The sequence below is a fragment of the Caloramator sp. ALD01 genome (genome assembly GCF_000472625.1).
Taxonomy (GTDB): domain Bacteria; phylum Bacillota; class Clostridia; order Clostridiales; family Caloramatoraceae; genus Thermobrachium; species Thermobrachium proteoclasticum.
The window spans coordinates 1-183,753 of the sequence record NZ_AXAA01000002.1; the positions used below are offsets into that span (position 1 = coordinate 1).

Annotated in this window: 166 protein-coding genes, 5 tRNA genes, 2 pseudogenes and 4 other annotated features; of the genes and pseudogenes, 27 read left to right on the forward strand and 146 right to left on the reverse strand. The window is 31.7% G+C overall.

Annotated features, from left to right (window positions below; genetic code table 11):
• Nucleotides 1-288: 288 nt before the first annotated feature.
• Complete coding sequence (locus tag A3M9_RS12915; protein WP_198011923.1) at nucleotides 289-693, reverse strand: M15 family metallopeptidase; 405 nt, start codon at nucleotides 691-693, stop codon at nucleotides 289-291.
• A gap of 67 nt (nucleotides 694-760) precedes the next feature.
• Here A3M9_RS12915 and A3M9_RS0101080 point away from each other — a divergent pair, with 67 nt between their 5' ends.
• From A3M9_RS0101080 to A3M9_RS0101100, 5 genes are all read left to right on the forward strand, one after another.
• Nucleotides 761-1,204, forward strand: a complete 444-nt coding sequence (locus A3M9_RS0101080; RefSeq protein WP_035165633.1) for a DMT family transporter — start codon at nucleotides 761-763, stop codon at nucleotides 1,202-1,204.
• Nucleotides 1,205-1,277: 73 nt separating this feature from the next.
• Entirely contained in the window at nucleotides 1,278-3,722 is a 2,445-nt protein-coding gene (locus A3M9_RS0101085; RefSeq protein ID WP_027307564.1) for a sugar phosphate nucleotidyltransferase, read from the forward strand.
• A gap of 17 nt (nucleotides 3,723-3,739) precedes the next feature.
• The gene (locus A3M9_RS0101090; protein WP_051350538.1) at nucleotides 3,740-12,223 is read left to right on the forward strand and encodes a GH36-type glycosyl hydrolase domain-containing protein; all 8,484 of its coding nucleotides are present in this window, start codon (nucleotides 3,740-3,742) and stop codon (nucleotides 12,221-12,223) included.
• A gap of 104 nt (nucleotides 12,224-12,327) precedes the next feature.
• Entirely contained in the window at nucleotides 12,328-12,972 is a 645-nt protein-coding gene (locus A3M9_RS0101095) for a deoxynucleoside kinase (RefSeq protein WP_027307566.1), read from the forward strand.
• A gap of 423 nt (nucleotides 12,973-13,395) precedes the next feature.
• Nucleotides 13,396-14,163: a histidinol phosphate phosphatase gene (locus A3M9_RS0101100; protein WP_156897853.1), complete on the forward strand. Its 768-nt coding sequence runs from the start codon at nucleotides 13,396-13,398 to the stop codon at nucleotides 14,161-14,163.
• 54 nt (nucleotides 14,164-14,217) lie between these two features.
• Here A3M9_RS0101100 and A3M9_RS0101105 read toward each other — a convergent pair whose 3' ends face one another.
• Nucleotides 14,218-15,102, reverse strand: a complete 885-nt coding sequence (locus tag A3M9_RS0101105; protein ID WP_027307568.1) for a MerR family transcriptional regulator — start codon at nucleotides 15,100-15,102, stop codon at nucleotides 14,218-14,220.
• A 254-nt stretch (nucleotides 15,103-15,356) separates the two neighbouring features.
• On the opposite strand from A3M9_RS0101105, the gene A3M9_RS0101110 reads away from it, so the two are divergent.
• The 3 genes from A3M9_RS0101110 to A3M9_RS0101120 are packed head-to-tail and all read left to right on the forward strand — an operon-like array spanning nucleotide 15,357 to nucleotide 18,573.
• Entirely contained in the window at nucleotides 15,357-16,289 is a 933-nt protein-coding gene (locus A3M9_RS0101110) for a MoxR family ATPase (protein ID WP_027307569.1), read from the forward strand.
• Nucleotides 16,290-16,300: 11 nt separating this feature from the next.
• A complete protein-coding gene (locus tag A3M9_RS0101115; protein ID WP_027307570.1) occupies nucleotides 16,301-17,413 on the forward strand; it encodes a DUF58 domain-containing protein in 1,113 nt (370 codons plus the stop codon).
• Nucleotides 17,410-18,573, forward strand: coding sequence for a hypothetical protein (locus tag A3M9_RS0101120; protein WP_027307571.1), 1,164 nt, complete (start codon nucleotides 17,410-17,412; stop codon nucleotides 18,571-18,573). Before A3M9_RS0101115 ends, A3M9_RS0101120 begins: the two co-directional genes overlap by 4 nt.
• A 59-nt stretch (nucleotides 18,574-18,632) precedes the next feature.
• Here A3M9_RS0101120 and glmS read toward each other — a convergent pair whose 3' ends face one another.
• The 4 genes from glmS to A3M9_RS0101140 form a co-directional block, all read right to left on the reverse strand.
• Nucleotides 18,633-20,462 carry a glutamine--fructose-6-phosphate transaminase (isomerizing) gene (gene glmS, locus A3M9_RS0101125; protein ID WP_027307572.1) on the reverse strand — a complete coding sequence of 610 codons (1,830 nt, stop codon included), beginning with the start codon at nucleotides 20,460-20,462 and terminating at the stop codon, nucleotides 18,633-18,635.
• A 311-nt stretch (nucleotides 20,463-20,773) separates the two neighbouring features.
• Entirely contained in the window at nucleotides 20,774-22,120 is a 1,347-nt protein-coding gene (gene glmM, locus A3M9_RS0101130; protein ID WP_027307573.1) for a phosphoglucosamine mutase, read from the reverse strand.
• A gap of 151 nt (nucleotides 22,121-22,271) precedes the next feature.
• Complete coding sequence (locus A3M9_RS0101135; protein ID WP_027307574.1) at nucleotides 22,272-23,912, reverse strand: carbon starvation protein A; 1,641 nt, start codon at nucleotides 23,910-23,912, stop codon at nucleotides 22,272-22,274.
• 22 nt (nucleotides 23,913-23,934) lie between these two features.
• On the reverse strand, nucleotides 23,935-24,432 hold the full coding sequence (locus A3M9_RS0101140; RefSeq protein ID WP_027307575.1) for a hypothetical protein: 498 nt from the start codon (nucleotides 24,430-24,432) through the stop codon (nucleotides 23,935-23,937).
• A gap of 152 nt (nucleotides 24,433-24,584) precedes the next feature.
• On the opposite strand from A3M9_RS0101140, the gene A3M9_RS0101145 reads away from it, so the two are divergent.
• Nucleotides 24,585-26,282, forward strand: coding sequence for a sensor histidine kinase (locus A3M9_RS0101145; protein WP_035165634.1), 1,698 nt, complete (start codon nucleotides 24,585-24,587; stop codon nucleotides 26,280-26,282).
• Nucleotide 26,283: 1 nt separating this feature from the next.
• Nucleotides 26,284-27,066, forward strand: a complete 783-nt coding sequence (locus tag A3M9_RS0101150) for a response regulator (RefSeq protein WP_027307577.1) — start codon at nucleotides 26,284-26,286, stop codon at nucleotides 27,064-27,066.
• 20 nt (nucleotides 27,067-27,086) lie between these two features.
• Here the strand turns inward: A3M9_RS0101150 and A3M9_RS0101155 are convergent, their stop codons facing one another.
• From A3M9_RS0101155 to A3M9_RS0101230, 16 genes are all read right to left on the reverse strand, one after another.
• A complete protein-coding gene (locus A3M9_RS0101155) occupies nucleotides 27,087-27,908 on the reverse strand; it encodes a Cof-type HAD-IIB family hydrolase (RefSeq protein ID WP_035165635.1) in 822 nt (273 codons plus the stop codon).
• Between the two features lie 14 nt (nucleotides 27,909-27,922).
• Nucleotides 27,923-29,575: an iron ABC transporter permease gene (locus A3M9_RS0101160; protein WP_027307579.1), complete on the reverse strand. Its 1,653-nt coding sequence runs from the start codon at nucleotides 29,573-29,575 to the stop codon at nucleotides 27,923-27,925.
• Nucleotides 29,568-30,686 (reverse strand): ABC transporter ATP-binding protein, encoded by a 1,119-nt coding sequence (locus tag A3M9_RS0101165; RefSeq protein ID WP_027307580.1) that lies wholly within the window; start codon nucleotides 30,684-30,686, stop codon nucleotides 29,568-29,570. The genes A3M9_RS0101160 and A3M9_RS0101165 overlap by 8 nt, the downstream gene beginning before the upstream one ends.
• A 56-nt stretch (nucleotides 30,687-30,742) precedes the next feature.
• Complete coding sequence (locus A3M9_RS0101170; RefSeq protein ID WP_027307581.1) at nucleotides 30,743-31,774, reverse strand: extracellular solute-binding protein; 1,032 nt, start codon at nucleotides 31,772-31,774, stop codon at nucleotides 30,743-30,745.
• 140 nt (nucleotides 31,775-31,914) lie between these two features.
• A complete protein-coding gene (locus A3M9_RS0101175) occupies nucleotides 31,915-32,445 on the reverse strand; it encodes a 2-oxoacid:acceptor oxidoreductase family protein (protein WP_027307582.1) in 531 nt (176 codons plus the stop codon).
• A gap of 1 nt (nucleotide 32,446) precedes the next feature.
• A complete protein-coding gene (locus tag A3M9_RS0101180) occupies nucleotides 32,447-33,199 on the reverse strand; it encodes a thiamine pyrophosphate-dependent enzyme (protein WP_027307583.1) in 753 nt (250 codons plus the stop codon).
• Complete coding sequence (locus A3M9_RS0101185) at nucleotides 33,199-34,269, reverse strand: 3-methyl-2-oxobutanoate dehydrogenase subunit VorB (RefSeq protein ID WP_027307584.1); 1,071 nt, start codon at nucleotides 34,267-34,269, stop codon at nucleotides 33,199-33,201. Before A3M9_RS0101185 ends, A3M9_RS0101180 begins: the two co-directional genes overlap by 1 nt.
• A gap of 23 nt (nucleotides 34,270-34,292) precedes the next feature.
• Nucleotides 34,293-34,502: a 4Fe-4S binding protein gene (locus A3M9_RS0101190; protein ID WP_018661041.1), complete on the reverse strand. Its 210-nt coding sequence runs from the start codon at nucleotides 34,500-34,502 to the stop codon at nucleotides 34,293-34,295.
• A gap of 25 nt (nucleotides 34,503-34,527) precedes the next feature.
• Nucleotides 34,528-35,208 (reverse strand): ATP-binding protein, encoded by a 681-nt coding sequence (locus A3M9_RS0101195; RefSeq protein WP_035165636.1) that lies wholly within the window; start codon nucleotides 35,206-35,208, stop codon nucleotides 34,528-34,530.
• Between the two features lie 11 nt (nucleotides 35,209-35,219).
• Entirely contained in the window at nucleotides 35,220-36,287 is a 1,068-nt protein-coding gene (gene buk, locus A3M9_RS0101200; protein ID WP_027307586.1) for a butyrate kinase, read from the reverse strand.
• 17 nt (nucleotides 36,288-36,304) lie between these two features.
• A complete protein-coding gene (gene ptb, locus A3M9_RS0101205) occupies nucleotides 36,305-37,207 on the reverse strand; it encodes a phosphate butyryltransferase (protein WP_027307587.1) in 903 nt (300 codons plus the stop codon).
• Nucleotides 37,204-38,286: a butyrate kinase gene (gene buk / locus A3M9_RS0101210; protein WP_027307588.1), complete on the reverse strand. Its 1,083-nt coding sequence runs from the start codon at nucleotides 38,284-38,286 to the stop codon at nucleotides 37,204-37,206. Before buk (A3M9_RS0101210) ends, ptb begins: the two co-directional genes overlap by 4 nt.
• A gap of 141 nt (nucleotides 38,287-38,427) precedes the next feature.
• Nucleotides 38,428-40,032, reverse strand: a complete 1,605-nt coding sequence (locus tag A3M9_RS0101215) for an NAD(P)/FAD-dependent oxidoreductase (RefSeq protein WP_027307589.1) — start codon at nucleotides 40,030-40,032, stop codon at nucleotides 38,428-38,430.
• A gap of 12 nt (nucleotides 40,033-40,044) precedes the next feature.
• Nucleotides 40,045-41,253: a YbbR-like domain-containing protein gene (locus tag A3M9_RS0101220; protein ID WP_027307590.1), complete on the reverse strand. Its 1,209-nt coding sequence runs from the start codon at nucleotides 41,251-41,253 to the stop codon at nucleotides 40,045-40,047.
• Complete coding sequence (cdaA, locus tag A3M9_RS0101225) at nucleotides 41,226-42,068, reverse strand: diadenylate cyclase CdaA (protein WP_027307591.1); 843 nt, start codon at nucleotides 42,066-42,068, stop codon at nucleotides 41,226-41,228. Before cdaA ends, A3M9_RS0101220 begins: the two co-directional genes overlap by 28 nt.
• Nucleotides 42,069-42,166: 98 nt before the next feature.
• A complete protein-coding gene (locus tag A3M9_RS0101230) occupies nucleotides 42,167-42,865 on the reverse strand; it encodes a L,D-transpeptidase family protein (protein ID WP_027307592.1) in 699 nt (232 codons plus the stop codon).
• 145 nt (nucleotides 42,866-43,010) lie between these two features.
• On the opposite strand from A3M9_RS0101230, the gene A3M9_RS14335 reads away from it, so the two are divergent.
• Nucleotides 43,011-43,166 carry a DUF1540 domain-containing protein gene (locus tag A3M9_RS14335; RefSeq protein WP_143290253.1) on the forward strand — a complete coding sequence of 52 codons (156 nt, stop codon included), beginning with the start codon at nucleotides 43,011-43,013 and terminating at the stop codon, nucleotides 43,164-43,166.
• A gap of 23 nt (nucleotides 43,167-43,189) precedes the next feature.
• On the opposite strand, the gene A3M9_RS0101240 is transcribed toward A3M9_RS14335, so the two are convergent.
• Genes A3M9_RS0101240 through A3M9_RS0101260 form a run of 5 tightly spaced genes read right to left on the reverse strand, consistent with a single transcriptional unit; the run spans nucleotide 43,190 to nucleotide 46,971 of the window.
• Nucleotides 43,190-44,545, reverse strand: coding sequence for a PTS fructose transporter subunit IIC (locus A3M9_RS0101240; RefSeq protein WP_198011924.1), 1,356 nt, complete (start codon nucleotides 44,543-44,545; stop codon nucleotides 43,190-43,192).
• Between the two features lie 16 nt (nucleotides 44,546-44,561).
• Nucleotides 44,562-45,008, reverse strand: coding sequence for a PTS sugar transporter subunit IIA (locus A3M9_RS0101245; protein ID WP_027307594.1), 447 nt, complete (start codon nucleotides 45,006-45,008; stop codon nucleotides 44,562-44,564).
• A gap of 5 nt (nucleotides 45,009-45,013) precedes the next feature.
• Nucleotides 45,014-45,937: a 1-phosphofructokinase gene (gene pfkB / locus A3M9_RS0101250; protein ID WP_027307595.1), complete on the reverse strand. Its 924-nt coding sequence runs from the start codon at nucleotides 45,935-45,937 to the stop codon at nucleotides 45,014-45,016.
• 12 nt (nucleotides 45,938-45,949) lie between these two features.
• On the reverse strand, nucleotides 45,950-46,702 hold the full coding sequence (locus tag A3M9_RS0101255) for a DeoR/GlpR family DNA-binding transcription regulator (RefSeq protein WP_027307596.1): 753 nt from the start codon (nucleotides 46,700-46,702) through the stop codon (nucleotides 45,950-45,952).
• An 8-nt stretch (nucleotides 46,703-46,710) separates the two neighbouring features.
• Nucleotides 46,711-46,971, reverse strand: a complete 261-nt coding sequence (locus tag A3M9_RS0101260) for an HPr family phosphocarrier protein (protein WP_027307597.1) — start codon at nucleotides 46,969-46,971, stop codon at nucleotides 46,711-46,713.
• Between the two features lie 201 nt (nucleotides 46,972-47,172).
• Between A3M9_RS0101260 and A3M9_RS0101265 the strand changes: the two genes are divergently transcribed.
• Nucleotides 47,173-48,633, forward strand: a complete 1,461-nt coding sequence (locus A3M9_RS0101265) for an aminoacyl-histidine dipeptidase (RefSeq protein ID WP_027307598.1) — start codon at nucleotides 47,173-47,175, stop codon at nucleotides 48,631-48,633.
• Nucleotides 48,634-48,695: 62 nt separating this feature from the next.
• Here the strand turns inward: A3M9_RS0101265 and A3M9_RS0101270 are convergent, their stop codons facing one another.
• The 71 genes and pseudogenes from A3M9_RS0101270 to hslO all read right to left on the reverse strand — a co-directional run bounded on the left by A3M9_RS0101270 (nucleotide 48,696) and on the right by hslO (nucleotide 125,423).
• Nucleotides 48,696-50,777: a heavy metal translocating P-type ATPase gene (locus tag A3M9_RS0101270; protein ID WP_027307599.1), complete on the reverse strand. Its 2,082-nt coding sequence runs from the start codon at nucleotides 50,775-50,777 to the stop codon at nucleotides 48,696-48,698.
• Nucleotides 50,774-51,136 carry a helix-turn-helix transcriptional regulator gene (locus A3M9_RS0101275; protein ID WP_027307600.1) on the reverse strand — a complete coding sequence of 121 codons (363 nt, stop codon included), beginning with the start codon at nucleotides 51,134-51,136 and terminating at the stop codon, nucleotides 50,774-50,776. The genes A3M9_RS0101270 and A3M9_RS0101275 overlap by 4 nt, the downstream gene beginning before the upstream one ends.
• Nucleotides 51,137-51,553: 417 nt before the next feature.
• A complete protein-coding gene (gene yfcC, locus A3M9_RS12920; RefSeq protein ID WP_051350539.1) occupies nucleotides 51,554-53,089 on the reverse strand; it encodes a putative basic amino acid antiporter YfcC in 1,536 nt (511 codons plus the stop codon).
• A 184-nt stretch (nucleotides 53,090-53,273) separates the two neighbouring features.
• Nucleotides 53,274-53,708, reverse strand: a complete 435-nt coding sequence (locus A3M9_RS12925; protein ID WP_051350540.1) for an NUDIX domain-containing protein — start codon at nucleotides 53,706-53,708, stop codon at nucleotides 53,274-53,276.
• Between the two features lie 8 nt (nucleotides 53,709-53,716).
• Nucleotides 53,717-53,887: an aspartyl-phosphate phosphatase Spo0E family protein gene (locus A3M9_RS14340; protein ID WP_084106599.1), complete on the reverse strand. Its 171-nt coding sequence runs from the start codon at nucleotides 53,885-53,887 to the stop codon at nucleotides 53,717-53,719.
• Nucleotides 53,888-53,963: 76 nt separating this feature from the next.
• Nucleotides 53,964-54,653, reverse strand: coding sequence for an aspartate/glutamate racemase family protein (locus tag A3M9_RS0101295; protein ID WP_027307601.1), 690 nt, complete (start codon nucleotides 54,651-54,653; stop codon nucleotides 53,964-53,966).
• A gap of 33 nt (nucleotides 54,654-54,686) precedes the next feature.
• Nucleotides 54,687-56,228: a Mur ligase family protein gene (locus A3M9_RS0101300; RefSeq protein WP_027307602.1), complete on the reverse strand. Its 1,542-nt coding sequence runs from the start codon at nucleotides 56,226-56,228 to the stop codon at nucleotides 54,687-54,689.
• A 26-nt stretch (nucleotides 56,229-56,254) separates the two neighbouring features.
• Nucleotides 56,255-57,448 carry a carboxylate--amine ligase gene (locus A3M9_RS0101305; protein WP_027307603.1) on the reverse strand — a complete coding sequence of 398 codons (1,194 nt, stop codon included), beginning with the start codon at nucleotides 57,446-57,448 and terminating at the stop codon, nucleotides 56,255-56,257.
• Between the two features lie 44 nt (nucleotides 57,449-57,492).
• Nucleotides 57,493-57,693 (reverse strand): hypothetical protein, encoded by a 201-nt coding sequence (locus tag A3M9_RS0101310; protein WP_027307604.1) that lies wholly within the window; start codon nucleotides 57,691-57,693, stop codon nucleotides 57,493-57,495.
• Between the two features lie 318 nt (nucleotides 57,694-58,011).
• Entirely contained in the window at nucleotides 58,012-59,136 is a 1,125-nt protein-coding gene (locus A3M9_RS0101315; protein ID WP_027307605.1) for a radical SAM protein, read from the reverse strand.
• Nucleotides 59,137-59,154: 18 nt separating this feature from the next.
• Nucleotides 59,155-60,198 carry a site-specific DNA-methyltransferase gene (locus tag A3M9_RS12930; RefSeq protein WP_035165637.1) on the reverse strand — a complete coding sequence of 348 codons (1,044 nt, stop codon included), beginning with the start codon at nucleotides 60,196-60,198 and terminating at the stop codon, nucleotides 59,155-59,157.
• A gap of 282 nt (nucleotides 60,199-60,480) precedes the next feature.
• Nucleotides 60,481-61,071 (reverse strand): MjaI family restriction endonuclease, encoded by a 591-nt coding sequence (locus A3M9_RS0101325; RefSeq protein WP_027307606.1) that lies wholly within the window; start codon nucleotides 61,069-61,071, stop codon nucleotides 60,481-60,483.
• 113 nt (nucleotides 61,072-61,184) lie between these two features.
• On the reverse strand, nucleotides 61,185-63,200 hold the full coding sequence (locus A3M9_RS0101330) for an FAD-dependent oxidoreductase (protein WP_035165639.1): 2,016 nt from the start codon (nucleotides 63,198-63,200) through the stop codon (nucleotides 61,185-61,187).
• 338 nt (nucleotides 63,201-63,538) lie between these two features.
• A complete protein-coding gene (locus A3M9_RS0101335) occupies nucleotides 63,539-64,855 on the reverse strand; it encodes a pyridoxal phosphate-dependent aminotransferase (RefSeq protein WP_027307608.1) in 1,317 nt (438 codons plus the stop codon).
• Nucleotides 64,856-65,111: 256 nt separating this feature from the next.
• Nucleotides 65,112-66,128, reverse strand: coding sequence for a glycosyltransferase family 2 protein (locus A3M9_RS0101340; protein WP_027307609.1), 1,017 nt, complete (start codon nucleotides 66,126-66,128; stop codon nucleotides 65,112-65,114).
• Nucleotides 66,129-66,788, reverse strand: a complete 660-nt coding sequence (locus tag A3M9_RS0101345; RefSeq protein WP_027307610.1) for a phosphatase PAP2 family protein — start codon at nucleotides 66,786-66,788, stop codon at nucleotides 66,129-66,131.
• A gap of 197 nt (nucleotides 66,789-66,985) precedes the next feature.
• Complete coding sequence (gene glf, locus A3M9_RS0101350) at nucleotides 66,986-68,074, reverse strand: UDP-galactopyranose mutase (RefSeq protein ID WP_027307611.1); 1,089 nt, start codon at nucleotides 68,072-68,074, stop codon at nucleotides 66,986-66,988.
• Nucleotides 68,075-68,356: 282 nt separating this feature from the next.
• On the reverse strand, nucleotides 68,357-69,004 hold the full coding sequence (locus A3M9_RS0101355) for a vWA domain-containing protein (protein ID WP_027307612.1): 648 nt from the start codon (nucleotides 69,002-69,004) through the stop codon (nucleotides 68,357-68,359).
• A gap of 125 nt (nucleotides 69,005-69,129) precedes the next feature.
• Nucleotides 69,130-70,134, reverse strand: coding sequence for a macro domain-containing protein (locus A3M9_RS0101360; protein ID WP_027307613.1), 1,005 nt, complete (start codon nucleotides 70,132-70,134; stop codon nucleotides 69,130-69,132).
• Nucleotides 70,135-70,174: 40 nt separating this feature from the next.
• Nucleotides 70,175-70,543: a DUF2500 domain-containing protein gene (locus tag A3M9_RS0101365; protein ID WP_051350542.1), complete on the reverse strand. Its 369-nt coding sequence runs from the start codon at nucleotides 70,541-70,543 to the stop codon at nucleotides 70,175-70,177.
• A gap of 205 nt (nucleotides 70,544-70,748) precedes the next feature.
• On the reverse strand, nucleotides 70,749-71,249 hold the full coding sequence (locus A3M9_RS0101370) for a hypothetical protein (protein WP_027307615.1): 501 nt from the start codon (nucleotides 71,247-71,249) through the stop codon (nucleotides 70,749-70,751).
• 233 nt (nucleotides 71,250-71,482) lie between these two features.
• Nucleotides 71,483-72,145, reverse strand: coding sequence for a hypothetical protein (locus A3M9_RS0101375; protein WP_035165656.1), 663 nt, complete (start codon nucleotides 72,143-72,145; stop codon nucleotides 71,483-71,485).
• Nucleotides 72,135-72,959, reverse strand: coding sequence for an ABC transporter ATP-binding protein (locus A3M9_RS0101380; protein WP_027307617.1), 825 nt, complete (start codon nucleotides 72,957-72,959; stop codon nucleotides 72,135-72,137). The genes A3M9_RS0101375 and A3M9_RS0101380 overlap by 11 nt, the downstream gene beginning before the upstream one ends.
• Nucleotides 72,960-72,984: 25 nt before the next feature.
• Entirely contained in the window at nucleotides 72,985-73,446 is a 462-nt protein-coding gene (locus A3M9_RS0101385; RefSeq protein ID WP_027307618.1) for a hypothetical protein, read from the reverse strand.
• A gap of 822 nt (nucleotides 73,447-74,268) precedes the next feature.
• Nucleotides 74,269-74,625 (reverse strand): hypothetical protein, encoded by a 357-nt coding sequence (locus A3M9_RS0101390; RefSeq protein WP_084106770.1) that lies wholly within the window; start codon nucleotides 74,623-74,625, stop codon nucleotides 74,269-74,271.
• A gap of 139 nt (nucleotides 74,626-74,764) precedes the next feature.
• A complete protein-coding gene (rlmD, locus tag A3M9_RS0101395) occupies nucleotides 74,765-76,138 on the reverse strand; it encodes a 23S rRNA (uracil(1939)-C(5))-methyltransferase RlmD (protein WP_027307620.1) in 1,374 nt (457 codons plus the stop codon).
• A 139-nt stretch (nucleotides 76,139-76,277) separates the two neighbouring features.
• Entirely contained in the window at nucleotides 76,278-77,282 is a 1,005-nt protein-coding gene (locus tag A3M9_RS0101400; RefSeq protein WP_027307621.1) for an aldo/keto reductase, read from the reverse strand.
• A 102-nt stretch (nucleotides 77,283-77,384) separates the two neighbouring features.
• Nucleotides 77,385-79,139, reverse strand: coding sequence for a pyruvate kinase (gene pyk / locus A3M9_RS0101405; protein WP_027307622.1), 1,755 nt, complete (start codon nucleotides 79,137-79,139; stop codon nucleotides 77,385-77,387).
• Nucleotides 79,140-79,156: 17 nt separating this feature from the next.
• The gene (gene pfkA / locus A3M9_RS0101410; protein ID WP_027307623.1) at nucleotides 79,157-80,125 is read right to left on the reverse strand and encodes a 6-phosphofructokinase; all 969 of its coding nucleotides are present in this window, start codon (nucleotides 80,123-80,125) and stop codon (nucleotides 79,157-79,159) included.
• A 357-nt stretch (nucleotides 80,126-80,482) separates the two neighbouring features.
• Nucleotides 80,483-83,953 carry a DNA polymerase III subunit alpha gene (locus A3M9_RS0101415; protein ID WP_027307624.1) on the reverse strand — a complete coding sequence of 1,157 codons (3,471 nt, stop codon included), beginning with the start codon at nucleotides 83,951-83,953 and terminating at the stop codon, nucleotides 80,483-80,485.
• 11 nt (nucleotides 83,954-83,964) lie between these two features.
• On the reverse strand, nucleotides 83,965-85,275 hold the full coding sequence (locus A3M9_RS0101420) for a DRTGG domain-containing protein (RefSeq protein WP_027307625.1): 1,311 nt from the start codon (nucleotides 85,273-85,275) through the stop codon (nucleotides 83,965-83,967).
• Nucleotides 85,276-85,341: 66 nt separating this feature from the next.
• Nucleotides 85,342-86,292, reverse strand: a complete 951-nt coding sequence (gene whiA, locus A3M9_RS0101425; RefSeq protein ID WP_027307626.1) for a DNA-binding protein WhiA — start codon at nucleotides 86,290-86,292, stop codon at nucleotides 85,342-85,344.
• A gap of 8 nt (nucleotides 86,293-86,300) precedes the next feature.
• Nucleotides 86,301-87,614: a YvcK family protein gene (gene yvcK, locus A3M9_RS0101430; protein ID WP_027307627.1), complete on the reverse strand. Its 1,314-nt coding sequence runs from the start codon at nucleotides 87,612-87,614 to the stop codon at nucleotides 86,301-86,303.
• Nucleotides 87,614-88,489 carry an RNase adapter RapZ gene (gene rapZ, locus A3M9_RS0101435; RefSeq protein ID WP_027307628.1) on the reverse strand — a complete coding sequence of 292 codons (876 nt, stop codon included), beginning with the start codon at nucleotides 88,487-88,489 and terminating at the stop codon, nucleotides 87,614-87,616. The genes yvcK and rapZ overlap by 1 nt, the downstream gene beginning before the upstream one ends.
• Before the next feature lie 15 nt (nucleotides 88,490-88,504).
• Nucleotides 88,505-89,242, reverse strand: a complete 738-nt coding sequence (locus tag A3M9_RS0101440; protein WP_242826169.1) for a PHP domain-containing protein — start codon at nucleotides 89,240-89,242, stop codon at nucleotides 88,505-88,507.
• 624 nt (nucleotides 89,243-89,866) lie between these two features.
• Entirely contained in the window at nucleotides 89,867-90,772 is a 906-nt protein-coding gene (locus A3M9_RS0101445; RefSeq protein WP_027307630.1) for a transposase, read from the reverse strand.
• Between the two features lie 255 nt (nucleotides 90,773-91,027).
• Entirely contained in the window at nucleotides 91,028-91,597 is a 570-nt protein-coding gene (locus tag A3M9_RS0101450) for an indolepyruvate oxidoreductase subunit beta (RefSeq protein ID WP_027307631.1), read from the reverse strand.
• Nucleotides 91,597-93,360 carry an indolepyruvate ferredoxin oxidoreductase subunit alpha gene (iorA, locus tag A3M9_RS0101455; RefSeq protein WP_027307632.1) on the reverse strand — a complete coding sequence of 588 codons (1,764 nt, stop codon included), beginning with the start codon at nucleotides 93,358-93,360 and terminating at the stop codon, nucleotides 91,597-91,599. Before iorA ends, A3M9_RS0101450 begins: the two co-directional genes overlap by 1 nt.
• A 19-nt stretch (nucleotides 93,361-93,379) precedes the next feature.
• Nucleotides 93,380-94,286, reverse strand: a pseudogene (locus tag A3M9_RS12935) (phosphate butyryltransferase).
• Between the two features lie 70 nt (nucleotides 94,287-94,356).
• Complete coding sequence (locus tag A3M9_RS0101465; RefSeq protein ID WP_027307633.1) at nucleotides 94,357-95,022, reverse strand: MgtC/SapB family protein; 666 nt, start codon at nucleotides 95,020-95,022, stop codon at nucleotides 94,357-94,359.
• Nucleotides 95,023-95,439: 417 nt separating this feature from the next.
• Complete coding sequence (gene pflA, locus A3M9_RS0101470) at nucleotides 95,440-96,171, reverse strand: pyruvate formate-lyase-activating protein (protein ID WP_027307634.1); 732 nt, start codon at nucleotides 96,169-96,171, stop codon at nucleotides 95,440-95,442.
• A gap of 13 nt (nucleotides 96,172-96,184) precedes the next feature.
• A complete protein-coding gene (pflB, locus tag A3M9_RS0101475) occupies nucleotides 96,185-98,410 on the reverse strand; it encodes a formate C-acetyltransferase (RefSeq protein ID WP_027307635.1) in 2,226 nt (741 codons plus the stop codon).
• Nucleotides 98,411-99,076: 666 nt separating this feature from the next.
• Nucleotides 99,077-100,093 carry an alpha-hydroxy-acid oxidizing protein gene (locus tag A3M9_RS0101480; protein WP_027307636.1) on the reverse strand — a complete coding sequence of 339 codons (1,017 nt, stop codon included), beginning with the start codon at nucleotides 100,091-100,093 and terminating at the stop codon, nucleotides 99,077-99,079.
• A gap of 14 nt (nucleotides 100,094-100,107) precedes the next feature.
• Nucleotides 100,108-100,656 carry a phosphodiesterase gene (gene yfcE / locus A3M9_RS0101485; RefSeq protein ID WP_027307637.1) on the reverse strand — a complete coding sequence of 183 codons (549 nt, stop codon included), beginning with the start codon at nucleotides 100,654-100,656 and terminating at the stop codon, nucleotides 100,108-100,110.
• On the reverse strand, nucleotides 100,653-101,174 hold the full coding sequence (locus tag A3M9_RS0101490) for a GNAT family N-acetyltransferase (RefSeq protein ID WP_027307638.1): 522 nt from the start codon (nucleotides 101,172-101,174) through the stop codon (nucleotides 100,653-100,655). The genes yfcE and A3M9_RS0101490 overlap by 4 nt, the downstream gene beginning before the upstream one ends.
• Before the next feature lie 92 nt (nucleotides 101,175-101,266).
• Nucleotides 101,267-102,532, reverse strand: coding sequence for an APC family permease (locus A3M9_RS12940; protein ID WP_051350544.1), 1,266 nt, complete (start codon nucleotides 102,530-102,532; stop codon nucleotides 101,267-101,269).
• 160 nt (nucleotides 102,533-102,692) lie between these two features.
• Nucleotides 102,693-103,175, reverse strand: coding sequence for a DUF523 domain-containing protein (locus A3M9_RS0101500; protein ID WP_027307639.1), 483 nt, complete (start codon nucleotides 103,173-103,175; stop codon nucleotides 102,693-102,695).
• A gap of 173 nt (nucleotides 103,176-103,348) precedes the next feature.
• Nucleotides 103,349-105,709, reverse strand: coding sequence for an endonuclease MutS2 (locus tag A3M9_RS0101505; protein ID WP_027307640.1), 2,361 nt, complete (start codon nucleotides 105,707-105,709; stop codon nucleotides 103,349-103,351).
• A 16-nt stretch (nucleotides 105,710-105,725) separates the two neighbouring features.
• Nucleotides 105,726-108,086 carry a U32 family peptidase gene (locus A3M9_RS0101510; protein ID WP_035165641.1) on the reverse strand — a complete coding sequence of 787 codons (2,361 nt, stop codon included), beginning with the start codon at nucleotides 108,084-108,086 and terminating at the stop codon, nucleotides 105,726-105,728.
• 140 nt (nucleotides 108,087-108,226) lie between these two features.
• On the reverse strand, nucleotides 108,227-108,991 hold the full coding sequence (locus A3M9_RS0101515; protein ID WP_027307642.1) for a hypothetical protein: 765 nt from the start codon (nucleotides 108,989-108,991) through the stop codon (nucleotides 108,227-108,229).
• A 76-nt stretch (nucleotides 108,992-109,067) separates the two neighbouring features.
• Nucleotides 109,068-109,505, reverse strand: a complete 438-nt coding sequence (locus tag A3M9_RS0101520) for a hypothetical protein (protein WP_027307643.1) — start codon at nucleotides 109,503-109,505, stop codon at nucleotides 109,068-109,070.
• Between the two features lie 80 nt (nucleotides 109,506-109,585).
• Nucleotides 109,586-110,473: a hypothetical protein gene (locus tag A3M9_RS0101525; RefSeq protein WP_027307644.1), complete on the reverse strand. Its 888-nt coding sequence runs from the start codon at nucleotides 110,471-110,473 to the stop codon at nucleotides 109,586-109,588.
• Between the two features lie 80 nt (nucleotides 110,474-110,553).
• The gene (gene zapA, locus A3M9_RS0101530) at nucleotides 110,554-111,162 is read right to left on the reverse strand and encodes a cell division protein ZapA (protein WP_027307645.1); all 609 of its coding nucleotides are present in this window, start codon (nucleotides 111,160-111,162) and stop codon (nucleotides 110,554-110,556) included.
• A gap of 113 nt (nucleotides 111,163-111,275) precedes the next feature.
• Entirely contained in the window at nucleotides 111,276-113,636 is a 2,361-nt protein-coding gene (pheT, locus tag A3M9_RS0101535; RefSeq protein ID WP_027307646.1) for a phenylalanine--tRNA ligase subunit beta, read from the reverse strand.
• Nucleotides 113,637-113,647: 11 nt separating this feature from the next.
• On the reverse strand, nucleotides 113,648-114,667 hold the full coding sequence (gene pheS, locus A3M9_RS0101540) for a phenylalanine--tRNA ligase subunit alpha (RefSeq protein ID WP_027307647.1): 1,020 nt from the start codon (nucleotides 114,665-114,667) through the stop codon (nucleotides 113,648-113,650).
• 50 nt (nucleotides 114,668-114,717) lie between these two features.
• Nucleotides 114,718-114,932: a binding site (T-box leader), on the reverse strand.
• Between the two features lie 48 nt (nucleotides 114,933-114,980).
• Nucleotides 114,981-115,742, reverse strand: a complete 762-nt coding sequence (locus A3M9_RS0101545; protein ID WP_035165643.1) for an RNA methyltransferase — start codon at nucleotides 115,740-115,742, stop codon at nucleotides 114,981-114,983.
• Nucleotides 115,743-115,747: 5 nt separating this feature from the next.
• Nucleotides 115,748-116,407, reverse strand: coding sequence for a TrkA family potassium uptake protein (locus A3M9_RS0101550; RefSeq protein ID WP_027307649.1), 660 nt, complete (start codon nucleotides 116,405-116,407; stop codon nucleotides 115,748-115,750).
• Nucleotides 116,408-116,424: 17 nt separating this feature from the next.
• Complete coding sequence (locus A3M9_RS0101555) at nucleotides 116,425-117,786, reverse strand: TrkH family potassium uptake protein (RefSeq protein WP_027307650.1); 1,362 nt, start codon at nucleotides 117,784-117,786, stop codon at nucleotides 116,425-116,427.
• 107 nt (nucleotides 117,787-117,893) lie between these two features.
• The gene (gene rplT / locus A3M9_RS0101560; RefSeq protein WP_027307651.1) at nucleotides 117,894-118,253 is read right to left on the reverse strand and encodes a 50S ribosomal protein L20; all 360 of its coding nucleotides are present in this window, start codon (nucleotides 118,251-118,253) and stop codon (nucleotides 117,894-117,896) included.
• A gap of 21 nt (nucleotides 118,254-118,274) precedes the next feature.
• Nucleotides 118,275-118,472 (reverse strand): 50S ribosomal protein L35, encoded by a 198-nt coding sequence (rpmI, locus tag A3M9_RS0101565; protein WP_027307652.1) that lies wholly within the window; start codon nucleotides 118,470-118,472, stop codon nucleotides 118,275-118,277.
• A gap of 23 nt (nucleotides 118,473-118,495) precedes the next feature.
• Nucleotides 118,496-119,017, reverse strand: coding sequence for a translation initiation factor IF-3 (gene infC / locus A3M9_RS0101570; RefSeq protein WP_027307653.1), 522 nt, complete (start codon nucleotides 119,015-119,017; stop codon nucleotides 118,496-118,498).
• 10 nt (nucleotides 119,018-119,027) lie between these two features.
• Nucleotides 119,028-119,143, reverse strand: a sequence feature (ribosomal protein L20 leader region).
• A gap of 41 nt (nucleotides 119,144-119,184) precedes the next feature.
• The gene (gene thrS / locus A3M9_RS0101575) at nucleotides 119,185-121,098 is read right to left on the reverse strand and encodes a threonine--tRNA ligase (RefSeq protein ID WP_027307654.1); all 1,914 of its coding nucleotides are present in this window, start codon (nucleotides 121,096-121,098) and stop codon (nucleotides 119,185-119,187) included.
• 50 nt (nucleotides 121,099-121,148) lie between these two features.
• Nucleotides 121,149-121,359, reverse strand: a binding site (T-box leader).
• Nucleotides 121,360-121,393: 34 nt separating this feature from the next.
• Nucleotides 121,394-122,302 (reverse strand): putative sporulation protein YtxC, encoded by a 909-nt coding sequence (gene ytxC, locus A3M9_RS0101580; RefSeq protein WP_051350545.1) that lies wholly within the window; start codon nucleotides 122,300-122,302, stop codon nucleotides 121,394-121,396.
• Nucleotides 122,303-122,367: 65 nt separating this feature from the next.
• Entirely contained in the window at nucleotides 122,368-123,132 is a 765-nt protein-coding gene (locus A3M9_RS0101585; protein ID WP_035165644.1) for a DUF6873 family GME fold protein, read from the reverse strand.
• Nucleotides 123,133-123,209: 77 nt separating this feature from the next.
• Nucleotides 123,210-123,284 (reverse strand) — tRNA-Cys (locus A3M9_RS0101590).
• A gap of 11 nt (nucleotides 123,285-123,295) precedes the next feature.
• Nucleotides 123,296-123,371: transfer RNA gene (locus tag A3M9_RS0101595), tRNA-Gly, on the reverse strand.
• 9 nt (nucleotides 123,372-123,380) lie between these two features.
• Nucleotides 123,381-123,456 (reverse strand) — tRNA-Phe (locus A3M9_RS0101600).
• 3 nt (nucleotides 123,457-123,459) lie between these two features.
• Nucleotides 123,460-123,536: transfer RNA gene (locus A3M9_RS0101605), tRNA-Asp, on the reverse strand.
• 4 nt (nucleotides 123,537-123,540) lie between these two features.
• Nucleotides 123,541-123,616: transfer RNA gene (locus A3M9_RS0101610), tRNA-Val, on the reverse strand.
• Nucleotides 123,617-123,682: 66 nt separating this feature from the next.
• Nucleotides 123,683-124,390, reverse strand: a complete 708-nt coding sequence (locus A3M9_RS0101615) for a diguanylate cyclase (protein ID WP_051350546.1) — start codon at nucleotides 124,388-124,390, stop codon at nucleotides 123,683-123,685.
• Nucleotides 124,391-124,544: 154 nt separating this feature from the next.
• Nucleotides 124,545-125,423 (reverse strand): Hsp33 family molecular chaperone HslO, encoded by an 879-nt coding sequence (gene hslO, locus A3M9_RS0101620; protein WP_027307658.1) that lies wholly within the window; start codon nucleotides 125,421-125,423, stop codon nucleotides 124,545-124,547.
• Between the two features lie 163 nt (nucleotides 125,424-125,586).
• Here hslO and A3M9_RS14555 point away from each other — a divergent pair, with 163 nt between their 5' ends.
• A complete protein-coding gene (locus A3M9_RS14555) occupies nucleotides 125,587-125,733 on the forward strand; it encodes a hypothetical protein (protein WP_156897854.1) in 147 nt (48 codons plus the stop codon).
• Nucleotides 125,734-125,739: 6 nt separating this feature from the next.
• Here the strand turns inward: A3M9_RS14555 and A3M9_RS0101630 are convergent, their stop codons facing one another.
• Nucleotides 125,740-126,477, reverse strand: coding sequence for a class I SAM-dependent methyltransferase (locus tag A3M9_RS0101630; protein WP_027307659.1), 738 nt, complete (start codon nucleotides 126,475-126,477; stop codon nucleotides 125,740-125,742).
• A gap of 85 nt (nucleotides 126,478-126,562) precedes the next feature.
• Between A3M9_RS0101630 and manA the strand changes: the two genes are divergently transcribed.
• Nucleotides 126,563-127,522: a mannose-6-phosphate isomerase, class I gene (gene manA, locus A3M9_RS0101635; protein WP_027307660.1), complete on the forward strand. Its 960-nt coding sequence runs from the start codon at nucleotides 126,563-126,565 to the stop codon at nucleotides 127,520-127,522.
• 16 nt (nucleotides 127,523-127,538) lie between these two features.
• Here the strand turns inward: manA and A3M9_RS0101640 are convergent, their stop codons facing one another.
• Genes A3M9_RS0101640 through A3M9_RS0101665 form a run of 6 tightly spaced genes read right to left on the reverse strand, consistent with a single transcriptional unit; the run spans nucleotide 127,539 to nucleotide 133,440 of the window.
• On the reverse strand, nucleotides 127,539-127,769 hold the full coding sequence (locus tag A3M9_RS0101640; RefSeq protein WP_027307661.1) for a small, acid-soluble spore protein, alpha/beta type: 231 nt from the start codon (nucleotides 127,767-127,769) through the stop codon (nucleotides 127,539-127,541).
• A 45-nt stretch (nucleotides 127,770-127,814) separates the two neighbouring features.
• The gene (locus tag A3M9_RS0101645; RefSeq protein ID WP_027307662.1) at nucleotides 127,815-128,780 is read right to left on the reverse strand and encodes an ABC transporter ATP-binding protein; all 966 of its coding nucleotides are present in this window, start codon (nucleotides 128,778-128,780) and stop codon (nucleotides 127,815-127,817) included.
• A gap of 1 nt (nucleotide 128,781) precedes the next feature.
• Nucleotides 128,782-129,756: an ABC transporter ATP-binding protein gene (locus A3M9_RS0101650; protein ID WP_027307663.1), complete on the reverse strand. Its 975-nt coding sequence runs from the start codon at nucleotides 129,754-129,756 to the stop codon at nucleotides 128,782-128,784.
• A gap of 11 nt (nucleotides 129,757-129,767) precedes the next feature.
• Entirely contained in the window at nucleotides 129,768-130,712 is a 945-nt protein-coding gene (gene opp4C, locus A3M9_RS0101655) for an oligopeptide ABC transporter permease (RefSeq protein WP_027307664.1), read from the reverse strand.
• Nucleotides 130,713-130,724: 12 nt separating this feature from the next.
• The gene (locus tag A3M9_RS0101660) at nucleotides 130,725-131,687 is read right to left on the reverse strand and encodes an ABC transporter permease (protein ID WP_027307665.1); all 963 of its coding nucleotides are present in this window, start codon (nucleotides 131,685-131,687) and stop codon (nucleotides 130,725-130,727) included.
• A gap of 43 nt (nucleotides 131,688-131,730) precedes the next feature.
• Nucleotides 131,731-133,440, reverse strand: a complete 1,710-nt coding sequence (locus A3M9_RS0101665; protein WP_027307666.1) for a peptide-binding protein — start codon at nucleotides 133,438-133,440, stop codon at nucleotides 131,731-131,733.
• Between the two features lie 411 nt (nucleotides 133,441-133,851).
• Here A3M9_RS0101665 and A3M9_RS0101670 point away from each other — a divergent pair, with 411 nt between their 5' ends.
• From A3M9_RS0101670 to A3M9_RS0101685, 4 genes are all read left to right on the forward strand, one after another.
• Nucleotides 133,852-134,835, forward strand: a complete 984-nt coding sequence (locus A3M9_RS0101670; protein WP_027307667.1) for an aspartate-semialdehyde dehydrogenase — start codon at nucleotides 133,852-133,854, stop codon at nucleotides 134,833-134,835.
• A 49-nt stretch (nucleotides 134,836-134,884) separates the two neighbouring features.
• Nucleotides 134,885-135,769, forward strand: a complete 885-nt coding sequence (gene dapA / locus A3M9_RS0101675) for a 4-hydroxy-tetrahydrodipicolinate synthase (RefSeq protein ID WP_027307668.1) — start codon at nucleotides 134,885-134,887, stop codon at nucleotides 135,767-135,769.
• A 10-nt stretch (nucleotides 135,770-135,779) separates the two neighbouring features.
• The gene (gene dapB / locus A3M9_RS0101680; RefSeq protein ID WP_027307669.1) at nucleotides 135,780-136,535 is read left to right on the forward strand and encodes a 4-hydroxy-tetrahydrodipicolinate reductase; all 756 of its coding nucleotides are present in this window, start codon (nucleotides 135,780-135,782) and stop codon (nucleotides 136,533-136,535) included.
• Nucleotides 136,536-136,673: 138 nt separating this feature from the next.
• Nucleotides 136,674-137,828 (forward strand): aminotransferase A, encoded by a 1,155-nt coding sequence (locus A3M9_RS0101685; protein ID WP_027307670.1) that lies wholly within the window; start codon nucleotides 136,674-136,676, stop codon nucleotides 137,826-137,828.
• Nucleotides 137,829-138,126: 298 nt separating this feature from the next.
• Here A3M9_RS0101685 and A3M9_RS0101690 read toward each other — a convergent pair whose 3' ends face one another.
• The gene (locus tag A3M9_RS0101690) at nucleotides 138,127-138,663 is read right to left on the reverse strand and encodes a cob(I)yrinic acid a,c-diamide adenosyltransferase (RefSeq protein WP_027307671.1); all 537 of its coding nucleotides are present in this window, start codon (nucleotides 138,661-138,663) and stop codon (nucleotides 138,127-138,129) included.
• Nucleotides 138,664-138,777: 114 nt separating this feature from the next.
• Between A3M9_RS0101690 and dapD the strand changes: the two genes are divergently transcribed.
• Nucleotides 138,778-139,494, forward strand: coding sequence for a 2,3,4,5-tetrahydropyridine-2,6-dicarboxylate N-acetyltransferase (gene dapD, locus A3M9_RS0101695; RefSeq protein WP_035165660.1), 717 nt, complete (start codon nucleotides 138,778-138,780; stop codon nucleotides 139,492-139,494).
• A gap of 37 nt (nucleotides 139,495-139,531) precedes the next feature.
• Here dapD and A3M9_RS0101700 read toward each other — a convergent pair whose 3' ends face one another.
• From A3M9_RS0101700 to pdaB, 3 genes are all read right to left on the reverse strand, one after another.
• Nucleotides 139,532-140,155, reverse strand: coding sequence for a single-stranded DNA-binding protein (locus A3M9_RS0101700; RefSeq protein ID WP_027307673.1), 624 nt, complete (start codon nucleotides 140,153-140,155; stop codon nucleotides 139,532-139,534).
• Between the two features lie 81 nt (nucleotides 140,156-140,236).
• On the reverse strand, nucleotides 140,237-140,839 hold the full coding sequence (locus tag A3M9_RS14050) for a Mur ligase family protein (RefSeq protein ID WP_027307674.1): 603 nt from the start codon (nucleotides 140,837-140,839) through the stop codon (nucleotides 140,237-140,239).
• A 91-nt stretch (nucleotides 140,840-140,930) separates the two neighbouring features.
• The gene (gene pdaB / locus A3M9_RS0101710) at nucleotides 140,931-141,704 is read right to left on the reverse strand and encodes a polysaccharide deacetylase family sporulation protein PdaB (RefSeq protein WP_035165645.1); all 774 of its coding nucleotides are present in this window, start codon (nucleotides 141,702-141,704) and stop codon (nucleotides 140,931-140,933) included.
• Nucleotides 141,705-141,831: 127 nt separating this feature from the next.
• Between pdaB and A3M9_RS0101715 the strand changes: the two genes are divergently transcribed.
• The 3 genes from A3M9_RS0101715 to A3M9_RS0101725 all read left to right on the forward strand — a co-directional run bounded on the left by A3M9_RS0101715 (nucleotide 141,832) and on the right by A3M9_RS0101725 (nucleotide 143,016).
• Nucleotides 141,832-142,020, forward strand: a complete 189-nt coding sequence (locus tag A3M9_RS0101715; RefSeq protein ID WP_027307676.1) for a hypothetical protein — start codon at nucleotides 141,832-141,834, stop codon at nucleotides 142,018-142,020.
• Between the two features lie 107 nt (nucleotides 142,021-142,127).
• Nucleotides 142,128-142,370, forward strand: coding sequence for an alpha/beta-type small acid-soluble spore protein (locus A3M9_RS0101720; RefSeq protein ID WP_027307677.1), 243 nt, complete (start codon nucleotides 142,128-142,130; stop codon nucleotides 142,368-142,370).
• Nucleotides 142,371-142,500: 130 nt separating this feature from the next.
• Nucleotides 142,501-143,016 (forward strand): DUF4364 family protein, encoded by a 516-nt coding sequence (locus tag A3M9_RS0101725; RefSeq protein WP_027307678.1) that lies wholly within the window; start codon nucleotides 142,501-142,503, stop codon nucleotides 143,014-143,016.
• A gap of 124 nt (nucleotides 143,017-143,140) precedes the next feature.
• Here the strand turns inward: A3M9_RS0101725 and A3M9_RS0101730 are convergent, their stop codons facing one another.
• The 6 genes from A3M9_RS0101730 to A3M9_RS0101755 all read right to left on the reverse strand — a co-directional run bounded on the left by A3M9_RS0101730 (nucleotide 143,141) and on the right by A3M9_RS0101755 (nucleotide 149,382).
• On the reverse strand, nucleotides 143,141-143,332 hold the full coding sequence (locus tag A3M9_RS0101730) for a hypothetical protein (RefSeq protein ID WP_027307679.1): 192 nt from the start codon (nucleotides 143,330-143,332) through the stop codon (nucleotides 143,141-143,143).
• Between the two features lie 38 nt (nucleotides 143,333-143,370).
• Nucleotides 143,371-144,675 (reverse strand): folylpolyglutamate synthase/dihydrofolate synthase family protein, encoded by a 1,305-nt coding sequence (locus A3M9_RS0101735; RefSeq protein ID WP_027307680.1) that lies wholly within the window; start codon nucleotides 144,673-144,675, stop codon nucleotides 143,371-143,373.
• A 66-nt stretch (nucleotides 144,676-144,741) separates the two neighbouring features.
• Nucleotides 144,742-145,659 carry a patatin-like phospholipase family protein gene (locus A3M9_RS0101740; protein WP_027307681.1) on the reverse strand — a complete coding sequence of 306 codons (918 nt, stop codon included), beginning with the start codon at nucleotides 145,657-145,659 and terminating at the stop codon, nucleotides 144,742-144,744.
• 114 nt (nucleotides 145,660-145,773) lie between these two features.
• Nucleotides 145,774-148,425, reverse strand: a complete 2,652-nt coding sequence (locus A3M9_RS0101745; protein WP_027307682.1) for a valine--tRNA ligase — start codon at nucleotides 148,423-148,425, stop codon at nucleotides 145,774-145,776.
• Nucleotides 148,426-148,441: 16 nt separating this feature from the next.
• A complete protein-coding gene (locus A3M9_RS14560) occupies nucleotides 148,442-148,600 on the reverse strand; it encodes a hypothetical protein (RefSeq protein WP_156897855.1) in 159 nt (52 codons plus the stop codon).
• 33 nt (nucleotides 148,601-148,633) lie between these two features.
• Nucleotides 148,634-148,841 (reverse strand) — a binding site (T-box leader).
• A gap of 52 nt (nucleotides 148,842-148,893) precedes the next feature.
• On the reverse strand, nucleotides 148,894-149,382 hold the full coding sequence (locus A3M9_RS0101755) for a hypothetical protein (RefSeq protein ID WP_027307683.1): 489 nt from the start codon (nucleotides 149,380-149,382) through the stop codon (nucleotides 148,894-148,896).
• Nucleotides 149,383-149,521: 139 nt separating this feature from the next.
• On the opposite strand from A3M9_RS0101755, the gene A3M9_RS0101760 reads away from it, so the two are divergent.
• The 3 genes from A3M9_RS0101760 to A3M9_RS0101770 all read left to right on the forward strand — a co-directional run bounded on the left by A3M9_RS0101760 (nucleotide 149,522) and on the right by A3M9_RS0101770 (nucleotide 152,184).
• Nucleotides 149,522-150,535: an ABC transporter substrate-binding protein gene (locus tag A3M9_RS0101760; protein ID WP_027307684.1), complete on the forward strand. Its 1,014-nt coding sequence runs from the start codon at nucleotides 149,522-149,524 to the stop codon at nucleotides 150,533-150,535.
• 94 nt (nucleotides 150,536-150,629) lie between these two features.
• On the forward strand, nucleotides 150,630-151,397 hold the full coding sequence (locus A3M9_RS0101765; RefSeq protein WP_035165646.1) for an ABC transporter ATP-binding protein: 768 nt from the start codon (nucleotides 150,630-150,632) through the stop codon (nucleotides 151,395-151,397).
• Nucleotides 151,387-152,184: an ABC transporter permease gene (locus A3M9_RS0101770; protein ID WP_027307686.1), complete on the forward strand. Its 798-nt coding sequence runs from the start codon at nucleotides 151,387-151,389 to the stop codon at nucleotides 152,182-152,184. The genes A3M9_RS0101765 and A3M9_RS0101770 overlap by 11 nt, the downstream gene beginning before the upstream one ends.
• A 32-nt stretch (nucleotides 152,185-152,216) precedes the next feature.
• On the opposite strand, the gene A3M9_RS0101775 is transcribed toward A3M9_RS0101770, so the two are convergent.
• The 11 genes from A3M9_RS0101775 to A3M9_RS0101825 form a co-directional block, all read right to left on the reverse strand.
• Nucleotides 152,217-153,959, reverse strand: a complete 1,743-nt coding sequence (locus tag A3M9_RS0101775; protein ID WP_027307687.1) for an aldehyde ferredoxin oxidoreductase family protein — start codon at nucleotides 153,957-153,959, stop codon at nucleotides 152,217-152,219.
• A 1-nt stretch (nucleotide 153,960) separates the two neighbouring features.
• The gene (locus tag A3M9_RS0101780) at nucleotides 153,961-154,362 is read right to left on the reverse strand and encodes a 4Fe-4S binding protein (protein ID WP_027307688.1); all 402 of its coding nucleotides are present in this window, start codon (nucleotides 154,360-154,362) and stop codon (nucleotides 153,961-153,963) included.
• 104 nt (nucleotides 154,363-154,466) lie between these two features.
• A complete protein-coding gene (clpB, locus tag A3M9_RS0101785) occupies nucleotides 154,467-157,058 on the reverse strand; it encodes an ATP-dependent chaperone ClpB (RefSeq protein ID WP_027307689.1) in 2,592 nt (863 codons plus the stop codon).
• Between the two features lie 12 nt (nucleotides 157,059-157,070).
• Nucleotides 157,071-157,679, reverse strand: a complete 609-nt coding sequence (locus tag A3M9_RS0101790) for a hypothetical protein (RefSeq protein ID WP_027307690.1) — start codon at nucleotides 157,677-157,679, stop codon at nucleotides 157,071-157,073.
• Nucleotides 157,680-157,767: 88 nt separating this feature from the next.
• Entirely contained in the window at nucleotides 157,768-159,054 is a 1,287-nt protein-coding gene (locus tag A3M9_RS0101795) for a helix-turn-helix transcriptional regulator (RefSeq protein ID WP_027307691.1), read from the reverse strand.
• Nucleotides 159,055-159,068: 14 nt separating this feature from the next.
• On the reverse strand, nucleotides 159,069-160,364 hold the full coding sequence (locus A3M9_RS0101800) for a helix-turn-helix domain-containing protein (protein WP_027307692.1): 1,296 nt from the start codon (nucleotides 160,362-160,364) through the stop codon (nucleotides 159,069-159,071).
• Nucleotides 160,365-160,478: 114 nt separating this feature from the next.
• Nucleotides 160,479-160,655: a YtxH domain-containing protein gene (locus tag A3M9_RS14565; RefSeq protein ID WP_073249605.1), complete on the reverse strand. Its 177-nt coding sequence runs from the start codon at nucleotides 160,653-160,655 to the stop codon at nucleotides 160,479-160,481.
• Between the two features lie 71 nt (nucleotides 160,656-160,726).
• On the reverse strand, nucleotides 160,727-161,665 hold the full coding sequence (locus A3M9_RS0101810; RefSeq protein WP_027307693.1) for a hypothetical protein: 939 nt from the start codon (nucleotides 161,663-161,665) through the stop codon (nucleotides 160,727-160,729).
• 81 nt (nucleotides 161,666-161,746) lie between these two features.
• Nucleotides 161,747-162,289 carry a flavodoxin family protein gene (locus tag A3M9_RS0101815; RefSeq protein ID WP_027307694.1) on the reverse strand — a complete coding sequence of 181 codons (543 nt, stop codon included), beginning with the start codon at nucleotides 162,287-162,289 and terminating at the stop codon, nucleotides 161,747-161,749.
• A gap of 198 nt (nucleotides 162,290-162,487) precedes the next feature.
• A complete protein-coding gene (locus tag A3M9_RS0101820) occupies nucleotides 162,488-162,883 on the reverse strand; it encodes a hypothetical protein (RefSeq protein ID WP_027307695.1) in 396 nt (131 codons plus the stop codon).
• A gap of 44 nt (nucleotides 162,884-162,927) precedes the next feature.
• Nucleotides 162,928-164,103 (reverse strand): FprA family A-type flavoprotein, encoded by a 1,176-nt coding sequence (locus A3M9_RS0101825; protein WP_027307696.1) that lies wholly within the window; start codon nucleotides 164,101-164,103, stop codon nucleotides 162,928-162,930.
• A 149-nt stretch (nucleotides 164,104-164,252) separates the two neighbouring features.
• On the opposite strand from A3M9_RS0101825, the gene A3M9_RS0101830 reads away from it, so the two are divergent.
• Nucleotides 164,253-165,314, forward strand: coding sequence for a hypothetical protein (locus A3M9_RS0101830; RefSeq protein WP_027307697.1), 1,062 nt, complete (start codon nucleotides 164,253-164,255; stop codon nucleotides 165,312-165,314).
• A 311-nt stretch (nucleotides 165,315-165,625) separates the two neighbouring features.
• Here A3M9_RS0101830 and A3M9_RS0101835 read toward each other — a convergent pair whose 3' ends face one another.
• From A3M9_RS0101835 to glp, 13 genes and pseudogenes are all read right to left on the reverse strand, one after another.
• Nucleotides 165,626-166,120 carry a hypothetical protein gene (locus tag A3M9_RS0101835; protein ID WP_027307698.1) on the reverse strand — a complete coding sequence of 165 codons (495 nt, stop codon included), beginning with the start codon at nucleotides 166,118-166,120 and terminating at the stop codon, nucleotides 165,626-165,628.
• Between the two features lie 67 nt (nucleotides 166,121-166,187).
• Nucleotides 166,188-166,574 carry a (deoxy)nucleoside triphosphate pyrophosphohydrolase gene (locus tag A3M9_RS0101840; protein ID WP_027307699.1) on the reverse strand — a complete coding sequence of 129 codons (387 nt, stop codon included), beginning with the start codon at nucleotides 166,572-166,574 and terminating at the stop codon, nucleotides 166,188-166,190.
• A 399-nt stretch (nucleotides 166,575-166,973) separates the two neighbouring features.
• Nucleotides 166,974-167,612, reverse strand: coding sequence for a hypothetical protein (locus A3M9_RS0101855; RefSeq protein ID WP_027307700.1), 639 nt, complete (start codon nucleotides 167,610-167,612; stop codon nucleotides 166,974-166,976).
• Nucleotides 167,602-168,180, reverse strand: a complete 579-nt coding sequence (locus A3M9_RS14840; RefSeq protein ID WP_256379671.1) for an ATP-binding cassette domain-containing protein — start codon at nucleotides 168,178-168,180, stop codon at nucleotides 167,602-167,604. The genes A3M9_RS0101855 and A3M9_RS14840 overlap by 11 nt, the downstream gene beginning before the upstream one ends.
• Complete coding sequence (locus tag A3M9_RS14960) at nucleotides 168,138-168,455, reverse strand: ATP-binding cassette domain-containing protein (protein ID WP_084424562.1); 318 nt, start codon at nucleotides 168,453-168,455, stop codon at nucleotides 168,138-168,140. Before A3M9_RS14960 ends, A3M9_RS14840 begins: the two co-directional genes overlap by 43 nt.
• A 1-nt stretch (nucleotide 168,456) precedes the next feature.
• Nucleotides 168,457-170,505 carry a hypothetical protein gene (locus A3M9_RS0101865; protein WP_027307701.1) on the reverse strand — a complete coding sequence of 683 codons (2,049 nt, stop codon included), beginning with the start codon at nucleotides 170,503-170,505 and terminating at the stop codon, nucleotides 168,457-168,459.
• Between the two features lie 42 nt (nucleotides 170,506-170,547).
• Nucleotides 170,548-170,964, reverse strand: a complete 417-nt coding sequence (locus A3M9_RS0101870; RefSeq protein ID WP_027307702.1) for a hypothetical protein — start codon at nucleotides 170,962-170,964, stop codon at nucleotides 170,548-170,550.
• Between the two features lie 179 nt (nucleotides 170,965-171,143).
• Complete coding sequence (gene def / locus A3M9_RS0101875; protein WP_027307703.1) at nucleotides 171,144-171,605, reverse strand: peptide deformylase; 462 nt, start codon at nucleotides 171,603-171,605, stop codon at nucleotides 171,144-171,146.
• A gap of 17 nt (nucleotides 171,606-171,622) precedes the next feature.
• Complete coding sequence (locus A3M9_RS14965; RefSeq protein WP_198011926.1) at nucleotides 171,623-172,057, reverse strand: MOSC domain-containing protein; 435 nt, start codon at nucleotides 172,055-172,057, stop codon at nucleotides 171,623-171,625.
• A gap of 3 nt (nucleotides 172,058-172,060) precedes the next feature.
• A pseudogene (gene moaC, locus A3M9_RS14755) lies at nucleotides 172,061-172,537 on the reverse strand (cyclic pyranopterin monophosphate synthase MoaC); the annotation flags it as partial.
• A gap of 2 nt (nucleotides 172,538-172,539) precedes the next feature.
• Nucleotides 172,540-173,484 (reverse strand): GTP 3',8-cyclase MoaA, encoded by a 945-nt coding sequence (gene moaA, locus A3M9_RS0101885; protein WP_027307705.1) that lies wholly within the window; start codon nucleotides 173,482-173,484, stop codon nucleotides 172,540-172,542.
• A gap of 12 nt (nucleotides 173,485-173,496) precedes the next feature.
• Nucleotides 173,497-175,365, reverse strand: coding sequence for a molybdopterin biosynthesis protein (locus A3M9_RS0101890; RefSeq protein ID WP_027307706.1), 1,869 nt, complete (start codon nucleotides 175,363-175,365; stop codon nucleotides 173,497-173,499).
• A gap of 4 nt (nucleotides 175,366-175,369) precedes the next feature.
• Nucleotides 175,370-176,557, reverse strand: a complete 1,188-nt coding sequence (gene glp, locus A3M9_RS0101895; RefSeq protein WP_027307707.1) for a gephyrin-like molybdotransferase Glp — start codon at nucleotides 176,555-176,557, stop codon at nucleotides 175,370-175,372.
• 108 nt (nucleotides 176,558-176,665) lie between these two features.
• On the opposite strand from glp, the gene A3M9_RS0101900 reads away from it, so the two are divergent.
• A complete protein-coding gene (locus A3M9_RS0101900) occupies nucleotides 176,666-177,163 on the forward strand; it encodes a molybdenum cofactor biosynthesis protein B (RefSeq protein ID WP_027307708.1) in 498 nt (165 codons plus the stop codon).
• An 11-nt stretch (nucleotides 177,164-177,174) separates the two neighbouring features.
• Here the strand turns inward: A3M9_RS0101900 and A3M9_RS12955 are convergent, their stop codons facing one another.
• The 7 genes from A3M9_RS12955 to nuoE form a co-directional block, all read right to left on the reverse strand.
• On the reverse strand, nucleotides 177,175-177,408 hold the full coding sequence (locus A3M9_RS12955) for a MoaD/ThiS family protein (RefSeq protein ID WP_035165650.1): 234 nt from the start codon (nucleotides 177,406-177,408) through the stop codon (nucleotides 177,175-177,177).
• The gene (locus A3M9_RS12960) at nucleotides 177,401-178,123 is read right to left on the reverse strand and encodes a HesA/MoeB/ThiF family protein (RefSeq protein ID WP_035165652.1); all 723 of its coding nucleotides are present in this window, start codon (nucleotides 178,121-178,123) and stop codon (nucleotides 177,401-177,403) included. Before A3M9_RS12960 ends, A3M9_RS12955 begins: the two co-directional genes overlap by 8 nt.
• Before the next feature lie 301 nt (nucleotides 178,124-178,424).
• Nucleotides 178,425-178,853 (reverse strand): hypothetical protein, encoded by a 429-nt coding sequence (locus tag A3M9_RS0101915; protein WP_027307709.1) that lies wholly within the window; start codon nucleotides 178,851-178,853, stop codon nucleotides 178,425-178,427.
• Nucleotides 178,854-178,966: 113 nt separating this feature from the next.
• Nucleotides 178,967-180,706: an NADH-dependent [FeFe] hydrogenase, group A6 gene (locus tag A3M9_RS0101920; RefSeq protein WP_027307710.1), complete on the reverse strand. Its 1,740-nt coding sequence runs from the start codon at nucleotides 180,704-180,706 to the stop codon at nucleotides 178,967-178,969.
• Nucleotides 180,707-180,721: 15 nt separating this feature from the next.
• The gene (locus A3M9_RS0101925; RefSeq protein WP_027307711.1) at nucleotides 180,722-182,512 is read right to left on the reverse strand and encodes an NADH-quinone oxidoreductase subunit NuoF; all 1,791 of its coding nucleotides are present in this window, start codon (nucleotides 182,510-182,512) and stop codon (nucleotides 180,722-180,724) included.
• A gap of 10 nt (nucleotides 182,513-182,522) precedes the next feature.
• A complete protein-coding gene (locus A3M9_RS0101930; RefSeq protein WP_027307712.1) occupies nucleotides 182,523-182,888 on the reverse strand; it encodes a ferredoxin in 366 nt (121 codons plus the stop codon).
• Nucleotides 182,885-183,379 (reverse strand): NADH-quinone oxidoreductase subunit NuoE, encoded by a 495-nt coding sequence (gene nuoE / locus A3M9_RS0101935; RefSeq protein ID WP_027307713.1) that lies wholly within the window; start codon nucleotides 183,377-183,379, stop codon nucleotides 182,885-182,887. The genes A3M9_RS0101930 and nuoE overlap by 4 nt, the downstream gene beginning before the upstream one ends.
• Nucleotides 183,380-183,753: the final 374 nt, after the last annotated feature.

The following is a 183,753-nucleotide window of genomic DNA, read 5'->3' on the forward strand; positions in this document are numbered from 1 at the left end:
CGCCTTTTTCTAAAATAGTTGGTAATCCTATTATTTGTTTAAAGGATTCCACATAAGAAAAAGTTGCTACAGAAGTAACTTTGGTATCATTAAATTTTGCTTTCATGTTTAAAAATCTAATTTTCCTCTTTAAATTTTTTTGATTTTGTTGTAAACTATTCATAGAAATCACCCTTTTGTGTTTTGGTTTTGCAATTATATTTTAACACTAAAAAGGGATGATTTCTTTTAATTTTTTTGAACAAAAAATTCTTTAATTTCAATGCCTTTCGGCATCACTTGCCGAATTCAAGTATAATTTATACTTGCTCTTTCAGAAAAATCATCAAAATCTGAAGGCATTTCTACTTCTTTATTATTTATATCCACCAAAGTGACATCAACTGCAGCTCCTCTATTGTGAATTGAACCTCTCCAAGGTGGTGCAATATAGTCTTCATTTTTTACAGCTTCCCACATTATCCTTTGAACAGACAAAGGTCTATATGCATCCCAAACCTTAAGTTTAAAACCTAATTTTAATAGATATTCATTAGCTTTAATTAATTTTTTAGCTGTTCCATATCTTAATAAACATCTTTCATCTATATAAAATCTCCTTTTAAAAAAATTTCTATATGTAGCATACCTAATATCAAATATGATTTTATCCGTTAAAATCGATACATCAACTAAATCAAAATCACTTCTCATATCATCACCCCTTTTTATTATAAATAAATTACAAATCTTTGGGAATAATATATTTTGAGGTGACATTATGCAAAACACTTTACTTGGTATAGTTTTTTCAATTTTAGCTGGTTTTCTAATGAGTATACAGGGAGTATTTAATACCCGCTGTAGTGAAAAAATAGGTCTTTGGGAAACAAATATAGTAGTACAAATAACGGGTTTTATTTTTACTCTTGTTATTCTACTTATAGTTGGTAATGGTGATTTTAAAAAAATCACCCAGGTTAATAAGCTGTATTTACTTGGTGGTGTTATTGGAGTTCTAATTATTTATTTTGTAATGAGAGGAATTTCTGAACTCAGCCCAACATATTCAGTATCCACCATACTAATAGCTCAACTTATAACGGCTGCTGCTATAGACTTTTTCGGACTTTTTGGAACTGAAAAAGTACCATTCCACAATACTAAAATAATTGGGGTCATTCTAATGGTAGCGGGGATAATAATTTTTAAATTAAAGGGGTAATGAATAATTTACCCCTTTAATTTAAAAACTAATATATAGACATTATTTTACAAAAAACTGCGAGGTGACTTTAATGAAAGCTGTAATAATGGCTGGTGGTGAAGGAACAAGGCTTAGACCACTAACTTGTCATATACCTAAACCTATGGTACCAATTGCAAATACACCCGTTATGGAACACATTATAAATCTCCTAAAAAAACACAATATAAGCGAAATTGCAGCTACATTATATTATATGCCTGACAGTATTGTTGACTATTTTCAAGATGGCTCAAAATTTGGAGTTAATCTTCAATATTTTATAGAAGAAACTCCTCTTGGTACAGGAGGAAGTGTTTTAAACGCAGATAAGTTTTTAGATGGAACATTTATTGTAATCAGTGGTGATGCATATACCAATATAGACTTAACTAAAGCAGTTGAATATCATAAATCTAAAAATTCTAAGGCTACACTAATATTAAAAAAGCAGAGTATCCCCATTGAATATGGAATAGTAATAACAGATGAAGAAGGTAGAATAGTTAGATTTTTAGAAAAGCCATCTTGGGGCGAAGTATTTAGTGATACCGTAAATACAGGCATTTATATACTTGAACCCGAAGTATTTAACTATTATAAGAAAGGTGAAAATTTTGATTTTAGTAAAGATCTTTTCCCAAGGCTCTTAAAGGATAATGTGCCTATGTATGGTTATATAACTAACGAATATTGGTGTGATATTGGGGATATAAACTCCTACAGACAAACAAACTTTGATGTAATTGAAAACTTCTCATCCAATAAATATACAAAAATTAAAGAAGGTGTATACGTTGGCCAAAATTCATTTATACCTGAAGGAGTTGTATTAAAGGCCCCCTGTATAATTGGTGATAATACACATATATCTGAGGGGTGCAAAATTGAATCCTACACAATAATAGGAAATAACTGCTATATTGATGCCTTTTCTTCTCTAAAGCGAACCATATTATGGAACAATATAAAAATTGGAAAATCCGTCGAATGTAGAGGAAGTATAATTTGTGATTTCACTAAAATACAGGACTCAGTACATATATACGAGGCAACGGTTATAGGGAAGGATACACTTGTTGAAAAAAATTCAACAATTAAGCCAGGCGTAAAGATTTGGCCCGAGAAATTAATCCCATCTTCATCTATTGTAAATAGAAATATAATATGGGGAACAAAGCCCCAAAGAATAAAATTTACTGAAAATGGTATAGAGGGTGAATTCAATATAGAGATAACACCAGAAACTGCATCTTTAATTGGCTCTGCATATGCCTCAACTTGTAAAAAGCAATTACCAATACTCATTTGTACAAATGGTTCTCGTTCAGCGATTGCAATTAAACAGTCTATAGTTGCTGGAATTATTTCCTCTGGATACAGGGTTTTAGATTTAGAACACGAACCATTAAATGTGTTAAGATATGCAGTTAGATTTTATAAAGGTAGTTCTGGAATTTACATTTCATCTAAAAATACAGATAACTTGATAAACATACAGTTTATAAATGAATATGGTGCTAATATAGATAGAAAATCAGAAAAGAAAATAGATCAGATTTTTATTCGTGAAGATTTTCAAAGATGTAGTGCATACAATATAGGAAGCATTATTAATATAAAGAACTTTTATGAGTTATATATACAAAATTGTTTAAATAACATCAAAGGAATTGAAAAGATAAGAACAAAATCACCAAGAATACTTATTTCATCCTTAGATGAAAGAGGTGCTCTTATTGCTTCGCTTTTATTAGAATCAATCGGATGTAAAGTATCTGTAGACTACAACATAAACAAATTTTCAAATTTAGATGGATATGTAAAATATTTTTCTGAACAAGTTAAGTCTAACTTTTTATTTGGAGCTATAATCAACAGCAGTTGTGAAAACTTTATTCTAATAGATGAAAAAGGTGACTTATTACAACAGGATATTTATAAGTTATTATCCTATTTAATATCAATTAAATTTGGCGAAAAGGACTTAATAGTTCCATATACAACATCATTTGCTGTTGATAATATAGCAAATCAATATAACGTTAAAGTCACCAGAGTAAAATCAAATACTGCTGAAATTTTAAATCAAATGCTAAACAAAACAGATAATCTATATTTAAATGTTCAATATATATTAAACTTTGATGCTATTTTATCAACTGCTTATATTACAGCATTTTTGATTGAAAATAACATTACCTTAAGTGAAGCAGTTGATACTCTGCCAAAATTCTATACTAAACACCAGGAAATTAAATGTGCATTTTCTGATAGAGGAAGAATTATAAGACAAATAATTGAGCAGAATAAACAAGACAAGATGGAACTTTACGAAGGGGTAAAGCTTATCTCAGATAAAGGTTATGCAATAATTCTTCCTGATGACCATAAACCAGTACTTAAAATTTACATTGAAGGTTATAATCAAGAATTTGCTGATGATATTGCAGAGGATGTAATAAACAGATTAAACAGAATGCTCAAAAATCCATAATGGAAAGGAGCGATAGTGTGGCTTTGTATCTTGACAAAACTCAACCACTATCCACTAAAGGAGGAATTTTATCCTTAGATGAACTCAATAGGCACGCAACTGATATTGCAAAAGAACATAAAGTAACTCCAAACCACAATGATATACTTTTAACAAGATTAAATAATAACTTCAAAAACATAACTGATGTATATAAATATTTCTATGAAAAATCTAACAGTAATGTTCCTATATGTTCTGCTTCAGAATGGATTTTAGACAACTATTATATAATTGAAGAACAATATAAAATATTAACACATCAGTTAGATAAAAATTTTTTCAAACAGCTTTTATACTTAAAAAATAGTATATTTAAAGGTCTTCCTCGAATATTTGCAGTTTGCTATGAACTGATAAGCCATACTGATGGTCGATTAGACAAAGAAAATTTAACCTCCTTTATTGAATCTTACCAAAGAGTTGCACCACTTACTATGCAGGAGCTTTGGTGCCTTGAACCAATGTTTAAGCTGTCCTTAATAGAATATATATCCTCCTTATGCATTAAACTTTATACAATTCAAAAGACTTGGGATAAGGTTAGTCAATTTAATAATTTAGACAATGAAGAAATAGTTAAAATAGTATCTAATCATCTTGAGAATATGGAAAGTATTGACTATCACTTTTTGGAAAGAGTTTTGATTTACTTAAAGAAATCAAATAAATCAAACGAAGCTATAATGACAGTTATTAACGATAAGCTATTTGAATATGACATAACAGTCGATGATATTATCCATCACGAACATCAAGAACAAGCAAAACTACAGATGTCTATTGGAAATGCAATAAGCAGTCTAAGATTTGTTATAGCTCTAAATTTTGAAGATTTATTTGAAGAATTATCCTATGTTGAAAGAATATTAAGGCAGGACCCATCAGGTTTCTACCCTAAACAAGATTTTGAAACAAGAAGTTATTATCGAAAAAAAATAATGCAGATTTCTAAAAAATATAACCTCTCAGAAACCTTTGTTGCCAAAACTGCTCTTGAATGTTGTGAAAATGAAAAAGATACTATTAAACATAAACACATAGGTTATTATCTAATAGATAGTGGTATTGAAGAACTATTAAATAAATTAGGGATACATAACAAAATAACAAAGATAGGTTTAACCTCTTATCTACTCCCTATATTCTCTTTATCAATGTTAATAGCTATTTTATACTCTAAATTTGCCTACAATAACTCACCAATTTATTTAGAAAACTTGTATTTAATAATATCAATCTTAATAACACTACCAATAGCATTAAATTTATCTATAAACATTGTAAACAGATATATTTTAAATAACGTTGAAGCAAGTTTTTTGCCAAAGCTTGATTTCACAGAAGGTGTTCCAGACGAATGTAAAACAGTAGTAATCGTTCCAACACTTATACCAAACGTTAAAAGGGTTAAGGAGTTGATTAATAATCTTGAAATAACCTATGTATCTAATAATAGTGACAACATCTATTTTGTACTTCTTGGGGATTTAAAAGACAGTGAAAATGAAGTTGAAGAAACAGATAAAGAAATAATCGATACTGCTATAAAATTGATAAATAATCTAAATGAAAAATATAAAGATAATAAGTTTATATTTCTATGTAGAAAAAGGGTGTTTAATTCATCACAAAATAGGTATATGGGATATGAGAGAAAAAGAGGAGCTATATGTGAATTTAATAGATTGATTAGGGGATTTAATGATACAACCTTTAATGTTGTAGTGGGTGACATTGAAAAAATAATGGATGCAAAATATGTAATAACCCTCGATGCAGATACAAAACTACCAATTAATTCTGCCCAAAAACTCATTGGGACAATATCTCATCCACTTAATAGGGCTTTTGTTGATCACGAAAGAAAAATTGTTATTGATGGTTATGGCTTAATTCAACCACGTATGGGGATTGATATAGAGAGCAGTATTAAATCTAAATTTACCCGAATATATGCCTCTGAAGGAGGTATAGATACCTATAGTGGTGCAATATCTGATGTTTATATGGATTTGTTTAAAGAGGGTATATTTACTGGAAAGGGTATTTATGATGTAGATGCTTTTATGGAAACACTCGACACAGCAATACCAGATAATACATTATTAAGCCACGACCTTATAGAAGGAAGCTACTTAAGAGTAGGACTTGCAACAGATATAGAGCTTATTGATGGTTTCCCACAAAAATACAATTCATACGTATTAAGAATGCACAGATGGATAAGAGGAGATTGGCAAACAATTCTTTGGCTTAATAGGTTTATAAAAAATGCCTATGGTGAAAGAATTTTAAATCCAATTAACTCTGTATCTAAGTGGAAGATATTCGATAATTTAAGAAGAAGTCTTCTACCAATAAACTACAGTTTGACTATTATTTTATCTTTATATATATTTGGGGTTAATTCAATTTATTTTATTCTTCTTACACTATTTGATATATTTCTTCCTGTACTATTTAACTCATTTGACTTTATTAAACTTAAATACTACAAGAATATAAATAGAAGATTAAACAACAATATTATTTATGGATTTAAAAATATTTTATGTCAATCTATTTTAACAATAATCTTTTTACCATATGTTACCTATATATCCCTTGATGCTATTTTAAAAACTATCTATAGGGTATATATATCACACAAAAACCTGCTTGAATGGGTAACTGCTGCTGATGTAGAAAGAAACACTAAAAATACGTTAGAAAGTTATACTAAAACTATGTTACCTTCTGCAGTAGGTTTAAGTTTACTACTATTATTAAGCATAATTTTTAACATTAATAACCTCATTTTAGCACTACCATTTATATTGCTATGGATGTCTTCTCCTATAGTTGCCTATAGAATAAGTCAACCTGATATCAAACCAATTTATCAAGCATCTGAAGAAGACATTAAACTTATAAGAAAAATCGCTATGAAAACCTGGAAATTCTATGAAGACATTTTTAATGAAGAAAACAACTACTTACCTGTTGATAATATTCAAGAAGTACCTACAACTAAAATAGCACATAGAACATCCCCAACAAATATAGGATTTTTAATTCTATCTATGTGCAGTGCAGTAGACCTTGGATATATATCACTTAAAAAATTTGCATATATGCTTGATAAAACAATATCTACTTTAGAAAAGCTTGATAAATGGAACGGACATCTTTACAACTGGTACGATACAAGAACATTACAGGTACTTCATCCAAAATATATATCAACAGTAGATAGTGGAAACCTTGTTGCATACCTTATGGTTGCATCATCCTCAATTGATGAATTTTTAAATAAAAATCCTTTATCATATGATTTTATTAGCGGACTTCAAGATATAATGGATTACTACGAATGCAACTATGACATCTCAAAGGATTTAGACATCTTTACCATATTAAACAAGCTAAATAACAATATTAACGAAGAACATATATCAGACTCGATAAAGGACTTCCTGCAGTATTCTAAAATTTATCCAAGTTTAATAAATACAAACAAACTTGAATTTTTAAATCATAAAGATGAATATAAAAAATTATTAAATCTTACCGAAAAAATAAAGACTGCAAAATTAACAGAACTACCTCTGCTGTACAAAGATATATCTTATGAAATATCTCAGTTAAAAAACATTATCAGCAATATTGAATATGAAATACTTAAATTACTTGATGAAGAATTAAATCTATGTAAGAAAGATGTAGAGACTTTAATAAATTCATTATATCGCTTAAGAAACAGACTAAATGAATTTGTAACAAATACACAATTTGCTCCTTTATACGATAAAAAACGTGGTCTGTTCTCTATAGGATTTGATGCAGATAATAATAGGTTAACTAATTCCTACTACGACCTTCTTGCATCAGAAGCAAGAATAGCAAGTTATCTTGCTGTAATAAACCGTGAAGTTCCTGTTAATCACTGGTTTAAACTTGGAAGGTCTTTAACAGAAATTGATGGATATCTAAGTCTTGTTTCCTGGACTGGAACTATGTTTGAATACTTTATGCCCGCCATAATTATGAAAAATTATACAAACAGCTTAATTGATGAAACATATAAAACTGTAATAAGAGCTCAAATAAATTATGGTAGGGATAGAAAAGTCCCTTGGGGAACATCAGAATCGGGATTTTATGGTTTTGACATATTACTTAATTTTCAATACAAAGCCTTTGGGGTACCAGCACTTGGTTTAAAACGTGGTTTATCTAAAGATATGGTTATATCACCCTACTCCACTATTCTTGCTCTACCCTTTAAACCTCGTGTTGCCATAGAAAATATAAAGGAATTGCTAAAATATAATCTATTAGGAAAATATGGATTATATGAAGCAATTGATTTTACACCTGATAGAACAGATAAGACTTCAAACTATGGAATAGTCCAGAGCTTTATGGCACATCACCAAGGTATGATACTTACATCTATAAACAACTATTTAAACAAAAATATATTAATTGAAAGATTCCATTCTAATCCAAAAGTTATTGCAGGTGAATTTCTACTACAGGAAAAAATACCTGTTAGAACAATAATTACCAAAAATATCAAGGAAGAAATAAAACCTCTTGAAAAACCACAATTTATGCACGTAGATTTTACTAAAAAGCTTGGTATGCCAAATAGCCTAATTCCTAAATGCCACTTAATTACAAATGGCGACTTTTCTGCTATGCTTAGCAACTACGGCTGCAACTTTTTAAAATTTAAAGACATATACTTAAATAGATGGAGAGATAGCCTAACAAACAAAAAATATGGTTTGTTTGTATACCTAAGGGATGTAAACGAAAATATAATTTGGTCAAATGCAATTGAACCTACATCAAAAATTCCTGATAAATATGAAGTTATTTTTAACGATGACAATGTAAAAATCTCAAGAACTGACAAGGATATTGAAACTACTACGGAAGTATGTATAAGTGCAGAGGATAACTGCCAAGTTGAAAAAATCATAATAAGTAATCTATCAAATTATGAAAAAACAATAGAAGTAACAAGCTATATGGAAATCACACTATCAAGTTTAATGGCAGATATCGCTCACCCAAGCTTTAATAATTTATTTATTAGAACTGAATTTTTAGAACAATACAACAGTATTATTGCATCAAGAAGGCCAAGAGAACACGGTAAAAGGACAGTATGGGCATTCCATACATTATGTACAGGTGAGTTCTCTGAAAATATTGAAATCGAAACTGACCGCTCTAAATTTATTGGAAGAGGCAACACTCTTTTAAATCCTAAAGCATTGAATATGCCTCTTACTAATACAACTGGTGCTGTATTGGATCCAATATTTAGCATTAGAAAGAGAATTATATTAAAACCAAATTCTTCTGTAACACTTGCATATATAACAGGAATTGCAGACAACAAAGAACATTGCATTGAATTATGTAAAAAGTACTCCGAATTTTATAACATTGACAGAAGCTTTAGTTCTGCATACCTCAGGGCACAAATGGAGGATAAATATTTATCCCTAACATTAAATGAAAAGGAAATTTTTTCAGAAATATTGAATCACATACTTTTTGTAACAGAAATAAGAAGAAGGTATGAAGAACATATTAAGAACAATCAAAAGGGTCAATCTTCACTTTGGGCATATGGAATATCTGGAGATTTACCTATAATGCTTGTTAAGATAAGTAAAGCTGACTATATTGACATAATTGAGACATTAGTAAAATGCCACGAATACTTTAGAGTTAGAGGTCTTCTAACCGACCTTGTAATTTTAGTTAAAGAGGAAGGTGGATATTTACAACCTTTACAATCTCAAATAAGGGATTTAATAAGATACAACAACAATTTAGATCAACTTGATAAATTCGGAGGAATATTTATAAGAAGCATAAATTCAATGCCAAAGGAAGACATAGACCTATTTTATTCAGTTGCAAGAATATGTATAGATGCAGATTTTGGTAATATACACAAGCAACTAAGTCTAGAAGAAACTCCTTTAAATTTAGTAAAGCTTAATAAAGTAAATAGGGTTTATGAGTTTAAGGAACTACCTATTTACAATGAACCACTACAAATATTCAACGGATATGGTGGGTTTAATACAGATGGTCGCGAATATGTAATTAAATTAAACGACAATACCTACACCCCTATGCCTTGGATAAACGTTGTGGCAAATAATAGATTCGGGTTTATTTCAACTGAATCTGGCGGCGGATACATCTTCGCTGAAAACAGCCGTGAAAACAAATTAACTCCCTGGAGTAATGACCCTATTATTGATCCAATATACGAAACTATATTTATACGCGATGATGATACTGGAGATTACTTCACAGTGACTCCAAAACCTATAAGGCATCAAACTGAATATGTTATAACATATGGCACAGGGTATGTTAGGTATAAACATCATCATAATGGGTTAATTGGTGAACTAAACTGTTTTGTTCCAAAGGATGATATGTTAAAGATATCTCTACTTAATTTAAAAAATATTAGTAATGCAAAACGAAAACTATCTATATTCTATTACGTAAGACCTGTTATGGGAGTAACCCATTATTTAACCAATCAATTTATCGTTAGTCAATTTAATAAAGACCTTAACTCATTTATATTTAAGAACAGCTACAACACAGATTTTCCAAACAGGTTAATGTTTGTTTCATCCTCTGAAAAAATAGTTAGCTATACTGGTAATTTAAATGAATTTCTTAATGACGAAAATAAACTTGATTGCCCTGATGGGCTAAACTACGAAACCTTAAGTAACACTACAGGTGCCGGTTTTAATCCTTGTTCAGTAGTTCAACTTAAATTAGAGATAGAACAAAATGAAGAAAAAGAAATATCCCTATTTTTAGGTAATTGCCTAAACTTTGAAGATTTGAGTAACATTATTGATAGGTACAAAGATGTTGGTATGTGTAGGCAAAAGCTCAACGAAGTAATATCTATGTGGAATAAATTACTAAACACCATTAGGGTTACAACACCAAGCAAACCATTTAACATACTAATGAATACTTGGTTGTTATATCAAACTTTATGTTGCAGAATATGGGCAAGATCAGCCTTCTATCAGTCTGGTGGTGCATATGGATTTAGAGACCAACTACAGGACGTCTTAAGCTTTATAAATCTTAAGCCTGAAATAGCTAAAACACAAATTCTACTCCACTGTGCACATCAATTTGTAGAGGGAGACGTTCAACACTGGTGGCATCCTGGAAGTCACGACAAAGGAATAAGAACCAAATTCTCAGATGATTTGTTATGGTTACCTTACGTTACAGCTGAATACATCTACAAAACAGGAGATTATGACATTTTAAATATCGAAGTTAACTATTTAGAGGATGAACCACTTGATGAAAAGACTGACGAGAGATACGGTATACCAAGAACATCACAAATAAGAGGAAGTGTTTATGAACATTGCATAAAGGCAATAGAACGCGGTCTAAGATATGGTGAACACGGAATACCTCTTATGGGATGTGGCGACTGGAATGACGGAATGAATACCGTAGGAAACAAAGGAAAAGGTGAGAGCGTATGGCTCGGATGGTTTTTAATTGACATACTAAATAGGTTTATACCTATTTGCGAAAAGCTAAATGATAATGATAGAGCTGCAAAATATAAAGAACATATGCAAAAGATATTAAATAGCATCGAAGAAAATGCTTGGGATGGAGAATGGTATAGGCGTGCATATTTTGATGATGGAACTCCTCTTGGCTCAAGCATTAACCAAGAATGCAAGATTGATTCCCTTGCTCAATCTTGGGCTTTGATATCAAATGCTGGAGATAGAGAAAGAGCCCTTAAAGCAATGGATGCAGTTGAAAAATACCTTGTTTCCTACGATGACGCTATAATTAAACTCTTTACACCAGCCTTTGATAAAAGTGATTTAAACCCAGGATACATTAAAGGCTATGTACCTGGTGTTCGTGAAAATGGAGGCCAATATACCCACGCTGCAACTTGGGTTATACTTGCCTACACAAAATTAGGTTTAGGTGATAAAGCATTTAAACTGTTTGATATGATCAATCCAATAAACCACACAACTACACAACTTGAATGTTCAAAATATAAAGTAGAACCCTATGTTATGGCGGCAGATGTATATGCAGTTGAACCCCACATAGGTCGTGGTGGTTGGACTTGGTATACTGGTTCTTCTGGCTGGATGTATAAAGTAGGCCTTGAGGGTATATTAGGTTTTAATAAACTCCAAGATAGAATTGTAATAAATCCTTGCATCCCAAAATCCTGGAAAGAATATGAAATATCCTACACCTACAACGATACTACCTATAATATAAAAGTTGTAAATAATAATGGAAAATGTTCAGGTATTGACAAAATTGAACTTGATGGTAAGGTCTTAGAATTTAGCTACATTCCTTTGCTTGACGATAAGAATGAACATAAAATTACAGTATTTATGTAAGGGGCAAATGCCCCTTAATTTTTTGTAAAATTCTGCCCCTTGAAATTGATACTATATTTAAATTATACTATTAAAGACTGACTAAATTTAAAGGGGAGAATATTATGTTTTATCAACAAGCCCTCAGCAAGATAGACAAAGGAGGATTTTGGAATATGTTAGTAATTGATGGAGTTGTAGGTGCGGGAAAAACTACCTTGATGAATATATTAAAAAATGAAGGATTTGTTCCCTTTGAAGAACCAGTATATAACAATCCTATTCTTGAAAAATTTTACTATGATAGACATAGATATAGTTTTCCACTTCAAATTTTCTTTTTAAATAAAAGATTTAAACATATAAAGGAAGCAAGCCTTATTGAAAATGCAGTTATGGATAGAAGTATTTATGGAGATGTTATATTTGCAAAAATGCTTATGGAAAGCGGAGAGATGTCAAGGGAAGAGTTCGACTTATACATAGAATTATTTGAAAATATGATTGAACATTGTCATCCTCCAAAGCTTATGGTTTATTTAGAGGTTTCAGTAGATGAGGCCATTAGAAGAATATACCAAAGAGGTAGAGAATACGAAAAAGTTGTTGAACGAGCTTATTGGGAAAGACTAAATAAGCACTATCAGGATTATTTTGAACAATACTCTATTTCACCTATTCTTAAAATAAATGTGGACAATCTTGACTTTGAAAATAATTTAAAGGATAGAGAATACATTATAAATTTAATAAAGCAAAATTTAAGATAAAGATGAGGATTATGTATCCTCATCCAAATTATTGACAAACCTAATTGTTAGATAAAATCTGAAAAAGCCCCATGAAAGGATTTCAATAGGCTCTTTCATGAGCTTTAGCAATTCTTGCTTTTCGGCTTTGAAAAAGTCCGTAATTCGGCACAGGACGTGCCGAGCCGAGCGGCCATCAGGACGATGGCATCGCGAGGGTAGGACTTTTTCAAACAAAGAAAAGCTTAGAATTGNTTNGCNAAATGAACCGATGCCCAAGAAATCCTTCATGGGGCTAATTAATACATAACTTTTTCAACAGCCTGGATTAAAATTATGTCTCCTCATCTTTTTAATCTTTTAATAAAATTTATTTTTATCTTTATAAGACTACAAATGTGATATAATTATATTGTTTGTAGTATTTTTTAGGGGGTAAGAAAAATGATATTTGATTGTCATATACATTCAACCTTTTCAACAGATTCTAAAATGCAAATTGAAGATGCAATAAAAAAAGCAAAGGAAAAAGAAATTGGACTTATTGTAACAGACCATATGGATATTAATTATCCTATTGAAGGCAGTTTTATATTTAATTGTGAAGAGTATTTTAATGAATATGAAAAATATCGTTCTAAAGAATTTTTAATAGGAATAGAGCTTGGACTTAGAGATGATTGCATTTATGAAAATAAAGAATTAATTAAAAAATATCCCTTTGATTATGTAATAGGCTCAATCCACGTTGTTGATGGAATAGATATTTTCCAACCAGGTTTTTATGAAGATAGAGAAAAAAAAGAATCATATCTTCATTATCTTAATTTTATGTATAGGTGCATTAAGGAATGTGACTTCATTGACAGTTTAGGTCATATAAACTATGTAACAAGGTATGCAAAATATCAGGATACTGAACTATATTATAACGATTTTAAAGAAATAATAGATGAGATTTTAAAAATTATTGCACAGCGTGAAAAGGCTGTAGAAATTAATACAAGAAGACTTGAGAATAAAATAACTTCACTTAATATGCTCGATATATTAAAAAGGTTTAAAGAGCTTGGAGGGAAATATGTTACTATTGGTTCTGATGCCCATAATATCAACTCAATAGGTGCAAATTTTGATATAGCAATAGACCTTGCAAACAGAGCTGATTTAAATATAGTCTATTTCAAAAATAGACAACCTACTTATATATAAAAAAAGCCTTAATTTTAGGTAACTATTACCTGAAATTAATATTTGTCAGCCTTATTACTTATAATAGTTTTCAACCTGAATGTTATAATTTTTTAAAAACTTTTCATTTGCAACTTGTAATTTTTCAAAATACTCTCTATAGGAATCACTTAATATTTTAAGATTTTCTATAAATATATCGTAATAACCACTCTGCTGCTGAAACTCCAACAACAATTTCTGCATCTTATATCCTAAAGAATTTTTATATTCATCTGTATTCCTAATTTCTAAATATTTAACTATATCTTCTTTATTCCTTTCTAAATATTCATCTGTATTTTCTACCAAATCCATTATTGTTTTATTTATCCTTTCCATATCTTCTTCCTTCATCTCTTGAAGTCCCTGAATTAGAAACTCCTCCAGTTCAGTTGGGAAATCTAAATTTATAACTGTATCTAAATATTCAATAATTTTTTTATATGCTTCTTCCTTTTCAGGAGTATCAATCTTCTCATTTAAAAATGGTCCAAAGTGTATACTTAAATACAATCCAAAACTTCCTGGAAATGATTGTAACAACTTTTCTCTAATTGTAAAATTTTTTTCGATATTTTCTTCAATATACTTCATAGCTTGATTTATATCATAATCCCTTATTAGATCTTCTAAACATTTTTTCTTAGCCAAAGACTTTTCAATTTCTAACTCCATTTTATATCTACATTTTTCCAAAGTGGCAGTTTTGTTGGTACTACCAAGTATATCTTTAATATCTCTAACACTAAAACCTATCTTCCTTAAAACCCCTATTTCTTTTAAAATAAACACGTCATCTTCTGTATAGTTTCTATATCCATTATCCTCTATTGCTGGAGAAATCAACCCTTGTTGTTCATAATACTCAATTGCTTTTTTAGTTAATTTACATTCTTTACAAACTTCCTTTATATACATAACCATCACCTCTTGTAATATATCATAAACTAAACCCTAAGGTGATAGTCAATACCTATTTTGGTAATTTATTATAAATATTCTATTATTCATATAATTTATTTTTTATTGAAAGTTACTGTTATCTTAATAGAAGTAAGCTGTTTCTAATCCACTACTTTTTTCATCTCCCCACTCCATTAATAAATTAATTAAATAATGTGGATATGATTTATATGTATATGTTATTATATTACTGAAGGGAGTGGTAACAAATGAAGGAATTTGTTAATTTTTCTAATAGAATAAAGGAAAATGTATGTAAAGTTATAGTTGGCAAGGAGGAAATAGTTGACCTTTTGACGGTTTCCCTTATATGTGGTGGGCATATACTTTTGGAGGATGTCCCTGGTCTTGGAAAAACAACTTTAGTTAAGGCCTTCTCAAGAAGCTTAGGACTTAATTTTAAAAGAATTCAATTTACTCCAGACCTTATGCCCTCTGATTTAACTGGTATAAATTATTATAACCAAAAATCTATGGAATTTGAATTTAAAAGGGGCCCTATCTTTACAAACATACTTCTATCAGATGAAATAAATAGGGCTACACCTCGTACACAGTCAAGTCTTCTTGAGGCTATGGAAGAAAAGCAGGTTTCAGTTGATGGTATTACATATATTCTTGAGAAGCCCTTTATGGTTCTTGCAACTCAAAATCCTATTGAATCCTTTGGGACATTTCCTCTGCCTGAGGCACAGCTTGATAGGTTTTTAATGAGAATTTCATTAGGATATCCAACTAAAGAGGAGGAAAAGGATATAATAAAAAGATACAAAGAAGAAAATCCTCTTGAGGAATTAAAGCAAGTTGTTACTAAGGATGAAATAGAGTATGTTCAAAGAAATTTTAAATATGTAAAGGCATCCGATGAAGTTTTAGACTACATACTTGATTTAATTGAGTTTATTAGAAATTCTGAAGAAGTTATACTTGGTGCAAGTCCCCGTGCAACCTTGAGCCTTTTTAAAGCATCTCAAGCCTATGCTGCAATAAATGGAAGGAATTTTATTATTCCTGAGGATGTAAAGTTCCTTGCTCCCTATGTTCTAAACCATAGAATAATAACTAAAACAAAATCTAAGTCAATGTATTCGTTTGTTTTAAAATGTTTAGATAATATTAAAGTTCCACTTGAGGAAATTTAGGAGGAACTCATATGCTTTATGTACTTTTGTTTTTATTAATCCTCTTTTTCTTTCTAAACAATATTATGCAAAAAATAATTTATCGGAATTTATTCTATAATATATACCCTTCAATGGAAGTTATTGAGTTTGGTGAAGAAGTTAAATTAGTTTTTCAATTAGAAAATAGAAAAAAACTACCCATAACCTTCCTTGAAGCTTTTTTAGAAGTGCCAAAGGGTATGTATTTTAAAAATAAAAAAAATAAAATAACAAATGAAATGTATTTCAGCTTTCAAACAGTACTTATGCCCTATCAAAGAAAGGTTAGGGAATATACTGTCCTTTTTAAAAGACGAGGACTTTATGTAATAAATAATGCGTATCTGCAGGTTGGAGATATTTTAGGTCTCTCTACAAAGGAAATATCCTTTTATATAAATAAATCTGTGATTGTATTGCCTAATAAATTGAATTTTGAGGAGGTTCTTATACCTTATGGAAGTACTATGGGAAATATATCGGTTAAAAGGTTTATATTAGATGATCCAACAATGATTGTAGGACTTAGGGAATACACAGGCTTTGAACCTCAAAAAAACATCCACTGGCCTACTTCCTTAAGATTAAACAAGCTTATGGTAAAAAATTTTGATTACACTACAGATAGTACAGTTATGATTGTTGTTAATGTAGAAAGCTATAAGCCCTTTTACTATAGCATTGACTCTAAGAAAATCGAAGACTGCATATCCATTGCAAGGGATATATGCGAAAAACTCCACGACAGTAAAATTCCCTATGGTATATCAATAAATTCACAGATTACAAGTTCAAACAATGAAATAATTCACTATGGACTTACTGAACACCACAGGTACAATGTTTTAAAATTGCTTGGAATGGCAGATTATAATATATCAATGCCCTTTGAGGATTATTTAGAATATTTAATGCCTATATGTTCAAACTACAGCTCATTTGTCCTAATTCTTCCGAAGGTTTTTGAGGAATATATTTTAAATATTGAACGAATATCAAAAGAAGTAAACAAGCTTATAATAATTGCAGCCTCAAGGGATAATCTTGAGCTTTTAAGTTCAAACAACATTGAAACCTACGTAATAGGAGGCGATTTTAATTGAAATTGATTTTATTAAATAATGTATTAAACAGAGTCTCCTTTGTGTTTTTGGTTTTGTTTTCTATTTTTACTATAAAAGATGTAAATATACTGTTTTTGTATACGTTATTAACAGTTAGTATTTTTACAATTATGGATTTAGATTCTTTTTATATATATCTTTTTCTTATTATACCCGCTATTTTTTATAGAAGTAGTGAAACATTTTTATTTATACTGTCCTATACAATAATGCTATATTGGCTTTTTAGAAATAGAAAAAGCCTTTTTGACTATTACTATTTTAAAGACTACTTTAAAACAGCCAATAAATTAATTGGGGCTGCAATTTTTATTCACATTATTATTTATATGACCTTTAAGGATATAACCTTCTACGGTAGTATTTTCTTAATTTTTTATACAGTAACATCTGTCCTTCTTTTAAGAATTCTACGGGTTTTTAAAATTGATGGAGATGTTAAAATAAATAAATTTAATGCTATATTAATGTCCTCTCTACTTTCTTTCTCAATTATTTTATCAATTCCACAGATAAGAGGATTTATCTTTAAAATGCTGTTTTATTTATACTATTATGTCACATTAACCATAGCCTACGTGTTGGCCTTTTTTATATTTTCCTTTATTAAGATATTTACATTAATATTTGGGGAAGTAAATATTAGGTTTAATTTGGATAATATGCCTAATATTAAGAATTCATCTAATGAGTTTATAAAACTTGCACCTAACAAAAATACTCTAATAGATGCTATTTTAAATTCACCTATTATAGGCCTTATTATAAAGGCTATATTATTTTTAATATTTATTTGGATTGTGGTCTCAATTTTAAAAAGAATAAGCATAAGCAGCAATTCTGATGATGAATTTGTTGAACTTAAAGAGTCTATAAAGATTACTGAAGTAAAAAAGAAACAAAAAAAATATAACCTTGATGATAAGGTTGAATATATCAGATTTAAGTATTTTAAATTTTTAAAGAGCTTAAAGAAGAATAAGATTGATATACTCTCCTCTGATACAAGCCTTGACATAAATAATAAGGCCAAAGGTTTATGGGATAATTTAGATGAAATAAGAAATATTTATATTAAAGCAAGGTATAATAATACTGGTATGGATAAGGAATTGGTGGATAAGATATTTAAAAAGTAAATATCCCTGTTTCCAAGCAAAAAAGTTCCATCTTGATTTAACAAGATGGAACTTTTTTATTATTCAACTGTAACTGACTTTGCTAAGTTTCTTGGTTTATCTACATCACAACCTCTTTCTACTGCTGCATAGTATGATAGAAGTTGTAGAGGAATTACTGATAAAACTGGTGCAAGTAGTGGCAGAGTCTTTGGTATATAAACTGCTTGGTCTACTACCTTTAAAATATCTTCGTGTCCATCAAATGCAATACCAAGTACCTTTGCTCCTCTTGTAACAACTTCCTTAATATTGCTCACCATCTTATCATATAAATCTTCTTGTGTTGCAAGTGCTATAACTGGAACTCCCTTGTCAATTAGAGCTATTGGTCCGTGCTTTAATTCACCTGCAGCATACGCCTCAGCGTGGATATATGATATTTCCTTTATCTTAAGTGCACCTTCTAGTGCTACTGCGAAATCAAGCCCACGACCAAGATAGAATATATCCTTATGGTTATAGTTCTTTGCAGCAAACTTTTGTATTTCTTCCTTTCTCTTTAAAACTTCTTCTGCCTTTTCAGGAAGATTTAAAAGCTCATCTCTTATTACTCTGTATTCTTCAACTGACATTTTACCATTTAATCTTGCAAGATATAGTGCAACTATATAAATTGCAATTAGCTGAGTAACATAAGCCTTAGTTGAAGCAACTGCAATTTCTGGTCCTGCCCAAGTATATAGTATATCATCTGCTTCTCTTGCAACTGAGCTTCCTACAACATTAGTTATAGCAATTACTCTTGCTCCTCTATTCTTTGCTTCTCTAAGTGCTGCTAAAGTATCTGCAGTTTCTCCTGATTGTGATATTACCATCATAAGTGTTCTTTCATTTATGATTGGATCTCTATATCTAAACTCTGAAGCAATATCAACTTCAACAGGAATTCTTGCAAGCTTTTCTATAACATACTTTCCAACAAGACCTGCGTGGTATGCTGTACCACACGCTACTATATAAATCTTGTCTATATTCTTTAGGTCTTCTGCAGTAAGCTTTATGTCATCTAAAACTATATCATCAGAATCTGCTACTATTCTTCTTGTTAGAGTATCTCTTATTGCCTTAGGTTGTTCGTGGATTTCCTTTATCATAAAGTGTTCATATCCACCCTTTTCTGCAGCTTCTGCATCCCAAGTAACGTGGAATATTTCCTTATTTACTGGTAGGCCTTCCTTAGTCATTATTTCAACCTTATCTTTAGTTAAAACAACTATTTCCTTGTCGTTTAATAAATATACATCTCTTGTATATGCAAGTATTGCTGGAATATCTGAAGCTATAAAGTTTTCTCCTTCACCAAGACCTACTATAAGTGGGCTATCCTTTCTAACTGCTACCATCTTATCTGGCTCGTGGCTGCACACTACTCCAAGTGCGTAAGAACCTTCTATTTTATCAAGTGCCTTCATTACAGCCTTTACTATATCCCCTTCATAGAAGTAGTCTATAAGGTGTGGCACAACCTCAGTATCAGTTTCTGATTTAAACTCATATCCTAAAGTTTGAAGCCATTCTCTAAGTTCAAGGTAGTTTTCAATAATTCCATTGTGAACAACGCTTATTGTCATATCCTTATTGTAATGTGGGTGTGAGTTTACATCTGATGGCTCTCCGTGAGTTGCCCATCTTGTATGACCTATACCCATTGTACCTTCAATTGGATTTTGATTTAATTTATCTTCAAGATTCTTTAATCTTCCTTTACACTTTTCAATATTTATTCCCTTTTCGTTTATTATAGCAACTCCTGCTGAGTCATATCCTCTATATTCAAGTTTTGATAAACACTCTACTAAGAGTGGCGCCGCTTGTCTTTTACCAATATATCCTACTATTCCACACATATTAAGTCTCCTTCCATTCTGTTTTTACCTGACCTGGCCCCTTTGTCCCTAAAATTGCTTTTAGGTTTTGTCTGGCCGCTTTCGGTGGTCAACCGCAGGGCATCCGCCGATAGCTCGATAAACCCTGTCCTCGTCAACTTACCAACGGTAAGTCCCGGCGCTTTATATATTTTAAGCTATATATTTTTTGTTTTTCTCACCTCCCTTTAAGATTTCAAAAACTGCCTCATAAGAGGCAGTTTTACTTACATTATACAAAACTTATTAAAAAAGTAAAATGTTTTTTTGTTTATTTAATAAATTATTAAAAATTATTTACTTCTATCCTCTATAAGCTTTGCTAAATTCTTTGCCAGCATATCTATTTCTTCTTGATTTTCTCCCTCAAGCATAACTCTAACAAGTGGTTCTGTTCCTGATGGTCTAATCAAAACTCTTCCTCTTCCTTCTAACATCTTTTCTAATTTTTCTATTTCAGCAACTATAACCTCATCTTCAGTATATGCATATTTCTTTTCATTTGATACCTTTGCATTTACTAATACCTGTGGTAGCTCCTTCATAATTGAAGCAAGCTCTGACATCTTCTTACCACTATTTTTAAGAGTTGCCGCAACCTTAAGTGCAGTAATTAAACCATCTCCTGTTGTATTGTGATCAAGGAATATTATATGTCCTGATTGTTCTCCTCCTATTTTATAACCACCCTTTATCATTTCCTCTAAAACATATCTATCTCCAACCTTAGTCTTTACTGTATTAATCCCTTCTCTTTTACAAGCAATATCAAGCCCCATATTGCTCATTACAGTAACAACAAGAGTATCCTTATCAAGTTTTCCTTGCTTTTTCATTTCACTTGCAATAATTGTCATTATAAAATCACCATTTATTATGTTGCCCTTTTCATCAACAGCAAGACATCTATCTGCATCCCCATCAAAGGCAAGCCCTAAATCGCATCCCATATTAACAGTAAAATCTTTTAGCTCATTCATATGAGTCGAACCACAGTTTTTATTAATATTTTTTCCATCTGGATTATTGTGTATTACAAAAACTTCAGCTCCAAGTTCCTTAAAGACCTTAGGTGCTATATAATAGGATGCTCCTTCTGCACAATCAAGTGCAATCTTCATTCCATCTAATCTTGTACCTACTACTTCCTTTAAAAATTCTATGTACAAATCAACTGCATCTTCTCTATGTTCTCTAACACCTAAGTCCTCTCCTGTTGGTGAAGGTACATCTACAAGACCGTTATTTATTATCTCTTCTATTTTATCCTCAACTTCATCAGGAAGCTTATATCCATCTTTATTAAAGAACTTTATTCCATTATATTCAACTGGATTGTGGGACGCTGAAATTACAACCCCTGCATCTGCACCAAGCTTTCTTGTAAGATATGCAACTGCTGGAGTTGGAACAACACCAACACAAATTGCGTGTGCACCTACTGACATTATACCTGCAACAAGTGCACTCTCAAGCATATCCCCTGATATTCTTGTATCCTTACCAACTATTATAGTAGGCTTATGAGCTCCCTCTGTTAAAACATAAGCACCTGCTCTTCCTAATTTATATGCAAGTTCTGCAGTAAGTTCAGTATTTGCTATACCTCTTACTCCATCAGTTCCAAACATTCTTCCCATATTTATCCTCCCAACCTATATTAAATTCTAACCTTACTTATAATACCATACAATTAAATAATATTAAAGAGGATATATAGATGAGTTGTGAACATTTTTTAAATAAATAAAAGTGCTATGACATTTTAGTCATAGCACAGATTGTTGTAATTTATGCTTTAACATCTGTCTCCTTTGAAGACTTTGCACCACTTAAAACCTTGTATGTCTCAACTATTAACTCTATCGCAAATATGAATAGTAAAATAGCTATAACAAATAATACATAGTTTTTAGCTTTAAAGAAGTTTATAGTTAAAAGTACAAGTGCTGTCAATGTAACTGCAAACATAAATATCATTGGAATTATTGTCATTATATTCTTCTTATTGTTTCTTGCAAGCCAAGCAGTTACAGCAAGAAGTGCAAGGGCTGATAGTAATTGATTTGCTGTCCCGAATATAGGCCATATCTTTTGGTAACCAAACATTAATAACAATGCTGAGAATAAAACTGTCAATAGGGTTGAAATATACATATTATTTAATTTTGATTCCTTACCAAATACTGTTTCTACATATTCTTGGAAGATGTATCTACCAAGTCTTGTTGCTGTATCTAAGCTTGTTAATGCAAATGCTGTAAATGCAAGTATTATAAATACTTTACCAACTTCAAAAGGTATTCCTATCTTGGACATAAATGTTGCAACACCTGATGCAAAAATAACCGCTGGTGCACCCTCTGCCTTTGCAACATAGGCAACTGAAATAAGTGCAATTATTGCAAGGAAGCCTTCTATTAGCATAGCACCATAGCCTACAAGCTTTGCATCATCTTCTTTATCTATTTGCTTTGCAGATGTACCTGAACTTACAAGTGAGTGGAAACCTGAAATTGCACCACAGGCAACTGTAACAAATAGGATTGGGAATAGATATTGAACACCTGCCTTTGTAGTTACAGTAAATCCCTTAAATGCCTCAAGTTGAAGGCTTGGTCTCATAACAAGTATTCCTAAAAATCCACCAATTAACATTGCATAAAGTAGGAATGAATTTAGATAATCCCTTGGTTGAAGAAGTAGCCATACTGGAAGTGTTGATGCTAAGAAGATGTATATTAAAAGTACTACATACCACGCCTTTTTTGATAAAGCTATAAATGGGAATTTATATCCAATATAAATAGCAAGGAATAAGAAAATTACACCTATAACTGTTGATACTGCTAAATTATATCCCTTTCTATAAACTAAAAAACCAAATAAAATTGCTAAAAATATAAATAATACTGAAGCTGTACCTGCTGCAGGTCCTGCTTGGAATCCTTTAACCTCTGGATTATATGCAAAGGCTGATGCAACTATATCTGTAAATGCGGCAACAACAAGTATTAAAGTAAGCCAAGCAAATGTATTAAACAGTTTCTTTCCCTTTTTACCTACATTTACTTCAATTATTTCACCTATTGACTTACCTCCGTGTCTTATTGATGCAAGAAGTGAACCAAAATCGTGAACTGCACCAAAGAAAATACTTCCTATTACAATCCATAAAAATACTGGAAGCCATCCAAAGATTGCTGCTTGAATTGGACCTGCAATTGGGCCTGCACCTGCAATCGAAGCAAAGTGGTGTCCTAAAAGTACCTTAGAATTGGTTGGAACATAGTCTACATTGTCAAAATTTGTGTGGGATGGTGTAGGTCTCTTTGGGTCAATTCCCCACTCCTTTGCAAGATACGCACCATAGGTCACATAAGCTACAAGAAAAACTATGATGCCAATAAAGATAAGCCATAAAGAACTCATAAAAAAACCCCCTTTTTTTATTTTAAGGTGTAATTTGATACACCTTTTTAACCCTTTTACCCTCCCTATTGCATATAATATCTTGTCCATTTAAACCTACTGCCAATAGCCTTGTGTCAAACCAACCTCTAATTCCAAATAAAAATGTCTTTGAAAGTTTAAACCTTTTTATTATATCTACAGCTTCATCCTTTATATCATCATATAAAATAATTCCATTTATATAGGTTGACATATGTATCTTTGTTGGATTTACATATTCCTCTGATACTTTTTTTAAAAAATGCATAAACTCATTAACAGCATTTTCATCAATAAATTCATAATGTTTTACAAAAACATACTCATAATTTTCAAATTTATCTATTATATCATTTTTAGTTAAAAGAGTCCTTGCATTTAAACTATAATGTTTTGCAAACAAATCTAATTTATAATTCAAAATATCTTTATCAAATTCTATATCAAAATGTCTCTCAAATTTTTTTGCTATGTAATTGATGTAGTAATTTTTATTCAAAAAAACCCCCCCTATTCTTTTATATATTATCTTCTACAAAAAATTATGATTTCCTGCCTATCAACTATTTATTTTTTTAAAAATTAACAATATATAAAATATTATGTATTATTATTTTTGTTATGGTATAATTATCTTAAGGGGTGGTCAATTTGCAATATAAAAACAGCTTCAAATATGACATAAAAAAAACATTTATGTTATACACAATACTACCAATTGTTGTACTTGCACTCTTATCATATTTAATATCAATTTTTATTTTTATCAATAACACTGCATCATACAACTTAAATCAAAATATATATCTATCAAACTCTCTAAATCTATATTTTAAAGATTATGAAAATGCATTAAATAAATTTTCAAAAAATCCTCTAATTATAAATAATATAAAAACCAAGAAGCCTAATGTGGAAACATATCAAATGCTCTATAGTTACATAAATTCAACAGGTATAAAAACCTATTTTTATATATTCGATGAAAACAAAAATATAATAATGTCAAACACCAACAAAATACCTGTGTATGCAGAAAAAAATAGATATAATCTTGGAATTTTATCACGTTTAAGCGATTCCCATCAAAATAAACTAATTGAATGTAACATTGATTCAACTAATTTTCAAAATACAATAACTTTTGGAACAACAATAAAAGAAAATGAAAAAGTTCTTGGATATTTAACCTTTGATATTTATGCAGACTCTCTTATTAAACACTATATTTCAGATTATGCATTAATAACTGTTTTAACAGATAAATATGGAAATGTTCTTTTTACAACAAATACATTGCCTATAACTAAACAAGGGAAACTTGAAAATTATATAAAAGATAGTTCAGGCTTTATTAAGTATTTAAAATGCTACTATTTTATAACCCAAAATAAAATTTATAACAGTGAATTTAATATATACACAGTTAATTCGCTTGCTAATATGATAACTGTTTTTAAAATAATAGGTATTTTACTTGTTATTTTCATAATTGTTTTAATAGCATTTTTAATGTATTCCTCATCAAAGGTTTCTAAAAACAAAACTAAAGATTTAGATATGATATTAAAGGCATTAGAAAATGTTCAAAACGGCAACCTTGATACACGTCTTAATATTAAAACAAATATTGAATTTAAAACTATTTCAGATGCCTATAACAAAATGCTCGATGATATCAAAAATTTAATTGAACTCAATAAAGAAGAGGCAAAACATAGTATTATATCAGAAATTAAACAATTAGAATCACAATTTAATCCTCATTTTCTTTTTAATACACTTGAAGTAATAAAATATATGATAAAAACAAATCCTCAGGATGCAACAAAAATGATTTTAAACCTTTCAAAAATATTAAGATATAGTATTGATAATAGTTCCTCTGAAGTAAATGTAATTGATGAACTAAACTATACAACTTCATATTTAGATATAATAAAAACTCGCTTTAAAGAAAATTTTGACTATAATATAAAAGTAGACAAGCATCTTACTATTTGTTTAATCCCTAAACTAATATTTCAACCTATGATTGAAAATTCTATTGAACACGGATATAAAGGTGATAATATCCTCTATATTGATATATCAATTCAAAACAATAACGATTTTTTAATTGCAAAAATAAAAGATAATGGAGCAGGAATTAACAAAAATAAATTAGAAGAAATAAGTAAGATATTAAAAAATAATAAAAACAATAGCAATCATTTAGGTATATATAATGTACATAGAAGAATACAGCTTTTATATGGAGATAAGTATGGAGTTGAAATTAATAGTATTGAAAATATAGGAACAGAAGTCACCATAACATTACCTTTAATTTTAAAAAAGGAGTGTTGATATGTTTAAGGTTGTTATAATAGAAGATGAAGACATTATAAGAAACGGTCTTGTTTTGACCATAGATTGGCTCTCGATGGATTGTACTATTGTAGGAACAGCATCAAATGGAATAGATGGATTAAATTTAATAAAAGAACAAAAGCCCGATATAGTAATAACAGACATAAAAATGCCTATAATGGATGGAATTGAAATGTTGAAGAGAGCTACAAAAGAAGCATCATTCTATAGCATTATTTTAACAAGTTATTCAGAATTTGAATATGCAAAACAAGCAATCAGCCTTAAAGTATTTGAGTATATTTTAAAACCTATTGATGAAGAGGAACTTATCAAAACAATAAACAATATTAAACAGGAAATCAAAAATAGTATTAAAAATAAAATAGAATTAAATAACCAAACTGTTGTTGATATTGATTCATATATAATAAACAGCAAGGATAACTATTATGTAAATCAAGCCTTACTTGAAATAAAAAATAACTATAATAAAAAAATATCACTTGAAGGTATATCCGAAATGCTTGGAGTTAGTCCAAGCTATTTGAGTAGAAAGTTCAAGGCAATAACTTCACAGACTTTTATGGACATTTTAAACCAATACAGAATTAAAAAATCAATAGAGCTATTAATATCCGGCAAATACAGAGTATATGAAATATCTGACTTGGTCGGGTTTGGGGACTATAAAAATTTCTTTAACACATTTAAAAAATATCTAAATATATCTCCTACCGAATTTTTAAAACAGGAGGACAAGAGGCTGTATAGTAAATAAAAATACTATACAGCCTCTTTTTATAGACTTATAAACTCTGGTATTACTTCATTTATTAATGTAGCAACAGCATTGTTGTCATTGCTTACTGTTATGCATTTTGCAGCTTTTTTTAAATCCTTATGAGCATTTTCAGTTGCAACACCAAGAAATGCCACTTTTATCATTTCTATGTCATTGCAATAATCACCTATTGCAACTACCTTATTTTGATTAATCTCCATTAATTTAATTAACTCCTTTAATGCACTTCCCTTTGATACTCCAAAGGGTAAAATTTCAAGATATCTATCGGTAGAAAACATACAATTCAATTTATTTTTTGGTATAATACCTTCTATTTTTTTTAATATACTTTTAAGCATTTCATTTTGTCCATTTAAAATAACTTTAAGCCAATTTTCCTGTACAATATCCAAAACATTTGCTAATTCATAAGGTTGTTTCTCATTTATAACATATGGGTCAATATAACTTGTACCTGATACTATATACATCTTTCCAACTGTAAAAATCTGTACACAAATTTCACTATATTCATATAAAATATCTCTAATTATATAAGCTAAAATACTATTATCCAAACAAGCATACTTTATAAATTTTTCATTTTTAAAATCATAGATTGCTGCACCATTATATAGGATAGCTGGACAGTTTATTGGTAAATCTTTGATGAAGGGTCTTATATTTAGCTCTGTTCTCCCTGTAGCAACTGTGAATAGTCCTCCCTTATCAACAAAATACCTTAATGTCTCTATATTCTTCTTTGAAATATTTTTATTAGAATCCATCAACGTACCATCTAAATCTGATACAACTAATATGCCCTTAAAATCCATAGGTCGTCCTCCTATTATATGCTAATATTTTTGCTGCCTGTTAACTTAAAGAATATAAGTAATGAAACAATTGTTGTAGCTGTTAATATTGTTGAAAGTGCTGCTGCTGTACCATAACTTGCCCTTACAACTTCTGTATAAATTGTTACAGACATTGTTCTTGTATTTGATGTATATAATATAACTGATGCACTTAATTCATTTATTACTGTAATCCAGCTTAAAATGGCACCAGATAGGACTCCTGGAAGCATCATTTTTGCTGTAACTTTAAAGAAGGTTTTAACTGGTGAACAACCGAGACTAATTGAAGCCTCCTCAATGCTTGGACTTATTTGATATAATATTGCCGCACTCGACCTTAATGTATAGGGTAGTCTTCTTATTACAAAAGCAATTATCATAATAGTAGCTGTACCACTTAGAATAATATACCCTTTATTAAATGCAAGTAAAAGTGTAATTCCAAGAACTGAACCAGGAATGATGTATGGGAACATTGTGACTGTATCTATTATTGTTGTAATGGTACTTTTTCTTCGTGTAGAAATATAGGCTGTTAGCATTCCAATAAGAATAATAACAACAATTGCTACCAGTCCATAAACATATGTGTTTGCAATTGATTTTCCTAATCTACTAAATACTGTTCTATAACTCTTTAAAGAAAATTCGTGTAAGAACATTGCTCCCTTGGTATTTAAAAACGAAGTATAAATTACTGTTATTTGCGGTATTATTGATAATATTACTATAAAATAAATAAATATATGTGCTAAATAGTTTCCAATACCCTTCATTTTCCCAGTCTTTATCGGCCTAAGTGAACTCATAACATAGGACCTTTTATTTATTATATATCTTTGAATTAAAAATATTATTGAGGTTAAAAACACCATAACTGTTGCCATTGCAGCAGCAAAATTTGCCTGTCCGCCAACTTCACTTATAAATTCTGAATAAATTAGAGTTGGCATTACATTATATCCTTCTCCTATTAAAACAGGTGTACCAAAATCTGCAATTGCATTCATAAATACAAGTAATCCTCCAGCAAGTAGTGTTGGCAATATTAAAGGAATAATAACAAAGACTAATTTTCTTGATGGTTTTGAACCTAAACTCTCTGCAGCTTCAATTAAGGATGAATCTATCTTCTTTAAAGCACCAGATGCATATAAATAAATAAACGGATATAGTTTTAATGTTAACACTAATAATATTCCTGTATACCCATAAATTGTAGGAATATTTAAGTTAAAATATTGCTTAAAAAATTTAGTAACTACGCCACTTCTACCGCAAAGTAAAACCCAAGAATATGCCCCTATAAAAGGAGGAGAGAGCATAGATATTATTATTAAAATTTCAAGAAATTTTTTACCCTTTATATTATATGCTGTCATCAAATATGCAATTGGAAGACCTATTATTATTGATAGTAATGTAACACTTGTAGCCGAAACAATGCTGTTTATTAATGCTTGATAATAATACTTTTTACTAAAAAACTTTTGAAAGTTTGATAATGTAAATTTAGATGTTAAAGGCTCCTTAAAGGCATCTATGAAAAGTGTTGTTAGAGGATATATCAAAAACAGAGCAAAAATAACTAAAATTGATAGAGTAACTATACTCCAAAAATCCCATTTTATCTTCTTATTCATATAAAATCACATCCTCTACTAAATTTACACTTCCATCTTCATCAAAAACATTAATCCTTTTTAAATCTGGTTCTAAATACACTTCATCATTTTCTTTTAAAAATATATTTACATCTGAAATGTCTTGAACAAACTCACACACTTTATTGTCCCCAAATACAATGTCATCATTTAACCTAAATTCATAATTTATAAACTTTCCAAAGAAAGTTCCCTTTAAAATCTTTACTTTAAGACCTTTATTAGAAATCTTTAACTCCTCTGGCCTTATTGATACAACAACACTTTGTCCATCCTTTACACTCTTTTTTAAATTATTCATTTTTATTTTAAATTCACTATTGAATACAATATACTTATCATCATTTTCAAACTTTATTTTTGCCCTAACTAAGTTTGAACTTCCTATAAAGGTTGCAACAAATGTATTAGCTGGACGTTTATATATTTGACAAGGTGTACCAACCTGCTGAACTACTCCTTCCTTCATTACAGCAATTCTATCAGAAATGGCAAGAGCCTCCTCTTGGTCGTGAGTTACATAAACTGTTGTTATACCTATCTCCTTTTGTATATCTCTAATAACACTTCTCATTTCAATTCTTAATTTTGCATCCAAATTAGATAGTGGTTCATCCATCAGAAGAACATTAGGGCGAATTACAATTGCACGTGCAAGAGCAATTCTCTGTTGTTGACCGCCAGATAACCTATCTGGAAGTCTATCCTTATAATCATACATTTTAACAGTCCTTAGCATTTCTTCAACTCTTCTGTCACTTTCAACTTTTGGTATTTTTCTCAATTTTAGCCCATACTCAACATTTTCTTTTACTGTTAAGTGTGGAAAAATTGCATAGTTTTGAAATACCATACCTATATTTCTCTTATATGCTGGTATTTCATTTATTACTTCATCATCAAATTTAATATAGCCTCCATCTATGCTATTAAAACCTGCTATCATTCTTAATAAAGTCGTCTTACCACATCCTGAAGGACCAAGCAATGTAAAGAACTCACCATTTTTAATATCTAAAGATAAATTAGGTATAACAGTTGTCTTTTCATATTTCTTCACAACATTTTCAATCTTTATAGCTACGCTCACATCTATACCCCCTTAATAATTAGGCCCACAACAAACGTCGCAGGCCTTAATTTTTATTATTTACTACTTGTGAATATATCTTTAAACTTATCAAGCCATTCCTGTTTGCTCTTATTTACGGTTGCCTCGTCATCCTTTATTAGATTCATTTCATTTAAAGCCTTAAGACCTGATGCTGCAGGAACATCCTTTCTAACTGAACGTCTACATAACTGATTTGCAATTAAAGTTTGGGCTTCCTTGCTTGTTACAAAATCTATGAATTTCTTTGCATTTTCTAAATTCTTAGCACCTTTAATAATTTGAACTGTGTCTGGTTTAGCAATGACACCTTCCTTCATATATATAATTTCAACAGGTGCTCCATCCTTTACATATTTTGCTGCTGCCTCTTCAAATGTTAAACCTACTGTATATTCACCATCAGCTACTCCTTTATATACTGCTGATGAACCACTTAAAAGTTTACCGTCTAAATTCTTACATAGTTGTCCAACATATTCCCATCCCTTATTTGGGTCACCTTGTCCCATTGCATATAACATATTTACAAGGTGTTCAAAGGATGAAGAAGACTTTGATGGGTCAGCAAATGCAATCTTCCCCTTTAGAGCAGGATTTAGCAAGTCTTGATATCCTTCAATTTTGATATTTCCAATTAAATTCTTATTTACCATAATAACGCTTGGAATCATTGTAAATCTTGTTATCATACCCTCTGTATTCTTGCAGTCATCTAATACTGCATCTTCGTTTTTACTCTTATATTCTTGGAAAAAGTCCTTCTTTGGTTTTACTGTTGACAGAGATCCTCCCCATAGCACATCACCTAATGGATTATCCTTTTCAGCTTCAATTCTCTTTAAAAGTTCCCCTGTTCCTGCAGTAACAACTTCTGCAGTAATGCCTGTACTTTTTTCAAATTCAGCAACGATTGGATTTATGAATTCAACAGGATGAGGACAATAAATTACTACTTTTTTTGATGCATTATCAGTATTACTTGTTGTTTGTGTTTTTGAGTTAGAACAGGATGCCAATGAAAACATCATTACAGCACTTAGAGCTAAACCTAAAATTCGTTTCACACTCAATTCCCCCTTTGATTTTTTTCTTACTTTTATATTACCAAGTTTGAATATTCTAAACAATCCAAATAATTATATAAATATCCAAGATTTTGACCTAATTTATAAAATACAAAAGGCTGCAAAATGCAGCCTTTTTATTATCTTCCAAACTCTGCTCCTCTTTCAAGAGCCCTTTTATTTAATTCATAGAATTGTTCTTTTCCGTGTTCCTTTAGTGCCTTAAGAAGTGATTCCATCTTTACTATCTTAGTCTTTTCAACAAGTGCTCCAAGTAATACCATATTAGCAATCTTCTTTGAACCTACTTCTTCTGCTATCTTTTGAGCAGGTATCTTTATGATTTCTATATCTGTTCTTTCTGGTTCTCTGTTTACAAGGTCACTGTCTATTATTAATAATCCACCCTTCACAACGTGACTTTCGAATTTATCAAGTGATGGTCTATTCATAACAACTACTGTTGTTGCATCAACAACAAGTGGTGAACCTACTGGTTCATCTGAAAGTATAACTGAACAGTTTGAAGTACCTCCACGCATTTCTGGCCCATATGATGGAAACCAAGAAACATTTAAGTTTTCTTCAAGTCCTGCATATGCCAAGAATTTACCCATTGAAAGAATTCCTTGTCCTCCAAAACCAGCAAATATAATTTCTTGATTTGCCATATTACTTCACCTCCCCTGTAGTTGCATCCTTCTTAACTCCAAGTGGATAGTATGGAATCATATTGTCTCTTAACCATTTAACTGATTCATTTGGTGATAATCCCCAGTTTGTTGGACATATTGATAATACTTCTACAAGGGAGAATCCTAATCCTTGAAGTTGTATTTCAAATGCCTTCTTAATTGCTTTCTTAGCCTTTATTATATTTGGAACGCTATCGACTGAAACTCTTTCAACATATACTGCACCATCTAATGTTGAAATCATTTCTGATACCCTAATTGGATAGCCTGCTGTCTTTACATCTCTTCCATATGGTGAAGTTTCTGTTACTTGACCTGGAAGTGTAGTAGGTGCCATTTGTCCACCAGTCATACCATATATAGCATTATTAACAAATATTGTTGTTATTTTTTCACCTCTTGCTGCAGCGTGAACTATTTCTGCTGTACCTATGGCTGCAAGATCACCATCTCCTTGGTATGTAAATACAACGCTGTCTGGTACTGCTCTTTTTATTCCTGTTGCAACAGCTGGTGCTCTTCCGTGTGCAGCTTCATACATATCACAAGCAAAATAATCATAGGCAAGAACTGAACATCCAACAGGTGCAACACCTATAGTCTTGTCAAGTATTCCAAGCTCATCAATTACTTCTGCAACTAATCTATGAATAACACCGTGTGTACATCCAGGACAATAGTGAGTTGGCACATCAAGTAATGCCTTTGGTCTATCAAATACTACTGTCATTATTTTGCACCTCCTACAATTCCCTTTATCTTGTTTGCTATTTCAGCTGGAGTTGGAACCATACCACCACTTCTTCCGTAGAAGTGAACTGGTTTTCTACCATTAACTGCAAGCTGAACATCCTCAAGCATTTGTCCACAGCTCATTTCAACTGAAATAAATCCATTCTTAGTCTTATCTATAACCTTATCAAAGGCTTCAACTGGATATGGCCATAAAGTTATTGGTCTAATTAAACCGACATTTATTCCTTCCTTCTTTAACATCTTAATCGCATTCTTACATATTCTTGATAGAGTACCATATGATACTATAACAAGATCCATTTCTTCATCACAATTGTATAATTCATATCTAACTTCATTCTTTTCAATCTCTCTATATTTTTCTTGAAGTTTATTGTTGTGTGCTTCAAGTTCTTCTGGCTTTAGGAAAAGCGAATTTATTATGTTATGCTTTTCTCTTCCCTTTAATCCATTTGCAGCCCAAGTCTTCTCTGGGAGTTCCTTCTTTGGTCTTTCCTTAAATTCAACTGGTTCCATCATTTGTCCAAGCATACCATCTCCCATAACCATAACAGGATTTCTATACTTGTCTGCAACATCAAAGGCATCTTGAACAAGATCAACCATTTCCTGAACTGATGCTGGAGCAAACACTACTAATCTGTAGTCTCCGTGTCCACCACCCTTAGTTGCTTGGAAGTAATCTGATTGTGCTGGTTGTATACCTCCAAGTCCTGGACCTCCACGAACTATATTAATTATTACACAAGGAAGCTCTGCACCTGCTATATATGAAATACCTTCTGCCTTTAAGCTTATACCTGGGCTTGATGAAGAAGTCATTACTCTAACTCCTGCACCTGCAGCACCATATACCATATTTATTGCTGCTACTTCACTTTCCGCTTGTAGGAAAACTCTTCCTACCTTTGGCATTCTTCTTGACATATAAGCTGCAACTTCTGTTTGTGGTGTTATAGGATATCCAAAGAAACATTGGCATCCTGCGTGAATGGCAGCTTCACCTATCGCTTCATTTCCCTTCATTAAAACCTTATCAGCCATCTAAGCTTACCTCCTTAAACCCTTTATTTTTCAACCTTTATTACTACATCAGGACATATTCTTGCACAAGATGCACAAGCGATACACTTTTGCATATTATCTCCCTTTACAGTTGCTGGATGATATCCCTTTGTGTTTAGTTTTTCATCAAATTCAATTATTTTTACAGGGCAAACTTCGATACAAAGTCCACAGCCTTTGCATCTTTCTTCTCTAAAAGTTACCTTTCCCATAGTCTACCTCCTATTTTATAATTATTTATTCATCAAGATATTTTCTCCAAGGAGGGAGCATAAATATCTTGATTGGGAATATCTCGTTTTTAATTTTGTCCTTTACTTCTTCTACTAAATCTTCTCTAACAACTGTATATTTGATTGGTATGTTAGTCCTATTTGATACTTCTTCCACAATATTTTGACCATTTAGTATATCCTCAATTTTTGTTTCATAGGATAAGTTGGAATTATTAATCAAATACTTTACTTTAAGCCTTGATGCGGCTTCAATGTCCCTAATATACTCTAAAATTCCATCAACATCCTTTGTAAATGGTCTTGTGGTATTTATTACAAAGTACATATCATAGTCTTCCATATTAAAGTATCTGTTATATTGACCAAGGGCAACAGCCCCTTGGTCATCACCACCAACATCAAGAACCACATCATAGCTTTTGTCATTAAATACAGATAATGTTTCAAGTGGAATTGTTCCAAGTTCTGCATTTGCCATCTCCTTTGGTGTCGCTATAACCCTTATTCCTAAACTTTCAAGATAATCCTTTTCATCCCTTGTACAAAAGTAAGGGTTTACTATATCAAGATCTGCTATACATACCTTCTTACCTTCATTTCTAAGTTTTATAGCATAGTTTATTGAAATTTCGGTTTTGCCACTTCCAAAATGTCCAGTAAATATTCTAATTCTTGATTCCATATAATCACATCCTATTTATATTCCTTAGCTGCTTCTTCTCCTTTTAACACTCTAAGTCCACCTTCAGCAAGTGCAAGCATTTCATCTTCTCCTGGATATACCACAACTGGTGCAATAAAGCTTATTCTTTCCTTTATCCAGCTTACATACTCTTCCCCGTATGCAAGTCCTCCTGTTAATATGATAGCATCTACTTCACCCTTTAAGACTGCTGCACAGCTTCCTATTTCCTTAGCCACTTGATAGGCCATAGCCTTGTATATAAGTTCTGCTTCCTTGTTGCCCTCCTCCATCATCTTCTTTACTTCTCTACCATCATTTGTTCCAAGGTATGCAACAAGTCCACCTTTGCCTGTAATCTTCTTCTTCATTTCATCTTGTGTATATTTTCCTGAGAAGCACATCTTAACAAGGTCTCCTACTGGAAGTCCTCCTGATCTTTCCGGTGAGAAGGGTCCTTCCCCATCAAGTGCATTATTTACATCAACAACTCTTCCTTTTTTATGAGCTCCAACTGAAATTCCTCCACCCATATGAGCAACTATAAGGTTTAGATCTTCGTATTTTACACCCTTTTCCTTTGCATACCTTTTTGCAACAGCCTTTTGATTTAATGCGTGGAATATGCTCTTTCTTTCAATCTCTGGCATACCTGATATTCTTGCAACATCCTGCATTTCATCAACCACAACAGGGTCAACTATAAAGGAAGGTATATTATATTTTTTAGCTATTTCAAATGCAATTACTCCACCTAAATTTGAAGCGTGCTGTCCTTGTACACCTATTTTTAAATCCTCAAGCATATTTTCATTTACTGAGTATGTTCCGCCCTCAATTGGTTTTAAAAGTCCTCCACGGCCAACTACTGCATTTAATGTGCCTAAATCTATTCCCTTTTCTTCAACTGCCTTTATAATAACATTTTTTCTAAATTCATATTGATCAAATATAGTTGCATAGGGTGCTAATTCTTCTGCTGAATGTCTTAATGTTTCTACAAATACTGGGTTTAAATCATCATAAACTGCTATTTTAGTTGATGTAGAACCTGGGTTTATTATTAGCATTCTATACATAGTACATCCTCCTTTTTTTATAGGCACGCAACAAGGCACGCAAGAGCTATTGAATAAAGCTTACTTTCATTACTGTCAGCTCTTGAGGTTAATATTACTGGTGCTGCTGCCCCAACAAGAATTCCTCCATTCTTTGCATTTGCAGTATATGTTAATGTCTTGTACATAACATTACCTGTTTCAATATTTGGAACAAGTATAATATCTGCCTGACCTGCAACTGGACTCTTAATTCCCTTGTGCTTTGCCGCCTCCTCTGATAGAGCATTATCTATTGCAAGCGGTCCATCAACTATACATCCCTTTATTTGTCCTCTATCATTCATCTTTGATAGAGCTGCTGCATCAAGGGTTGGCTGCATATCTGGGTTTACAACCTCAACTGCACATACAGGTGCAACCTTTGGAACTTCAATTCCAATTGCATGTGCTACCTTTACTGCATTTTCAAGTATTTGTTTTTTAGTATTTAAATCTGGTGCTATATTCATTGCAGCATCTGTTACAAGTAGAATTCTTTGAAGTGCTGGAACTTCAAAAACCGCAACGTGTGATAATACTCTTCCTGTCCTTAATCCCTTTTCTTTATCAAGAACTGCTCTTAAAAAGGTTGCAGTATCTATTAGCCCCTTCATTAACATATCTGCCTTCTTTGTTGAAACAAGTTCAACTGCCTTCATAGCAGCCTTTGAGTTGTCCTTCTCATCAATTACTTCAAAATCGTCTAAATTAATTCCTAATGCGTTTGCTATCTCTTGAATTTTTTCCTTATCTCCAACTAAAACAGCATCTGCAAGTCCCATATTCTTTGCATCTCTTACTGCCTCTAAAACTGGTTCATCTTGTGCTACTGCAACTGCAATCTTCTTTCTCTCACCACACTTAACTTTGTTTAAAATTTCATCAAAGGTTCTTATCATATTTTCACCTCTTTTTCATAAATTTTAGCCATCTCTTCACCTATTAGGACTCTATAGGCACCTTCTGCTAAGGCCTGCATTTCATCTTCTCCCGGAATTACTACAACATCTGCTATAAACTTAACCATATCAGTTATGTATTCTACAAGTCTTTGTGAATATGCAAGTCCTCCAGTTAAAATTATTTTGTCAACATTTCCAAATAAAACTGTACTTGCTGCACCTATTTCTTTTCCTATTTGATAACACATAGCCTCAAATATTAGTTTTGCCTTTTTGTCACCATTTTTAATCATCTCTTCTACAACACGTGCATCATTTGTACCTAAATACCCCACAAGTCCTGCCTGACCTACCATCTTCTTTTTTAATTCTTTTTGAGTATATTTACCCGAAAAAGCAAGCTTAACTAAATCACCAACAGGCACCTGTCCACACCTCTCTGGTGAAAAGGGCCCACTTTCATTTGCGTTATTAACATCTACTATTTTTCCTTTTTTTAAAGGTGCAACAGATATTCCTCCGCCTAAATGTGCTACTATAAAGTTGCAGTCATCTAAACTTTTTCCTAAATCCTTTGCTACCCTTCTTGATACAGCTTTAATGTTTAAAGCATGAACAAGGGACCTTCTTTTAATTTCTGGTATACCTGAAATTCTTGCTATATCCTCAAACTCATCAACTGCAACAGGGTCAACAATATATGCTTCCTTTCCTATCTCGTTTGCTATAGACTTTGCAATTATTCCCCCTAAATTAGATGCGTGCTCTCCTTGAAAACCTATCTTTAAATCCTCAATCATTTTATCAGTAACTTTATATGTACCCGATGGCATAGGTCTTAAAAGTCCACCACGTCCCACAATACAATCAAAATCTTCTATCTTTATACCCTCTTTTTTTAAATACTCTAAAATTTGTTTTTTTCTAAAATCAAACTGGTCTGCAATTTTTTCATATTTTGCAAGTTCTGTTGCATCGTGAGCGATATTTGTTTGTTTTACCTTCACATCTTTTTGGAATACTGCAATTTTCGTGGATGTTGACCCTGGATTTATTGCAAGAATCAGTCCCCTCATAAAAACTCCACCCCTATTTGAAATTTATATTATAATTTTCTAAAAACTTTATCTATTCTTATTTTACTGTATAATACCCCATATTTGCAACAAAAATATTTAAAATTTATTATGCATATTTAACAAATTAGTATACATTTTTTATTCAATTGGTGCATATTTTTGCATTATTTTTTCAGCTGTTTTTATTCCATCAACTGCAGCAGACATTATCCCCCCAGCATATCCTGCCCCTTCACCTGATGGGTAGAGCCCTTTTATTGTGCTTGATTCGAAATTTTCCATTCTTATAATTTTTACAGGTGCTGAAGTTCTTGTTTCAATCCCAGTCAAAATTGCATCATAACTTGCAAATCCTTTTATTTTTTTGTCAAAATCATATAGTGCCTCTTTTAAAACACCTATAACATAATTAGGCAAACAATCACTTAAATTCGCAAAGTTATATCCTCTTGTATAGCTTGGTTTAACCTTGCCAAGTTTCTTAGAAACCTCATCCTTTAGGAAATCACCAACAAGTTGAATAGGAGCAATATACCCTCCTCCACCTACTTTATATGCTAACTCTTCATAATATCTTTGAAACTCCATTCCAGCAAGGGGATGTGAACTTGCAAAGTCAGGAGAGCCTACTCCGACAACTATAGCACTATTTGCATTGTCCTTATCTCTTTTATATTCGCTCATACCATTTGTTACAAGTCTATTTTCCTCTGATGCTGCTGCTACAACTGTTCCTCCTGGACACATACAAAAACTATAACAAGGTCTTCCATATGTTTTACTTGTAAAGGTTAGTCTATAATCTGCTGCCTTTAGTTTAGGATGTTTTGCAAATTTTCCATATTGATTTTCATCAATCATACTCTGAAGATGTTCTATTCTAACACCTATTGCAAAGGGTTTTTGTTCAAACTCAACACCTCTTTTTAGAAGCATTTCATAGGTATCTCGTGCACTATGACCTATTGCAAATATAACTACGTCCGAATCTATTTCGTATTCGTTATTAACTATTACACCCTGAATTTTATTGTCTTTAACTATTATATCTGTAACCTTTGAATCAAATTTAACTTCTCCTCCAAAGGATTTTATTTTCTCTCTTATGTTTTTTACTACCGTCTGAAGTATATCTGTACCTATGTGTGGTTTTCCAGAATACATTATTTCCGGTGGAGCTCCAGCCTCTACAAACTCTTCAAGAACATAGGTTATTCTTGTATCCTTTATTCTTGTAGTAAGTTTTCCATCTGAAAAGGTTCCTGCTCCACCTTCACCGAACTGCACATTACTATCTAAATTCAATTCTCCTGTATTCCAGAAATTTTGTATATCTTTAGTTCTTTTTTCAACACTTGATCCTCTTTCCAAAATAATTGGTCTGTAACCGTTTTTTGCCAAAATAAGACCGGCAAAAAGCCCTGCCGGTCCTGTTCCAACTATTATTGGTCTCTTTAACAATTTTTCATCTCCGAAGTTGAAATTTTCATCAAGATATGTATCATCTAATAAAACATCCTTAGAATTTGCCTTTGCTACAACCCTTGATTCATTATTACATTTAAATTCAACCTGATAAACAAAATCTATCTTATTTTTTCTTCTTGCATCTATTGATTCCTTTAATATTTTATAATCCCAAATATCCTTCTTATTAACCTTTGCCATTTTGCAGGCTATATCTAAAACCTTATCTATACTGTCATCTAATGAAATCCTTATGTTGTTAACTCTTATTGTCATACAATACCTCCATTATTTTTTGTTTATTTTTATCTTTATCTTTTCTGGTTCAATACTTACTACTTCAAATTGTTCAGGCTTTATTATTTTTATCGGAAGTGCAAATTCCCCTTCTGATAATTCAGATACATCTAAAACTGCCATAAACTGATTTAAATCAATTTGGTTTAATTGACTTTCACTTCCTCTTATTAATAAATTGACTTCTTCAGAAGCAGGACTATAAACATATTCTCCATTTTGATTTTGTATGCTTATAGGAAGTTTTATCTCCTTTTGTATGATATTTTCTACAGATAATTCCACTAATATGCTGTTTTCTTTATTTTTTAGATAAACACCCTTTGGAATATTAAGTTCAACCTGTATTGATGTAGTTTGATAAATATTTTGTAAATCTATAGGTTTTGTTTCTATTTGCTTTATATTATTTAAAACATTTGAATCGCCTAAAATATAGATATTAGGTTCAGTTAAATTAATGGACTTTATCGTTTTTCCCTTTGGTAGTGAATTTTTTGTAACTACCTTTATAGGTACTTGTTTTGCTGATTTTATACTTACAAATACATCTACATACCTTGGATCTGTTTCTACATTTAAAACTTGTTTTCTTTCTCTATCATAGGGCTTTACTACAATTGAATTACTGATATCAGAAAACGCACCAGTTATATCCACCTGGCCCTCAACATAATTAACTTTATTTATATATTCCTCTGGTCCAACTACTAATATTTCAGATGGTTTAACAACTGGTTCTAAATTATCATAGCCTTGTTTAGGTATTCCTGTTACATTTATATTAACAGGAAAGGCTTTTGCAACAAGATTATCAAGCTTTACTCTTATATACGGAAAAATACCTTCACTTACAACTTCAATACCTTGGGGCTTTCTTCTTATCTCAACTGGTATGTTGTTATCTCCCCTCTTTAGATAACCTCCCATATCAGCCTCTACCTTAAAGTCATCCTTAGTCACCTTAAAGACATCAAGAGCCCTTCCCTTTATAGTAAGGTTTATTGTAAAGGTTTGTTCAGGCAACATAACCAAATTAGAGCGAGCTATATTTTCTGTGTTATAGAGAGTAACCGGTATATCTTCAATTGTTCTAACTAAAACTGGATTCTTTTCCCCCATAACATAAAGCCAAAGTATAAAAGCTATAAAAATAGAAGCTGTTATTGCCATTATTTGCTGTTTATCTTTGACAGCCATATTTTCACCCTCTTAAACAATGTTGTATCTATTTCTATATTTTTCTTTAATACACCATATAAAACCTTTTTTAATCTTTCTGCATTATACCCCCTAACAAGCTTACCGTTAATAGATATTGAAATTATACCTGTTTCCTCTGAAACAACAACTGCTATTGCATCACAAGTTTCTGTTATACCTATTGCAGCCCTATGTCTTGTACCAAGTTCCTTTGATACAAACTGTTCAGTCAATGGTAAAACACAGGATGCAGCTACAATTCTATCTTTTCTAATAATTACAGCACCATCGTGAAGTGGAGTATTTTCTACAAATATATTTTCTAAAAGCTGTGATGAAACAACACCATCAATTACTGTTCCGCTTTCTACGTAATCATTAAGACCTGTATCCTGTTCAATTACAATCAAAGCTCCTGTCTTATTCTTAGACATATTATCTGCTGCAATAACAATTTCATTTACAACCTTTTCTACCTCTTCATCACTATCAAATAGTCTTCTGTTTAATATTTTGCTTCTTCCAAGGTGCTCAAGTGCCTTCCTAAGTTCTGGCTGAAATATAATTATAAGTGCAATCAAACCTACTGTTAATGTGTTTTGAATTAGCCAATGTAAAGTTATAAATCCTAATATTTCACTGGCCTTCATAACTAATAATATAAACACAAGTCCCTTTACCAGCTGTTCTGCTCTTGTTTTTCTAATTAATGTAAATAACTTATAAAAAATATAAGCAACAATTAAAATGTCAATTACATTTAAGATTGTTACGTGTTTAATAATTGAAATCATACTATTTAAATCAAACATAGCAGCCAACCCCTTAATAGTATTTATATACTAATTATAATACAAAATTATCCTATGTGAATAATTAATTTAGGCATGCATATAAAAAAGCATGCCCATCAATCCATTAGTTTAATTCCTAATTTTTCGTAAAAAATATAACCTATTTCATTGCTCTGCTTTAATCCATTCTTTTTTTGAAAATTAAATACAGCCTGTTTCATATCCTCACCATAAATTCCATTAACATAACCTTTAAAATATCCCTTTTCCTTTAAAAGTCTCTGAATTTCATATACATCAGCTCCTCTATCTCCAGGTCTTAATACTCTAAACCCTTCTCCAAAGGGGCCATATGGTCCTCCATAAATTCTTACTGTTGTTCCTATTGGAACTATTTTATATAACTCCCTAACATCCTTATTGTACATCCTTATACATCCTTCAGACTCATCGTGTCCTATTGACCAGGGTTCTTTTGTTCCGTGTATACCATATTTCCCCCAAGGAACATTAAAACCCATCCATCTTCCACCAAAACCTTCTCCCCAAGTATCCTTGCTTATTATTTTCCAAACTCCAATAGGCGATGGAGTATTTGGACGACCTGAAGCTATTGGATAAGTTTTCACAAGTTCATTATCTTTATATAAATAAAGTCTATTTATAGTTATATCAACAAAAATATAATACTTAGAACTTGAATTTTTGTTTTTCTTAAAAACACTATCACTTCTTACAAAAATAAGCGTCCCACCAACTGCAACTATAATGCACATAAGTACAATTATAAAAAGTGCAATATACCTCCTTTTCATCGTCTCCCCCCACATAATCACTTAATTATAAAATATGAAGAAAAGCAAAAAATAATGAATATTTTATATGTTTTTAACTAAAAATATACTTGTAATTAAAGGGATAATTATTACGATAAAACCTTGTTAAAGGAGGCAAAATTTTATGATGAACAAAAATATTTCTTGTACCGTACGTGACTGCAAACATCACGCAGGATCTCAAAACTATTGCACACTAAATTCAATTCAAGTTGTTAATCATCATAATCCTGCAAAGGATAAAGAAGCAACCGACTGCGGAAGCTTTGAATGCAAATAAAATGGGACCTTTTGGTCCCATTTTTACTTCTTAAGTGCCGCTATCATTATACCTGATACTATAGTACCTATAACTATAGATAATGCGTATAACAATAATCCACCTACTGCATTTGGTATTGGTAAAACAAATATTCCTCCATGTGGTACAGCAAGTGTACACTTAAATGCCATTGAAAGAGCTCCTGTCACTGCTGAGCCGACCATAATTGAAGGTATAACTCTAAGTGGATCAGCTGCAGCAAATGGTATTGCACCCTCTGTTATGAATGAAATTCCAAGGAAAAATGCTGCTTTACCTGCCTCTATTTCATCCTTTGTAAATTTATTTTTTGCTATTCTTGTCGCCAAAAATACTCCAAGTGGTGGTACCATACCAGCTGCCATTACTGCTGCCATAACAGTTGAAGGTTGTCCTGCTGCTAATGTACCAACTGCAAAAGTGTATGCAGCTTTGTTTACTGGACCACCCATATCAAAGGCCATCATAAGTCCTAACACTATTCCAAGAGTTATTGCACTTCCTCCACTTAAGCTATTCAACCAGCCCTCCATTGCCTTATTTATAGAAGCAACTGGAGTACCTACTACATATATCATACCAAGTCCAACAATTAATGTTGATAATAATGGTAGTACTAAAACAGGCATTAAACCTTCCATAGTTTTGGGTAATTTAATTGTTTTCTTTAAAAATTCTACAACATAACCTGCCGCAAAACCTGCAATAATACCACCTAAGAAACCTGCACCTAATTTACTTGAAAGAACACCACCTATCATACCTGGTACAAGACCTGGTCTATCAGCTATTGAATATGCTATATATCCTGCTAATATAGGTACAATAAGTGAGAATGCTCCACCACCACCTATGTCCATAAGTGCTGCTGCAAGTGTTCCTTTTTGTTCAAAGGCCTTTATACCAAAGGCAAAGGATAGAGCAATTAATATACCACCTGCAACTACAAAAGGAATCATAAATGAAACACCAGTCATTAGATGCTTATATGCTCCTGTAATTTTTTTCTTTTCTTCCTGCTTTGCTTCAAACACCTTGTCAACATAAGTATTTTTCTTTTCAAGCTTCATTGCCGATTGAATTAATCCCTTTGCATCCTTTATAGCATCTTTTACTGAAACTTCAATCATTGGAAGCCCATTAAATTTTGATTTATCAATTTTTGTATCAGCTGCAATTATAACAGCATGTGCCTCTTTTACATCTTCTTCAGTTATTTCATTTTCAACTCCTACCGAACCTCTTGTTTCTATTTTAATTTCAACCTCAAGTTCCTTAGCTGCTATCTTAAGTGCTTCAGCAGCCATATAAGTATGAGCAATTCCTGTTGGACAGGATGTTACTGCTAAAAGTTTCATAATATCTTCCCCCTCATCATTCTTTAAATGCATTTATAACATCTTCATAACTTTTTGAACTAATTAGTTTATTCCTAACATCTTCATACATAAGTTTTCTTGAAAGCATACTTAAAATTGTTAAATGTTCATTATTTGCATTATTAGGTACTGCAATTAAAAAGAATATGTGTGCTAAATTGCCATCCATTGAATCATAATCAATACCTTCTTTTGATATTCCAAAAACTAAAGCTGGTTCTATAACATATTCAGATTTTCCGTGAGGTATTGCAACTCCCATTCCAATTCCTGTAGTAAATTCCTCTTCTCTCTTTATCACCACCTCTTTAAATTTCTCTTTATCTGTTATTTTTCCGTCTTTATATAAAATGTCTATTAGTTCTTCAATTACCTCCATCTTTGATTTTGATTTTAGATTAAATTGTACTCTTTGTGGTGCTAGGATTTTTTGTAGTTCCATTTTTGTTACCTCCTCTGTATTTCTACTAATTCTATATATTTTAGTATTTCTTTTCTGTTGGGTGCTTGGCTACCTTCCATAGTTACCTTTGCAGTAGATGACGCAATTGCTAACCTAAATGTATCCTCTAATGGCATATTTTCGTGTACACCTATTGCAAAAGCTGCAACCATTGAATCACCTGCACCAACAGTACTTTTTACATCTACCTTTAATGGTTTCGAATATAGACTTTGTTCCTTTGAAAAAAGCAATGCTCCATTTTCTCCCATAGATACTGCAACTACAATCCCCTTATTTACAAATTCTTCAACTGATTGCTTTATATCTTCTATGTCCTCACTACAATTTACAATTGTTTTTAGTTCATTGATATTGGGTTTAATTAAATATGGATTGGCTTCAATTCCATATCTTAGTGCTTGTCCTTCTGCATCAAGTATTACCTTTACATCTTTTTGTTTTAATTGTTCTATAATAACTTTATATACATTACTTTCAATTCCCTTAGGCAAGCTTCCTGAAAGAACAACAACATCCTCTCTGTTGACTCTATTTTTAAGCTTTCTTATCAACTTCTCTAAATCAAGACTATCCACACTAAAACCACACTGGTTTATATCTGTAAATATTCCCTCTTCCCTCTCAACAATTTTAATATTTGTCCTTGTTTCTCCATCAACCTCTATAAAATCGTGGCAAACCCCATATTTATTCAATTTCCTATATATATAATCACTATTTTCCTTACCGATAAACCCTAATGCACATACATTATATCCTAAGTTTTTTATAACCTTTGCAACGTTTATTCCTTTTCCCCCTATATCATCCCTCGAACTTATACTCCTATTTACGTGTCCTAATAAAAGTTTATCTAATACGATTGTTTTATCTATTGCTGGATTTAAAGTTACAGTATAAATCAATTTATCACCTTCTTATGTTAGTATGAATTTTATACCTAAATATTCATATTTTTCATAATCCTTAGGAAGCTTATCTGTAACGATATAATCTATCTTTGACACAGGACATATTAATGAAAAATTAACCTCATCAAATTTAGAACTATCTATTAATAAAAATACCTCTTTCGCCCCTTCTATCATTACTCTTTTAGTATTAGCCTCAACTATATTAGGAGTTGTTACACCAGATTTTATAGATATTCCATTGGCACCTAAGAAGAGCTTATCAACCTTAAGCTTTTTTAACGTTTCCTCAGCAACAGGACCAACCATCGCCTTAGTTTTTGTTCTAAGTAATCCACCTGTTACTATTACCTCAACATCTTCCCTATCAGATAGTTCATCTGCAAGATTAACCGAGTTTGTAACAACTGTTACACCCTTAGCATTTAAATACTTTGAAATAAACTGAGTTGTAGTTCCTGAATCAATGGTAACTGTATCTCCATCCTCTATTAAAGAAGCTGCCTTTTTAGCTATTTGTTCCTTTTCCTTTAGAAATTTATCTTGTTTTTCTTTAAAGGAAGGTTCAAAATTTGTACTTGTATTAGACACAGCCCCTCCGTGGGTTCTTACAATACAACCAGCCTGCTCAAGTTCAATTAAATCTCTCCTAATTGTTGCCTCTGACACATTAAATAACCTTGAAAGTTCTGAAACTCTAACACTGTTACCTGAATTTATCATTTCAAGTATTTTGGCTTTTCGTTCCTCTGCAAACATAACATCACCTAATCCTCTAAACTTTCAAATAAATTTTTTATAGAATTATATGCCTCTTCTTCATCAGAACCCTCTATAACTATCTTAATAGTATCCCCTTTTTCTACTACAAGGCTTAAAACACTTATTAAACTTTTAGCATTTACATTTATATTATCCTTTTCTATTCTTATATCAGATTTAAATTTATTTGCCTCTGATATAATCATTGTAGTTGGTCTTGCATGGAGTGCCATTTCAGTTTTAAAAGTATATTTAAGAACCTTCATTCCTTCACCTCTTGTTTGTTTATGTTTATTTCATTATCATTTTATGATTGTTTTTGTTTGTTTATGTTTGATTTCATTATAAATTATCTGAATTTTTAAGTCAATATATTTTTATAATTTTTCTAAATAATTAGATTGATTAATATTTTGTATTTTCATATAATATTTATGTAATGAAAAAACCTATAGGGAGGTAATAAAATGGCTGACGTTTTAAGAGGATTAGAACCACAATTAGTATTTGAATATTTCGAAGAAATATCCAAAATTCCAAGAGGTTCAGGAAACGAAAAAGCAATAAGTGACTATCTTGTAGATTTTGCTAAAAAGCATAACCTTGAGGTTATTCAAGATAAAGCACTAAATGTAATAATCAAAAAGCCTGGAACAAAAGGATATGAAAATGCTCCAACTGTAATTATACAAGGACATATGGATATGGTTTGTGAAAAAAACAAAGATACAAGGCACGACTTTGAAAAGAATGCTATACAACTTAGATTAGATGGAGATTACATATACGCAAATGGAACAACACTTGGAGCAGACAATGGTATAGCAATAGCTTACGCACTTGCAATTCTTGCATCCAATGATATTCCTCACCCACCAATTGAAGTTCTTTTAACAGTTGAAGAAGAAACAGGTATGGGTGGTGCAATGGCACTTGATGGAAGTAATTTAAAGGGAAAAATGCTAATAAATATAGACTCTGAAGAAGAAGGCAAGCTTCTTGTTAGCTGTGCAGGTGGTGTTAGAACAACTCATAAGGTTAAGGCAAACCTTGTAGACGCTGACAAAAATAAGGCTGCCTATACTATTAGTATAAGAGGACTTAAGGGTGGTCACTCTGGTATGGAAATAGACAAAGGTAGAGGAAATGCTAACAAAATAATGGGAAGAATTTTAGATGACCTTGCAAGAGAATTAAACTTTGATTTAGTTGAAATAAACGGCGGTTCTAAAATGAATGCAATACCAAGAGAATGCGATGCTACTATTTTAATAAACGAAAATGATCTTCAAAAGCTTCAAGATAAAATAAACGAATGGGATAAGATTTTAAAGAATGAACTTAGAAGTTCAGATGCAAATGTAAATGTATTTGTTTCAAAGATTGATAAAGAAATAAATAAATGCTTTGATAGTGATACAAAAAATAAAGTTATTGCATCACTTGTTCTTATACCGAATGGAATACAAACAATGAGTATGGCAATTGATGGGCTTGTTGAAAGTTCAACTAACCTTGGTGTAGTAGAAACAAAGGAAAATGAAATTCTTTTCCAATCTGCAGTTAGAAGTTCAGTTAGAAGCTTAAAATATAATATACTCAACCAAGCCAAGAAGGTTGCAGAAGTTATAGGTGCTGAACTTGTTGCAGATTCTGACTACCCAGAATGGCAATATGACCCAGATTCAAAACTAAGACAGCTATTTATGGATGTATACAAGAGGATGTTTGGAAAGGACGCAGAAATAGTTGCAATCCACGCTGGTGTTGAATGTGGTCTGTTTAAAGAAAAATTGGGTGAAGATGTTGATATGATTTCCTTTGGACCAAATCTATACGATGTTCATACACCAGATGAACACATTAGCATATCATCTGTAAAGAGAATGTGGGATTATTTACTTGCAGTTTTAAAGGAAATTAAGTAATAAATTTGGCACATTGAAGTGATTTTAAATAATCACTTCAATGTGCCTTTTAACATATAATTTTAGTAATCTATCTTTAATATTCTTCGAGAATTCAATACTGCAAGTAATGCAACCCCAACATCGGCAAAAACTGCCTCCCACATATTAGATAAACCTAAAGCTGCTAATATTAACACCAATATTTTAACAGAAAGTGCCAATATAATATTTTGCCAAACAATTTTCCTTGTATATTTTGAGATATTAATTGCTTCATAAACCTTTTCTATTTCATCATTTGTAATTACTATATCTGCTGCTTCTATTGCGGCATCCTGGCCTAATGCCCCCATTGCAATTCCTACATCAGATATTTTAAGAACTGGTGCATCATTTATTCCATCGCCAACAAAGGCAACTTTTCCTGAAGCCCGCTTCTTAATCTCGTTAAACCTTTCCACCTTATCCTGTGGAAGAAGCCCGTAATAATATTGTTTTATACCCAATTGTCCTGCTACATTCTCTGCCGAGTTTTTATTATCACCTGTTAACATTACTGTATCTATATTTAATTTGTTTAGTGCTTCTATGACTTGTTTACTTGAGCCTTTTATTGTATCTGAAATAATTATATAGCCTGCTAAAATTCCTTCAACTGCTACAAATACCACTGTTCCACTTAATTCTTCTAAAACTTTTACACCATTTAACTTCATAAGATTTAAATTTCCAACTATTACTTTTTTACCTTCTACTACTGCAATTAAACCTTGTCCAGCTATCTCCTTTAATTCATTTACTTTAGTTTTATCTATATACTCTCCATATTCCTTTACTATCGATACTGCAATTGGATGGTTAGAAAAGCTCTCTACATATGCTGCATACTTTAGCACATCTTCTTTATTAAAGCCGTTCATAGGCATAATATCAGACACCTTAAACTTTCCTAACGTTAACGTTCCTGTCTTATCAAAAACAACTGTTTTTAGATCACAAAGTGCTTCAATATAGTTACTTCCTTTAATCAAAATCCCCCTTTTTGAAGCAAGCCCAATACCACTAAAGAAACTAAGTGGGATTGATATAACAAGAGCACAGGGGCAGGATACAACTAAGAATATTAAAGCTCTATATATCCATTCTTTATAGGTACCATAGCCTAAAAAAGGTGGAAGCACCGAAAGTAAAAAGGACAAACCTACTACTACAGGAGTATAGTATCTTGCAAACTTTGTAATAAAGTTTTCTGTTTTTGCTTTATTTGCTGCTGCGTTTTCAACTAAATCTAATATTCTTTTTACTGTTGAATCTTTGTATGGCTTTGTAACTTTAACTTTTATTATTCCATCTAAATTTATACTTCCTGACAAAACTTCTTTACCCTCATTCACAAAATATGGCATAGTTTCTCCTGTTAATGCTGATGTATCTAATGAACTTACCCCTTCCACAACTACTCCATCAACAGGTATTCTCTCTCCTGCCTTTACAAGAATAACGTCATCTATCTTTAATTCCTCAGGCTTAACTTTTATAGGGTTATTGTCTTTTAATAGATTTGCAAATTCAGCCTTGAGCTTTAATAGGTTTTTAATTGATTTCCTTGATTTATCAACAGCCATATCCTGCAAAGTTTCACCTATCTTGTAAAAAAGCATAACTGAAATTGCCTCGGGATACTCTCCTATTAAAAAGGCTCCAAATGTTGCAACTGTCATTAAAAAGTTTTCATCGAAAATTTGTCCTTTTATAATATTTTTAAGGGCCTTTAAAACAATGTCACCTCCTATTAAAATATAGGATATAAAAGCAAAAACTAATTTTATGCTTTGATTTTTTGAAAAAATCATAATTAGGAACAATACAATTCCAATTAAGTATTGAATAAATTTTGATTTTAATTCCTCTTTCTCCTCTAATTTCTCTTCTAAATTATTTATGCTTACCATATTGACGTGTGATTCAATACTTTTTATTATATTTTCAGCTTCCTTTGATACAGACTCAACATTCTTTGTTTCAATTATTAGCTTTTTGTTTACAAAATCAATAGAAGCGAACTCTACACCTTCTATTTCTTTAATCCTTTTTTCCATTTTTGCTGCACAATTTGCACATCCTAAACCTTCTAAATAATATTCATATTTCAAATCCCTCATCTCCCTTCATTTATATGTTCAAGTCCCTCTTTTACAATGTCTTTTATATGTTCATCATCAAGGGAATAATAAACCACTTTTCCTTCCTTTCTATATTTAACAAGTCTTGCTTGTTTTAACACCCTAAGCTGGTGTGAAACTGCCGATTGAGTCATATTAAGAAGAGCTGCTATATCACATACACACATCTCATGTTCAAAAAGTGCATACATTATTTTAATTCTTGTGCTATCACCAAAAACCTTAAAAAACTCTGCTAAATCAAAAAGCAATTCTTCCTCAGGCATTTTATTTTTTACTTCATTAACCACTTCTTCGTGTATCACGCTACAGGAACATATATCTATCTTTTTATCCATAAAATCACCTCACTTGAATATATGAATAATTGTTCATATATTATTATATACTTATCTACAATAAAATGCAAACAAAAATTAGCAAAAGGTAGTTTACTTTTCGGCCTGTTAACAAACCTAATTGTTAGCTAAAATTTGAAAAAGCCCCATGAAAGGATTTCGATAGGTTCTTTCATGAGCTTTAGCAATTCTTGCTTTTCGACTTTGAAAAAGTCCGTAATTCGGCACAGGACGTGCCGAGCCGAGCGGCCATCAGGACGATGGCATCGCGAGGGTAGGACTTTTTCAAACAAAGAAAAGCTTAGAATTGCTTAGCAAAATGAACGAATACCCAAGAAATCTTTCATGGGGCTAATCAATATATTTCAACAGACTGAAAAACTTGTTTTACCTTTTGCTAATTTTTAAATACACATATTAGAATCCTATAAAGTGTGCTATTAGAACGAAAATTGTTCCTAATAAGAATAGGAATCCTTGCATCTTAATTTGCCATTTTGCCCATTTACCCCAATCTATTCTTGCAACACCTAAAACCCCCATTAAACAAGCTGATGTTGGAACTATAACATTAGTTAATCCATCACCAAGTTGGAAAGCAAGTACAGCAGTCTGTCTTGAAACTCCAACCAAGTCTGAAAGTGGAGCCATTATTGGCATTGTTAGTGCTGCTTGACCTGAACCTGATACAACAAAGAAGTTGAATATTGATTGGAATAGATACATAAACCAAGCTGCAAAAGCTCCTCCTAATTGACCTACTGTTTTGCCCATTCCATTTAATATAGTGTTTAATACTGTTGGAGTTGAAGGGTCAGAACCACCAAGTATTATTAATATTCCCTTTGCCATACCAACAACAAGTGCTGCTCCAACTAAGTCTGCTGCTCCTCTTTGGAAGGATGTTGCAATGTCATCTACCTTCATATCATTTAGTTTAAATATAACACCTATTATACCTGCAACAAGTCCCATAACAAAGAATTGTGATGCAATCTCAGGAATGTAATAAGCCTTCTTTGTAACGCCCCATACAACCCAAATTATTCCTAATAGTATTGTTAAAAGAACTAATTTATGTCCTAAATTGAATTCGTGCTTTCCATCTTCTTTAATTGCTTCTTTTTTGAAGTATTCATTTGCTTCCTTAGAAACTGAATATTCTGGATTCCTCTTAACTTTGCTTGCATAAACCATTGTATAAACTAAACCTGCAAAGGTAAATACAATCCACATTATTATTCTAAAGGTCGCACCTGAAAATACAGGAACTCCAGAAACTCCCTGTGCAACAGCAAGGCTAAATGGATTCATCCAAGATGTTGCAAATCCAATTTGACTTGCTACATATGTTATAAGCACACCAACAACCGCATCATATCCTAAAGCTATTACAAGAGGTACAACTATCATTGCGAATGGAATAGTCTCTTCACCCATTCCAAATACTGCACCACCAAGTGAGAATAAAACAAAGAGAACTGGTATTATTAGAAATTCTTTTCCTTTTGTTACTTTTATCATTGACATTATTCCTGAATCAACTGCACCTGTTCTTAAAATAATTCCAAACGCACCGCCTATAACAAGTATAAATGCTACTATACCAACTGCTGAACCCCATTTATCTCCTGTTACAAGACCTTCAAATACATAGTTTAACATACCATAACCGCCAGTATCCTCTGTTCCCCATAGTTTTGCAGGTTTTCTAACTACATTACCTGATTCATCAACTTCATATTGGAAACTATCTGCTTTAACAACTGTCTTCTTCTTCTCCTTTTCTCCCTGTTTGTACTTAACCTCTTGAGTTTCAAACTTTCCAACTGGAACCAAAAATGTAAGAAGCCAAGCAAGTAAAACTACCATAAAGATGATTACATAAGTATGTGGAACCTTTACCGTCTTATTCTTTACAGTCGAAGTTTCAACCTGTAGGTTTTGTGACATATAAATCCCCCCTTAATATTCTTGTTTTAAATATATGCAAATTAAATGCCAAATTATATTTATTCCTATATGTAGTTTAATTTTTATATTGGATATAGAATAAATTATAATAATATCCATATATAACCATTAAACCTGTTCCCATAATAAAAAGCCCTCTGACTTAACAAGAGGACTTTTTAGATTAAACGCATATAATTTTTCTAATATAATCTAATTGTTTTTTTACATTTTCAAACAATTCTAATTTATAGGCCTCATCAATTGAAAACCATCCAATATCCTTGTGTCCTTCATTATTTATAAGCCTATCACTTTTTGCTCGTGCTAAATACACAAAATCTTCGTGATAATGGTCTCCTATATCCTCAAGCTGAACTAAAAAAGGAGTTGGTAGAGGTGTTGCTCTTTCATCACCAAGATTATTTTTTACATCAATAAACTCAATTTTAACGCCAGCCTCCTCATAGGCTTCTCTTTCTGCTGCAACGTGAGTTAACTCCCCTTCTTCAACGTGTCCACCTGGCGGAAGATACGTATTTAGTTTTTTGTGATAAAGTAATAGAATTTCATTTTTTGTATTTAATATATATACAGCAACTGCTCTATGAAATTTCATAATTCCTCCTACTTTGCTACTTTTATTTTATTGTGCATTTGCTTCATATATGCAACTATTAGTTTATCTACTATTTGACTTTGCTTTATAATGTCATTATTTTGCAATTTATTATAATCAGTACATTCTACCATTCGATTTAATTTTTCTACTTCCTTCATTAGTATATATTTGTCCACATAAATCACCCCATCTCAATTGTATTTTAACACAATTAAGATGGGGATTATTGCTACAATGTGTTGTCGTTTTTTGTTATTTTATAAGTGCATCAGCTAAAACATCCATAGGGTCAATCACAGGTACTTCAACGTGCTCTTGTTTTAAAACTAATCCTATTTCTGTACATCCAAGTATTATAAGCTCTGCTCCTTGAGAAATTAAATGCTCTGCTGCACTCTTTAATAAATTTAATGGTATCTCGTTTTTAACACCTCTTTTTATTCCCTTTTCGCCATATATTGCCTCCATCACCTTTTCCTCTTGAATAGTTGGAGATGGATATATAACATTAGCAAAATCGAGATGTTTTTTGAATATACCAGTTTTAACTGTTCCCGTCGTTGCCAAAACACCTATATTTTTAGCATTGGGATAATGCTTAAATATACATTCTCTTACTACATCAAAGGCATTTATTATAGGGTAAGACACACTGTTTTGAATTTCTTCTATGAAATAGTGCGATGTCATACAAGGAATACACGCAACATCTACACCAGCCTTTTCAAGATTCTTTGCAGTATTTATAAGTGCATTTATTGGACTTTCGCCACCATATAAAATTGCCTTTGTTCTATCTGGAATTTTAGGGTTGTTGTCTATTATTATTCTAAAATGATCTTGATCCTTTTCAACCTTTGTTTTTTGAATTATTTTCATAAATAGATCTGCAGTTGCTTCTGGTCCCATTCCTCCGATTATACCTATGACCTTATCGTTCATCTATCTTCCCTTCTTTCTTTAGACTACGTATATTTACACACCTGCTACTCTGTTTTGTAATGGTTTAAATAACTTAACTGCATCTATATTAGGATTTAGTTCTCTTATGATTTCAAGTGCAACCTTTGCTCCATAGTCCATTCCTTGACAACCAGCAAGAAGAATTACATCATCTTTTCCTACTTCCTTTATCGCGTGCTTTATTGAATCATACAATTCATCGTATAAAATAACATCTATACCAGCTTTATTCATAACTTCCTTAAAGACCTGTATTTCTTCCTCTTTAACCCAATCCTTTTCAGTCGTATGGGATCTACTTAAAGTCGCAATTATTTCCTTTAGACCCAATTTATGTGCCCATTTTACAATTGTTTCTGCATTTTCTCTATTGACTATAGGCCCTCTATTTCCTCTTATTGCATAAACCAGCTTTAAATTGTTATACTTCATCTTTTGTAGTGTTTCTAATGTCACATCTATATTTCCAGGGTTTGCAAAATGGTCGTCTATAATCTTAAAATCCTCTTCATATATTATTTCAAAACGTCTCTCAACACCGCCAAACTTTAATAGTGCATCCTTTATAACATCAATTGGAACACCACATATTAATCCAACAGTAATTGCAACCATAGCATTATAAACCGAGTGGTATCCTGGCGTTTTAAGCTCTACATCAAAGGAGGTTGGTGTATAAAGAATATCTTCACCTCTAAACTCTTTTCTAATCTCAACTGTAAACTTTGCTCGTCCTGTTGAAAGGTCAATATTTTTGCAATAAAGATGTCCATTTGGGTTTTCAATACCATAAGTTATAACCTTGGCCTTTGTTTTATCAACAAGAGAAGCAACGTATGGACAATCTAAATTCAAAATAGCAAATTGATTTTCCTTTGCATTAGTAATAAGACTTGATTTTACTCTAAAGTATTCCTCAAAGGAACCGTGAAGGTCTATGTGTTCTCTACTTATGTTATTAAAGACAACAATGTCAAAATCCACATCATTTACACGTTTCAAATCAAGTGCTGAAGAGGACACCTCCATAGTTACGTGGGTAATCCCTTCCCTATACATCTTATCAAAATATCTATGTAAGTCTAATGATTCTGGAGTTGTCAAGTTTGCAGGTATAATTGTATTTCCATATTTAACAGCAACTGTACCTATTAGGCCTGTTTTAAAACCATTATTTTCCAATACAGCGTTTGTCATAAAAGTTGTGCTTGTCTTACCATTAGTTGCTGTTACACCAATCACCTTCATTTTTTTAGAAGGACTACCATAGAATCTATCACTTAATCTTGATAATGCTTCTCTACTGTTTTTTACTTTAATTTGAGGTATTGTCCAACCATCTTGAAACTCTTCAACAACAAGTGCAACTGCACCATTTGTAACTGCATCTAATATAAATTTATGTCCATCTGTTTTATATCCTTTAATGCATACAAACAAATCACCATTTAAAACGTTTTTGGAATTATAAGCTATTCCCTCTATATCTATATTTTTACCATTTCTTATTTCTACTTCGTCAAGACATTTTATTAAATCATATAATTTAATCATCTTACTCTCCTCTCAAATAATAATTTTTATCCCCTTTTAAATATCTTATCAAATACCCTTGATATTTTTGAATTTAAAAATACGAAGAATGGCTTTGGGTCTTTAATATCCCAAATTGCATAGGCCTTTGGTCTAAAGAAGGAAGCAATAACTTGAGATAAAGTTAGCTGTTTAGTGCGAATATATTCTTTTATTGCTAAAATGTCTTCATAGGCATACCAAAAGGCTCTATTTGTATCCCAAGTCACAGCATCATTTGGCAATGGATTTCCTGTTAAATCCCTATAGGCAATATATGGCATATTAATTCCAACCTTATATAAAAGATTATTTAAATTTGTTGTTCTAACATTTACTTCAATCAAATAGAAAATTCCTGTTTCCTCATCCTTTTTAAACTCAATTTCTGCAAATCCCTTAAACTTTACTCCTTCTAAAAATTTAGCTCCTATGTCGTAAAGTTCTGGTACATATTTTTGTTTTGTATACACAGAAGCACCATAATTTATAGGATATTGACGCATCTTTTGACAAGTAACCCAATGAGTTACCTTTGAATCTTTGTTTAAATAGGCATCAAAGGTGTGCATACAGTCATCAAAACCTTTTATTATCCTCTGAATTATAACTTCCGTATTAGCCTCCTTTGCTTTTTGAACACAAGACAATAATTCTTCTCTATTATAAACTTTAAAAAGCTTTCTTCTAAATATTGAAACAAAGGTATGAGAATCAACAGGTTTTACTAAACAAGGATACTTAATTTGTTCTTCTACTTTTTCAATAAAATTCTCTTCATCAACACTTACAGTCTCTGGAACTCTGACTCCGTGTTCTATTGCCAAATCCCTTAAAGTTCCTTTATTCATAAGCTTTGTATATAAACCTTGCTCCATATTATGTATTAAATAATACTGCTTTAATACGTCTAAGTGTTCATCAACAAACTCTACATAAGGGTCTGCACAAGGAAATAGAACTGGAGGATGCTCTTGCTTTTTTGCGTAGTCTATTAAAAATTGTAAAAACTCCTGTGGCTTTTCCTTATAGTGCGGACCTATCAAAATCTCTGAACAATATTTTGAGTAAAATCCATATGTACCCTTTTTAGAATAATCAACTGCTGCTACTTTAACTCCTTCACTTCCAAGACATCTAATAACACTAAGTCCAATATAATAATTTGCTCCAAGTACAACTGCTTTATTCTTATGTTCCATATCTCACAACCTACTTTCTAATGTAATTTTTTATAAATTAAAACTTATCTTCCTAATTTAACTGTATACCAATTTTTATCCTTATTTTTTTCATATCCACTTAATTTAGATATTTGAACATTTGGGTATGATTTTCTAATATATTCTACTTCCTCAGAAGATAACCTCAACTCTCTCACTACTTTCCCATCCCTGAAGGAATTTGCAAAAAACTCTTCGAATTTTTTAATTTTATCTACTTCCATTTTTTCTCCCCCTGATATTTAAAATATAACCCTTTTTAAAAGTATTATAACATATTATTGCTCTTCATTATAGATTATTACAATAAATATTTATACAATAATCAAATCTAAATGTAAATAGTGTTTATTTAATATGAAAGAAAAAGAGCCCTCTACCTTCATTTGTAGAAGACTCTTTTTCTTTCATATTTTTGTATATACTATTTTTTGAATATTTCCATTGGCTTACCTATTGGTAAAAATTCACGTCCAAAGTGGTGATTTAAATTTATTTAAAAATCAAAGTTTTCACTTTAGGTTGATATAGGTGTCAATATTTTAGAAAAATAATTCCCCTGGCCTGTATCCATATGGTAATTCTTCTTCACTTAAAAATTTAAAATTATCATCTTGCAAAATAGGTAAAAATACATCATATGGAATTCTTGAAAACTCACAAGAATAGTTACTTGCTCCAAACCATTTTCCCTCTTTGCTGCCTAAATTTAAACCTCTTGCAAACTTTGTATAGTTTGAACAATCGTGAACCACTAAATCCCAGTTTTCTTCTTCAGCAATTTTCATTAGTTTAAGAGTAAGCTCCCTACTCCAAATTGGTGAAATATAACCACCTCTTGATATATACATATTTTCTCCATAATAATTGTATATGTTATTTTCATTTAAATGAAGTTCTGCACAGTTTATAAAATCAAGTTTTGTATCTAATATAGCCTGTTTTTTCTTTAGAAATGATTCAAAAAACTCAGGTGTCATTGGTGTTTCAATACCTACTCTTTCAATATACTGTTTCGCTATACCTATATTTTCTATAACCTTGTCTGAACAGTTAGTAGCACCTAAATTAAAGCGTATCTCATTAAGTCCAGCTTCACCTAATGCCTTTAATGTCTCCTCTGTTGCCAAAGTACCATTTGTGTACATATGTTGATGGATTTTAGCTTCACTAAATTTTTTTATTACAGAATAATATTTTTCAATTTCCATAAATGGTTCTAAATATACATATGCAACACCAGTAGGTTTATTTTGTATTGATAAAAGTAGATCTATATCCCTTTCATAAAACTTTGTTCCTCCAATTTCCCATAAACCTTCTCCAACTGGAGGCATATCTTCTAACTGTCCATAGTTATAGCAAAACTTACAATCTAAATTACACTTGTTTGTTTTTCTAATAGCACCCAAACCATTGCCCAGTAAACAAGAACGACAACCTTTAGGAAATTTATCTTCATTTCCAACAAAATAAGTTCTGTTTTCTAATGTTCTTAAATTTTTAATTTGAGACATTAGCATACTATTTCTATGTTCAACTACTGCTTCAATTTGTGCAAAAGTCGCATAAACAATCTCTTCTTGCTTTGGACTTAACTCCTCATCCTCTGGTAGTTGTGCAAAAAATTCAAACCACATCAACGCATCCTTCTTTGAAATCTTCATCTCTTGTCCTCCTCTATTTTAAAAATCTTCATCTAATATTACATCTTTATAGTAGCAAGTATAATTATAATCATTATTTTTTTCAATTTTATCAATCAGACTAAATTTAATATTTATTTCTTGACCTGTTATAACTGGCATTTTTAAATTTTGATTAAAATGTTTTATGGGCTTTTCGTAATTTTTTATAAAATAGTCATGATCCTTAATACGTTGAAGAGTTCTCTTATTGGCCGAAGATATAGATTTCCATACATTTTCTTCAATAATTTCTAAAAGATTTTTATCAATCTCATAACCAATGCTATTCCTTTGACAAGCCATCGCTGCTATAGTAGTTGTACCTGTACCTAAAAAAGGATCTAAGATAGTATCTCCTTTAATAGAATACATATTTATTAATCTATAGGCTAATTCATATGGATAAGCAGCACTTCTTGAACGTGAATTTCCCTTTAAATTTTGATTAACTCCTTTAAAATCCCACAAATCAGAAAACCATATATTACGCTCCTCCCAAAAATAAGCACTTTCCTGCCTAATCTTCTTTTCAAGCTGCGTTTTAAATTCTCTTTTTTTATCTTTTCTAAAAATTAATATATATTCATGTTCTAATGTAACATATGCACCTGCTGGTAACATACCAGACCCCATAAATTTGTTTGGTGCATTTGTTTGCTTTCTCCATATTATAGACGGTAAAGATTTAAAACCTAATTTATTCATTGCGGCTATTATTCTGGAATGATTCATATAAATTTCAAAATTATTATTTATTGTTCTAGTTGCATCTCCTATATTTATACAAACAATTCCTCCACTTTTTACAACTCTACTTAATTCCACCCAAACTTTATCAAGATTTTGATGCATAAATTCAAATGCACTTCTGCCATCACCTTTTTCAAAGGACTGTTTGACATTTTGGTCTTCAAAAAATAGCTCATCCCACATTTCAATCATTGGATATGGTGGCGATGTTACAACTAAATCTATTGAATTAGAAGGGATTTCTGACATATCTGATGAATTTTTAAAATATAATTTATGGAATGTACTCATTAAGTTCATCCTTTCTTGTGCTTAACTAAGCTAATTTAATCTTCTAAAGTAATATCCACAACATCATTATAATAACTAATAATTTACCCCATTGCAACATACAGTATTTTGTTTGAGTTATTTACTTTAATTTTATATGTTTAACTAAATATAAATAAAAAAACATGTCTTAAGTGACATGTTTTTTTATTTGGTCTATTACTTCTGGATTTGTAAAAACAATTTTAGATTGATCTGATATTTGTTTGTATTTTAATATAAATATAAAAGTTAATTTGACAGCTATTCCTCCACTTCAACATACAAACCTGTTTTAGTTTTTGAATAATAAATCATTTTTACATTAATTGTTTCTGACAAATGTCCCATTGTTTTATATGAATCAGGTTTAATAGAATAGGGAGTTTCTCCTACAAAACCATCAATACCTTGTGATTCTTCATAAGGTGTAGCTAATCTAAAATCTTGGCCTGTCTTTTCAGCAAATGCTGCTAAAATTGCTTGTTGAACATATAAACCATTATATGTTTTATTAATAACAAGATCTCGAACCCATTTTTCCACTAAATTTTTATCTATCAATTCTATAGCTTTTTTAAAGTTCTCTATCTGTTCATAAATTTTTATTGTTGCTTCTTCAATTGCATTGGGATATTTATCTAAATACCAACTTTCCCAATTTTCAATAGAAATATCGTTTGTCTGATTTTGAAATTCTTGAAACAATTCAGATAGTTGTCCAACAACTTTTGGTCTAGTTCCCTGTGCATTTTGATTTGCTAAGTTAATTAATTGTGTTGTATACTTTGGAAATTCTAGTTTAGTTATTCCATTATATTTTTGAATATTTTCATTTGTAATTTGAAATTTCATTTCTACCCCCAAAATTTAACAAAATAATATATCCTTTATATTTGCTTTATAATACAATTATATCATCAAAAACTAAGAGTTCAACCAATCAAATTGCCTATTACCTATTATTTTTATTTATTTCTTAAGCGTGCCATCATTCTTGTTAATCCGCCACCATTTTCAAGATTTGTAAAACCATAAGCTCTAAGAATTTGAACAGCATAAGCACTTCTTGCTCCTGACGCACAATATAAAATTATTTTTCTATCCTTATTTCCTAATTCATCTATTCTATATTCTAATTCATCTAAAGGTATATTTATAGCCCCTGGAAATGCTCCATACTCAAATTCTTCTTCTGTACGAACATCAACAATTAAAGGTTCATTAGACTGTTCCTTCTTTATTTCTTCTGTTGCAACATTCTTCTTATCTTCAGTATTCTTTTCTCCTATTTTTTTGACTTCTGGTGAAGGTAAATTAATTTGGAAATTTATTGGATTAATTGCCCTTATATAACGTGAAAGACTTTCAAATCCACCACTTACATTATACACATTTGTAAATCCTGCCCCAATAAAAGTACGTACTGCTTGATGTCCTTTCTTTCCTGTTTGATCATAAATTAATATTAATTGATCTTTTGGAATTCTGTTTAGAACAGTTGCTATCATTTCAAGTGGTACATTTACTGCACCCTCTACATGTGATTTTTCAAATGCAAATACATCTCTAACATCAATCCACAACGCATCTTTTCCATTTAAAAAATCATCAATTTCAGAAACAGTTAATGAAGGTGAATAACCTGAAATTCTATTCTCAGCTACGAAGGCTGCCATATTAATAGCATCATTTGCAGTTCCTAATGGTGGTGAGTATGCAAAATCTATATCAGCAAGGTCATAAACAGTAAGTTTTGATGCCACAGCAGTTGCTAAAACATCTAACCTTCTATCTGCTCCTGCATAACCAGCTGTTTGGCCTCCTAATATTAATCCAGTATCTTTATCATAAACAATAAGCACTGTAACTAATTCTGATCCAGGATAATAAGAAGTATGGTGTTCCTTATGAACTACAATTGCATCTGCATTAAATCCTACAGACCTTGCAGCTTTTAATGAAAGCCCTGTAATTCCTGCAACTGCATCAAAAACCCTTACTATTGATGTACCAATAGGGCCTTTATACTCATGTTTTTTACCAAGAGCATTCTCAGCTGCAATTCTTCCTTGACGATTAGCAGGGCCCGCCAGAGGAATACGAACCTTCTTACCAAGAACTCTGTGTTCAAATTCAATCATATCGCCTGCTGCATAAATATTGTCATCACTTGTCTTTAATGTTGAATCAACTAATAGTCCTCCTGCATCGCCTATAGCAAGACCAGCTTCTTGTGCAAGTTGTAATGTAGGTCTAACACCAATTGATAATAATACCATATCTGCATCCACTTTTATGCCATCTTTAAGTGTTACGCTGTTTTTACCTATCTCAGATACAGCTTTACCTGTTAGTATATTTACCCCATATGACAACATTTCTTGCTGAATAAAACCTGCTATTTCTGCTTCCATTATACTCATCACGTAAGGCATCATTTCCACTACTGAAACCTTTATCCCTCTTTTTACTAATGCTTCTGTCATTTCAAGTCCTATAAACCCACCACCTACAACAACAGCTGTTTTGGGTTTTTTATCTTCTATAAATGAATGTATTTTATCCATATCTTCAAGTGTCCAAAGTTGAAAAACATGATCTTGTTCTGCACCTGGAATTGGTGGAGCAATAGGCTTACCACCCTGAGCTAAAATTAATTTTGTATAATCAAAAGCCATCTTTTCACCTGTAACAGTATTAACAGCATATACAATTTTATTTTGTCTATCTAATTCTATTGCTTTTGTATTAACATAAACATCTACTTGATATTGTTCATAAAAACTTTCTGGGCTCTGTAGTATAAGTTTTGATCTATTCTTAATATCTCCCCCTATATAATATGGAAGCCCACAATTTGCAAATGATATATCTGGTCCAGCTTCAAGAATTGTAATTTTAGCATCAGCCGAAAGTCTTCTTGCTTTTGCTGCTGCTGTAGCACCCGCTGCTACACCACCTATTATAACTATTTTTTCCATAATAATCACCTCAACATATTTTATTTACTAATTTCGGATAGATTTATTTTTTGATAGGATTATTAAATTATTTATAAACCTATTAATTTATTTAAGTATAAAATTATTATTATAATTTTTTTATCTCAGTTTATAATATACCCCCTATGGGTATATTATAAAACCTACCCACTCCATAGTCAATATAAAATATTCTGAAATTAAATATAGAATTATATATTTCAAATAATTTCTCTTTAAAATCTAAATAAAAATACAGACATTTAAAGAAAATGCCTGTATCAGCTATCAATATTAAAATTAATACAATATATAAATAATATGTCTACCTAATAAAATCATCGTTGTGACTCATATTGTTTTAGTAGCTTTACAAATAGTTCAGGAACCTTTGCCATTTTATCTGGTGACTCTACGAAGGAAATTCTAAATTGTGTAGTTCCAGGGTTGTATTCACCCTCCTCAACATTGTAGAAACCCTTCATTGGCGCTACTAATAATGTTGTTTCAACACCATCTATTTCAACCACACCCTTTTCTGCACAGTAAAGAACAAAATCAATTGAATCAAATCCTGGTTTTACTACATTTCTAACATCTATAACCAAGTATATTGAAGCATCAGGACTTGAAACAATTAAATTTGGTTCTAAGTTTTTAAGACCGTTGTATACTGTCATAATCTGTTCTTTATAATAGTTTCTAAGGTTTTTACACCAATCTAAAATTTGTTCCTTTGATTCGTGGGCAAGTGCTCCAAATATGTATTGTCCTAATACATTTGCACAAAGGTTTGCTGTATATTCTGCTACAGCACGATTATTAAATTCTACATTGTCCGTTATTAATGCACCTATTCTCAAGCCACAGGCATTCCATACCTTTGAAGCAGTTTCTATACTTATCCTTCTACCTTCAATTCCTGGAACCTCTTTATCTGTTATTCCCCATATACTTACTAATCTTGTATCATCTGTATAATAAAGTTCTCGATATGCCTCATCACTTACCATCCACATATTATATTTTACACATAGTTTTGCAAGTTCAATAAGTGTTTCGTAATCATATAACTGTCCTGTTGGGTTGTCATATGGTATAACAAGAAGTGCTCCCGGATTGTACCTCTTTATCATTTCTTCAATTTTATCTATTTCAGGAAGGCTGAATTTCCCTTTTTCATTTAATTTACGTTTAACTGTAACAATCCTTCTGCCTATTCTTTCAGCAAAGGAAATATAATTCGTATACGCTGGATCAATCATTAAAAGGGGTCTTTCATCTGAACCTGCAGGGCCACATACCCCTAATAAAAGTATTTCCATAGCAGCTGAACCACCATCGGTTATTTGAACATAAAGATTACTTGTATCAAAACCTTCACATTTTAAAATATTTTTAAATGCATCTTGGCATTCTTTAAAACCAGCCGTAGTTGAATATCTTATAACCCCTTTTGAAAATGGACTTTCAGCTGCATCAAGTGAGAACATTCTCTTCATCATAGCTGGATTAGTTGGAAGTGATACATTTCCTATACCTACATTTATAACAGCTTGCGGCTTAACTTTACGCTCTTCATATTTCATTTGTGCTAATCTTATATCTGATGGTGTTCTTGATTGAAAATGAGAGGATAAAACCGGTTTATTCATTTTTAAAACTCCCTTCAATAAAACTGAAATACTCAATATTTTCAGTTTTATTTTAATATACAGAATATTTTTAATCAATAAATTTTTCAATTTTTTTACACTTTGTTACGATTATTAAATAATTTTAAGCTTGTAAGTAAGCAAATATGTTTTTCTATGAAATTAGTAATACAAATCTTATATAAAAAAGGACAAGTATTATTCATACCTGTCCTTTTTTCAAAATAATTCTTTGTTCTATCACAAATATAAATCATTAATTAAATGCGTAAATTTTTTTTGATAAAGAATAACCTGATAATATTATCTTTTTCCCTATAAAAGTATCCATTTGCATTAGTTTGCCTAACAACGTTTTATTTACTTCTTCATATAAGTTTTTATTTTTAGAACGTAAATAATTCCATAACTCATCCTTCTTATTTAAGTTTTCTACTGTATTGGATTTTAAAAGGAGCACTGTACTCACTGTCATCATCATAGTTAAATATTGAGTCATATATTTACGAAGCTTTTTGCTCTCTATTTGTGTAGGATCGTATAGATCAATCATTATCTTTGTAACCTTTATCTGTTGATCTATACGTCCTATCATTATTTTTTCATTAACTGACTGATCTTCTCTTCCAATAAAGTATCTATAAAGGTCAACATTTATGTAATACATTGTTTTTACATAAGGTAATGGTTTAAACACAAAAATATTATCAACATAAAATGTATGTTTCGGAAGCTCTAAATTACAATTTCTTAAAATCTCTGTACGATAAATAACAGAATGCATTAATATATTCTGGCTTATTTTGAAATCTCCTATATCATCCCAAGTAAAAATTCTTTCCTCCGGCATAGCACTTTTATAGTTAATGCTTTTTGATTTTCCTATACTTACCTTTTCATATACATAATTTGTAATTAGCATATCAATTGGCTCAGGTTTATTGGCCATACTTCTTAAAACATCTAACACTTTGATAAAACTTTTTTTATCAAACCAGTCATCGCTATCTAAAACTTTATAATACATTCCTGTTGCATATTTTAATCCTGTGTTTACAGCATCGCCGTGTCCACCATTTTCTTTGTGTATTGCACGTATTATATTTGGATACTTTTTCTCATATTCGTCAGCAATTATTGCTGTATTATCCTTAGATCCATCATTAATAATTAAAATTTCAATATCATCACTTCCCACAAGTAGTGATTCTATTGCTCTCTCCATATAAGATGCTGAATTGTAGCAAGGAATTGCTATAGTTAAAACCTTCATTTATACCTCCTGATTTACTAATTTTTTTGCTCTGTAAAGTTGTAGCTGTAAAGAAAGCTTCCAGGTTACTTCAGCTAACACTAATCCTGCAATAACATCTGCTATAACGTGCTGCTTTGTAGTTAAAGTTGATATACTTATCATTATAGCCATAAACAAAGAAAAATACCTATACCAAACAGGAATTGTTTTATTATTTCTAATGCCAATAAAACAATACCAGCTAACTAAAACGTGGATTGATGGAAAAAGATTATTAGCTGCATCTACGCTATATACAAATTTGAGCATATCCACAAAAATGTTTGATTCAACAATATTTGGTCTAATATTGGTTGTAGGAAATGTAATATATATAATAAAACAGATTAATTTACCTAATATATCTGATATCGCAAGTCGATAGCAATTTTCTTCGCTTATTCGACTTATTAATATATAGTTAAAAATCCAAAACAGATAACTTCCTAAGTAAAAAATTATAAATATCGGTACTACTGGGATCATATTATCTAAATTGGTTGTCAAATCGTGAAATACCCTGTTTTTATAAAACAACCGTGCTCCAGAATATACTGAAAAATTGATTACTACGCATAAGAGCAACGGAATTACAGCATATTGAGGTATAAAGTTATATATACTTCTAATCCTTCTCATATTATTAAACCTTACTCCTTTAAGAGTTTATTGCTAAAGTTCTATTGATTTAGAACATTTACTTTTTAAGTATAATCATTTATTTTCTATACAGTCAATATAGGTAAAGTATTTTTAATTTAATCTTAATTTTTAACCCATAAATTTTATAAATTTGTAAAATTTAATCGCAAAAATCAATTTGAAATTCAAAAAAATTATTTTATGCTTTCATTAAAAAGATTTAGAGCCTCCTCTACTACCTTGTCCATATTAAAATATTTATAATTCGCAAGGCGTCCAACAAAATATACATTATCTAATTTTTTCGCCTCTTCTTCATAGAGCTTGTATTGTTCAATATTTTTCTTTTGAGGAATTGGGTAATACGGTTCACCCTCTGATGTAGAATACTCCCTTACAATTGTTGTTTTAAAATGTTTTTGGCCTGTTAAATGTTTAAATTCAGTTATTCTTGTAAAGTCGTAATCATTTGGATAGTTTACAGTTCCAACCTCTTGATATTTTTCACAATCTAAAGTTTCAAATTCAAACTTTAATGACCTATATGGAAGTTTGCCATATTTATAATCAAAATAATAATCAATTGGGCCTGTATAAATCAATTTTTCATATTCTATATTGCTTATAACATCTTTATAGTCCACATTTAACATTATATGTATATTTGAACTGTTTAACATACGCTCAAACATTTTGGTATAACCATACTTTGGCATACCTTGATATTTATCTGTAAAATACCTTCCATCTCTATTGGTTCTAATCGGTATTCTTGCTGTGACCTCTGGCTCTAATTGTGATGGATATAAGTCCCATTGTTTTTTTGTATATCCTTTAAAAAACTTTTCATAAAGTTCTTTCCCAACCTTACTAATGACCATATCCTCTGAATTTAATATTTCTTCCTTCTTATCTCTTATTTTTTCAAAAAAATCTTTTAACTCAACTGGTGTAAAATTAGTATTATATAACATATTTATTGTATCTAAATTAATAGGCATTGGAACAGTTTGTCCATCAACATATGCCAATACCCTGTGTTGGTAATGATACCATTCAGTAAACTTTGAAAGATAATCCCAAACTTCCTTATTATTTGTGTGGAAAATATGAGGACCGTATTTATGTACTAAAATTCCATCCTCATTAAAATAATCATAAGCATTTCCTCCAATGTGATTTCTCTTTTCAATTATTAAAACCTTTTTGTTTAAAACATTTGCTATCCTTTCTGCCAATACACATCCAACAAATCCTGCACCTACAATAACATAGTTATACATATTGTTCCTCCAAAATATTAATTTTTGAGCATTACTACATAACTTAAATTAACTTTATTTTAACTCTATAAAGTCTCAACAGCTCTAATAAATATAATTTTGATAATGAGTTTTACTCGAAGTTTATTTTATAATAAAATTGTATTTTTTTCAAATAATCCTTTTATAATAATCAAATTTAAACCATACTTTTATTAATAATATAACTCAACTTTTAAAAGATAAGCCATATCACTTTACATAAGTTATATGTGTGATATGGCCTATCTTTAAAATTTATTTCTATTTTCTTCTCCTCTTAAAATCTTCTTCTATACGTTCTTTCCAATTATCTGCGATTTTGTGACTCGTGCGTAAACAACTAACTGTTTCATTAATAACCTGATAATTAAGTAATACTCCTTCTTTATCCGCATTATAATTTGCTGCTCTATCTTGCCCAATTCCAAAACGTGCTGCAGTAGAAATAGCATCAATATTTGCACCAAGAAATATAAATTCCCAACCATAATTAGTTTTTTGATATTCTATCATTTGTCTAACTTTGTCAAAACTATACTCTTGGCTGGCATTTTCCATTCCATCTGTTATAATCACAAATAAAACGTGTTCAGCACGCTCGTCCTCTGATTTGTTTTTCTGTTCATTTACAACTTTATTTATAGTTCTTCCTATTGCATCTAACAGTGCTGTTGTTCCCCTTACATAGTATTCCTTCTCTGTTATAGGAATTACATCTTTTATATTAACACCATTATGCAGCAATTCGTATTTGTCATCAAATAATACTGTAGTTATTACAGCCTCTCCTTCTTCTTTTTTTTGCTTTGCTAAAATTGAGTTAAATCCTCCAATAGTATCTCCTTCAAGTCCACACATTGAGCCACTTCTATCAAGTATAAATATTAGTTCAGTTAACCCCTTTTTCATAGTGCTATCCTCCCTTGCTTTTTATTATTTTTATGATAGCACTATAATAGTTTATATAGGTCGCTTAAAAGGCGACAAATTTTATATCTATAATTTTTATATTATCACATTTAAATTAATGACAATTACCCGACTAATAGTTTTTGTCCAAATGCAAATAAAACTTCATTTATTTCGTAAATATTATAATTTCCTTCCTCAATAAAATACTCAATAATTAAGTCAAATTTACTACTATGGGAAAGTGCATACCCTGCCTTTGCTAATAAATCTTTTGTTTCATCAAGGTTTAGCTTTAATGCTATTGCAAAGGCAATTGCTGTATTTTTACTTGGTTGATAATATATATCATTACGAATTTTAGAAAACAACCTACGATCTACATTTGCTCTTTTATAAACTTCAACATCATTCATACCCTTTTCATCAATTAACCGAATAAGTGCTTGTGAAAATGTCTCATCTATTTGATTTACTACATCATCAAGGTTACGTTTTTTTGTTGGAATGTAAATACTTCTTTCCTGTGGAATTAAATCTTCTTCATATAAATAATTTGATACTGATCTGAATTTATTAGTCCTTCTATATAATTGATGTTCTTGTATATATTTATCATCTATATATTGTTTTATCGTTGTAAACAATTTCTTAGAAATTAAAAATGCATCTCTGTCATATATCACTAGGTAAACCAACATATCATTTTTTAAAAGAAAATTCTCAATTTCTGTAATTGCAATTTTAAAGGCTTTATCTTTAGGAAAACCATAAGCACCAGCTGAAATTAAAGGGAAAGCTATACTCTCCAGATTATATTCTTTTGCCAATTTAAGTGAATTTTTATAGCAATCCGAAAGAAGCTTTTCCTCGTTATTATCTCCTCCAGTCCAAACTGGTCCAACTGTATGAATTACATATTTTGCAGGTAGGTCATATCCTTTTGTAATTTTTACTTGTCCAACCTTGCACCCGCCTAATGTTTTACATTCCTCAAGTAATTCAGGTCCAGCAGCTTTATGAATTGCTCCATCCACCCCACCCCCATCAAGCAATGATGGATTTGCTGCATTTACAATAGCATCAACACATACTTTAGTTATATCGTTTCGTATAATTTCAAATGGCATTACAACCCCTCCAAAGATGTAGGAAAATTTTTAAATTAGTTTAGTAATTATATAGCCTCTCAAACTTCTTAAACCATTTACCTTGATAGGTTACTATCCCATAGTCTCCCTCAGATATCAAACCATAGTCTGTTGGCCCTACCTTGAGCTCAAATCTTTGACCCGACTCATTTTCAAAAGTAATATAATAATCTGTATGGGCTATATGATGTATATCCGGGTTTGTATGCATAGTAGCACTAATTTCAGTTCTTTTTGTAATAACCCTAACTCTTTCTGACAAAATAGGAGAAGACTTGTTCCTATTATATTCCTTTATATTTATAAACATAATAAAAATAATCACTGTAAATATTATAATTGGGAAAAATAAAAATAACACATCAAATGCATAGAATTCAAAACCCACATCCACTCCCCCTTAATCAATTCTATTGTTAGCATTCATAACTTTATTATACCAATTTATGGTATTTTATTCAATGAATTCGCAAAACATTTTTTGTCATTCTTTAAAAACAATTAGCCATATCACTTAAATAATTTTTTTGAAAATGATATGGCCACCAATAATTTTAGTATAATTTTTTTATTGCCTATCTAATTTATAAAAATTAAGAGTCATATTTAATCAAGTAAAGTAAAAGATTATCTGCATCCAATATATACAACTTAAAATTAAAGTAATAATCTTTGGTATAATTTTTATATAAAAATAAATAATACCCATTTTTAACATTTGGTATTGGGCTATAGCTTGTGTTTTTAAGCAAATTTGTTAATTCAATATCATAAGTAAGTTGCTTATCAATAACAGTATATATATCTTTATCTATAGGTAATCTATTCCATTTAGATTTTTTTATTTTATCACTTAATATTAAATCAACATCTGCTTTTTCAAGTTGAAATACATAATAATCTATCCCATCACCGTGAAAACTTGCTGGAGATGTAGCTTTAAAAATAGTTTTTTTATTATACAAATTAATACGAGTTTCTTTATATATAATTATATTATTAATATAATTAAGTAAGGGTTTAAATTGCACTATCAGTAATACAAGTAATGATATAATTAAAATAACAAATATTTTAATTGTTCTTCTGTTCATAGTAACACCTTCTTTTATTGATTTCTTAATATAAAAAACTTAATTTACTAATTTTAAAAACGCTCATTTAAACATCTTAAATTTTCTTAATGTGAATTTTTTGCATTATTAATGTGTGTGTTCACTAATAATCCATTCATAACCAAAATATTATACATAAGTTTATAATACAAAGGTTTAAACACCTTTATAATAAGTATGCCTTTTTGAAAGGAAGATTGAATTTTTAAATTTTATTGCAACAAGACCTTTTCTGAACTAAGTTTGTTAACTAAAAATATTCCAACAAAAAATATTGCAATAATTAAAAATAAAATCAATCCAAACAAAAGTTGTATTGATATATTTTTAGTTATTAAGAATTTAGGAATATATGCAAAAGCAAATATCAAAATAAATTTAATAGCGTGTAATATACTTGAATTGCTTATAGTTAAATTAAAATAAAAAAATGTTAAAATACCTCCGATTATAAAAATAATTGATAATAACAAATATAGTAAATATATTTGTAATTTAACTGGACTATACATTAAAAATAAAATAATCCCCCAAAAAATCAGTAATACTAAATCAATAATAACAAGAGGGATTATTTTTATAATTAAATTATACGGAGATTTTATCGGAATTACGAAATATCTATGATATAAATTATATAACTTTTCTTTTTCTAAATTTATAGTTGATATGAATATAATTGAGTATGAAATTGAAATTAATAAAACTAAAACATATAATTGTGATAAATCCCTCATATTTTTTAATGTTGCAAAAAAATCATTCAAATTTAACAATAACATAAATAAAATTACATTGATTAAAACTAATGAAATAAACATTGATTTTATTAAATTTTTCAACTCTAACTTAATAAATTTTATCTTATTTACCATATACAACATCTCCTCCTACAGCTAACATATAGATTTCTTCTAAACTATCAACTACTTTATAATCACTAATACCAAAATTTTTTATTAATTCATCTCCCATTATATAAAAATCAGTATTTTTAATTTTATACATATCTAACCCTGTAAATTCTCCTTTTACTATGTGATAATTTTTCTGTATGGGAAATTCAACTAATGTTTCACCTTCATTAATTATAGATACTTTATCACATACTTTTTGCGTTTCTTGTAAATTATGTGAACTAAATATTATTGTTTTTCCTTCCTTTTTTAGCTGCAAAATAAAATTTCTCACTACTATTTGCATTTCTGGATCTAATCCTGATGTCGGCTCATCAAGTATTAGTAAGTCTGGATTCGGAAGAAGAACACTTATTAATGATACCTTCCTCTTCATACCTTTTGATAAATGCCTGAATTTCTTCTTTAAATCTACTTGATTAATTTGCAATAAATCAATATATGAAAATATATCTTGTTCATCTGCACCATATATGTAACACATAGATTTCAAATTATCTTCAATAGTCCAATCAATGTTAAAAGTTTCATAATCAAACATAACCCCAACTCTTTTATAATCTATTTTTTCGACTTCTTCACCAAAAATTTTTATATATCCATAATCTTTTTTTATTAAGCCAAGTATAGATCTTATTGTTGTTGTTTTACCCGCACCATTCTTTCCTAACAAACCATATATTTCATTTTGTTTAACAAACAAATTTATATCTCTTAAAACCTCTCTGCCATTTATAGTCTTTTGCAGATTTTTAACCTCGACTACATTCATCTTATCAACTCCTCAATTACAATATTTAATGCAAATAGTTTATATAATAAATAGTAAAAAAAGTTAATAAAAAAAATCCTGTACTTAATTCAAATGCCATTAATATATTATAGTTATTCAACACTTCACCTATCATCCACGCTGAAATAATTATATATGAATTCGCAACATAATTATAAATTTTTCTATAGACAACCTTTTTAGGAAAAATATTAAATATAATACGCAAACCACTTAATATTAATGAAATAGAAAAGAGCATAATAATAAATACAGGTTCACGTTCGTCTATCGTAAAATATTTTAATAATATACAAATTGTTATCAATCCAATTAACAAATCCATACAACAAGCTTTATTAAAAAGATTTTTCTTTAAATTGTTTGAATTACTTTTTAATTTTCTTAGACTAAGTAATATTATAAGGAATCTATAATATCCATATGCTCCCAATATAGCATATATAATCAAAATATCTTTTCCCATTTTACCCCACCCATTTGTACATTTTTCATAAACTTAATTTTTTCTTTATACCATTTACAATAACTTCTATTGATAAATCTTTAATTTATCATTTTTTCTCTCAAAAGCATAAACTGTAAAATTTCAATTATTTATAATCGCAATAAATCTATAACTTTAGTAATTTTATTGTTTAATAATTATCAATTTTTGCATTATCTATTATAATAAAAAACTCTTTAGATTCATCGGATTTTATTTTCTTAATACTATATTCCTGTCATCTTAAATAACGAAAATCTAATGTTAAAATTTAGTTATATTACTATATTCTTCTTTCAACCCCCAATTAATTATACCATTAGTTTCATATCTTTAAAATATACGAATTGCATATTTGATTATTATTTCTCTAATTTATTGCCCCCAATTATTTCTAATCTAATCAGTCCTTCAAATTTCAAACAAATTCTTAATCTGAATGATTTGTTATATATGATGCAAAATGAACTACCTGTACTTCATAGTTTGATAACTTTTCTAATTTGTCTATTGATACCCTGCAGTAGGCTGCTGTTCTTACTATGTCATCTAACGCAAGAATATTTAGATTCTATAGAATTCATTCTTAATTATTTATAAATTTTATTTTAAAATACTCTCTTGCAAATAAAAATTAAATTTTAAAACACTCCAATTGAAATTTAAAATTAAACTTGAAACACAAAAATAGTCTTTATATATCTAATTCTACATACTAACTTATTTTCCTTCTTTTTCTAATATATTTTTTATCAATTTACCCTTAACGCCAGTATATTTACGCTACAAAACAAAAAGCCTTTATATTCCATAGTGAATTAAATACTTATTTTTAATAATAGCCTCGGTAATTTTTTCAGTGAGAAGTTCAAGTTCTTTTGCTTTGAAGTAATTATTTGCCTTCATAATGATATCCCTAAACTGTTTGAGGGATTCTGGAGGGATAAGCGTTACACCACAATAATCTAATCCTGTACCTTGCTGGGTTGTAACTTGAAAATATGTCTTTAGTTCCATTAATTCTTCATTATACTTTATAATTAATTCGTAAATTAAATCATCATCGACAGAAACACAATTATATTTTTCAGGTTCGTAATCACTATACCATTTGTTTTCTTCAAAAGCATCTATTATTCCAAATTCGTGTTTTGCCAAAGTATCACCTCTAATAAAATACATTTATATATATTATACTTCCTTGCCAAAAGATTTTAGTACTTACATATAAAAAACAGAAGAGGCATAAAACAAATGTAAAAAAGGGGGCAAATTGCCCCTGATTCTTTATTTTAAGCTATTTCTTCTCTATCAACGCTACACACTCCACGTGTGCAGTTTGTGGAAACATATCAACTGGTTGAACTTCCTTTGTTTTATATCCAAAATCATTTAGGATTGCTAAATCCCTTGCAAGCGTTGCAGGATCACAGGAAACATAAACAATCCTCTTAGGATTACTCTTTGCTATAGCCTCAAGAAGAGTCTTTTCGCATCCCTTTCTTGGTGGATCAACCACAATAACATCTGCTTTAATTCCCTCTTCTATTAGTTTGGGAATTACATTTTCTGACTCACCAACAATAAATTCAACATTTCCCACATTATTTTGTTTGGCATTTTCCCACGCATTTTCTATTGCCTGTGGAACAATTTCAACACCATATACCTTTTTAGCCTTCTTGGCTAAAAATAATGAAATTGTACCTGTACCGCAGTAGGCATCAAAAACTACTTCTTCACCAGTTAAATTTGCATACTGAAGTGCCTTGTTATATAAAACCTCTGTTTGAACAGGATTTACTTGAAAGAAGGAAAGAGGAGAAATATTAAACCTAAACTCTCCTATATAATCAGTTATATAATCCTGCCCATAAAGTGTTATGCACTCTTCGCCTAATATAACGTTTGTATCCTTTGGATTTATATTTAAAACAATGCTCTTTATGTTTTCTATGTTTTTTCTTATCATTTCAACAAACTCATCTAAATATGGAACTTGTTTTTTTCTTGAAACAAGAACCACCATCACATCACCCGTTTTAAAGCCTTGTCTTACCATTATGTGCCTTATTAGTCCATCTTTTGTTTGCTCATTGTATGGTTCTACCTTATATTCTTTTATCCAATCTTTAGTGATTCTAATAACCTTATCTGCTACTTCATCCTGTATATAACAAGTTTCAATATCTATTATGTCGTGGGTTCTTGGAGCAAAGAAGCCAATAACAACCTCTCCATCATTTTTGCCAATAGGTAGCTGTACCTTGTTTCTATATCTATATGGATTTTTCATACCCAATGTATTATGTATAGTAACTCCCTCTAATTTTCCTATCCTTTCTATGCAGTCCTTCACTCTGTTTTTCTTAAAGTTTAGCTGTCCTTCATAGGTTAGATGCTGTATCTGGCATCCTCCACATCTTTTATATACAGGACATATTGGAGTTATTCTGTATTCTGATGGTTTAATAACCTCTAAAAGTTTACCAAACCCAAAGTTTTTTTGTGTCTTCACAGCCTTTACCTTTACTTCTTCTCCCTCTATTGCACCTTCAATAAAAAGTGTATAATCTTCAACTCTTCCTACTCCTTCTCCCTGAAATCCCATTCCTGTGATATTAACTATATAATCCTTGTTCTTTTCAACAGGTATATTCTTCAACTTCATCACCTATCCTTTATATTTTTGATACCAATACAACATTATACTATAAAAAAAACACACCTTAAAGGTGTGAAATGGTGTAGAATTAAGCCCCCGCTAATTTTCTATTTTAATTATTTACAATTAATCTTATTATTATACATCAAAATCCAAAACTTTCAACTACCTCTTTTAACATATCCCTTATCTTTAAATTATATGGACACTTTGTTTCACATAAGCCACACTTTATGCAGTCAGAGGCGTGTCTTTTCATTGCGGTATATCTTTCTGTTGCCCAAGCCTTTAAATCATACCTATCATAATAACCCTTCAAAATAAAGGAGAAAGGTATATCTATTCCTTGAGGACAGGGCATACAATATCCACATCTTCTGCAAAAGCTTTGAGTATATTTTTCCTTTATTTCTTTACACTTTTTCATCATTTCATCATTAAATTCTATATCTACAGCTGATATATTTTGTTTTACCTGTTCAATGCTATCCATACCTGGTATAACAGTTGAAATATTTTTGTTGTTTAGTATATAGGATATTGCAAGTTCACCATCCTCTAATGCCCCACCTGCTAAAGGCTTCATTGCTATTACTCCAATATCCCTTCTATTTGCCTCTTCAAATAAATTTTCTGCTTGATCCTCTACAATATTGTAGGGGTACATTATTGTTTCAAACACGTCATATTCTAATACCTTTTTTAACAGATCAAGACTATGGGAAGTTATGCCGATATGCAAAATTTTACCACTATTTTTAGCCTCAAGTAGTGCCTCAAGGGCTCCACCCTCCGTCATTACTTGCTTTAGGGTTTCTTCATCCTTAACATTATGAAGCTGATAAAGGTCTATGTAGTCTGTCCTTAAATTTTTAAGGCTCCTTTCAATATCCTCCTTCATTGCATCCTTAGTTCTTGCCATTGATTTTGATGCAATATAAACTTTTTCTCTTATTCCTAAAAGTGCATTGCCTATGTATTCTTCACTAACTCCATATCCTCTTGCTGTATCAATAAATTTTATACCACCTTCAACAGCAAATTTTATAACTTTCTCTGCTTCTCTTTGGGTTATTCTTTGAATAGGAATTCCTCCAAAACCAACTTCAGACACCATTATGTTTGTTTTACCTAATCTTCTTTTTTTCATAAGCCTACCCCCTCTATGTTTATTATAAATTAAAATAAGCCCTATTGAAAGGGCTTAAGGAGGTAAACTTATGATAAAGTTAGGCCCTATGGCCTAACTTTATTACATTACATTAGCTTTTCCACTGTATACCATACCATTTCTTGGGTCTATAGTAACAAGTGTGCCTGACTTTATTATTTCTGTTGCACCCTCTGCACCAACTATAACAGGAATTCCTGCGTTTATACATTCTACTGCAACGTGTGATGTAAGTCCTCCTTCTTCTGCAACTACACCACTTACTCTATCCATAATGATTGGAAGTTGTTCTTTTTCTATATTTCTAACAACTAATATGTCACCTTCATTTAATTGTTCCTCAAGCTTTGACATATCTGTTACAACACAAGCTGTTCCATATGTTGAATTACCCATTCCTTTTCCTTTAACAAGTACATCCCCAACTATATGTACCTTCATTAGGTTAGTTGTTCCTGTATATCCAACTGGAACACCTGCTGCTACAACAACAAGGTCTCCCTTCTTAACATATCCGTGGTTTAGAGCCTCTTGAACTGACTTTTCTATTAATTCATCAGTAGTTTCAACCTTTTCTGTAATAACTGGGAATACACCCCAAGAAACTGCAAGCTTTCTTGCCACTTCTTCATATGGAGTAACTGCTATAATTGGGCACTTTGGTCTATACTTTGATACCATCTTTGCTGTGCTTCCTGATTGAGTTGCAGTAATTACTGCTGAAGCATTAAGTTCAGTAGCCGCAGTAACTGTTGCAAGGCTTATAGCATCAGGAACTGAATTTTTGTGGTATGCTCTTCTCTTTTCAAGTGTTGCTTGATAGTTAAGAGCACTTTCTGCCTTTTCTGCTATTCTTGCCATTGTTGTAACTGCTTCGATTGGATACTTACCATTTGCAGTTTCACCACTTAGCATTATAGCATCTGTTCCATCAAATATTGCATTTGCCACGTCACTTGCTTCTGCTCTTGTTGGTCTTGGATTTCTCATCATTGAGTCAAGCATTTGTGTTGCAGTTATAACTGGCTTACCAGCCTTGTTACACTTTTCTATAATCATCTTTTGAACAAGTGGAACTTCTTCTGTAGGAATTTCAACACCAAGGTCTCCTCTTGCTACCATTATACCGTCTGATAGCTTTAGAATTTCATCTATGTTGTCAACACCTTCTTGATTTTCTATCTTTGATATTATAAGTATTCCTTCTCCTCCGTTCTTTTCAAGAACCTTTCTTATTGCTATAACGTCTTGTGGCTTTCTAACGAAGGAAGCAGCTATTATATCTACGCCTTGTTCTATACCAAACTTAAGGTCTGCTATATCCTTTTCTGTAAGAGCTGGAAGGTTTATCTTAACATTTGGTACATTAACTCCCTTGTAGTTGCTAACAGGTCCACTGTTTTGAACTGTACAGTGAATGTCTTGTCCTTCTATCTTTTCAACCTTAAGTCCTACAAGACCATCATCTATTAGTATTGTATCTCCAGGCTTTACATCTTCGTGTAGCTTGTCGTATGAAACAGAACAAATTGTATTATCTCCTTCAACTTGTCTTGTTGTTATTATAAAGCTTTGTCCTTCAACAAGCTCAACCTTTTTATCCTTGAATGTACCTGTTCTTATTTCTGGTCCCTTTGTATCAAGTAGTATTGCAACAGGCTTGTTAAGTTCCTTTCTTAACTTCTTTATTGTTTCAATTCTTGCACCGTGTTCTTCGTGGGAACCGTGTGAGAAGTTAAGTCTTGCAACATTCATTCCACTTTCAATAAGTTTTCTTAAAACTTCTTCCTTTTCGCTTGCAGGTCCTATTGTACATACTATTTTTGTCTTTCTCATAATTTCACTCCTTTTAATTAATATCCTAATATTTTAGATAGTTCATAAAGCTTCCTATGGTCATCTCTTCTCTTTTCCATTTCAAGAGCCTCAGTTATATCAAAATCTACAATCTTGTTGTCTCTTATACCAACAACCCTCTTTGACTTTCCTTCAAGTAGAAGTTCTACTGCTCTTGCTCCAAGTCTTGAAGCTAATATTCTATCAAAGGCTGTTGGGCTTCCACCTCTTTGAATGTGTCCAAGAACTGTTGCTCTTGATTCAATTCCTGTAACCTCTTCTATCTTCTTTGCAAGTTCTTCTGCACCACCTATACCTTCAGCAAGAAGAATTAGGTTGTGTAGCTTTCCTTTAACTTTGCCTTCAATTATAGTTTTACAAAGTTCATCAAAATTATAATCTTCTTCAGGAATTATTATGCTCTCTGCTCCACCTGCAAGTCCTGCATATAGTGCAATATCTCCACAGTGTCTTCCCATAACTTCAACAACACTTACTCTTTCGTGGGAAGTTGATGTATCTCTTAGCTTGTTTATAGCATCAAGTACAGTGTTAACTGCTGTATCAAAACCTATTGTATAATCTGTGTATGCAAGGTCATTATCTATAGTTCCTGGGATTCCTACTGTCTTTATATCCCACTCATCTGATAGAAGCTTTGCTCCTGTGAAGGAACCATCTCCACCAATAACAACTAAACCTTCTATACCAAATACCTTAAGTACGTTGTAGGCCTTCTTTCTTCCCTCTGGTGTTCTAAACTCTGCACTTCTTGCAGACTTAAGGATTGTTCCACCTCTTTGGATAATATCTGAAACGCTTGATCTTGTCATTTCAAATATTTCTCCATTCATAAGTCCGCTGTATCCTCTTTGTATTCCCATAACTCTTAAGCCATTTGCTATACCTGTTCTAACAACTGCACGAATAGCCGCGTTCATACCTGGTGCGTCTCCGCCACTTGTTAATACTCCTATTGTTCTCATTTTATTACCTCCTTTTTTGTCCATAGGGACAAGCTATGTCCCACTCTTGTTATAAAAAATATTATCATACAATTTACCAAGAAGAACTGGTAAAAGGATAATTCAAAAATTGTCTTAATTATAATATGTATCTTGTCCATTCCTATTATTCGTGTCTACTAAAATGTTTTTCTAAATTAAAATGCAACTAAAATTTAATATTTATTCAATTGTCATCAAAAAGCTAACAAGTTAATTTTAAAAAATTTGTCAAATAAAATCAATATAAAAATCGTTAATTTTTTTTATTTATTTTATTTAAAAAATCATAGGGACAAGTTAAATTTTATATTGTCCCTATGATTTTGTCAAAGAAATTTACGAGATTTTTATGTTTTCGGCACCAATTTTATTTGTAAGCTCCTCCATTAACTCCTTTGTTAAATCAACCCAAAGTTCTCTTGATGCCTGAAACATCTTCTTTGAATTACTCAAAACGACATACACAGGGTTATTCCCACTATGTTTTTTTAATATTGGTTTTAACTCCTCTATCTCATTATTCCAGCTATCTTCATTTAATCTTATATATACCTTATTTATTTTAAATTCGGTATTTCTTAAAGGCTCTATCTCATCTGCTATTACCTTTGGCTGTTCATCTTCTTTTATACTTATTCTTCCCTTAATTAGTACTATATTATCCTCTAAAATGTTTTTATTTGACCTTTTAAATATTTTAGGAAATACCAAAACTTCTACACTGCTATATAAATCTTGAACTGTTATAAATGCCATCATATCATTGTTTCTTGTAGCCTTTATATTTACTGATGTTATTATCCCTGCAATAATGACCTTTTCCCCATCTTTAACCTTATGTTCAATTGCTACTTCTCCATCATCGATACTTACTATATCCGATATTTTAGTTGTTGCAAGAAGCTCTATTTCCTTTTTAAACTCGTCAAGTGGATGTCCACTTATATAAAGCCCCATCATCTCCTTTTCCATAGCAAGAAGATGTTTTTTGTCAAACTCCTTGATATTGTCATATTCTTCCTTTACAGTATTTTGATTTTGTGTATCGAGTCCAAACAGGGACATCTGTCCATCAATTGTTTTCCTCTTTTCACTTGCAACAGCATCCATTATCCTTTCAAAGGAGGCCATAAGTTGTGATCTTCTTATCTTTAATGAATCAAAGGCACCTGCCTTAATCATACTTTCAACTGCCTTCTTATTCACTTCAGACAGATTTACTTTGTAACAGAAATCAACAAACCCTGTAAAGGTACCCTTTTTTATTCTTGCCTCCTTTATTGCCTCAACAGCACCACGTCCAACATTCTTTATTGCACCAAGTCCAAATCTTATTTTATTGCCTATTACAGTAAAGGAGTAATCACTTTCATTTACATCAGGTGGTAAAACCTCAATACCCATCTTTTTGCAAGCTTGAATGTAAAAGGCTACTTTATCGTTATTTCCAACAACACTTGTAATGAGGGCTGTCATAAACTCTACTGGATAATATTTCTTTAAATATGCTGTTTGGTATGCTACAACCGCATAGGCTGCTGCGTGGGACTTATTGAAGGCATAGCTTGCAAAGTCAATCATAAGGTCAAATATCTTATTGGCAACCTCTTCACTTACACCATTTCTTACTGCACCCTTTACAAGTATGTTCCCATCTTCATCATCAAGTCCATATATAAAGTTTTGCCTTTCCTTTAGCATTACATCGTGCTTTTTCTTTGCCATTGCACGGCGAACAAGGTCTGACCTACCTAATGAATACCCTGCTATATCTCTAACTATCTGCATTACCTGTTCTTGATAAACCATACAGCCATACGTTACATCAAGAATAGGTTTTAGTTTTTCATCAAGATACTCAATGTTATCTGGGTTGTTTTTATTTTTGATATATGTTGGAATTTGATCCATAGGCCCAGGTCTGTATAGGGATATACCAGCTATTATATCTTCAAGGGAGTTTGGTTTAAGTTCCTTCATAAAGTTTGTCATTCCTGTTGATTCAAGCTGGAATACTCCCTCTGTGTTGCCTTGGCTTATAAGTTCAAATACTTCCTTGTCATCATAGGTTAGTTTATCTAAATCAACATCTATTCCTCTATTTTTCTTAATTAAATCAATTGTGTCTCTAATAACTGTAAGAGTTCTGAGGCCTAAAAAATCCATCTTTAAAAGGCCAAGTTCCTCAAGTATTGTCATAGGAAACTGTGTTACAACTGCTTCATCGTTTTTAGAAAGAGGAACAAACTCAACAAGTGGAGCTGATGCTATAACAACACCTGCTGCGTGGGTGGAGGAGTGTCTTGGAAGCCCCTCAAGTGATTTTGATATATCAATTAGATATCTTATTCTTTCATTGTTTTCATATTCTTGTCTAAGTTCAGGGTTTAACTCAAGAGCCCTATCTATAGTTATATTAAGCTCCATAGGAATCATTTTTGCTATTCTGTCAACCTCTGCATAGGGATAGTTAAGTGCTCTTCCAACATCCCTAATTACAGCCCTTGCCGCCATCGTACCAAAGGTTATTATTTGTGCTACCCTATCCTGACCATATTTTCTAACAACATAGTCAATAACCTCTTGTCTTCTTTCATAGCAAAAATCAGAATCTATATCGGGCATACTTACTCTTTCTGGGTTTAAAAATCTTTCAAATAGCAGGTTGTACTTTATGGGATCTATCTTTGTTATGCCTAATGTATAAGCAACAATGGAACCTGCTGCAGAACCACGTCCAGGTCCTGTTATTATGTTATTGTCCTTTGCAAACTTAATAAAATCCCAAACTATTAAAAAGTAATCAACATACCCCATCTTTTCTATTACTGAAAGCTCATATTCCAATCTATCAATAATATCCTGAGTCACGTTACTATATTTTTCATACAACCCTTCAAAACAAAGCTTTCTAAGATATTCATTTGATGGGATTCCATCTGGTGTTTCAAACTTTGGAAGTTTAGTAACATTAAACTCAAACTCAACATTACATTCATCTGCAATCTTTAATGTGTTTGAAAGGGCCTCTTGATAGTCCTTAAAAATCTCCTGCATCTCTTCTATTGATTTAAGATAGAATTCATCTACCTCAAAACTCATCCTATCTTCATCATCTATTGTTTTACCCGTTTGTATGCAGAGAAGTATTTCGTGGGCTTTTGCATCCTCCCTTTCAACATAATGGACGTCATTTGTTGCAACTAAGGGAATTCCTGTTTCCTTAGACAATTTTACAAGAAGCTCATTTACTTTTTTCTGTTCATCAAAGCCGTGGTTTTGAAGTTCAAGATAGAAATTTCCCTGACCAAATATTTCGTTATATAAAAGCGCCTTCTCCCTTGCTAAATCATAATCACCCTTTAAAAGTAGAGATTGTATCTCCCCTCCTAAGCAGGCACTTAGGGCAATTAAGTCTCCACTATTTTCCCTCAAAAGCTCATAATCTGCCCTTGGTTTATAGTAAAAACCGTCTATAAATGCAGAAGAAACTATCTTCATCAAATTCTTGTAGCCTTCATTTGTTTTAGCAAGAAGGACCAAGTGATAATTTTCTGCATCAATACTACCTTCTTTTCTAAAGCGTCCCCTTGGTGCAACATATACTTCACAACCTATAATTGGCTTTATGTTGTTCTCTTTACATTTTTTATAGAATTCTATTACTCCATACATACTGCCGTGGTCAGTAATGGCAAGGGCATTCATATTAAGTTCCCTTGCCTTTTTTACTAATTTATTTATCTTTGCTGAACCATCAAGAAGGCTGTATTCTGTATGGACGTGTAGGTGAACAAAACCCGACATATTAACCTCCATCAATTTTTCTTTAGTATTTTTGCACTAAGGATTGCCTTCCCTATAAGTTCCTTTTCATTTTCATTATACATCTCAATTTCAACTTTTGAATAATGTCTTCCCATATCTATTATAGTTGTATTTATGGTAACAACTGAATCTACCTGAACTGGCTTTACATAAAAAACAGAAAAGGAGTCAACTGCAATATTTAGATGATTTCTCTGCCTTAGTGCAATAGTTCCTACCGTTGACATAACTAAAGTTAGAGCGTTCCAACTTGCTGTTCCTATTGGATTTAACATCTCTGGTATTATTTTTCCTGTAAATTTCATTCCCTTTTCTGTATTTATACAAGTAAAGTTCTTTAGTACTAAATCATCTATGGTTTGTCCCACCTGCGGTTGTCTATTAACATACTGTAGTGCCTTTATAACATCGTGCCTACTTACCACACCAACAAGTTGCTTATTCTCAACAACAGGAATTAATTCAATCCCCTCCCAAACAATTATATGTGCAACGTAGGCAACAGAAGTTTTTGGCGTTACAGTAATAGGTTCCTTTGTCATATATCTACCAACTGGATCATCATCTTCTGCATCAAGCTTTATATCCTTTATTGTTATAATACCTACAACCTTATTAAAATCATCTACAACAGGGAACTTACCGTGCTTTGTTATAAGCATTTTTTCCTTAAGTTCCTTTATAGTAGAGTTAACATTGATATAGGATATCTCTGTCTTCATTATATCTTCAACAAGTATTATATCCTTTTTTATTAGGTTCTCTGATATTGCCTTATTTATCATTGAAGCTGTTGTAAAGGTGTCGTAGGTTGATGAAATAATTGGAAGTCCCTTTTTATTCGCAAGTTGTTTTATTTCATCAGAACAAGTAAATCCACCTGTAATCAAAACAGCACAATCTTTTTCAAGTGCAAGTCTCTGTGCCTCTTCTCTATTACCAACAATCAAAAGATTACCTGGAGATATATATTTTTTCATTATCTCAAGAGTCATCGCACCTATAACAAATTTATTCAATGTTTTATGAAGACCATCTTTTCCCCCAAGCACTGAACCTTCAACTATGTTTACAACCTCTGCATAGGTTAAGTTTTCTATGTTCTTTTTTTCAACCTTTTCAATTCTAACAGTTCCAACTCTTGGTATTGTACTTACAATTCCCAATGTTTCTGCATCCTTTATAGCTCTATATGCAGTTCCATCGCTTACATCCAAAGCATTTGCTATTGATCTTACAGAAATTTTAGTACCCACCTTAAGACTTTGAATGTATTTTATAATCTCCTCGTGTTTTGACATAGCTCCACTCCCTAACCTTAAGTCTTAATAATAATTATATCAAAAAAAGGGCTTTAAACATAGCCCTTAGGAATCTTTTAATTCTTCTGCGATTTTTTCTATTTTTCTTAGTCGATGATTTACACCTGACTTTCCAATAGGAGGATTTAACATCTGTCCAAGTTCCTTTAAGGATACATCTGGGAAGTTTAATCTTAGCTCTGCAATCTCCCTTAAATTTGGTGGAAGCTTTTTTAAACCTACCTTTTCCTTTATAAAATTAATTGATTCTATTTGTCTTACAGCCGCATCAACAGTCTTATTAAGGTTTGCTGTTTCACAGTTTACAAGCCTATTAACATTATTTCTCATCTCTTTATATATTCTAACATTTTCAAGCTCTAAAAGTGCATTATGTGCACCAATTATATTTAAAAGGTCAATAATCTGTTCACCTTCTTTTAAATAAACAACAAAATTACTCTTTCTCTGTATTACCTTTGATGTTAGGTTGTATGAGTTTATTAGTTTCATTAAATCTTCAGCATATTCAAGGGAATTTGTAACAAACTCAAGATGGTATGTCTTTTCAGGATTGCTAATTGAACCTCCACCTAAAAAAGCTCCTCTTACATACGCACGTCTACAGCAGGATTTTTTTATAATCTCAGGATGAATTTTATGGTAAATACCTAAGGTACCATCCGAGTGCTGCTTTAGTATCCCTGTTTTTAATAATATGTCCTTTGCCCCCATCTCAGGTGTTATTAAAAGCATATAGATGTTGTTCTTTTTAAAGGTACTATTCTTTTTTACCATTATGTCTGTATGAACACCAAATATATTTTTTAAAAGCGAAAAAATCCTTCTTGCAATGGCAGGGTTTTCTGTTGTAACCCTTAAACCAAGCCCATTCTTACCATTTATTTGAATTGTTCCACTCATTTTCATTATTGCAGAAAGTTCCGCCAGCTGACAGCAACTCTTTTCGTCTTGAATTCTGCACAGTTCACTTTTTGCAACCGACGAAAAGGACATTATATCACCTACCTTTTGTTCTTTAGTCTCTCGCTTAAATAATAATAATCTAATACTCTTCTTCTATCGTTAGGGAAAATGTATTTTATAATAAGCTCCATTATTGTTTTTGCCAATACCTTTGTATTGTGTCTTAAAAGGCCATTTTCATTAATATAAACAAGGTCTTTAAATATTATATCAACTGTATCCCTAATATTTTCAACGTCATTTTCAACAACTTCTTGTCCGTCCTCTTTATACTTTTTAAAATACTCCTCTGGTATTTTACCATTATTTGCTATTATAAAGTTTATAAACTTTCCACCACAGTGCTTTTCAATTGCATTTAGATGGTCGGATAGTTTATATCCTTCTGTTTCGCCAAGCTGAGTCATTATATTTGAAATATAAACCTTTATAGCCTTTGATTTTTTCACTGCCTCTGCAACCTCTTTTATTACAAGGTTTGGCATTATACTTGTATAAAGGCTTCCTGGACCTATAATTATACAATCAGCATCTTCAATTGCTGCAATTGCTTCATCTAAAGGTTTTGCATCTTGAGGTTCAAGAAAAATGTAATCTATTTGCTGTTTTTTTTCATAGCAAACCTCCGGGATAACGGATTCACCCTTTACTATCTCACCATTTTTCAGCTTTGCACATAATGTAACATCCGTTAATGTAACAGGATAAACCTTTCCTTGAACTGCAAGAACATCACTCATCTTCTTTATAGCATCTTCAAAATTATTTGAAATACCATTCATTGCTGCTATAAAAAGATTTCCAAAACTTTGTCCCTTAAGATCTCCATCTGTAAACCTATACTGCATAAGTTCTTCCATTAGGGGCTCGGTATGTGCAAGTGCAACAAGGCAGTTTCTTATATCACCAGGTGGGAGCATTCCTAACGTTCTTCTTAACTTTCCAGAACCTCCACCATCATCCGCAACTGTAACTATTGCAGTTATGTTTGTGGTATATTCCTTAAGACCTCTAAGCATTGTTGAAAGACCTGTTCCTCCACCTATTGCAACAATTTTAGGGCCTCTTACCTGCATTCTCTGTTCAAAAAATTTATTTGAAACAGTTTCTTTGTTTACCGATACACCTGTTATAATCTCCATAAAATTTTTAAAGGCCAATTTTATAGAGGCATACATTAGTATTATTCCGACAATTAATATATACAAAAACAAGGCAAAATAGGAATCATATATTAAACCTCTAAATAAAATTTTTGAAATACCTAAAATAAATAGCAAAAGACCACAAAATCCCATCAAAATCCATCTTTTGATGTTAAGACCCGGCCTAAACCATTCAAATATCATCATTACTTTCCATCCCCCGCTAAATCCTTTGTTATATCTCTATGCGATATAAGTACAGTATGGTTATTATTTTTTAGAATTTCATAAATTTTGTTTGCTATTGCAACGGAACGATGTCTTCCACCTGTACATCCTATTCCAATAACAAGTTGGGATTTTCCTTCTCTTATATAGTTTGGTATTAAAAATTCTAAAAGGTCGGTTGTCTTTTCAACAAATTTATTTGTCTCATCCCATTTAAAAACATAGTCGTAAACTTCCTTATCTATTCCTGATTGTCTTTTTAGTTCATCTATATAATAGGGATTAGGAATAAATCTTACATCAAATACAAGATCACAATCAAGGGGAATTCCATATTTAAAGCCAAAGGAAGTAACTGTTATAATTAGACTTTCAAATTTTTCACCCATAATATAAATCTTGTTTATCTCTTCCTTTAGTTGTCTTACTGTAAGCCTTGAAGTATCTATAATATGGCTTGCCTTTGATTTTATATCCTCAAGCTTTTTTCTTTCTTCAAGAATTGCATCTTCAATTCTTTTTCCTGATGAAAGTGGATGACTTCTTCTTGATTCCTTAAACCTTTTTATTAAAACATCATCCTGTGCATCAAGGAATAATATTTCATATTTTAACCCCATATCTTCAAGGGATTTTAATCCCACGAATATGTTATCAAAGAAATTTCTACCTCTAATATCAACAACTATTGCTATTCTATCAATTTTCCCCTTTGATTGATAGCATAATTCTGCAAACTTTGGAATAAGTGCTGGTGGCAAGTTGTCTATACAAAAAAATCCTATATCCTCTAAGCACCTTATAGTTTGAGTTTTACCAGCACCTGATAGACCTGTAACAATCACAAATTGCATAATTGACCTCCTTAATTATTTTTCTGCATTAATTATTCTTGTCGGTGGAAGATTTGCCTGTTTTGCAACATCTAATGCCCAATCAAATTTACCAACATCTTGAGGTTTGTGGGCATCACTATCTATTGAAAACATAACTCCCTCTTCCATTGCTATTTTAACATAATCTAATGTTAAAAATCTATGGCTTGAATTAATTTCAAGAGCTGTTCCTCTTTTTGCTGCTGCCTTTGCAAGTTCTCTTGTATCAATATCAACCTTTGCACCTGGATGAGTAATTATATCTATTTTATACTTGTTTATTGCTTTTATTAACACATCAGTATTTGTTCTTCTACACTCTTCTCTTAACTTCTTATTATACTTTGCCATTTTGTTTTTAATATATAGTATATAAAAATCCTTTAATGATTTGAGTTTTGCACCATTATGAAAACCAACTAAAAGCTTATCAAGAAGTTTTAATTCTTTTTCTGTTACATCTATATCTCCTTCAGTACTTATAATATTCGCCTCAACACCTAAATAGATTTTTATTTTATCCTTATATTTTTCGTTTAACTTATCTATTTCTGCCCTCATCTTCTTCAATTTTTTATAATTTACACCAAAAAACATATGACCTGGGCCGTGATCAGATATTACAATTTCCTTTAATCCTTTATTAATCGCTGCAACTACATTTTCTTCTATTGTACCTTTACCGTGGCTGTATATCGTATGTGTATGGTAGTCACCAATAATCTTTATCATATGTACCACTCCTTGGTTTAGGATTTTTAAATTATTTTATCATATAATTCTAATTATAGCATTATTAACATAGGGACGGTTACTTATTTTTTAACCCTAATGTTACCTTCACATTGAGTTTGGGTGACTTTGGGGACGGTTACTTATTTTTGAACATATGTTCATCATTAACACAATTACTTTTTCATCAATGTTTTTTATTTCTCAATCCAATTTAGGGACGGTTACTTATTTTAGCATTTATTAATTTAAAATACTCCCTAAAAGCTAAAACTGTGCAACAATTAGTATAGACCATCTCTATAGCTTAATAATACATAAATTAATTTTTGTGTAGTCAGCTTAGCATTTTATAAAGTAAAGAATTAAATTATTGTTTATATTGATTTTATTTTAATATTTATTTGTCCAACATATTATGTCTTTCTCAATCATAAAATTATCTCTCAATCCATTATTAATACTACATTATTTTAAAAATTTATACATATAAAGATATATAATTAGTTGCTACATATAAGTTTTTATTTGGGCTTGTCTATTACCACCATAATAAAATTTATATATTTTTTATATTTCAAAAAATTACTCCCTTTTCATCAAATGAATAATTTTTTATTTACTTTATAAAGCCTGTTGAAGTATTTCATTTATGATACATTCGTATTTTTTATTTCTTACCAACTCTGCTCCTATACTACACAATCTTGAAACTCTTGCTTGACCTATATTACCAAGCAATTTACATATATCAGCACACTTTAAATCACATAGTTTTCTTAATATAAAACAAATAAGAGCCTTAGCTTCAACACCGTCTCTTCTATATTTAAAAAGAGCATACTTATTTATATTAAACTTTTGCATAATAATCAAAATTATTTTTTCAGGTGAAAAATCTCTAACTAAAATTTTTCTCATACTTCTGTATTCAGTAGGTTCATTTGAAAATTCTTCTTTTTGTATATCTATAAATTTTTTAACTTTAAAAATAAAATCTCTATATTGTACACGTGCACTAACATCATTTAACCCAAACATTGATAAAACAAACACGTCATCAATTAAATCAAAATTGTCTTTCTTTAATCCTAAATATATTGCTAAAGAAGAAAAAGAATATTCCTCAGGATGATCCTCATACCCCTTAATTGCAGTTGCATTAAAATGAACATATGCTGTTAATGCAAAAAGATAACGTTCGCTCTTTACAATTTTGCTTTTAAATCTATCCTGAAATAAATGTCCGTGCCTTTTATGCCTTTTATTAAAGCACATAGCATATTTGTAGTTTATAAAATGCATTATTTTTGATATATCAGCACCATTTGCATCTATAATAAAATGTGCATGATTGTCCATTAAACAATATGAATACACTATAAATTCAAATTGTTCTTGAGCTTTTTTCATATAATTTAAGTAATTAATTTTATCTTCATCATCCTTGAAAAGGTTTACTTCTGAAATACTCTTTACCATAATGTGATATATTGAATCGTATGATTTTTCTCTTGCCATTCTTGGCATAAAAAAATCACCTCCAAATGTTTTTATACTTATTTTTCCAATAATGAGGTGATTTTATACCATTATTACTATTTAATTATAAAAAATATAATGAATTTTAAAATATGTACTTTATTGCTAATGCTTAGTTTAAATAACAATAACACAAATTTATTTAAACTGACCAAAGTAGATATGCTAATATCCATATCTACTTTGGCATAATTAATTTTTAAATAGAATTGTTATTGTTATTGCATTAATAAGTAACCGTCCCTAAATTGATAGTCCTATTTTAAATGCCTTTGTATTTATTTCTACTAACTTTTCAGGCAAAACATCTTTTATGACTCCATCCCAATCCAACTCCTCAAGTCCTAACGATTTAACTAATGCACCTAATATAACCATATTTTGTGTTTTTATATTGCCAACATCCTCAGCAATCTTTGATGCATTAAATAATTTATATTCTATGCCCGATTTTTCAAGCTCTTCTTCAATATTGTTTGGATACTCCTCCTTACCTATAAGTACAGGCAATGAGTATATCTCATAATCATTTACAATTAATTTACCATCCTTTTTTAAATAATTAATCCATCTTACAGCCTCAACCTTTTCAAAGGAAACAACGACATCAGCTTCACCTTCACCAATTAAGGGGGAATATACCTTATCTCCAAACCTTACTTGAGTTGTAACACTTCCTCCTCGTTGTGCCATTCCGTGAACTTCGGACATTTTGACATCATATCCATACTTTAATAGTCCCTCAGTAAGCACTTTTGATGCCAATATAATTCCTTGTCCACCAACACCAACGAACAATATACTTTTAACCATTAGAAATTCCCCCCCTTTTCAATTGCATCGAATTTACATACCTGCTGACAAACTGTACAAGCATTACACATATTCTTATCTATAACAACGTTGTTGTTCCTTATTGAAATAGCTGGACAACCTGTTCTCAAACAAACCTTACACTTTTTGCATTTTTCCTGGTTTATAACCAAATATTTTCCTGATCTCTTTTTTTGTACTTCTTTAATTAAAGCACAAGGTTGCTTTGTTATAATTACAAAGGGCTCGCTTGAATTATACGCATCCTTTACTGCCTCTTCAGTAGCCTTTAAATCATATGGGTCGACTACTCTTATATTTTCTTCCTTAATACCAACAGCCTTTACAATACTTAAAATGTCAATAACCTGAGTTATCTCACCCTTTATTGTCTTTCCTGTTCCTGGATTTTCTTGATGTCCTGTCATAGCTGTAATACTATTATCTAAAATAACAGCAACTATTGGACTTTGGTTGTAGACTGCATCTATTAACCCTGTAATTCCTGAATGGAAGAAGGTTGAATCTCCAACAAATCCAAATATTTTTCCCCTTCTATTTGCCATTTTATATACCTTTTCAAATCCTATTGCTGCCGATATTCCAGCTCCCATACAAATAACTGTATCTGTAACATTAAGTGGTGGCATCATTCCTAAAGTATAACAGCCTATGTCACCTGTTGCTACAATATCTTTATACTTACTTACCGCATAAAAAATTCCTCTATGTGGGCAACCTGGACATAATACAGGTGGCCTTGATGGCACTTTTACATCTAAATTATACAATTCTCTTTTCTGATTTCCATAAAATGCTTCTCTTATAATATCTGGATTAAGTTCTCCACAGATTGGTATTATCTCTTTTCCTACACAGTCAATTCCCATTGACTTTATATAGTTTTCAAGATAAGGCTCGTTTTCTTCTATTACATATAACTTTTCAACTTCTTCTGCAAAGTTTCTTATCAACTCATCTGGTAGAGGATAACTAAATCCTATCTTTAAATATGATGCATTATCACCAAATACTTCTTTTGCATACTGATAAGAAACTCCACTTGTTACTATTCCTATTTTTTTATCCCCCCATTCTATTCTATTTAATGGAGTATTGTTTGATAATTCCTTTAGATTTTTTAACCTTTCTTCAACCTCAACGTGTTTTATTCTTGCATTTCCTGGAATCATAACATATTTCTTAACATTTTTCTCATAATCTCTAAATCCAACTTCTTCTCTTTCTGAAAGCTCAACCACACCTTTACTATGGGCAATTCTTGTTGTAATTCTAAATAAAATTGGAGTATCATACTTTTCACTTATTTCAAATGCATATTTTATGTAATCTTTGCATTCTTGGCTATCTGAAGGTTCAATCATTGCAACCTTTGCGTGTGGTGCATATAATCTATTGTCCTGTTCATTTTGTGAGCTGTGCATACCAGGATCATCTGCAGAAATTATAACTAAACCTCCATTTGCTCCTTCATATGCAATTGTAAAAAGTGGATCAGCAGCAACATTTAATCCTACGTGCTTCATTGCACAAAGTGCCCTTGCACCTGCAATTGATGCACCACAGGCTACCTCTACAGCAACCTTCTCATTTGGAGACCACTCCGAATAAATCTCTTCATATTGGGCTATATTTTCTAATATTTCTGTACTTGGAGTACCTGGATATGCTGCAGCAAATGTACATCCGGCTTCCCACGCTCCTCTGGCAATCGCCTCATTGCCTGACATTATTTTTTTCATCCTCATCCCCCCATATAGGTTATTTATTATTAGCAACCAAACTTCCAAGTGCTATGGAGTTTAGTTTTACTTCGTGTGTATCTGCTCTTGAAACTAAAACTATTGGACATTTTGCCCCCCATAATAACCCCTGCAGATTTTGCCTTTGCAAAATAAGTTAATGACTTTCCTATTATGTTTCCCGACTCAATATTTGGAACAAGCAATACATCTGCCTGACCAGCAACCGGACTTACAATACCCTTATGTTTTGCTGCCTCTATTGATATTGCATTATCAAGTGCCAATGGCCCATCAATAACACAATCTTTTATTTGTCCTCTTTGATTCATTTTAGATAAGGCAGCTGCATCAAGTGTAGCCTGCATATCAGGATTTACAACTTCTACAGCACAAAGAGGAGCAACATGAATTGGATTTATTCCAAATGCCTTTGCTACCTTAACAGCATTATTTACTATTTGAACCTTTTGATAAAGATCTGGATATGTAACCATACCACCATCAGTTAAAAAAAGAAGTTTATGATATGTTGGAACGCTATATACCATAACGTGACTCAAAAGCCCACTACCTCTTAGCCCCTTCTCCTTATCTAATACTGCCTTTAGAAGGTCTGCTGTACCAATTAAACCCTTCATTAAAAAATCAGCAATATTATCCGCCACAAGTGATACAGCAATCCTTGCTGCATCTGTTAAACTATCTGTATGTATAACTTCGTATGAGTCAATATTAATTTTAAGTTCATTTGCTATTTTTAATATCTTTTCTCTGTTACCTACAAGAATTGCATCAATTAATCCAAGTTTTGCAGCTTCATCCACCGCTAAAAGTACCTCTTCATCTTCTGCTGCTGCAACTGCAAGCTTCATCTTAGGCTGTTGCTTTACAATTTCAATCAATTCATCAAAATTTTTTATCATTGTTATTCACCCCCTATAAATTTACCTATTCTTATTTTATCAAATATTTTTTATATTTAAAATATTTTGTTTATTCCTCCTTCATCTTAATTGTCTCAATACCCTTAACACTTTCTAATAAACCCATTATTTCACCTGCATTTTGCATATACATAAGGTTTGTTGAAATTTCCACCTCAACATAATAATCATCTATTTTTTGAAGCTCTATATTAGTTATATTAATTTTCTTTTTGCCAAGTATACTTGCTATTTCTCCTATAACACCAGGTTCATCCTTTAAAATCATACTAAAAACAATATATCTTTTACCTTGAATGATTCTTTTCTCAATCCCCTTAAACCACCTTAAGCAAAAATAAATAAATAATGTTGTAACTATACCTTCAAAATAAAGACCAGAACCAACAGCAAGACCAATACAAGCAACAGCCCATATACTTGCTGCAGTAGTTAAGCCCTTTACGTTTACACCCTCCTTTAAAATAGTACCTGCACCTAAAAAACCTATACCACTTATGACTTGGGCTCCAAGCCTCATAGGATCATAATTAACTATAGAATTTAATTTATAATAGTCAATTGAAATTATCTGTACTAAAGTAGCACCAAGACATACTAAAACATGTGTACGAAGTCCTGCTGGTCTATTTTTAAATTCTCTTTCATAACCAACAGTTCCTCCTAATATAAAGGACAGCAATAATTTAAAGATAATAATAATATATCTTTCCATAAAATCACTCCTGCATTTTTTATATATATTAAATTATATTTTACTTATTGTACAGTAAAACATTAAAATTAGGGACGGTTACTTATTTTTTACAATATGTAACTCAAACAAATTTACATCAATTATAAATTTGGTAAAGACAAAGAATATTATGATATCACTATACTAAATAGAATTAAAATATACTATGTGCCTTTAAATCAATAATTGATAAAAACAGTCAAGTCTATATAATATTAATTTTTTAACGTTGTCTCTTACCCCTTATCGTTTGAGTATATTAAAAAATAAGTAACCGTCCCTATTTATTAAAAAAGGACAGGCATCCTAATCGAACCCCCACATCAACAATTAGCAAAGAACAAAAATCAATAAGTTCTAAAAATAAGTAACTGTCCCTAAATTAAAAAGGATATCCTATTTTATTTGGACATCCTTTAATTTAGTATTCATTATACTTTTCAGCTCCTCTAATCTCTCCTTAGATAGAGGCTCTACACCTTCAAGCCTATACTTCATACCCAGCTCAGCATATTTATTTACTCCGTGCACATGATATGGCAGAAGCTCTACCTTTTCAACATTTGGGATGGTGTTAATATAATCAGCAAGAGCCATTATATGTTCTTCTTTATCCGTTATACCTGGAACAACAACGTGTCTTACCCAAAGCTTTGTGTTGTTTCTTTTAACCGCATCTAAAAATTCTAAAAACCCATGCCTATCATAACCTGTAAGCTTTTTATGTTCAACATCTTCAATATGCTTTATATCAAGAAGCACTAAATCTGTATATCTTAATATTTCATCATACATACCAATTCCATATCCTGATGTATCAAGAGTTGTGTGTATTCCTTCCTCTTTACATCTTCTAAAAAATTCTATTACAAATTCAGGCTGGAGGAGGGGGTCTCCGCCTGAAAGTGTAACACCGCCGCCCGAATGATTAAAATATATTTTATACCTCTTGACCTTCTGCAAAAGCTCATCAACTGTTATTTCAAATCCACCATTTCTATCCCAAGTATCAGGGTTGTGGCAATAGGCACATCTTAGTTTGCATCCCTGCATAAAAACTACAACTCTTATTCCAGGTCCATCAACAAGTCCCATTGTTTCAATGGAATGAACTCTTGCCTTTAGCATTTCCTACTCCCCTTTATATTCTTTCATGGAATGTTCTCTTTATAACATCAAGTTGTTGTTCCTTTGTTAGTCTTGTAAAGTTTACTGCATATCCTGAAACTCTTATTGTAAGTGTTGGATACTTTTCTGGATGTTCCATAGCATCCATAAGTGTTTCTCTATTTAACACGTTAACATTTAGGTGGTGTGCATTTTGTGCAAAGTATCCATCCATTATTGCAACAAGATTATTTACTCTCTCCTCCATATCCTTTCCAAGTGCATCTGGAAGTATTGAGAATGTATTTGATACCCCATCCATACAGCTTGTGTATGGTATCTTTGCAACTGAGTTAAGTGATGCAAGTGCACCTTGGATATCTCTTCCGTGCATTGGATTTGCACCTGGAGCAAATGGTTCACCCTTCTTTCTTCCATCTGGTGTTGAACCAGTCTTCTTACCATATACAACATTTGATGTTATTGTTAATACTGAAAGTGTGTGTATTGCATTTCTGTATGTTGCATGTTTCTTTAGCTTTTCTATAAATCTTTCTGCAAGCTCAACTGCTATTTGGTCTACTCTATCATCATCATTTCCGTATTTTGGATATTCACCTTCAACTTCAAAATCTACTGCTATTCCATCTACTCTTATTGGCTTAACCTTTGCATATTTTATAGCACTTAATGAGTCTGCTGCAACTGATAGACCAGCTATACCAAAGGCCATAAGTCTTTCAACTTCTGTATCGTGCAGTGCCATTTGTAGTGATTCATAAGCATACTTATCATGCATATAGTGTATTACATTCATAGTATTTACGTAAAGGCCTGCCAGCCATTCCATAGTCTCATCAAATCTTCTCATTACGTCATCATAATCTAAGTATTCACCTTGTGGAATATCTGTCTTTGGTCCTATTTGCATTCCAAGCTTTTCATCAACACCACCATTTATTGAGTAAAGTAGTGCCTTAGCAAGGTTTGCTCTTGCTCCAAAGAATTGCATTTGCTTTCCAACCTTCATAGCAGATACGCAGCAAGCAATAGCATAGTCATCACCAAATATTGGTCTCATAACATCGTCATTTTCATATTGTATTGAGTCTGTCTTTATTGACATTTCTGCACAGAACTTCTTAAAGTTTTCTGGAAGTTTAGTTGACCAAAGCACTGTCATATTTGGTTCTGGTGCAGGACCAAGATTTACAAGTGTGTGTAGGAATCTGAAGCTGTTCTTTGTTACAAGTGTTCTTCCATCTACACCCATACCACCAATAGCTTCTGTTATCCAAGTTGGATCTCCAGCAAATAGTTCATTATATTCAGGTGTTCTTAGGTGTCTTGCCATTCTTAGCTTCATAACAAATTGGTCTATAAGTTCTTGTGCTTCAACTTCAGTTATAACGCCATTTCTTAAGTCTCTTTCTATATATATATCAAGGAATGTACTTACTCTTCCAAGGGACATTGCAGCACCATTTTGTTGTTTTATTGCTGCAAGGTATGCAAAGTAAACCCATTGAACTGCTTCCTTTGCATCCTTTGCTGGTTTTGAAACATCATAACCATATGAAGCAGCCATCTTCTTTAATTCTTCAAGTGCCTTAATTTGTTCAGTTAACTCTTCTCTTAGTCTAATTACTTCTTCAGTCATTGCCCCAACAAGCTTTTTCTTATCTTGTTGTTTCTTTTCTATTAAATAGTCTGCCCCATATAATGCAAGTCTTCTGTAGTCACCTATTATTCTTCCTCTACCATATGCATCTGGAAGACCTGTTATAACACCTGATTTTCTTGCAAGCTTCATTTCATCTGTGTAGGCGTCAAATACACCTTGATTGTGTGTCTTTCTATATTTTGTAAATATATCTACTATTTCTTGGTTAACTTTATATCCATAAGCTTCTGCAGCTTGAACAGCCATTCTTATTCCGCCCCAAGGATTAACTATTCTCTTAAGTGGAGCATCTGTTTGAAAACCAACAATCACTTCATTTTCTTTATCTAAATATCCAGGCTTATATGCATTTACTTCTGAAACAGTTTCAGTATCTACATCTATTACACCCTTTTTTATTTCTTCTATTATAAGCTTCTTTGCTTCTTCCCAAAGCTTTGTAGTCTTTTCTGAAGTAGGTGCTAAAAATGATGCATCTCCTTCATATGGTGTATAGTTCTTTTGTATAAAATCTCTTACATCTATCTCTTCAGTCCAACGACCCTCAACAAAACCTTGCCATTCATTAAATCTCATAGTCATTACCTCCTTATGTAGAACATCTTTCTTAAGTCTATTATATACCTTTTTGTTATCTGTATCAATATCTTTTTTGCTTATTTTTCAATTATTTTTATCGCTTTTTGCAATCTGTTATATTACACAAATCCATCTGTTATATTAATAAAAAATAGATAATATTGTTAAGTTTCTGACAATAATAATTATTACTTAACTCCTATTTACTTTATTTTAGGTTATAAAAGTACAGAAATACATTAAATCTATCCAAGTTTATTTGACACACTTTAAGCAAAAAAAATTTTTTATCAATCAATTAAAATTAGATTAAAACAAAAGTTGTGCTCCTCTAAAAGCAATTATAATTATCTCTTATCAAACCAAATAAGAAGTAGAAAACTATACCTTCTAATCATAACCAAACCTAATTTGGCTATAATAAAAAAAGCCCTTTGAAGGTTTTGTTATCGTTCGTTCATTTCACTAATCTAAGCTTTTGTTTAAAAAGTCCTACCCTTGCTATGCCCTCATTCTTAAAGGTCACTAACTTGGCACACCTGTACAAAATTAAGGACTTTTACAAAATCAAAAAGCTAAGACTTATCAAATACCTTCATTGGGCTTTTTGTATACCAATTATCACTATATTTATTAATTATATTATTCTTTATTCCATATTCCTTAATATCTTATAACTCTCTCATCTATATCCCTAATGCTGTTACATCCTGTTAAAATCATTGCAGACTTCAATTCTCCTGCTATTTTGTCTATATATGCCCTAACTCCTTCTTCTCCTCCACCAAAGGATGCAGTTACAAATGGCCTTCCAATCAAAACAGCATCTGCACCAAGTGCTAACATTTTTAGAACATCAACACCTGTCCTAACTCCACCATCTGCAAGTATTGTAATCTTGCCCTTTACAACCTTTGCAATCTCTGGCAATACCTCTGCAACTCCCGGAGTATGGTCTAATACCCTTCCACCGTGATTTGATACAACAATAGCACTTGCCCCAGTTTCAACAGCAAACATTGCATCCTCAACAGTCATAACTCCCTTTAATATAAATGGTAATTTAGTTGATTGAACCAACTCTCTAATCTCTTCAACCGTTTTAGGACCTACAGGTTTCCCATAAAGTGCTAAGGTTATAAGACCTGCTGCATCTATATCAACTCCAACTGCAAATACACCAGCATCTTCTGCCATTTTTATCTTTGAAATTATGTTTTTGTTCTCCCAAGGCTTTATTATTGCAATTCCTTGGCCTCCAACCTTTTTGAGCTCCTCTAAATTTGTTGGTAAAAAGGCATCTACGGCAGTATCTCCAACTATAGGATAAATTCCTCCACTTAAACATCCCTTTATTACCCAGGAAATATACTCTCTTTCTGTAAATTTACCTCCCATATTAAGAGTTGTACCTGATACCGGTGCTGCCATAACTGGAATTCTTAATTTCTTACCAAATAGTTCTATAGATGTATCTGGATCCTTAGCACTATGAATTACCCTCATATTAACTTTAACTCTATCAAGTGCCTCATAGTTTGCTAAAAATGCACTGCCTGTACCTGTACCACCCATTCCAGGAACTTCTCCAGCACAGGCCCTACCATTACAAACACTACAAACTCTACAGCTACCATTTAGATTTTCCTTTGCCCTTTTTAATACTTCTTTATAATCCATAACTCCTCCCCCATTCATATTTTATTTTTTTCAATTATTTCACCATTATTTAAATTAACAAATACTATGTAACCATCCTCATAATATGCAAACGAAGGAATACCATCTCCCTTTGGCACAGATATGCTTCCAGGATTTATAATTACAGAGTCTTTATACTTTTCAAATCTTCTTATATGCGTATGTCCTAAGACCATAACATCAATCTTAAATCTATCAATCATCATTTTTATCTCGTCATCATTATATTCGTGGCCGTGATTTACCATAAATCTTACTCCATCCTTTTCATAAAATACAACTGGAGTAAAAACAGGATACTCTAAAACCATTAAATCTACTTCTGCATCACAATTCCCTCTTGCAATAATAAGTTCTTTTTGGTTATTTTTAATCTCCTCTATTAACCCTTGTGGATTATACCCTTCTAAAATTGGATTTCTTGGCCCGTGATATAAAACATCACCTGCACATAGCACAACATCTGCATCCTTTAAAAGTTCCATTGCCCTTTTAAACCTTTTAGGATAACCGTGAATATCACTTATAAAACCTATTTTCATATTATATCCTCCTCTCTTTTTTTACTCATAACTATAAGATTATGATATTTTCCATTCTTATATATTCTATCTCTAAGCTCGCCCTCAAACTCAAAACCAAGTTTTCTGTATAAATTTAATGCTGCTTTATTGTCACTTAAAACGTGAAGATACACAAGATTCATATTCATCTCATTAAATATAAAATCAAGTCCTGTTCTTAATGCATCTTCACCCAATCCCTTTCCCCTTTGATTTTTATCATAGATTACTATACCAATCTCACAGTTTCTATATTCCCATTTTATTTTATCTATTATAAAAAGCCCTATCGGTTTTCTATCCTGATTATCAATAACAAAAATTCTTTTACTTGCTTCTTCCTCAGAAGATAAAACATAAGAATCTGCATAACGTCTTGATAATGGGTAAATTATATCTAAATTTATATTAGTATCCCTGTCGTTAAGCCAAGCTGATATTATCCTCGAATCCTCAAGCTCAACTGCCCTTAAAAAAACTTTTTTTCCAGAAAGCAATATAACACCTCCCCTTCCATTTAGCATAATTATACCATAAAAAAATAAAGACTGCCTCAGGTTTTTCCTAAATGGCAGTCTTTTAAGCTTAATTAGTTCTTTCTAAGATATTTGTAAACTGGAAGTCCAACTAATGTTACAACCACACCATAAAGTGCATATGTTGTGTTTGTAAGAAGTGTATTTATTAGTATAAACACACCACCTGCAATACCTATAAGTGGAATTATTGGGAATAATGGCACTTCATATGGTCTGTGTAGATGTGGGAAATTCTTTCTTAAAATAAATACGCCTGCAACAGCCATAGTAAAGAATATCCAAAGTACAAACACAACAAGTTCTGTTAATATATCAAAGGATCCTGTTGCAACATATATTGTAGTCATAACAAATGTTAAAACCATAGCATTAACAGGAGTTCCGTACTTTTCATTTTCCTTTGATAAAACTTCGTGATAAGGTAAAAGTCTTTCCTTTGCCATCGCATAAGGAACTCTTGTACCAGTTAATATATATCCATTTAAAGCACCAAATATAGATATCAATATTCCAGCTGATATAAATGCTGCTCCTCCTTCACCAAATAGAACCTTAGCAACATCTGATGCAGCCTTTTTAGAAGCCATTATCTGTTCAACTGGAAGCACGTTTATTAAAGCAATATTTACTGTAATATATGCCACCATAACAAGTAATAGTCCACCTATTATAGCTCTTGGTAGGTTCTTGCCTGGATTTTCTATTTCTCCAGCAATATTTCCAACATTTATCCAGCCATCATATGCCCAAAGCGTACCAAGTATTGCTGCTCCAAATCCAGCAGTTGTACTTGCATCTGACACTATTGGAGTAAAATTGTGAGCTTGGCCTTTAAGTAATCCAAATATCACTAAAACAAATATTGGAAGAAGCTTAGCTACTGTTGCTACTGATTGAAGCTTTCCACCAAACTTAGTTGAAAGCATATTCACTATCATTAAAAAACCTATAACTCCAACTGCTAATATTTTTTGTTGAAAATCTGTTAAATTAACAAAGGCAGTTGCTTGTGTTGCAAATACTATACCAAGTGCAGCCATTGAACCTGGTATGTATACTAATGTCTGTACCCATCCTAATAGAAAGGCCCACTTTTCTCCATATAATTCCTTAAGATATGCAAACAATCCACCTGTTTTTGGAATTGCTGCTGCTATTTCTGCAACAGTAAGTCCTGCTGCCATTGTAATAATTCCACCTACTACCCAAGCAAGAATTCCAAGTCCAGGTGCTCCTGCATCAGTAAAAACCTTTGCTGGCTTAAAGAAAATACCTGAACCGATTACAACACCTATTACTACTGCTATTGCTTCAATAAGTCCTAAACTCTTTTTTGCTGTACTTGATAGTTTTGTTCCTTTAAAGCTTGCATTCTACCCTTCCTTCCTGTGTAATTCGATATTTTTTTACTTTTTTCGACTCTTTTATTTTACTAAAAAGAATGATTTATTTCAACACAGTTTTCTTAAAAAATTTTTAATAATCAATTTTCATAATTTTCTCTATTATTTTATAATCTATATCATCTTCGGTATAAACCTTTATTCCATTTTGAATTAAAAGCTCTGTTGTTATTCCATTTCCGCTTTTCAATTTGCCACTAAAACTTCCATCATATATAAATCCACATCCACAGGATGGACTTTTTGATTTTAATATTGCAATTTTCACATCATAGAGGTTTGCTAATTTTAAAGTTTCATAGGCACCCTTTACAAAGTTTTGTGTTACATCTTCCCCACAAACATTGACTACTTTCCCTATTCCATCTAAAACCTTTTTTGCATCCTCCGCCGTAATTTCTGCTGGCTTCCTTGGAGTATTAAGTCCTCCTAATTGTTCTGGGCAAACAGGTATTAAATTATATTTTTTAACTAAATCAACTACTTTTTGATTTTTATTATCACCCCCATTGTATTTACAACATACACCTAATAAACAAGCACTTACTAATATCATAAAATCACTCCTTAGATATTTTACAATTTATATTATATTTCGACACTTTTCAATAATTTAGTCAAAAACTTAATATAAATTTTTCTTAATGTATTTTAATATAAATTTAAAAACATACTTATGAAATATATAAAGGGCTGTCTATATATAGATACTTAGACAGCCCTCCTTTTCTATTTTAATTCAACAATTGTTACTCCACTTCCACCTTCATTTATATCTCCCGAACGCATTGATTTTACATATTGATGCTTTCTTAGTTCCTGCTTTATTCCCTCTCTTAAGGCTCCAGTTCCTTTACCGTGTATGATTCTTACAAAATTAAGTCCAGCAAGATATGCATCATCTAAATACTTGTCTAAATTGTATAATGCCTCATCTACTGTCTGTCCTCTTAAATCAATTTCCGCTGATATATTTTGTGCCTTTTGTTTTATTATATTAGTAACTCCTGATTTTTTAACTTCCTTTTTATCCTGTTCTACCCTCTTTAGTTTATTCAAAGGAACATTCATCTTTATAATGCCTATTTGTACCTGTACTTCTCCCTTTGAATCTGGCTTTGATAGAACAACCCCCTTTTGTGAAACTGTTGTTACAAATACCTCATCTCCCACGTTAACATCCTCTAATGCTTCAAATTCTTCCTCCTTCTTTTCAATGGACTTCTTATTTAATTCATCAATATTTTCCTTAAGCTTTCTTCTTGCCTCTTCTGCCTGCTTTAAAGAGACTGCTTCACTGTTTTTCTTAAGTTCAACAAGTTCCTTTACTATTGAATCTGCCTCATATTTTGCCTGCTGCAGTATTCTTCTTGCCTCATCCTGTGCCTTTTTTATAATATTTTCTCTCTGACTATCAAGTTTAAACTTCTTTTCAGAAAGCTGCCTCTTTATTTCAAGAGATTCCCTTTTAATTGCTTCAATCTCCTCATATTCTTTTTCAAGTTGTATAGTTTTATTTTGAAGTGCCTGTATTACATCCTCAAATCTTGCTGCATCCTTTGAAATCTTTAACTTCGCATTTTCAATAATTTCATTACTCAACCCAAGCCTTTTTGATATTTCAAAGGCATTAGACTTTCCTGGAATTCCAATTAAAAGCCTGTAGGTTGGTCTTAAGGTTTCAACATCAAATTCTACACTTGCATTTTCAAAACCTTCCTTCTCCATAGCAAAAACCTTAAGTTCGCTATAATGGGTGGTTGCAACTATCTTTGCACCCTTTTCAAATATATACTCAAGTATTGACATCGCAAGGGCTGCTCCCTCTGTTGGGTCTGTTCCAGCTCCAAGCTCATCCACAAGAATTAGTGATGTTTCATCTACTTCCTTTAATATGTTTACTATATTTGTCATATGAGAGGAAAAGGTTGATAGGCTCTGTTCTATACTTTGCTCATCTCCAATATCTGCAAACACCTTATTAAACACAGATACCTGCGAACCAGAGGAGGCTGGTATTGCAAGTCCTGTCATTGCCATTAGTGTTAAAAGTCCTGTAGTCTTTAAAGTAACAGTCTTTCCTCCTGTATTAGGGCCTGTTATAACAAGTGCCCTGTAGGTATCCCCTAATTTAACATCAATTGGTACTACCACTTCCTTATCTATCAAAGGATGCCTTGCCCTTTTTAAATTAATAAGACCTCTTTGATTAATCTCAGGAATTGATGCATCTAAATCAAGTCCAAATCTTCCCTTTGCTAATATGAAGTCGATGTAGCCTATGTTTAGATTATTATGTTCTAACATATCTGCATTATCTGCAATCTTTACGCTTAGTTCATAGAGAATTCTTTCAATCTCCTGCTTTTCCTTAAGCATAAGCTCCTTAATTTCATTGTTAAGTTCAACTACAGCCATAGGCTCAATAAAAAGAGTTGAACCACTTGCAGATTGATCGTGTACAAGGCCTGGAACGCTTCCTTTAAATTCAGCCTTTACAGGAAGAACATATCTATCTCCTCTTAATGTTATAATTGGATCCTGAAGATATTTAGAATAGCTCTGAAGCATTGACTGAAGTTTTTCTTTAACCTTTGCATTTTTGTCCCTTATTGCTCTTCTTATGCTATATAGCTTTTCACTTGCTCTATCTGATATTTCTGATTCGCTTATTATCTTTGTTTCAATCTCATTTTCAAGTCCCTTTATTGTAGCCAATGAATCGATTATTTCATATATAATAGGGCATATTTCCTGCTTGTTACCATCCTTCATAAACTCCTTAAGTTGTCTTGTACATCTTAATAGTGCATTTACCCTCAAAAGCTCTATAGGTTGAAGAGTATATCCCATCTTTGCCCTCTTTAAAGTATCCTGCAAGTCATAGGTAACACTAATAGGTAAACTACCCCACTTTAAAACAACCTCAAAACCTTCCTTTGTTTCCTCAAGTCTTTCTCTAACCTCGTGAATATTACTTGAGGGCTTTAGCTCTCTTATCATTTTTTTTGCAATTTCAGTTGTAGCCCTCATCTGAAGCATATCAATTATTTTATTAAACTCAAGTATCCTAAAAGTCTTTTCGTTCATATAAACCCATCCTTCCTTATAAAACACCTCTATAATAATGTCCTTTAGTTATTTTCCCCTTTAGCATATCTAAAACTTCTTTTATGCTGTCTGTCTGCATAAATTCACTATGGTTTAGCATATCAACAGCCTCTCTAAAGGCCCTTGATATTTTCCTTGCCTCGTCAACCTTTTCATCTAAAAACTGTACAACTAAATATTTTGCTCCTGTTTTTTGTATTTCTCTTATGTCCTCCAACATACATAAAACCTTTGAATTATAAATATGATTTCTACAGTATCTATCTGGCACAATTAAAAACTCCTCATTCATTCTATCCTTTAGATAATGTATTTTATTTTGACATACTAACCCACATTCCTCTCTTCCTTCATCTTTTGAGCTTCCAATGAAGCACTGTCTTGATACCATCATTTTTATTCTACCATATATAAAGAGCATTGTATCTGCATTTGTACATTCTACTAAATCCTTTATTTCCTTTAGGTTTAATTCATATGATATAAGACTTCCTGCATTATTAAGTACCTCAGTTGAAACCGAATTAAAAATATTAAAACCCTTATCAAGCTTTACATCAAACCCTTTTTCTATTAAATACTTATACATACCTAAATTACCACAAAGAGCTGATTTCACACCGTTATCCTTTAAGCTTAGTATTTCCTCTTTAATTTTCTTTTCTTCCTCTAATACAATTTCTGGTATCCATAAATTAACATTAATACCTTTATTAATTAATGATTCAATATCTCCATTATTTATTCTAAGATTGTCTCCTCCAAAGTAAACTTCATCAAAATAATCATAAACACCCTCAACAATATCCTGTCTTCCTGTTATTAATATTAAATTCATTTTATCCTTCTTAATTTTCTTTTCTAAATTAAAATGTATTTTTATTTCTTCCCTTTTATTTTGTTTTTTGTCTAAGAGCTTTTCAATCCCTTCTCTTCTTATAGAATTAATCCTTGAAACAGAAATTATTACATCTTCATCTAAATCTGCAGTTAAATTTGTTAATAAATAGGGTGTATCCTTAGTCTTTGATAAGCTGTCCTTTAATTTTTCTAAAGTAATCGGTTTATTTATCGCAACCTCTGGTGGTTCTGATTTAACTTCAACCTCATCTCCATATATATCCCTAATTCTTAAAACAATATCTTCATTCTTCTTTACCTTTATATAAGCATCAATAGGCACTCTCTCAACATCCTTCCCTGAAAAGCTCTCCTTAGCTCTATCTATAAGCTCTGCATCGGATGTTTTATAGAGTATATCTCCCCTCTTTGCTCCCTTTAAATAAAACTCAACCTCTTGTCCCTGTGATGCACTTTTAACAACCTTACCATCCTTTTTCATATTTGCAACAACAACACCAACACCTCTATCAAAAACTTCAACACCATCACCATCATTCAGTGGGGCATCAAGCTTTACTCTTGCAAAATCGCCCCTAACATTAGTAACCCTTCCAAGATATGTACCCCAGTTTCTTGGCTTTTTATAACTCATCATTTCACTGCCTTGCCTTTTAAACATAAAGGCAGAGGTAAATCCTCCCCTATTAAATATCTGTGTTACATCCTTTATATGGGATTTTTCAAGTTTTCCATCAATAGCCGCTCTATAGGCTGAAACTACTGTTGCAACGTATTCTGGTCTCTTCATTCTTCCTTCTATTTTTAAAGAATACACACCAAGCTCCTTTATTTTATCTATAAATTCTAAGGTTGATAAATCTTTGGGACTTAAGTGGTATGCCCTTTTGTTGTTAAGGCTATACTCTAATCTACAAGGCTGTGCACATCTTCCACGATTACCACTTCGTCCTCCTATTATACTGCTCATAAGGCACTGTCCTGAAAAACTTATACAAAGTGCTCCGTGTACAAACATTTCAAGCTCTGCCCTTGTGTTTTTAGATATATATTTAATTTCGTCAAGTGATAGCTCCCTTGATAGTACAACCCTCTTCACCCCTAAATCATAGAGCATCTCAACTGAATCTAAATTATGAGCAGTCATTTGAGTACTTGCGTGAACTTCAAAATTAGGAAGATACCTTCTTAAAAGATGTAAAAAACCCAAATCCTGTACAATAACTGCATCAACACCAATTGAATATAAAAAGGACGCATAATCGAGGGCTCCCTTTAATTCTGTGTTTTTTAAAAGAGTATTTATAGTAACATAGACCTTAACATTATATGCGTGGCAAAATCTAACTGCCTCAATAAGTTCTACTCTATCAAAATTTGCTGCACTCTGTCTTGCAGAAAATTCCTTTCCACCTAAATAAACAGCATCTGCTCCATTTAAAACAGCTGCCTTTAAACTCTCCATATCACCCGCTGGTGCCAAAAGTTCCAACATAAATATCTCTCCCTTAACAATTGTAACAACTTAATTATACACTATTTATCCTATTTTACAATTCTAATAAATAGGAAGGCTTATTTTTATACTAATATAATTATTATTTGCATTATAAAAAGGCTGCATAAGCAGCCTTTTTAGCAATCAAGAGGTATTCCTTCTATTAGAATATCTTGGTCTACTCCTAATTTATCAAGAACATCTACAAATATGCTGAGTAAAACTTCTGTTGCTCCCTGTGGTGCATGAATACCATTTAGTTCCCAAGTCTCACCAGTTGAAGAATGACCTACAGCGTGAGTTGTATATGGGCAGTCGTTTAAAATATCGTATTCAGGTTTTACTGCTTTAATTAACAGATGTGATTGTATAGTTGGATCATCAAAGCACTCAGGAGGAATAGGTGCATCAAATTCAGTTAATGGTACATCCTTTACCCACTTAAATTTTGGATTTGTTCCAATTCCTATTATTTCTAATGTTTCACCATAACCTATAGTCTGTGGTACATTCATTGCTGAAATAAATGATGCATTTGGATATGGCTTATATACATCGTCAGGAAGAACTACTATACCGAAGCTGTTGTCTTCATATTTTACCCAGAGTACTACTTTAAATGTTATTGTAAGTCTTGCCTTGTGGTTACAAATAATCTCCTGTGTCGCAGTCCAATCAGTTATTTTAACTTCATTAATGCATTTTATTCCATATGCATCTTCTCCAACAAGCTTTTTGTCAATACAGAAGTGAAGTGGAACTTTTTTATCATTTGGAGCTGGTGGGGTACCTGCAATCTCTTCTGCAAATAATATCTGTTCTTCATTTGCATACTTTGCCAATATCCTCTTTACATAAATATCGAGCTGTTGTGGTGTTCCATTCCTTAAGAGGTCCTCCATTATATTTCCCTCCCTAAATTATTCCATAAATTCAAATTCTAATTTATACTATGCAAGTTATATATTTTGTGTGATTTTATCTTCCAAAAAACCTAAAGAAACCTGAACTTTTTTTATCTAATTCATTTATTTTATCGAGTATAAGCTTTATTGTTTCGTTTAGCATAAGTATTTGTGAATCAAAAAGCCTTCTCTGTTCATCTACACGATTATTTACCTCGTTCAATAAATCCTCTATGTTCTTTTTAAAATCATCAACAGCCACACTTAGATCATTTATATTATTTTTTAAATCACCTATGATTTCATCCTTTTCATTATATTCTCTTTTTAAATTCTCTAAATTCATTTTCTTTAATGTATCTACCTGTTTTTTTAGCTCCTCCATCTCTATATCAATCTTTTTTAGCTTACTATTAATATCATCAAATATGCTTTCGCTTTGAGATTTAATTACCTTTTGCCATCCTGTGTTAAACTCATATTGAACTTGATTTGGTTCTTTACGTACCAATATTCCATCCTCCAAAGCATGGTTTATTATATAATATTCAAAATTGTTTTGAATTGACACAAAAAAATAGGGCCTTTGCCCTATTTTTTTAAAAACTCAACTATTTTTTTCCCTAAACCTATCTTCTCCCTTTGAAGCTCGCTCGTTATTTCAGTTCTTTCTTTTTTTAGCCTTTTTATTTCATCAAGTGCCCTTGCATTCTCTATCTCTAATAATGAACACTTTTTTCTTTCCTTGTCCAATTTTTCCTCTAAGTCCTTTATCCTTTCAGTAAGCCTTGTACACTCTAAAGACAAATTCATATTCTTTATCTTTTCATTTTGCAATTCAGAATTCAACACACCAATTTCAGCCTTATGTCTCTCTATTTCTCTTTTTAAAAAATGATTTTCTTCTTCTATTTCATTTAGTCTATTAGATAATGTTTTTACTATATTGTCTAAATTACCTATAACATCCTTTATGTCCATATCATCAAGCCCAGCAGCAACCTGTAAATATGCCTGCATTTCATTTATTTCCTTTAGCATAAGGCACCTCTCCACCAAAAGATTAATAACAATAAAACATTCACCTAAAATAGATAAAGTATCATAGTCTATATTTATATCATATTTAAAATTAACTTTTTTTAACTTAATAACATAATCAAGCTCAATAAAATCTAAAAATGCTACACTTGGTTCGAAATATTCCTTAAATACCTTTACATTATTTTCAAAATTATATGTTAGTGTATATTTTTCAAGTATATTATCGCTTAATACCTCAAGTGTTAAAATACACTCAATAAATAGCTCAATATCAAAATACTTAGTATTTCTTTTTACACTTTTTACTTTAACTGTTTCATTATGTGAAATTAAATTTTTTATTTTTACTCCGCCTTCAAAGGGTATTTTTTTATCTATAATTAAATGACTTTTATTATAACGAGACTTTATAATTTTAGACTGTACTAAATTCATAAATATACCAAAATACTTGCTATGTATTATATATATTCATAAATTTTAAATTTTATGTACCAAAAAAGGGCTACACGCCCCTATACACTCCTCTTTTTACTTTGAAGTTCTTTAAAATCCTTTAAATCCTTTTTTACCCTTACAAGTTCAATCTGACTTTCAAGTAACTGCTCCTTAACACTACTTAACATCTCTTTAGTTTCCTTTAGCTCTCTTTCTGCTTCTTCGTTTCTTTCTCTTAGGTATGCATTTTCCTTTAAAAGTGCCTCATACTCCTTTATTTTCTCTTCATAATCTGCCTTTAACCTATTTATACCTTCACTGTATTCCCTTTCCTTTAAAACTACCTCTTCAAGTTTGGATTTTGCAGAGTTGTTTTCATCTACTACTCTTTTAAATTCTTCGTATAATGCTCTATATCTTTCTTCTGCCTCTCTTAATTTTTCAGTCGGAACAACAGTGCTCTGTCTCAACTTTTCCATTTCCTTCTTTAACTTAAACATCTCATCAGTAACCGTCAAAGCAGTTAAAACCGCAGAGGATGTAGTATTGTGTTTTGGATTGCTTGAGAGTATTTCTTTAATCTTTTTATCAACAAAATTTGCAATGGAAAATAAGTAATCCTCTGAGTCTTCTCCCATTAAAGTATATTCTACGCCATTTATCTTAACAACAACTTTATTTACCATACCAAGCACCCTTTCAAGTTTAGATAGACTTAATTACTTATATTTTACATTAATTTATTTTACATTACTATACCTTTTTTTGTTTTCTATAAAAAAAACTTAGATAGGATATCCTATCTAAGTTTTGCCTCAAGCCTTTCCTCAAGTTCCTTTACAATTGCATTGTGAACTTTGTTTATTTCCTCATCTGTCAAAGTTCTGTCCTCAGCTCTATAGATAATTGAGTAAGCAACACTCTTGAATCCTTCTGGTATTTGTTTACCCTTATATACATCGAAAAGCTTTATTTCTTCAATAATTCCCTTGCCCTGCTTTAACATTATATCTTCAATCTTCTTAACTTCAACCTCATCCTTAACTAAAAGAGCTATATCCCTTAAAACAGCTGGGTACTTCGGTAGTGGCTTATATTTCTTTTCCATCTTTGCTGCTTCAAACAATGTTGCTAAATCAATTTCTGCAATATATACTCTTGTTTCTAAATCGTAGTTTTCTAAAACATCTGGATGAACTTCCCCTAAAACACCAGCATATCTTTTTCTAACTAAAAGCTTTGCACATCTTCCTGGATGGAATATGCTATTTTCAGTTTCCCTCTCAAATTCTGCCTTATCTACTGATAAAACATTAATTAGGTTTTCCACAATTCCTTTTAGATTAAAGAAATCTACATCTCCTGCAATTGCTACACAAAGCTTATATCTTTCATCAGGTAATTCCTTACCAACATTTAAATAAACTTTACCTATATCAAATAATCCAATTTCCTTATTATCCCTCAAAATATTTCTTTGCATAACCTCAAGCATTGATGGAATTAAAGTTGTTCTCATAACGCTAAAGTCTTCACCTAAAGGATTGGATATAGTTACTACATTTCTAAGCTCACTATCATAAGATAAGTTAATCTTATCGAATACCTTTGGACTAAAGAAGGAGTATGTTAAAGTCTCATATAACCCTGATGAAACCATAGTTCTTTTTACAGCTTCAATTAGTTTTTGTTCCTTTGTCATTTCAGCCTCTACAGCCTCACCTACAATCTTTTGTGTAGGTATTACATCATAACCGTAAAGTCTTGCTATTTCTTCTGCAACATCCTCTTTTATCTTAACATCCTGTCTAAAGGTTGGAACCTTTATTATAAGCTCATCCTTTACTTCAACCTCCATATCAAGACGTTGTAGCATAGTAACCATATCTTGAACTACTATATCTGTTCCTAAGAAATCATTTACCCATTTTGGGCTAACCTTGACATAGTGAGGCTCTAATTTTTGTTCATAGCAGTCGATAACCCCACCTACAACTTCTCCAACCTTCAATGTTTCAAATAAATGACAGGCCCTCTTTAGTGCAGTTTCAACAAGATTTGGATCTAAATCCTTCTCAAATCTTGATGATGCCTCTGTTCTAAGCCCCAATCTCTTTGATGTTAGTCTTGTTGTTACTCCATCAAAGCTTGCACACTCAAGTATTATTGTGTTTGTCTCCTCTGTAACCTCAGAGTTTTGTCCTCCCATCACACCAGCAATTGCAATCGTCTTTTGTGCATCATTTATTGTTATCATTGAACTATCAAGTTGTCTTTCGACTCCGTCTAACGTAGTGAACCTTTCATCCTCTGCCATCTTAACGACTATTTTTTTGCCCTCTATATTTTCATAATCAAAGGCGTGCATTGGCTGTCCAAGTTCTAACATTACATAGTTTGTAATATCAACTACATTATTTATTGGTCTAACCCCTGCTTCTTGTAGTTTTGCCTGCATCCATTCAGGTGAAGGCCCAACCTTTATGTTCTTTATCATCTTTGCCATATATCTTCTACATAGAGGAGTTTTAACTTCAACCTTTAAAAAATCCTCTATATTTTCACTATTTTCATTAAAAGTTAAATCCAACTTCTTAAGTTCACATCCAAAGGAGGCTGCTGTCTCCCTTGCTATTCCATATACTGAAAAACAGTCTGCCCTATTTGATGTTATTTCAAAATCAATTACTCCACCATTTAGTCCAAGTATCTCCTTAATATCTACACCAATTGGTGTGTTTTCATCTAATATCATAATACCGTGAACTGAATCCTCATCTGCAAGTCCAAGTTCTGCCTCTGAACATAACATTCCATTAGATTCAACACCTCTAAGTTTTCCCTTTTTAATCTTTACACCACCTGGAAGTGTTGAACCGTGAAGTGCAACAGGAATTATATCTCCCTCTTTAATATTATCAGCACCTGTTACTATTTGTATAACTTCATCCTTTACGTCTACTTGACATACTGTTAATTTATCTGCGTTTGGATGTTTTTTTGTCTTTATTATTTTTCCTGTTACTACTTTATCTATTTCCTTACCCTTTTCTATAACTTCCTCTACCTTTGAACCCGTTAAAGTTAGCTTTTCTGCAACTTCATTTATATCTTTATCTAAATCTACATATTCAAGTAGCCAATTAAATGGAACCTTCATACTATCCCTCCTTAGAACTGCTTTAGAAATCTTACATCGTTTTCATAGAATAGCCTAATATCATCTATTCCATATTTAATCATTACAATTCTCTCAAGTCCAAGTCCAAAGGCAAAACCACTATAAACCTCTGGGTCTATTCCGCCTGCTCTTAATACATCTGGATGAACCATTCCACATCCTAATATTTCAATCCAACCTGAACCTTTACATACTCTACATCCTATCCCGCCACAAACAAAGCAGGATACATCAACCTCAGCAGAAGGCTCTGTAAATGGGAAATGGTGAGGTCTAAATTTAGTTCTTGTCTTTTCTCCAAACATTCTCTTAGCAAAGGCATCTAATGTTCCCTTTAAACTTGCCATAGTAATTCCCTTATCAACAACAAGTCCCTCTACTTGATGGAAAATTGGTGAATGTGTTGCATCTGCAGTATCTGACCTATAAACTCTACCTGGTGCAATAATTCTTATTGGAGGCTTTTTATTTTCCATTACTCTAATTTGAACAGGTGATGTTTGTGTTCTTAAAACTACATTTTGGTTTATGTAGAAGGTATCCTGTTCATCCCTTGCTGGATGGTTCTTTGGTATGTTTAGTGCCTCAAAGTTATAATAGTCAAGTTCAACCTCAGGACCTTCTGCAATTGAAAATCCCATCCCAATGAATATTTCCTTTATCTCATCTAATGCCTTAGTAAGTGGGTGTAGTCCACCTATTCTATTTGCCCTACCAGGCATAGTTACGTCAATAGTTTCCATTGAAAGTCTTAAATTCTTTTCCCTTTGTTTTATTTCCTTTAATGTCTCCTCAATTGCTGCCTCAATCTCTTCTCTTACTTCATTTGCTATTTTTCCTACTATTGGTCTCTCCTCTGGTGATAGCTGCCCCATTCCTCTTAAAATAGTTGTAAGCTCTCCCTTTTTTCCAAGATATTTAACTCTTAATTCGTCTAACATTTGACTATTTTGGCATTCTTTTAGCTTCAAAAGTGCTTCTTCCTTTATTTGTTGTAGCTTTTCCCTCATTTTACTACTCCTTTCTATTTAAATTTCCAAACAAAAAACCCTCCATCCCAAAAAGGGACGAAGGGAAATCTTCGCGGTACCACCCTAATTGGCCAAAATGGCCCACTCATTAAAATAACGGTTACACCGTTCTGCCCTACTATTATTTCAAGCAGAAAGCTCCAGAGGGAAACTTCAACTAATCCTTCTGCAGATAAGCTCTCAATCTATGGCTTATCCTCCCTGTGCAGGGTATTAGCCTACTTGCCTCCTTCACAGCCTTTACTTTTTTTGCTTATTATAACACAACATCTATTTAAGTGTAAATATGTATTTATAATCTTTGTCTTACAACTTCATATATAATTATAGCTGCTGCAATGGAAGCATTTAAGGATTCTGCCCTACCAAGCATAGGTATCTTTATTTTTTTATTACAGAGCATTATATCCTCTTTAGACATACCATTTGCTTCATTACCTATAACTATTGCTGTTTTTCCCTTGAAATCAGTTTTATAAACATTTTCTCCATCTAAAGTTGAGGCATATATATTAAATCCTCTAATATATAAATCCTCTGCCGCCTCCTTAAAGGAATCAAAATAAACTATAGGTAGATGAAAAATAGAACCCATTGTTGACCTTAAGGTTTTATCATTATAAACATCTACCGTTCCCTTAACTATATAGACTGCATCAACATTTGCAGCATCGCAGGTTCTAATTATTGTTCCCAAGTTTCCAGGGTCCTGCACCCTGTCAACTAATACAACAAAATTCAAATCGTTTTTTAATTTTACATTAGGTTTATTAACTACAGCAACTACACTTTGAGGTGTTGTTGTATTTGTTAATTCCTTTATAGTTTTTTCATCTACTTCATACTTTGGTATATTATTATCAAGAACTCTCTCATTACCTTTTAATTCATATATTTGACTACTATAAAAAATATGGTCAACTAAACCTTCCAAAATAGCCTCCTCAACAAACCTAATACCCTCGGCTAAAAACTTGTTTTCCAACTCTCTATACTTTTTCTGCTTTAGCTTAAGTGCATTTTTTACAAGACTGCTATCCCTTTTCAAAATCATACAAATTACATCCTTTGCATCTCTATATTTTTTATATCATCAGTTCCACCAATTACAACCAGAATATCTCCCTTTTTTATTGTATCTTCTGCAGCTGGAGATATGTTAATATCATTTCCTCTCTTTATAGCCATTATATTTATTCCGTATCTTGTTCTTAAATTTAGTTCCTTTAAAGTCTTATCTTCCCATTCCTCAAGTGCTGTAACTTCCATAATGCTATAATCAGGTGATAATTCTATATAGTCTAATATGTTAGACGAACATAAATTATGTGCTACTCTAATTCCCATATCTCTTTCTGGGAATACAACCCTATCTGCACCTATTTTATATAAAACCTTTGCGTGAAGTTCATTTTGTGCCTTTGCTATTACATATTTTACACCAAGTTCCTTTACAAGAAGCGTCACAAGTACGCTTGATTGTACATCAGAACCTATTGTTATAACTGCAATATCAAAATTTCTTATTCCAAGTGACTTTAAAGTTGCTTCATCTGTAGCATCTGCCTGAACTGCATGTGTTACGTGATCTGAAATATCCTGTACAACCTCTTCATCAATATCTATTGCCAATACCTCGTGACCTAATGAATAAAGCGTCTTTGCTATACTTGAGCCAAACCTTCCAAGTCCTATAACTACAAACTGTTTTGATTTCATTTTTATAAACCTCCCAATTAGCCAATTAATATCTTGTCCTCAGGGTATCTAATTAAGCTTGTTGTTGTTTGCTGTTTATGAGCAATTGCCATTGTAATTGTAAGCGGTCCTACTCTTCCTATGTACATTGTTATTATAATTATAATCTTTCCAATTAAGGTTAGCCTTGTAGTAAGCCCTAAAGTTAATCCTACAGTTGCAAAGGCCGATGTTGCCTCATATAAATATTCAATAAAATCTCCGTGCTGTACTATTGATAATACCATTGTAACAAATGTTACTATTGTAAAGCTTATTAATGCTATTGCAAGTGCCCTATAGACATAACTTTTATTTATTCTCTTTTGATAAATTTCCGTATCCTCTTTACCCTGTACAACTGCAACAACAGTCATAAAAAGTAAAAATGCTGTAGATGTTTTTATACCTCCACCTGTTGAACCAGGAGATGCACCTATAAACATTAATACTATTGTTAAAAACTTACCTGCTGTAGTCATATCCGATGTTGATATTGTATTAAAACCTGCTGTTCTTGGAGTAACAGAAGCAAATAAACTTGCTAATATTTTGCCTTTTATATTTAAACTTCCTAAGGTTTTAGGATTCGCATATTCCAATAAGAAGAACCCAATAGCTCCACTTATTATTAAAAAAGCTGTTGCAGACAGAACAACTTTAGCGTGTAAAGATAACCTTCTTGTTTTTCTATAGTTTATAACCTCTGTTAAAACCGCAAAACCTATTCCACCTATTATAATTAAGCTCATTATTGTTAAGTTTATAACTGTATTATCAACATATGGAGTTAAACTTTGAAAATTACCTATAAGGTCAAACCCTGCATTACAAAATGATGAAACTGAATGAAATAGTCCAAAGTATAATCCCTTTAAAAGTCCATATTGAGGTATAAACTGGGTTGATAAAATTAATGCTCCTATAAGCTCTATTGAAAATGTTATTCCCATAACATAAAGTGCAAGCTTAACTACTCCCTGTATATTAAAGGTATTATATGCCTCCTGCATTATAAGCCTTTCACGAAGAGATATCTTCTTACCTAAAATTAAAGCGATTAATGTCGCAAAGGTCATAAATCCCAATCCACCTGTCTGGATCAATAGCATAATAACTATTTGTCCAAATAGGCTATAATGTGTACCAGTATCTACTGTAACTAATCCTGTAACGCAAACTGCTGAAGTTGATGTAAATAGAGCATCTATAAAATTAGTAGGGTTACCGTCTCTTGATGATATAGGTAGAGAAAGCAATATAGCTCCTAATAAAATTACAGCAGCAAAACCCAATGCTAATACCTGAACAGGTTGAAATCTATAAAACTTTATTCCGTCTATCTTCTCTTTTATAAACATTTTAAATTAACCTCCAATATTATACTACTTAAGTATAATACCAAAAAAATTATATTTTATACAAAAGCTAAAAGACCTGAAAATCAGGCCTTTTAGATTGTTTTATATTATGCATTTACCTTTTCTTTAGCTATATTTACTAATTCTGCAAAAGCTGCTTCATCATTAACAGCTATTTCAGCAAGCATCTTTCTGTTGATGTTAATTCCAGCAAGCTTTAGTCCATTTATGAACTTTGAGTATGAAAGTCCATTTGCTCTTGCAGCTGCATTTATTCTTGCTATCCAAAGCTTTCTGAAGTCTCTCTTCTTTAACTTTCTTCCTACATATGCTGTGCTTAGTGCTCTCATTACAGCTTGCTTAGCAATTCTGTAATTCTTGCTCTTTGCACCATAGTATCCCTTTGCAAGTTTTAATATTTTTCTACGTCTTTTATGTGAATGAACTGCTCTCTTAACTCTTGCCATTTTTTAAACCTCCTTTGCCTCTTATACGTATGGTAGTAACTTTCTTACAATCTTGAATTCAGTCTTAGCAACGTAAGTTCCTTTTCTTAGTTGTCTCTTTCTCTTAGATGACTTCTTAGTTAGGATATGTCTCTTGAAAGCGTGTGCTCTCTTGAACTTTCCATTTCCAGTTTTTCTATATCTTTTTGCTGCACCCTTATGAGTTTTCATTTTAGGCATAGTTGTTTCCTCCTCTCTTATTTTCAACCTTTCTTTGGTGCTATAACCATTGTCATATTTTTACCTTCTAATTTAGCTGGCTTTTCTATTTGTCCAACTTCTCTAATCTTTTCATAAAATCTATTTAAAATTTCTTCACCAAAGTGAGCATAGTCAGCTTCTCTTCCTCTAAACTTTACAGTAACCTTTACCTTATCTCCATCCTTTAAGAACTTTTCAGCATTTTTAGCCTTTACATTCAAATCGTGTTCTTCTATGTTTGGAGTTATTCTTACTTCCTTTACTGTAATTTGTTTTTGTTTCTTTTTAGCTTCCTTTTCCTTCTTTTGTTGCTCATATACGAACTTTCCATAGTCCATTATCTTAGCAACTGGTGGTTCTGCCTTTGGAGCTATTAATACTAAATCAAGCTGTCTTGCTTCAGCTATCTCAAGTGCCTGCTTAGTTGGCATTATTCCAAGCTGCTCTCCATCTGCAGTAACAACTCTAAGCTCCTTAGCTCTAATTTCTTCATTGATTAAATGTTCTTTATTAATAACATTCACCTCCTAATTTATTACAAAACAAAAGCGGATGGACATACTCCATCCGCAGACATTCAACTTACCACTAAATCCTAACCTTACTACCCTTGGCGTAAGGTGAGAAGCGGATGGCTTCTACTTAACACTTAATTAATATAACATACTATTTATTATATGTCAATAGATTTTTATAATGTACTTATTTTTTTATCTATTTCTTCTCTTATCTTTGAAATAAATTCTTCAACCGCCATAGCACCCATATCTCCATCTTTTCTTGAACGTACTGAAACATTTGCTGCCTCTACTTCCTTATCACCAAGTATTATCATATATGGTACCTTTTGAAGCTGTGCCTCTCTAATCTTATATCCTATCTTTTCATTTCTTAAATCTGTTTCAACTCTTATACCATTATCCTTTAGCTTTTCCTCAAGTTCTTTTGCATATTCATTTGCTCTATCTGTTACAGGAAGTATCTTAACTTGAACTGGTGCAAGCCAAGTTGGGAAGGCACCTGCATAGTGTTCAATTAATATTCCTATAAATCTCTCAATACTTCCAAATATAACTCTGTGTATCATTACAGGTCTATGCTTTTCTCCATCTTCTCCTATGTAGTGTAAATCAAATCTTTCTGGCATTTGGAAATCAAGTTGTATAGTTCCGCATTGCCATGTTCTTCCCAAGCAATCCTTAAGATGGAAGTCAATCTTTGGTCCATAGAAGGCTCCATCACCTTCATTTATCTTATACTCAAGTCCTGCTGCATTTAATGCATCAATTAGTGCATTTGTTGCATTTTCCCAATCCTCATCGCTTCCCATTGAATCCTCTGGTCTTGTTGATAATTCAACGTGATATTCAAATCCAAATAGCTTGTAAATATGGTCAATCAAGTTGATTACACCTAAAACTTCATCCCTTATTTGTGATGGAAGCATAAATATATGAGCATCATCTTGAGTAAAGCATCTTACTCTCATAAGTCCATGTAGTGCACCTGATATTTCGTGTCTGTGTACAAGTCCAAGCTCTCCGAGTCTAAGTGGTAATTCTCTATAGCTATGCATTTGACTCTTATATACTAAGATACCACCTGGGCAGTTCATTGGTTTTACTGCATAATCCTGTTCATCTATCTTTGTAAAATACATATTTTCTTTGTAGTGATCCCAGTGTCCTGAACGATGCCATAGTGCTTCATTTAATATTATAGGAGTCTTTATTTCTTTATATCCATTCTTTTGATGTACTTGTCTCCAGAAGTTTTCAAGTTCATTTCTAACCACCATACCCTTTGGCAAGAAGAATGGGAATCCTGGGCCTTCCTCCATTATTGCAAATAGTTCTAATTCTTTACCTAACTTTCTATGGTCTCTCTTTTTAGCCTCTTCAAGCATATTTAAGTATGCATCAAGCTCACTTTTTTTAGTAAAGGCTGTACCATAAACTCTTTGAAGCATCTTATTCTTTTCATCGCCTCTCCAATATGCTCCTGCTACTGAAAGAAGCTTTATAGCCTTAACTCTTCCTGTTGATGGCACGTGTGGACCTGCACATAGGTCAACAAATTCTCCCTGCTTGTAGAAGGATATCTCCTCTCCTTCTGGAAGCTCTTCGATTAATTCTACTTTATAATCTTCATTCTTTTCCTTCATTAACTTTATTGCCTCTTCCCTTGAAAGCACAAATCTTTCAAGTTCATAATCCTCTTTTATAATTTTTTCCATTTCCTTTTCAATTTCAGCAAGCATATCTGGTGTAATAGCAAAATCTGCATCAAAATCATAGTAGAATCCATTATCTATTGCTGGACCTATTGCTAATTTAACATTTGGATAAAGTCTTTTAACTGCCTGTGCAAGTATGTGGGAAGCTGTATGTCTTAGTGCCCATCTTCCATCTGCATCATCAAAGGTAAGTATTTCTACCACAGTATCCTTATCAATTGTCTTCATCAAATCAAAAACTTCTCCATCAACCTTTGCAGCAAGTGCTGCCTTATAAAGTCCCATACCTATTTTTTTTGCAACTTCTTCTACCTTTACTGGCTGTTCAAACTCTAAAACTTTGCCATCCTTTAAAGTAACTTTAATCATACTATCCCTCCTTAAGCTTTTTTATGCAAATAAAAAAACCCTCATCCAAAAAATGGGACGAGAGTTCTCGCGGTTCCACCCAAATTGACCTTATATGGTCCACTCATTAGCATTAACGCAGCATCACGCCTATCCCTACTATTTTTCAGGTAGGAGCTTTGGGGTGGTTTTCAATCATCCATATTAAGGAAATCTTTCAGCCTACGGATTTCCCTCTCTGGTAACTGGGTTTGATTTACTCTTCCCCTTCATCGCCTTTTTATATTTTAATTAATATTATATTAATTACATTAAGCTATGTCAATATAATATTGTTAATTGACTTACAAATTTCACAACCACTACAAATTTTTAACCTATCAGAAAATATATTTTTTATTGTTTCAATTGTCTCCTGACTTTTTGAATTCTCAACTCCGTGAATCACTATATTTTGTGGTGCAAAGGTAATAAGTGCACTAATTAACATATCGTGAATAGTTGCATCTATTTTAATGTCAGAAGAAAAATCCTCAAAAAACTCTGATGTTATATTTTTATATTGTTTATCGTAGATTAAATAATTACCATCCTTCTGTATTATAACATTAACAACCTCATACTTACTCTCCTGTATATCTACAAAATATTTTAAAAGCTTTATAAACTCACTGTATTCCTTTTCAATGATATATTCCTCTGTAATCTTTTCTACTATATTTTTTAAATCATTAGAAAAGTTTCTTAATCTAAAGGTAATAAAACCATCTATAATAAGCTCTTTGTTTTCATCTAAATATTCTTCTATTAATTTTAAAATTGTATTTTTTCTATTTATAATGAGCTGTATTCCATCCTGTGTAAATATACCTGTTCCGTTTAATGCCATTATACACTTTTCTTTTATTATTTCTGCATCCTCATTGGATAAGAAATCATAATTGTTTTTTATAATCTTTTCTATGGAAACAGAATCATAATAATTCACTATATATTCATAGATAAGGTTCGAAACATATATATAAAACATTTCGCTAAAACTATCAAAGACCTTTATATCCCTTTCTGTCTCCTTTAAAACACACTTTATATAATTCATATTAGATACTTTATTTTCACATAGAGCAATATTTACGCCTTTTTCTTTAAAATACTGACAGAGCTCGTTTAATCTATCATAAAATTCTTTATTATCCTTACTAAATCCAATTGATAGGAGAATCATATTATCACTCCCTTCAAGTTTAGTATATGTTCGTAGAAAAAACATATACTAATAAACTTAAAAAGTTATATTATACAATATTCCTTAAGAGGTATTAATGTACCATAATCTATTAATTTACCTTTTGATAGATTTTGATGTTTTTTTTCAAATTTATTCAAAAAATTTTTTATTTCAGTACCTTCAGGATGTGATTCAACTTCACCGTAAAAAGCTATGGTGTCATTTGAAATAAATCCTGTGCATCCTCCAATAAAACCGTAGTTTAGTTCAAAAAGATCAATATATCCTGGTTTAATTAGAAGGGAGTTTATTGAATTTTGCAAAGCCTTTTTATAGATTCCTCTATCAGACGTAATTATTGCATCCTCTGATACAATACATACAGAACATTTAGCATAGCCCTGCTTTACATCAATAAGTTTAATGTTTCTTTTTATTAATTCATCCAGTAAAACTTCATCAGTATATCTTATGTTTAAAATGGCAACATCCTTTAGTCTTGCAACATTGTATAAAACATCCTTTGGATATATACCTTCAATCTTATCTTTGCCTAATATCAAATTAAAACCCTCATCTTCTAAGGCATAATAAAATTTGTCATCAACATTGGGTGCAATAACTATTTTATCCCCCCCAAGATGGTGAAATAATATGTCAGGATGATAGGATACAGCTTCATACAATAATTTTTGTTTATTTGTTTTGATAATTTTAATTCCCATCTCTCTTAAATTATATTCAACATCTGAGTTTATTCTTCCATCACACACAACCAAAGAGACTTCCCCCTTTGGGAGATTTGGTATTTCTATAAATTTTTCCATTGACAAACTCGCTCCTTCATTAAAACTATGCGTACTAGCAAAATAGGGATAGAAGTTTTACTTCTATCCCTATTCTTTGGAGGCGGCACCCAGATTCGAACTGGGGAATAAAGGTTTTGCAGACCTCTGCCTTACCACTTGGCTATGCCGCCATATTAATTTCTGGAGCGGGAAACGGGACTCGAACCCGCGGCATTCACCTTGGCAAGGTGACGCTCTACCAACTGAGCTATTCCCGCATATAAAATTGGTGGCCAGAGCCGGAATCGAACCAGCGACACGGGGATTTTCAGTCCCCTGCTCTACCTACTGAGCTATCTGGCCAGTTGGCGACCCAGAAGGGGCTCGAACCCTCGACCTCCGGCGTGACAGGCCGGCACTCTAACCAACTGAGCTACTGGGCCATTATGGTGGGCACGACAGGGCTCGAACCTGTGACCCTCTGCTTGTAAGGCAGATGCTCTCCCAGCTGAGCTACGCGCCCAATTCATTTGACATAAATTATAATACAATGAATTTATATTTTTGTCAATACGTTTTTAAAATTATTTTATGCAAATTTTAACTGTGAGTGAAAAAGCTTCTTATTTTCATACATCCTTCTATCTGCTTCGTTTATAAAGTCTTCTATATTTATATATTCTTGTGTATAAGTTGCAACTCCACAGCTTATACTTAGTTCTACTCTACTTGATAGATTTAATACATTTATCTTCTCATTTATAACTTCAATAATTTTTTCTGCATTCTTCTCATCAGAATTCAAAAGAACAATCAAAAACTCATCTCCACCTAATCTAACAACAAAATCATCCTTTTTAACAGATTGTTTGAATATTTTACTGATTCTAATAATAGCCTTATCTCCTTCACTATGGCCATAATTATCATTAATCATTTTTAAATTATTTAAATCAACATAAATAATTGATATGGGTGAACGCAATGAATAGTTTTTTAGCAGTGTATTTAATTTTTCTAAACCTGCTTTTCTATTTAGACACTTTGTCATAGCATCGTGTGTTGCATAATATTCCCAAATCTTTATTCTTTTATTTATTTCCCTTTTTACTAAAACAAAAATAAATACAGATGAAAATACAATAAAGACAATCCCCTTAATAATCGAATAATTCAAATAACCTTCACTGAATTTCAATGATTTAAATAATATTTTATCAGAAAAAAACACCCAAATAGTACCAAGTAAGAAATAACTCATTGATATTTTTAAAACCCCCAAATCTTCCTTTTTCATACCACACACCCTTTACAGTATTATCATTAATATTTATCGTGTAAAAAAAACTAAAGTTTATAGGATTATTAATTTTTTATCGTAAATTTTAAAGCCCCACTTATAGTTTAATGCAACATAACCATAATGAGGCTTTATATTATATTTTATATCTTTATTTAATTGAATTTATTAAATTTTGTATATCATCCTTTGTAAATTGGTATCTTCTTTCACAAAAATGGCACTCTACCTGCATAATCTCTTCCTCTTCCTTTAATCTCTCAAGTTCTTCTTTTCCTAATGCAATAAGTGCCTTTTCAACTCTTTCCCTTGAACAATCGCACTCGTAAGCTATATCTATCTCTTCGTGTATTTTTAAATCCATATCGTCAAACAGTAAGTTTAATATATCTTCGCAAGTTTTTCCCTCTGCTATTAATGTAGAAAGAGGTGGTATTTCTTGCAGTCTAAATGTAATAATATCTGCAAGTAGCTCGTTTGCACCCGGCATCATTTGTATAACTAATCCCCCTGCTGATTTTATAGAAATATCTGTATCAACAAGCACACCTAACGCTACTGCAGATGGAACCTGTTCTGAAACTGTAAAATAGTATGCAATATCATCTCCAACTTCTCCAGTATATATAGGAACACTTCCAATATATGGGTCTTTGAGTCCCATATCCTTTACTACGTTTAAAAATCCATCCTTACCTATTGCACCACCAACATCAAGTTTTCCCTTATCATTTAATGGCAACTCTACGTGTGGATTTGATATATAACCCTTTACATTACCCTTTGAATTTGCAACAACTACTAAATTACCTGCTGGCCCTCTACCATTCATAGACAATGTCAGCGTATCCTTTTCACCCTTTAGCATTGCTCCCATTATACTGCCTGCTGTTAATAATCTACCGAGGGCTGCTGATGCAGTCGGGCTTAAATCGTGTATTTGTCTTGCTTTTTCTACTATATCTGTTGTAATTGCTGCAAATAGTCTTATATCTCCATTTGAGGCTGTTGCTCTAACTAATTTACCCATATTATTTCCTCCTAAGTATAAAATATTTTAGGGATAAAATTTAGGTTAATTATACAAATCTGTACAATACAAGTCAATATTTAAAGTATAAAGTATTATTGTTGTAACACTTGAAAAATTAAAGAATATTATAATTATATAATGATTTATTGGAGTGTTTTTTGTGGATACCCAAAAAGATAAACTTAAAGTAAAGGTACGTCAATCTAAAGATGGTAAAAAGAAAAAAATAAAAATCGAAAATGACTTTTTAAAAATTAGCATCAGAATTAAAGATAAAGATGTTGAACTTTGTGATGAAGATGAGTAATTATTATCATTTCTTTATAACAAATACAGCTCTAATACTATCTTGACTATAATCTTTAAATTTATAGTCATCAAAAACTTCAACTTCTTTAAAACCTATTTTGTTTAGAACTTCTATAATCTCTTCAACCCTATAAATTTTTTGTATATGCCTTTCATCAAACCTTCTATAATATTTTCCTTCCTTTACAAAGAAGGTAATATACATCTCCAATATATCTTCATTTATATAATTATCCCATATATAGCATATATCCTCTCTATTTAATGTAAATGTCTTTTCTCCTATTAGATTTCTTAATTTATATTCTGTGCTAATATCAAATAAAAAATAACCATCATCTTCTAAATGATTATAAACATTTTTAAATGAACTTTCTAAATCCTTATAGTTTGTTATGTAATTAAAACAGTCACAAAAACTAAATATAAAGGGAAATTTTTTATTTAAATTATAACTTCTTATATCCTGTTTCAATAGTGTAGCTCTTAATCTTTCTCTTCTTAATTTCTCCTCTGCCTTTGTAAGCATATCCTCTGAACTATCCAATGCCACTAAATCCAATCCAAGTTTTTTTAAATAAATAGTCATATTTCCTGTACCACAGCCAAGTTCGAGACCTTTTTTGTATTTTAATTCAATATTTTTATTTTTAAAATATGTGCTAACAAAATCTGCCCATTTCTTATAATCTACATCCATAAGCTCATCATATACTAAAGATAAATTTGAGTATTGTTCCATTTATTTCAACTCCTATATTTATTTTCTTTTATTGTTTTGTTAAAATAAAGTAAGAATAAATAAAATAGTTTACAGGAGGTATTTTATGCTATATCCATTATTTTTTCAACCCGTTTATAAAGAAATTATATGGGGAGGACAGAATTTAAATAAAATATTTGGCCGTAGTTTACCCTATGAAAAAACTGCAGAGAGCTGGGAAGTGTGTTGTCATAAAAATGGGATGAGTATAATCGAAAATGGAATATATAAAGAAAAAACTCTACAAGAAATAATAGATATATATAAAGAAGAATTACTTGGAACTAAAGCTCTAAAATATGATAGATTTCCTCTTCTAATTAAATACATAGATGCAAATGATAAACTTTCTGTTCAAGTTCATCCTAACGACGAATATGCACTTAAATTTGAAGGAGATTTTGGTAAAACTGAAATGTGGTATGTGGTTGATGCAAAAGATGATGCTAAGCTTATATATGGTGTAAAGGAAGGAACAACAAAGGAAGAATTTAAAGAAGCCCTCTTTAACAAACAATTGGAGGATTGCTTAAATTATGTCTCTGTAAAAAAAGGTGATGTAATTTTTATTCCTTCTGGCACCGTTCACGCTATACTTGATGGAATCGTAATTGCAGAAATACAACAAAATAGCGATACTACATACAGAGTATATGACTGGAATAGAGTTGATAAAAACGGTAAACCAAGAGAACTTCATATTGAAAAGGCTCTTGATGTAATTGATTTTAATATAAGTGGTAAAGTAGTATCTCCAGTATCCCAAAAATTTAATGGATATAGTTTATCGAATATTGCAAAGTGCAACTATTTTTCTGTTGATGAAATCAATGTTGAAAATAAATATTTTGATAAAACAAATGGAGAATCCTTCCATATTTATATGTGTATCGAAGGTAATGGAAGACTCAATTATAATGGAGAAATATATGACATATCTGCAGGCAAAACTTTTATGATTCCAGCAAAGAAAGAAGAATTTACAATAGAAGGGCAATTAAAACTACTAAAGGCATATCTATAGGGGGCATAATTGCCCCCTATTTGTTCCATCTTCTGCCTGCATCCTTATTTCTCTTGGTCATTATTCCACCTATTTTGCCAGTCTCTTCTGCCGTTAAACCACTCCAACCGTATTTTTTAACTTTATCTATAAGCCCTAATTCCTCTGCTATTTCATACTTAATTTTTTCCCTTTCAAGTTCTTCATCACTTAAAGGCTTTTTAGCTTTAATCTTTGCCTTTACCTTCTTTTTAAATGGTGTTGTCATATAAAACACCCCCTCAGGATTATTTTGTCCTTGAGGGGGTATATTTTATACTAAATGGCACGCAACAAAGTGTCCTCCGCCCACATCTCTAAATTTAGGTATTTCCTGTGAACAAATATCCTTTTTGTATGGGCATCTTGTATGGAATTTACATCCACTTGGCGGATTTGCTGGGCTTGGAATATCTCCCTGTAATATTATCCTTTCCCTTTTTAGCGTTGGGTCTGGTATTGGAACTGCAGAAAGCAATGCCTTTGTATAAGGATGTAGTGGATTTTTATAAAGTTCGTGCTTATCTGCAAGTTCCACAAGTGAACCTAAATACATAACACCTACCCTATGGCTTATGTGCTTTACAACACTTAAATCGTGGGATATAAACATATATGAAAAACCAAACTTTTGTTGTAGATCACATAAAAGGTTTACAATTTGTGATTGAATTGAAACGTCAAGAGCAGATACTGGTTCATCACAAACTATAAATTTAGGATTTAATACAAGTGCTCTTGCAATACCAATTCTCTGTCTTTGTCCACCTGAAAATTCGTGTGGGTATCTTCTTATGTGGTAAGGTGCAAGTCCGCACATTTCTATTGCCTCAAGTACTCTATCCTTAACTTCACCCTTAGATACTATACCGTGATCTACAAGTGCCTCACCTATAATTTCACCTACAGTCATTCTTGGATTTAATGAACTATATGGATCTTGGAATATAATCTGCATCTTAGGTCTTATGCTTCTTAACTCTTTTCTACTTAACTTAAATATATCCTTTCCCTCAAAATACACACTACCATCTGTTTTATCTAAAAGTCTCAATATTGTTCTTCCTGTTGTTGATTTTCCACACCCTGATTCTCCAACAAATCCTAATGTTTCACCTTCCTTTAGCTCGAATGAAACATCATCAACCGCCTTTACATATCCAACTGTTCTTTGGAATACTCCTGCCTTTATTGGAAAGTACTTTTTCAGATTTTCTACTTTTAATAAAGTCTCAGCCATTTTACTTCACCTCCCTGTTGAGGTGGCAAGCCACCCTATGACCATCTTTTACACTACAAAGTTCTGGCTGTTCCCTTCTACATATGTCCATAGCCTTTGAACATCTTGGGTGGAAATAGCAGCCCTCTGGCATATTAAGTGGATTTGGTACTTGTCCGGGTATAGAATTTAATCTATCCTTATCTTGATTTAATATTGGCTTTGATTCAAGCAATCCTAATGTATATGGATGCATTGGATTTTTAAATATTTCATATACATTAGCCTCTTCAACGACCTTTCCAGCATACATAACAACAACGTGGTCTGCCATTTCTGCAACAACACCAAGGTCGTGAGTTATAAGCATAATAGATGTATTTGTTTTATTCTTAAGATCTCTCATCAGATCAAGTATTTGTGCTTGAATTGTAACATCAAGTGCAGTAGTTGGCTCATCTGCTATTAAAAGCTTTGGATTACAAGCCATTGCCATTGCAATCATTGCCCTTTGTCTCATTCCACCTGAAAGTTCGTGTGGATAGGCATCTACAACCTCATCTGCTCTTGGAATGCCAACCAACTTTAACATATCTATAGCCTTTTCACGTGCCTTTTCTTTATTCATATTTTGGTGTAGAACTATGGCTTCTATTATTTGATCACCTATTGTAAATACAGGGTTTAATGAAGTCATAGGCTCCTGAAATATAACAGATATTTTATTTCCACGTATTTTTCTGATTTCTTCATCGGTTGCCTTTGTTAAATCCTTGCCATCAAATATAATTTCACCATCAACTATTTTACCAGGTGGATTTGGAATAAGCTTAAGTATAGACATAGCAGTTATACTTTTACCGCATCCAGATTCACCAACTACACCTAAGGTTTCTCCCTCTCTTATTGATAAACTAACGTCATCAACAGCCTTTATTACTCCATCTTCTGTATAAAAATAAGTCTTTAAATTCTTTATGCTCAATAATTCTCCCATTCTAATACCCCCTATCTTTTAAGCTTTGGATCAAGTGCATCTCTTAATCCATCTCCGAATAAGTTTATTGCCATAACTGTCAAGAATATACAAACACCAGGAGGTATCCACTTCCAATACTCATATTGCATTACATAATAGTCAGTTGCAACCTGAACCATTTGTCCCCAAGATGGGTATGGTGGAGTTACACCTAAACCAAGGTAGCTTAATGCAGACTCAGAAAGAATTGCACTACCTATACCTAAAGTAGCAGATACTATAATTGAAGCAAAGGTATTTGGAAGAAGATGTCTAAAAATCTTCCTTCTATCTCTAAGACCAAGTGCTTCAGCAGCCTGCATAAATTCCTGCTCTCTTAAGGATAATATTTGTCCTCTTACTATACGTGCAAGGCCTGTCCAGCTCAATATACCTATTATAATCATAACAAAATATATTCTATACTTTGGATCAACCTTATAGTCTGAAAGAACAGCTGCAAGCATAAGTAGTAATGGGAAGAATGGGAAACACATAAATATATCAACAAGTCTCATTATAATCCCATCAACCACTCCGCCGTAGTAACCAGATATTCCACCAATTATACTACCAATTACAACACTTATAGAAACTGCAACAATACCTACTGTAAGAGATATTCTACCGCCATACATAAGTCTTGTTAAAATATCACGTCCAACCTCATCAGTTCCAAGTGGATGCTTTAGGCTTGGTGGTGCTGAAATATTGTATAAATCAATCTTTTCCATTGTTATGCCAAATACATACTTTTGTACTATAGGTCCAAAAATAGCAAGTATAATCATAAATAATAGTGTATATAGACCAACCATTGCAAGTTTGTTTCTTCTTAATCTATGCTTAACAACCTTCCAAGGGCTCATTATATCTTCTTTTTTTGCACCCTTTAATTCAACATTTTTATTCGTATTCTTTTTAAGTTCTGCCATATCTCACACCCCCTACTTTAATCTAATTCTTGGGTCAACTAATGCATAAGTTACATCTGCTATTAGATTTCCAAGGAGGGTTAAAAACGCAAGAAGCATATTTATACCCATTAATAGTGGATAATCTCTATTATTTACAGCCAAAAGCTCAATAGGTCCAATTCCTGGCCAATTAAATATTGCTTCTGTTATCATAGCCCCTGAGAATAAGCCTGGTAGCCACATACCAAATATTGTAACAACAGGAATTAAAGCATTTCTAAGGGCGTGCTTATAAATTACGACCTTTTCTCTTAATCCCTTTGCTCTTGCTGTTCTTACATAATCCTGTCTTATAACTTCAAGCATACTTGAGCGTGTATATCTCATAAGACCCGCAACACTACCTAATGTTAATACTATAAGAGGTAATGTCATATGGTACATTACATCTTTAAATTTGGCAAATCCAACCGCTGTGCTTCCTGCAGTCATCATACCTGAAACTGGGAATAATTTTATATCAACAGCAAACCATTTTATTAAAAGTAATCCAAAGAAGAAGGACGGCATGGATATACCAATCAAGGCAAATACAGTAAAGAAATAATCCATAAAACTATATTGCCTTGTTGCAGAAATTACCCCTATAGGAATTGCAATTAATACACTTAAAATAAAGGATGCAAGTGAAAGATAAAATGAATTCCAGATATATGTATTCATAACCTTTCCAACTGGTTGTTTAAAATAAAAGGATTCTCCAAAATCACCCTTTAAAACATTTTGCACCCAATATTTATATTGAATAATACCTGGTTCATCAAGGTGTAGCTGTTTTCTTAATTTTTGCTTTGTTTCATAGGACATTTTAGGATCCATCATACCAGTTAACGCATCGCCTGGAGCTGCTTGAAATATTAAGAAGATAATAATAGATACCCCTATAAGCACAGGTATCATCTGTAAAAGCCTTCTTGTTATATACTGTCTCATTGTATCCCCCCTAAATTAAGCCCGGCATAAGGCCGGGCATTTATTATTTAACATCTTGAAGTTCAACTTTGTGGATATCATATGTCCAATCTGTAAATGGTGATAGTCTTAATCCCTTAACCTTTGCACTTACAGCATAAGTGTCATTTGCATAGCTTAAGAATAGATATGGTAATTCTTCATTAGCAAGTTTTACCCATTTTTGATAAATTTCCTTTCTCTTTTCCATATTAGTTTCTTTTAGGCCTTCCTTTATAAGTTTTTCTGATTCTTCATTTCTCCAACCTACTGAGTTGAATCCACCAAGCTTATCTTGTTCAATTGAGAATATTCCTGATGGATCTGGGTCAATTGATAGTGACCAAGCCATATTATACATTTCAAATTTTTGTTCATCAAATACCTTTTGTGCAAGTGTGCTGAATTCCATCAATTCAGGAATTACTTCAACACCTATTTGCTTCCAGTTTTCAATTAGAATTGGAGTTAATGCTTCAACATACTTACTTCCTGTATATGTCATCCAGTGAACTGTAAACTTCTTACCATCCTTATATCTGTATCCATCTTCCTTCTTTACCCATCCTGCTTCATCAAGAAGCTTATTTGCCTTTTCTGGGTTATATTCATACTTATTAAGATCTTCTGTATATGCCCAAGATACCTTTGATACAGGTGCATTACATACATCTCCAAGTCCCTTGTAGTATGCTTGAATGAAGCCTGCTCTATTTAATCCATATGCAAGTGCTTGACGAACCTTCTTATCCTTAAACTTTTCATCTCTTAAATTCCATCCTATGTATCCATAGCTATTTGATGGATATCTATAAATATCTAAGAATTCTGCCTTCTTAACAAGGTCAATTTGTTCTGGCTTGCTTGGAACTCTATCGATATCAACACTACCAGTTGTTAATTCTTGGATTACTGTAGTAGCATTTGTTACCTTCATAACTATCTTTGCAATCTTTGGTTCGCCTCTCCAATAATTTGGATTCTTTTCAAATACTATTTCTTGTCCAGCCTTGTATTCTTTAAATAGGTATGGACCAGCACCTACTGGGCTTAGGAACTTGTCCTTAAGTGGCTTTATATTACCCTTTTCAAAATTATATATATGCTTTGGCATAATACCATAACCAAAATCATATATAGCTGGAGCCTTTGGTTCTGTTAATGTAAATGATATTGTATATTTATCAATAACTTTTATACCAGCAACTTCCTTAACCTTTCCTTCTTTATCTTCATTGTATTCCTTATATCCAACTAAGCTTGAAACTGCATCTGTTCTTGGTCCATCATAGCTTGGGTCACATATTGCTGTAAATGTAAATGCTACGTCCTCTGCAGTTACTTCTTGACCATCACTAAACTTAACACCCTTATTTAATGTAAAAGTATAAGTCTTACCATCTTCTGATATCTTCCATTCCTTTGCGATAAGTGGAGTTGGGTTACCCTGTTCATCGTTTGAAATTAATCCATCAAAAACAAGGCTAACTACCCAAGAGTCATAAACTGAATCTGAATAAATTGGATTGAATTTACCTGATGGTGCTGTTGTACCAACAATCAGTGTGTCCTTTCTATTTTTTGATACATCAGGTAGTTTAGCTGGATTTGTAGCCTTTTCTACTGTAGCTACATCCTTTCTTTTTGTTTCTGTTTGTTTACCTGGGCCACAGGATGTTAATAGCATCATAGCTGCCAATAGTCCTGCAGCAAAACTCGCAAGCTTTTTGTTCATTTCTGCTCCCCCTTTAATATAAATTTATATTTATAACCCAGCCGGGTTATATTCCTAATAAAACTGTATGTTTTTTTAAAAATTTTATTCCACAGATTACACCAATATTTTTCTGAATATTAGAGTTGAAAGATTAACTTTTTTCATTTATTAAATAAATTTGCGGCAAATAGAATTAAATTTTGAAGGACAAGAACTAAACTTTTTCTTTTTTCTGTATTTTACCAGTGTTTTTCTGTAATGTCAATATTTTTTGCAATATGAATTTATTACACAAATCGACAATTATTCGTTAATACCTATTGTTGCATAATTATAAATTGCAGTATGTAATTATCTTTAAATATATGTTATAATGTATAAAATAATTTTATAAACTATATTAGATAAAACTAAAAAGGGGGAAATATAATGGGAATTAAATTGGCAGTTGTTGGTGCAACAGGTATGGTAGGTAGGAAATTTCTTGATGTACTTAAGGAAAGAAACTTTCCTATTGAAAATCTTTTTCTTTTCGCGTCTTCAAAATCAGCTGGAAACGTAATCAATTTTAACAATAAAGATTATATTGTTGAGGAACTTAAGGAAGACTCCTTTGATAGAGGTATTGATATCGCCTTGTTTTCTGCTGGTGCATCTACAAGTTTAAAATATGCACCAATTGCAGCAAGTAAAGGCTGTATAGTTGTTGATAATAGTAGTGCTTGGAGAATGAACGATGATGTACCTCTTGTTGTTCCTGAAGTAAATCCAGAGGATATAAAATGGCATAAGGGTATAATTGCAAATCCTAACTGTTCAACTATTCAAGCTGTGGTCGCACTAAAGCCTCTTGATGATAAATACAGAATAAAAAGAATTATCTATTCAACATATCAAGCAGTATCAGGTGCCGGGATGGGTGGATATGAAGATTTAATAAATGGAATAAAGGGAGAAAAACCAAAAAAATTCCCTCACCCAATTGCATATAACATAATACCCCACATAGATGTATTTATGGATAACGGCTATACAAAGGAAGAAATGAAAATGATAAACGAAACAAGAAAAATACTGCATAGACCTGATTTAAAGATTACAGCAACAACTGTTAGAGTTCCTGTATTTTATGGTCATAGCGAATCGATAAATGTGGAGTTTGAAAAGAGCTTTGAAATAGATGAGTTAAAGGAAGTATTAAAGCAAAGCAAAGGTATAGTGCTTATGGATGATGTTAAAAATAATGTTTATCCTATGCCAATATTAGCAGAGGGAAAAAATGAAGTTTTTGTTGGAAGAATAAGACGTGATGAGAGCATTGAAAACGGTATTAATATGTGGGTTGTAGCAGATAACATAAGAAAGGGTGCTGCAACAAATGCTGTACAAATTGCTGAACTTTTAATCAAGTAGTGCTATATAATAATATTAAGGATATTTTTTTAGAAAGGATGGGTTATAAATGAGCCTATTTACTGGAAGCGGTGTTGCAATAGTAACGCCATTTAACGAAGACGGAGTTGACTTTAAAAAATTAGAAGAACTTATTGAATGGCATATAGACCAAAAGACAGATGCAATTATTATATGTGGAACAACTGGTGAAGCCTCAACTATGTCTGAACAAGAGAGAAAAGAAACTATTAAATTTACCGTTGATGTTGTAAAGGGAAGAATACCTGTTATTGCTGGAACAGGAAGCAACAATACTAAAGCAGCAGTAGATATGAGTAGGTGGGCTGATGGAATTGGTGTTGATGGTCTTTTAGTTATAACACCCTATTATAATAAAACAACCCAAAGAGGAGCAATCGAACATTTTAAAGCAATAGCTTCTGCTGTTACAAAACCTATTATAATCTATAACGTACCTTCAAGAACTGGATTTAATATACTCCCTGAAACTCTATTTGAACTTTCAAAAATTGATAATATAGTTGCTGTAAAGGAAGCAAGCGGTAATATATCACAAGTAGCTGAAATTGCACAGCTCTGTGGTGATAATCTTGATATTTACTCTGGAAATGACGATCAAGTAATACCAATAATGTCACTTGGAGGTAAAGGGGTTATTTCTGTAGTTGCGAATATTCTTCCTAAAGATACCCACGATATGTGCCAATTATTCCTACAGGGTAAATACAAAGAAGCATTAAAGTTACAACTTAATATGATTCAATTAATAAAAGCATTATTTATTGAAACTAATCCTATCCCAGTAAAAACTGCTATGAATCTAATGGGAATGAAGGTAGGACACTTAAGACTGCCTCTTGTTGATATGTCACCTAAAAATCTTGAAATATTAAAAAAAGAAATGATCAATTACGGAATAAAGCTTGCTTAGAGGTGGATGTATGAGAGTATTATTGCACGGTTGTAATGGACGTATGGGACAGACTTTAACAAAAATTATATCAACACTCAATGATATTGAAGTTGTATGTGGTGTTGATAAGGATACAACAAAATTTATCAATTCTTATCCAGTATATTCAAAATTAGATGAAGTTAAAGAAGAGGTTGATGTATTAATTGATTTTTCAAACCACACCTGTTTGGATTCTATTTTAGAATATGGTAAGAGGAATAAAGTTGCATTAGTAATCTGTACTACAGGTTTTTCTGAAGAGGAAAAAAATAAAATGTATGATGCCTCTAAATTTATACCTATACTCAATTCTGCTAATATGTCCCTTGGTGTTAATTTAGTTTTATCTTTAGTTTCACAAGCTGCAAAGGTACTCTATGAAAATTTCGATATAGAAATAATAGAAAAACATCATAATCAAAAGCTTGATTCACCAAGTGGTACAGCATTAATGATTGCAGATGCAATAAATAAATCATTAGAAAATGTATTAAACTATAGTTATGGTAGACATTCAAAAACTCAAAAGCGAGAAAAAAATGAACTTGGAATACATGCTGTTCGCGGTGGAAATATAGTTGGTGAACACGAAGTATTATTCGCAGGTCCCTTTGAAAATATAGAAATTAAGCATTCTGCCCTTTCAAGAGATGTATTTGCCTATGGTGCAATAAAAGCCGCAAGATATTTATTTGGAAAAGAAAATGGTTTTTATACAATGCAGGATGTAATAAACAGTTAACCTTATTAACCAATTGTTGGATATTAAAATAAATTTATAGCTAACCCCATAAAGGATATATATGCATTCATCTGTAATTAATTTTAAAATATCCTTTATGGGGCTTTTAAAAATTAGTGTCTTCTGATGGAGGTTATTATGGAAAATTTACTTAACAAAGATGTAAGAAGCATTGAAATATCGGGTATAAGAAAGTTTTATAATATGGTATCAAAATATGATAATGTAATCTCACTTACTATAGGACAACCAGATTTTAATACACCAAATCACATAAAAGAAGCTGCAAAGTTAGCATTAGAAAATAACAAAACTATATATACTCACAATGCAGGGATTATTGAACTAAGAAGAGCTATATCAAATTTTGTTCAAAAAAAATATAATCTATATTACAATCCCGATGATGAAATTATAGTAACTTGTGGTGCAAGTGAAGGAATATTTATAGCACTTAAAACTATATTAAACATAGGTGATGAAGTTTTAATACCCGCACCCTGTTATCCGGGATATGAACCTGTCGTAAAACTATGTGGTGCAAAAGTTAAATACATAGATACTTCAAATACTAATTTTAAATTAACTAAAAAATTACTTGAAGAAAATATAGGCTCTTCAACAAAATGCATAATTATTCCTTATCCATCAAACCCAACAGGTCAATGCTTAAACTTAGATGAATTAAACGAAATAGCAGATTTCATTAAAGATAAAGATATATTTATTTTATCAGATGAAATATATAGTGAACTTGTATATGAAGAAAGACATAATTCAATAGGAGCACTTAATAATTTAAAGGATAAAACAATTGTAATAAACGGACTGTCAAAATCCCATTCTATGACTGGATTTAGAATAGGATATACACTATCACCAAGCTATATAACAAAACATATGATTAAAGTTCATCAATATCTAAATACTTGTGCTACATCTATAAGCCAATATGCTGCCCTTGAAGCTCTAACAAATGGAATAGATGATTCAATAACAATGAAGAATGAATATAAAAAAAGAAGAGATTATGTTTATGATAGGCTTATAAAAATGGGATTTGATGTTGTAAGACCTAAAGGAACCTTTTATATATTTCCAAATATAAAAAAGTATTCAAACAACTCATTTAACTTTGCTTTAAGTTTATTAGAAAATGAAAAAGTTGCAGTTGTACCTGGAAGTGCCTTTTCGCAATATGGAGAAGGACATATAAGGATTTCCTTCGCATATTCGATGGAGGAATTAAAATTAGGATTAGATAGAATAGAGAAATTTATATCTACTTTATAAAAATATAAATTGCCCACCTATTAAGGTAGCAGATTGTTGACAAACCTAATTATTAGCTAAAGTATAAAAAAGCCCCATGAAAGGATTTCAAAGGCTCTTTCATAAGCATTAGCAATTCTTGCTTTTCGATTTTGAAAAAGTCCGTAATTCGGCACAGGACGTGCCGAGCCGAGCGGCCATCAGGACGATGGCATCGCGAAGGTAGGACTTTTTCAAACAAAGAAAAGCTTAGAATTTCTTAGCGAAATGAACCGATGCCTAAGAAATCCTTCATGGGGCTAACTATTACATAACTTTTTCAAAACTCTATTCCTTTTCTTGCTGGAACTCCTTCATTGAAATAATGCTTAATATCCTTCATTTCAGTTATTAAATCCGCAACATCTGCTATTTCTTTAGGAACATTTCTTCCTGTTAGTATTATTTCTATATTTTCGGGTTTGGATTTTAAAAACTCCACTACTTCTTGTACATCTAAAAGTTTATTTGATAAAACTCCCATCATCTCATCAATAATCAAAACATCACATTCCCTATTTTTTAAAACTTCCCTGCAAAATTCAAAACCTTTATCAATATCCTTTTTTAGTTCAATCTTTTCATCTTCACTTAAAGTCCAAAAAAATCCTCTTGGCCTTTCAAATCTAAAAACCTTAAAATCAGGCTCTAATCTTTTTAAACTATGTAGTTCACCTGTATCATTTCCCTTTAAGAACTGTACCATATAAACCTTAAGTCCTCTTCCTACAGCTCTTACTCCTTGACCTACAGCAGCAGTTGTTTTACCTTTTCCATTACCTGTATAAACTTGAATACATCCTTTTTGTAGCAAAATATCACCCCCATAATATCCTTAATTATAGAATACTACTTTTATTTGTATTTGACAAACTATTTATACTATTGTATATTTATTGATAATAATTTATAAGGAGGGTAAATAATGGATATGAAAACAGAATATGATCTAACAAATCCATACGAAATAGCACGATACATCAAGGACGCTAAAAAAACTACGCCTGTCAAGGTTTATATAAATGGAAATTTACAAGGCATTGAAAATGAAGACATAGATATATATGGAGAAGGAAACTTTTTTATTCTATTTGGAGAAAATCATTTAATCGAAAAGTTTATTAATGAAAATAGAGATAAGATTAAAAAATATAGAATTGAATGGGACAGAAGAAATTCTGCAATACCTATGCTTGACATTAGGCATATTGAAGCAAGAATTGAGCCTGGTGCAATAATCAGAGAAGGTGTTTCAATCGGTAAAAATGCGGTTATAATGATGGGTGCTGTAATTAATATTGGTGCTGAAATAGGTGAAGGTGCAATGATTGATATGAATGCTGTAGTTGGTGCAAGAGGTAAAATAGGAAAAAATGTTCACGTTGGAGCTGGTGCTGTTATTGCAGGAGTTTTAGAGCCTCCAAGTAAAGACCCTGTTATTATTGAGGATGAGGTTCTAATTGGAGCAAATGCAGTTATATTAGAGGGAGTTAAGATTGGAAAAGGTGCTGTAGTTGCGGCAGGCTCTGTTGTAACAGAGGATGTGGAACCATATGTAGTTGTTGCTGGCTCTCCAGCTAAAGTAATAAAAAAGGTTGATGAAAAAACAAAAAGTAAAACACAAATACTTGAGGACTTAAGAAAATAAGTTAACAAAAGGTTCATACCTTTTGTTAACTTATTTTTTACTCATCAACCTTATCCATCTTTGTAATAGATACCTCATAAGCTGTTCTCTTTGCTGTTTCAGTTTCTGAAATCTTCTTTTCATAATCTCTACTTTGTATTCTTCCGGTAATCTTTATATGAGTCCCTACTTCAAGTGTACTTGAAAATCTTGCATTTCTTCCCCAAGCAATTGCTGGTATGTAATCTGATTTATTATATGGTCTATTTACTGCAATTAATATGTCTGTTATTTCTCTTCCAAATGGTGTAGTTCTATAAACTGGCGCCTTACAAATATAACCATCTAAATATATTTCATTGGGGCTTGTACTAATAGTATCAATGTTATTAATATCCCTTGCAAAAACAGTTAGTATTAATCTATTGGTACCATCTACCACTTTATTATAGGACCTCAACTGTCCTTTAATACTAACTATCTTTCCAATACTTACATCAACAGTTGGTAGAAGTCTTTCTGATACAGTAATAGGAAGCCTATCAACAGTTTCACTTAACCTTGGGACTTCAACAGTAAAGTTATAAAAAGCTTCCCCAAACATTTCGTGACTATAGGATAGTTCCGAAACTACCTTACCTTCAATATACACTTTGTTTGATGTTAATTGATAATCGTTCATAATCCCATCCCCTTTGTACATTTTTGATTTTACTATCTAAAATATAAATATTATGATTTTTATTTTTTTATACCTATTTTTTTAAAATTCATAATCCAAACACAAAGCTGTACTTAAGGCAGCAAGATAGTAATAAACATCTTGATATTTGCCCTTTACTTTAAGTGGTTTTTCAAAGGGCTGAACCAGTTTACCATTTATAGTTACTATACTTCTCTGAAGACAATAACTAAAGCATAATTCATTCATATCGTCAATACTTGAGGCTGAAACTGTTGTACGTTCATTTAAACCGTATGTAATGGGATAAACTTTTTCACATACATAATCTATCTTTTGAATTGAATCTGCATTTAGAATAATATATCCATTTTCCTTTAGATTTGAAATTAAATTTTGATAAGACTTAATCAGACTTTCCTTTTCATATTCAAGAGCAGTGTGTATTAGTATATCAAACTTTATTTTGTTTATTTTGTTTATTTTGTTGTTAATTATATCTTCTCTTGAAATCTCTATAATTATATAATCTATACTATTTCTTAATAGATTAAAAAATGATTCCTCACTATCATCCTTTGTTCCAATTACATAGGCATTTTTTTTATGTTTCTTAAAAAATTCTAATAGTACATCACCCACAAAGGACTTTCCTCTACTTCCAAATATACCAATTATTATCATAATGAAACCTCCTCTCTTATTTTAATATCTTGTACATTTTTTTATTATTTATTCAAAGGAGGAGGCTTAAAACATATTAATAATGTATGTCTTATTCATTTAATGGCTTCTGTCTACCTGTAAAATCAATATAATAATTATCCTTATATATCAAATCCGATACCTTAACAAATTCATATCCTTTATTTTTTAGTTCCTTTATAATTGTGTCTAATGCTTTTACTGTTTCCATACTACTATTATGCAGAAGAATTATTGAACCATTTCTTGTTTTTGATATAACTGTTTTTTCAATTTGCTGATGGGATATAGTCCTCCAATCAATAGGGTCAACATCCCATTGTATGCAATAATGGCCGGTTTCTTCTATTGCTTTAATTACTTCACTGTTGTAATCACCATATGGTACCCTCATCAATTTAGTTTCCTTTCCCGTTATCTTTTTTATTTTACTACTTGCTGTAAATACTTCCTCCTTTATTTTAGATTTTGTAAGCCTTGTAAAGTAAATATGATTATTTGAATGATTTCCTATTTCGTGCCCCTTAGTATCTATTTCCTTTACTCTGTTTGGATATTTATCTACCCACGTTCCTAATATAAAAAACGTTGCTTTTACATTATTATCATCTAATACTTTTAAAATAGAAGGTATATACTCATCCCCCCATCCAATATCAAATGTTAAAGCAACCCTCTTTTCCTTAGTTTCTACCGAATAAATAGGTAAATCAGCTTTAGAATTTAAAAAAACATCTATAAGCTTATACCCACCTGATAGTTTAAATAATACTGCAATACAAACAATTAAAAAAACAACCCCAATGTTTTTTATTTTTTCTTTACTTAAAATAAAAATCTTCAATACTCTATCCCTCCAAAACATTCTATTTATACATATTTATTTTAATAAATTTAAATTTAAAACAACTGTATTAAATTTTTAAATAGAAACAAATAATAAAGATAAGGTCAATAAAGGAGGGATTTTTATGACCATGCGAAGGGCACGCTTTACAAACCTGTTTGGGCATCAAGAGGAATTTGCTTCAGAAAACCTATTAGGACAAGATAGACATTACCACAGAGAAGCAAAATCTCAAAAGGCTCAATTAGAAAGTGTTAAACGACATGGTACAAGAAAAGACAGAAAAATCCCTATCAAAGAAAAATTGACCTAAAAGGGTTGCAATCTGCAACCCTTTTCCTTTAACTTCCTAACATATTTTTTACTAAACTACACAAATTATAACTAAACAAAAACATAAGTACATAAGGAGGAATAAAAATGGCAGCAGGACAGAATGGTTCAGGAAGAACTCAATTAGTTCCAGAGGCTCATCAAATTTTAGACAACATAAAATATGAAATAGCATCAGAGTTTGGGATTCCAGTATATCAAGGCTCTGAAGACTATTGGGGAAATATCCCATCAAAGGATTGCGGAAGAGTCGGTGGGGCAATGGTTAAAAGAATGATTGCACTGGCTGAAAAGGAACTTATGAGCGGAAAACAATTAGAAAAACTATAAACAGGAAGGGATTAACCCTTCTTGTTTTTATGTCTATATTGTTGTAAAAAATTAATCCTATTTTGTTGAAATATAGATAACTTTGTTGGTATAATAAATTTGATATTAAATGAAGAGGTGAAAAAATTAAATGGATGTAACAGATTTAGCCATAAACAAACTAATTATTTTATACATACTAAATAAACTAAATAAGCCATCTACTAATTCACAGCTAACACAAATTATATTAGAAAATAACCTAATAAACTACTTTACTCTTCAGCAGTATATATCTGAACTCATAAATACTGGTTTTATAAATACCATAACCGATAACAAGAAACAATATTTAGTAATTAGTAGTAAAGGCTCTGACACATTGAATTTCTTTTTAAACAGAATACCCGATGCAAAAATTGAACAATTAGATGATTATTTTGAAAACAAAAATGAAAGCACACAGAAAATAGAACCTGCTGCTGAATATATGCCAATTAAGGATGGATTTGAAGTAAATTTAATTTTGAAAAAGGGAGCAAAAAATCTAATTGAAATAAAGCTTCCGGTTAAAACTATGGAGGATATTGAATTGATACGAACTAATTGGAAAAATTCTGGAGAAGATATATACAATAATCTAACAAACCTACTAAATAAAAAATAAAAAACATCTTGAACTATATGTAAAAGAGCCCTATGAAGGAAATTTAACACTTATATCCTTCCATAGGGCTCTTATATTTAGTTTTTAAATCAGCTATATAATATAAATTATGCCTTTTATAATTCTATTTTAAAATCCTATCTGCCATTTCATTTTCATTTAATCCAACCTTTAATGTTTTAGCAGCTTTAATCGTATCATTACATATAATTTTCGCCACATTAACAAGTTCCTTGGGTATTTTATCCTCATTTTTAATTGCAAAATAATATATCTCACAAGCCAGCTTAACTCGTTCTTTAATATCAACAGACAATTTTTCCTCCCAAAACATAATGCTTTAATATATTATATTCATTCTTCTTCTTTTTTAAAAATAGAATTCAATATTCTTCTAACATCACCTATCATATAAAGTGAACCACAGAATACCAAAACATCATAATCCTTATTATTTATAGTAAATTCAACAGCCTCCTTCATATTATCAAAGGCTACTGCCCGTTTACCTCTTTCTTCTATAACTTCTTTTAAATCTTCTGCCTTTAGTGCTCTTAAACTTTCGGGAGTTACTGTTATAAAATCATCACAGACTTTTGTAAGCTCATCTACCATTTTTATATAATCCTTATCCTTTAATACTCCAAATACCATCTTTATCCTTTTGTTTATAAAATATTTATTTAATCCATATATAAGTTCCGTAATTCCCTGAACATTATGTCCACCATCAAGAACTATATATGGATCCTCCTTATATATCTCAAATCTACCTGACCATACTGATTTTTCTAACCCTTCATATATAGCTTTGTCTGAAACAGAATATCCTAAATCCCTTAAAACCTCTATTGCCATAAGGGCAGTTACAGCATTTTTAACTTGATACCTGTTTATCATCCTTATCCTCAAATCCTTATATATCCTATTTTTTATTTTTACATCAAACACTATTCCCTTAACTGTATCTTCCTTTACATCCCATTCTGCATCTTTTACATAATAAATCTTCGAATTCATCTCCTCTGCTCTTTTTTCAATAACACTCTGTGCTTCCTCGACCTGAGGATACAAAACTAAAGGCCTATTTCTTTTAATTATTCCTGCCTTCTCATAGGCAATCTTTTCTATAGTATCTCCTAAAATATTAGTATGATCGTAACTTATAGAAGTAATTATTGAAAGAAGTGGGTTTACAACATTTGTAGCATCCAGCCTTCCACCAAGTCCAACCTCTAACACTACAAAATCAACCTTCTTTTCAGCAAAATACTTTAATGCACAGGCAGTTACTATCTCAAACTCTGTAGGATGTTCATATCCCTCAACTACAACCGTATTAATAATTTCCTTTATCTCTTCTATAAGCCCTGCAACATCCTCTTCAGATATTTCTTCATTGTTTATTTTAATTCTCTCTGTAAATCTCTCTAAATGTGGAGATGTATATATACCTACTCTATACCCCTCTTCAATCAAAATATTTGAAACAAAAGTCACAGTTGAACCTTTGCCATTAGTACCTGCAACGTGTATAACTTTTAATCTTTCCTGTGGATTCCCTAAAAGTTCACATATTCTTTCTATTCTTTTCAACCCAAAGTTCATTCCAAACTTTCCAACACTCTCTATGTACTTTAAAGCCTCTCTATAATCCATAACATCACCTCGTATCAAATACTACATAAATTATATCATAAAAAATAGGGTGTTTAAAAACACCCATTATTTCATCCTATACCTGCTTATATACTCATCAAAATCCCAAGTTTCAAGGAATTTTTGTGCTGAATTATATCCTGACATATATAGTTTTTGCTTCATAGAATTAGATATAGAAAAATCAGTAGTATTTACTCCAAGAGTAGGAATCAAAATAGTTCTTACAAAATCCTTATTTTTTATATACCTTAATTCATTCTCCTCAAGCATAGTATTTACAATGTCCATTATATAATCCCTCAAGGATATATAATCTTTTTTGGGCTTTGGTGCTGGTTCCTGCAACTTAAATCCAAAGGTTGGCCAACGTGGGACACCATCAACATCAAATATCCAAACAGGGAAATTACTTAAAATTCCACCATCAACTATATAATGAGTCTCTTCCTTTACCTTTAATTTAACTGGTTTAAAGTATAGTGGAATGCTCATACTCATACGTACAGCCTTTGCCACATCAAATTCTAAAGGATCTATTCCATATTCCTTTAAATCATCTGGAAGTATTAATATATCCTTTTTAGTTATATCTGATGCAATTATTTTTAGTATTGGTTCATCATTTCTAATGAAATCTTTAAATTTTACCTTTCCTTTTTTCTCTAAAAGGTATTTAAGCCACCTTTCAAATTCATCTCCTGAATAAATGCCCTTACTAACAAAAAGTCCTAATATTCCCCCTATTAGTGGCAATGCTTGAATTGAATCTTTATCTTGAAATTTAATAAAATCAAAGTTAAATAGAATCTGTTTTAATTCATCTGCACTATAACCTGCTGCAATTAAAGAAGCGACAATTGCACCGGCTGATGTGCCTGCAACCTTGTTGAATCTATACCCTCTATCTTCTAAACATTTAATAGCTCCTAAGAAGGCAATCCCCTTTACTCCTCCACCCTCAAACACAGCATCAATATACATCCAAATCATTCCATAAATTACTCATAGTATTATAATATGAATAAATACTGAATTTGTTTTTTATGTATAAAAAAAACGTAAGTAGTGTAGAAATCCACTACTTACGTTAATCAATTACTTAAGTGCATTAAGTCTTTCAATTACCTTCTCAAGCATTTCTTTATACTTTGCAAGTTTTTCCTTTTCCTCATCAACAAGTTTTTGTGGTGCCTTTGCTACAAAGTTTGGATTATTAAGTTTGCCTTCTGCCCTTTCTACTTCCTTTTCAAGCTTTTCTTTTTCTTTAGTTAGCCTTTCAATTTCCTTTTGCTTATCTATTAAATCCTCAAGAGGCATATATATTTGTGCACCCTCTGTAACCTGAGATACTGCATCCTTTGGTATTTCATTTTCGCCTATGAATACAACCTCAGATGCAAAGGCAAGTTTTTCAAAATAAACAGCACCATCTTCAAAGGCCTTCTTTGCGGCTTCATTTGAAGGTATAATCATTATCTTTGCTCTTCTTGAGTTTGGAACATTCATTTCTGCCCTTATATTTCTTATGGCTCTTATAGCATCAATTACATACTCCATTGATTTCATATCTTCTTGATAATTTCTATCTTCTCTAAATTCTGGCCATTTAGCTATTGTTATTGATGGTGTTTCATCAGTTATATGCTTGTAAATTTCTTCTGTTATAAATGGCATAAATGGATGTAGAAGCTTTAAGCTGTCCTTTAATACTTCAATTAATGTTATTTGTGCTGCAGCCTTTGACTTTTCATCATCTCCATATAATCTTGGTTTTACAAGTTCAATATACCAGTCACAAAGTTCTGACCAGATAAAGTCATATATTTTTTGTGCTGCAATACCAAGTTCAAATTTATTTAGATTATCAGTAACTTCCTTTGCTACTTCATTTATTCTACTTAGTATCCATCTGTCTGCTGTATTTCTTATGTCATTTGCTTCACTCTTGTATCTATTTACAAGCTCCTCATCATAGTTCATAAGCATAAATCTTGATGCATTCCAAATCTTATTTGCAAAATTTCTTGATGCCTCTACCCTTTCCATATAGAATCTCATATCATTTCCTGGTGAGTTTCCTGTAACAAGGGTAAATCTTAATGCATCTGCACCATATTTGTCTATTATCTCAAGTGGATCTATACCATTTCCAAGGGATTTTGACATCTTTCTTCCCTGTGAATCTCTAACAATACCGTGTACTAATACGTGCTTAAATGGCACACTTCCCATTTCATTTATTGCTGAGAATATCATTCTTGCAACCCAGAAGAAGATTATATCATAACCAGTAACTAAAACATCAGTTGGGAAGAAATACTCTAAATCCTCTGTCTTGTCAGGCCAGCCTAATGTTGAAAATGGCCATAGTGCAGAACTAAACCAAGTATCTAACACATCTTCATCCTGTTTCAAATTAGAAGAACCACATTTTTGACAAACATCTGGCTCATCTGATGATACAATTACCTCTCCACAGTCTTGACAATACCAAACAGGAATTCTATGTCCCCACCAAAGTTGTCTTGAAATACACCAGTCTTGAATGTTTTCCATCCAGTTGAAATAAACCTTTGCAAATCTCTCTGGAACAAATTCAACTTCCCCATTTTTTACAGCCTCAATTGCTGGTTCTGCAAGCGGCTTCATCTTTACAAACCACTGCTTTGATAAAAGTGGCTCAACTGTTGTTCCGCATCTATCGTGGGCACCAACATTATGATTATGCTCCTCAATCTTTACAAGTAGCCCTAATTCTTGAAGATCATTTACTATTTGCTTTCTTGCATCATATCTATCAAGTCCAGCGTATTTGCCGGCAAGCTCATTCATTGTTCCGTTATCATTCATAACAACTATTTGTTCAAGATTATGCCTTTGACCTACTTCAAAGTCATTTGGATCGTGAGCTGGAGTAATTTTTACAGCTCCAGTTCCAAATTCCATTTCAACATATTCATCAGCTATTATTGGAATTTCTCTATTTACAAGTGGAAGAATTAGAGTCTTTCCTATTAAATGTTTATATCTTTCATCATTTGGGTTTACTGCAACTGCAACATCTCCAAGCATTGTCTCTGGTCTTGTTGTTGCAATAACTATATATTCGTCGCTATCCTTTACAGGATATTTAATATGCCATAGGTTACCTTGCTTTTCTTGATATTCAATTTCTGCATCCGAAAGAGCTGTCATACATCTTGGACACCAGTTTATAATTCTATTTCCTCTGTATATAAGTCCCTTATTATATAGTCTAACAAATACTTCTCTAACAGCCTTATTTAAACCTTCATCCATAGTAAATCTTTCACGAGTCCAGTCACAGGATGCACCCATCTTTTGTAACTGCTTTTTTATCCTCTCTCTATAGGTATGTGTCCAATCCCAAACGTGTTTTAAAAACTCCTCTCTTCCTATCTCCTTTTTATTTATTCCCTTTTTTGCAAGTTCAGCCTCAACCTTTACTTCTGTCGCTATACTTGCGTGGTCCTCTCCTGGAAGCCATAGTGTTTCATATCCCTGCATTCTTTTCCATCTTATCAATGCATCTTGAAGGGTATTATCAAGGGCGTGCCCCATATGAAGCTGTCCTGTAATATTTGGAGGTGGCATTACTATTGTAAAAGGCTTTTTCTCTCTATCAACCTTTGGTGTAAAATATCCCTTTTCTAACCATTCATTATATAATCTTTCTTCAAACTCTTTAGGATCATAATTTTTTGCTATATTCTTGTTATCTTCCATTTTAGAACCTCCTTTATTATATAATACTCATAATCTTCAAACATCCTATTGCTGCAATTGTTAATCCTATTAACTTAATAATAAGTTCTTTATTTTGGCTAAAGTTAAATAGTTTAACTATTTTTTTAGATCCATAGGTTAATATACCACCAACTACTGCTAGTATGTACCCCACTAAAACACCTCCATATAAAAAGGCCCTTCGCACTCTAAGGGCGAAGGACCGCGGTACCACCTTAATTCTGCAAAAATGCAGCTCTTATTTTAATAACGGTTTCCCGTTTCATCCTACTCTTCTTCAGATGAAAAGCTCCAAAGCTACCTTCGATAGCACTTTACCTAAGAAGACCTCTCAGCCTATGAGTCTTCCTCTCTTTTAGGTGTTACTACCTACTCCTCTTCTTCACAGCCTCTATCTATTGACTTTTATTTATTATTATATTACAAAATACTACATTGTCAACATATTTATCTTCTATTTTGAAGAAGAAGATAAAAACCACCTAATACCATAACTACAGGTATAAAATACTGTCTAACAAAGGATTTAACCATTATGTAAAGCTCGTTAGTTCCAAAGGCTTTATTTACTATCGAAAATACCCCCGCCAAAATCAATAAAACTGCTAATGTGTTTATTAAATATCTTATATCTATGTTTTTTCTATTGCCATAGGCATCTTTGCTATAAAATCCACTAAATATAAAATAATCATCCTCTACATATTTACCTGCATCTAAAAGCGAAGCAGTCTTGAAGGTATCCACAAAGGCATATATCCAAATAAAAAATTGTAATATACCACCAATAACACCCAATCCAAATAACGAAAACACAGGTTTAATTAATAAAAATAGTGCAAGTGCCTCCAGTCCCTTTCTATAAAGACCTAAATACATATATCCAACACCTGGAATTAGTGCTGCTATAAATGTAGAAAGTGAATTTCTCCTCATATTTCTCACCTCTTCCCTTTGTTTTATATAATTATTACATTTTTTAACCATAAAATCAAGATTAACACAGACGAAAAATGTAACTAAACACCCCCAAACAACATATTATAAATTGATATAAAAAAAAGGAGATGTATATATGAAATTCAAAAAAATATTAGCTGTAATATCTATTTTGATTTTAACCTTATCTGCTTTTTCTGGATGTAAAAAAGAAGAAACAAAGAAGGATTTAGTAAAGGTAAGACTTAATGAAGTAGTTCGTTCAATCTTCTATGCACCTATGTATGTTGCAATAAACCAAGGATTCTTTGAGGAAGAAGGAATTGAGATTGAGCTTTCAACAGGGCAAGGTGCAGATAAAACAATGCAGCAGGTTTTATCCAAAAACGCAGACATAGGTTTTTGTGGACCTGAACAGGTTATATATCTTTATAACCAAGGAAGAGAAGATTATGCTGTTTTATTTGCACAACTCACCAAAAGAGATGGCTCCTTCCTTGTTTCAAGAAATAAAGAAGACAATTTTGCTTGGGAAAATTTAAAGGGTAAAACAATTATAGGTGGTCGTCCTGGTGGGGTTCCTGAAATGACATTAGAGTATGTATTAAGAAACCACGGTCTAACTCCTAATAAAGATGTAAATATAATAACAAACATTGCATTTACAGCTACAGCACAGGCCTTTAAATCTGGTACTGGTGACTATGTTGCCCTATTTGAACCAACAGCAAGTATGCTTGAAAAAGAAAATGGAGGTTATGTCGTTGCATCAATCGGTAAGGCCTCTGGAGAAATTCCTTACACTTGTTTCTTTGCAACTAAATCATATATAAACGAAAACCCTGATATCATACAAAAATTTACCAATGCAATTTATAAGGGTATGCTCTGGACTGAATCTCATTCTTCAAAGGAAATAGCTGAGGCAGTTAAAGACTTCTTCCCAGGTTCTGATATCGATATATTAACCAAGGTTGTTGAAAGATATAAACAACAGGATACTTGGGCTAAAACACCAGTTTTAGAGGAGGATTCATTATCAAGACTTATGGATATTATTCAATCCTACAACCCAAGCTTAATTCCAAAACGTCCTCCTTATAAGGATATAGTAACAACCGAATTTGCTAAAAAAGTTATTGGTAAATAATATTTATGTATATGCCCCTTGATGAATTTAGTATATCATCAAGGGGTTAAAGCTAAAACATAACAAAAATTAAATATAAGCGAGAGTGATAAATATGGGCAAACTAACTCTGTGTAACGTATCTATGACATATCATACTCTACACACCGAAACAAAAACCCTTGATGATATAAGTATTAAAGTAGATGAAGGTGAATTTGTTGTACTTGTTGGGCCTTCAGGATGTGGTAAATCTACTCTGCTTTCAATTATAGCTGGTCTTATTACTCCAACAAGTGGTTCAGTTTATTTAGATAACAAAATAATCTCCTATCCCTGCAATAAAATAGGGTATATGTTCCAAAAGGATACATTGTTTGAATGGAGAAGCATTTATAAAAACATTACTTTAGGACTTGAAATAAGAAGAGAATTAACTAAAGATAATATAGACTTTGCAAATAACTTAATTGAAAAATACGGCCTTTCATCCTTTAAAAATTATTATCCAAGTCAACTATCTGGTGGGATGAGACAGAGGGTTGCATTGATAAGGACTTTAGTTTTAAACCCTGAAATACTATTGTTAGATGAACCATTTTCTGCATTAGACTACCACACAAGATTATTAGTTTCTGATGAAATATATAAAATTATTAAAGCAGAGGGAAAAACTACTCTAATGGTAACCCACGACATAGCAGAGGCAATTTCTCTTGCTGATAGAATTATTGTATTGAGCTCAAGACCTGCAAAAATAAAAAAGGAGTTTAATATAAATCTTAGTATAGAAGATAGAACACCCCTTACCTCAAGAAATGCTCCAGAATTTAAGGATTACTTTAATTTAATATGGAAGGAGCTTGATAAATATGATAAATAATACTCCTTCAAAGGAACATTTGGAATATATCTCTAAAATTAAACGCAGGAATACGCTAATTACACTATGTAGAATTTTGATATTAATAATTTTTATAGCACAATGGGAAATAACTGCACGTCTTAACATCGTTGATCCCTTCTTAGTAAGTCAGCCATCTAAAATTGTAACTACCTTCTTTAAGTTGATGCAGGAGGGACATCTTTTAAGGCACACCTATGTTACCTGCATAGAAACTATAATAGGTTTCATATCTGGTACTATTATTGGTACCTTAATTGCTATTATACTTTGGCTTTCAGATTTTATTAATAAAGTTTTAGAACCATACCTTGTTGTACTAAATGCCCTACCTAAAATTGCCTTAGGCCCAATTCTAATCTTCTGGGTTGGTAATGGGCAGCCTGCCATAATTATAATTGCACTTACAATATCCTTAATAGTTACCATTATTTCTGTTTTAACCGGATTTAATGATGTAGATGAGGATATGATAAAGCTTGTTAAAACATTTGGAGCAAATAAATATCAAATACTAAAATATGTCGTTCTTCCCCACAGCCTTCCTGCTATAATTTCAACATTAAAGATAAATGTAGGGCTCTCTTGGGTTGGTGTTATAGTTGGTGAATTTTTAGTAGCAAAAGAAGGATTAGGATTTCTTATAGTTTTTGGTGGGCAAGTCGCACAGTTAGATATGGTTATGTTAAGTATAATAATACTTTCTATAATTGCATATATAATGTATGCAATTGTAAGTAAAATAGAATCAAAGTATATAAAATAAAAATATGGACTGAAAACCAGTCCATATTTTTATTATTCATTCATTAGATCTTCTATCATTTTCTTATATTCCTTAACCATTTCGTGGGCCTTTTCACTGCTTAGAACTCCATTTAGAGTCTTAGTTTGGAAGAATCTTTCTGGAATCTTTATGCTGTCTAAGCTGTATCCAAGTTTTGCCTTTATTTGATATTTAAGCTTTTGTATATCCTTTGCAAATTGAGTAAGTTCTTCATTTGTCATATTAATTCCAACAGCCTCTAATGCTTCAAGAACTATATCTCTTGTATATACCTTTCTTGCAAATAAACATATTACTAAGCTTGTTAGAATGTTTCTTTCTAATTCTTCGTCATAAACCTTCTTAACAATATCTTCTTCCTTTGGTTTTGATTGATCTATTGAATATCCACCATTATCAAGGTGTGAGTGTCTTGAACCAACAGCAAATCCTACAACATTTCCATATCCTGTATGATATCCTGCCATCTCATTTCCACCTAAATGGCAAGCAAAATCTGAACCACCATAAACCTTTGAAGCGTGAACTACACCTTTTCCTAAATCTTCATAGAACTTATTCTTTCTTGTTGAAATATACTTAACTGCTGCAATATAGTTTTGAACAATACCAAATTCAAATGGTACAAGTGTCTCTTCAAGTGAAACATATCCTCTCTTGTACGCTTCTGTTGCCCATCCTAAAACAACACCTGTTGATATAGCATCAAGTCCTTCGCTTTCAACAACGTCAATTAGTTCAAGTATTTCGTCAGTTGACTTTATACCAAGGAATGTACCAAGTGCGAAAATAAGCTCGTGGTCATATGATACATTTATTGTTTCATATTCATATCCTGCATCAAATTCTCTTCTTACTTGACCAATGTGGATACATCCTATTGGACATCCTGCACAAGCAACCTTTCTTACAAGATTATCTTCTGCAAACTTTTCCCCTGATACATCTTCTGCAAAATCTATCTTGTTCTTTTGAAGGTTGAAGGATGGTAGTGAATGCATTTCATTTAGAGGAATAACGTTAACTGGAGTACCAAGTTCGTGATACTTCTTCATTAGGTCAGTGTTTAGAACCCTATCATATATCTTGTCATAAACTTTTCTATATTTTACCTTTAATTCCTGTGGTATATCCACTGTATTGTTTCCAATAACAACTATTGCCTTAAGGTTCTTTGAACCCATTACAGCACCAAGCCCAAGTCTTCCAAAGTGTCTGTATGTATCTACGTTAACACCTGCATAAGTTACAAGGTTTTCACCTGAACGACCTATTCTAATTGAGCTTCTTACACCACTTCCGTGTGTAGTTTGTCTTAATATCTTACCTGTTTCTTCAACAGATAATCCCCACATAGCTCTTGCATCTCTAAATTGTACTCCATCATCAATTAGAAGATATTGAGGATGTGCTGATTTACCAGTTACAACTATAGCATCAATACCAGCAAATCTCATAGCCATTGCAAATCTTCCACCTGCATGGCTCTCTCCATATTCCTTTGTATGTGGAGAATAAAATGTTGCAACTGTCTTTGTACATACTGGCATTACAAAAGAAAGAGGTCCTATTGCATAAATCATTGGCTGAGCTGGATCAAGTGGGTCAAGCTCTGGCTTTATATTTTCATCAAGAAGCTTTGCTGCAAGACCTGTACCTCCAAGATATTTAACAAGGTCCTTTCTTTGCTCGTATCTATATTCTTGCTTTTCAAGGTCTATATAAAGAACATTAATGTAGTCTCTTGCTAGCATATTATAAAACCTCCTTCGTTGTAATACATCTGTGTGGACAATACTTTGTACAATATCCACAATGAGTACAAATTATTGGATATCCCTCTTCATCAAATCTAATTGCATTTACTGCACAAGCAACTCCACAGGCACCACACTTTGTACATTTATCTTTGTGGAATACTACTCCTCCGCCTGTTCTCTTTGTTAGAGCACCAAACTTACAAGCCTCCATACAAGCTGGTTCTTCACATCCACGACAAATATTTATAACAAATTCACCTGTATAACCACCTGATGTTTTAACTTCTATTGCTGAGTTAGCAATTGAATATTCTCCTCTAAGTCTTGCACAGGCTTGACGGCAAGATAAACAACCTATACATCTTCTTCTGTCTGCTACCTTCAATACCTTTGCCATTTTTACACCTCCAATATTTTAATATGCAATTGTTTATTATATAACTTGCAATATAAACAAATGCTATTATATCACAAAATAATAAAAAATTTGTTAACAGTTTGTTAATTTGTTATCAAACACTCTAACCTTCCTTGCAATTCCTTGATTTCTACTTTATCACCATCTTTTACCTTTCCTGACAATATAATCTTTGCCAATTCTGTCTCAATATATTTTTGAATAAATCTCTTTAATGGTCTTGCACCATAAACCTGATCATAACCAACGCTTGCTATATAATTTAAGGCACTTTCATCCACATAAAGCTTTATATTCTTTTCATTAAGCCTTGATTGTATTTCATTTATAAATATTTTTATTATTCTCTTAATTGATTCATTTGAAAGTGGCTTAAATATGACTATATCATCTACTCTATTTAAAAACTCAGGCCTAAACCTCATCTTGAGAACATTCTGAACCTCTTTATAAATCTCATCTAAATCTTTATTCTGAATTAATCCCTGCTGTATAACATCACTTGCTAGATTAGATGTCATTATAATTATTGTATTTTTAAAGTCAACTATGTGTCCTTTGCTATCTGTAAGCCTTCCTTCATCTAAAAGCTGTAAAAATATATCAAATACCTCCTCATTTGCCTTTTCTATTTCATCAAATAAAATTACACTATATGGTTTTCTTCTAACAGCCTCTGTTAGCTGTCCACCTTGTTCATATCCTACATATCCCGGAGGTGCTCCTATTAGCCTTGAAACCGAAAACTTTTCCATATACTCTGACATATCTATTCTAATCATATTATCCTCGCTGTCAAACAGCTCCCTTGCTAAAGTTTTAGCAAGTTCTGTTTTCCCAACACCTGTAGGTCCTAAAAAGATAAAGGAACCTATTGGACGCTTTGGGTCCTTTATTCCTGCCCTTGCTCTTAAAACTGAACCTACAACTACCTCTACAGCTTCATCTTGGCCTATTACTCTCTCTTTAAGTGATTTTTCAAGATTTAACAGTTTTTCTCTTTCTCCCTCAACAAGCTTTGAAAGAGGGATATGCGTCCACCTTGAAACTATCTCACATATCTCTTCTTCAGTAACCTCCTCCTTAAGAAGAAGATTTGCATTCTTTATTTTATCCTCTAATACTTTTAACTCATTTTCAAGTTGAGGTAGTCTTCCGTATTTAATTTCAGCAAGTTTATTTAAGTCGTATTCCTTTTCTGCCTTTATCATTTGTGCCTTTAGATTATCTATTTCTTCCTTTATATTCCTTATCCTTTGTAACTCTTCCTTCTCTTTACTGTATCTTGCGTTTAATTCCTTCTCCTTCTCCTTTAAATTTGCGATTTCCCTCTCAACATCCTCTAACCTAATTTTTGAAAATTCATCCATCTCACCTGAAAGTGCTCTTTTCTCTATTTCAAGCTGCAGTATTTTTCTCTTTACTTCATCAAGTTCATAAGGAACACTTTCTATTTGAGTTTTTATCATTGCACAGGCCTCATCCACTAAATCTATCGCCTTATCTGGTAAAAATCTGTCTGTTATATATCTTTTAGACAATTTTGCCGCAGACACTAAAGCACTATCGTGTATTCTAATTCCGTGATGTATTTCTAATCTTTCCTTTAAACCTCTAAGTATTGCAATAGTATCCTCTACAGTGGGTTCATCAACATAAACAGGTTGAAATCTTCTCTCAAGGGCCTTATCCTTTTCTATGTACTGCCTATATTCATCAAAGGTTGTTGCTCCAATACAGTGAAGTTCTCCACGAGCCAACATAGGTTTTATCAAATTCCCTGCATCAACAGCTCCCTCTGCTTTACCTGCCCCAACTATTGTATGTATCTCATCTATGAAAAGTATTATCTTACCTTCACTTCTTTGGATTTCCTTTAGAACTGCCTTAAGTCTTTCCTCAAATTCACCTCTATATTTTGCCCCTGCAATAAGTGCACCTAAATCTAAGGAGAATATTTTCTTATCCTTTAATCCCTCAGGTACATCTCCCTTTACTATTCTCTGTGCCAATCCCTCTACTATTGCTGTCTTACCAACACCAGGGTCACCAATTAACACAGGATTATTCTTTGTTTTTCTTGAAAGTATCATAATTACTCTTCTTATTTCATCATCTCTGCCTATAACAGGATCTAACTTATTCCTTCTTGCCTCCTCTGTCAAATCACGACCATATCTTTTAAGTGCATCATATGTACCTTCTGGATCATTAGTCTCTACCCTTTGTCCTCCTCTTGCCTCCATAAGTACCTTTAAAAACTTTTCTTTATCTATTCCTTTTTGAATCAACATCTTTTTTAGTGGATGTTCAATATCTAAAATTGCTAAAAAAATGTGTTCAACACTTATATAAAGGTCATTCATATTAGCCATTATTTTTTCTGCATTCACTAATACCTCTTCTAATCGGCGTGTTGCATAGACATATCCAGAATCAGCAGCTTGACCATACACCTTTGGAAGTTTATCTAAATATGCCTCCACATCATTTTGAAGCTTTTTATTATCAATTCCCATTCTCTCTACTAAGCTTGGTATTAAACCATCCTCCTGCGTTAAAAGAGCAAAAAGCAGGTGTTCTACATCTACCTGCTGATGCTTAAAGGAAACTGCAATCTGTTGTGAGAGATTTAATGCATCCTGTACCTTAAGCGTCATCTTATTTATGTCCATAAAACCATCTCCTTATAATGTTTTACATAAATCATAAATCTTTAAAAATTCCTCATAAAAATGATTTGCAAGCTGTCTTTTTTGTTTTATACATTCTGATTTTGTATAAAAAGCACCAATATATAAGTTTAACTTGTCTTCTTTATTTTCCTCCAAAACAATCTTAATATTATCATAGGCCTTTGAATTCATCTCTAAGCAATTTATTTTTATAATTTCAGTACATTTAGTTTTTGTAATTCTATTTAAACTTATAAAAGATTTTTTATTGCTTAAAATATAATTCCATATTTTATCTTTTGAGTTTGATATTATTTCTTTATTTTGTGTATTATAATAAATGCCAACCCCATATTGATTAATGACAATATCTATGTATGCATTTTCACTTATCCTATGTCTTGCCTTTAAATTATCACTTTTTTTATTACTCTTCAAAAAATCCTTTTCAAGCTCTAAAAAACCGTTAGTATGCTTATGATATATCTTTTGAAGTTCATAACAAAATGCTCTAAAATTAGTTTTTACATTTTCTCTCTGCTTTAGATACTCGTCATTAAGGTTTTTTTCTAAATTTTTAAAGTATTCAAAATCCTGTGCCTCAAACCCTAAAAATTCCATACGTATCCCCCCAATAATATAAGCGTGATTTCTTTTATAATTAATTATAACCAAACATTTCTAAAAAAGAAACCACGCCTACTATTTTTTATTTATTATTTTGAGAAAGAAGCAAATACTCTATTGCCTGTTTATTATCTCCCATATTTTTATACATTTGAGAAAGCTTTATGTAAAGCTCCACCTTTTGTTCTTCCCTATTACACTTTTCCACAAAATCTAACGCATAAAAGGCATAATCCTCTGCCCTCTGATAATCTTTAATTTTGCATAAGAAATCAAACCTTGACATCAATATTTTTATTATTCCTTCTTCATAATTTTGCTTTAACATTACTCCTTCAGCTTCATTTATTACGTTTAGTGTTTCATCTAATCTCTTCATTTCCAACAAGCAGTCTATTAAATTTAAATAAACATCTAAAATAAAGGCTATATTTTCCTTATTTATCTCCTTCTCGCACTGTATTATATCTTTAAACAATTGTATTGCCTGTTCTTTGTTACCAGATTCCCAAAGGCAAACAGCCATATTGTTTTTTGCCTTTAGCATACCCTCATAGTCGCTGTTTAGTTTATATTTTTTATATGCATTTTCAAATCTTTTGAAGCTATCCTCTGCATCCTTTATCTTAAAATCTACATTACCCTGCATCATTTCTATACCTGGCAAATATTGTTCTTTATTATGCCAGTCATTTTGCTTTATGAAATCCTTAAGTTTATTTAAATAAACATCTGACAATGTATATCTATTTAGTGCTATTGAGCATAAAGCTAAATCATAATAGGTTCTTGCTATATTATCTAAGGAAATTCCCTTATCAATTAGCTCTTCAGAATTTTTATAATAACCAAAGGCTAATTCATATTTGTTGTTAAAATAGCTACAATTACCAAGACAAATATATATATCGGATATAATATCATAGTTATTTGTTTTTAGGTAATAAACAAGTGCCTTTGAAAAATCGATAAAACTTTTATCATAATCCTCTTTAAAGTATGATTGTTTTGCAAAGCAGTAATAATAATATCCCTTTTGGGCATCTGAAAGCATATCTAAATTTTCTTCATATACTTTGATTCTATCTAATACCTCATCAATGCTTTCTTTATCAAAGTTTAAAGCAATCTCATCCATCAACTTTTGAAACTTCTTCTGCATTCTTTCTCTATCAGTTAATGTAAAATATTCTACATCTACCTCTAACTTTTCTGCAATGTATGATAGCAACTCATCACTTGGATTACATTTACCATTTTCAATTGAACTGATTTGAGCAGCAGTAACCCTGTCCCCCGCAAGCTCCTTTAAAGTCATTCCCTTTTGTTTTCTTAAATTGCGTATCTTTAATCCTAAATTCTCACCCATATCAATCCCCACTTCTAAATTATTCCTAATTCCTTATATAAATCTAAACTTCTATTCATATATTTAAGTGCTAAATCCTGCATATTTAAATCAACATATAACTTTCCTAATAGAACACAAAAGTTAGCAAGCTCCCTTTTATATTCTGTAGCCTCAAGATATTTTATAGTATTTATTAATACCTCTTCAATTTTAGCAATATTATTCTCTATACTGTATATCTTATACAAGTACTCATATCCCTTTATTCTGTATTCGTGTTCTTCATATTTTAGAGTATCAAGTAGATCAATAACTACTTCCTTAGCCTTATCAATCTGCCCAAGTTTAATATAATTATCACATAGCTTAAACAAGGTTAATGGCACAGTATTATCCTTTATCTCCTGTTTTATTTTTAATGCATTTGTTAAATGGCTAAAGGACTCCTCAAAATTATCAAACTTTGCAAAAATTTCACCAATACCATCTTCAATCTCTGCTATGTCCTTTTTATAGTCAAGCTCTGAAAGTATTTCCTTTGCTTTTTTTGAATAATTAATTGCCTTTTCTATCTTACCTTCCTTTGCATAGGATAAACTCAAAAGTACAAGAACATCTGCGTAAGCCTTTTTATCATTAAATACTTCTAACTTTTTCTTTGCAATATATGCATAGTCTATTGCTTGGGAGATTTTATTTAAATATAAATTAGATATAGCAATATAATAATTTATTTTTGCCTTTAAGAATTCATCCTCTAAAAAATTCTCTGAAATTATTGTATCTCCTTGTGTAAAATAATTTAATGCCGTTGAATAATACCCCATATTTATACTAATTTTACCTAACAATATAAAACTTTTAATAACATCTTCAACTAAATTAAGTTTTAAAAACAAACTATTTGCGATTAAGCAATATTGTTGTGACTCTTCATATTTCTTGTCGTGATATTTTATTATGGCTAACACCATATTAAATTTCCCCTTATACAAAATAAGGTTGTACTCATTAGCATAATGAATGCCCTTTTCTACATATTCCTTTGCCCTTTCAAATTCCTTTGAAGAAATTGAAACTTCGGCTATATTTAAATAGTATTCACATATCTTTGAAGCCTGCTTCTCTTCGCTTTCAAGAAAATAATCTACATCTGTCTCAAGCTTCTCTGCTATATATTCAAGAAGTTCAATACTTGGATTGGCTTTTCCTGACTCAACTAAACTTATCTGACCAGGCGTAACCCTATCCCCTGCAAGTTCCTTTAAAGTTAAATTTTTCTCTTTTCTTTTTGCCTTTATCTTTTCTCCTAAAGTTAATATTTCCATACTCATCCCGCCTATTAGTAGTATTATTAATTAATTATATAAAATTTTTATTAAACATTACAACTAAAAAATGATTAAAAATTTCATTAAAAAAATAAATAGGGGTAAAAACCCCTATTTCATATAGTCTCTTAGGTCTTCAACAATGTCCTCAAGCCTATGTGCCATTCTCTTTCCTGCTCTGTTAACCTTTCTTCTTGTTCTATAGTCCATTCTTGGCATAGCCATTAAGCTGGCTGCTGCACCAATTAATGCTCCTGCTGCAAGTCCTGTAAATAATCTATTTTTCATAGGACACACTCCTTTCTTTTTTCTTCACTATTTAGAGTGTGCATTATTAAAAATTATAAACAAGAAATTTATTATTTAATTGTATTTATTTGTACTATCTTGTAATTTTCTCCCATTTCAACATAGTATCTATTATATTGTGTATTTATATTTGTACTTTCATTTTCATCTGTAATTATTTTAACTTCCCAATCCTCTTTAACATCTATTTCTATTACTCCTGAGTGTTTTAATTTTGCAGAAACTACTTTCCAATCTATTAATTTTTTATAATATCTGTAGTCTACAGTCTTTAACCATTCTATTTCATTCAAAACCTCTTTATATAGCCCTGAATCAGTGTACAAACATTGCACTTCAGTTATTTTTTTATTTTCTATAGCATTTTCTTTAAACTTTAAAAAATTATATATTGCTTCCTTGCATTTATCTATTACGTCCTTTGCAAGTTCAAGCTTTACCTCTAGCTTTTGTCCTGCAAGTATTCTATTTTCATAGTCCTTACATCCCTTAAGTTTGATTTTAACATTGTAGGATGCAAAGGGTATTTTTTCTATAGTAACAAAACCGTTTTTATTCTCGTAAATTTGACCACATACTTCAACACTTGAATAAAGAGGCACTTGCAAAGTCCAATTATAAACATAATCATTAAAATCCCAATATAGTTTATTTTTTTCTTTTTTTATTTTTAATATTTTATCTCCCGTTTTGCTATTTACCTTTAAAACATAACCATCTTCAGTTTTTTGTTTTTCTTTTATATTAATTTCATCTCCAAAATTATATTTTATATATTCTTCAAAAACTTGATAAGTAAAATCTTTATTAATTATCATATTATATAATGCTTTATAATCCTTTTCCTTAAGGGATTTTTCAAAGGCTGTATAATCATTCTTTGGTTTTATAAATAAAAATAAAGCAAATATAATAATAAAAACTAAAATAAATATAAACCTCTTAAAAAGGTACTGCCTCTCCAAATCATATAAACCACGGGTATGCATAAAGACCTCCTAAAATTACTACAAAATATTTTATTAATGATTATAGTCATTTATTACTATATTTATACATTGAAGGTCTTTTCATATTTTTTTTAATATTTTTTGTATATCTCTATCTAATGTTTCATAATCCAAATCATCATTGTCTGTATTTAACTTAAATATTGAACCAGTAAATTCAGCATTTAAAGAAATAAAAACATATTTAGTTTGAAGCATAATGGCATCTACCATTTTTTCATTTTTTCTTCCCGCGGTAAATATATATATACCTTTTTTAGGTTTAATATATCTATTCAATATAAATTTTCTTGCATAGATAACCTGAAGCCTATCTATTAATGCCTTCAACGGGCTTGTAAAGGAAGCAAAATATACTGGAGATGAAATAACTACTAAATCTGCATCTTCGATTTTTTTATAGATATAATCTAAATCCCTATATATGCATTCACCTGTCTTTTCACATTTTTTGCAACCTATACAATATTTGAAATTCAATTCATAAACATTTAAAACATCAATTATATTTTTTTCATCTTTAAGTTCATCTAAAAATTTATTAAGTATGTAATATGTTTTACCCTCTTTGTTAAAGCTTCCATTTAAAACAATAACATTCATATATTCACTCCTTTAAAAAGCTAAGGCACCACGAAGGTGCCTTAGCTTTACCTATAGGGGGTAACACCATTTATAAAATGGCATCACTTACTAATTTAATATTTATTTATGTAATAATTTTATCAATTTAAAATTTTAAAGTCAATAGTAAATTTGAAGTTATTTTCTTAACAATTTCTTATTTCAGAATTTTAAATTTTACAGTTCTAAATCATCCAGCACCTTATCTATATCAAACTGAACATCTTTATCACTCACAACTAATACAAACTCACATTGTTCAAAGAAATTTCTATCAAGTTCGTAAGTAACAAAATCAAAGTTCAAATCAAACTCCTCTGCTAAATCCTCAACAATGTCCTTCACATTATCAACTGCAATGTCAACTAAATATGGCAGAAAATATTCATCATACCAAACATCTTCACCTTTATCCTCATAATTATCATTAGCATATGCCTTTGCTGCCTCAATTTCTGCCTCATCAAAGGTATAGACAAAGTTAAAAACAGCTATTTTTTCCTTGTATTCTATTTCGTCGATTTCATCTAACCCTTGCTTTTCTAAAAATTCATAAATTCTTTTTGTATTCATATTTATCACCTCGTTTACATTATATCCCTTTTATATTAAGTTATTCATATCTTATTGGCAATTGTTTTTCCCAGTTCTATTGCTCTTTGTATATCCTCTTCTGAAGGCTTAAACTTAACCTTTAGGGCTTCAAGTTCTGTATTAAACTTTAATCCCTTTAATCTATCTGTAAGCATTGGTATTGCCTCACCACTCCATCCATATGAACCAAAGGCAACTCCTAATTTACCCCTATTAGTTATTGGACAAATTAGAGATAATAAATCCCAAACAGGCTTTACTGCATCTTGATTTATTGTTGGAGAACCTACTATTAATGCCTTTGCTCTTTCAATCTTATCCACAACCTCACTTAAATCTGTCTCAGATATATCATATAGATAAACCTTAGCACCGTTATCCTTTAGTCCCTTTGCTATATTTTCTGCAATAGTTTTTGTATATCCATAGGCTGAAACATAGGCAACCACTGCTGATTTTTCTTCTTCATATATTCCTTCTCTACTCCATTTTTCATACATATCTATATATTTATTTATATCTCGTCTTAAAACCGGACCGTGGCTTGTGCATATCATATCAAACTTTAAATCTTTAATTTTATCTATTGCAGATAATACATATTTTTTAAAGGGTCCCATAATAACATCATAGTAGTACTTAAATTCCTCTGAAAAATCTCCAACTTCATCATTAAAGATGCTGTTTTTATCACAGTAATGGCATCCAAATGCATCACAGGTAAACAATACCTCATCCTTTTCACTATATGTAAATATTGTATCTGGCCAGTGCAAAAATGGTGCTGATATGAATTTAAGGGTCCTTTCACCTATACATAAATCCTCTTTTGCCTCAACTGAGTTAAAATTCATATTAGTAATTTCCTTTATGTTTATTAATGCTGGTTTTGAAGCATATACAACTATATCTTTATATGCTTCTAATATTTTTCTTAAAGAACCACTATGGTCTGGTTCAGTATGTTGAACTATTAAATAATCAATATTTCTATCTCCAATTATGCTCTTTATGTTGTTTAAAAATTCTTCTTGGTAGCCATCCTTAACTGTATCAACCAGAGTTATTTTTTCATCAACAATTAAATATGAGTTATATGTAGTACCCATCTTAGTAGTCATTATAATATCAAAAACTCTAAGCTCTGGATTTTTGACTCCTACCCAATATATTCCCTTCTTCAATTCAACTGATGCCATAAATTCCACCTCCATCTATTATATATTTACATTATACACCAAAATAACGATTGATAAAATATTAATAGATAATTTTTTTCCTTTGTTTTTAGTTATATTATTATTTATTTCTTCATATATTTTTTATGAAATAATTTGGGAGGTATCATATGCTTATTCTCTTGTTTGCAGTACTCTGGGGTATTCTATTATGTCTTTTGCTCTCTGCCCCTTTTCCCTACACACCTCTTTTTACTGTTCTTTTTATTATATCAATCACAGTATTAGTTTCTGCTAAAAAAATGTTAATTATTAATAAAAAGTATATTATCTATTCTGTTGCTGTGTTTATTTTTTCTTATATATTAACTTGTTATGTAATTTTCAAACCACCTTCTCAAGACTTTATAAACTTTGGTACTATTTCTCAAAATAAAAGGGCTGTAATATTTTTATGTGAGGGAGAAATGGAAAAATATACTCCGTATTACACCAATTATTTTTTGCAGGATAAACCCTTTTATTTAAAACCAATATACAGCTATAGAATAAAAAAAATATACTCAGAACTTGAGGTAAACAGTAAAAACAACAACCTAAGCCTTATTGCAAGGGATGTTAAATCCTCTATTTTAAGCTATAAACCCTACTACTTTTATATTGCCTATTTAGGATATACCCCCTCTTTAAGTGATGCTATAACCTATGCAGTAAACGATGGTTGCTCTGAAATAATTATTATAAACTATACCTCCGATAATAACTTATTTGAAAAGACAAAAAAGTTTGTAGACTACAACAAACTAACCTCTAATGGAATAAGCATTAAATTTTCTAAAAGCGTACAAGAAACAGGTGAATTTCAGCAATACATAACTGAAAAAATAATAAATATGCCTGCAAAATTTGATGGGATTATCCTTTTAACAAAAAACAGTGAAGTAGCAACCATAATAAAATCTCATCTTAATGAACACTTTAGAAAAGATGATATATTTTTAATCACAGATGATTTAGATTACGGTATTAATTATTTTATTAAAAAGCAATGTAGTAATATTTTATATGTCTGCCTTGATGAATCCTCTTCTGGAATAATGACAGAGTATTTCTACCCTAAAATTGCCCTAAAGTATTCTGATAAGATAAAAATTGTTGGAATTAAGGATTGGGGATATGATAAGCTTCTTGTTAAGGCCGCAATAAAATGTTTTTTAGAAAATGAAAAATAAATCAGCCTAATTGGCTGATTCAGGCTGTTGAAAAAGTTATATATTGATTAGAGCCCCATGAAGGATTTCTTGGGCATCCGTTCATTTCACCAAGCAATTCTAAGCTTTTCTTTGTTTGAAAAGTCCTACCCTCGCGATGCCATCATCCTGATGGCCGCTCGGCTCGGCACATCCTGTGCCGAATTACGGACTTTTTCAAAGTCGAAAACCTAAGAATTGCTAAGGCTTATGAAAGAGCCTATTGAAATCCTTTCATGGGGCTTTTTCAAATTTTAGCTAACAAACAGGTTTGTCATCAATCTGAAATCAGCCTAATTGGCTGATTTTTTTAATGTATATAAACCTGTTGTTCTTGCAAAGAAAACTGATATTGCAGAATCTATTAAGTGATGTATTGCTGTTCCTACTGCAACTATATAGAACATTCTATAGTCAAGACCCACAATAGGTATTACAATAAATGCCTCAAGTAGTGCGTGTATAGGCATAACTATAAGTAGTACTATTTCATATTTTACTCCTCTTTTAACAAGCCATCCACCAAAATATCCAACGATAATATGCATCAATGCTCTTGCTGTAACTTCAGGTCTTCCAAGCTTTATAAAGAAACCAAGTGCTGAGGATGCACCAACCATCGCTGCTACCTGTGGACTAATTAGCATTGATAAGAATAAAGGAACATGTGACATAACTGTTGCTGTAAATGGGCCTAAATGTAATGTTAAAAAACCTCCAAAAGCAAGTGGTATTAGTATTGATAATGCCGCAAAAACTGCTCCTATTGTTAACTCTCTTGTCTTCATATAAATCCTCCTTTACACCTGTCTTTACACCTATTATACTGTAAAGACAGGTGTAAGTCTATATCTTTTATATATTTTTAGTAATTATTTTTTGAACCACTCCAACATCTGCCTCTAAAAAATTATAATTATTTAACTCCAAAGGGGTAACCCATCTAAAATCTTCAACTTCATTTGCTGTTATTTCCCCTCCCTTAAGCCTACACCTATACACTAACATTAACATATTAAACTCTGTATACCTATGAAAAACCACATCAAATATATCTATAACCTCAATATCAATATTTAACTCTTCTTTTATTTCTCTAATAATACACTCTTCAGGTGTCTCCCCCTCCTCAAGTTTTCCACCAGGAAATTCCCAAAGTAGTCCTCCCTTTTTTCCTTTTTTTCTTTGAGTTATAAGTATTTTATCATCATTTTCAATAACAGCAGCTGTTACAATTATCATTTTTTATTACTCCTTTATATGCTAAAATTATTATATATGGATATGGAGGTGTATGTATGAAATTTAATATAAATAAGCGGGCCATAGATTATATTGCCTCAAAGGGTGGCAATTTAATAATAACTGTTGTAAAATCCTCCTGCGGATGAGCAGGTAGTGTAAAAAGTCTCTGGATAGAGGCTGTAAAATATGTTGATAATATTGAAAACTACTATTATTATGAGCAGGATGGAATAAAAATATATATTCATAAAAGTCTTATTATTGATGATGAGGTAACTATTGATCTTAAAGCAAAAATTCCCCTAATAGGACCTATATTTAATGTTAAAGGGGTAAAAATAAGTTCCATATAGTATTACCTATATGGAACTTATTAATTTTATTTCTAAATAAATGTTAATCAACAACCACTAATGTATTGAATTTTCTTTGTGCTACTATTACAAAAACAATTGAAACGATACAAATAACAATCATCTTTATTGGTTCAAACGATAAACAACTAACAAATTTATAAATACTTAATACTGACACATAGTTTATAATAGTATCTCTACCTAAAAAACATATTGATATATATAGATATATAAAAGCTATGCTAACAGTTATATTTTTTGTCATCATACATAAATAATATGTAACCGATAAAAAAAATAATCCCTGTAATGAAATATAACTTAATGCAATATAGAATGAATTATCATTAATTTTGCTTAATACTAAGCAGAATATTAGTATTAAAACAAAATATAACCAAAATAATAATAGTTTTAAAATCCCACATCTTAACCTATTCAAAGGGAATGAATAGAAAACCTCTTTCCCTTCTTCTTCTATAAAATTATAAAATGACATAGACACCAAAAACGATATTGATGTTGAAAAAAACAATTGAATTAATAAATACTTACCACCTAAATCTTTTATATAAATATTGTTTATGATACCTATAAATACAGCTACCACAACTGGAATAAATGAAATTTTACCTATAGATTTAAATTCATTATAAAAAAAAATCAATCTACTTTTCATTTATTATACTCATATAAACATCTTCTAATGTTGGCTCCAGTTCTTTAGCTGTATCCATAGGCTTTATATTAGATAATAATTTGACGTCATATCCATCTTCTCTTTTCTCATACTCTAAAACCCTAAAATTTTTATTTATCATATCAAATTCCTCTACAGATATATATACTTTCCATACATAAGTTTTATTTGATTTTTTTACATCTTGAATTTTTCCCTTTTTTAAAATATCCCCTTTGTTTATGATAATGACATTATCACAAGTAGAAGCAACATCTTCAACTATGTGAGTAGATATTATTATTATAGAACTATCTTTTATATTTTTTACAATATTTCTAAATCTTAGTCTTTCTTCTGGATCGAGCCCAGCCGTAGGTTCGTCAACTATTAATATCTCAGGTTTTCCAAGTAGTGCTTGTGCAATACCTAATCTTCTTAACATACCTCCAGATAATTCTCCTACTTTTTTATTAGCAGCATCAGTAAGATTTACCATATCTAATACACTAAAAACCTCTGTTTTTAATTTTTTTCTATACCCTTCATATAACCAATATGTTCTAATGCTTCAGATACATATAAATTTTTATACAAAGAAAATTTCTGTGGAAGATATCCAATATATTTTCTAACTTCATCTTTTTGTTTCCAATTTATGTTTTTATATTTTATATCTCCTTCATAATCATCTATAATTGTTGTCAATATTCTCATTAAAGTTGTTTTACCAGCTCCATTAGGCCCTAATAAACCATAAACTCCATTTTCAAGTTCTAAATTTATATTATTTAAAACTTTATTTACACCAAAGCTCTTATTTAAATTCTCAATCCTTAGCATTTTAATTCCCCTCTTCAATTTCTTTTAGTATTTTACTTATGTCTTTAATTAAATTTTCTTGAGATGAATAATTGTTTCCGTTACTTAATATCTTATCAACTATAGTTCGTGCTTTCTCTCTTGGTGCATCATTTATGAATTTAATTAATCTCACATACTCTTGTTTATAATTATTATTTGTGATTACATCCTTAATTTCTTCATTAAAACGCACTAAATCTTTTTTACTTAGCTTATATGTATTTGAATTTTCATGATTATAAATATAATTTATATAAATCCCCCTTAATAATTGATAGTTTTCATAAATAATAATCTTACCCTTAGCTTTATAATTTACAATACCAGAAAAAATTAAGTCTGCCATACATTCATTTAAATCCTGTGGTTGTAGATATCCACCTCTTAAATAAATAATACTATGATCACCTAAATTAACTATAGCTGGCTTTATGTATTCTGAATAAATAACAAAAACTTTTTTATTTTCCTTAAAACTTATATAAATTTTATCTATATTGATATTTAACATTCTTTCTACTATTTTTTCTATGTTATTATCAAAATCAAGCAAACTATACGGATAATAAATTCCTATATTATTTGCAAAACTTTCTTTTATCAATGCATTAACTAATGTTACCCCAACCTCTGCATTTCCTCTCCATTTGTTATTTCCTGCAGAAGGAAGATTGCAGAATACTTGTCCAACTCCATTATATGTTAAACTATATTCTGCTTCGCTATATTCATAAGGAAAATATAACCCATTAAAACTTTCAGAACCTATTTTATTCACTGTTTTAGGTATCCATGCAAAATCTGCAGGCAGATACCACTTATCAAAATCTTTATACATAAAATACATAGGTTCCCCCGTGTATTTAATATATATTTTCATATTACCTTTTCTTATTTTATCTACTGGTTTGATAACCAACTCATCATCATTTCGCTGATAATTGCAACTTGTTTCATTAATTTTTACATTTTTCACATTAAATCCCCTATATAAAAGTAAGTTAATACTATTTTTTTCTTCCAAAACATCTAAATCCATAGACACATCAAATTCCATACCATTAACTTTATTAAATATACTAATATCATATTTTTTTATTTTAACATCTTCTGAAATATACTTATATTCATCACTTCTTGCTATCTTCATTACCTGCTTTGCTATATTTCTATAAAAATATCTATCCATATGTTTTGATATAATTTTAAAATTAAAAACAAACAGTATTATAAAAAAAACAGGAATAATTAAACTTAAAGCTTTTTTTATTTTTTTATTTTCATACTTTATAGAAATTAATAGTATTAAAAATACCATAAACAATAATGCAAAAATTCTTGTTAGTATTAGACTTCTTTGCAAATCAAATCCTAACATATAATCATAACTTGAATGAGCATCTATTTGTGCAATAGACAATGAACAAATAATTTCTTTAAAGCCACTAACCTCTATAACACTATCTATCACATCAAATAAAACAGGTCCTAAAACAAGTGATAAAACCACTATCAAGACATAGGAAACTTTATTATTTATTTTTTCACCTATTAATACACCAATTAAATAAGAGATAAAAAATGGCAAACACCAATATATAATTGTATATTTATTTATATAAGAATATATACTTAATTCACTATTTGATTTTAAATAAATTAATAATAAGTTGTATAATAAATTAAATAAAAGCATAAATAAAGTTACTACAAAACCAAATAAGATTTTAACTAAATTCTTAATTAAGTTGCCTTTTCTTATAGATAAAAATACTTCTTTGCAATTATTTACATTTTCTTGGTAACCTTGAAAAAAACCCAAAATCAAACCTAATACTATGAAAGTTTGACTTGTAAAAGCACTTAAAGAATAAATATTAGCTATACTATCACAATTGCTAATACTTATATATTGTAATATATTCAACCCATAGCCTATTATTAACATAAGTAATAATATATATTTTTTATTATCTCTTAGTAATATCTTATATTGTATTATTATAGAGTTTAATATCGTCTTTAACATACTCCACCTCCACAAAATACACAGTGCAAGTGGCACTGTGTATTAATCACCATAATCTACTAATTTTCCTGCCCCATAGCAACCTTTTTCTAAAGTACCATCTGGGTCTAAATGCATATAATACTGTCCTGCTGGTGCTCTATCTACTCTTAAGGGTACAAAATGTTCTTTATCCCCTGTCCCTGGAGGCATTAATTTTGATAAATAATCTATTCTTTTGTCTGGCCCAAAAACATCTTGATAGACCTCAGCCCATAAAGGTCTTTCAGAAGTTGTATCATTAAATCCAAATGTTTTCATATCTCCATTTTTATGTACAATATTAATACTGTCTGAACCACTTTGACCTTTATATATTGTTATGCTGACAACTTGATATGCTCTAACAGCTGAAATAGTTAATAAAAGAACCATAATTATTGAAAAACACTTCTTTTTCCTATAATTTATTAGTTTCATATCTTTAACCTCCTAAATTATTATTGTAGTGCACTACAATAATAATAATAATAATAATAATTTGTCAATATTTCCTATACTTAATTTATTATGGATAAAAAAGTATTTTATACCTTAAATTTATTTTATATATTAGGCTAAAAAGTAAGCCATAGGCTTTACTTTTTAGCCTATGGCTTTTACTCATCCTTATAAATTTCATATGCCCTGTCTACATACATAATTCCGTCTAAATGGTCAATCTCGTGACAAAAGGCTCTGCATAGAAGCTCTGTTGCCTTATACTTTACTTTTTTACCTTCTTCATTTAATCCCTCAACTTCGACCTCAACAGGTCTTTCTAAAAATCCATAATATCCAGGATAGCTTAAGCAGCCCTCTTCACTCTCCTGCTTTCCCCTTTGTTTTGTAATTTCAGGATTTATAAGAACTATTGGTTCCATTCCATCCCTTAAATCTATAAGTATAACTCTTTTATTTACTGCAATCTGTGGTGCAGCAAGCCCTATACCTGTTGTACTGTATAGTGTATCCTTTAAGTCTTGAATGAGCTTTTTAATTTCATTATCAATTACCTTAACTTCCTCACTTTTTGTTTTAAGTGCAGGATGTCCTAATTTTACTATTTCTCTAACTGCCATAAAACAACCTCCAAAAACTATTCTATAACTATTATATCATCACCTACTCTAACCTTTCCACCCTTTAATACCTTAACAAATATTCCCTCTCTTGGCATTACGCAATCTCCAACAAGCCTTTTTATTTCACATCCACCGTGACACTCTTTACCTATCTGTGTTACTTCAACCTCTGCCTCTCCAATTATCAATCTTGTGCCTATCTTTAAACTTGGAAGATCTATACCTTGAGTAGTTATATTTTCTGCAAATTTTCCATAATCCAAATGGTCAAGCCCCATCTTTTTCATCTTATCAATACTCTCTTCCGCCAGAAGGCTAACCTGTCTATGCCACTTTCCTGCGTGAGCATCTCCATTTACTCCAAAATCCTCAACAAGCTCTATCTCATTTACTGGATTTTTAACAACTCCCTTCTTTTCACTAACATTAACTGATACTACCTTTCCCATCTTTAAATCACTCCTTACAAAATGTCCTGATTTTCCACCTTTTTTTTCAATTAGCTTTATATCTCCTATTATCATCTCTTTGTCTATTGCTTTACACATATCGTATATAGTTAAGGCTGCTGTAGAAACTGCTGTTAAAGCCTCCATTTCAACTCCTGTTTTTCCAACCGTCTTTGCTTTAGCTGTAATATACACCCTTGATTTTTCTTCATCTATTTGAAATTCTATATCACACCCACTTAAAAATATGTTGTGGCACATAGGGATTATATCACTTGTCTTTTTTGCTCCCATAATACCTGCTACCTGTGCAACAGCCAAAACATCACCCTTTTTTATAGTCCCCTGCTTTATAGCCTCAAGGGTTTCTTTTTTCATCTCAATATATCCTCTTGCTACTGCAATCCTTTTTGTATCATCCTTTTCTCCAACGTCTACCATTCTTGCTCTTCCTTCTTCATTAAAATGTGTTAAATCCATATTTATCCTCCTGTTCTAACCATATCTCTACTACTCTTGCTTATTTTATCCTCTAAAAGGGTATGTTTTTCATACTTATTGTAAATTCCCATCTTTAAAACTTCTAATAGCCTGTCTACATCATCAATATATGGCCTTAAATCATATTCATCAGGATTATGAAGGCAGGTTTTTAATTTCCCATCGGAAGTAATTCTAACTCTATTGCACCTACTACAAAAACTGTGGGACATTGTTGTAATAAATCCTACCCTACCAATATGTCCATCTAATCTATACACCTCAGATGGGCCTCCACCGTTATTTTCTATCTTTACAATATTGGCACCCTCCAAGTATTTCATAATATCATCTTTTGTAACTCCTGTAAACCTTGTTGCTTCACCAATTGGCATAAGCTCAATAAACCTTACATCTATATTCATATTCTTTGTCATCTCGATAAAGTCAACGATTTCATCATCATTAATGTCCTTTATAGGAATCATATTAACCTTTACAACAAGTCCAAGTTCTAATGCCTTGTTAAGACCATCTAATACCCTTTTTAAATCTCCACCCGTCAATTTTTTAAACCTATCTTCATTTAAAGAATCAAGGCTTATATTCACTCTTTTTAAACCATTTTCAACTAAATCAAAAATCTTATCACCTAACAATATGCCATTTGTTGTAATACCTATATCCTCTATCCCATCAACTTCATTAATTGTTCTTATAATATCTAATATATCCTGTCTTACTAAAGGTTCTCCACCTGTGACTCTTATCCTCTTTACGCCCAAATGTGCTAGGGCTGTAACTATATTTTTAATTTCTTCCACAGTCAAAAAGTTATAGTGCTTAGCGATATATCCATTTGGCATACAATACAGACACCTTAAATTGCAGGCATCTGTTATAGATATTCTTGCATAATTTATCTCTCTATTAAACTTATCTAACATTTCACCACACCTTTAATATATTATATCTAAACTATTTATCTCATAGCCTCCAATTTCATAAAGTTTATTTTTAAACTCCTCTGATTTTACAACCTCTAAGAAGCATTTAAATCTTTCGTCACAGAGCATATCCCTTGTTACTGCAATATCATATTCCTCAAAGCAAACAGGTATAAATTCAAGTCCCATAAATTGTGCTGCAGATAACACCCCAAGTCCGCAATCTGCACTTCCTGAAGCTACCTGTGCTGCTACATTGAGATGAGTTACTTCCTCTCTTTCATATCCATTAATTTCCTTAGAGTTTATTGAAAGCTTATTTAGATGATAATCAAGAAGCATTCTTGTTCCAGAACCTTTTTGTCTATTTACAAATCTTACTCCCTTTAAGTCTTCAAAGCCCTTTATATTTAAAGGATTACCCTTTTGAACCATAAAGCCCTGAACTCTTTTTATAAACTTTAATAAAGCAAAGTCTCCTAAATATCTTTTTAGATAGCTTGTATTATATTCTCCCTTTTCATCAAGAAGATGTACAGGTGCTATATGAGTCTCTCCCCTCTTAAGTGCCATAATACCACCCATACTTCCAACGTGGGTAGAGTTAAGATTAAAGCCTCTTTTATTCATCATATCAGATATAATATCAAGTACAACATCGTGACTTCCTATACAAACAAGTGTACTATCTACATCCTTTATATCCCTTAATAGTCTAACGTTTACCTTCTCTCCTGCCTCAAGTCCCTCTGTGTTTTTATCTATAACCAAAACACCATCTGCAGTTGTTAAGGACATTGTAACACCTGCACCTCTTCCAATTGGAGATGCAATAAGTTTATCCTTTACTTTACCAAGTTTTACCCTTACAAACTCATCATTCTTTAAGGAGGAATTTATCTTCTTTGTTAAGATAGCTTCAACTTCTCTTTTTTCCTCGGTTTTTGCCTTTAAAACTGTATCAAATCCTACTTTTACAATGTTCTCCATAACAAAATAGGCTGAAACAGGATATCCTGGAACTCCAAATATAGCCTTACCCTCTGCCATTGAAAAACTTGCAGGTCGTCCAGGTTTTATTGAAACACCGTGAAATTTTAATTCTCCAAGTGTACTAAGTATATCCTCTGCAAAATCGCCTCTTCCCTTTGCTGAGCCTGCATTTACAATTACAATGTGGCATTCATCAATGGCCCTATGTGCTACCTCCTTTATTTTTTCAAAGTCATCCTTAACTATGTCATATCTTATAGGTTCTCCACCCCATTCTTTTACTAATGCCGCAAAGGTCCAAGAGTTAAAATCTATAAGTTCCCCTCTTTTAGGCATAACTCCAACATCAACAAGCTCATCTCCCGTTGGTATAATTCCTACCCTTACCTTTTCAAAAACCGGTACTTTGTTCACTCCTCCTGCAAGAAGTGATGCAATATCTATTGCCCTAATTTTATGATTTGAAGGAATTATCATTGCACCCATTGGTATATCTTCTCCAACAGGCCTAATATTTTGATAAGGGTGGGCTGGTTTTCTAATAATTACTCCCTCATCAGTTGTTTGTATATCTTCAACCATTATAACACAATCAAAACCTTCTGGTATTGGATCTCCTGTATCAACTACTTCATATTGCCCATTTTTTAATAAAACTGGTCTATTTATGTCTGCATCTAAAGTATATATAAACTTTGTTGCTATACCATCCATTGCAGAGGCAATAAAATGGGGAGAAGATATTTTAGAAAATATAGGCTCTGCAGTAACTCTGCCAAGAGCCTCTCTGGTATCAATATATTCTACTTTAAGCTTTATATTACTACATTCATTTTTTATGATTTCTCTTGCTTCACTTAAATCTATGTTTTTAAGAAAAAGAGCCATATTATCACCTCATAATTTTAACTTCTTGTTCCTTAACAATTCCCTCAAGATCACGCTCTATCTTTATGAAACCATCACACTTTGCCATAACACTAATTGCTGATGACTTTGCATATATTGGATATGCAAAGCCTCCCTCTATCTTAACAGGCAAATATTCCTCTCTTCCTTTGGCCTTGTGGTAATTTTCTCCCATCTTAAGAATTAGAGAATTATCCGTTCTTATTCTGCCAAGCATTCTATCTATTAATTCTGACATTATAAATCTATAAACAACAGCACAGGATAAAGGGTGTCCAGGGAGCCCTACTATGAATTTCTCTCCTACCTTTGCCATCAATGTAGGCTTACCTGGCTTTATTGCAATTCCGTGAAACAATACCTCTCCAAGCCTCTCCATTATATTTATAGTAAAATCCCTATTACCTGCAGAACTGCCTCCTGAAATAAATACTATGTCTGATTCCTTAAGCGACTTATCTACAAGTTCAAATAATTCCTCTTCATTATCCCTTGAAATTCCTTTATATTTTGCATCACATCCGTCCTTAATAAGAGCGGCTGTTAAAAAGTAACCATTTATATCTCTAACCTTTGGAATTTGTCTTTCTTCATAGGGAGAGATTAGTTCATCTCCTGTTGAAATTACAGTTGCTTTAACCTTTCTTTTTACATTAATATTAGTTACTCCAAGCCCTGCTAAAACTGCTATATGCCTATCTTCTATTACAGTTCCCTTTTTTATTACAACCTCTCCAGCCTTAACGTCATCATCTTCAAAAACAACGTTTTCCCATCTGCTTGCTGGCTTATTTACAAGAACTTCATCTCCTAATTCTTCACAGTCCTCAATCATAGCCACAGCATCTGCACCATCTGGAAGCATTGCACCTGTTGGAATGTAAACACATTCACCTTCATTTATAGAATACTCTGGCCTTTCACCAATTACAATAGAACCCTTATTTTTTAGCATAGCAGGCATTGATTCACTACATAGATATGTATCATTTGAAATAAGTGCATATCCATCTACAGACGACCTTTTAAATCCTGGAAGGTTTTCACGGGAAACAACATCCTCCGACAATACCCTGCCAAGTGCATTATTTATATCAACCTTTTCATTATCTACTTCCTTTGCATTTTTGAATATATCTAAAACTTCTGAAACAGTTAGAACCTTAAGCATATTATATGCCTCCCTTCTATATAATAATTTTAACATATTTTATAATTAATAGATACAAAGTTGAAATATTGTGATAAAATAAACTATATATATAAAGGAGGGTTTAAATTGAAGGCAGGAGTTATAACTGTTAGTGATAAAGGTTATGCAGGACTTCGTGAAGATAGTTCAGGTCCACTAATAAAGGAGATGCTAAAGCAAATAAACTGTGAAGTAGTTGAGTACATAATCGTGCCAGATGAAAAAGAGGATATAAAACGCGAACTTATTAGAATGTCAGATTTAGACCTTGATCTAATTTTCACAACAGGAGGTACAGGATTTTCCAAAAGAGATGTAACTCCAGAAGCAACCCTTGAGGTATTAGAGAGACTTGCACCTGGAATTCCAGAAGCAATGAGGCTTCGTTCTCTTCAAATAACGCCAAAGGCAATGTTATCTCGTGGAGTTGCAGGAATTAGAAAAAACAGTATTATTATAAACCTTCCTGGGAGTGCAAAGGCTGTGAAGGAACATCTTGAGGTTGTTCTTCCAGTTTTAACCCACGGAGTTGAGATATTAAGGGGAATAGCAAGTGAATGTGGAACAAATAAGGTGGCTAAATAGCCACCTATATTTTAGCCCCCTCCTAAATAAGGATAAAAACCTACGTTGTCTCCGTCCTTTACTTTGTCATCAAGCGTTGCATTTTCTCCATTTATTGTACAAGTGAATATCTCTTCTTCTGGTAGTCCAAGTTTTCTTAAAACATCCCTTAAAGTTGCACCCTCTTCAAGAGTTATTTCAAAATTTTTGTTAGTCTCTATGTATTTGGATAACATTGCAAAGGCCTTTGCATTTACTTTAATCATTTTTTTCACCTCCACATACTGGACAATTCATATCTCTTTTTACTTCTATTGTTTGAAAATCATCTTCAAATAAATCTATATAGATAAGTTTAGTTGAAGGCTTACCAATAATATATCTTATTGCCATATTAGCCTCTATAGCACCTATTACAGCAGTTATACCGTTTATTATACCTGAATTTCTTGCTGTATACTCCTCATTTGTCTTTTTCTTCATAAAGCATTTCAAGCAGGCTGTATCTTTTGGTATAATTGTCTTTGCCATACCAAAGGCAGCCGCAACTCCTCCATATATCCAAGGAACATTATTTTTTACTGCATATTCATTTATAATCTCCCTTGTACTGAAATTATCTGTTGCGTCTATTATTATATCACAACCTACAGCATATTTGCTAATTGTCTCTGTTGTAATTTTATCACAAATAGGCTCAAGTTCAACTTGTGAATTTATAAGCTTTAACTTATTCACTGCTGCTATAACCTTCTTTTCTCCTAAATCCTTCTCATCAAAGAGCATCTGCCTTTGAAGATTTGAAAGCTCTACAACGTCCATATCAACAACCCTTATAAATCCTACTCCAGCTCTAACAAGACTATTTAAAATGCTTGTACCAAGTGCACCCGCTCCAATAACCAAAACCTTTGCATTTAATATTTTATTTTGTGCCTCCTCGCCAATTACAGCAATCTGTCTATCATATCTTTCAAGCATATTAAGCACCACCTAATAATATATATTCAAGTTTATTTATATCATCTTTTTGTATTATCGTAAAGTAATAAGTAAAATTTTATTATAAGTTTTATAACTCTAAATAAGCTATTACAATTAAAACTTGCTTAACCTTTATAGCTATTTTAAAGTTATAAATATTTAGCCCCATACAGATTTTATTTTAACTCATTAAGCTTTAAAATACTTAAGAAGAGCTAAATAAAATTCTTTTATGGGGCTTTTTTAAATATATTTACTTTTATTGTTTGAATTTTTATAAACTCATATTTTATTAAAATCATAGAAATCCCTTGTATTCATCAACACTTTTTTGTTCAAACTGTAAAAGTCCATTTGCTATATCTAACGTCTCCTTTTCTACTCCTTGATATTCCTTTATCTTCTTTGTCATATCTACTATTCCCATTGTACTCCCCTGTATGAGCATTTCTGCCATATGGGATGGCGATTTATCCCTAAGAGTCTTTAAATTTATCATTAAATCAGTAAATGCTTTAGATAAAAGATTAAGCTCCTTAGGCTCTATATTCTTAGATTTGAGCTTGTTATCAGCCATATCATAGAACTTTTGGTATTCATTAAGGTGTTTCTGAAGCACATTTTTCATATTTTCGTCCTTAGTTTCCTTTAAGAGTTGTTTTATAGTTTCTATTCCCATTTGAGCATTTTGATGAATATAGTTTAATAGCTCTATATTTTTATCCATACAAATCCCTCCCATATATTATTTTCCCCAAAACAGATACATATATTTAAGTTTATGTAATAAAATAATATCCATTTGATTATAGTAGTCAAATGGATATTATTTTAAATAAATTATATAGTTTCTCTTGGAGTATAATGAGTATGTAATATTTTATGAGCCTTATGACCTCCATATTCGCCCAAATACTCTTGATATAGCTTTATAACAGCAGGATTTTCGTGGGATTTTCTAATTGGCTTTCTTCTATCCTCCTCGTAAATTGCATTCATCCTTGCCTTAACTATTTCAAGATTTCCGTGGTGATAAGGCTGACCTCCACCATCTATGCATCCTCCAGGACAAGCCATTATCTCAATTGCGTGATAGAATCTCTTGCCATCCCTTATATCCTCCAATAGTCTCCTTGCATTACCAAGACCGTGGGCAACACCAATCTTAAGTTCCATATCCTTAAGCTTTACTGTTGCCTCTTTTAGTCCATCCTCAAAGCCTCTAACTCCGTGGAACTCAACATCTTGTAGTGTCTCACCTGTTACCCACTCATAAGCTGTTCTTAATGCTGCCTCTATTACTCCACCTGTTGTACCAAATATTACTGATGCACCAGTTGATTCTCCAAGTGGATTATCAAAATCCTCATCGGGGAGTTTTGTAAAATCTATTCCTGCCTCTCTTATCATCTTTGCAAATTCCCTTGTAGTTATAACATAATCAACATTTTCAACTCCATCTGATTTTAACTCTTCCCTTTGAATCTCATACTTTTTAGCAATACAAGGCATTACTGATACTACAACTATCTTATCAGCAGGTATGTTGAATTTTTCTGCAAAATATGTCTTTGCTATTGCTCCAAACATCATATGAGGAGACTTGCAGGTTGAAGGTATATCTAAAAGCTCAGGGAACTGGTGCTCTATGAACTTAACCCAACTTGGGCAACAACTCGTAAGAATTGGAAGCCTTCCCTTTCCATTAAGCCTATCTATAAACTCCTTTGCCTCTTCAACTATTGTTACATCGGCTGCAAAATCTGTATCAAAAACCTTTTTAAATCCAAGTCTTCTTAAAGCAGCAACCATCTTTCCTGTAACTATAGTCCCAGGTTTTAAACCAAACTCCTCCCCTAATGCAACTCTTATTGCTGGTGCAGTTTGAACTATTACATATTTATCTGGATCGTGGAGTGCATTCCATACATCCTGTACATAGCTTACTTCTGTAAGTGCTGCTGTTGGACAAACTGATACACACTGTCCACAGAAGGTACATTGGGTATCAAGCATTGGTAGATTAAAGGCTGGTCCTACTACTGTTTCAAAACCTCTATCTACAGCAGAATAAACGCTACAGGTTTGAACTTCATTGCACATTGTCTCACAACGCCTGCACATTATGCACTTATCTGGATTTCTATAGAGTGCACCACTTGAACTGTCCTTCTCATATGTTGACTGTTCACCTTCAAATCTAATCTGTCTAATACCTAAGTCTGCAGCAATCTTTTGAAGGTCACAATTTCCATTCTTTTCACATACCAAGCAATCTGTAGGGTGATCTGAAAGCAAAAGTTCTACCATTGTCCTTCTTGCTCTTATCGCTCTTTTTGTATTTGTTTTAATTACCATACCTTCAAAACATTCTGTAGCACAAGCAGGCGCAAGATTTCTCCTTCCTTCAACTTCAACTAAACATACTCTACAGGATGCTGTTCTATTTACCATCTTTATATCGTGTAAATTTAAGTGGCATAATGTAGGTATATTTATATTTACCATTTTTGCAGCATCTAATATTGTTGTACCTTCTGGCACCTGCAATTTTATATCATTTATAGTTACATTTATCATGCTATCCCTCCCAACTTACTTTCTTGTGATAGCTCCAAATCTACAAGTCTTGTAGCACTGACCACATTTTATACATCCATCTCTATCTATTACGTGTACCTTCTTAGGTTCTCCGTGGATTACATTGACTGGACATACTTTTGCACAGGCAGTACATCCTACGCATTTTTCCGGAATAATATAGTACTTTAAAAGATCCTTACATACACCTGCAGGACATTCCTTATCCCTAACGTGAGCTAAATATTCATCATAGAAGAATTTCATAGTGGATAAAACAGGGTTTGGTGAAGTTTGACCAAGACCACAAAGAGATGAATCTTTTACTGTTTCAGCAAGCTCCTTTAGCATTTCTAAATCTTCCATCTCACCCTTGCCCTCTGTAATCTTATTTAATATTTCAAGTAATCTCTTGTTCCCTACTCTACAGGCAGTACATCTTCCGCAGGATTCATCACAGCTAAACTCAAGGTAGAATTTTGCAATATTAACCATACAGTCATCCTCATCCATTACAATCATTCCACCAGAACCCATCATTGAACCAAGTGCTGTTAAATTATCATAGTCTATTGGTGTATCAAGGTATTCTGCTGGTATACATCCTCCAGATGGGCCACCTGTTTGAACAGCTTTAAACTTCTTTCCTCCTTTAATTCCTCCACCTAATTCATATATTATCTCCCTTAATGTAATTCCCATAGGAACTTCAACAAGCCCTACATTGTTTACCTTTCCTGCAAGTGCAAAAACCTTTGTTCCCTTGCTCTTTTCGGTTCCTATGGATGCAAACCATTCTGCTCCATTTAATATAATAGGTGCAACGTTTGCAAAGGTTTCTACATTGTTAATATTTGTAGGTTTTTTCCAAAGACCAACCTGTGCTGGATATGGTGGTTTTACAGTTGGCTCTCCACGTCCACCTTCAATGGAATTTATAAGTGCAGTTTCCTCACCACATATAAAAGCACCAGCACCTATTTTAATTTCTACATCAAAACAAAAATCTGTTCCAAAAATGTTTTTACCTAAAAGACCTAATTCCCTTGCTTGGCTTATTGCAATTCTTAATCTATGAATTGCAAGAGGATATTCTGCTCTAACATATATATACCCAAACTGTGCACCAATTGCATAGGCTGCAATTGCCATTCCCTCTAAAACTGAATGTGGATCTCCTTCAAGTATGCTTCTATCCATAAATGCCCCAGGGTCACCCTCATCAGCATTGCATATTACATATTTTATGTCTGACTGTGATTTTCTTGTTGCCTCCCATTTTACGCCTGTTGGGAATCCTCCACCTCCACGGCCCCTAAGTCCACTCCTTTTAACAATATCAATTACTCCCTCAGGAGTCATTTCTGTTAAAACCTTGCCAAGTGCCATATATCCATCAGCTGCAATATATTCATTTATATTTTCTGGATCAATCTTTCCACAGTTTCTTAAGGCAATTCTAATCTGCTTTTTATAGAAAGGTATTTTACTCTGTTCTGGAAGCTTTTCATTTGTATCTGGTTCTACATATAATTTTTCTTGATATACTCTTCCCTTAACAACGTGCTCTGCTACTATTTTTCTTGCAGAATCCTCATCAACCTCAACATAAAATACATTATCTGGCATAACTTTAACTATTGGTCCCTTTTCGCAGAAACCAAAACACCCTGTCATAAGAACACTAACTTCGTTTTCAAGGTTAGAATTCTTTATTTCCTCCCTTAAAACCTCTAAAACCCTATTGCTGTTGGAGGCTTGACACCCTGTACCACCACATACCAAAAGTTCCATTCTAACTGGCATATTATCCCTCCTATCCTCTTAAAACCCATTCTCTTATTACTTCTCCATTTTTAACGTGCCTTTTTACTATCTCCCTTGCCCTTTCACTATCAACCTTACCATATAAAATCGGTTCACTGTTTGGCATCCTTACCTCAACGGTGGGCTCTGCATAGCAAAAACCCATACATCCTGTTTGTACTACAACTGCATTATCGATATTTTCTTTTCTCACTTCTTCAATTATTGCGTTTATTGTATTTCTTGCACCTGCAGCAATTCCACAAGTTGCCATACCAACAAGTATTTTTATATTTTTTTCTTCCGCCTCCCTGTTTTGTAATGTGTCCTTGTACTGTTCTCTAATTTTTTTAAGTTCCTCTAATGATTTAATCATTGAGTGCTACCTCCCTCTCTATATTCATCTAAAATGGCCTTAACATCCTCAACCTTAACCCTTCCATATACCTTACCATCCACCATTACTACTGGTGCAAGTCCGCAAGCTCCAACACATCTTAAACTATCCACTGTAAACATACCATCTGGCGACATATTGCCCTCTGTTATATTAAGTTGCTTTCTAAGTTCCTCTAATACCTTATCAGCACCCTTTACAAAACACGCTGTACCCATACATACGTTTATTACGTGTTTGCCCCTTGGCTCCATTGTAAAATAGGAATAGAAGGTTGTAACTCCAAATACCTTTGCTGCTGGAATTTTAAGCTTTCTTGCAATAAAAAGTTGAACATCCTTAGGTAAGTAGCCAAATATCTCCTGAGCCTTGTAAAGAACTCCAATAAGTGCTCCTTCCTTCTGCTCTATAGAGTCAATATAGTCTTCAAGTCTTTTTAATTTTTCAGAATCAACATCATATTTAGCCATAAAATTCCTCCTCTTTTAAAAATCTAATCACACCTAATAAATATTTTTTCCAAAAACGTAAAATAAAATACAATTTAAATATCATAAAAAAGTAGGAGTCTTATATATTTTTACAAAATAAAAAGGTTCTATAATAAATGTTGGGGCGTAGCCCCAGCATATTTTTTTACAAAAAAAATATGCACCTGTTTTAGATGCCTGGTAAAATTAAATTAACTACAAAAATATTACCTGAAAGGAGGCATCCTACAAGTGCACACTAATAATTGTATCAAAAATTTACTTGGTTTTAAAGATGTTATTATAACAAAAGTACTTGATAATGTTTGCTATGAAATTTATTTAGAAATGAAAAAGAAGCCTCATACTTGTCC

Coding starts and splice junctions, on each gene's coding strand:
- A3M9_RS0101080 (WP_035165633.1), top strand. CDS start 761: ATGCAAAACACTTTACTTGGTATAGTTTTTTCAATTTTAGCTGGTTTT.
- A3M9_RS0101925 (WP_027307711.1), bottom strand. CDS start 182,512: ATGCCAGTTAGAATGGAACTTTTGGTATGTGGTGGTACAGGGTGTCAA.
- A3M9_RS0101505 (WP_027307640.1), bottom strand. CDS start 105,709: ATGAACGAAAAGACTTTTAGGATACTTGAGTTTAATAAAATAATTGAT.
- A3M9_RS0101375 (WP_035165656.1), bottom strand. CDS start 72,145: ATGGTAAATAAGATAAAATTTATTAAGTTAGAGTTGAAAAATTTAATA.
- A3M9_RS14960 (WP_084424562.1), bottom strand. CDS start 168,455: ATGCTAAGGATTGAGAATTTAAATAAGAGCTTTGGTGTAAATAAAGTT.
- dapA (WP_027307668.1), top strand. CDS start 134,885: ATGAGCCTATTTACTGGAAGCGGTGTTGCAATAGTAACGCCATTTAAC.
- A3M9_RS0101110 (WP_027307569.1), top strand. CDS start 15,357: ATGAAGGAATTTGTTAATTTTTCTAATAGAATAAAGGAAAATGTATGT.
- A3M9_RS0101795 (WP_027307691.1), bottom strand. CDS start 159,054: ATGGGTGAGAATTTAGGATTAAAGATACGCAATTTAAGAAAACAAAAG.
- A3M9_RS0101640 (WP_027307661.1), bottom strand. CDS start 127,769: ATGACAACACCATTTAAAAAGAAGGTAAAGGCAAAGATTAAAGCTAAA.
- A3M9_RS0101835 (WP_027307698.1), bottom strand. CDS start 166,120: ATGAAGACAAGAGAGTTAACAATAGGAGCAGTTTTTGCGGCATTATCA.
- yfcC (WP_051350539.1), bottom strand. CDS start 53,089: ATGTCACAAAACCTACAGGTTGAAACTTCGACTGTAAAGAATAAGACG.
- A3M9_RS0101825 (WP_027307696.1), bottom strand. CDS start 164,103: ATGGCATCAGTTGAATTGAAGAAGGGAATATATTGGGTAGGAGTCAAA.
- A3M9_RS0101725 (WP_027307678.1), top strand. CDS start 142,501: ATGGATGTAACAGATTTAGCCATAAACAAACTAATTATTTTATACATA.
- A3M9_RS0101195 (WP_035165636.1), bottom strand. CDS start 35,208: ATGGAATCAAGAATTAGAATATTTACTGGACATTTTGGAAGTGGCAAA.
- A3M9_RS0101670 (WP_027307667.1), top strand. CDS start 133,852: ATGGGAATTAAATTGGCAGTTGTTGGTGCAACAGGTATGGTAGGTAGG.
- A3M9_RS0101780 (WP_027307688.1), bottom strand. CDS start 154,362: ATGGCAAAGGTATTGAAGGTAGCAGACAGAAGAAGATGTATAGGTTGT.
- A3M9_RS0101515 (WP_027307642.1), bottom strand. CDS start 108,991: ATGGAGGACCTCTTAAGGAATGGAACACCACAACAGCTCGATATTTAT.
- A3M9_RS0101380 (WP_027307617.1), bottom strand. CDS start 72,959: ATGAATGTAGTCGAGGTTAAAAATCTGCAAAAGACTATAAATGGCAGA.
- rapZ (WP_027307628.1), bottom strand. CDS start 88,489: ATGCAATTTGTGATTGTTACAGGTCTATCAGGTGCTGGTAAAACTCAA.
- A3M9_RS0101665 (WP_027307666.1), bottom strand. CDS start 133,440: ATGAACAAAAAGCTTGCGAGTTTTGCTGCAGGACTATTGGCAGCTATG.
- A3M9_RS0101555 (WP_027307650.1), bottom strand. CDS start 117,786: ATGTTTATAAAAGAGAAGATAGACGGAATAAAGTTTTATAGATTTCAA.
- A3M9_RS0101245 (WP_027307594.1), bottom strand. CDS start 45,008: ATGGAACTACAAAAAATCCTAGCACCACAAAGAGTACAATTTAATCTA.
- A3M9_RS0101415 (WP_027307624.1), bottom strand. CDS start 83,953: ATGTCGGGTTTTGTTCACCTACACGTCCATACAGAATACAGCCTTCTT.
- A3M9_RS0101360 (WP_027307613.1), bottom strand. CDS start 70,134: ATGCCATTTGAAATTATACGAAACGATATAACTAAAGTATGTGTTGAT.
- A3M9_RS0101400 (WP_027307621.1), bottom strand. CDS start 77,282: ATGAAAAAAAGAAGATTAGGTAAAACAAACATAATGGTGTCTGAAGTT.
- A3M9_RS0101765 (WP_035165646.1), top strand. CDS start 150,630: ATGGGCAAACTAACTCTGTGTAACGTATCTATGACATATCATACTCTA.
- glf (WP_027307611.1), bottom strand. CDS start 68,074: ATGTATAACTATGTTATTGTAGGTGCAGGATTTGTTGGATGTGTATTG.
- A3M9_RS0101240 (WP_198011924.1), bottom strand. CDS start 44,545: ATGAAACTTTTAGCAGTAACATCCTGTCCAACAGGAATTGCTCATACT.
- A3M9_RS0101650 (WP_027307663.1), bottom strand. CDS start 129,756: ATGGGAGAATTATTGAGCATAAAGAATTTAAAGACTTATTTTTATACA.
- buk (WP_027307588.1), bottom strand. CDS start 38,286: ATGAGGGGACTGATTCTTGCAATAAATCCAGGGTCAACATCCACGAAA.
- pheT (WP_027307646.1), bottom strand. CDS start 113,636: ATGAAGGTTCCATTTAATTGGCTACTTGAATATGTAGATTTAGATAAA.
- A3M9_RS0101135 (WP_027307574.1), bottom strand. CDS start 23,912: ATGAGTTCTTTATGGCTTATCTTTATTGGCATCATAGTTTTTCTTGTA.
- dapD (WP_035165660.1), top strand. CDS start 138,778: ATGAAAACAGAATATGATCTAACAAATCCATACGAAATAGCACGATAC.
- A3M9_RS0101810 (WP_027307693.1), bottom strand. CDS start 161,665: ATGCATACCCGTGGTTTATATGATTTGGAGAGGCAGTACCTTTTTAAG.
- A3M9_RS0101815 (WP_027307694.1), bottom strand. CDS start 162,289: ATGAATGTTATTGTTTTAAATGGAAGCTTTAACAAAGAGGGTAAAACA.
- A3M9_RS0101715 (WP_027307676.1), top strand. CDS start 141,832: ATGACCATGCGAAGGGCACGCTTTACAAACCTGTTTGGGCATCAAGAG.
- A3M9_RS12915 (WP_198011923.1), bottom strand. CDS start 693: ATGAGAAGTGATTTTGATTTAGTTGATGTATCGATTTTAACGGATAAA.
- A3M9_RS0101930 (WP_027307712.1), bottom strand. CDS start 182,888: ATGATTAAATCATTAGAGGAACTTAAAAAAATTAGAGAACAGTACAAG.
- whiA (WP_027307626.1), bottom strand. CDS start 86,292: ATGTCCTTTTCGTCGGTTGCAAAAAGTGAACTGTGCAGAATTCAAGAC.
- A3M9_RS0101370 (WP_027307615.1), bottom strand. CDS start 71,249: ATGAACAGAAGAACAATTAAAATATTTGTTATTTTAATTATATCATTA.
- A3M9_RS14565 (WP_073249605.1), bottom strand. CDS start 160,655: ATGAAAAATAGATTATTTACAGGACTTGCAGCAGGAGCATTAATTGGT.
- A3M9_RS0101100 (WP_156897853.1), top strand. CDS start 13,396: ATGATATTTGATTGTCATATACATTCAACCTTTTCAACAGATTCTAAA.
- A3M9_RS0101740 (WP_027307681.1), bottom strand. CDS start 145,659: ATGTATATTGATGCTGTGTTTGAGGGTGGAGGAGTAAAGGGGATTGCC.
- buk (WP_027307586.1), bottom strand. CDS start 36,287: ATGTATAGAATGCTAATAATAAACCCAGGTTCTACATCAACTAAAATA.
- A3M9_RS0101325 (WP_027307606.1), bottom strand. CDS start 61,071: ATGAAATTTCAAATTACAAATGAAAATATTCAAAAATATAATGGAATA.
- A3M9_RS0101855 (WP_027307700.1), bottom strand. CDS start 167,612: ATGAAAAGTAGATTGATTTTTTTTTATAATGAATTTAAATCTATAGGT.
- hslO (WP_027307658.1), bottom strand. CDS start 125,423: ATGGGTAAATTAGTTAGAGCAACAGCCTCAAATGGAGATATAAGACTA.
- A3M9_RS0101700 (WP_027307673.1), bottom strand. CDS start 140,155: ATGAACGATTATCAATTAACATCAAACAAAGTGTATATTGAAGGTAAG.
- A3M9_RS0101300 (WP_027307602.1), bottom strand. CDS start 56,228: ATGATTAAATTATATGATTTAATAAAATGTCTTGACGAAGTAGAAATA.
- A3M9_RS14335 (WP_143290253.1), top strand. CDS start 43,011: ATGATGAACAAAAATATTTCTTGTACCGTACGTGACTGCAAACATCAC.
- iorA (WP_027307632.1), bottom strand. CDS start 93,360: ATGAAAAAAATAATGTCAGGCAATGAGGCGATTGCCAGAGGAGCGTGG.
- rplT (WP_027307651.1), bottom strand. CDS start 118,253: ATGGCAAGAGTTAAGAGAGCAGTTCATTCACATAAAAGACGTAGAAAA.
- manA (WP_027307660.1), top strand. CDS start 126,563: ATGCTATATCCATTATTTTTTCAACCCGTTTATAAAGAAATTATATGG.
- A3M9_RS0101115 (WP_027307570.1), top strand. CDS start 16,301: ATGCTTTATGTACTTTTGTTTTTATTAATCCTCTTTTTCTTTCTAAAC.
- A3M9_RS0101760 (WP_027307684.1), top strand. CDS start 149,522: ATGAAATTCAAAAAAATATTAGCTGTAATATCTATTTTGATTTTAACC.
- A3M9_RS0101745 (WP_027307682.1), bottom strand. CDS start 148,425: ATGGAAGATAACAAGAATATAGCAAAAAATTATGATCCTAAAGAGTTT.
- glp (WP_027307707.1), bottom strand. CDS start 176,557: ATGCTTAAGGTTCTAACTGTTTCAGAAGTTTTAGATATATTCAAAAAT.
- A3M9_RS0101685 (WP_027307670.1), top strand. CDS start 136,674: ATGGAAAATTTACTTAACAAAGATGTAAGAAGCATTGAAATATCGGGT.
- A3M9_RS0101615 (WP_051350546.1), bottom strand. CDS start 124,390: ATGAAAAAGGAAGATTTGGGGGTTTTAAAAATATCAATGAGTTATTTC.
- A3M9_RS0101830 (WP_027307697.1), top strand. CDS start 164,253: ATGCTTATTCTCTTGTTTGCAGTACTCTGGGGTATTCTATTATGTCTT.
- A3M9_RS0101920 (WP_027307710.1), bottom strand. CDS start 180,706: ATGATAAATGTAACTATAAATGATATAAAATTGCAGGTGCCAGAAGGT.
- A3M9_RS0101440 (WP_242826169.1), bottom strand. CDS start 89,242: ATGATAAAGATTATTGGTGACTACCATACACATACGATATACAGCCAC.
- A3M9_RS0101310 (WP_027307604.1), bottom strand. CDS start 57,693: ATGGAAGTAGATAAAATTAAAAAATTCGAAGAGTTTTTTGCAAATTCC.
- yfcE (WP_027307637.1), bottom strand. CDS start 100,656: ATGAAAATAGGTTTTATAAGTGATATTCACGGTTATCCTAAAAGGTTT.
- A3M9_RS0101525 (WP_027307644.1), bottom strand. CDS start 110,473: ATGAATTTAGTACAGTCTAAAATTATAAAGTCTCGTTATAATAAAAGT.
- A3M9_RS12955 (WP_035165650.1), bottom strand. CDS start 177,408: ATGATTAAAGTAAATGCAAAGGCCTTTGCAATGTTATCCAAATACATA.
- A3M9_RS0101755 (WP_027307683.1), bottom strand. CDS start 149,382: ATGAGGAGAAATTCACTTTCTACATTTATAGCAGCACTAATTCCAGGT.
- pyk (WP_027307622.1), bottom strand. CDS start 79,139: ATGAGAAAGACAAAAATAGTATGTACAATAGGACCTGCAAGCGAAAAG.
- A3M9_RS12960 (WP_035165652.1), bottom strand. CDS start 178,123: ATGCTTGAAAGATATGATAGACAGATTGCTGTAATTGGCGAGGAGGCA.
- A3M9_RS0101500 (WP_027307639.1), bottom strand. CDS start 103,175: ATGATATTAGTAAGTGCTTGTTTATTAGGTGTATGTTGTAAATACAAT.
- A3M9_RS0101295 (WP_027307601.1), bottom strand. CDS start 54,653: ATGAACGATAAGGTCATAGGTATAATCGGAGGAATGGGACCAGAAGCA.
- A3M9_RS0101260 (WP_027307597.1), bottom strand. CDS start 46,971: ATGAAGGTTCTTAAATATACTTTTAAAACTGAAATGGCACTCCATGCA.
- A3M9_RS0101890 (WP_027307706.1), bottom strand. CDS start 175,365: ATGGCTCTTTTTCTTAAAAACATAGATTTAAGTGAAGCAAGAGAAATC.
- ytxC (WP_051350545.1), bottom strand. CDS start 122,302: ATGATTCTCCTATCAATTGGATTTAGTAAGGATAATAAAGAATTTTAT.
- A3M9_RS0101255 (WP_027307596.1), bottom strand. CDS start 46,702: ATGTTTGCAGAGGAACGAAAAGCCAAAATACTTGAAATGATAAATTCA.
- A3M9_RS0101480 (WP_027307636.1), bottom strand. CDS start 100,093: ATGGATTATAAAGAAGTATTAAAAAGGGCAAAGGAAAATCTAAATGGT.
- dapB (WP_027307669.1), top strand. CDS start 135,780: ATGAGAGTATTATTGCACGGTTGTAATGGACGTATGGGACAGACTTTA.
- rpmI (WP_027307652.1), bottom strand. CDS start 118,472: ATGCCTAAAATGAAAACTCATAAGGGTGCAGCAAAAAGATATAGAAAA.
- A3M9_RS0101345 (WP_027307610.1), bottom strand. CDS start 66,788: ATGAGAAGGATTAGAAGTATATATAACTTTATACCTCAATATGCTGTA.
- A3M9_RS0101465 (WP_027307633.1), bottom strand. CDS start 95,022: ATGGAAAGATATATTATTATTATCTTTAAATTATTGCTGTCCTTTATA.
- pflB (WP_027307635.1), bottom strand. CDS start 98,410: ATGAGATTTAATGAATGGCAAGGTTTTGTTGAGGGTCGTTGGACTGAA.
- A3M9_RS0101445 (WP_027307630.1), bottom strand. CDS start 90,772: ATGCCAAGAATGGCAAGAGAAAAATCATACGATTCAATATATCACATT.
- A3M9_RS0101450 (WP_027307631.1), bottom strand. CDS start 91,597: ATGGTTAAAAGTATATTGTTCGTTGGTGTTGGTGGACAAGGAATTATA.
- A3M9_RS0101870 (WP_027307702.1), bottom strand. CDS start 170,964: ATGAAACTAATAAATTATAGGAAAAAGAAGTGTTTTTCAATAATTATG.
- A3M9_RS0101420 (WP_027307625.1), bottom strand. CDS start 85,275: ATGTCAAAACACGAGGAGATTATAAAATACATTCAAAGTCTTAAGGTG.
- A3M9_RS0101185 (WP_027307584.1), bottom strand. CDS start 34,269: ATGGCTGATAAGGTTTTAATGAAGGGAAATGAAGCGATAGGTGAAGCT.
- A3M9_RS0101265 (WP_027307598.1), top strand. CDS start 47,173: ATGGCTGACGTTTTAAGAGGATTAGAACCACAATTAGTATTTGAATAT.
- yvcK (WP_027307627.1), bottom strand. CDS start 87,614: ATGATGATATTTGAATGGTTTAGGCCGGGTCTTAACATCAAAAGATGG.
- glmM (WP_027307573.1), bottom strand. CDS start 22,120: ATGGGAAGAATGTTTGGAACTGATGGAGTAAGAGGTATAGCAAATACT.
- def (WP_027307703.1), bottom strand. CDS start 171,605: ATGGCAGTTAGAGAAATAGTAAAATTAGGACATCCTGCACTTAAAACA.
- A3M9_RS0101840 (WP_027307699.1), bottom strand. CDS start 166,574: ATGATAATTGTAACAGCTGCTGTTATTGAAAATGATGATAAAATACTT.
- opp4C (WP_027307664.1), bottom strand. CDS start 130,712: ATGGCAGAACTTAAAAAGAATACGAATAAAAATGTTGAATTAAAGGGT.
- pflA (WP_027307634.1), bottom strand. CDS start 96,171: ATGCTAAAGGCAAGAGTTCATTCCATTGAAACAATGGGACTTGTTGAT.
- A3M9_RS0101175 (WP_027307582.1), bottom strand. CDS start 32,445: ATGGCAAATCAAGAAATTATATTTGCTGGTTTTGGAGGACAAGGAATT.
- A3M9_RS0101645 (WP_027307662.1), bottom strand. CDS start 128,780: ATGGCTGAGACTTTATTAAAAGTAGAAAATCTGAAAAAGTACTTTCCA.
- clpB (WP_027307689.1), bottom strand. CDS start 157,058: ATGGACATAAATAAGATGACGCTTAAGGTACAGGATGCATTAAATCTC.
- moaA (WP_027307705.1), bottom strand. CDS start 173,484: ATGTTAGATAAGTTTAATAGAGAGATAAATTATGCAAGAATATCTATA.
- A3M9_RS0101270 (WP_027307599.1), bottom strand. CDS start 50,777: ATGAGGGATTTGAAATATGAATATTATTTAGAAGGTTTAGGATGTGCA.
- A3M9_RS0101330 (WP_035165639.1), bottom strand. CDS start 63,200: ATGGAAAAAATAGTTATAATAGGTGGTGTAGCAGCGGGTGCTACAGCA.
- A3M9_RS0101305 (WP_027307603.1), bottom strand. CDS start 57,448: ATGGAACATAAGAATAAAGCAGTTGTACTTGGAGCAAATTATTATATT.
- A3M9_RS0101630 (WP_027307659.1), bottom strand. CDS start 126,477: ATGGAACAATACTCAAATTTATCTTTAGTATATGATGAGCTTATGGAT.
- A3M9_RS0101105 (WP_027307568.1), bottom strand. CDS start 15,102: ATGTATATAAAGGAAGTTTGTAAAGAATGTAAATTAACTAAAAAAGCA.
- A3M9_RS0101820 (WP_027307695.1), bottom strand. CDS start 162,883: ATGAATACAAAAAGAATTTATGAATTTTTAGAAAAGCAAGGGTTAGAT.
- glmS (WP_027307572.1), bottom strand. CDS start 20,462: ATGTGTGGAATAGTAGGATATATTGGTAAAAGACAAGCGGCGCCACTC.
- A3M9_RS0101190 (WP_018661041.1), bottom strand. CDS start 34,502: ATGGGAAAGGTAACTTTTAGAGAAGAAAGATGCAAAGGCTGTGGACTT.
- A3M9_RS14050 (WP_027307674.1), bottom strand. CDS start 140,839: ATGATAATAATTGGTATATTTGGAAGTAGAGGAAAGTCCTTTGTGGGT.
- A3M9_RS0101915 (WP_027307709.1), bottom strand. CDS start 178,853: ATGGATAAAAATATAGAGCTATTAAACTATATTCATCAAAATGCTCAA.
- A3M9_RS0101735 (WP_027307680.1), bottom strand. CDS start 144,675: ATGGATTATAGAGAGGCTTTAAAGTACATAGAGAGTGTTGGAAAGTTT.
- A3M9_RS0101150 (WP_027307577.1), top strand. CDS start 26,284: ATGTTTAAGGTTGTTATAATAGAAGATGAAGACATTATAAGAAACGGT.
- A3M9_RS0101790 (WP_027307690.1), bottom strand. CDS start 157,679: ATGGAATTTTTAGGGTTTGAGGCACAGGATTTTGAATACTTTAAAAAT.
- zapA (WP_027307645.1), bottom strand. CDS start 111,162: ATGGTAAATAAAGTTGTTGTTAAGATAAATGGCGTAGAATATACTTTA.
- A3M9_RS0101355 (WP_027307612.1), bottom strand. CDS start 69,004: ATGAAAAAGGGGTTAACTGAACTAATATTTATACTTGATAGAAGTGGC.
- A3M9_RS0101775 (WP_027307687.1), bottom strand. CDS start 153,959: ATGCTAGCAAGAGACTACATTAATGTTCTTTATATAGACCTTGAAAAG.
- pfkA (WP_027307623.1), bottom strand. CDS start 80,125: ATGAGAACAATAGGAGTATTAACAAGTGGCGGAGACGCACCAGGTATG.
- ptb (WP_027307587.1), bottom strand. CDS start 37,207: ATGATAAGAACCTTTGATGAAATTTTAAACAAAGTTAAGTGTGGTGAG.
- A3M9_RS0101585 (WP_035165644.1), bottom strand. CDS start 123,132: ATGGAAAAATTTATAGAAATACCAAATCTCCCAAAGGGGGAAGTCTCT.
- A3M9_RS0101660 (WP_027307665.1), bottom strand. CDS start 131,687: ATGAGACAGTATATAACAAGAAGGCTTTTACAGATGATACCTGTGCTT.
- rlmD (WP_027307620.1), bottom strand. CDS start 76,138: ATGAAGTTGAAGAATATACCTGTTGAAAAGAACAAGGATTATATAGTT.
- cdaA (WP_027307591.1), bottom strand. CDS start 42,068: ATGTTTGATTTAAATAGTATGATTTCAATTATTAAACACGTAACAATC.
- A3M9_RS0101335 (WP_027307608.1), bottom strand. CDS start 64,855: ATGAATAAACCGGTTTTATCCTCTCATTTTCAATCAAGAACACCATCA.
- thrS (WP_027307654.1), bottom strand. CDS start 121,098: ATGATTAAAGTTACTTTAAAGGATGGCAAAGTTTTAGAGTTTGAACAG.
- A3M9_RS0101160 (WP_027307579.1), bottom strand. CDS start 29,575: ATGAATAAGAAGATAAAATGGGATTTTTGGAGTATAGTTACTCTATCA.
- A3M9_RS0101545 (WP_035165643.1), bottom strand. CDS start 115,742: ATGATTTTGAAAAGGGATAGCAGTCTTGTAAAAAATGCACTTAAGCTA.
- A3M9_RS0101275 (WP_027307600.1), bottom strand. CDS start 51,136: ATGGATAAAAAGATAGATATATGTTCCTGTAGCGTGATACACGAAGAA.
- A3M9_RS0101720 (WP_027307677.1), top strand. CDS start 142,128: ATGGCAGCAGGACAGAATGGTTCAGGAAGAACTCAATTAGTTCCAGAG.
- pheS (WP_027307647.1), bottom strand. CDS start 114,667: ATGAGGGAAAAGCTACAACAAATAAAGGAAGAAGCACTTTTGAAGCTA.
- A3M9_RS0101220 (WP_027307590.1), bottom strand. CDS start 41,253: ATGGCTGTCAAAGATAAACAGCAAATAATGGCAATAACAGCTTCTATT.
- A3M9_RS0101180 (WP_027307583.1), bottom strand. CDS start 33,199: ATGACAGTAGTATTTGATAGACCAAAGGCATTACTTGATGTGCCAACT.
- A3M9_RS0101800 (WP_027307692.1), bottom strand. CDS start 160,364: ATGGAAATATTAACTTTAGGAGAAAAGATAAAGGCAAAAAGAAAAGAG.
- A3M9_RS0101230 (WP_027307592.1), bottom strand. CDS start 42,865: ATGAAAAGGAGGTATATTGCACTTTTTATAATTGTACTTATGTGCATT.
- A3M9_RS0101215 (WP_027307589.1), bottom strand. CDS start 40,032: ATGACAATAAGAGTTAACAACATAAGGATTTCATTAGATGACAGTATA.
- A3M9_RS0101770 (WP_027307686.1), top strand. CDS start 151,387: ATGATAAATAATACTCCTTCAAAGGAACATTTGGAATATATCTCTAAA.
- A3M9_RS0101315 (WP_027307605.1), bottom strand. CDS start 59,136: ATGAAGATTTCAAAGAAGGATGCGTTGATGTGGTTTGAATTTTTTGCA.
- A3M9_RS0101085 (WP_027307564.1), top strand. CDS start 1,278: ATGAAAGCTGTAATAATGGCTGGTGGTGAAGGAACAAGGCTTAGACCA.
- A3M9_RS0101155 (WP_035165635.1), bottom strand. CDS start 27,908: ATGGATTTTAAGGGCATATTAGTTGTATCAGATTTAGATGGTACGTTG.
- A3M9_RS12925 (WP_051350540.1), bottom strand. CDS start 53,708: ATGAAATTTCATAGAGCAGTTGCTGTATATATATTAAATACAAAAAAT.
- A3M9_RS12930 (WP_035165637.1), bottom strand. CDS start 60,198: ATGAGTACATTCCATAAATTATATTTTAAAAATTCATCAGATATGTCA.
- A3M9_RS14965 (WP_198011926.1), bottom strand. CDS start 172,057: ATGGGAAAGGTAGTATCAGTTAATGTTAGTGAAAAGAAGGGAGTTGTT.
- A3M9_RS0101550 (WP_027307649.1), bottom strand. CDS start 116,407: ATGAAATCAAAACAGTTTGTAGTTATAGGACTTGGAAGGTTTGGCTCA.
- A3M9_RS0101340 (WP_027307609.1), bottom strand. CDS start 66,128: ATGAAGGTTTTAACTATAGCAATTCCTTGCTACAATTCAGCATCTTAT.
- A3M9_RS0101510 (WP_035165641.1), bottom strand. CDS start 108,086: ATGTTGGAACTTTTGGCACCAGCGGGTGATATGGAGAGTTTAAAGGCA.
- A3M9_RS0101865 (WP_027307701.1), bottom strand. CDS start 170,505: ATGTTAAAGACGATATTAAACTCTATAATAATACAATATAAGATATTA.
- A3M9_RS0101095 (WP_027307566.1), top strand. CDS start 12,328: ATGTTTTATCAACAAGCCCTCAGCAAGATAGACAAAGGAGGATTTTGG.
- nuoE (WP_027307713.1), bottom strand. CDS start 183,379: ATGGCTAAATATGATGTTGATTCTGAAAAATTAAAAAGACTTGAAGAC.
- A3M9_RS0101385 (WP_027307618.1), bottom strand. CDS start 73,446: ATGGGAAAAGATATTTTGATTATATATGCTATATTGGGAGCATATGGA.